The following is a 230,686-nucleotide window of genomic DNA, read 5'->3' on the forward strand; positions in this document are numbered from 1 at the left end:
TGCGCCCATCAGTTTCTCCGCTCGTTCGACTTTCAGGGTCGGGAACTGATTTATTGCGATCCCCCTTATTTGCACCACACCCGCCGTTCCAAACGCCGTTATCGTTTCGAGTACGAGGAAAGTGATCATGTGCAATTGCTGGAACTGCTCAAGCAATTGCCTTGTGCGGTGATCCTCTCCGGCTATCCCTCGGCGCTCTACGACGATCTGCTGGGAGAGTGGCGTACCTTGGAACTGCAGGTGATGAATCAGGCCGGGGTCAGAACCGAGAAGCTGTGGTTCAACTTCACCCCGGACCGGGTGCACTGGCCGAGCTTTGCGGGGCGCAACTTCACGCACCGCCAGAGCATCAAACGCAAGGCACACAGTTGGGGGCGACGCTATCAGGCCATGCCTCCTGCCGAACGGCTGGCGGTACTGTCCTCGATCATGGCGGTGGAAGCCGGCGAAGTGTTCGAGTAGCCCGGCCCATGATAATCGACAACATCCCGGTCGAGCAGACCCTCGAGTCGGTCAGACGGCAGCTCGACGAGGAGAAAAACCTCTCACCGGCGCTGCGTGCATCGCTGGAGCTGCTGCTGACCCTGACCACGTTGCTGTTGAACCGACTGGGTCTCAATAGCCGCAACAGCTCCAAGCCCCCGTCCACTGACCCCAATCGCAAGAAGGCGGGGAAAAACGGCAACAACAATACCCCCGGTGCCCAGAAAGGCCATACGGGCCACCACCTGGAACTGGTCGATGATCCGGACCATGTCGAGTGGCTCCCGGTGGATCGTGCCACGCTTCCCACCGATGGCATCTTCCGGTGTATCGGCTATGAGCGCCGCCAGGTGTTCGATATCCACATTTCCCGGGTGGTCACGGAATATCGGGCCGAGATCCTGGCCGATGCACGGGAGCAACGCGTGGTCGCTCCCTTCCCGGATCATGTCAAGGTCAAGACCCAGTACGCCGCCGGGGTCAAAATCCACTCGGTTTACATGTCGCTGTTCCAACTGCTGCCCTACCAGCGCATCGAGGAGCACTTTGCCGATCAGTTCGGCCTTCCCTTGAGTGCCGGCAGCCTCTACAACTTCAACAAGGAGGTTTACGAAATGCTGGCCCCGTTTGAGGACTGGGCAAAGCGCGAGCTGTCGCGGGCGCTCCTGTTGCATGCCGACGAGACCGGGATCAACATCGGCGGAAAACGCAAATGGCTGCATGTGCTATGCAGTGCCACCCTGACCCTGCTGATGCCCCATGACAAACGCGGTGGCGAGGCCATAGCGGCGATGGGGGTCCTTCCCGGGTACACCGGCACCCTGGTACACGACCACTGGAAGCCCTACTACCAGCTTCTTTGTTACCACGCGTTGTGCAACGCTCACCACCTGCGGGAGCTGGAGCGCGCCTGGGAGCAGGATCAACAGCAGTGGGCCAAACAGGTGCAGGAACTGCTGCTGGAGATCAACAAAGCTGTCGATGAGGCGGGCGGTGTGTTGAACAGCACGCAGGCCGAGGCCTTCCGGGAACGATACCGACAACTGCTCAAAGCGGGACAGATCGAGTGTCCACCACCGGATGAGTCTCAGCGGAAATCGGGACAGCGGGGCCGGCTGAAACGATCCAAATCTCGAAACCTGCTGGAACGGTTGATTCAGTTCGAGACCGATGTCCTGCGCTTCATGGTGGAACGCGACGTGCCCTTTACCAACAATCAGGGAGAACGGGATCTGCGCATGAGCAAAGTTCAGCAGAAGATCTCCGGCTGTTTCCGTTCAGAGCTCGGGGCAAGAATCTTTGCACGCATCCGCAGCTATCTGTCCACCTGCCAGAAAAATGGGGTATCTTCCGAACAGGCATTGCGGCTCCTCTACGAGGGGCGGTGGCCCGATTTCATGGGGATGACCCCTGAATAGTTACAAAATTTTATTTATTCGCGCTGAATGGGACGAAGAAGCAGGCGTATGGGTTGCAACTTCAGATGATGTTCCTGGCTTGGCAACTGAAGCGGATACGCTTGAGCAACTTTCAGCCAAACTTGAAACCATGGTTCCTGAATTATTAGATGCCAATGGTTCTCTAGATGGCCCTGAAGTCCCTTTTGAGCTTCTTGCCAGAAAACTTTCTGTTGTTCATCGGATACCGGCGAATGGTTGCTAGCTTTACACCGGATCTGAAAAAGGCTCTGCAGGCCGCTGGATGTTATTTTGTTAGGCCGGGTAAGGGTGACCATGATATCTGGTTTTCTCCACATACCGGTATGCACTTTCCTGTCGATTCTAAAATAAAATCCCGTCACACTGCCAACGCAGTGTTAAGGCAGGCAGGTTTGAACAAAAAGTTCTAAACTTGGTATCCAACGAAATTTAATTGGGCTGACTACAGAGACCCGGCGAACTGTGTGTCTAGAAGAACGGTTAAGCAGGAAGGTGGTAAATTGTGGTACGTCCCCTATTATTCTAGGTAAGCCGTAAATTCGGCCCCCAGGTCGCCCAGCAGCAGGAGGCGCGGATCAGGCAGGCCGACCTAGACAGCCTGGAACACTGGGCCGATGCCATCCTCAGTGCCGAAAGCCCGGATGAGCTGTTTGAGTGATGGCGCGGTACCTGGCCTCGGGGCAATGGCGTCAACTTAAGACATTTACGGGCTGCTTAAGCCGTTCGCTGAGCGGAGTCGAAGCGAGCGGAGTCGAAGCGAGCGGCGGCTGGCTTCGGGCCTTCGGCTAGGCTCAGGACACCGCCCCGCTCAGCTAGCGCTTTCTCGCTAAGTTGACGACATTGGCTGTGAGGGAAAACAGACAGGCCGGTGCAGCAGGCAGAGGGTTAATCGTGGTACGTCCCCTATTACTTAAGGGCAAAACCACCCTGGTCATCATCGCCCACCGCCTCTCCACCATCCGCGATGTGGACCGCGTCTATGTCTTCGACCAAGGTCGGCTGGTAGAGCAGGGCGGCTATGCAGAACTCTGCGCCCGACCTAACTCGAGGTTTGCTAAGCTTGTGGCCTTGCAAAAACTCTAAATGCTCAGGTAAACACCCGCACGAAAGAAACCCCATGGACCACGATCAGAACTACAAAAACCTCATCCTCGACTACCCACGCGAAGCGCTCGCCTTCTTCGCCGCCGCCGAGGCCCAGGCCATCGATGCAGGTGCCCGCATAGTCCCAGTACGCGAAGAGCAACTCAAAGAACGCCTGGGTGAGCGCTTTCGCGAACTGGACGTGCCCCTGCTGGTGGAATGGAGCGATGGCCGCCGCAGCGCCATCCTGTTCGTGCTGGAAGAAGAAACCGACCCCAAGCGCTTCTCCATCCACCGCCTGGCCCACTACTGCCTCGACCTGGCTGAACTGTTCGACACCGAACGCCTGGTGCCAGTAGTCATCTTTCTGCACCCCGGCAGCTACCCCGAACAACTGCGGCTAGGCAGCGAAAATCGTGATTATCTCCACTTCAGCTACCTCAGCAGCGCCCTGTTCGCCACCCCGGCAAACCAGTATCTCGACAGCCCCAACATCGTCGCTCGGCTCACGCTGCCCTGCATGGACTTCGCCCCAGAAGACAAGCTGGCCATCTACGCCGCTGCCACCCGCGGCCTGATGGAACTGGAGCCCAACCCCGAGCGGCGGCTCAAATACGCCGACTTTATCGACATTTACACAGCCTTGGACGACAATGAACTCAAGCGCTACCAGCAAGACTACGCCGAGGAGAACAAAGCTATGACCGCATTATCTGTACGATTCACTGAAAAAGGTATTCAGCAAGGTATGCAGCTAGGAAGGCAAGAAGGAAGGCAAGAAGGCCGGCAGCAAGGCGAAGCCGAATTACTGCTGCGCCAGATCAGCCGAAAATTCGGCCCCCAGGTCGCCCAGCAGCATGAAGCGCAGATCAGGCAGGCCGCCCTGGACAGCCTGGAACACTGGGCCGATGCCATCCTCAGTGCCGAAAGCCCGGATGAGCTGTTTGAGTGATGGCGCTGCGTGGGGCCTTGAGGGCAATGGCATCAACTTAAGGTTTTCTCTGGCTGCTTACTGTGAAACTCGCAAAGCGCTCGATTGCTCCCCCCCCCGGGAGGGGGGGGAGGGAACGATCAGGGGCAAGACAACTTTCATATTCCGGGGTGTCCGTCTTGCCCCACGATCGCTAGGCCGTTCGCTGAGCGGAGTCGAAGCGAGCGGCGGCTGGCTTCGGCTTCGCTCAGCCAGCGCTTTGGTGCTAAGTTGACGCCATTGGCTGCTCACCCCCATCGGCCTGCTTTACACCGACATCGGCAAGGGGCTGCCACTGCTGCTGCAATTTCTCATGTATCTCACCCCGGTGGTCTTCCCCATGCCCACCGGCGGCTGGGCGCAGACCCTCTTCAGCTGGAACCCGCTCACCCCGCTCATCCTCACTGCACGAGATTGGCTCACCGGCTTTCCTGGCGATCTCCTCGGCCCCTTTCTGCTGGTGAACGCCATCCTGCTGCTGCTACTCTTGTTCATGGGGATTGTGTTTCGGTTGGCCATGCCCATGCTGATCGAACGCATGGGGAGTTAAGCCATGCGCCTGACCTACAGCCAGCAAGAGGCCATCCGCTCCAGCGTCAACAGCGTCATCGGTGCGGAAAGCCGAATCTGGCTGTTCGGCTCCCGCGCCAATGACCACAAGCAAGGCGGTGACATCGACTTGTTGATTGAACCTGGAAAACCAAGGGAATCCGGCAAGGCCACACCTGGTTACCGTTTTCAAGCAGTTTCATTGACAGGTGCAAACTGCCTGTATCAGCGACAATGCCAATGGCCAAAGGGAACAATAAAATGACCGATCGAATTACCATCGACCCAGCAATATGCCATGGCAAGCCCTGCATTCGTGGATTGCGCTACCCCGTGGAGAATATACTGGAGTGGCTTGCTGGCGGCATGAGCGTTGATGAAATCTTGTCCGACTATGAGGACCTGGAGCGCGAAGACATATTAGCGGCGCTGTCTTATGCTGCCCGCCTGACCCATATCAAACGATTGGAACCTCTGGCCGCATGAAGTTCTTGATTGATGGGCAATCACCGCGGCGTTTTGTGGGATGGCTTGCAGATGCTGGGCATGATGCATTGCATACACTAGACCTGCCGCACAAAAACCGAACGCCTAATGCCGAGATCATTGCCCTTGCCCGGAGAGATGGGCGCATTGTGGTAAGGTAGGGCAGGTGAAGGTGACCAGGGTCGAGCTATTGAGGCACCGCCAGACAAAAGGGGTGGAAACAGCTAGGCTGGGCCTACAGAAACCAAGAACCTGCTCTCTACATCTACCCTATCATTTCGTTTTGGGCTACAATGTAGCTACAATTATGACGATTTGGAGAATGTTATGAACACCGTTGTTCGTGCTCGAATCAGCGAAGAGGTCAAGAACGAAGCGACTGCCGTGCTTGATGCGATGGGGCTCACCGTATCGGATGTCTTTCGTATGATGATGGCGCGGATTGCGCGTGAGCATGCCTTGCCATTTGAGCTGTTGGCGCCGAATGAAAAGACCATTGCAGCCATGCGTGCTGCACGAGATGGGCGAGCTGAAACCGTCACGCTGGAACAGCTGCAGTCTACTCTAGATGAGGACAATTAAACAAACCTCACGCTTTAAGCGAGATCTTAAGCGTGAAGCCAAAGGCAAGCACAAACAAGATCTCCGCGATGGTTTTGTGAAGATCATTGAAATTCTGGCTAGTGATCTGCCGCTACCTGAGTCCTTTCACGACCATGGATTAACGGGCGAGTGGAAGGATCATCGGGACTGCCACATCAAGCCTGATCTTGTGCTCATTTACCGTAAACCTGATGAAGCGACCTTGCAACTTGTGCGAATTGGCTCACATGCAGAGTTGGGCCTTGGTTAACTTCGAGAGGGCTATACCCAAAAAGGGGACGCCAAATCAATTTTTCCACCTTGGATTTGGATGCCGACGGCAATGTATGCGCTAAATCAATCATTAAGTTTAGAAATTCTCTTTCTCCTGAGCGTATGGTAGTTAAGCCATGCGCCTGACCCACAGCCAGCAAGAAGCCATCCGCTCCAGCGTGAACAGTGTCATCGGCGCGGAGAGCCGAATCTGGCTGTTCGGCTCCCGCGTCGATGACCACAAGCAAGGCGGTGATATCGATTTGTTGATAGAGACAGATCGCGTTCTGCCCAACCGTGTAGCAAGCCTATGCCAACTAGAGGGCAAGCTCATCATGCGTCTGGGAGATCGCAAAATCGACATTCTTATCAAAGATGCACAAACACCAGAAGCCCCCGTACATCGCACCGCCAAAACACAAGGCGTACCACTATGAGCCTTGCCTACTTGCCTGAACAGGTACAGGAAACGAACATTGCGCTCGACCTTGCCGAACGGGCGGCCGAGCACCTCCGCTACAGCGTTCAAACACTCTAACAACAGCGTATCGATCAGGCCTGGGTAGAACAGCTTGCGAATCGTCCGGATCTTGCTGAGAAGATAGACGCCTTCGTCAGCCGCTTTGGGCGACTGCAGGATCACCTCGGAGAGAAACTATTGCCGGCGACATGCAGGTTGTTGGGCGCTCAACCCAAATCGCTACTGGACGTGCTTAGCTATTCCGAACGTATGAAATGGCTTGATAGCGCAGAAGAATTTATCGGTGCTCGAAAGTTGCGCAACCTGCACGTGCATGAGTACATGCCCGGTTTTCTGCTGAGCTGGGGCGTGATTGCCTTTTTCCTCTGGCTTGGCATCCGCCAGTTCCGCAGGATGGAAAAGAGCTTTGCGGATTTGATCTAGTACGTGGTGCAAATCATGGTTTACACAACTTGCCTCAAATTTGACTATTTCGAGCTAGTCTATAAACTGGTCTACTCCAATGTGCGGGAGTGAATCATGAATATTGAAGTCGGCTCCTACGAAGCCAAGACAAAATTGCCTGAGTTGTTGCGAGGCATTCAGGCCGGCAACCGTTACACCATCACCTTGAGAGGCGCGGCTGTGGCTGATCTTGTACCAGCAGAAGCCGACAAGCATTCGGATGCCGTGGCCGCTGTCGATGAAATGCTGTCTTTCATGCGGGATCACAAGTCAGTAGGGGGCATCGACCTCAAGGCCCTTATCAACGAGGGGCGGGCGTGAATTTTGTTATGGATGCCTCGGTGGCACTGCTCTGGCTTGCACCAGCAACCAATCCGGCAGGTGGAGATTACGCCGCCAATACGCTGGCAGCGCTCAAACAGTCAAAAGCCGTTGTTCCATCGCTGTTTGCACTTGAAATCGCCAATGTGATCAGCAAAATCGAATCCAAGGGCATTGTCACCGAAGCAGACTCGCAACGTTACATTGGCCTGCTTGAGCGACTCAATATCATCACCGATCAGGCAACAGCTGCACATGCCTTGAGCGAAACGTTGAATCTCGCTCGTCGCTACAATTTATCGGCCTACGATGCGTCCTATTTGGAACTGGCACTGCGCACCGGTCTGCCATTGGCGACACTTGATGCCGATCTGGCGAAGGCAGCCAAAATTGCCGGCGTTTCAATCTTTGGCGCTAGCTGAGGCAATGCCGGGACTGTCGCATCTGGCAGAGAAGGGTGCTGGCTTTTGGTCTGGCAAGATTGATCGTGCAGAGTGCTATGACCGCAAGACTCATCGCTGACGATTTGGCTGAGCGAGGCGGAACAATTGGGTAATGCTCCCAGAACTGGTTACATCTATACAATTAGGAAAAACATAGTGGACTACGCACTACGCAAACGCATTTTGGTTACAGGTGGAGCTGGCTTTCTCGGCAGCCACCTTTGTGAACGCCTGCTAGCCGATGGCCATGACGTCATCTGTGTGGACAATTTCTTCACCGGCACCAAGGACAACATCGCCCACCTGCTCAGCAACCCCTATTTCGAGCTGATGCGCCACGACGTCACCTTTCCGCTCTATGTCGAAGTGGACGAAATCTACAACCTCGCATGCCCGGCATCGCCCATTCACTACCAACAAGACCCAGTACAGACCACCAAGACCAGCGTGCACGGTGCAATCAACATGCTGGGGCTGGCCAAGCGTGTCAAGGCCAAGATCTTTCAAGCCTCAACCAGCGAAGTCTATGGCGACCCTGTTGAACACCCCCAGCCCGAGAGCTACTGGGGAAACGTCAACCCCATTGGTCCTCGCTCTTGTTACGACGAAGGCAAGCGCTGTGCCGAAACCCTCTTTTTCGATTACCGTCGGCAGCACGGGCTGCGGATCAAAGTGGCGCGCATCTTCAACACCTACGGCCCCCGCATGCACCCCAACGACGGCCGTGTCGTCTCCAATTTCATCGTCCAGGCCTTGCGGGGCGAACCCCTTACCCTCTACGGAGACGGCACCCAAAGCCGCTCCTTCTGTTACGTAGATGATCTCATCGAAGGCTTTGTCCGCTTGATGAACAGCCCAGACAAGCTCGCCGGGCCAATGAACCTGGGCAACCCTGGCGAATTCACCATGATCGAACTGGCCGAGACCATTCGCGATCTCACCGGATCAAGTTCGGCCCTGGTCCACAAACCCCTGCCGACGGACGATCCACGTCAGCGCCAACCGGACATCAGCCTGGCCCGATCAGCGCTGGATTGGGAGCCCAAGGTTCCCTTGCGGGAAGGGCTCAAGCCAACCATCGCCTACTTCGAGCAGCTTTTGCAGCAGCTCGGCACTAGGCATTGATAGGCAAAATCACATGGAGGCAAACCGATCCATTTTGGTTACAGGAGGCGCTGGTTACATTGGCAGCCATGCTTGCAAAGCCCTGGCCCAGGCCGGATACACCCCGGTCAGCTACGACAACCTGGTCTATGGCCACCCCTGGGCCGTGCGCTGGGGTCCCTTGGAGCAGGGCGATATCGGCGACCGCACCCGCCTCGATGAAGTCATCGAACAGCACCGACCCATAGCCGTCATGCACTTTGCGGCTTACGCCTACGTCGGCGAATCCGTGCTTGACCCGGGCAAATACTACCGAAACAACGTCGCCGGCACCCTGACGCTGCTGGAAGCCATGCGCGATCATGGCATCGACGCATTGGTCTTCACCACTTTGGGCTTTGAACCCAAAACGCCCCTGGCAGAGGGCATCCAGCGCTGGGTGGAATGGTTCAGAGCCTACACCTGAGTGGAAACATGGGCTATGATGCCTGAAACCAAACGCAACGCCTTGTCCTTTACCTGAGAGACCCCGCGCGTTCCCCCATGTCCCCGCAAGAACGCATAACCATCTACACCCCCGGCTCTGCGGTACGCCACCCCTCGCGTCTGCTGGCGGACCTGTTCCACGACATCTGGCGTGGACGCGGCCTGGCATGGCGACTGGCGGTGCGCGACATTAGCGCCCAATACCGTCAAACCGCCCTCGGCTTGCTCTGGGCGCTGATTTTGCCACTGGCCAACACCGCCGTCTGGATCTTTCTTAACAGCTCTGGCATCGTCCAGGTGCAAGAAACCCCTTTGCCCTACGCCGTCTACGTGTTCACCGGCACCATGCTTTGGGCCATTTTCATGGACGCCATGAACGCCCCCCTGCAACAGGCCACCGCCGCCAAGGCCATGCTCGCCAAGATCAACTTCCCGCGCGAAGCGCTGGTCATGTCCGGCATCCTGCAAACCCTGTTCAACGGAGGCATCAAAATCGCGCTGGTACTCGGGGTACTGCTGTTCTTCGGCATCTACCCCAGTTGGACCCTGCTGCTGTTCCCGCTGGCGGTCGCCTCGCTCATCCTCGCCGGCACCGCCTTTGGCCTGCTGCTCACCCCCGTCGGCCTGCTCTACACCGACATCGGCAAGGGGCTGCCACTGCTGCTGCAATTTCTCATGTACCTCACCCCGGTGGTCTTCCCCATGCCCACCGACGGCTGGGCACAGACCCTTTTCAGCTGGAACCCGCTCACCCCGCTCATCCTCACCGCACGAGATTGGCTCACCGGCTTTCCTGGCGATCTCCTCGGCTCCTTTCTGCTGGTGAACGCCATCCTGCTGCTGCTACTCTTGTTCATGGGGATTGTGTTTCGGTTGGCCATGCCCATGCTGATCGAACGCATGGGGAGTTAAGCCATGCGCCTGACCCACAGCCAGCAAGAGGCCATCCGCTCCAGCGTCAACAGCGTCATCGGTGCGGAAAGCCGAATCTGGCTGTTCGGCTCCCGCGTCGATGACCACAAGCAAGGCGGTGATATCGACTTGTTGATTGAGACGGATCGCGTTCTGCCCAACCGCGTAGCAAGCCTATGCCAACTAGAGGGCAAGCTCATCATGCGTCTGGGAGATCTCAAAATCGACATTCTTATCAAAGATGCACAAACACCAGAAGCCCCCGTACATCGCACCGCCAAAACACAAGGCGTACCACTATGAGCCTTGCCTACTTGCCTGAACAGGTAGAGGAAACGAACATTGCGCTCGACCTTGCCGAACGGGCGGCCGAGCACCTCCGCTACAGCGTTCAAACACTCTATCAACAACGTATCGATCAGGCCTGGGTAGAACAGCTTGCGAATCGTCCGGATCTTGCTGAGAAGATAGGCGCCTTCGTCAGCCGCTTTGGGCGACTGCAGGATCACCTCGGAGAGAAACTATTGCCGGCGACATGCAGATTGTTGGGCGCTCAACCCAAATCGCTACTGGACGTGCTTAGCTATTCCGAACGTATGAAATGGCTTGATAGCGCAGAAGAATTTATAGGTGCTCGAAAGTTGCGCAACCTGCTCGTGCATGAGTACATGACTGACCCCCGATTATTTCTGGAAGCCTTGCAATCCGCTCAACCGGCATCCGAGATGCTTTTTACTGTCATCGCTAAGATCAAGAATGAAATGATGCAACGCGGCGTCCCGCGACACCCAGGAGTCATCGCCCATGAGCGATGACGTCCTGGTCCGCGTGGAGGGCGTCGGCAAGAAATTCTGCCGAGACTTGAAGAAGTCCCTCTGGTACGGCATGAAGGACATTGCCGCCGAGCTGCTGCCGGGTGAGCGCGACCTCGAACGTCACGCCACCCTGCGCCCCGGCGAATTCTGGGCGGTGGACGATGTCTCCTTCGAACTGCGCCGCGGCGAATGCCTGGGCCTGATCGGCCGCAACGGGGCCGGCAAGACCACGCTGCTGAAGATGCTCAACGGGCTGATCAAGCCAGACAAGGGGCGGATTGAGATCAGGGGCCGTGTAAGCGGCCTGATCGCCCTGGGGGCTGGGTTCAATCCCATCCTGACTGGCCGAGAGAATATCTATGTAAATGGCTCGGTGCTCGGACTTAAGAAAGCAGAAATCGACAAAGAACTCGATCGGATCGTCGAGTTTGCCGATCTGCAAACGTTCATAGACGCGCCGGTTCAGACGTACTCCTCTGGCATGGCAGTCCGGCTCGGTTTTGCAATCGCCTCCTCTCTGCGTCCGGAGGTGCTACTGATAGACGAGGTGCTTGCGGTCGGGGACGCGTCGTTTCGGACCAAGTGCTACAACCGAATCTTCGATCTCAGAGACTATGCTGCAACAATATTCGTGAGCCATTCGATGGCGCAGGTCGCAAAAATATGCGACGTAGGACTTCTCCTGAACCAAGGGCGTATGGTTGGCGGAAAGGCCCCTGTCCGAACAACAATATCCCAATATTGCGACCATCTCCCGTTCAGCGGCGCAATTACGGAAGGCTCGAACCCTTATCTAATTAGACGGGTGGTTGTCCTTCAGGAAAATAAAGTCTCTCTCCTCGTGAAGTCGATAGAAGAAGCTAGATTTCCCAGCGCCATCGATCCGCTCAAAGAGCTTACATTCGAAGTGCTATTTGCATCGCATCTGGGAGCCAATCCAATCCAGGTCTTGTGGTCGTTCATCGACCCTGAACAAAATATTGTCTGCCAAGTGTCTACCGAGTTGCAAGATGTTTCCTTTGATAAAGAACCACCAACCCTTACCACTTCGGTCAAGCAACTGAACCTCAACAGCGGCGCGTACTCCCTTTCTCTCCAAGTCTTCGAGATCATCTCAGGTTCACGAACCGAGATGATCGCTGGATGGAGAGACTTTGCAGTGCTTTCCGTATCCCAAAGACGATTCTTGGGTACGGCGCCTGTTATCCTCGAAGCACCCGCCCGTCGCGGAATCAACCCATCGAGGCTCCCTTCACAAAAATCTCCCGACTCATTTGGTTCGTGATGCGCAGCCTTCCACCCTACGCAATCAAATATGTTCCTGATTACCCACAAAGATCAGCTACATTCACGCAGGGAACTATACTTGGGGTAGGAGGTGTAACGCCATGAAAAACCAAGTTCAATTCCAGAAAGGCTACAGTCTGGCTGAATTCTTACGCGACTACGGCACGGAGGAACAGTGTCGCCAGGCCCTGTTTCGATGGCGCTGGCCAGAGGGCTATGTTTGTCCCGAATGCGGTGGCCGGAAGTACTGCACCCTGCCATCCAGAGACGGGCTGTTTCAGTGCAATCAGTGCCACCACCAGCATTCGCTAACTAGTCGCACGATCTTTGACTCCAGCAAGCTACCGCTGACGACCTGGTTTCTGGCCATGCACCTGCTGGCGCAGGCGAAAACGGGCCTGTCCGCCTTGGCGCTGCACCGGCAGTTGGGCGTCTCGTACAACACCGCTTGGAGCATGAAGCACAAGCTGATGCAGGTGATGAAGGAGCAGGATGACGGCCACACCCTGTCCGGAATCATCCAGCTTGATGATGTCTATTGGGGTGGGGAGCGCCGGGGTGGCAAGGTGGGTCGAGGCTCACCCAACAAGACACCGTTTGTGGCGGCGGTTTCCACCAATGATGAAGGCCATCCGCTGTACATGAACTTGCAGGTGGTCAAGGGGTTCCGATCGACCGAGATCCTGAAATGGTCGCGCAACCAACTAGCCCCCGGCAGCACCGTCTACAGCGATGGCCTGGCCTGCTTTCGTGCCGTGACAGCCGCGGGTTGTCAGCACATCCCGATCGTCACCGGTGGCGGCCCTGATAGCGTAAAGCATGAGGAATTCACCTGGGTCAACACCATGATCGGCAACGTCAAGAATGCGGTCACGGGTGTTTACCATGCTATGCAGCACAAGCACCTGCCACGGTACCTGGCTGAATACTGCTACCGCTTCAACCGACGCTTTGATCTCGAAACGCTTCTGCATCGGCTGGGCCGGGCTGCGGCACGGACGCCACCGATGCCTTACCGCCTGCTGAAGATGGCTGAGGTTTATGGGTAATCAGGAATATAGATGAGTACGGGGCTCTGAATAACATTTTCTTCAAGGGAAAGCACGGCGAACCCCTCGACTTCAAAGGGCGCATCGAAAGGTAGTGATATGAATCACTTGAAAGTCACCATCTACACACCCGAATCCTCCCTGCGCAATCCCGCCAAGTTGTTGCGTGAGATGCTGGGCGATCTGCTGGCTGGGCGCGAATTGGCCTGGCAACTGGCCGTGCGCGACATCAAAGCCCAATACCGGCAAACCGCCCTCGGGCTGCTCTGGGCCTTCATCCTGCCGCTGGCCAACACCGCCGTCTGGCTGTTTATCCAGGGGAGTGGCATCGTCACCATTCAAAGCACGACCTTGCCCTACCCGGTCTATGTCTTCACTGGCACCATCCTCTGGGCCATATTTATGGACGCTGTCAACGCCCCCTTGCAGCAGACCCTCGCCGCCAAGCCCATGTTGGCCAAGATCAACTTCCCGCGTGAGGCCCTGGTACTCTCCGGCATCTACCAGACTCTGTTCAACGCCGGCATCAAGATCGCCGTCCTCCTTGCCGCCCTCCTGATCATGGGCGTTTTACCCAGCTGGGGCCTGCTGCTCTTCCCGCTGGCCGTGCTCTCGCTGATCCTGGCAGGCACCGCGCTGGGGTTGGTCTTCACGCCGGTCGGCATGCTCTATACCGACATCGGCAAGGGTCTGCCCTTGCTGCTTCAGTTCCTGATGTACCTCACCCCCGTGGTCTTCCCCATGCCATCCTCGGGTTGGGCCGCCACCCTGTTTCAGCTCAACCCGCTGACGCCGCTCATTCTCACCGCACGCGACCTGCTCACCGGTTTTACGCCCGAATACTGGGATTCTTTTCTTGTCGTCAACGCCGCCATGCTCATCCTGCTGGGTCTGATGTGGGTCGTTTACCGCGCAGCCATGCCTATTCTCATCGAACGGATGAGCGCCTGAATGAAGTGGAACAAAATCAGTGGCTGAACACGACGGCTCCTACAAGCACTTTTTCTCCCACCCCGAGATGGTGGCCGACCTGTTGCGCGGCTTCATAGCAGAAGACTGGGTGACGCAGATCGACTTCGCCAGCCTGGAAAAAGTCAACGGCAGCTACGTGGCCGATGACCTGCGTGAGCGTGAAGACGACATCATCTGGCGGGTCAAGCACCAAAACGGCTGGCTATACATCTACCTGCTGATCGAATTTCAAAGCACGGTCGATCGCTACATGGCCCTGCGCATCCTGGTCTATACCGGCCTGCTCTACCAAGACCTTATCAAAAGCAAGGCCATCACAGACCAGCAAAAGCTGCCTCCGGTCTTTCCTGTGGTCGTTTACAACGGTGAAGGGCGCTGGTGGGCGGCCCGGGATCTGGCCGACCTCATCGAACCGCTACCGGGCAGCCTGGCGCGCTACCGACCAAGCCAAAAGCACTGGGTCATCGACGAGGGCCAACTGGCCCGTGAAACAACCCTGCCCGAGAACAACAGCTTCGCCGACCTCATCCGGCTGGAAACCAGCCCAAAACCGGAGGCCATGCGTCAAATCTTCGCTATACTGAATCACCGGCTGCAAGACCCGCGCTACGCCAGCCTGCGCCGCGCCCTGGTTGTCTGGTTCAACCGCGTCCTCATCAAGCGCCTGGTACCCGGAACCCAGGTGCCCGAAGTCAATGAACTACAGGAGATCAACAACATGCTCGCCGAACGGGTTGTCCAGTGGACAGAACAGTGGAAACAAGAAGGCCTACAACAGGGCCTACAACAGGGCCTACAACAGGGTCTGCACCAAGTGCTTGAGCGCCAAATCACCCGGCGCTTCGGCCCACTGAACGATGAAACCCGCAAGCGCATCCAGACTGCCGACCTTGATCAACTGGAACGCTGGGCCGACAACATACTGGATGCCCAATCGCTGGATGAAGTGTTCAAGGACTAGGACGGAAGCATAGAGCCTAGCCAGGGCTAAATCTATCAAGTGACGAGTTGTTTGGAGGGAGAAATGCTGAGCTCAATCGTGGTCTGTCACCAAACATCATTTGTGCATGATTATCCGGATACGGTAGAGGAGCGGTTTGAACGACTGCAACTGGTGCTGACAGCAGCCCGTCGGTTGCTGGAAATTTTGGCGGGGTTTGAGCAAAAAGTTCAACAAACTTCCTGGCCCTGGGATGAGAAATCGGAAGAAGCGCCTGCTGCGTTGGTTATTCGCCAATGAACGATGAAGTCCTAGTGCGTGTCGAAGGCGTCTCCAAGAAGTTTTGCCGGAGTTTGAAGAGTCGCTCTGGTATGGGATGCAGGATTTGGGCAATGAGTTGCGGCGCGGTGAATGTTTGGGGCTGATCGGGCGCAATGGAGCAGGCAATACGACACTGTTGCGGATGCTCAATAGGCTTATCAAACCGGACAACCATATTTTACAGTTCGCCTGATTTGAGGAACGATGAAATGATTGATCGAATTACTCTTGACCCTGCCATTTGTCATGGTAAGCCCTGCATTCGCGGCTTGCGCTACCCCGTAGAAAATGTATTGGAATGGCTTGCCGGAGGTATGAGCATAGAAGATATTTTGCTCGACTATGAAGATTTGGAGCGTGAGGACATTTTAGCCGCCCTATCCTATGCCGCACGCCAGACGCATATCAAACGCTTGGAGCCTCTTGCGGCATGAGATTTCTAATCGATGCGCAATTGCCGCGTCGCTTTTCTAACTGGCTTGCAGATGCGGGACATGATGCATTGCACACACTCGAATTGCCACTAAAAAACAAGACATCGGATGCCGGAATCATCGCACGCGCCAAGCAGGATGGGCGTATTGTTGTGAGCAAAGACGATGATTTTGTGCAGACCTTCCTGCTGCGCGGAGAACCACATCTATTGCTAATTTCTACCGGCAATATATCCAACGCTGAGCTGGAAAAGCTCATCCGCACCAACCTGACTGCAATCGAAGCGGCGCTCAGCGAGAATCGGTTTGTCGAAATTAACCGAGATACTTTGGTTATTCACGAATGAACGATGAAGTCCTCGTCCGCGTTGAAGGCGTTGGCAAAAAATTCTGCCGCGACCTGAAAAAATCCCTTCGGCACATCTACACACCTGGCACGCCAATGCAACAGACCATGGGCCATGCCACCTAAACCCTCTGTCACCGTACAAATCCGCAACCCCCTGCGCGACATCCCGCACTACCTCGGCGTCTTTCAGATCTACCTGGGTGGGCGCATGTACCTGGTCTTTGCGCTGACTTTGGTGGCCGCCTTGGCAGAAGGGGTAGGTTTACTCATGCTACTGCCCCTGCTGCAAGGCCTCGGTGGCAGCGGCCTGGGCCAGGCGGGCCAAGCGCCATTGGCAGAAGGCGGCAGCCACAGTAGCGGCATCGCGCTTTGGCTAAACGAACTGCTAGCCAGCCTCGGCCTGGCGGACTCAACGCTGGCCGTACTGCTCATCATCACTGCCGCCTTCATCGTCAAGGGCATCATCACCTTCGGCGCCCTGGGCTATGCTGCCTACCTGCGCGGCAAATTGCTCCGTGAAGTCAAAGGCCGGCTGTTCGAGCACTACAGCCGCATGAGCTACGCCTATTACGCCAGCCGCGACACCGGGCACTTCATCAACCTCATCAACGCCCAAATCAACCTCATGCTGGCTGCCTTTGGCGCGCTGAGCCAACTGGGCGCCAAGCTGATCAACACCCTGATTTACCTCGCGCTGGCGTTTCTCGTCGCCTGGCGCTTCGGCCTCATGGCCTTGTTGCTGGGCATTGTCCTGCTCATGCTGTTCCGCTGGCTCAATGTCTCTGTGCGGCAACTCTCGCGCAAAGCCGCCCAAGAGAACGGTCGCTTGGCCAAATACCTCATCCAGACCCTGCACGCCTTCAAATACCTGACGGCAACGGGACAAATGCCCAAGCTCAAGCGCAGCATCACCGCCTCCATCAGCCGCCTGACCGGCTACGAAATGCGACGCGGCATAGCCGATGCCTTCACCCGCTCCGTCAGCGAACCCATTGCCGTAGTCTTCATCATGCTGATCGTCATGGCCCAACTGCTCTACTTCCAGCAGCCCCTGGCACCCATTCTGGTCTCCATCGTCCTGTTTTACCGGGCCATCAACAGCATCCTGAGCATGCAGCAGAACTGGCAAGGCACCCTGGACCACATCGGCAGCTTGGAATTACTGCACAACGAATTCACCAACCTGCAGCAGCACCAGACCGCCGACGGCGAGCGCCACCTGGGCCCCTTCAGCCAAGGCATCCAGCTGAAAAATCTCCATTTCAGCTATGCGCCCAAGCTCGGGCATGTGCTGCAAGACATCAGCCTGCACATACCCGCGCAGAGCGCCGTCGCCCTGGTGGGAGAATCCGGAGCCGGCAAATCCACCCTGGTGGACCTGCTCAGCCTCACCCTCAAACCCAGCCATGGACAAATCCTGATCGACGGCATACCAGGCGACCAGATCCAAACAACCAGCTGGCGCCAACAAATAGGCTACGTCTCCCAAGAAACCGTGGTGTTCGACGACAGCATCGCCAACAACATCTGCCTCTGGCAGGGCGACCCCAGCCAAGACCCCGCATTGCTGGGGCAGATACAGGCAGCCGCCCGCCAAGCCCACATCGCACACTTCATCGAAACCCTGCCCGAAGGCTACCACAGCCTGGTGGGTGATCGCGGCGTGCGCCTATCCGGCGGACAGCGCCAGCGCCTGTTCATCGCCCGAGAGCTATTTCGACAACCCAGGCTACTGATACTGGACGAGGCCACCAGCGCGCTGGACTCCGAATCCGAACAGGCCATACAGCAAAGCATCGATGCCCTCAAAGGCAAGATCACCCTAGTCATCATTGCCCACCGCCTGTCGACCATTCGCGATGTGGACCGCATCTATGTCTTTGACCAAGGGCACCTGTACGAACAAGGTAGCTACGAGGAACTGCGCGCAAGGCCAGATTCCCGCTTTGCCAAGCTCGTCGCGTTGCAGAAATTATGACCCCGCCATCTCGAGACACTTTAGTGGATTGCCATGGACCACGACCAGAACTACAAAAACCTCATCCTTGACTACCCTCGCGAAGCGCTCGCCTTTTTCGCCGCCTCTGAGGCGCAGGCTATTGACGCGGGCGCAAGAATCATCCCAGTGCGCGAAGAACAACTGAAAGAACGCCTCGGCGAGCGCTTTCGGGAACTGGATGTCCCCCTGCTGGTGGAATGGAGCGATGGCCGGCGCAGTGCCATCCTCTTCGTACTGGAAGAAGAAACCGAGCCCAAGCGCTTCTCCATCCACCGCCTGGCCCACTACTGCCTCGACCTGGCCGAACTCTTCGACACCGAGCGCCTGGTGCCCGTGGTCATCTTCCTGCACCCCGGCCGCTATCTCGAACAGCTCCGGCTCGGCAGCGAAAACCGCGACTACCTCAGCTTCAGCTACCTCAGCACCGCCCTGTTCGCCACCCCAGCGCGCCAGTATCTCGACAGCCCCAACATCGTCGCCCGGCTCACGCTGCCCTGTATGGACTATGCGCCCGAAGACAAGCTAGCCATCTACGCTGCCGCCACCCGTGGCCTGATGGAACTGGAACCCGACCCCGAAAGGCAACTCAAATATGCCGACTTTATCGACATCTACACCGCCATGGACGACAATGAACTTGAGCGTTACCAGCGCGAGTATGCAGAGGAGAACAACGCCATGACCGCATTATCGGTACGATTCACTGAAAAAGGCATCCAACAAGGCATCCGGTTAGGCCGGCAAGAAGGCCGGCAAGAAGGCCGGCAGAAAGGTCGGCAGGAAGGTCGGCTAGAAGGTCGGCTAGAAGGTCGACAGGAGGGCCGACAAGAAGGCCGACAAGAAGGCAAAGCCGAGTTGCTACTGAGTCTAATCAGTCGCAAATTCGGCCCCCAGGCGGCACAGGCACATGAAGCACAAGTCAGGCAGGCCGATCTGGACAGCTTGGAGCACTGGGCCGATCTCATCCTGACCGCCGAATCGATTGACGAATTGTTTGGAGAGAGATAGAGACTGAGCCCCATTGCGGATAGCCCCAATTAACCCAACCAATGACCAGCCGAAAGAGAACAGGTAATCGTGGTGCGCCCCCTATTATTCCAGACCGAGCGTGACCTGCAGATTGCTCAGGCGCTGCTGCCGTTGGTTGAGGGCTGATGCGTTAGAATAAAACCTATGAAACCATCTGAAGCACTAGAGTTGAACCGAGCAGCAGTTCGGCAAGTGGTCGAATCCCACCGCGCCCGCAATCCCCGTGTGTTTGGGTCAGTGGTACATGGCGAGGATACCGACGCTAGTGACTTGGATATTCTTATCGACCCGACGGATGAAACCACCCTGTTCGACATCGGTGCCATTCGGCATGAGCTGCTGAATCTTCTTGGTGTGCCAGTGGATGTCGTCACCCCCAAGGCCTTGCCGGAAAAGTTAAGGGCCATGGTGCTTGCAGAGGCCCGCCCGTTATGACGCGCGATCAGCAACGCATTGCAGATTATCTCGGCCATATCCTCGAAGCCATCGAGCGAATTGATCAGTACACCGCGGAAATGGATGAAATGGGTTTCCTGAACAGCCCATTGGTGCAGGATGCCGTGATTCGCAATGTGGAAATCATAGGTGAGGCCAGCAATAACATCGAAAAGCGATATCCCGAATTTGCTCTGAAGCACCCGGAATTGCCACTCTCGTTCGCCTATCAGATGCGCAACGCCGTAGCACACGGCTATTTTAAGGTCGATTTCGAGATCGTTTGGAAGACAATCAACCGTGATCTGCCAGGGTTGTATCGCCAAGTACGGTCAATTGTTGAAAATTCGGCTAAGTAAATTTCATGTTCTGCTCGCATCGCCATGACCGCATTATCTGTACGATTCATTGAAAAAGGCATCCAGCAAGGTATGCGGTTAGGCGGGCAGAAGGCGAAGCCGAAATGCTAATGCGCCAAATTAGCCAAAAATTCGGCCCCCAGGTGGCACAGGCACATGAAGCCCAAGTCAGGCACGACGATCTGAACAGCTTGGAGCACTGGGCCGATCACATCCTGACCGCCGAATCGATTGACGAATTGTTTGGAGAGAGAAGAAGCTGAGACGGATCGCGGATGATCCAATTATCCCGACGCAATCACGTAGAAAGCAGACTCATGCGCTTGAATCCGCAACAACATGCAGCCATTGTCAACACCTTTCTGGAGGTGTTCGGCAAGGGTGAAATTCGGCTTTTCGGCAGCAGAGTGGACGACGCACAGCGCGGTGGTGATATTGATCTACATGTTACGCCGGACGGGCGCCAGAATCTGGCGGACGCACGCATCACCTTCCTTGCCCGGCTAAAGCGTCGCATTGGAGAACAAAAGATCGATCTCGTCATCGCATCCACTCCCCCCTGCGCCATTGATGACATCGCCCACAGGCAAGGAGTCTTACTATGCCAGCGCCATTAATGCACTTGCTGGTGAGCATTCGGCAGATGATGCAGGCAGCAGATATCGACCATACCTTGCTGGTGGTAGCCAAGATTGATTCGGCCTGGCTTGCCGATTATGCAAATCAGCGTATCGTCAATAGCTTCCTGTTCAACTACATCAAGATTCAGGACAAGATTGGCAGCAAGTTGTTTCGGCTGCTATTACAACATTGGCGCGAAGATCAAGACGGCCTAACCATGCTGGATATGCTGAACAGGCTAGAGAAACTGCATATCATCCAAGATGTAGAAACTTGGGACAAGCTGCGTGAAATACGCAACGACATCACCCACGAATACCCTCAAGACATAGAAGTGCGCATCGGCAACATTCGCATGGCGCTTTCCGGTTACGAACAACTGAAGGCCATCATCTCCAATATTGAACAGGCCTTACAGCTGCAAGCTTCAAACCATGATGAATAATGCCCTGGACGACAATGAACTGGAACGTTACCACCAAGACTACGCAGAGGAGACCAACGCCATGACCGCATTATCGGTACGATTCACTGAAAAAAGCATCCAGCAAGGCATCCGGTTAGGCGGACAAGAAACCAAAGCCGAGTTGCTACTGTGTCAGATCCGTCGCAAATTCGGCCACCAGGCGACACAGACACATGAAGCCTAAGTCAGGCAGGCCGATCTGAACAGCTTGAAGCACTGGGCCGATCTCATCCTGACCGCCGAATCGATTGACGAATTGTTTGGAGAGAGAAGAAGCTGAGACCCATTGCAGATAGCCCCAATTATCCCAACCAATGACCCGCCAAAAGAGAACAGATAATCGTGCTACGTCCCCTATTCTTCTAGACCTTATCAAAAGCAAAGCCATTACAGACCTACAAGAGCTGCCGCAGGTCTTTCCTGTGGTCGTTTACAACGGCGAAGGGCGCTGGTGGGCTGCCCGGGATCTGGCCGACCTCATCGAACCGCTGCCTGGTGGACTGGCGCGCTGCCGACCAAGCCAAAAGCACTGGGTCATCGACGAAGGCCAACTGGCCCGAGAAACAACCCTTCCCGAGAACAACAGCTTCGCCGACCTCATCCGGCTGGAAGCCAGCCCAGAACCCGAGGCCATGCGCCAAATCTTCGCTATACTGAGCCAACGGCTGCAAGACCCGCGCTACGCCAGCCTGCGCCGCGCCCTGGTTGTCTGGTTCAACCGCGTCCTCATCAAGCGCCTGGTACCCGGAACCCAAGTGCCCGAAGTCAATGACCTACAGGAGATCAACAACATGCTCGCCGAACGGGTTGTCCAGTGGACAGAACAGTGGAAATATGAAGGCCTTCAACAGGGCCTACAACAAGACCTGCACCAAGAAGCGGTCAACATGCTTGAGCGCCCGATCACCCGGCGCTTCGGCCCCCTGCGTGATGAAACCCGCTAACGCATCCAGACTGCCGACCTTGATCAACTGGAACGCTGGGTCGACAACATACTCGATGCCCAAACGCTGGAAAATGTTTTCAGTCAGTGAACGCATTATCTGGCGTGCTGCCCCTAACCCGACAGGGACGGAACCAAAAAGGCGGATCGCGAAAAACGCCAAGGGAGCGCAATGCACGCAAATAGTAGAAAAGTTGCCCATGGGTAGCCTGGATGGAGCGCAGCGGAATCCGGGGAGGGCAGGACACATTTTCCGAACGGTGAGAAATCCCTTGAGCATCTTTGGTAGGTTTCCTGACACAGGAGGTCTAACGCGCATAACGGCTGCAGCTGAGCGCCCGCCTCATCCTGGCCGACTCGGGCGGCGTGCAGAAAGAAGCCTAACCCAACATCCAGCATTTGCACCTTTACTAGCGCAGAAAAATTCGAGCCTAGCCCCTTTAATCAAACGATTATTCGCAGCGAGTTGCGGCACCGTAAATATTGTGAAATTAGTAAACTGTCACCGTAATTGCGCAATTGTAATTTCATTTTTGGCATTTAAGGTATATAGATATGACCACTGCAACGCTCACAACCAAAGGCCAGATCACCATCCCCAAGGAAATCCGCGAGCGGCTGATGCTGCACATCGGCGACAAGCTCGACTTCCAGCTCACCGAGCGCGGTGAAGTATTGTTGAAGCCGGTTACGCGTCGTGTTAACGAAGTCTTTGGGCGGCTAGGCAAAGCAGGGCAAAAGGCTCTGACAGCCGCAGAGATGGATGCAGCAATCCAACAGCGGATCGCCGACCGCCAAGCATGAAAGCGATTGACACTAACGTACTGGTCCGCTTCTTGGTCAATGATGATCCTGAGCAGGCCGAACGGGTCCGACAGCTCTTTGCGATCGCCGAGCAACAGCGCGATGCCTTTTATGTGTCGCTAATCGTATTGCTGGAGACAATCTGGGTATTGGAATCGGCCTACCAGATCCAGCGTACGGAGCTGATCGACGCGCTTGCTGATTTACTGCTGATGCCTGTCCTTCAATTCGAGCAGAGAGAGGCAGTACAGGCCATGCTGAACATGGCGATAAACACCAACCTCGACCTGCCCGATGCGTTGATCGCCCAGAGCGCGCTCCTCATGGGTTGTGATAGCGTGCTGACCTTCGATCAGAAAGCTGCGCGTCACCTCGGCTTCGAACGGTTAGAAATCCCTTGAACATCTTTAGTAGGTTTCATGACACAGCATGTCTCAGGTGCATAACGCCTGCAGATGAGCGCCCGCCTCATCCTGGCCGACTCGGGCGGCGTGCAGAAAGAAGCCTAACCCAACATCCAGCATTTGCACCTTTACTAGCGCATGAAAAAATTCGAGCCTGGCCCCTTTATTCCTGTTCAACTACATCAAGATTCAGGACAAGATTGGCAGCAAGTTGTTTCGGCTGCTATTACAACATTGGCGCGAAGATCAAGACGGCCTAACCATGCTGGATATGCTGAACAGGCTAGAGAAACTGCATATCATCCAAGATGTAGAAACTTGGGACAAGCTGCGTGAAATACGCAACGACATCACCCACGAATACCCTCAAGACATAGAAGTGCGCATCGGCAACATTCGCATGGCGCTTTCCGGTTACGAACAACTGAAGGCCATCATCTCCAATATTGAACAGGCCTTACAGCTGCAAGCTTCAAACCATGATGAATAATGCCCTGGACGACAATGAACTGGAACGTTACCACCAAGACTACGCAGAGGAGACCAACGCCATGACCGCATTATCGGTACGATTCACTGAAAAAGGCATCCAGCAAGGCATCCGGTTAGGCGGACAGGAAGCCAAAGCCGAGTTGCTACTGTGTCAGATCCGTCGCAAATTCGGCCACCAGGCGACACAGACACATGAAGCCTAAGTCAGGCAGGCCGATCTGAACAGCTTAAAGCACTGGGCCGATCTCATCCTGACCGCCGAATCGATTGACGAATTGTTTGGAGAGAGAAGAAGCTGAGACCCATTGCAGATAGCCCCAATTATCCCAACCAATGACCAGCCAAAAGAGAACAGATAATCGTGCTACGTCCCCTATTCTTCTACGCGCAGCGGCTTGCTGCACCGAAAAATAGTGAAATTAGTAAACTGTCACTGTAATTCAACTTTCAGAAGGCGCCCAGCAATGCAAAACACCATTGAAATAACCTGTCCGCAAGAAATTTTGCTGGGCTTGCGCCTGGATGCAGATCAATTTGCCGACCTTATCAAGGAAGAAGCTGCTGTGGCTCTATTTCGTGAGGGGCGCCTATCGTCGGGCATGGCCGCTAGTTGGCTTGGCGTTCCGCGGGCCCATTTTCTTCTCAAGGCCATGCGGGCAGGCGCAAATCTGCTTGAAAACAACGAGGATGATTTTCTTAGGGAGACTTCCTTGCTGTGATCGTTTTTTCCAACACCACACCTTTCATTGCACTTTCCAGCATTGGCCAGTTAGAACTTTTGCCAGCGTTGTTTGATAAGGTGCATGTTGCCGAGTCTGTTGCCAGTGAATGTGCTGAGGGTGGACGAATCCTCGTTCCGGATCTTTGGACGCTGTCGTGGGTTGTTCAGGTTGCAGATGAAGAAACATCGACATTACCCATTCTGTTCGAACTTGATCGGGGCGAAAAACAAACCATCGAACTCCCCAGAAAATGCAATGCAGACAGAGTAATCATCGACGAGCGCCTGGGTCGCCGCGTGGCTGAATATCTACAATTGAAAGTGACAGGCACCTTGGGTGTACTGGCAAAAGCCAAGGACATTGGACTGATACCCTCATTCAGTGAAGCCGCGCAAACCATGAGGGAACAAGGGATCCATTACAACGCCGGCTTGGTGGCGCGGATTGCACAACGCCTAGGCGAAATATCACCATGAAATGGTTAATTGTGGTACGTCCCCTATTACCCCTTTAGGAGGTTGGTTTGTTTGGCCGTGTTTTCGGTTATCCTCTATTACGCTACCAGGTTGCAAACATGTATTTTATGTTTGCCGAGCAATTACTGCGAATCGTTGCTGGCTTGTTGGTTGGCATCTGGCTGGCACGGTACTTAGGTCCTGCGCAATTTGGAATCCTCAATTATGTGCTAGCATTTGTCAGCATTCTAGGTGTGATATCGGGTCTTGGGTTAGAGGGTATCTCAGTGAGAGACCTAGTCAGACAGACGACTGGACGTTACGCTTATCTAGGCACCTTGTTCTGGCTAAAACTATTAGGCTGTCTGCTGGCTATACTTTGCATTTATTTGGCTACGCAAGCCACTAATAATGACGCGACAACTACAGCCTATATCCTTATTATTGCTTTTGGCCTATTATTCCAATCATTTGAAGTAATTGATTTTAACTTCCAGTCTATGGATTTAGCGAAGATCACATCCATTTGCAAAATAGTGCAATTAATATCATCTTCTATTTTGAAAATTTACTACCTCAATACTGGAGGCACCTTAGAAAATTTTGTTGTCATTAGTCTAGTTGATCAAGTCAGCCTAGCGCTTTCCTTATTAGTGGCTTATAGGCTGCAAGGTTTGCCTAATTTCCTTGGCCACTTCGACATTGCTCTTGCCGCTAAACTGCTTAAACAGGGAGCTATCGTCGTATCGCTTTCCTTTCTTCATCTACTATACATTCGAATCGACCAAATTATGCTAAATGAGATGATAGGTGGAGAAGCGGTAGGATTATACGTCGCTGCAACTAAGCTGAGCGAAGTTTGGTCTGTGATACCGCTAGTAATTATAAATGCCCTTTACCCATCTATAGTCCAAGCCAAACTGTCAGAAGAGGCAGTTTACTTGGCTCGCCTGCAAAGTTTGTTTTCCATTGTGGTTTGGCTGGCAATACCTATTAGCATTACTATGTTTATAGCTGCATCACCCTTGATCGTTTTTCTGTATGGACATTCATATGTCTCTGCGGGGCCAGTGCTCGCTATTCATAGCATGACAAGTGTATTCGTTTTCATAAGCTTAGTGGCAGGTAAGTGGTATCTGACGGAAGGGCAGTTTGCCTTAGCGTTTTTTCGCACTTTGTCAGGAGCCATAACAAATGTTACTCTAAATCTTGTTCTCATCCCAGTATACGGGATCGTTGGTGCAGCAATTGCCTCATTAGCCGCTCATGTAGCAAACGGGCTGGTATTTGATTTGATGACGGCAAAAACCCGATTTCTGTTTTATATGAAGCTTAAATCACTCGATCCGCGCCATTTAAAAAAAATATTTGACTAGAATAGGTGCTTTTATGATAAAAGGCTACACTGCTGGCGTATTCGATATGTTTCATATTGGTCATTTAAATATCCTAAGCGCAGCTAAGAAATGCTGTGATTATTTGATCGTAGGGGTCACAACTGACGAACTAGCAATTAAGCGCAAGGGCATTTCTCCTTACATTCCTTATTCCGAGCGCTCATCTATTGTTTCTGCAATACGATATGTCGATAAGACCGTACCACAAACTAGTTACAATAAGATGGATGCTTGGAATAGATACAAGTTTGATGTGATGTTTGTCGGCGATGATTGGCAAGGGACAGAAACATGGAGCCAAATCGAACTTGATTTCAAGTCCATTGGTGTAGAAATTAAATATTTGCCATACACTACACACGTTTCTTCGACTAAATTACGTTCTCTTCTTGATATGGCATTACAGTATGAAGTATGAAGCCAGCTTAATTGATTATGCACAATCTACTGAGTCGGGCGACATTGAAACCACCAGAATGTTGTTTGTTTATTCAGTTGAAACGACCTCTGCCAATCTCATTGAGGCAGTCAGTTTATATGGTGGAGAATGTTCCATAATATGCCTATCTCCTCATGTGGCCTTTGATAATGAGAAAAAGTCAATTGAAAAACATCACAAGAGGGAAATCATTTGGTCATCTTTCTATGAGTACCTATCTCAATCCGATATGGAGTACTGCGACAAAGAGGCCGATCGAATTGTAGTCGAAATCTATGGCGATCGGGTTGGTCACTTACAAAATTACTTCCAAGAAATTAAGCGCATAAAAAACGAATTAGTAGCAAGACGAGTTTTTACCGCCTATCAACCAAAAAATGCTTTTCTTTTGGCAGGTTCACCAGGAATCGATGTTAATATTTGGCAACGCTTTGGCTGTCAGAGATTAAAGTATAGTAGGATAACCCCGGCAACTGCGCATTGGTACCAAATGTTGCGTCAGAAGTTTTCTAGAGTTGTTCATCCTGTCAAGGTTTGGGAAGTCAATACTGACAAATCAAGGCATCTGTTTATTGGCACTTTTGATCGTGTGCAGCAATATTTGGACTCGACTAAGTATATTAGTTCTCTGCTTCCATATTCGAAACGTCTGCTTTTTCATCTAACATTATTGGTTGCGCCATCAGTTGTTTCAAAGATTGGACTGTTATTTCGTATATTTGTATTTCTGCTCCGCCATACAACTATTCCCTATCAAGCACGTCTACTTTCCTCTCTTCACGAGCACAAGCCGCAAATATATATTCTTGCAGAGCATTTGGGAGTCTGCATTGACTGCCTTCAAGATGGTTATTTGCCTAGTTACTACCCTTCGGCCTATTTAGCTTATTACGGTAATTCAGTCAATTTTTTGAGTTTTGACCATCCTTCTTCTGAAATCTTCAGAATTCATGGTCTTAATTACTCAATTTGGCCTTACTTCCGTTCCTTCCGTCTGCCACATATTTCACCTCTCAGTCAGCCTATTAAACAGATACTATTTATAGCTAGTGGGGCTGGCGACTGGACAGCGTTAAAAAATCGTAGCGACGAGGATCTAGCCTTTATGTTTATTTGCATGGCTGCACGCTCTATGCCTGAAATTCACTTCATCTTTCGTCCGCACCCGCTTTGGGTATTGCCAGAACATCAAGGCAGCAACTCCATAATTCGCTTAGTTGATTATGTTGAATTTGAAGGACTTGACAATCTAACCATTTCAACTAATGCCATAACTGATAGCAATCACTATCTGTCGCATCGATCTCTATCACATAGTGTTTCTTCGATTTATGACGAAATTAAACAAGCTGATGTTGTTATTGGTGACCATTCGCAAGCTCTAGTAGAGGCCGCTCTGGCGGGTAAAATCATAGCTTCAATCAATGCGGCACGAAGGACGGAGTTTTTCATAAACTTCACACGCCATGGTATACCTTTGCTGCGCTGTGGTGATGATGTTGTCGAATTCCTATTAGAAATTTGTAACAATACAGACTACTATTGCCGCTACAATAATGCTATTGATTCTTTTAATCGAAGTCTTGATGAGTGAGGCCGGCCTGATCTTTTTATATTTTGTGATTTTATCACTAAATTAATTTTCTTGCGTCTTTCGCAGTGCATATTATTCAATTTTTTAAAATACCGGACTTCTTATGCTGCCATTATTCACGCAACAAATATTTAGGTTGTTTATATCTTTTTATCTTATTGAGCCAAATGCATTTTTTTACGTTTTAAGTACAGATTATTTTACTGCGGCATGACTGTCAGCACTCCGTTTGAACAAGTATAGGATTCTTGTCGTGACTCTACGTGTTATTGCAATGAATCGCCGAACATTACTACGTCGCTGGATTCCTCAAGGAATAAGAGATCTGCTCAACTTTATTGGTGGATATGCTATTTACTATCGCGGTGACTACCGTGATTGGGTAACTGCGAGACGGGCCTGCGATGGATATGACGAAAGCAGACTACTGACACGCCTCGCGTCGGCCGCACATAAGGTTGCAACAGGCAAAGTGGTTTGGGAACAGGATGGCGTTACCTGGGATCACATCCCAATTGACTGGCCCCTTTCTGCCAACTTGGGGTACATAGCCCACATCAGGCAGGGATATCTGAGAGTGCTTGATTTTGGTGGTGGATTCGGCAGTAGTTTTCATCAGTGTCGGGCTTTTTTTGGGGACGCCATCACTCTCGACTGGGGCATCGTTGAGCAGCCCGCAATGGTCGAGATCGCTAGGGACGGAATTGAAAGTGGCGCCTTGCGCTTTTTTCTCGACATAGAAAGCGCGATTGAAAGATTGCGCCCTGATGTCGCCCTTCTCTCTGGCGTTCTTCAATACCTTGAAAGTCCTTGGGAGGTATTGGAACAAATCATCAAGTCTGGCATCCCCTTTTTGATCATCGACCGCCATCCCTGCTCGCTGACCCACGAATTGATCACCGTCCAGGTGGTGCCACCCTCCCTCTACGCAGCGAGTTATCCCTCCTGGCTCTTCAATTGTCCCCACATGCTGAAACGCCTTTCCGAGCATTATGAGCTGTTGGCATCATGGGATGGGAAGGACCCCAATATCCGCGGGTGGGGCAAAGGGGCTGAGTTCAAGGGGTTTTTCTTTCGGCGCCGGGAGGGTACATGAGCGACTGGATCAACCAGGTGATGTTCGCCGCCCCTGTCTGGGCGCTGCCCATCAACCCTGCCTTCCTGCCGCGGCGGGCGCTGTGGCGGGCGATGGCGGAGGCCGCGCCGCAGGTGCACGGGCGATTGCTGGACGTTGGCTGCGGCAGCCAGCCTTATCGAGTGCTCTTTAGTGGCGTGAGCGAGTACATCGGGCTGGAGTTGGACAACCCGGACAACCGGGCCACCAAGCAGGCCGATCTCTATTACGACGGGTGCACCTTTCCGGTTACGGATGAGACTGTCGACACGGTACTCTGCAATCAGGTCTTGGAGCATGTCTTCAATCCTGAGCAATTCCTTTCTGAAATTCATCGTGTTCTGTCACCTAGTGGTACTTTGCTGCTTACGGTACCCTTCCTCTGGCCCGAACACGAACAGCCATACGATTGTCTGCGCTATACCTCGTTCGGTCTGAAGAGTCGGCTGGAGCAGGCGGGTTTCGAGATTGCGCGACAATCGAAACTGACTCGAGGAGGCGGGGCCCTTTGTGCTTTGGCAGCGGACCGCCTAAATACCAGGCTGCGTTTGCTACCACTGCCGCTGCGGCTCGCCGTTCGTGCCTTGGTCATCGCACCTATATCCCTCGTAGGCTGGCTGTTGGATGCAGCATCTACCGCCGACACCGAACTCTATCTCGATAACTTTGTGATCTGTCGCAAGATGGTTTCTGCGTCGGACCCCATAGGAGGCCACTTGTCATGATGTTAGCGAATAAGAAAGTATTGATTACCGGGGGGGCTGGGTTCATCGGTTCTCATCTCGCACGCCGCCTAGTCGATTTGGGTGCTGATGTCACTTTGGTCGACTCACTGATTCCCGAGTATGGCGGCAATCTGCATAACTTGCACGGCATCGATGGGGCTGTACGCCTGAACATCTCGGATGTGCGCGACCCTCACAGTATGCGCTACCTCGTCCAGGGGATTGATCTTGTCTTTAATTTGGCAGGACAGACGAGCCATATGGATTCGATGCAGGATCCCTTTACCGATCTAGACATCAACAGCCAAGCGCAACTTTCTATCCTGGAGGCTTTACGTCACAACAATCCAACTGCACCTGTGGTATTTGCCAGTACTCGCCAGCTCTACGGACGACCGGAATACCTTCCAGTGAACGAGAAGCACCCGCAGCGCCCCGTTGATGTGAATGGCATCAACAAGATTGCGGGCGAGAGCTATCATCTGCTCTACCACTCTGTCTACGGCATTCCTACCTGCGCCCTACGACTTACTAATACCTATGGCCCGGGCATGCGCATCAAAGATGCGAGGCAGACTTTTGTTGGTGTTTGGATGCGCAGATTGCTTGAAGGTAAGCCTTTTGAGGTTTGGGGGGGTGAGCAGTTGCGTGACTTCAACTATGTGGGTGATGTTGTCGATGCCTTCCTAGCCGCAGCCTTGGATCCTACCGCCTGGGGACGAGTGTTCAACCTGGGTTCCTCTGAAGTTGTGAGTCTGGCGGAGTTGGCGCGCCTATTGGTCGAGGTGAATGGCGGTGGCGAGTACGTTGTGCGCGAGTTTCCTCCAGATCGCAAGAAGATCGATATCGGTGACTACTATACTGACTTTGCTCTGATTCGGCGCGAGCTTGGCTGGGAACCCCGAATCAGCCTGCGCGAAGGTCTGCAACACACTCTCGATTATTTCCGCGCACACGGAGAGCATTACCTGTGATTTTACAATCCAACCCCAAAGCAGCGTACCTTGAGCGCCGAAAGGCTATAGATGCCGCGTTGGCACGGGTTCTCGAAAGCGGCTGGTACATCCTCGGTCGCGAGGTGGAGGGCTTCGAGGCCGAATTTGCCCAGGCCATGGGAGCGAATTGGGCGGTGGGCGTAGCAAATGGTACTGATGCCATCGAAATTGCCCTGCGTGCCTTGGGCATCAAGGCGGGCGACCGGGTGGTGACGGTTTCCCATACCGCTGTAGCCACTGTAGCAGCGATAAAGCGAATCGACGCGGTTCCACTCTTCGTGGATGTAGACCCACGACGTTATACGATGGACCCAGAGAGCCTGGATGCCCTTTTATCCACACCTGATGGTGGTAGGGCAAAAGCAATTGTGTTGGTCCATCTCTATGGTCAACCTGTGGACATGAAAACAATCGTCCCTATGGCTCGGGCTCGCGGTTTGTCCATTATCGAGGACTGCGCCCAGGCACATGGCGCTTTACTTGACGGCCGCATCGTGGGCACTTGGGGTGATCTCGCTTGCTTTAGCTTCTATCCCACCAAGAATCTAGGAGCATTGGGCGATGGTGGTGCGGTTACCGGCATTAATTCATCGCTGCGAGAGACTGTGCAACTTCTGCGCACCTATGGATGGAAGAATCGCTACGTCAGCGACCTGTTCGGCATTAATTCCCGGCTTGATGAGCTCCAGGCCTCGATCCTGCGGGTAGGACTCCAGCATCTAAATCAAGACAACGAACGGCGACGCGCCATTGCTGCGCGCTACAATCGCAGCCTGGCTGGAATCAGTGTTGAACTGCCCTGGCAGGCTTCAAATGCCTATCATGTCTTCCATCAATATGTTATCGCTACAAATGGCCGTAACATACTACAAGAGAGACTGAAAAGACTCGGGGTTGGCTCCTTGGTGCATTACCCAATGGCGGTACACCAGCAACCCGCATATGCCGATCCTACCCTGCGCCCTGTGGATCTGCCTCACACTGAACGTCTGGTTGGTCGCATTCTGAGCTTGCCCATGTATCCACAGCTCCGAGATGATGAAATCGAAGAGGTTGTTACTGCATTGCATACGGCAATTGAGGATTGATCGTATACATAGCAGTTATTTTAGGTGGACTATTTGCGGAACCATATCATATTTGTAGCTATAGAATGCGCCACTTCTGCACCTATTTCGACTCAAACTACTTGCTTCGCGGTTTAACGCTGTATCGCTCCCTGATGAAGACTGGCTGCGAGTTTCGGCTATATGTCGTTGCCCTTGATGAAACAACATTGCGTACCCTTACAAGCCTTGGCCTAGAGCATCTGGAGGCTATCCCGCTAACAGAGTTAGAGGCATGGGCCCCCTCACTCCTTGTGGCAAAAGCGAATCGCCGACTCATTGAGTATTACTTCACGCTTACGCCACACCTTCCTCTTTTCTTTTTGGAACGCTACCCCAAATTGGATTTGATCACTTATCTGGATGCCGATCTTTATTTTTATAGCTCGCCAGAGCCCATCTTCACGGAGATGGGCAAGTGCTCCATTCTGATTACACCGCACCGCTACCCGCCCCACTTGAAAGCTCAAGAGATCTATGGGCTCTACAATGTTCAATATCAGAGCTTTCGGCGCGATCCAATAGGGTTGGCCTGCTTAGAGCGCTGGCGCGATCAGTGCCTAGAGTGGTGCTACGACCGAGTCGAAGATGGAAAGTACGGGGATCAGGCTTATCTTGATGAGTGGCCAATGCTTTACGGTGTGCACCTTTGTATTCTTCAGCACAGAGGAGCCGGCGTTGCGCCTTGGAATTGGTCCAACTCAACCATTACCCGGCGCGGTGACGAGGTGCAAGTGGGAGGAGACTCACTCATTTTTTACCACTTTCACGGCATAAAGATTTTTAGTCCTTGGTTCATCTCCAACGGTTTACTTGACTGGGGCATGATGCCTTGGCGGTTGATGCGTTGGTTTTATGTTGGCTATCTGCGCGAATTGCGCAGCACTCGGCGCTTGCTCACCCGAAACGGTATTGATGTGCCTATGCGCGACCGATTCATCCGAGGAGGAAGCATAGGAATGACAACAATGAAGGAGGTGCTTCGCAAAGCATGGGGGCAGGCAACTATTGGGTGAGAAAAGCGACTATTGTTAGTAAAATAGTAAAATCAGGCTACGCTCACTGGAAATGCTATATGCTAAATAAGAGTTGCATCTTTGCATCGAACTATCTCTTAAGCTTTAGGAGGAGAGCGTTTAGGTTCTCAGCGATATGAATCCAGCTCAAGGTTCCAGAAAAGTATATCAATTTTCCTGCGCTGAGTTGCTTCTCAATGGCAGCAGCCATCTCAATCGGATTAGGCTCGCACAAGCTCTCTGGAGCATGCTCAAATATCGCTTCATGCCCTGCCACTCGCGTGGCAACCACTGGGCGCTGGCACGCTAAATATTCTGCAATTTTGCATGGCCCCGCCATGCTGTTGAATTCGTCATTGGCGTAAGGAAGGGTCACTAGATCACAGGCTGCGATATAGTTCGGTATCTCCTGCTGACTCAGTTCACCGCGATAGTCTATCCAGGGTAAGTCAATACTTGGGCCCTGTAATCTTCCTGCCAGCAGGATTTTTAGATTAGGTATTTTGTGTGCCAGGATTTTACTTGCAGCGAACAATAGTGGCCCTCTCTGAGGTGTGATGGCGCCAAAAAATCCAATGACCGGAATGCCCGCGTCTATAGCCAGTTGTTGTCTTGCTTTCTGTTTGTCTAGTGGCCGAAACAGGTTTGTATCCACGCCATTTTCGACGAGCAGGGTGTTGCTGTTCCATTGGCCGAGACGTGACTGCAGAGGTCGGCTTGCGCAGAGTACGAGGTCAGCCTGGCTAGTGGCTTTGTGGAACATGGCCTTCATGCCAGGGAGTTTGTTGCCTTTGAAGGCAGGGTAATAATCATAGACATCAAACACAAAGCGGCAGGCCAGCCGCTTACTGATTAACCATGCCAGATAGCCAATATGGCTGTCACCGCTTGCGATGAAAATATGGGGTTTGGATTTTTTGATGGCTTGATAGGCCCTCATGGGCATAAGAGGAAGCTGCCAGACTGTGCTTGGTAGGGTGCGGAAGGTTAGGCCATCCATGCTGCGTTCAATAGCTTTACTATTACGGTAATCAAGCGCTATGACATTGACCTCATGCCCCAACTTCGCAAGTTGTTTCGGGATATGGAACAGCCGGCCAAATTGATCTTCAATTAGATCTTTATTGGTGTAGTAGCGTTTGCACAGGAGGGTGATGCGCATTTGTTACTTTTCCGCGATGAACACCATCTGATGACAATGGTAAGGGTCCAGCTTTTCCAAAATGTGCTGGAGAAAATTCGGGAAGGGGTAGAGGCCGAACCCGTAGCCCTTGATGTCGGTAAAGCCGAGCATGTTGAGGTAACGGTGCAGCACTCGGTAGCTGAATACGACGAGGTGGCGATGCACCGGGGTTTCAGATTCAGTGTCAGGAAGCAGGTTTGGGCTGCTGACCTTGAAGAGTTCTTCTCCGGCAAGCAGTGCGTTGGAGTCGGGATGCGGGCCGCTGGAGGGCATTTTGCCGACGATTAACAGTGCGATGGTGAAGAGGGTGCTGATGTTGGGGGTGAGCAGGACCAGTGTGCCCTGGGGTTCGAGGACGCGATGGCACTCCCGCATGAAGGCGCAGGGGTTGAGCAGGTGTTCCAGTACCGACAGGGCAAAGACGCAGCGAAAGCTGTCGTTGTCGAAGGGTAGCTGTCGGTTGAGATCGCCTTGGATGATGTTGAGCCCTTTGGCCTGGGCTTGGTCCACGCAACCCTGGTTCCATTCGATGCCTTGGTAGCGAGAGGTATCCAGGTTGATCTGGCGCTGCAGTCGGTGGAATGAGCCGCCGGTGTTGGCGCCGCAGTCCAGAACGCTGCCGTCCTCGTGAATGGCTTGGGTTATCTGCTCGAAGGCCAGGCCATAGGCTTCGTCCATGGTGCGGCGGTAGAGGTTTTTGAAGTAATGTTGGAGCATCGTCTGATCCTGGGTGCTGAGCGGAAATTAACGCTCGATTAATTTTGGCACGAGCGAGGGGAATCAAAGGCAACTGCCCATCCCCCTCTCCACAACCCCTCTCTCCGAGGGCGATGGGGCCTTCTCCCCTCTCCCGCTAGCGGGGAGACGGCTGCACGGACGCAGGAGGTAGAACAACGTCTGGAACAGCGGCCGAGTTGTCGGGGGGAGGGTATAAGCACAAGTTAGAACATTTAACGACGCCCTGCCAAGGTCAGGGTAAATTTGTGCATGACAAGTTCACTCTCCGTGAAGAATACTGGATGTGGCCGACAACAAGGCCGGCAAGTCTTGATGAACAGTATTCCATACGATGCGGAGATCAACCCCAAAGTATTGATGGATCGGCAGGTTACGAAAGTCTTTGATTTCTCTCCATGGCACATCTGGATACTTCTCCTTCAGCGATTCGGGCAATTTGCCAACGGCCTCGCCAATGACTTCGAACTCGCGGATTACTGCGGCATGCCGCATCCTGTCCGTGCTGAACTGTTCAAAATCCAAATTTTTGACATACGAGAGAATGGCTTGCCCGGAGTCGAGAATGTCCGCCAGATAAAGCGTGCAGTCTCGTTCAAACATGGAGCATGTCTTGTTTGGCTGTCTCTCTGACGGCGGGCTTCATGGCGCTTTCAATGCCAAGGTCAATACGCTGGCCCAATTGCGCTTCAAGGTAGCGTTTCAGGCCAAAAAAATTGCTGAGGGTTTTTTTTGCTTCAGTCAGTTCGACCGCGATATCGATATCGCTGTCATCGGTGGCGTTTCCCCGTGCGTAGCTGCCAAACAGGGCAATTTTTTGCACCCCATAATCCAGGCGCAGTGTCTCCCGGTGTGTTTTCAGGAAATCCAGAATTTCATTTCGGTTCATTGGGAGGCTCCATGAGGCACATAAAGGCGGTCTGGTACACGCCTTGTTCGGTTAAGTTCGGTAAGAGTCTATCAAATAATTTTGTTAGCTATTCAGCACTTCCCGAACCTGGTTGGTCAGCCATCTGCTCAGTTCATGCACGATCGCAGGCAGGGCCATGCCTTCGGTGAAATAGCTAAATTTGTCACCCAGGCCGCCGATCTGCTGCTTCAGTTCGCGAATTTGGCGGTCGGTTTCCTTTTGGGATTCGGCCAGCGCCTGGATACTGCGCCAGACATCGTCAAATTGAGGGGCGGGGGTGTCGAGTTTGGCCATGGGGCGGCTCCGGATGCGGTTTTCTTGGGATTGTAGCCCAGAATCCCGAGCTGGCGTTCAGGGTTCCCGATTGGGTTCGGCAGCTGGATTAAAGGTACCAGGGTCGAATTCATTTTCTATTGGGGGTGAGCAGGACCAGCATTCCCTGGGGTTCGAGGACGGGGTGGCAAACCCGCATGAAAACACAGCCGTTGAGCAGGTGTTCCAGTACCGACAGGGCAAAGACGCAGCGAAAGCTTTCGTTTTCAAAGGATAGCGGTTGGTTGAGGTCGTTTTGGATGATGTTGCGCCCTTTGGCCTGGGCTTGGTCCACGCAGCCCTGGTTCCACTCTATGCCTTTGTAGCGACTGGGGTTCAGGTTGATCTGGCGCCGCAGTCCAAAACGCTGCCGCCCTCCTGAATGGCTTGGGTTATCTGCTCGAAGGCCAGGCCATAGGCTTCGTCCATGGTGCGGCGGTAGAGGTTTTTGAAGTAATTTTGAAGCATCTGCTCATCCTGGGCGCTTAGCCTGCGCTATGGTTATTTCCCCGCTGGCATTATTGGGGATTGCTCCTCGAACTGAGCTTGCATATCCATGGCGCCGTGCAACACGCGGACAATCCGCACCAGATCGGGCTCTTCATGGAAAATCACAAGGTAGTTGCCGTAGGGGCATGAACGCAGGCCTTTGCCGAGCTCTGGCCGAGGCCGGTAGGCCTTGGGTGCTTGGGTGATTTTGCCACACTGCTCGCGCAACTCCCTCACGAAGGTTTTTGCCCGGCGCGGATTGTCTTGGGCGATATAGTCACCGATGAGCTCGAGATCAAGCTCCGCCTTCGGCATAAATGCCTGTTGCATCGTGCGTTTTCCTCTGCTTCAGTCATCGCTTGATATTTCGCTTCCAGCCGATCAAATACGTCGTCGGCTGGAATATCTGGCCCGCTGGCCAGCCCTATTGTAGATGGCTTCCAAAACCCGCGCCTAAATGGCGAACAGAGAATTTGTGCTTGATTGCATCTCTGTTTTGAGCGCAGCGAGATTTCGGATGACCTCGCTGACGTTGTTGAATCGGCCGGAATCCAGCGGCTGGCGGATGAAGGCTTCGAAATGGGGGCTGAGGGCAACACTGGTGGGCATGGCAATTTCTCCTGATGTCTAATAACAGTTATTAGAGCCAGACTTTATGCCCCCTGTCAACGCGCACCAGGGTCGTTTTGCCGGCCTGATGCGGCCCCGGTAATTTTGCCAAACGGTGGGTATAACGGGCCAGGGTCAATGTAACCGCGCACTACCTTCGACTCCGTTCAGGGGGCGTTGAGGGCGTGCTCGATGTTGGCAATGATCTGTTTGAGCTGAAGATACCCCGCAAGGGAAAGCCGAATGTTGTCCAATCGGAGTTGGACGTCTTCAGGATACTCGTGGGTAAGGGTATTGCGTATCTCGCGCAGGGTGTCCCAGGCTTCAACGCTGTCTATGATACGTAATTTCTCCAGGCGGTTGAGTATATCCAGCATGGTCATACTGTCGTCCAATTCATGCCAGTACTGGAGGAGTAGCCGAAACAGCTTGCCACCGATTTTGTCCTGTATTTTTAGGTAGTTGAACAAGAAACTATTGACGATGCGCTGGTGCTCGTAATGCGCCAGCCAGGCAAGGTCAATGTTTTGGGCAGCCAGGAGGCTGTAGTCGATGTCGGCGCCTTGCATCATTTGCTTGATGCCGGCCAATGTTTGGTTCAATGGCGCTGACATAAGACGACGCCGTTTGTTTGTGCTTCTTGATCGATTGCCCGTTCTGCTGGGCTTGCGGCCAATACCAGGTCAATTTTCTGTTCGCCGATTTTTCGTTTGAGGCGAGCAAGATAGGTCACGCGCTTCATGGCCAGTTGATCGGTTTCATCGGGGTTGACATATAAATCGATGTCACCGCCGCGCAGGTCATCCCGTACTCGACTGCCGAACAGGCGTATTTCACCCCTGCCAAACACCTCAAGGAAGGTGGTGACAATAGCGTCATGTTGTTGCTTGCTTAGTCGCATTTTTTGGGGCTTTATGATGTTAACGCAGCAAGGTCATTTGAGGCCGTTGCCGAGCTCTGACCGAGGCCGGTAGGCTTTGGGTGCTTGGGCGATAAGTCACCGATGTGCTCGAGATCAAGCTCCGCCTTCGGCATAAATACCAGTTGCATCAGGCGGTTTCCTTCGCTTCAGCCATCGCCTGATATTTCGCTTCCAGCCGATCAAATACTTCGTCGGCTGGAATATCTGGTCCGCTGGCCAGGCCTATTGCAACCGCTTCGCGCAGGGCCTGAAGTTTGGCGGCCTGTTCGGCTTCATGCTCTTCAAGGAGACGCAGGCCAGCGCGGACGACCTCGCTGACGTTGTTGAAACGGCCGGCATCCAGCTGCTGGCGGATGAATGCTTCAAAATGGGGGCTGAGGGCAACACTGGTGGGCATGGCGATTACTCCTGAAGTCTAATAACAGTTATTAGAGCCAGCCTTTATGCCCCCTGTCAATGTTCGGCGCAGCTCTGGGTGGGCAGCATGGAGCGGGACGTGCCTGCCGCCTGGTACACCCATGCCGGCGTTGCGGCGTCCATGGGCCCCCTATGCACCGCCTGACTGTAATTGCAGAAGGGTTGAGGCGGCGAGATAGTTACGGCTGACCGATAAGGTGCGTTGGTCCCGGTAGAATCAACGGGGTGAGTGGCGCCTGCCCTTTAGATCAATATATCTTCCCGCATTTGTTGAAGGGTACCGCTTGGATGCCGTCATCAAAACTCAGCGCTGTGCCTCGATAGGCAATGTACTTCCCTTGCAAGGTACGTGTGTTTTCGGAAAACCGGTTCAGCATCTTCTTGAAATCCGGGTGCCAGGTGGCGGCAGCCTTGATTTCCATGCCGATCATGCCGCCGCCAGCTTTATGCAGCAGGTCGATTTCGTTGCCGTGGCTGTCACGGTAGAAATAGAGATTGGCAGCCATACCTCGGTTGTAGCGGGCCTTGAGGGCTTCGACCACGACCAGGTTTTCGAAGATGCTGCCCATCAGCGGGTCGCGGCTGACTTGTTCCGGTTTTTCGATGTCGAGCAGATAGGCGAGCAGGCCGGGTTCGATGAAATAGTATTTAGGTGACTTGATGACCCGCTTACCGAAGTTTTCGAAGTAGGGCGGCAGCTTGAAGATTATGAATGAGGCCTCAAGGATCGACAGCCATTCCTTGATGGTTTTGCCATCGACGCCTACATCGTTGGCGAGTGACTGGTGATTCATGATCTGGCCAACGCGGCCGGCCAGGAGTTTGATGAATTTCTCGAACAGCGTGGCGTCCTTCAGTTGGATCAGTTGGCGAACGTCTCGTTCCACATAGGTCTGATAGTAGTTGGCATAGGCTGTGCGAGGCCGTTGGCGCTGATCATGGATGCGAGGCAGGAAGCCTTGGAAGACGTAGTCCTCAAAGTCATCAAAGTGGATGTTGGCCGAGGCGAGTTCGGCGATGGAAAACGGCAACAGGTGCAGGATGCCGGTCCGTCCTGCCAGCGATTGGCTGATGGCGGCGCGCAGTTCCAGCTGGTGCGAGCCGGTCAGTACGAATCGGCCATTGCGCTGTTCTTCATCGACAATGCCCTGCAGATAGCTCAGCAGCTGCGGTGCGCGCTGGACTTCGTCGAATATGGTGTTGCCCTTGTATTGATTCAGGAATGCTTTTGGGTCTTCGACTGCGATCAGCCGGTTTTCTGGATCTTCCAGCGAGACGTAGTCATATTCCGGCAAGGCCATGCGTACAAGGGTGGTCTTTCCGGCCTGCCTGGGACCCAGCAAGGTAACCACCGGGTATTCGTGCAATTGGGCTAGCAGTTCAGATTGAAGGGTGCGGGGAATCATGGTGGCAGCCTATTCAGTGCAATCTCGGAAATCAACTCCGATATTACACAAAATGTACAGCCCTGCCTATAGCAAGGCCTGGTTGTATCCCAATGGCTTCAACTTAAGGCGTTCACTGGCTGCTTTCAGTAGGTTGGCCGCGGCGGGTTGCAAGGTGCGCGTCATCGACCTTCGCACGCATCTGGCCGTCTTCACGATGGGCTTGCCGGGATCAAGGAAAACAGCATCTATCCTGGGGAATCGATCAATAAGTCATTTTATACAAATTGACGATATTGAATGCAGTCTGTATAAATAACCCATGTTTCCACGCCATCTTTCCCCGACACTCTCTCGTTTTGCCAAGGCATTTCCCATCCTGGCAGTAACGGGCCCTCGCCAGTCCGGCAAGACTACGTTGGTGCGGGCGCTGTTTGCCGATAAACCCTATGTGAGCCTGGAGGACCCCATCGAGCGAGCATTTGCGTTGGAAGACCCTCGTGGGTTTCTGGCGCGCTTCAGGGATGGCGCCGTGTTCGATGAGGCTCAGCGATGGCCAGATTTGTTTTCCTTTCTGCAGGGTATGGTGGACCAATACCGACAGCCTGGTCGTTTTGTTTTGACCGGATCGCAACAATTCGGCTGGCTGGCCGGGGTCACGCAGTCTCTGGCGGGTCGGGTTGGTTTGACGCGCTTGCTGCCCCTGGCCTTGAGCGAACTGCCAACGTCGGCGATGTCCGTCGGGGTGGATTCGCTGTTGTGGCGCGGTGGCTACCCAGTCCTGCATGCGCAGGATGTACCGCCCGGCGATTGGTTTGCCAGTTACGTGGCGACCTATCTGGAGCGAGATGTGCGTCAGGTGTTGAACGTACAGGACTTGAGTGTTTTTCAACGCTTCGTGCGCTTGTGCGCAGGGCGCACCGGGCAATTGCTCAATCTGAGCGGCCTGGCGGGCGAAACCGGTATTTCACATTCCACGGCACGGGCCTGGCTTTCGGTGCTCGAATCTAGCGATCTGGTTTTCCTGTTGCCGCCCTATCATCGAAATTTCGGCAAACGACTGGTCAAGACGCCCAAGCTGTATTTCCTGGATTCCGGCCTGGCATGCTGGTTGTTAGGGATTCGCGATGCCGACACGCTGGCGCTTCACCTATTGCGCGGGGCCTTGTTCGAGTCTTGGATCGTCTCTGACTTCATCAAACAACGTTTCAATGCCGGCCAGCCGGCCGACGTGTTTTTCTGGCGGGACAATAACGGGCTGGAGGCAGATTTGCTGTTCGAAACCGAAGGCAGGTTGCAAACCCTAGAGATCAAATCCGGAAGTACCCCGACGTCGGAGTACATCCGTGCCGGCAAACGTTCAACCGCCTTTGCCCCTGAAGAGGCCGCGATGCCCTGGCTGGTTTACGGCGGTGACGAAAGCCATGTGCGCAATGGGGTACGCCTGGTGTCTTGGCGGGATTTCGGCTCAGTACTTGAGGGTCAGCCAGTGCAGAGTTTGGGACGGGGTTGATGAAGACTGGAATTACGGTGACAGTTTACTAAATACATTCTTTTTCGTCCCGTTCCGGCCCCAAGTAGCAGGCGATCCACACCCCACAAGCAACCCCACGCCTGAATGCCCTCCATTTCCAGATAATCCTTCAGAACATTCCAGGCAAGCTCATGGGTGAATTCGAAGCCTTGGATCAGTCCCTGTTGTTCGAGATCAGAGAGAGGGCGCTGCGCCTTCAGCGCCATGGCAAGCGTGAGTTGGTGCAGGGCACGTTGAAAATTGTCGAAGCGTTGCTTCCAGCGGATGTCCATCGTCACGGTAGTCTCCCAGGTTACTTTTGGAGGATAGGGAACGTACCACGATTAGCCATCTGCGAGTAAAATAATAGGGGACGTACCACGATTAACCCTCTGCCTGCTGCACCGGTCTGTCTGTTTTTCTCCCTCACCGCCCCGCGATCCACGAAGCCAGATCAGGTGCCGTGCTATCACCCAAACAGCTCATCCGGGCTTTCAGCACTGATCACCACGTCAAAGTGCCCATCGGGGTAGGGCAAGTGGGTGTCTGGCACGAGTTGGAAGTCAATGCCCTGGCGTATTTGTAGTTGGTCCACGCGGTTCGCTGAGCGAAGCGGCGGCCTGAGCCTGACCGAAGGGTCGAAGCGAACCGCAGTTGGCTTCGACTCCGCTCAGCCAGCGTTTTTCCTAAATTGATGCCGTCGGGAGCCTTGCCGGTCACAGCAAGCTGCCCTCCTAGCCTATGTGCTGTCAGGGGTTATACTCCGGCAAGGCTGTTTCACCCTATTGGCTGAGGCGTGCGGGCAATCAGATATGAGTTGCCATTGCCCTGCCAGAGTACGCTCATAGGCAAGGCATAAAGCATTCCGCCCAGTGGCAAGACCTGTTCACCAAGATAAAGCACTGCCCCGGCGGCGAAGCGCTCGCCCATCACTTCGGCGAGCATACGCAGGCCCTTCAAGTCGTTTTGAGTGACGCTGCCTGCTGCCTTGACTTCAATACCCAGAATACGGCCATCGGGTGCTTCGAGCAGTAAATCGACTTCGCTGCCTGTCGCGGTGCGAAAATGCCAGGCACTTGCTGTTTGCTGGCTCCATGCCTGTTGCTTGCGGATTTCTTGAATAACAAAGCTTTCCAGCAAGGGGCCGATGTCGGGCGACAGGCTGAGTGCCCTGGCATCCCTTGTTCCACGCAAATGGGCGACAAGGCCGGTGTCCAGTAGATGAATTTTCGGCGATTTGACCAGCCGTTTGCCCAGGTTGGCCGACCAGGCCGGCAAGGGGCGAAACAGAAAAGTGGCTTCCAGCAGACTGAGGTAGCGCTGCAGGCTGGTATGGGGAATGTCGATGGCCCGTGAGATTTCCGCCACGTTCATCAGTCCGCCAACGCGCGCGGCCAGCAGTGCCAAGAGTTTGGGTAGGTCAGTGAGCTTTTCGATGTTCGCCAGATCGCGAATATCGCGTTGCAGTAGGGCGCTAATGTAGCTACGAAACCAGGCAGCGCGGCGTTCGCCAGTACGGCGTGAGACCGCTTCGGGAAAGCCACCGGCAAGCAACCGCTCGCAGATGTCCAGACGATCGACCGCTATCTTGCCCGGCGTCCATGCCTTTGCCGAGAAAAGCCGATCGATCAGGTTGCCTGTCTGGCCGGCCAGTTCGTTTTGGGAAAGGGGATCGAGCGGGATGATTTCCATCCGCTCGGCAAGGGATTCGGCCAGCTTGGGCACCAGGAAGATGTTGGCCGATCCCGTGAGCAGAAATTGGCCCGGCCGGGTGTCGGTATCGACTACCCGCTTGATGGCACGGAAAAGCTCCGGCGCAAGCTGTACTTCGTCGATGACCACCAGGCCGGTATGCCCCGTCACTAGCGCATCTGGGTCGGTCTTTGCCAGGGCGAGGATGGTCGGATCGTCAAGGGAAAGATAGGGCGCCGTATGCATCTTGGCGATGTTTTTTGCCAGTGTTGACTTGCCGGTCTGGCGTGCGCCATTGAGCAGTACAACGCGTGTATCAGCGAGTGAGGCAAGCAGGTTAGCGCGAATGTGGCGTTCAATCATGGTTGCATATTGCCCATGTAGTGGGGAATATGCAACCAGCAAGCGGACCTTAATCAGGTATTTTTGGCCCTCATGGGTTGATGTGCTGCCTAGTTGTAGGGCCGCGGGATCATGAATGAACTTTACCTTGAAATATCGGAATCTCTATCCGAATTATCTAGCCTCAAGGAGTCGACGAGTCTGGCATAGGCCTGGGTCACTCGCTCCCAGTCGAATTTCTGCATCAAGCGCTGGCGCAGGGCTTCGGCCTGCTGCTGGGCTTGTTCCGGCTGGTTGAGTTGTTGCAGTATGCTTGCGGCAAAGGCGGCAGTATCCCTGGGGTCGATGCGCAGCGCCTGCTCTGCTGGGGTAAAGATGTCGTCCAGCACCGGCAGATCGCCCACCAGGACCGGGCAGCCGCAGGCAATGGCCTCGATGGTGACCAGCCCGAGGCCTTCGCGGTCGCCGTTTTCGGCCTGCACGAAGGGGGCAACAAAGAGGCTGGCTTGTTGGTAATGGAGCGTTAGTTGTTCTTGCGGGCAGGCGGCGAGGAATTCCACATGAGTGGTCAGATCCAACTCTTGGCTGAGCCGGTGCAGGCTGTCGGCCTCTGGCCCGCTGCCAATCAGGGTCAAGCGGGTATCTGGCCGCTGGCGAATGACCTCGGGCAGGGCTTGGAGCAGGTAGGCAACGCCTTTTTTCTCGACCAGACGACCGACAAACAGCAACTGCCCCGGCTTGCGCTGGACCTGCGGATTGGGGCGGAAGCGCTGGCGGAAATCCACGCCCATGGAGATGGTATGGATGGCTTGGGCGTCGGCCCCCAGACGCTTGGCCTCTTCGATCATGGGGCTGCTGACCAGGGTCAGGGCACTGGCCTGCCGAAGAGCCCAACCCTTGAGGCGTTCCAGCAGGGGGTGGCGCAGGCTATACAGATCACCGCCGTGGGAGGTGAGCAGGATAGGCACAGGTTTGTGCGCCAGGCGCTGCGCCAGCGCGGCCACCAGCCCTTGGGGGATGATCCAGTGGGCGTGAATGGCCGCCGGCTGTAGGCGGCGGGTCAGATACCAGCTGGATGCGAGCAGGCCGAGCAGAAAGGGCGGCAGGAGCAGCCACTTCCAGGGTTGCTGCTTGAGGTTATTCAGAATGCCGCCACCCTGCACCAGGGTTTCCAGCCCGCTGGGGGCATAGCGAAAGCGGTGCACCTGTACGCCATCCAGTGTCTCTTGCGTCATGCAGCCGGGGGCATGGGGGCAGAGGACGTGGACTTCAAAACGCTCAGTCAGGCGCTTGCTCAGTTCATGCACAAAGCCGGGCTCGGGGTCATTGGCCCAGCGCGGGTAGGTGGAGCTGAGGACGAGGAGTTTGGTTTTGGTCATTAGCGTGAAAATCACTTCAGCGACGGGCTGTTTGTAGCCTGGATGCAGTGTAACGGAATCCGGGGTTGGCCGATGGTTCGTGCCACCCCGGATTCCGCACTTCGACAGGCCCTTCGGCAGGCTCAGGACACCGCTCAGGACGCCGCTCAGGACATCGCTTCGCTGCATTTAGCGCGGCTTATGGCTGGAAGGCGTTGGATGCTTGGATGTTTTTGGCCTCTCACCTGGACAAAACCCGTGGGATCGTGCCTGCCTTCCCCCATGTAGCTTGAGCTTTTACGCGGTTGAACTGGGTTTGGCCGGGTTATAGAATGGTCGGCTTGCTGCGCTGGGCTTGCCCGGCATTTCGCTGTATTCGAGGATGATTCTATGCCGGTTATTACCCTGCCCGATGGTTCCCAGCGCCGCTTTGAGCGGCCGGTGAGCGTGCTGGAGGTGGCCGCTGACATAGGTCCGGGTCTGGCCAAGGCGGCCCTGGCCGGCAAGATCGATGGCGTGCTGGTGGATGCCAGTCATCTGATCGAACAGGACGCCCAGCTGGCCATAGTCACCGGCAAGGACGCCGAGGCCCTGGAGCTGATCCGGCACGATGCCGCCCACGTCATGGCCCAGGCGGTGCAGGAGCTGTATCCCGGTACCCAGGTGACCATAGGTCCGGCCGTTGACGATGGCTTTTACTACGATTTCTCCCGCGAAGAGCGCTTTGGCCCGGACGATCTGCAGAAGATCGAGCAGCGCATGGCCGAGATCGTTGGTCGCGACCTGCCCATCCAGCGCGAGGTGCTCGGCCGCGATCAGGCAAAAAAGGTCTTTGCCGATCTGGGGGAGCACTACAAGCTGGAGATCATCGACGCCATCCCCGAGGGCGAGGCGATCAGCATCTACCGCCAGGGCGATTGGTTCGATGTCTGCCGTGGCCCGCACCTGCCCAGCACCGGCAAGCTGCCCAAGGCCTTCAAGCTGATGAAGCTGGCCGGGGCCTATTGGCGCGGTGATTCCAAAAACGAGATGCTGCAACGCATCTATGGCACCGCCTGGGCCGACAAGAAGGACCTCAAGGCCTATCTGCATCGGCTGGAGGAGGCGGAAAAGCGTGATCACCGCAAGATTGCCAGGGCCCAGGGTCTGTTCCACACCCAGGAAGAGGCGCCGGGCATGGTGTTCTGGCACGATAGGGGCTGGCAGATCTATCTGACCGTGCAGAACTACATCCGCGACAAGCTGCGGGACCATGGCTATCAGGAGGTACACACGCCCCAGGTCATCGACCGTTCCCTGTGGGAGAAGTCCGGCCATTGGGACAAGTTTGGCGACATGATCTTCACCACCCATTCGGAGAATCGGGACTACGCCATCAAGCCGATGAACTGCCCGGCGCACATCCAGATCTACAACCAAGGCATCAAGAGCTACCGCGACCTGCCCCTGCGCCTGGCGGAGTTTGGCTCCTGCCACCGCAACGAGCCCTCCGGTACCCTGCACGGGCTGATGCGGGTGCGCAACTTCGTGCAGGACGATGCCCATATCTTCTGCACCGAGGGGCAGATCCTGGCCGAGGTGTCGGACTTCACCGACCTGCTGTTCGAGGTGTACAAGGACTTTGGCTTTACCGAGGTGCTGATCAAGCTCTCCACCCGGCCGGAGCAGCGCGTCGGCTCAGATGAAACCTGGGATAAGGCGGAAAAGGCCCTGGAAGATGCCCTCAACAGCAAGGGCCTGGCGTTTGAGTTGCAACCGGGGGAGGGTGCCTTCTACGGCCCCAAGATCGAATTCTCGCTCAAGGACTGCCTGGAGCGGGTCTGGCAGCTGGGCACCATCCAGCTGGACTTCTCCATGCCCGAGCGGCTCGGTGCCCATTACATCGCCGAGGACAACAGCAAGCAGACCCCGGTGATGCTGCATCGGGCCATCCTCGGCTCGCTGGAGCGTTTCATCGGTATCCTCATTGAACACTATGCCGGGGCCCTGCCGGCCTGGCTGGCGCCGATCCAGGCGGTGGTGATGAATATCACCGATCATCAGGCCGAATATGCCCAGCAACTGGTTAAGCGTTTGAGTCGGCAAGGGGTTAGAGTAGAAATAGACTTGAGGAATGAGAAGATAGGCTATAAAATCCGCGCACACACCCTTGCCAAGGTGCCTTATCTGCTGGTGGTCGGTGACCGTGAGATGGAGCAGGGCCTGGTTGCGGTTCGCAGCCGCGACGGCAAGGATTTGGGAAGCATGACGCCGGAGTCTTTTATCGAAGATCTGAATCGCACCCTTACAGCGCGAGCGGGTTGAGAGCCAAGCACCGGTTAATCGGTGCTTTTTTCATTTTTTGGGAGGAGTCGGGTTATCAGCAAGAAAGAAGATAGGCACAGACTGAATGAAGAGATCGACGTCAGGGAAGTGCGTCTGATCGGTGCCGACGGTGAGCAGGTAGGGATTGTCAACACGGCGGAAGCCTTGGCCAAGGCCGAGGCCTTGACACTGGATTTGGTGGAGATTTCTCCCGATTCCAAGCCACCGGTATGTCGCCTGATGGACTATGGCAAATTCTTGTTCGACAAGAAAAAGGAAAAGGCTGCGGCAAAAAAGAAGCAAAAGCAGGTACAGGTCAAGGAGGTCAAGTTTCGTCCGGGAACGGACGAGGGAGACTACAAGGTAAAACTACGCAACCTTGTGCGTTTCCTCGAAGAGGGGGACAGGGCCAAGGTAACCATGAGGTTCCGCGGCCGTGAGCATGCCCACAGGGAGTTGGGTCTGGAATTTCTCAAGCGCATAGAGGCCGACCTGGCGGAATACGCCACGGTGGAGCAACAACCGCTGATGGAAGGTCGCCAGATGGTCATGCTGCTTGCCCCCAAAAAGAAATAGTCCGGGAATCCCTGGGCTGAATTACAACGAATGCGGAGTATTGAAAAATGCCCAAAATCAAGACCAACCGGGGCGCGGCCAAGCGCTTCAAAGTCAAGGCCTCTGGTGCCGTCAAAAGCAATCAGTCGCACCGTCGTCATATCCTGACGAAAAAGAGCACCAAGCGTAAGCGTCATCTGCGCTCGCCCAACCATTTGCATACCTCGGATGCCAAGGTTGCCCGTCGCATGATGCCCTATTGCTAAGCCCTTTTATCAGGAGACCCCAAAATGCCAAGAGTTAAGAGAGGCGTAACCGCCCACGCCCGTCACAAAAAGATACTGGACGAAGCCAAGGGCTATTACGGTGCCCGCAGCAAGGTCTATCGCGTCGCCAAACAGGCGGTGATCAAGGCCGGTCAGTATGCCTACCGTGACCGCCGTCAGAAGAAACGCCAGTTCCGCGCCCTGTGGATCGCCCGTATCAACGCCGGTGCCCGCGAGAACGGCATGTCCTACAGCCGCCTGATCGATGGCCTGAAGAAGGCCGAGGTGGAGATGGACCGCAAGATGCTGGCCGATTTGGCCATCTTTGACCGGCCTGCCTTTACCAAGCTGTGCGAAAAGGCTCAAGCTGCCCTGGCTTGATCGGTGCCCAAGTTGGACCAGAAAGGGCCTGGATTCGCCTCCATGGCCCTTTCTTTTTATACAGTAAAGCGCTAGCTGATTACCCCTGTATCTCAGCCTTCGTCTGGCGTTGGCTTGCCGTCAGGCTAGGGCGGGCCGCGCCCGCCGTCAGGCCGCTTGCAATGGGGTTGCACCTTGCGAGGGCGCGGCGGCCATGGGCCGCCCTATGTGCTGTCAGGTGCAGGTAAAGGCCAATCTCTCCGATAGGCTGAGGTTTGTGGGAAATCAGGAAGCGTTACGGCCTATAGGTCTCAATTCATCTTGCCCTTCACTGGCCAGAGGGCCTGGTGTTTGTGCCTTCATTTAATTTGTTTAAGCAAGGTGTTAGCGATGGATCTCAGGCGCGAAATCGAACAGCACCAGGGTGCTGCCCTGCAGCAGGTGGCCGCTGCCGCCGAATTGGCGCAGTTGGATGAGGTGCGGGTCAGCTATCTGGGCAAGCAGGGTCGTCTCACCGCCCTGCTCAAGCAGCTTGGGCAGCTGCCCAAAGAGGAGCGCCCTGCCGCCGGTCAGTTGGTCAATCAGGCCAAGGATGTGGTGGAGCAGGCCATTGCCGAACGCAAACAACTGCTCTCCGAGCAGGCCCTGAATGCCCGCCTGGCCGCCGAGCGGGTGGATGTCAGCCTGCCCGGTCGAGGCCGCGCAGCGGGTGGCCTGCACCCGGTCACCCGTACCCTGCGGCGTATCCAGGAGCTGTTTGCATCGGCCGGTTTCAGTATCGCCGAGGGGCCGGAGATCGAGGACGATTTCCACAACTTCGAGGCCCTCAATATACCCTCGCACCATCCGGCGCGGGCCATGCACGACACCTTCTACTTCAATGAGCATCTGTTGCTGCGCACCCACACCTCGCCGGTGCAGATTCGGGTCATGCAGGAGTCCGCTCCGCCACTGAAGATCATCGCCCCCGGGCGGGTCTATCGCTGTGATTCGGACCTGACCCACACCCCCATGTTCCACCAGGTGGAGGGCTTTTATGTGGATCGGAATGTCAGCTTTGCGGATCTGAAAGGCGTGCTGAATCAGTTTCTCAGCCAGTTCTTTGAGCGTGACCTCAGGCTGCGCTTTCGCCCCTCGTATTTCCCCTTCACCGAACCCTCGGCGGAGGTGGATATAGAGTGCGTCATCTGCGGCGGCAGCGGCTGTCGGGTCTGCTCCCACACCGGCTGGCTGGAGGTGCTCGGCTGCGGCATGATCCATCCCGAGGTGCTGCGTCAGGTCAATATCGACAGCGAAGACTACAGTGGCTATGCCTTCGGCATGGGGGTCGAGCGTCTGACCATGCTGCGCTACGGGGTCAACGACCTGCGCCTGTTCTTTGAAAACGACCTGCGCTTTTTGCGCCAGTTTCGCTGATGGCGGGGTTCGGAAGCGAGTCAGGACGCAGAGAACGCAAAGCAGCGCAGAGTGCGCAGAGTTAATAAAGTTCTGATCTAATGGCTCAGGCCGTTGAGCCCCTTGCCCCTTTGGAGAGAGCGCATCAGCTTGGGCAACTGGTTTTTTCTGTTGCTCCCTCTCCCCCGGGAGAGGGTTGGGGTGAGGTCGGTGAGTGCTCCAATGAAATTTCAGGACACAGAGGGTGCAGAGCAGGCGGGGTTTGCGTTTTCTTATGCTTACCACTCTGCGATCTCAGCGCTTCTTTGCGCCCTTCTTTGGTTAAACGCTACAAAACAAAATCGAGAACAGCACCATGCGATTCAGCGAAGCCTGGTTAAGAGAATGGGTTGACCCGCCGGTGGACAGCCAGACCCTGGCCGATCAGTTCACCATGGCCGGTCTGGAGGTGGATGCCCTGGAAACGGCCGCTCCGGCCTTCAGCGGCGTGGTGGTGGGCCTGGTAACCGTGCGGGAGCAACACCCGGATGCGGACAAGCTGGGGGTCTGCCAGGTGGATGTGGCCGCTGGCGAGTCCCTGCAGATCGTCTGCGGTGCCAGCAACGTGGCCGCTGGCATGAAGGTGCCTGTGGCCCTGGTTGGCGCGCTGCTGCCCGGCGAGCTCAAGATCAAAGCGGCCAAGCTGCGCGGCGTGGCCTCTGCCGGCATGATCTGTTCGGCCAAGGAGCTGGGCCTGGCGGAGAGCTCCGAGGGCATCATGCCGCTACCGGCCGATGCCCCGCTGGGCGCGGATCTGCGTGACTACCTGGCCCTGGATGATCAGATCATCGAGCTGGATCTGACCCCGGACCGGGGCGATTGCCTGGGCCTGCGCGGTCTGGCCCTGGAGGTCAGCGCCCTCAACCGGGTTGAGGTCCGGCTGCCGGACATGAGCCCCCTGACCCCAGCCTGTGAGCAACGCATGGCGGTGGAGCTAAGCGCTGAGCAGGCCTGCCCGCGCTACAGCTGCCGCGTCATTCGCGGCGTCAACGCCCGCGCCGAGACCCCGCTGTGGATGCGTGAGCGCCTGCGCCGCAGCGGCCTGCGCAGTATCGATCCCATCGTGGATGTCACCAACTATGTGCTGATCGAGCTGGGCCAGCCCCTGCATGCCTTCGATCTGGCCAAGATCCAGGGCCCGATCCAGGTGCGCATGGCGGCGGTCGGGGAGCGCCTGCGCCTGCTCGATGGCAAGGAAATCACCCTGACCCCGGATAACCTGGTGATCGCCGATGGCAAAGGTCCCCTGGCCCTGGCCGGCATCATGGGCGGGGCCGACTCCGGGGTCAGCGCCGAGACCCAGGATATACTGTTGGAGAGCGCCCATTTCAGCCCCCGCGCCCTGGCCGGCAAGGCGCGGGGGCTGGGCCTGCATACCGACTCCTCGCACCGCTTCGAGCGCGGGGTTGACCCCAGCCTGCAGGTGCAGGCCCTGGAGCGGGCCAGCCGCCTGCTGCTGGAGATCGCCGGTGGCGAGCCGGGTCCGGTGGTGGATCTGGCCCGGCCTGGTCTGACCCAGCGCCAGCCCATTGCCCTGCGTCGCCAGCGCATCGGCCGTCTGCTGGGTATTGAAATCGATGATGCCAGCGTGGTGGATGGCCTGCAGCGCCTGGGTATGCAGGTGCAGCCCTGGGATCAGGGCTGGCAGGTAACGCCCCCGCCGAGTCGTTTCGATATTGCCATCGAGGTAGATTTGATCGAGGAGGTCGGCCGTATTTATGGCTTTGAAAATATTCCCAGCGCTACCCCCAGGGTGCCGATGAACCTCTGTCTGCGCCCGGAACGCGCCTTCGATCTGGAGCAAGCGCGGGAGCGTCTGGCCGCCCTCGGCTATCAGGAGGTCATCACCTATAGCTTCATCGACGCGGCCAAGGCCAAGGCCCTGCTGCCCGAGTTCGAGCCCATCGCCTTGGCCAACCCGCTCTCGGCCGAGCTTTCGGTGATGCGCACCAGCCTCTGGCCGGGGCTGCTTGCCACTGCCAGGCACAACCTGGCCCGGCAACAGGGCAGGGTACGTATCTTTGAATCTGGCCTGCAGTTTCGCCAACTGGCCAATGGCATGGATCAGCGGCCCATGCTGGCGGCGCTCACCTACGGCGATATCACCGAGGAACAATGGGGTCAGCCGGGCCGTGAAGCGGATTTCTATGATATCAAGGCCGATTATGAGGCCCTGCTGGCCCTGCTCGGGCCAGGGCTTGAGGCCAGGTTCGAGGCCGTGGAGCACCCGGCCCTGCATCCGGGTCAGTCGGCCCGGGTCATGCTCGGCGAGCGACTCATCGGCCACCTGGGCATGCTGCATCCGCGTCTGAGTCAGGTGTTTGATCTCACCGGCAATACCTTCCTGCTGGAGCTGGACCTGAGCGCGGCAGGGCAGGGGGCCTTGCCAAAATTCAGCCCCCTGACCCGTTTTCCCTGGATTCGTCGTGACTTGGCCCTTGTCGTTGAGCGTGAAGTTGATTATGGTTCCCTGAAGGCCTGTATCCGTGAATACGCGGATGAAAATTTACAAGACATAATCCTGTTTGACGTCTATACTGGGCAAAGAATAGATTCAAGTCGAAAAAGTCTTGCTTTAGGATTGATTTTACAGGATTCTTCACGCACACTTACGGATCAGGAAGTGGATGATTCGGTAGCACGCATCGTGCAGGGGCTGGCAGACAAACTGGGTGCAAGGCTGAGAGACTAGAAAAATGGCATTAACCAAGGCAGATATGGCCGAAAGGCTGTTTGATGAACTGGGGCTGAACAAACGCGAGGCCAAGGAGATGGTGGAAACCTTCTTCGAAGAGATTCGCGTAGCCCTGGAGCGTGGTGAGCAGGTCAAGCTGTCCGGCTTCGGCAACTTTGATCTGCGCGAGAAGAAGCAACGGCCAGGAAGAAACCCCAAGACCGGTGAAGAGATCCCCATATCCGCCCGGCGCGTGGTCACCTTCCGGCCCGGTCAGAAACTCAAGGCTCGGGTGGAAGCTTATGCTGGAAACGACTGAACATACCACCGCCGACCTGCCGGCGATACCTGGTAAGCGTTACTTCACAATTGGTGAGGTAAGCGATCTGTGCGGCGTCAAGCCCCATGTACTGCGCTACTGGGAGCAGGAATTCCCCCAGCTCAAGCCAGTCAAGCGGCGCGGCAATCGGCGCTATTACCAGCGCCATGATGTGCTCATGATCCGCCAGATCCGTGGCCTGCTGTACGAGCAGGGCTTCACCATTGGTGGTGCCCGCCAGCAGCTCTCCGGCGAAACGGCAAAGAACGACCAGAACCAGAGCCAGCAGATCGTGCGCCAGATGCGCATGGAGCTTGAGGACGTGCTGCACATCCTCAAACGCTGACCTGGCAGGCGGGCCTGAAGCCGCTTCAGGTAATTGACAAAACGGCCGCAAGTCCCTAGGATGCGCGGTCTGTTCGGGAAGTGGCCCTAAGGCCGCTTCCCGAATTGTTTACGGCGTGTAGCGCAGGCTGGTAGCGCACTACAATGGGGTTGTAGGGGTCGGAGGTTCGAATCCTCTCACGCCGACCAATAAAAACAAGGGCTTACGGGAAACCGAAGCCCTTTTTTAGGTTTATTCGACACTCGCGCCCTATTTTTCCCTGGTCTCATTGATACCTGGCACCAGTCCGCTCCTTCAAGTATCCCGTGAGGCATGATTACGGAAGGGACCGCTAGGCGTCATCCGGGCGACATGCTTTGATCAAGGGATTCCACCTCAAACCCCACCAGATTACGCTGCTCCCTGCTGAATTCGATGCCGATGAGGTGAATCGGCTGCTTGAGGCTCAGATATTTTTCAGCGTAATGCTTGGCCTTCAGCTGTTCCAGCGCCTTGCCCTCCGGCACCAGCTCGACCACCTTGAACTCGAACAGCCAGACCTGGCCGTTGAACAGCACCGCCATGTCCAGCCGACCCTGATTGGTGGCGTCTTCTAACCGAATATCCAGCCCCAGGGCGGCGAAGTGGCTGTAGAAGACGCTGGCCCAGTAGCCTTCGTATTGGGTGATGGGGTTGTTGCGGTACCAGTCGTGGGGGATGCTGGCGTAGAGGCTGTGGAAGTGCTGGTGTAGTCGCTCGAAGTCGCCGCTCATCAGGCTGTCGTAGAGGCGGCTCATGCCCCGGCTGGCCTGGCTGGGATCACCCATCAGCGCCTTGGTCAGGGAGTTGTTCAGGGCGCTGCGCACCTCCAGATTGGGGTAGCCGAGCTGGTAGTCGATACGGGCACCCGTATGGCGCTGACCCTGGATGGTCAGGTAGCCGGTCTGCCAGAGCAGGGCCTCGGTGCTGATGTGATCGATATCGAACGAACCCAGCAGATCCTCGTCACCGCTCAGGGACTCCAGATTTGGGCTGAAGACACCCCGGCCAGTCATCACATCGATCAAAAAGGTCGGCGTGCCGGTTTCAAACCAGTAGCAACGGAAAAGGTGGCTATCGAACAACAGCAGCAGGTCGTAGGGGTTATACACCGCCTCGCCGGTCCAGTTATAGCCGTTGTACCAGTCCCTGATCTGCTGCCGGTCCAGTCCTTCCAGCTCGGGGGTGAATACCTCATCCAGATCATCCTCGGTATAACCGCAAATGGCCGAGTAGCGCCGGTCGATGGTGATGTCTTTGATGTTATTCAGCCCGGAGAAGATGCTGACTTTGCTGAACTTGGACACGCCGGTGATGAAGGCGAATTTGATCTGGGCGTCGTTGTCCTTGATCACCGAGTAGAAATTACGCAGGCCATCGCGCATCTCCCGAGCCAACTCGGGCTGGGTCAGGTTATCGACAATGGGCTTGTCGTACTCATCCACCAGAATCACTACGCGCTGACCGTATTTTTGCTCGGCGCTTTGGATCAGCTCGGCAAAACAGCCCGGAGCGGTGGGTTGGCGGCAGCTGATGCCCAGCCTGGCCTGGTTGATGTCGAGCAATTCGCGGAACTTGGCCTCCAGCTGCGCCCGATCGCGCATCAGGCCACCACCAAAGCTCAGGCGAATAACGGGATACTTGATGCCCCAATCCCAGTGCTCATGGGCATAGAGACCCCGAAACAGGGGCTCGTTGGCCTGAAACAGCTCGGCCAGGGTATCGAGAAAAAGGGATTTGCCAAAGCGGCGCGGGCGGGAGAGGAAGTAGTATTTGCCCTCATCGATCAGCCTCAGGGCATAGGCGGTTTTGTCCACATAGTAATGATCCTCCTCGCGCATCTCGCGCAGGTTGGCAATGCCGGTGGGGAGTTTCTTGCGTTTCATGCCACCATGATAGCACCGCACAGGGCGCTCCGCGCCTGCCGCTGGGCCTATCCGTCTGGCTCAGCGCCCCATTGTAAGGGCAAGGCGCGTCCTATGCCGAGAATTCAGGGTGAGGGCTTGTCGCTCAGATTCAGAAAGGCTACAGCACCGTTGGGGATCATGCTGGTGGGTAGCAACGCAATCAGCACTACCCTGCCAAGGTCGCCCGGCAAAGCCGGCCTCCCACCCAAGACCGCGCACGGTCAACCAAGCCGAGATCATGGCCGTTGAACAGCATGGGGCTGCCGAGTCCTGAGCTTGCCGAAGGGCCAGTCGAAGGGCGGAATCCGGGATTGCCGTTAGACATGGCCACACCTGCCCCATTGCACCTCCGAGCCAGCGCTCGGAGCTCCCAGGATGAGGGGCAAACCCCCGTGTTGTTTCACAGTAGAAATGTTTCATATGCCGGGCTATCGCTGCCTACCCTATGATCGTTAAGATCAGACATCCAACCGAGAATTGAGACAGTGACCAAGCAAGCGATCATTTTTCCGGGGCAAGGCGCTCAGCACAAGGGCATGGGTGAGGCCTTGTTTACCGCCTTTCCAGACCTGGTCGCGGTGGCGGACCGGGTGCTGGGCTACTCCATCAGGCAGCTTTGCCTGCAGGATGCCGATGACCTGCTGGGCCAGACGCGCTACACCCAGCCGGCCTTGTTTGTGGTCAATGCCCTGGCCTACCGGCAGCATCTGGCTAGCGGTGCCGCGCCGCCGGACTATCTGGCGGGGCATAGCCTGGGGGAGTACAGCGCCCTGTTTGCCGCTGGCGTGTTTGATTTTGCAACCGGTCTGCAACTGGTGGCCAAGCGGGGTGAGTTGATGTCCCAGGCGGTCGGCGGCGGCATGGCGGTGGTGCTGGGCCTGACCGAGGCGCAGGTGCAGGCCGTCATCGGTGAGTGCGCCCCGCTGCGGCTGGAGCTGGCCAATTACAACAGCCCGACGCAATTTGTCCTGGCCGGCCCCCGGCAGGATGTGCTCCAGGCACAGGCGCTGTTTCTGCAGCGGGGTGCCTCCCTGTACCGGGTGCTCAACGTCAGCGGGGCCTTCCACAGCTCTCTGATGGACGCAGCGCGTACCGAGTTCGAGGCCTATATCCGTAACTTCAGCCTGGCACCACCACGCATCCCGGTCATATCCAACCTCCAGGCGCGGCCCTATCCGGCAGAGCGCCTGGCCGAGACCCTGGCGGCGCAGATCAACAGCCCGGTGCGCTGGGCCGACTCCATGCGCTATCTGCTGGGCGAGTCGGTGGGGCAGTTCATCGAGCTGGGGCCGGGCAAGGTATTGACCCGCCTGATGGATGCAATCCAGCGCGAGGCCGCGACCGTGCCTCAGACAGCTGCCCCACAGCAGGCCGCGCCGAACGGCCCGAGCGGGCGGATCAGCGCCGCCAGCCTGGGCAGCCCGGCGTTCAAGGCCGACTACCGGCTGGATTACGCCTACGTGGTCGGCGGCATGTATCAGGGGGTGGCCTCCAAGGAGCTGGTGGCCGATGTCGCCAAGTCCGGCATGTTGGCCTTCTTCGGTACCGGCGGACTGCCGCCCCAGACCATTGAGGAGGCGGTGATCCATCTGCAACGGGAGCTGGCTGGACGCACCTTTGGCGTCAATCTGCTGTGCAACGCCGCCGAGGAAGCGGTGGTGGACATACTGCTGCGCCATAGGGTCAGATGTGTGGAGGCGGCGGCCTTCATCCAGATGACCCCGGCCCTGGTCAAATACCGCCTACTGGGCCTGCGCCGCGATGCCCGGGGCGAGACGGTGTCGGATCACCTGGTGCTGGCGAAGCTGTCCCGCTCCGAGGTGGCGACCCATTTCCTCTCACCGGCCCCGGAGCCGCTGGTCAGACAGCTGCTGGCACGGGGCGAGATCAGCGCCGAGCAGGCCGAACTGGCGGCCCACTACCCCATGGCGGACCATATCTGCGCCGAGGCCGACTCGGCAGGGCATACGGATCAGGCAAACATCTATGCCCTATTGCCCAGCATTTGTCGTCTGCGCGACCGCATGGTTGCGGAAAAGGGCTATAGTCGCACCATCTGCGTGGGCGCGGCCGGGGGCATAGGCACCCCGGAGGCAGCGGCGGCGGCCTTCATCCTGGGGGCGGACTTCATCCTCACCGGCTCGATCAATCAATGCACCCTGGAGGCCGCCACCAGCGAACTGGTTAAGGATCTGCTGCAACAGGCCAATGTGCAGGATACCGATTACGCCCCGGCGGGGGATATGTTCGAGCTGGGCGCCAAGGTGCAGGTCCTGCGCCGGGGCGTCTTCTTTCCGGCGCGAGCGAACAAGCTGTACGCCCTCTATCGGCACCATGAGTCCCTCGACGAGATCGCCCCCAAGACCCGCGAGCAGATCGAGCAAGGTTACTTCAAGATCAGTTTTGCCGAGATCTATGAGCAGCTCAAAGGGGTCTATCCGGCCGAGGAAATCCGCCGCGCCGAGGAGAACCCCAAGCATAAGATGGCGCTGGTGTTCGGCTGGTATTTCTGGGCCAGCTCGCGCTTCGCCCTGCAAGGGGTGACTGAGCGCAAGGTGGATTTTCAGATACACTGTGGCCCGGCCATGGGAGCCTTCAACCAATGGGTCAAGGGCAGCGAGCTGGAGCCCTGGCGCAAGCGCCATGCCGGGGACATCGGCAGGCGCATCATGGCAGGGGCCGCCGAGGTGCTCAACCAGCGGTATCAGGCATTTATCTAACGGACGTGGGGCGGATGGCCTCACCCGGAACATCAGGCCTGGGGTTGTCAAATCCGGGTGCCCCTCAAAGTACCCCCAGAAATACCACCAGTTTTGAGGGCAACAACGGGGTTTCTTGGGGATCAATGATGGACGATAGACAAAAAAACCATCTTTTACAATGGCTTAGTGGTTGTTTGGGGGTGGGTGAAAGTGTGAACTGGAGCGGGTAGCGGGAGTCGAACCCGCCTCTCTGGCTTGGGAAGCCAGGGTAATACCGATATACGATACCCGCTGGGGAGAGGTTGTGCAGAGAGTGCGAATTCTAGGCCATGGCGGATTTTATCGCCAGCCCTTGTTGCGCGGCCGACGTGCGGCCTGCTGCTACAATGGCGACTTTTTGGAGGTCTTGGCATGAACATTGTGCTCAACGGCGAGGCGTTGGAGGTCGAGGCAGGCAGCAGCCTGGCGCAGTTGGTGGAGGCCCAGGGCCTGACTGGCAAGCGCATTGCGGTGGAGGTGAACGCTCAGCTGGTGACGCGCAGCGAGCATGTCGGCTATCAGCTGCAGGAGGCCGACCGGGTGGAGATAGTGCAGGCCATAGGTGGTGGTTGAATGGCATCCGGGGTTGTAGAATCGCCTGCCCGCCAAGCGTTACGCTTCGGCCTCCAGCCCGGTGGATGGCCTGTTTTTTCAGTGATGCCCTGGCATGCGCTAGGAGTCTGTCGGGTTTAGGTGCCCGTAGCGAGCAAGGTGGGAGAACGAGAACAAATTTTCACGATTTTGAGGCGCTGAGTTTCCCTACGCAACGAAAAATCGGGGCCAATGTTCAAAACAATTCCGGGCCGTTCTTCCCACCGGCGCAGTAGGAGCATCCTAAATCCGACAGGCTCCTAGCCCCAAGGGCGCCGCTCTACCGGCTGGGTCTCACGCATGCCTGGCCGAGTCCCTGTTCTGGACACCGGCGGCCCTGCTGCCTGGGCCGGGTATCCGCTGGACCCAGATCGATACGGATTGCGCCCGGGTCGGCCTGACCTACCAGGGTATGGAGCAGTCGGTGGATATCCGGGTAGCGGCCGATGGCCAGCCGACCGAGGTCTCTTTTCAGCGCTGGAGCAATGCCAACCCGGAAAAAACCATCGCCTACAGCCCGTTGCTGGCTACCTGTCCCAATTCGACGACTTCGCCGGCCGCGCCACGTGGAAGCGGGCAATCGTTTTGCCAGCGCGGAATACTTCCCCTTCTTTGTTGCCGAGGTCGGTGCTGTCCGCTTTCTTCCGAACCCCCAACAGGCCGCGTGCCGTTGATTCCGTTTGCGGTAGAATGAAACGCTGTTTTGGGTGTTGCCTGGCGTGACCGGAGGCCTGGATTGAAAACCGCTATTGCTGTTCGTCATCTGTGTTTTGAGGACCTGGGTTCCTTTGCCGCCGTGCTGGCCGAGCGGGGTATTGCCCTGCGTTATCTGCAGGCGGGGGTGGATGATCTGTCCACGCTGGACCCGACGGCGGCCGATGTGCTCTTGCTACTGGGTGGGCCCATAGGTGCCTGTGATGAGCAAGACTATCCCTTTCTGAACGATGAATTGCGTCTGCTGCAGGGCCGTCTGAAGGCAGGGCGGGCCACCCTGGGCATCTGTTTGGGGGCGCAGTTGATGGCCCGTGCCCTGGGGGCCAGGGTCTATCCCGGTGTGGCCAAGGAGATCGGTTGGGGGCCGCTGCAGCTGACCGATGCCGGTTGTTCCTCGCCACTGATGCATCTGGATGCGGCGCGGACGTCCATGCTGCACTGGCACGGCGATACCTTTGACCTGCCCGAAGGGGCCAGCTTGCTGGCCTCTACCGATCTGTGCCGGAATCAGGCCTTCTCCTGGGGCGACAAGGCCTTGGCGTTGCAGTGTCATCCAGAGGCGGCCTGGGCGCAGATGGAGCCCTGGTTCATCGGTCATAGCGTGGAACTGGCGGCGGCCGGGCTGTCCATTCCTCAGTTGCGTGCAGACAGCGCCCGCCATGGACCCAGGCTGGAGGCGCAGGGGCGGCGCTTTTTTGCCGAATGGCTGGAGGGACTGGGTCTCTGAGGATGAACGTCTTTGTCCTTAATAGCGGCCGCTGCGGCTCCACCAGCTTTATCCGCGCCTGTGCCCATATCCGGAATTTCAGCGCCGCCCATGAGAGCCGCCTGGGTCTGGTCGGCGCGGCGCGGCTGGCCTATCCGGAGCGACATATCGAGGCGGACAACCGGCTCAGCTGGCTGCTGGGGCGGCTGGATCAACGTTATGGCGACCGCGCCTTTTATGTGCATCTGAGCCGTGAGCCGGAGGCGACCATCGCCAGCTTTGCGCGGCGGCGGGAGTTTGGCATCATGCGGGCCTACCGGGAGGGAATACTGCTGGGTGGGCATGAGGGCCAGACCGATACCGAGTTGGCGGCGGATTATCTGCACACGGTGGAGAGCAATATCCGTTTCTTTCTGCAGGACAAGAGCCAGCAGATGGCCTTTCGGCTGGAGCGGGCGGAGCAGGATTTTCGCCGCTTTTGGGACTGGATCGGGGCCGAGGGTGAGCTTGCCCCCGCCCTGGCCGAATGGCGGATCAAACATAACGCCAGCGGCCTGTCTTCTGACCCCTGATGGGATAGCCATGCATGAACCCCAGGCCTCTGGCCTTTCGCGTGATGATCTTGACGGCCTGATCGCCTGCCCCTATTGCGACCTGCTGCACCGGGTCGAGCCCCTGGAGCGGCATCGGCTGGCGCGTTGTTGTCAGTGCGGCGCGGCCCTCTACCAGGGCGGGCCGCTGCAGCTGGACAAGCTCATGGCCTGGTCGGTGACGGCGCTGGTGCTGTTGATCATCGCCAACAGCTTTCCCATCCTCAGGCTGTCCGCTGCCGGACGCGAGGCGGAGGTGAGCTTCTTCGAGGCGGTGCTCGGCTTTGCCGACCGGGAGATGTGGCTGCTGGCGCTGGTGGTGTTTCTCACCAGCATGGCCATACCCCTGTTTCGCATCGGCAGCCTGATGCTGGTGATTGCCCTGGCCTGGCTGGGACGGTTGCGCCCCGGCCGTCTGGCCCATCTGCTGCGCTGGCATGGCGAGCTGGGCCCCTGGAGCATGTTGGAGATCTACCTGCTCGGCCTGCTGGTGGCCCTGGTCAAGCTGCGCGACATCGCCCAAGTGATGCCGGGGCTGGCGTTTTATGCCTTCTTTCTGCTGGTGTTCGTGCTGGCCACCACGGCCACCCTGCTGGATCGCTTTCATCTCTGGCGCCTGGTGGCCCACCCGGAGCGGCTGCAATGACCCGGGCGCTGGATCAGGGCCTGGTGGCCTGCGCCATCTGCGCCACCCTGGATGCCCAGGGCCGCGCCCATTGTCAGCGCTGTGGTGCGCCCCTGCACCCGCGCAAGCCGGACAGCCTCGCCCGCAGCTGGGCCTATCTGCTGGCGGCCCTGGTGCTCTATCTGCCGGCCAATCTGCTGCCGGTGATGACGGTGATCTCCCTCGGCCGGGGCGAGCCCAGCACCATCCTATCCGGCGTGGTGCTGCTCTGGCACGAGGGCATGTGGCCCCTGGCCCTGCTGATCTTCGTCGCCAGCGTATTCGTGCCGGTGCTCAAGCTGATCATCCTCGCCTATCTGCTGCTCTCGGTGCAGCGTGCTTCCCTGGCCCGACCCAGGGACCGCACCCGGTTGTTTCGCCTGACCGAGTTCGTCGGTCGCTGGTCCATGGTGGATATCTTCGTCGTGGGCATCCTGGTAGCCTTGGTGCAGCTGGGCGAGGTGGCGCGCATCGAGGCGGGCATGGGGGCCAGCTTTTTCGCCGCCGTGGTGGTACTGACCATGCTCGCCGCCGAGGCCTTCGACCCGCGCCTGATCTGGGATCGCCTTGCCCCTAACTGACAGGACGCAGAGGATGCAGAGAAGCATGAGGCAGCCCCGTCGCCCGTCGCTTAGTTATTTCTCCAGTAATATGCGGTTTGTAACCACAAAATGAACGACTTACATGAGCTTGCCGCAAGCCCCTTGCAGACCAAACAGCGGGGGCCTTCCCTGATCTGGCTGGTGCCCCTGCTGGCGCTGTTGATCGGGGCCTGGATTGCCTGGCAGGACTGGAGCCAGCGCGGGCCGGAGATCGAGATCCTGTTTCAGGACGTCAAGGGCCTGGAGGAGGGCAAGAGCAAGATCCGTTACCGCAGCCTGGAGGTGGGCCTGATAACCGCCCTGGAGCTGACCGATGACCTACGCCAGGTACGGGTCCGCGCCCAGCTGAAAAAGGGCGCCGAACGCTACCTGTCCAGTGACAGCCGCTTCTGGGTGGTGCGCCCCCGGGTGGCCCTGGGCCAGGTCTCTGGGCTGGAGACCCTGCTCTCCGGCAGCTTCATCGAGATGGATGCGGGCAATGGCCAGGCCGATGATCAACGAGCCTTTGTCGGCCTGGAGCAGCCGCCGGCGGTGTCCATCCACGAGCCTGGACAGGTATTTGGCCTCTATGCCGACCGGCGCGGCTCGGTCTCCATCGGCAGCGGGGTGTTCTACCGTAATATTCAGGTCGGCCTGGTCAAGGACCTGAGCCTGAGGCCGGAGAAGCAGCGCGTGGAGTTCGAGATCTTCCTGCGCCAGCCGTTTGACCGGCTGGTAACCGAGAATACGGTGTTCTGGAACGCCGGTGGCTTCAACCTCAGCCTGGGGGCCGAGGGGGTGGAGTTGGCCATAGAGTCCCTGGAATCCCTGGTCAGCGGCGGCATCGCCTTTGGCCTGCCCAAGGGGGTGGAGGCCGGCGCGCCGGTGGCCGATGGTGCCTTGTTCGAACTCTATGCCTCGGAGACCCTGGCGGCCCGCCAGCGCAATCGGGAGAGCACTCGCTATGTGCTCTACTTTACCGATTCGGTGCGCGGTCTGGCGGTGGGGGCACCGGTGGAATTCAGCGGCATCCGCCTAGGCGAGGTGCTGAGCATAGGCGCCGAGTACGACAGCGACAGCCTGGAGATCCGCATCCCGGTGACCATAGAGATCGAGCGCGGTCGCTTCCGCCCCACCGGGGGCAACCCGGAACAGAGCGCGGATGAGCGGCTGGTGCTCCAGGCCCTGGTGGAGCGCGGCCTGCGCGCCTCGCTCAAGAGCGGCAATCTGCTCACCGGTAGTCAGTTTGTCGATCTGGTGTTCATGCCCGAATCCGATCAGCAGGCGGCCCCGGCCGGGGTGGAGCCGCCCCATCCGGTGATCCCCACGGTCTCCACCGGCTTCAATCTGCTGCAACAGCGCATCACCTCCCTAGTGGCGCGGCTGGATCAGCTGCCGATCGAGCGCATCGGCGCCAATCTGGACAAGTCCATGCTGGAGTTGAATACCTCCCTGGTCAGCCTGAACGCCGTGCTCAAGCCCTTTGGCGAGCGCTCCGCACCCATGGCCCAGGCCCTGGAGCGGACCCTGGAGCGTACCAGCAAGGTTATGGCCAGCGCCGACAAGACCCTCAACCCCAATTCCCAGTTGCAGACCCAGCTGCTCAAGGCACTGGAAGAGTTCAGCGCCGCCTCCAAGGCGATCCGCGATCTGTCACGCTTTATCGAACGCAACCCCCAGGCCCTGCTGCTGGGCAAGTAATGACTGTGAAACAATATTGCCGCCTGTCAATCTGGGAACCCCGAGCGCTGGCTAGGAGGTGCAACGGGGTAGCCATGTCCAACGGCAACCCCGGATTCCGCTGCACAGGGATGCGCGAGTGTCCCCTGGGGCACGGATGCAGGAGGTAGGACGACGCAGGATGCCAAAGCCGAGGACGCCGACAGGGACCGCTTCACTCCATCCGGCTACTTCTTCCTCATTCTTCTCTGTGATCTCGGCAACTGCTCCTGCGTTGCTCTACCTCCCCACATCCTGTGGGTCGTCTGTGTCTCTGTGGCTTAACTGAGGAATATAGGTTCAATGACGGCTAAGACAAGGGATCTACCCGACAGCAACGCGATCTCTGGCGTCGCATATCGGCTTGGCTTGCCCCATTTGCTGCTGGGCCGTCTGGCCGATGACTGGCTGCTGAAGGAGGCCGGTCATCTGCATTGGCAGGCGCTCTGCGCCGATCTGGCCACCCCTTCCCATGAGCTGAAAAACCAGCAAGGGCAGCGGCTGTTGTCCAGTTTTCTGCGTGTGCGCTATGAAAGCAGCGCGGGGCTGGATGGCTTTGGTGAAAACGATCTGCTGCAGGTGGCCGGGGCGCTGTCACGCTTTGGCGGTAACCGTTATCTGAGCGAGCTGAGATTCAGCTCGGCCGGGCAGGACATTCGCCTCAGCCAGATGACCTCCTTTGTCACGCGCGGGGCCAATAACCGGCAGATGGAGCCCTCGCAGCCGGCCGACATGGCCGCCTCCCAGGTCCGGCCACATGAGTCCATGCCCTTGTTTGGCGAGGAGTTTCACCAGCTGCGTACACGGCTGGAGGGCGGTTGCGCCGAGGCGGCCGGGTTCAGTATCCGCCTCAATGGCATCGACTCTGAGTTCAGCGACCAGGTCCTGTTTGAAACCCCCTACGAGATTATTCCGCACAGCGACCTCAATGCCCTGGGACTGCTCTATTTCGCCTCCTATGCGCGTATTCAGGATATCTGCGAGGGGCGTTACATCCGCAGCCAGGCCGGGCGCCTGCCGGGGGAGGGGGCTTGGCTGAGTGGCGCGGTGCCCCTGGCGCGGGATATTTTCTATCTGCGTAACTGTGATCCCGAGGACCGCATCCTCTACCGGCTCAACCGCTTTTCCATCGATGAGCATTCCCCGGATGATCCGCAGCGGATTGTGCTGCAGAGCACCCTGTACCGGCAGAGCGATGGCCAGCCCATTGCGGTCATTTTCAGCCTCAAGCAATGGCGTGCCAACCAGCAGGACAGCCAGCAGGTCATCCAGGCGGCCCTGCCGCCAGATGAGCGGCCAAAGGGGCAGCAGGGGCCGACTGCCTGCAAACTATCCGAGGCCGAATTGAGCGATCTGCTGGCGCAGGAGTTGGCGCGCCTCCTTGCTTGCAGCGCCGAGGACATCGACCGGGATGCCCCCTGGAGTGATTACGCCCTGGATTCGGTGCACCTGATGGAGCTGAGCGCGGCGCTGGCAGACAGGGCCGACATCCGCCTGGCCCCGACCGATTTGCTGGCGGTGGCCAGCACCCGGTGCCTGGCGCAGGAGGTGCTGGCGGGACAGACCGCCGAGACCGGCCCCGTCTTGTCAACGGAGGCCGGGACCATCAAGGCCAGCGAAAACCATGCCCAGGGTTCCAGTCACCTGGGTCCCCTGGTCAATCCCCGTGATGTGGCGGTGATCGGCCTGGCTGCCCGCTTGCCGGGGGCGGCGGATGTGCGTCAGTTCTGGCAGCAGCTGACCCAGGGGGTCGATCCCATCAGCGAGATCCCGCCCCAGCGCTGGGACTGGCGACCCTACTACGCAACCACGGGCGAGAAGGGCAAGACGCCGTCCAAGTGGGGCGGCTTCATCGCGGGGGTGGGGCGCTTTGACGCCGCCCATTTCAAGATCAGCGCGCGCGAGGCCCGGCTCATGGACCCGCAGCAGCGCCTGCTGCTGGAGGAGATCACCCGGCTGCTGGAGACAGCGGGATACGCCGCCTCACAGCTGGTGGGCAGCGATACCGGGGTCTATATCGGCGTATCCAACAGGGAGTACGACGACCTGCTGGCGGAGCATCAGGTGCCGGAGGCCTACAGCTCCACCGGCACGGCGCTGTCCATCATCCCCAATCGGGTGTCCTATCTGTTCGACTGGCACGGCCCCAGCGAGGCCATAGATACCGCCTGCTCCAGCTCCCTGGTGGCGGTGCATCGGGCGGTGCAAGCGATTCAGCAGGGCGAGTGCGCTCTGGCGGTGGCCGGCGGGGTCAACCTGTGCCTGACCCCCAAGCTGTTTCTGAGCTACGGCCATGCCGGTATGCTCAGCCCCAGCGGGCGCTGCCGCACCTTTGATAAGGCGGCCGATGGCTATGTGCGCGGCGAGGGGCTGGGCGTGATACTGCTCAAACCCCTGCAGCAGGCCCTGCGCGATGGTGACCCGATCCAGGCGGTGATCAAGGCCAGCGGCACCCGGCACGGCGGGCGCACCAACTCCCTGACGGTGCCCAATGTGCGCGAAGAGGCCAGCCTGATCCGCGATACCTGGCGCGCCTCCGGGCTGGACCCGCGCAGCATCGGCTATCTGGAGCTGCACGGCACCGGCACCCCCCTGGGCGATCCGGCCGAGGTCAACGCCATCAAGCTGGCCTTTGCCGAGCTGGATGAGGAGGTTGAGGAGCAGACCCGCGCCGCCGTGCCTGAGCCCCGCTGCTATCTCGGCTCGGTGAAGACCCATATCGGTCATCTGGAATCCGCCGCCGGCATTGCCGGGCTGATCGGCCTGATCCTGTCCCTGCGGCATAGATACCTGCCGGGCGTGCTGCACTTTAAACAGACCAACCCCCTGATCCAGCTGGAAGACACGCCCTTTGCCATCGCCAGTCAGGGGATGCACTGGTCGCCCTTGCTGGATGCCACAGGCCAGCCCTTGCCGCGCCGCGCCGGGGTCAGCTCCTTTGGCTTTGGCGGCAGCTATGCCCATGTCGTGCTGGAGGAGTTCCCGGCCCCGAACCCGGCTACCCAGGACCAGGCCCAGGCCGAAGCCCAAGCCGAAGCGGACGGCCCCGGTCTGTTTGTCTTCTCCTCTTACTCGGAGCCGTGCCTGCGCCAGGATCTGCGCCAGCTGGTCGATTTCATCGATGAGCAGCCCGGCCCCATCTCCCTGACATCGCTGTGCTACAGCCTGCAACTGGGCCGCGACCCGCGCCCGCAGCGCCTGGCCCTGCGGGTCGGCAGCCTGGCGCAGCTGCGCTCGGCGCTGGAGGAATTTCTCAGCACTGGCCAGCCCCCTGAGGGGATGTTGCAGGGCCTGGTCACAGGGCCCAGGGCGGTCGAGGCAGGCCCGGATGAGCGGGATTGGACAGCCCCCGATTACTGCGAAACAACAGGGGGGGTTGCCTCTCATCCTGGGAGCTCCGAGCGCTGGCTCGGAGGTGCACTGGGGCAGGCGTCGCCCTGTCTAACGGCACCCCCGGATTCCGCCCTTCGACAGGCCCTTCGGCAGGCTCAGGACACCGCTCAGGGCATCGCTTCGCTGCATCCGGGCTACGGGGCTGCCGAGTCCCGAGTCCCGAACCCTGAGTCCCGCAGCGGCCCAGAGCGGTTTCATGTTCCGGGTTGGCACTGTCCACCCCATGATCCTTGGACCGAGATTGCCAGACGCTGGCTGCAAGGCGAGAGCATCGATTGGCGTCGGCTCTACCCCAAACCACCGCCGCGCCTGGCCCTGCCGCCGCGTTGCTTGCAGTCCGAGGAATATTGGTTCAAGCCCTTTGGCAGTGCGGCCACGGGGCTCGGCGCCCCGCTGCAGGCCATCCAGCGACAGCTGGAGCTTGATCTGCAACAGGCGCAGGCCTATGAGGCCGAATTTGCCCGCCTCTGCGCCCTGGCCAGCCTGGGCCTGTTGCGCCGGGCGGGTTGTTTCCGGCGAGCGGGGCAGGCCCATGGGCTTGCGCAGCTGCGCCAGCGCCTGGGGCTGATCGACAAATATGAACGCCTGCTGCTGGCGCTGCTGCATACCCTGGTAGAGGCCGGCCTGCTGCAGCAGTTGGCTACGCCTGAGCCGGTATTCAGGCTCAGCGCCAAGGGCAAGGGCAGGGGCCGGGATAGCGAACCGGGCCGACTGGGGCGTTTAAAACAGGCCTTGATCCAGGCCCATCCCCGCGCCCAGGTGGAGGTGGAGCTGTTCTGGACCTGTCTTGCGCGTCTGCCGGAGGTGCTGCGCGGCCAGGTGCCCGCCACCGAGGTGTTGTTTCCCGATATGTCCATGGCCCTGTTGCAGAGTATCTACGACCAGGCCCCCTTTGCCCGCAGCTACAACGACTGGCTGGGGCTACTGGTGGCCGAGCAGGTTCAGGCCCGGCTCGGCCAGATCGATGGCCCCATCCGCATCCTGGAGATAGGTGCAGGCACCGGTGCCAGCACGGCAGTGATTCTGCCCCGGCTCAGGCCCTATGCCGAGCGGCTGGAGTATTTCTATACCGATGTCTCGCCGGCCTTTCTCAAATACGGTGCTGGCCAGTTCCGCGCCGACCATCCCTTTGTGCGCTATCAGATCCTGGACCTGGAGCGGGATTTTGCTGACCAGGGCTATGGGGCAGGGGGCTTTGATCTGATCCTGGGCACCAATGTGATCCATGCCGTGCGCCGCATCGATCAGTGCGTGGGTCGTCTGCGCCGCCTGCTCAGACAGGGTGGCTGCGTGCTGTTCAACGAACTGACCCAGACCCGGCCATTCCACCACCTGAGCTTTGCCCTGCTGGACGGCTGGTGGCTGTTTGAGGATCAGGGCTACCGCCAGCCGGACTCGCCCCTGCTCAGCCCCGAGGCCTGGCAGCGGCTGCTGCGGGAGGCGGGCTTTAACGCCATCCAGGTCAAGGGCCCGGCCGGGGCCTTTCAGCACCTGCTGCTGGGGGAGAACCCAGAGGCCGTTGCTGAACAGCTAGTCTTGCCCAAGGGACATGGAGCGGGCAGCGCCACCCCGGAACAGGAAACATCTCTTGGCGGCTGCGGGACTCGGGACTCGGTACTCGGCAAGGCCCCTGGCCCGGATGCAGCACAGCGATGCCCTGAGCGGTGTCCTGAGCCTGCCGAAGGGCCTGTCGAAGGGCGGAATCCGGGGTTGCCAGGGGAGATGCACAGCGACCCGCAGCAGCCAGGCGGACACGCCGCCGCTGATTTGGCCGCCCAACTGGAGCAGATCCTGTTGCAGGTACTGGAGCTGGAGCCGGGCAGCCTGAACCCGGAGCTGGCCTTTTCCGAATACGGCATAGACTCCATCCTGGCCATGGACCTGATCAAGCGCATCAATCAGGCCCTGGGCATAGGGCTGAACAGCACGGATGTCTTTGACTACCCGACGCTGCCGCGCCTGGCGCGTTATATCCAGGAGCGCTTCGACCCTGTAGTTACTGTGAAGGATTCGTCGCAATTTTCGAGTCCCGAGACCCGAATCCCGAGTCCCGCAGCGGCCTCGCCGCCAACTCAGGCACCAGCTCAGGCACCAGCTCAGGCAGCCCAGCCGGGCGACATCGCCATCATCGGCATGTCCGGCCGCTTTGCCGATGCCGATGACCTGGAGCAGTTCTGGCAGAACCTGTGCAACCGCGTCTGCAGCATCCGCGAGGTGCCGCCGGAGCGCTGGGATCACGCCCAGGTGTTTTCCCCTGGCGCGGTCAAGCCGGGCAAGGCCTATGCCCGCTGGGGCGGCTTTCTCTCCGGCGTTGACCGCTTCGACTCCGCCTTTTTCAACCTCTCCGGCCTGGAAGCGGCCTACATGGACCCCCAGCAGCGCCTGTTTCTGATGCAGGCCTGGCGCTGCCTGGAGGATGCCGGTTACGCCCCCGCCGCCCTGGAGGGCCAGCGCTGCGGTACCTACGTGGCCTCAGGGGACTCGGGTTATCTGGAGCTGATGGAGTCCCTGGGCCTGCCCAAGGTCGCCCTGTCCTATACCGGCAACGACCGCTCCATCCTGGCGGCGCGCATCGCCTACCTGCTCAACCTGCGCGGCCCGGCCATAGCGGTGGATACCGCCTGCTCCTCCTCCCTGGTGGCGGTCCACCTGGCGCGTCAGGCGATTCTGGCCGGTGAATGCGACATGGCCCTGGCCGGCGGCGTGTTTCTCACCCTCAGCCCCGGCTTTTTCGTGCACACCTCCAATACCCAGATGCTGGCCCCGGATGGCCGCTGCAAGGCCTTTGACGAACGCGCCGACGGCTTCGTGCCGGGGGAGGGCGCGGGCCTGGTGCTGCTCAAGGCCCTGGACAAGGCCCTGCAAGATGGCGACCCCATCCATGCCGTGATCAAGGGCTCAGGGGTGAATCAGGACGGCAAGACCAATGGCATCACTGCCCCCAGCGGCCTGGCGCAGACCGAGCTGGTGCGCTCGGTGCAGGCACAGGCCGGCGTCTCGGCGGACTCGATTCAGTTCATCGAGTGTCACGGCACCGGCACCCAGCTGGGCGACTATATCGAGGTCAATGCCCTGATCAACGCCTTTGCCCAGGACGGCGCGCGTAAAGAGCCTTGCTATCTGGGATCGGTGAAGCCCAACATAGGCCACACCGCCCTGGCGGCGGGGGTGACCGGGCTGATCAAGCTGGTCCTGGCCCTCAAGCACCGGCAGATACCGCCCAACATCCACTTCGAGCAGCCCAACCGGCGTATTGACTTTGCGGGCTCGCCCTTTCGCGTCAGCACCCAGCTGCGTCCCTGGCTGCGACCCGCCCAGGGGCGCAGGCGCGCCGCCATCAGCTCGTTCGGCTTCAGCGGCACCAACTGTCACCTGGTGCTGGAGGAGGCGGTGCCGCCGCCGACACGGGCCGAGGGGGATGCCGCTGCCCAGCTGTTTGTGCTCTCCGCCCGTGACCGGCAGCGGCTGCTGGCCTATATCCGCCAGTACATCGCCTTCCTGCAAGGGCCGCAGGCCGAGGGGCTGGCGCTGCGCGATCTGTGTCATACGCTGCAGCTTGGCCGTATCGCGCAAAAACAGCGTTTTGCCTGCCTGGTGGTGGATAAGCAAGCGCTGCTGCAGACACTGCGCAGCGCCCTGCAGCTTGACCTGCAACCGCCAGAACAGGGGCCGCGCTGGCATTGCGCCAAGGCCACAAAGCAGGCCCAGCCTAATGCTCAGGGAGCGGGCAGCGATACCCCGGAACATGAAACATCTTCCTCGCTACCTGGGGACTCGGCAGCCCCTGTAGCCCGGATGAAGTGCAACGGAATCCGGGGTGGCCACGCGCCACCGGAGAAGCCTGCCGCGCTGAACGACCTGGAGCACCTGACCGCCCACTGGTGCGCCGGTGGCGAGGTGGACTGGATGGCCCTGGCCGCGCCCGAGGCCCGGCGCGTACACCTGCCCAGCTATCCCTTTGCCGAGGAACGCCATTGGCTGCACGTCGAGCAGGCGCTTGCGCCGGGGATGGGGCAGGCCAGCGCCCATGCCCATCACGGTGCCAACATAACCGTCGCCCTGGAGCTGAGCCAGGATGCCTCTTATCTGGATGAACACAGACTCAGGGGCCTGGCCACGCTGCCGGCGGCGGCCTCCATCGGCCTGCTGCTGCGGGCGGCCGGGATTGCCGGTTATCGGGATGTTCAGCTGATCGAAGAGATCCACTGGCGGCGGCTGATCCAGCTGCGCCAGGCCCGCGAGACCCTGCTGTGCCGCTTCCATCTTGCCCCCTCGACCGCTCCTGGGATGGGGCTGGGGGAAGGGCGGCGAGTGCTCCCAGCAACGCCGACACTGCCGCCATCCCTGGCGGTCGCTGTCGAGCCAGGGGCTGCTGCCAAGTCCGAGGGTAATCGGCTGGGTTTCGAGATCAGCATGGCCGATGCCCCGGATCAGATCGCCATCAGCGGCCTGCTCAGTCTCGCGGCCCAGCCTGGCTCGGCGCAGGTGGAGGACCTCGCCGACCTGCAGCGCCTGTGCCCCGAGACGGCATCGGTAGAGGATTATTATCAGACCCTGGCCGACAACGGTCTGGCGTTTGGACCCAGCTTCCTGCGCCTGCAGCGGGTGATGACCGGGCCGGGTCTGGCCCTGGCACGGCTCAGCCCGGCGCTGAATCAGGTGCTGAGCCCCTCTGAGTTTGTGATTCACCCCAATCTGCTGGATGCGGCCTTTCAGACCCTCGACTGCCTGCGCCAATGCGCGGAGGTCCCGGATGGATTGGCTCGCCCGGATGCAGCGCCGCGCTTGAAGATCCCGCTGTTCGCCAAGGGCGTGCATATTTTCAGACAGCCCGAGGCGGCTGAGGCAGGGCCCGATGCTGGCCAGGCCGGCCAGGACCATTACAGCGTGGCCGCCCGGCTGCTGCATTGCGATGCACAGAGCTGCAGCGGCCAGCTCAGCCTGCTGGATGCCCAGCAGCGCCTGTTGCTGCATATCGAACAGCTACAGTTGCGCAGCCCGGCGGCGTTCAGACTGGATGCGGCCAGCCCGGACGTGGTCAGCCCAGACCTGACCGCACTGGAAGTCGGCCCCTCCTTCTGGGTCGATGACTGGCGGCCCCAGCCCTTGCCCCAGCCCTCGATCCAGCCGCCAGCCCCGTTACCAGACCCGTTACCAGCCCCGCTGCTGGTGATCGGCGACGATGGCTGGCTGCGCGGGCCGCTGTCGGCCGTGCCCGACTCCCTGGCCGCTATGCGCTTTGTGCGGCCCGCTGATCTGGCAGATGCCTTGGCTGTAGCAAGCGACTCCACTCCCTTGTACCTGATCCTGCAAGGCCGCCCGACCACTGAGCTGAGTGCGGCGGCGGCGCAGGCCAGCTATGCCGAGCTGTTGCAGCTGGCGCGTGGCCTGGCTCAGGCCCAGCCGCCGGGGCGGCCGATCCGGCTGCTGTATCTGCAGCCCTTGGCCGCGGAGGCCTCTGCTGACCCTGGTGCCGATTCTGCCTCGGGCGCTAAACCAGGCCCTGGCCTGGCCAGCGCCATCCATGCCGCCCTGCGCAGCCTGCAGCTGGAGCTGCCCCAGCTGGATGCCAAGCTGCTGGAGATCCCGCTCGCTGGCATCCAGGGCGCGCCGCTATTGGCGTTGATTGCCAGGGAATTGCAGGCCAGCGCGGACGGCGACTGGCTGGCCTACCCCGACCTGGAGCAACGCCAGCGCCACTATTGGCGCGCCTGGCGGCCGCAGACGGATGTATCCAACCTGATGCTGGATCGGCAAGACTGCCTGCTGATCACCGGCGGTGCCGGCCAGATCGCCCGCCACTGCGCCGCCTACTTCGCCCAGCGTTTTGCCTGCCGTATTGCCCTGCTTGGCCGCTCCGCGCCTACGCCTGATCTGCGCGGCTTGATGCAAGACCTTGAGGCCCAGGGCAGCCAGGTGAGCTATTTCCAGGCCGATCTGGCGGATAGGGCGCAGCTGCAAGGGCAGATCAGCGCCATCATCGAGGCCCTTGGCCCCATCAGGGGCATCATCCACTGTGCCGGGACGGTGCGCGACGCCGCCGCCAGCCAGAAGACCGATGCGCAATGGCAGGCGGTGTTCGCCGCCAAGGTGGCCGGCAGCCAGCATCTGGATCAGCTGACCTTGGACCAGCCCCTGCGCTTCTTCCTGTGCTGCTCCTCCATGGCCTCGGTGCTCGGCAATCTTGGCCAGAGCGATTACGCCTTTGCCAATGGCTATCTGGATGCCTGGATTGGCCAGCGTGAGCAGCGGGTGGCCCGTGGCGAGGCCAGCGGCATCAGCCGCTCCCTGTGCTGGCCCCTCTGGGCCGAGGGCGGTATGCAGGTGCCCCCGGCCAATCTGCAGCGCATGCAGAAATCCCTGGGCCTGCACGCCATGCCGACGCAGATCGGCCTGGACGCCCTGCTCCAGGCCTGCCAGGCCCCCGTTGCCCGCCTCTGGCTGCACTACGGCCAGCTGGAGCCGCTGCTGCGACAGCACGCCGACCTATTCGATGCAGGGGTTGGCGAGGGCCTTGGGGACTGGGCAGATTCCGTAGCCCGGATGCAGCGAAGCGGAATCCGGGGTGACTCTGCCCTGCACAGGAATGCGCACCTGTCCCCTGAGGCAGGATGCCGGGAGGGACCGAACCCAGAAGGCACCCTGCCGCACAGGCTGCTACAGCGGCTGATTAGCATAATCTCGGAGCTGCTGCGCATCGACGCCAGCCATATAGATGCAGATACGGATTTCAGCGAATTTGGCTTTGACTCCATCCTCTTTGCCCAGTTTGCCGAGCGGCTCAATCAGGTCCTTGGAATCGATCTCACCCCGGCCAATCTGTTTGAATACAACAGCCTGGAACAGCTGGCCGAGTATCTGCTGGGCGGCTTTGCCGATACCATCGCGCGGGCATTGCAGGCCGAGGCGCGGCCCGATCCGGCTATAACCGCTCAGACCAGCGCCCCCCCTCACACCCTGGGGTTGGGGGGAGGGCCTGGCCTTCGCCTGCTGGCAGGATATGACCCGGTGGCCGCGCAGGCGGCAACGGCCCGGGCCGAGCCCATCGCCATCATCGGCATGGCCTTTCGCTTCCCCGGCGCTGAGGATGCCCAGGGCTTCTGGCAGGGCCTGTGGGATGGACGCTGCTGGATTGGCGAGGTGCCCAGGGAGCGTTGGGACTGGCGCGAATACGCCGCCGAGGCTGGCGGCAGCGCGCTGCAATGGGGCGGTTTTATCCAGGATATGGATGCCTTCGACGCGGCCTTTTTCGGCATCTCCGAGCACGAGGCGCGGCTGATGGACCCGCAGCAGCGGCTGTTTCTGGAGCTGAGCTGGGCCGCGCTGGAAGACGCCGCCATTCGCCCCAGTAGCCTCTGGGGCAGCAACACGGCGGTGTTTGTCGGTGCCGCCGCCAGCGACTATCAGGAACTGCTGCAACGCCAGCAGGGTCCGCTGGATGCCCATATCGCCACCGGCCAGGCCCATTCCATCCTGGCCAACCGCATCTCCCACTTCCTCAATCTGCACGGCCCCAGTATGCCGGTAAACACCGCCTGCTCCAGCGCCCTGGTGGCAGTGCATCGCGCCTGTAGCGCCATCCGCAATGGCGAGGCCGATCTGGCCCTGGCCGGCGGGGTGAATTGCCTGCTCAGCCCCACGCCCTACCTGTATTACAGCAAGGCGGGCATGTTGGCCAAGGACGGCAAGTGCAAGAGCTTCGATGCCGCCGCCGATGGCTATGTGCGTGCCGAGGGCGGCGGTGCCCTGGTGCTCAAGCCCCTGTCCCGCGCCCTGGCCGATGGCGACCCTATCCAGGGCCTGCTGCTGGGCAGCGCGGAAAACCACGGCGGGCGGGTCAGCTCCCTGACCGCGCCCAATCCCCAGGCCCAGGCCCAGGTCATCCGCCAGGCCCTCAAACAGGCCGGCATTGGCCCGGACAGCATCGGCTACATCGAGGCCCACGGCACCGGCACCGCCCTGGGCGATCCGATCGAGATCAATGGCCTGAAGCTGGCCTTTGCCGACGGGGTACCGCCAGGTCCGGCCCATTGCGGCATAGGCTCGGTGAAGACCAACATCGGCCACCTGGAGACCGCCGCCGGCATCGCCGGGCTGATCAAGGTGCTGCTGTGTCTGAAGGCGCGCAAACTGCCGGGCAATGTGCATCTGCAAACCCCCAATCCCCAGCTGCGCCTGGACAACTCGCCCTTTTATCTGGTGCGCCAGCGCAGCGACTGGCCGCAACGGCCCGACCAACCCCTGCGCGCCGGGGTCAGCTCCTTCGGCTTCGGCGGCTCCAATGCCCATGTCATCCTGCAGCAGGCCCCGACCGCCGATGCCGCGCCGCTGGATGCTGTCCTTTCTACAGACCTTACTAAACAGGCACCGCTGCTGATCCTGCTCTCGGCCAAGGAACCGCAGCGGCTGGCGGATTACGCCCGGCGTCTGCTGCGCTTCCTGCAGGGGGATGCGGCCATCGATCTGAGGGATCTGGCCTATACCCTGCAAACCGGGCGCGAGGCGATGGAACATCGCCTGGCCCTGGTCAGCCACAGCCGGGCAGAACTGCTCGACCAGCTGCAGGCGATTGCCGATGGCGTGGAGGGCGCCGGTTCGATCCGGGGCCAGTGCGCGGCCAAGGCCGCCAAAGGGCCAGCAGTGGAGCCAGCAGTGGAGCCAGCAGTGGAGCCAGCAGTGGAGCAGGCGGTGGAGCCAGGGTTGGAGCTGGCCTCCGCTGGCCTGAGACAGATCGGCCAGCGCTGGTGTCAGGGCGTGGATTTCGATTGGGTCTTGCTCTATCCCGGCCCGCCGCCCAAGCGCATCTCCGCCCCCAGCTACCCCTTTGCCCGGCGGCGCTATTGGTGTGTGCCCGATCGGGGCCAGTTTCCGAGCCAGGCCCCCAGCAAGGCCGCCATGGCCGCGCCGGCTGAGCCCTCGGCCCTGCGGGCAGTCCGCCCGCATCAGGCCCAGGCCGGGCTGCGGCGGGATGACCTGGTCAGCGGTTTGCTGGAGCTGGTCAGCGCCATATTGGGACCGGGGCTGGGTCTGGATCAGGCTGCCGTGCAGGCCGATAGCCCCCTGCAAGACCTGGGGCTGGACTCCTTCGACCTGATCAACCTGGCCCAGCAGATCGAACAACGCTTTGCCCTCAAATGCAGCGGCAGTGAGATCTACCAGGCCGATTCCCTTGACCAATTGGCGACCCGGCTGGCGACACAATGGGCGACCCAATCGGCGATGCAGCCGCATTCAGCACAGGATTCGGCACCAAATCCGGCAATGGCATTCAGTCGCTGCCCCCTGACCCCGGCGCAGCAGGCCCTGTGGACGCTGCAGCAGGCCGATCCCAGCCTGAGCGCCTACAACATCCCGGCGGCCTATCGGCTTGGCGCGGCGGTGGATGGCGCGCGCCTGCAGGTGGCGCTGGATGCCCTGCAGCAACTGCATCCCTGTCTGCGGGCGCGGCTGGCTGGCGATACCCAGACGCCAGAGTTGCTGATCAGCGAGACGGCCTTGGCCAGTCTGCAACGGCAGGATTGGACTCATCTGGCGGACTCGGCGGACTCGGCGGCCCTGGTGGCCCATCTGCGCCAGCGGGTACAGCAGCCCTTCGATCTGCGCCAGGGGCCCTTGCTGCGCGCCACCCTGGCCCGGCTGAATGATGGCGATCAGCTCCTGCTGCTGGAGTTCCATCACCTGATCTGCGATGGCCAATCACACCAGCTGTTCACCGATCAGTTGCAGCGCCTGTACCGGAATCAGGGCCGGATCGAGGCCGATATGTGGCCCGAGGCGGATTTCAGCCAGTTCGTTCAGGCCCAGGCCGAGATGCTCGCCTCTGCGGCAGGGCGGCGTATGCAGGCCTTCTGGCTGGCGCAGCTGCGGCCACCCCTGCCGCTGCTCAATCTGCCCAGCGATTACCCCCCGGCGCAATGGCAGCCGTTTCGCGGGGCCCAGATCGAGCTGCCGCTGTCCGCTGCCCTGCTGCAATCCCTGGAGCGGCTGGCACGGGCCGAGCGCAGCAGCCTGTTCGCGCTCATGCTCAGCGCCATCGGCCAGCTGCTGCATCGGCATACTGGGGAGAGGGACATCATCATCGGCACGCCCTATGCCGCCCGGCCCCAGGCGCGGTTTCGCTCGGTGTTCGGCTACTTCGTCAACATGCTCTGCCTGCGCCTGCGGATAGACCCCGAGCTGAGCCCGCGCCAGCAGATACGCCAGACCCAGACCCTGGTGCAGCAGGCCCTGGCCCATGGCGACTACCCCCTGGCCATGCTCCAGGGGCAGTTGCAGTGCGACATGCGGCAGCTGTTTCGCGTGGCCTTCTATTTTCACAATCAGGCCAAGGATGGCTATCTGATCCCAGACCCCGATGGGCTATCCCTGCACTGGTTGCCGGAGATCCGCCAGCAGGGCGAGTTCGATCTGGTGTTCGACTATCTCAGCGTGCAGCAGCGGCTGTTCATCAAATACAACCCCAGCCTGTTCAGCCCGGCGAGGCTAAGGGCATGGGCCGAGCAACTGCACCAGCTGCTGCAGGCCATGGGGCGCGATCCTGATGCCCCAGCGGGCAGCGCCGCGCCCTGGCTCGGCGCTCTGTGCGCAGATGACCCGGTCTTGCCCGATGCCGATCCCGATTTGGGGCTTCCTGGCCTGCTGGAGCTGTTCCAGCGCCAGGTGGAGCAGAGACCGCAGGCCACCGCCCTGGTGTTTGAGGGGCAACAGCTCAGCTATGCGGCGCTGGATCGGCGCAGCCAGGCCATTGCCCAATGGCTTATGGCCCAGTTGGGGGACCAGTTGGGGACAGGACAGGAGAGGCGGATTGCCCTGTTTATGCGTCGCTCCAGGGATTTGTTGCCCGCCTTGCTGGGCATTCTGAAGGCCGGTGCGGCCTATGTGCCCCTGGATACTCAGTATCCGCCGCAGCGCATGGCCGCCATCCTGCAACAGGCCCAGGTCAGTGGCCTGCTGACCGATCGCCCCAGCCTGGCGGATTTGGTGCCGCTGGGCCAGGCAATGGCCGGTCTGCCCCGGCTGTTGCTGGAGGATTGCCCGGAGGTGGCCGAACTGGATTTGGGTCCGGGTCTGGATTTGGGCCTGGCCTGGCCGCAGATCCAACCCGATAGCATCGCCTATCTGATCTTCACCTCGGGCTCCAGCGGCGAGCCCAAGGGCATACCCATCTCCCACGCCAATCTGGCCAATTTTCTGCACGCCATGGCGCAGCGGCCCGGCCTGACGGCGACGGATTATGTACTGGCCCTGACCACCATCTGTTTCGATATCGCGGCCCTGGAGCTGTTTCTGCCGCTCACGCTGGGGGCCTGCGTTGAGCTGTTGCCCGCTGAGCTGGGCCGGGATGGGCTGACCCTGGCGCGCAAGATCGCCCAATCACCGGCCAGCCTGATCCAGGCCACCCCCGCCACCTATCAGATGCTGGAGGCGGCGCACTGGCAGGGCAAACCGGGGCTTAGGCTGCTGGTGGGCGGCGAGGCCCTGCAGCCGGGGCTGGCGGCGGCCTTGCTCGGCCGTGGCGCGGAGCTGTGGAACATGTACGGCCCCACCGAGACCTGCATCTGGTCCAGCTGTGGCCGGGTAGAAGACCCGCAGCAGATCGGCCTGGGCGAGCCCATCGCCAATACCCGGTTTTATCTGTTGGACGAACAGGGCCAGGCGGTGGCGGATGGCCAGGAGGCCGAGCTGTATATCGGCGGTGCCGGGGTCAGCCCCGGCTATTGGCAGCGGCCGGATCTCAGTGCCAAGGCCTTTGTGGCGGACCCCTTCAGCCCGGGCGGCAGGCTGTTTCGCACGGGCGATCGGGTGCGCCGCCAGCCCTCGGGTCGGCTGGAGTACCTGGGCCGGGTGGATGCCCAGCTCAAGCTGAACGGTTTTCGCATCGAGCCGGGTGACATAGAGCAGGCATTGCTCGGCCTTGGCGGCATAGAGCAGGCCCTGGTCTGTCTGCGCGAGGAGTCGCCTGAGCTGAAACAGCTGACCGCCTTTGTCGTCAGCCGCTCTGCCCTGGATAGCGATTGGATCAGGTCCGAGCTGGCCAAGACCCTGCCGGACTACATGCTGCCCTCGGCCTATGTACGCCTCGGTGCCATCCCCCTGACGCCAAACCGCAAGCGGGATCGCCGGGCCTTGAGCCAGCTGCCCCTGGCGCAGTTGTTGGCCGACTATTCCCCGGCCTGGTCACCAATGGCGACAACCCCTGGCAGCGGCGGCCCGAGCGGCGTCCAGTTGGCCGACCAGCCACCCGATCAGTCGGCCGATCAGTCGGCCGATCAGCAGGCCCGGCTGTGCGCAGAGCTGCAGGCGCTGGCCCAGTCTTGTCTCGACCTGCCGCAGCGGCCCGCCGCCGCGACCCATCTGGGCGAATACGGCTTCAATTCCATCCACTACACCCAGCTCTGTCTGCTGATCAACCGCCAATACGGCCTGGAGCTGAGTCCGCTGGTGTTTTTCCAGCACAAGAGCCTGCAGCGCCTGGCCAGCTGGCTGCTACAGACCCATGCCGCTGTGTTGGGGCGCTATTATAACCAGGCTGCTGCCGCATCCTCTGCCGATACGGGCGGGCAGGGCCGTCCAGCCCGGCTGGGCGAAGCGCGCCGGGCCGCTGGGCCAGACGCGGATGCCGATACCCTGGCCATCATCGGCATGGCCGCCCGGCTGCCCGGCTGCCGTGATCTGGATGCCTTCTGGCAGCAACTGCTGCAAGGACAGAGCCTGATCCGCGAGGTGCCGCCACAGCGTTGGGACTGGCGGCGCTATCAGGGCGATCCCAGCCTGGAGGCGAACCGCACCCGGGTGCGCTGGGGCGGCTTTATCGACGACGTGGATCAATTCGACGCCCGCTTCTTCAGTATCTCGCCGAAAGAGGCGGAGCTGATGGACCCCCAGTACCGCCTGTTTCTACAGTGCGCCTGGCAGGCCATGGAGGACGCCGGTTACTCCAGCCAGGCCCTGGCGGGCAGCAACACCGGGGTGTTTGCCGGGGTGACTACCTTCGATTATTTCGAACTCATCACCCGCAGCCAGGCCCCGGTGGAGACCCAGCAGGCCACGGGCAACTCCCGCGCCATGCTGGCCAACCGGCTGTCCTATTATCTGGACCTGCACGGCCCCAGCCTGACCCTGGATACCGCCTGCTCCAGCTCCCTGGTGGCGGTGCACCGGGCGGCGGAGGCGATTCGCCGGGGTGAATGCGCCATGGCCTTTGCCGGTGGCGTCAATCTCATGCTCTGTCCCAGTGTCATGATCAGCCTGGATCGGGGCGGCCTGCTCAGCGCCGATGGCATCAGCCGCCCCTTCGATCGGGCGGCCAATGGCTATGTGCGCGGCGAGGGGGTTGGCCTGGTGCTGCTCAAACCCCTGGCCCAGGCCCTGGCCGATGGCGATCCCATCCATGCCCTGCTGCGCTCCAGCGCCGAGAACCACGGTGGCCGCGCGGTCTCGCTCACCGCGCCCAACCCCGAGGCACAGACCGCCCTGCTGCTGGATGCCTGGCGTCGCGCCGGGGTGGCGGCGGATCAGATCGGCTACATCGAGACCCACGGCACCAGCACGCCACTGGGCGATCCCACCGAGTTCAATGCCCTGAAACAGGCCTTCGCCCAGGCCTATGCGGAGCAGGGTCTGGCGCATCCGCCCCGGCCACACTGCGCCCTGGGCGCGGTCAAGGCCAACATCGGCCACCTGGAGGCCGCCGCCGGCATCGCCGCCCTGATCAAGACGGTGCTGGTGCTGCGCCATGCCAAGGTTCCGCCCATTGCCCAGCTGCGCATGCCCAACCCGCTGATCGATCTGACCGACAGCGGCCTGATCCTGCCGCAACAGGCCATGGACTGGCCGCTGGCCGGGGCAAGGCGCTGGGCCGGGGTCAGCTCCTTTGGTTTTGGCGGGGCCAACGCGCATCTGCTGCTGGAGTCTTTCAGCCCGCCAGCGGCGGCGCAAGAACAGGCCGACCAGCCCCTGCTGGCGCTGCTCTCGGCCAAGGCGGCGGACCGCCTGATGCCCATGGCGCGGCAGTTGGCCGAGTATCTGGGGGGGCTGGGGCATCCGGCCCGAGCCGGGCTGTGCCTGGCGGATGTCGCCACCACCCTGCTGCGCGGGCGAGACGCCATGCCGCACCGGCTGGCCTGCCGGGTCGCCTCCCTTGCCGAGTTGCGCGCCAAGCTGCTGGCCTTCGCCCAGGGCGAGCCGGTGGCTGGCCTGTGGCACAGCGCAGAGACAGGGGGCATGGCCGATGTGGACGATTTGGCCACGTTGGCCCGGGCCTGGGTCAGGGGTGAGATCCAGGCCACAGAGGCCATGCTCGGCAACCGCCAGGGCCGACGCATCTCCCTGCCGGGCTATGTGTTTGCCCCCAGCCGCCACTGGCTGGCGCAGGTGGTGCAGTTGCCGAGCATGCCGCAAGAGGTGGGGCAGGGCCGCGTTGGGGCTCTGCAGCCGCCCGCTACGGGCACCTTTGTGTTCAGCGGTGATGCTGCCCACCCCATGGACCTAACGATCATGGGGCGAGCAGAACCATCCCGGAGAATGACCCTCTGCTCGCCCCTGATCGTTCCCTCTCCCCAACCCTCTCCCAGGGGGAGAGGGAGCAAACGAGGCTTCGCGACTTACACAGTAAATGTGCTGCTGGATGCCGAGGCCTTTTATCTGCGCGATCACCGGGTGGCAGGCCAGCGCACCCTGCCTGGCGCGGTGCATCTGGAACTGGCCCTGGCGGCCGCTCAAGGGCGGCTGGCGCAAGAGGTCTGCGGCATCCGCCGCTGCGTCTGGCAACAGCCCTTTAGATTGAATCAGGGGCAGGCGGAGCTGCATATCAGCCTGCAACAGAGCGAGGGCCGAGGGGGCTATAGGCTGGCATCCGCTGAGCCGCCGGGGCGGCTGTTCTCCCAGGGCGAGTTCCTGCTCGGGCCAGCCGGGCAGGCCGAGTCCCTGAACCTGGCGGCCATCCGCCAGCGTTGCGGTCAAAGGCTATCGGCCAGCGCGGCCTATAGCCTGTTCGAGCAGGCCGGCTTTGTCTATGGCCCCAGCCTGCGCGTGCTGCAGTCCCTGGCGGTGGGCGCCGATGAGGCCCTGTGCCTGTTGCAGCTGCCGACTGATTTGGCGGCAGAGTGGATGGCCGAGCCGGATGCCTTCATCCTGCATCCGGCCCTGCTGGACGGTGCCCTGCAGGCCATGATCGGCGTGCTGTTTCAGCGTGAGCTGAGTCAGGTCTATGTGCCCTATTCCCTGGGTGAGCTGCGCCGCTTCGCCCCCCTGCCGAGCCGGTGCTATGCCCATGTGCGGCTCATCGAGCTGGGGCCGGATATCCGCGCCCATATCCATCTGCTGGATGAGACGGGCAGGGTGCTGGTGCAGCTGAGCGATTATCGCATGCGGCCGCTGGCGGCCCTGCCAGGGTCAGGGCCGGGACCAGGGCCGGGATCTGAGCCGGAGCCGGAACCAAACGCGGCGGCCATCAGGCCCAGGGCAGGCCTGCAGCTGGTCCAGGCCCATTACTGTGAAGCAGCATTGCCGCCTGGCAATCTGGGGGCTCCGAGCGCTGGCTCGGAGGTGCAAAGGGTAGGCGTGGCCTTGCCCAGCAGCAACCCCGGATTGCGCTGCACTAGGATGTGCGAGTGTTCCGTGAGGCACGACTGCATGGATGCAGGAGGTAGGGCGACGCAGGATGCCAAAGCCGAGGATGCCGATAGGGACCGTTGCACTCCATCCGGGTTAGGTCTTCCTCATTCTTCTCTGCGTCCTTTGCGCTCCTTTGCGTCCTCTGCGTCCCATCGATTAGGAGATGTTTCATGTTCCGGGGTGGCCGTCTCGCCCCATGATCGTTGGGTCGATCAAGCCATAGATGACCCCTCAGCTTGGCCGACCGGGCCCCTGCTGCTGTTTGGCCCGGCGGCGCAGCTGGAACGGCTGCGCCCCGAGCTGCCGCAGACGGCCATTTGCATCGCCTACGCCAGCGCTGAGAGCCAGGTTGAGATCGACCATGAGATCGGCCATAAGATCGATCCACAACAGCCCGATGCCGTAACGGTGTTGTTTGCACAGCTGCAGTTGCAGGGCCTGCCCGCTGCCCTGGTGCTGCTGGCCTCGGCCGAGGCGGAGGATGGGCTGTTGCCCAGGGAGCTGCAACTGTGGATTCAGCTGGGGCAGTATCTGCTCAAGCAGCGCCTGCAGCGGCCCCTGCCTCTGCTCTATGTGTTGGATCATGGGAACGCCCTCGGCCCGCAGCAGGCCGCCATCGCCGCCTTTCTGCTCAGCCTGGCGCAAGAGCACGCCAAGCTGCCGGGCAAGTGCATCCAGCTCGACGCGGATAGCGACCTGGCACCCCTGCTGCGCGCCGAGCTTGGCCATCCCCGGTCCGGCGAGCTGCGTTACAGGGGGGGCAGGCGTCAGCTCAAGGGCTGGCGTTTTGCGCCTCCCCCGGCGGAAGAGATGGCTCTGCCGCTGCGGCAACAGGGGGTGTATCTGATCAGCGGCGGCGCGGGTGCCGTCGGCAGCCTGCTGGCGCAGCAACTGCTGGAACGGCTGAACGCCTCGGTGATTGTCTGTGGCCGCAGTCCTGCTGGTCATCCCCAGCTCAGTCAACGGCCGGGTTATGACTACCAGTGCGTCGATGTCAGCGACGCGGACGCGGTGACCACCCTGATCGAGCGGATCAAGGCGAAATATGGCACCCTGCACGGCCTGATCCACGCCGCCGGGGTATTGGATGACGCCTATCTGCGCGACAAGCCGATGGCGGCCTTCCAGCCGGTGCTGCGGGCAAAGATCAGCGGTCTGCGCCATCTGGACCGCGCCACTCAGGGCCTGGCACTGGATTTCTTCGTCTGCCTGTCGTCCCTCGCCGCCCAGCTGGGCTCCGCCGGGCAGACCGATTACGCCTATGCCAATAGGTTCATGGATGAGTACATGCAGCGGCGCGTGCGCCGGGCCGAGGGCCTCAGCCTGTCCCTCAACCTGCCCCTGATCGCGGCGGGCGGCATGGCCCCAAGCCCGGCCATGCAGGCCCATCAGGCCAGGCTGCTGGGGGCTGAGCCCCTGAGCAGCGACAACCTCTGGCGCGCCTTCAGCCTGGCCTTGGCCCATGCGGCCGCGACCACGGCAGAACCCGGCCCGCTGCTGCTGTTCCAGGCCGAGCCGCAACGGCTGGCGGCCTATCTGGGCATGGCAACGACCTCAGGGCTTGATGGGGAGCGCTTGACATCAACCGGACCGGACAGCTCCGCCCCGGAATATGAGGCCTCTCTTGCCGGCTTAGGGACTCGGGACTCGGGACTCGGGACGCGCTATTTGCCAGGGATGCTTCACAGTGATGAGCCATTTATGAACGACTGCAAGCCTGCACTAAAACAGACCCTGCGCGCCCTTGTCGCCGACCTGCTGCACCTGGATCTGGGCGAGATCGAGGAGGATGTGGAACTCTTTGAATACGGCTTTGATTCCATCAACTTTGCCGAATTCTCCAACCTCCTCAACGACCGCTTCGGCCTGGGCCTGAATCCCTCGATCTTCTTCGAATACCCGACCCTGGCCAGCCTGGCCGCCGGTCTGCTGCAAGACCATGCCGCCGCCATGCAGGCCTATTTTGCCGGCCAGCCGGGGAGCCCGTTGGAAGGGCAGCATGAAAGCACGGGCCCGGTAGGCCAGCCTTTGTCTGGCGGCGATCCCGGATGGCGTTGCGCGCCAGCCGGGCCAGCCTCGGCCCCTTGTCTAGGCCCTGAGGTCCCTGAGGCCCCTGCGGTCTCTGGCCAGCGCGATGAACCCATGGCAATCGCCATCGTCGGCCTGGCTGCCCGGCTGCCGCAAGCGGTCGATGCCGAGGCCTTCTGGCACAACCTGCTGCAGGCACCGGACATGATCAGCGAGGTCCCGGCCGAGCGCTGGGATTGGCGCCGGTTTGCCGCCGAACAGGGTCTGGAGCAGGCCATAGCCCCGCGCTGGGGCGGCTTCATGCCGGATATAGATCAGTTCGATGCCGGCTTTTTCCGCATCTCTCACCGCGAAGCGCGCCTGATGGACCCGCAGCACCGGCTGTTTCTGCAGTGCGCCTGGCACGCCATCGAGGACTCGGGCACCGATCCCGAGCGCCTGCGCGGCAGCGATCTGGGGGTGTTCGTCGGCGTGTCCAGCAGCGAGTACGCCCGCCTGCTGGATATGCAGGGCGAGGCCTTCGACCCGCATATCGCCACCGGACTGGCCCATTCCATGCTGCCCAACCGCCTGTCCTATCTGCTGGATCTGCACGGGCCGAGCGAGGCCCTGGATACGGCCTGCTCCAGCTCCCTAGTGGCCCTGTGCCGGGCGCTGGATGCCCTGCGCAACGGCGATTGCAGCGCGGCCCTGGTGGGCGGGGTCAACCTGATGCTCGACCCGGCCATCAGTATGCTGTTCGAGCAGGGCCGCATGCTCAGCCCGGACGGTCGCTGCCGTAGCTTTGACGCGCAGGCGCAGGGCTATGTCAGGGGCGAGGGCATAGGCCTGATCTACCTCAAACCCCTGCGCCAGGCCGAGGCCGATGGCGACAGGATCTATGCCCTGGTGCGCGGTCATGCGGTCAACCACGCCGGGCGTACCCAATCCATCACCGCCCCCAGCGTCAACGCCCAGAGCCAGCTGATCATCAAGGCCTGGCAGCGCAGCGGTCTGGACCCGCGAACCGCCTCCTACATCGAGACCCACGGCACCGCCACCGCCCTGGGCGATCCGGTGGAGATCAATGCCCTGAAAAAGGCCTTCCAGACCCTATACCGGCAGGCCGATGGCCAGGGGCCGACCAGTCCGCGCTGCCTGCTCGGCACGGTCAAGGCCAATATCGGCCATCTGGAGGCGGCGGCGGGCATCGCCGGGGTGATCAAGGTGTTGCTCGCCATGCAGCGGCAAACCCTGCCTGGGCACCCGCATTTTCAACAACTCAATCCCTACATCTCCCTGGAGGGCAGCCCGTTTGAGATCCTGACGCAGACCCAGCCCTGGCCGCGCCTGCAAAATGCCGATGGCGCGGAGATCAACCGCCGCGCCGGGGTCAGCTCCTTCGGCTTTGGCGGGGTCAACGCCCATGTCGTGCTGGAGGAATACCGAGCGCCGTCGCTCTCTATCGCCCCTGAGTCGGCCAGCCAGATGGTCTTGCTGTCCGCCAAGGATCAGCAGGCCCTGCGCGATTATGCCCAAGCCCTGCATGGCTACCTGGACAACCACGCCGATCTACCCCTCTCGGCCATTGCCTACACCAGCCAGGTGGGGCGTCCGGCCTTCGGCCAGCGCCTGGGCATCCTCTGTGACTCCCTGGCCCAGTTGCAGGAACGGCTCAATGCCTTTGTGCACGGCGGCGCGGCGGCGGAGGCCGAAGGCGTCTATTATGCCGACCCGCCAGGGGATAGGCTGCACGGCCTGTTGCTGGAGGACGAAGACGCCCAGGACGTGCTCAAGCAGACCGCCCTGCGCTGGTTTTCCAAGGGCAAGCACGCCAACCTGCTCAGGCTCTGGGTGCAGGGTGCCGATCTGGACTGGTCGGCCTGTTACAGCGAGCCCAAGCCCAGGCGCATCTCCCTGCCCGGCTATCCCTTCCGCAGGCAGCGCCACTGGATCGAGCCCCAGGGTCTGGACCCAGAGCAAGGCACGGCCGAGCCCGAGCCGCTGAGCGATCTGGCGCTGAGGCACTACCTGAAGAAGATCGAGAACGGGCAGGTCCCCGCCGACCGATTGGATAGCGCGGATATTGCCGACGAGGCCTTGCTGGACTATCTCAAAGAGATGCAAGACCAGGCGGGTGCGGCGGAGTGAACCTAACGCACAGGGAGCGGGCAGCGCTATCCTGGAACAGGAAACCTATCCTGGCCGCTTCGGAACTCGGGGCTCGACGGCGGATACTGTAGCCCGGATGGAGTGCGGAGAATCCGGGGTTGCTGCTGGGCGTGGCCTCCCCGGATTCCGCTACGCTTCATCCGGGCTACGTCTGGTTCGGAGCTGCCAAGATGATTTGTAGCGGCACTGCTGTTTCACAGTAAGTTGACGCATGGGGCTTAACCGCCTGCGTAGTTACCAACATTATTAGCATGACCTGGGAAATCCATAACCACCATGAGCCCCAATGAGATACTGCAGGCCCTGAGGCAGAAGAAGATTAGCGCTGAGCAGGCCTTTCGCCTGATCAAGGCCGCCGAGACGGCTGGCACCCCAGCTGGCCCAGGGATACCGACGGCAGATGACGCCCAAGCCGTGCGGGACTGGGTCTATGCCAGCTGCGAGCAGGGGTTTCGCCTGCCACGGGAGCAGATAGCGGGTAGCGCATCCTTTATCGATTTGGGGGCCAATTCCCTGCTGCTGCAGGAGCTGATCCGCAAGGTGGAGGCGCGTTTCGGCCTGCTGATCCGGCCGCACCAGTTCAGCACCGCCCTGGCCACGGTGGATGGCCTGGTGGCCTTTATTCAAGACCAGATTCAGGCCCGGCAGCTTGAGCCGTTCGCTGAGCGAAGTCGAAGCGAGCCGCCGCTGGCTTCGACTCCGCTCAGCCAGCGCGTTCTTGCTAGGTTGACGGCCCCGTCCCCAAGCCCGGCCGCCCAGGCCTTGAGCGGGCCGCAGCGGCAGTTCATTGAGCGCCTCATTGCCGAGTTTGTCGCTGCCACCCCAGGCTCCAAGCGGTTGGCCGAGCAGGCCGGCACGGCCTTTTCCGATCAGCGTTCCGGCTGGTTTTTTACCCCGGAACTCAAGGAGATCCACTATCCCATCGTATTTGCCCAGGCCAGCGGGGCCTATGTCACCGATATCGATGGCAATGAGTATCTGGACCTGAGCGGTGATTTTGGCGTGAACCTGTTCGGTCATGGCGATGGGGAGATCCAGGCGGCCCTGATCGGGCAGATCCAGGCGGGCCTGTCCCTGAGCGGCGGTTCGCCGCTGCTGGCGCAAACGGCCAGGGACTTTTGTCAGCTGACCGGCATGGATCGCGTCGTCTTCACCCAGTCCGGCACCGAGGCGGTGATGTCGGCCCTGCGCCTGGCGCGGGCGGCCACCGGGCGCAGTCGCATCGTCAAGTTCAACGGTGCCTTTCACGGCCATTTTGATGGCATCCTGATTGGCCCATCCCCGCTGCCACATCCTGAGCTGGAGGGCGTTTTTGCCTCCCGGCCGCATTTTCCCGGCACGCCCCAGGCCTTTGCCGAGGACCTGATTGCGCTGGATTACGCGACCGAGCAGAGCCTGCAGGCCATCGATCGCCTGGGCGATAGTCTGGCGGCGGTGCTGGTGGAGCCGGTGCAAAGCCGCAATCCCGACCTGCAGCCGCGCCGGTTTCTGCAGCAGCTGCGTGAGCTGACCCGCAAGCACGGCATTGCGCTGATCTTCGACGAGATGGTCACCGGCTTTCGCGTCCACCCACAGGGGGCGGCGGGCTATTTCGCCATCGACTGCGATCTGGCCACCTATGGCAAGGTCATCACCGGTGGTCTGGGTGGCGGCTGCCTGGCCGGCAAGGCCGAGTGGATGGAATGGGTCAACGGCGGCAACTGGCGCTTTGGCGATGCCAGCCGACCGAGCCTGAAGACTACCTTTATCGCCGGCACCCATACCCAGAACCCGGCCATGGTCGCCGGTATGCACGCGGTACTGCAACGGCTCAAGGCCCTGGGGCCAGGCTTTCAGCAGGGCCTCAACCGGCGCACCGAGGCCCTGGTGGAGCGGCTCAATGGCCATTTTGCCGCCCAGGCCATCCCCCTGCGGCTAGTGTCCTTTGGCTCCCTGTTTCGCTTCCGCTTTCTCGGTGATTCCGCCGGGGCCAATGCCCATGCCTATCCCCGAGAAATGGCGGTGTTTGCCAAGCTGTTGCAGCATCGTGGCCTGCTCTACAACCCCCAGGGCAACTGCTTTCTGACCGCTGCCCATGATGAGTCGGCCATCCAGCGCGCCATCGCGGGCATCTGCGCGGTGGCGGATGAACTCATGGCCGTTGGCCTGTTTCAGCGCCAGGTGCATGGGGCTGCTGGGCAGGGGGCTGGGGGCCATGAGGCTGGGGGCCACGCGGCTGTGGGACAGCCAGCCGGGCCGTTGGCGGCCGCCTATCCGGCCATGAGCCTGAGCCGGGCTGAAAAGCCGCAGGCCCCTCGCCAGGCCCCGCTGTCCATCGGCCAGCAGGGGCTTTATTTCGAGTATCAGATCCAGGCCTCGCAGCGGGATCTGAATCTGCCCCTGTGTTTGCGTCTGAATGCCGAGCTGGATCGGTCCCGCTTGCGCCAGGCCTTGGCCCAGGTGGTGCAGCGCCATGCCGCCCTGCGCAGCGGCATAGTGATGGACGGCAACAGGCCGGTGCAGCGTATCTATGCCGCCGCCGAGCCGCTTATTATCGAAGAATCCCTAGACGCCGGTGACGAAACCGCGTTGCAACACAGGCTGCAGGCGGCCCAGGCGCAGCCCTTTGATCTGCAGGGGGATTGTCTGCTGCGCGTGCATCTGTTTTCGGTGATGCCTTCTCCTGCCGAGGAGAGCTTGGACAAAGCCGTGCCGTCCGAGCATTACCTGTTGCTGCTGGTGCCGCACCTGCTGGCGGATGGTTATTCGATGCAGCGTCTGTTGCAGGATCTGCTGCATTACTATGCCGGAGGCGCGCCATTGCCGACGCCGGAGCCCTTCGAGACCTATGTCCGCGAGGAGACGCAGTGGCTGCAATCCCCCGCCAGCGCCGCCAGCCTGGACTACTGGCGCGAGGCCCTGTCCGCGCCCCTGCAGCCCCTGCGGCTGCCCCGGGGCTTCGCCCCTGGACGCGGCTTTGTCGCCGATCATATCCCGTTCGAGATCGATGCCGAGCTGACGGCGGCCCTGCACCAGCTGGCACGGCAACAGCAGTGCACCCTGTTTGCCCTGCTGGTGGCGGCCTTTGCCCTGGTGTTGCAGCGTTATTCAGGCCAGTCGGAGATCCTGCTGGATTACGCCAGCGCGCCTGCGGATCGGGCTGGGCGTTTCGGCCAGACCATCGGCTATTTCATCAACAAGCTCGGCCTGCGCCTGCGCCTGGATCGGCACATGACCCTGGGCGCGTATCTGCGCGCCACGGCGGGGCAGATCATGCAGAATGCCCTGGCGCGGGACTATCCCTTTCCCGCCCTGGTGCGCGAGCTGGGGCTGGCCGGTCAGGCGGAAGGCCTGTTCCGGGCCATGATCAATCTGGACTTTCCCTTTGATCTCAATGATCTGTCAGAGATCGAGCGGGATGCCTATCAGACCCTGGGCATAGCGCCGGTAGCAGGGGTGGAGCAGGTCTGGCCCAGGGATGTATTCCTCAACATCATGCAGCGCGATCAAGGCCTGAGCATTGTCTGGGGCTTCGATGCCCAGCTGTTCGAGCGCCAGGCCATGCAGCACATGGGCCAGCGCTTTGTCGCCCTGCTGCGCGAATTCTGCACCTCGGCCGAGCGCGGCCTGGACCAAATTGGGGACCAGATCGGGGACCAGATCGGGCAGGGGCCGGAGCAGGGCTTCATGGCTCAGTGGCAGCAATGCAACGCCAGCGCCACGCCCTATCCGGCCGATCTGGGGGTGCATCAGCGCTTTGAACAGCAGGTGCAGCGGGCGGCCGATGCGCCGGCCCTGCGTGTGTTTGCCGATGGCCAGCCGCCCCAGGCGCTTAGCTACGGCCAGCTCAATCAGCAGGCCAACCGGCTGGCCCATTATCTGCGCAAGCTGGGGGTGGGTCCGGGTGAGCGAGTGGCGGTTGCTCTGGCCCCCAGCGCGGAGCTGGTGCTTGCCTGGCTGGCCATCCTGAAGACCGGCGCGGCCTATCTGCCGATCGATCCGAATTACCCGCAGCAGCGCCAGAGCTACATGCTGCAGGATGGGCAGTGCCGACATCTGTTGCTGGCATCCGCATGGCAGGGCGATCCGCCCGCCGGGCCTTGCCTGCATCGGCTGGATCTGCTGCAACAGGAGCTGGAGGCCTGTCCCAGCAGCAATCTGGACAGTCCCATCTGTGCCGAGAGCCCGGCCTATGTGATCTACACCTCAGGCTCCACCGGCCAGCCCAAGGGGGTGATGATCCCGCACCGGGCCATCAACCGCCTGGTCTGTGATAGCGACTATGTGCAGCTGCAACCCGGCGACCGGGTTGCCCAGCTGGCCAACCCGGCGTTTGATGCCAGCACCTTCGAGATCTGGGGGCCGCTGCTCAATGGTGCCGAGGTCCTGCTCATTGGCCGCGGCCTGGCCCTGTCCCCGCTCGATCTGCAGGGCTTTTTGCGCGAGCAGGGGGTGCATAGCCTGTTTCTCACCACTGCCCTGCTCAATCAGCTCAGTCAGCAGCGCCCCGGTCTGTTTGCCGGGGTGCGCGACCTGCTGTTTGGCGGCGAGCGGGTGGATGTGGCGCGCATCGCCGCCATGCTGCAACAGGGTCCGCCGCAGCGCCTGCTGCACGTCTATGGCCCCACCGAGAGCACCACCTTCGCCTCCTGGCATGAGATCCGGGATCTGAACCCTGCGGCCCAGACCATCCCCATCGGCCGCCCCCTGGCCAATACCCAGCTCTATGTGTTGGATGAGGCACTCAGACCCTGTCCGCCCTATGTGACTGGCGAGCTGTACATCGGCGGCGCGGGTCTTGCCCTGGGTTATCTGAATCAGCCGGCCTTGAGCGCCGAGCGTTTCATTGCCAATCCCTTTGCCGAACAGCCGGGGCAGCGCATGTACCGCACCGGCGATCGGGTGCGCCTGAGTCTGGCTGGCGGGCAGGGCCCGGTCATCGAATTCCTGGGCCGGGTCGATGATCAGGTCAAGCTGCGCGGCTTTCGCATCGAGCTGGGCGAGATCGAGGCGGCCCTGCGTGCCCATCCCGGCATCCGCGCGGCGGCGCTGCTGCTGCACGGCAAGGACAGCAGCGAGAAGACCCTGCTGGCCTATTGCGTAGCGGAGCAGCGGGATGCGCCCCCCAGCCCGGCCGAGCTGCGCCGCTTCCTGGCCGAACGCCTGCCCGAGCACATGCTGCCGGCCCACTGGCAGTTTTTGCCCGCCTTGCCGCTGAATGCCAATGGCAAGCTGGAGCGCAGCCAGTTGCCGCCGCTGGACACCGCGCCCGCCGATCAGCCGCGGCCGCCGTGCAGCGAGATCGAACGGCGCATCGCCGCCGTCTGGAAACAGGTGCTGAAGCGGGAGCAGCTGGGGGTTGAGGATAATTTCTTTGACCTGGGCGGCCATTCCCTGCTGCTGATCGAGGTCTGCGCCCGGCTGGGGGAGGCCTTTGGCGAGGCCATCAGCATCCTCAAGCTGTTCCAGTATCCCAGCATTCGGCAACTGGCCGAGTATCTGAGCGCCAGCAGTACCAACCCGATAGCCGCCGACGAGATGGCAGCCACCGAGCCTAAGGCCCAACGGTGGTCCACTGCCGCCACGCGGGATATCGCCATCATCGGCCTGGCCGGTCGGTTTCCGGGGGCCGACAACCTGGAGCAGTTTTGGTCCAATCTGGAGCAGGGCGTGGAGTCCGTCCGCTTTTACTCGGCGCAGGAGCTGGCCGAGGCAGGGGTCGCCCGTGAGCTGTTGCAGCATCCCGACTATGTGCCCGCCTTTGCCCCCCTGGAGGACATAGCTGCCTTTGATGCCGAGTTTTTCGGCTACTCGCCGGCCGAGGCGGAGTTGATGGACCCGCAGCAGCGGCTGTTTCTGCAGTGCGCCTGGCAGGCGCTGGAACAGGCCGGTTATGACGTGCAGCGCCTGCAAGACAGGGTTGGCGTATTCGCCGGTGCCAGCCGCAACAGCTATTTCTATAACCACCTCTACCCCCATGCCGAGATCCTCAAACGCGTGGGCCAGCAGCAGCTGTTGCTCAACACCGGCAATGAATTTCTGCCCACCCGCACCTCCTACAAGCTGAATCTGCGCGGGCCCAGCGTCAATGTGCAAAGCGCCTGCTCCACCTCTCTGGTGGCGGTACACCTGGCCTGCCAGAGCCTGCTCCAGGGCGAGTGTGACATGGCCCTGGCCGGTGGCGCGGCGGTGGATACCCCGCAGGTCAGGGGCTATCTGTACCAAGCCGACGGCATCGAATCCCCCGATGGCCACTGCCGCGCCTTTGATGCCGATGCCGCTGGCTGCGTCAGCGGCAATGGGGTCGGGGTGGTGCTGCTCAAGCCCCTGGCCCGCGCCCTGGCCGATGGCGACTGCATTCAGGCGGTGATCAAGGGCAGCGCCATCAATAACGACGGCCAGGCCAAGGTGGGTTACACGGCACCGGGGATTCAGGGTCAGGCGGAGGTGATCGACCTGGCCCTGGGGGATCTGGATGCCGAGAGCATCCGTTTTGTCGAGACCCATGGCACCGGCACCCCCCTGGGTGATCCGGTCGAGTTGAGCGCCCTGCAGCAGGCCTATGCCCGGCGCACCCAGCGCAGGGGCTACTGTGCCTTGACAGCGCTGAAGACCAATATCGGCCATCTGGATGCCGCCGCCGGCGTGGCCGGCCTGATCAAGTCGGTGCTCAGCCTGCAGCGGCGCAAGGTGCCGCCGCTGCTGCATTTCAAGCGGCTGAACCCGGAGATCGACCTCAGCCAGAGCCCCTTTCGCATCTGTGATCAACTTTTGCCGCTGGAATCGGGACCCACACCGGAGCAGGCCCCCCTGCGTGGCGCGGTCAGCTCCTTCGGCATCGGCGGCACCAATGCCCATGTCATCCTGGAGCAGGCGCCGCAGCCCCCCCAGTCCCCCCAGCCCCCCCAGCCTATGACGGGCCAGGTTGCCGAGCCCGGCGTTGGGCCTGGTACCGAATCTGGCGCTGGCTTGGAGCTGATTCTGCTCTCGGCCAAGACCGGCACCGCGCTGGACGCCATGACGGCCAATCTGGCCGCTCATCTGGCCCATCAGCCAGACGCCGCGCCGCCGCCATTGGCCGACCTGGCCGCCACCCTGCAGCTGGGTCGGGCGCAGTTTGCTCAGCGCCGCTTCTGCGTTGCCGATTCCCTGGATGGCCTCAGGCAGGTGCTACAGGGCCAACAATCGAGCCAACAACCGAGCCAGCTGTTCAGCGCCTCGCTGGCCGAGCTGGCCGGGTCCGGGCGCGAGCTGGCCTTTCTGTTCCCCGGCGTGGGTGATCACTATGTCGGCATGGGTGCCGGGCTCTATCTCAGTCAGCCGCTGTTCCGGCAGCATTTTGATTACTGCTGTGACTACTTCAAGCCGCTGATCGGCCTGGACCTGCGCCAGATCCTCTGGCCTCAGGGGGACGATCCGCACGGGCAGGGCCAGGGCTCCCCTGGGATTGCCTTCAGCCAGCTGCTGCAGCGCGCAGAGCAGGCCAGCAGCGCCGAGGATGAGCTGCTCAAACGCGCCGAATACAACCAACCGGCGCTGTTTGCCCTGGAGTACGCCCTGGCCCGCCTGTGGCTGAGCTGGGGGCTGAAGCCCAAGGCCATGCTGGGCTACAGCCTGGGCGAGTATCTGGCCGCCTGCCTGGCCGGGGTGTTCAGCGCCGAGGCGGCGATGGAGCTGTTGGCCTTCCGCGCCCGCCTGATCCAGGACCTGCCCCAGGGGGCTATGCTGGCGGTGTTGGCCGATGCCGACCGCCTCAAGCCCTATTTGAGCGATGAGCTGCATTTGGCCATCCACAGCACCAGCCGCCAGTGCGTGCTGGCCGGGTCCGCGGCGGCCATAGACCAGCTGCGCCAGCGCCTGAGCGCGGAGGGCATAGCCAACAGCCAGCTACCCACCTCCCACCCCCTGCACACCCCGGCGATGGAGGCCTGCCGCGCCCCCCTGCTGGAGAAGTTCCGCTCTATCCGCCTCAGCCCGCCGCAGATCCCCTACATTTCCAATGTCAGCGGCGATTGGATCAGCCCGGAGCAGGCCTGTAGTGCCGAGTATTGGGTCGATCACACCTGCAAGCCGGTGCAGTTCGCCGCCGGTCTGAGTCGGCTGCTGCAACAGCCGCAGACCCTGTTGCTGGAGGTCGGCCCCGGCCGCGCCCTGGGCGTGCTGGTCAACCAGCACCAGGACAAGCAGCGCGAACAGCTGGTGCTGGCCTCCCTGCGCAACCATTTCCAGCAGGAGTCGGACCAGCGCTTCCTGCTGCACAGTCTGGGCAAGCTCTGGCTGGCCGGGGTGCCGATCGACTGGGCGGCGGTGGTCGGCGATCGGCCCTGGCGGCGCGTACCCCTGCCGAGCTACCCCTTCGCCAAGACCCGCTATTGGATCGATCCGCCCGCCATGGCCCCCGCAAGGGCCGCAGCCTCGGGCGGCGAGGGGCGCTTTGGGCCACTGATCAGCAGCCTGGAGCCCCTGGAGCAGGCGACCCAGGCCGAGTTGCAGATTCGCCTGTTCGCGGATTTCCCCGGCCCGCCCGGCCCGCCCAGTCTAGTGGAACAGCTCAACCGGCTCTGCGCCCGCTATGTGCTGGATTACCTGACCCCGGCGCTGCAGGCCCCTGATCAAGCGGACGATGAGGTGGAGGATGGGAGCCAGCACGGCCACGCCCTGAGTGAGGTGCAACAGCGCCTGCGCCTGCAGCCAGAGTTCGCCAAGTTCTTGCGCTGGATGCTGCATGTCCTCGGGGAAGAGGGCTGGATTGAGCTACAGGATGAGCGCCTGCGCCTGTGCGTCGATGCCGACTCGCTGCCGACAGCGCAGCAGATGGAGGCGGTGATAGTCCAGTCCGCGCCCGAGCTTGAGGCCAGCCTGGCCTACCTGCGCAACTGCGTGGCCCACTACCCCCAGGCCCTGGCCGGCGAGATCGAGGCCATCAGCGTGCTCTATCCCGAGGGGCGCGGCGCGGACATGCAGCGCCCGGATGAGGATGACTCCTACAAATACACCAACCAGCGCCTCTATGTGGAGGTGCTGGCCAGGGCCATTGGTCAATTCATCGAGGACAGGGACGGCGAGCCGCCGCTGCGTCTGCTCGAGGTCGGCGGTGGCAATGGCTTTCTCACCCAGGCGGTGATGGGCCGGGTGCAGGGCCGAGTGCAGGGTAAAGTGCTGGTGGACTATCAGTTCACCGACATAGGCCCATCCCTGCTGCGCTACATGCAGGCCTACGCCGAGCAGCAGGGCCTGGCCGGGCAGATGGGCTTTGCCCGGCTGGATATCTCCCGCGATCCCCTGCAGCAGGGCTTCGCGGCGGAGGGCTTTGATCTGATCCTGGCGCTGGATGTGGTCCATGCCACGCCGCGCATTGCGCAAACCCTGGCCCATCTGCGCACGCTGCTGCGGCCGGGTGGCCTGCTGTGCCTGATCGAGCCGGTCAAGCAGCAGCGCTGGATCGATCTGGTCGGCGGCCTGGCGGAGGGCTGGTGGCTGTTTGCAGACAGCGATCTGCGCCCGCTCTCACCCCTGCTGGATCAGCAACAGTGGCAGCAGCTGCTCAACCACGGCGGCTTTGCCCCGGTGCTGGCCTTTCCCCGCTCTCAGGCCGAGCAAGAGCGTACCGATGCGGCCCTGTTCATCGCCCAACGGCCGGAGGCCGAGCCTGGCCAGCCTGAGAACCCGCATGAGAACCCGCATCTGGATCAGCCTTGTCGGCCCCCTGCGCCCGCGCTGCACCTCCGGCCCCAGCTGATGAACGCGGCGGTAGCGCCGCGCAATGACATCGAACAACAGGTGGCGGCGATCTGGCAGGCAGTGCTGGGGATCGAGGGCATAGGCGTCTATGATGAATTCGCCGACCTGGGCGGGGATTCGCTGATCGCCATTCGCATCACCGCCCGCCTGCGTGATCAGTTCGGGGTGCAGGTGCCGGTGAAGACCCTGATGGCGCAGCCGACCATAGCCGCCCTGAGCCAGGCCATCAGCAGCCACCTGGCCAGCCAGGGGGCGCAACAACAGGCAGGGCAGGGCGGCGAGGGCGAGGGTTTTGTGCAGGGCAGGCTGTGATGCTCTGGGGTGGAGAGCCGTTTGCTGCCTGGAAGTTCCTAGCGCTGGCTCGGAGCCCTGGGTATGGGGCGGCGGGCGCGGCCTGCCCTATGCCCTACCTCGGGATCGGGGTTCGGCACTCGGCCGCTCCACCATTTAGAAAAGACAAACCCGTCCACTAACCGCGTCCGGTTATTGGGCGGGTTTTGTTTTTCTGCGTATTGTCAGCGACTTACGTCGCTATCAGGGTGTCAGCGCTGCCGCCCCGATCACTCCCTTTTCGGGAAACTTGTCACACCCCGCTTCTCTTTCGCCTCAAAATTCTCCGCATTCTTACCCCCATTCTCCGGACCTCGTCCGGACTCATACACTTTTTCCTGAGCCGCTGCTGTTCGGCGATCTCGTCGGCAAACTGGTTGATACGCTTCATGATTCCGTCAAACAGGTCGTTGATGTCCATGGTCGGTGGCTCCTCGTATTGGTTTATGCCCTTACTTACCGGAGAGACGGAGACAAAAACGCGGGAGCGTTTTTGAACAGCCGAAGGCTGGCCCCGAAGGGGTGGAGCGCAGGGATGCGCGGAATAAAGTGTCGGGCGGTGGTTGAAATTTTTTTCGTGTTGGCCTTCTGAGGGCTTACTTACCGGGTGGCGGCGGGATGTGTCGGAAAATTCTGGAATAACCGCCAACTTTCATTTTTCCACATGCGTTGTCACCTGCTATATTGAGGGCCGTAATTGTACGTTTGGCAAATTGCATTTGCTCACTGCCGGAAAGTTGTTGGCGCGCCAGGAATTGAGGCAAACCGATATGGCAAAAGCACCGGAAAATTTTGCGGAGACGGTCAAAGAAATCCGCTAGCAACTGGGGCTCAGCCAGGAAGAGCTGGCCCACGAGCTGGGCGTGAGCTTTTCCACGATCAACCGCTGGGAAAACAGCAAGACGGTTCCCTTCAAGCTGGCAAGAAGGCAATTCGAGGCCTTTTGTGTGCGGATGAAAGAAGAGGGGAAGTTGGCCTGATGAATAAAAAACAACTTTCCGAGCGCGATATCTGCACAAAGTACATCACCCCTGCCCTGGAGAAGGCGGGCTGGGATGTCACGACCCAAATCCGTGAAGAGTTTCCTCTCACCAAGGGACGCATCATCGTGCGAGGCAAGCTGCATACCCGCGCCAAACACAAACGCGCCGATTATGTCCTGTTTTACAAGCCGAACATCCCCATTGCCATTATCGAGGCCAAGGACAACAACCACACTGTTGGCGACGGCATGCAACAGGCGTTGGGCTACGCCGATATGCTGCAAGTGCCTTTTGTGTTCAGCTCCAACGGCGACGGTTTTCTGTTCCACAACAAGATCGCCGCCGATTTACCCGGTGACGGCATTGTCGAGAGAGAGCTTGCACTCCACGAATTCCCCACTGCGGAAACGCTGTGGCAATGGTGGGCGCAGCATCGTGGCCTGAACGATCAGCAGAATGCACTGGTCACGCAGGATTATTTCAGCGATGGCAGCGATAAAAGTCCGCGCTATTACCAGCTGCTGGCCATCAACAAGACCATCGAGGCGATAGCGCGGGGCCAGAATCGCATTCTGCTGGTGATGGCTACCGGCACCGGCAAGACCTTCACCGCCTTCCAGATCATCTGGCGGCTGTGGAAGTCCAAGGCAAAAAAACGCATCCTGTTTCTTGCCGACCGCAACATCCTGGTCGACCAGACCATGACCAACGACTTCAAGCCGTTCGGTTCGGCCATGACCAAGATCCAGAAGCGGCAGGCCAACAAATCCTACGAGATTTATCTTTCCCTCTATCAGGCCGTGACCGGTAACGAGGAAGATAGAAACATCTACAAACAGTTCAGCCCCGACTTTTTTGACCTCATCATTATTGATGAATGCCATCGGGGCAGTGCGGCTGCCGATTCGGCCTGGCGTGAAATCCTTGAATACTTCACCTCCGCCACTCAGATCGGCCTTACCGCCACGCCCAAGGAGACCAAAGAAGTCTCAAATATCGACTACTTTGGCGACCCCATCTATACCTACAGCCTCCGGCAGGGCATCGACGACGGTTTCCTTGCTCCCTACAAGGTCGTGCGCATCGATCTCGACCGGGATTTGACCGGCTGGCGGCCCGACAAGGGCATGATCGACAAGCACGGCAACGAAATCGAAGACCGCATCTACAACCAGAAGGATTTCGACAAAACCCTGGTTCTGGAACAGCGCACCCGGTTGGTGGCCAAAAAGATCACCGAGTTCCTGAGGCAGACCAACCGGTTCGACAAGGCCATCGTCTTCTGTGAAAACATCGACCATGCCGAACGCATGCGCCAGGCTCTGGTCAACGAAAACGCCGACCTGGTGGGACAGAACAGTAAATACGTTATGCGCATCACCGGCGACAACGAGGAAGGCAAGGCCGAACTGGACAACTTCATCTTTCCGGAGAGCAAATACCCGGTTATTGCCACCACCTCCAAGCTGATGACCACCGGTGTCGATGCGCAGACCTGCAAACTCATCGTGCTCGACCAGCGCATCCAGTCCATGACCGAGTTCAAGCAGATCATCGGGCGCGGCACCCGCATCAACGAAGATTACGGCAAGTACTACTTCACCATCATCGACTTCAAAAAGGCCACCGAGCTGTTTGCCGATCCTGATTTCGACGGCGACCCGGTGCAGATCTACGAACCCAGCGGGGATCAGTCACCGGTGCCGCCGGATGTTCCCCCAGATACTCCAGAAGATCCCGAAGTTGGCGGTGGCGTCACCTACCCGGAACCCGGAGAGGACCAGGAATGGAGCAGCGTTGCCGAACCCGGCCCAGGTCAGGAAGGCGGCATTCGCCCTTACGTCGTTGAGGGTGTCGAGGTCAAGGTCGCCGCCGAACGCGTCCAGTATTTCGACGCGGGCGGCAAGCTGATCACCGAATCACTCAAGGACTACACCCGCAAGGCCCTGGCCAGGGAGTATGCCAGCCTCGACGATTTCCTCCGCCGTTGGAGTAGCACCGAGAAGAAGCGGGCCATCATTGATGAATTGTCGGAACAAGGTGTGTTCTTCGATGCCCTTGCCGAAGAGATCGGGCGGCAATCCGGCAAAGCCTTCGACCCCTTCGATCTGGTCTGCCATGTCGCCTGGGATATGCCGCCTCTCACCCGCAAGGAGCGGGCGGAACAGGTGAAGAAACACAACTACTTCACCCGCTACGGAGAGCAGGCCCGCCGGGTGCTGGAGGCCCTGCTCAACAAGTATGCCGATGAAGGCGTGGCCCACATCGAAGAGACGCAGATTCTCACCATTGCTCCCTTTACCGAATTTGGTACCCCGCTGGAAATCATCCGCGCCTTTGGTGGATTGGACCCGTATCAGCAGGCGGTGCATGAGCTGGAGGATGCGCTGTATGGTGGATGAAAAGATGGTCTCACGCGAAGGCGCGAAGACGCGAAGGGATGTTGAAGAGGTATCTGCCATTGTCGTGGATGCGGCGCTGCAACTGCATCGTGATCTGGGTCCGGGCCTATTGGAGTCGGTCTATGAGGCGGTGCTGGCGAAAATGCTTGAACAGCGTGGGCTGAAAATTGAACGTCAAAAAAAAGTTCCTATTCGGTACCAAGGCATTAATATTGATGAAGGTTTTCGATTGGACTTGTTGGTAGACAGCCAACTGATCATTGAGCTCAAATCCATTGAAACCATACATCCTGTCCATCCAAAACAGCTTCTTACCTATCTTCGTCTGATGGATCTCCACCTTGGACTGCTTATCAACTTCGGTGCTCCCTTACTGAAAGACGGCCTCAAACGCATCGTCAACAACCATACAAACTTCGCGTCTTCGCGCCTTCGCGTGAAGAAATAAAGGAAATAAATATGTCCATCGGAACCCTAATCAAAGCCATTCAGGACATCATGCGCAAGGATGTCGGCGTCGATGGCGACGCTCAGCGCATCAGTCAGATGGTCTGGCTGATTTTCCTGAAGATCTTCGACGACAAGGAACAGGAGTGGCAGCTCACCGTGCCCGGCTACAAATCGCCGCTGCCCAGCCGTTTCCGCTGGTCCAGCTGGGCCAAAAACCCCGAGGGGATGACCGGTGAGGAGCTGATCGACTTCGTCAACAACGACCTTTTTCCCGCGCTCAAGAAACTGGCCACCGCCGCCGGTGTTTCGCCCCATGGCAAGGTGGTCGGCTCGGTCTTCGAGGACGCCTACAACTACATGAAGTCCGGCACCCTGCTGCGCCAGGTGATCAACACCATCGAAGAAGATGTGGACTTCAACAAATCCGGCGACCGTCACCTGTTCAACGACATCTACGAAAAGATCCTCGCCGACCTGCAATCCGCCGGGAATGCGGGCGAATACTACACCCCCCGCGCCGTCACCCAGTTTATGGTCGACATGCTCGACCCGCAGCTCGGGCAAACCATTCTCGACCCGGCCTGCGGCACCGGCGGCTTTCTGACCTGCGCCATCGAGCACCTGAACAAGCAGGTCAAAACCGCCGACGACCGCAAGCGCCTACAGGAGTCTATTCACGGCGTGGAGAAGAAACCCCTGCCGCACATGCTGGCCATGACCAACATGATGCTGCACGGCGTCGATGTACCCACCAATGTCCGCCATGACAACACCCTGAGTCGCCCGCTGAAGGATTACGGCCCCCGCGACCGGGTGGACCTGATCATCACCAATCCACCCTTCGGCGGCATGGAAGAAGACGGCATCGAGAACAACTTCCCGCGCAAGTACCAGACCCGCGAGACCGCCGACCTCTTCATGGCGCTGATCATGCACCTTTTGAAACACGACACCGGCAAGGCGGCCGTTGTGCTGCCCGACGGTTTTCTGTTTGGCGAGGGCACCAAGACCAACCTCAAGCGCGAACTGCTTGAGGAGTTCAACCTGCACACCATCGTACGTCTGCCCAAAGGCGTGTTCAGCCCCTACACCAGCATCGCCACCAATATCCTCTTTTTCGAGAAGGGCGGGCCGACCAAAGAGGTCTGGTTCTTCGCGCACCCTTATCCCGAGGGCTACAAGTCCTACTCCCGCTCCAAGCCCCTGACCATCGCCGAGTTCGATCTCGAAAAGGGTTGGTGGGGCGGAGGGCTTGATGCTGAGGGGCGCAAGGGACGCAAAACCACCGAGCAGGCCTGGAAGGTCTCGGCCAAGGAGCTCGCCGAGTGCAACTACAACCTGGACTGCAAAAACCCCCACGAGGTGGAGGTCAACCACCGCGATCCTGAAGAGCTGATGACTGAATACCAGCAGATCGTCCACCAGCTCGAAGCTGCGCAGGCTGCCTTGAAAGCTGAGTTGATGGCCTGCCTGGGAGGCAAGGCATGATGGCCTCACGCGAAGACGCGAAGGCGCGAAGGAATGAAGAGAGCTACCGTCATACCCATGGAGGAGTGTGTTCAGGAGTGCCACGGCGAAAACTTCAACAGATTGTTGGACAAATACCTCTGAAATGCCCTCTTCGCGTCTTCGCGCCTTCGCGTGAGAAAGAATTGTTGGCTGCAAGGCTTCGCGTGCGAGATGGAGATACCTAAGGATGAGCAGGAAGAAGAAAACCGGCGTGGAAGTCTCCATCATTCGCTCATCAGCCGCCGAATACCTGACCTTTGTCGCCGCCAGCGGCAGCGGCGGTGTCGAAGCGGTGTATGCCGACGAAAGCATCTGGCTGACCCAGAAGATGATGGGCGTGCTTTACGATGTTGAGACCCACACCATCAACTACCACCTCAAAAAGGTGTTTTCAGACAGTGAGTTGCAGGAGGATTCAGTTATTCGAAATTTTCGAATAACTGCCGCAGACGGCAAAAACTACAACACCTTGCACTACAAGCTCCCCGCCATCATCGCCGTGGGCTACAAGGTGAACTCCGAACGCGCCGTGCAGTTTCGCAAATGGGCCACCACTATCATCGATGAGTACACCATCAAAGCCTACGTGATGGACGATGAGCGCATCAAAAGCGGTGGTTCCATCCTGACCGAACAGTACTTTGAAGAGCAGTTGCAGCGCGTCCGGGAGATTCGCCTCTCCGAGCGTAAGTTCTACCAGAAGATCACCGACATCTACGCCACCGCCATCGACTATGACGTCACAGCACAGGCTACCAAGCGCTTTTTCGCCACTGTGCAGAACAAACTCCACTGGGCGATTCACGGCCAGACCGCTGCCGAGGTCATTGTTAACCGCGCCGATGCCGAAAAACAGCACATGGGACTGACTACCTGGAAGGACGCCCCGAAAGGCAAAATCCAGAAGTTCGATGTCAGCGTAGCCAAGAACTACCTGACCGAAGACGAAATGGCTCAGCTGTCCCGACTGGTCAACGCCTACCTGGATGTGGCCGAGGATATGGCCCTGCGCAAAATCCCCATGACCATGCAAGACTGGGAGACCCGCTTGAACAAGTTTATTGAAGCCACTGACCGCGAAATTCTGCAAGACGCGGGCAAGGTCACGGCGGAGATCGCCAAGGCCCACGCCGAAAGCGAGTTCGAGAAATACCGCATCGTGCAGGACCGACTGTTTGAAAGCGACTTTGACCGGATGCTCAAACAAATCGAGGCCATTCGGAAACCGCGGGCAGGCGATGAATAACATTTTCTCACGCGAAGGCGCGAAGACGCGAAGGGAAGAAATGGCCTCACGCGAAGACGCGAAGTCGCGAAGGGTTGAAAGTATTCGTCATATCCGCGCAGGCGGGTATCCAGGTTCGCCGAAAGTAAATATCCAACAGCTCGTTGGACAATTTGATCGGCTCCGTCCGACATTTGTGCCACAAGCCGTGGCACAAACCATCGACTCCATAAAAGTGCAACGGCATGTTGCACTTTTTCCAGCCACTCAGATCGGGAGAGTAGCATGATCAACTCACCCACCTTCGCGCCTTCGCGCCTTCGCGTGAGCAATCTACTGGAACAGCATTTCGACACCGCCTTTGCCGCGCCTGACGGCATTGCCAAACTGCGCGAGCTGATCCTGACCCTCGCCATGCAGGGCAAGCTGGTGGAGCAGGACCCGAATGATCCGCCTGCTTCGGAGCTTCTGAAGGAGATCGAGAAAGAGAAGGTCTCACGCGAAGGCGCGAAGGCGCGAAGGGGGAAAGAGAAGACGCTGCCGCCGGTTAAGGCGGAGGAAGTGCCCTACCAACTGCCGCAGGGGTGGGAGTGGGTGAAGATAAGAGACATTTGTCACGACTGGGGGCAAAAGACTCCTGATGCCATGATTACGTATATTGATGTTGGGGCCATCGATAATAAGTTGGGAACAATCAGCTCCAACACACAGCTTCTTGATGCTTCCGAAGCGCCGTCAAGAGCACGTAAAATCGTTAAGCCCGGAACCGTGATTTATTCGACTGTCCGGCCATATTTACTGAATATTGCAATTGTCGAAAAGGAATATGATCCTGAACCTATTGCCAGTACAGCGTTTGCAATCCTCCACCCATTTGCATTGTTGAGTGCTCGGTATATCTACCATTACCTTCGATCACCTGCTTTTATTCGTTACGTAGAGAGCGCCCAGAAGGGAGTTGCGTATCCCGCAATTAATGACGGTGATTTCTTCTCTGGTTTGTTCCCTCTTTCCCCCCTCCCCGAACAACATCGCATCGTTGCTCGCATCGACCAGTTGATGGCCCGGTGCGATGCGCTGGAAACGCTGCGCAAGGAGCGGGAAGAGAAGCGGCTGGCCGTCCACGCCGCCGCCATCAAGCAACTGCTTGATCCCACCCTTCGCGCCTTCGCGCCTTCGCGTGAGGAAAACTCTTCTTTCGAGTTCCTCGCCCAGCACTTTGGCGAACTCTACACCGTCAAGGAAAACGTCGCCGAACTGCGCAAGGCCATCCTCCAGCTCGCCGTCATGGGCCGCCTCGTCCCCCAGAACCCCAACGACCCGCCCGCCAGCGAACTGCTGAAAGAGATTGAAGCCGAAAAACAAAGAGCCTCACGCGAAGGCGCGAAGACGCGAAGGGGGAAAGAGAAAAAGCTGCCGCCCATCAAACCGGAGGAAGTGCCTTACGAACTGCCGCAGGGCTGGGAGTGGGTGAGGTTGGGTGAATTGTTTCGCGTAACCTCAGGCAAGAATCTACCAAAAGACAAAATGCAGGATGGCAACATACCTGTATTCGGAGGAAACGGAATTACTGGTTTCCACAACAAATCAAATGTGGAAAAGCCTACGGTTGTAATAGGGCGAGTCGGTTATTATTGCGGAAGCATTCATCTCACACCTGCAAAAGCGTGGATCACAGACAATGCTTTCTTGACCATTTATGATGAAGAACGGTTGTTTCAAGGCTTTGTGATTTGGCTGCTGAAAACTATTAACCTGCAAGTTGACACCTCGGCAACAGCGCAACCTGTCATTTCCGGTAGCAAAATATATCCAATTCTGATTCCTCTGCCCCCCCTCCCCGAACAACACCGCATCGTCGCCCGCATCGACCAGTTGATGGCCTTGTGCGATACGCTCGACCAGCAGATCGAAGCCGCCACCGGCAAACAGTCCGAACTCCTCGACGCCGTGATGGCCGCCGTATGATTGCATTCACCCCATCTTCAACCCTTCGTGTCTTCGTGTCTTCGTGTGAGCCATTCTTTTCCCTTCGCGTCTTCGCGCCTTCGCGTGAGACACATAGGGAGGGAACATGAACTACCAGCCGCCCTACACCATCACCCCGGAGATCCTGAACCGGGTCGCCGCGATCAGCGAGGCCATCGGGCGGTTGACCGTGCTCACCGATCAGGCGAGAGCCTTGCGGCTGCGGCCATCCGTCGCTCCTGCGCATCCCTGCGCCCGCGACATACAGGACATCCGTGTCCATAACCGCATCCGCACCATTCACGGATCGCTGGCCATCGAAGGTAACACCCTGAGCGAGGCGCAGATCACCGCGATACTGGAGGGCAAGCGGGTCATCGCTCCGCCCCGCGAGGTGCAGGAGGTGAAAAACGCCCTGGCCGCCTATGACCGGTTTGTCACCTTGAAGCCAGAGCACGAAAAGGACCTGCTGGAAGCGCACCGGATTTTGATGTCAGGCCTGATCGACGAGGCGGGCAGTTACCGGCACGGTGGCGTGGGGGTAATGGCAGGCCAGCAGGTGATTCACATGGCCCCGCCCGCCGACCGGGTGCCGCAACTGATGGCCGATTTGTTCGGCTGGCTGGCCGCCACCGACGCCCATCCGCTCATCGCCAGCTCGGTCTTTCACTACGAGTTCGAATTCATCCACCCCTTTGCCGACGGCAACGGCCGCATGGGGCGGCTGTGGCAGAGCCTGATTCTGGCCCGCTGGAATCCCATGTTCGCCGATATTCCAGTGGAAAGCCTGATCTTCGAGAATCAGGCCGAGTACTACCAGGCCCTGCAGGAAAGCACCCAAAAGACCGACTCCGCCCCGTTCATTGCCTTCATGCTGCGGATGATTTTGGATACCGTGACCAGTTCGACCCCGGAAGTCACCCAAGAAGTCACCCCGGAAGTTCGACTGCTCTCCGTTCTTGCCGGAGAGATGACCCGGCAACAACTCAAAGAGGCGCTTGGGCTGAAAGACGATGAGCATTTTCGCAAGGCCTATCTGCTCCCTGCTTTGGAGGCCGGTTTGGTTGAAATGACCATCCCCGACAAGCCGCGCAGCAGCAAACAGAAATACCGTCTGACAGAAAAGGGACGTCAGGTGGTGGCTCGGCACGGCGGCGGATAACTTGCGACAGGACTTGTGACATTGAGCTGTGACATCTTGTTGGGCCAGATTCAGGCAACAGAAAGGCATCCTATGAAGCAGATGAAACCGTTTACTGGAAAATGGCGCATTGTCGAGATGGAGGTCTGGGATCAGGATTACGTCGACATGGAGGTGCCGGGATACATCCGCATCGGCTCGGATGGCACCGGACGGTTTCAGTTCGGCCTGGTCTCTGGGGACATCGATGGCCGGGTGGAGCATTGCGGTAATGCGCTACGTTTCGATTTCTCCTGGTCCGGGCAGGAGGAAAACGATCTGGTCAGCGGTCGGGGGTGGGCAGTTAATGAAAATGGCGAGCTGAACGGCCGCGTCTATCTGCATCTGGCTGACGACTCGGCCTTTCGGGCGATCAAGAGCAAATAGTGGGTTCCATGAAAAAATCGAGCAAGAAAAAACCGACTTGGACAGATCTCAAGCGCCAGCTTGCTGACCTCGACCGTCCGGCGCTGCTGGGCCTAATTCAGGACCTGTACGCCGCCAGCAAGAGCAATCAGGCTTTTCTCCATGCTCGCTTCGCCCTGGGCGAGGACGTGCTCGAACCGTACAAGGCCGCCATCGACCGCTGGGTTTGCCCGGATGTCATGCGCAATCAGGATATCTCGGTCGCCAAGGCCAAGAAGGCGATTTCCGATTACAAAAAAGCAATAGGACGGCCGGAAGGTTTGGCGGAACTGACGGTGTTCTATTGCGAATCCTGCATGAACCTGCTCGGCTACTGCGGGATGGATGACGAGGGCTATTTCAATGCCTTGGTGCGGATGTTCGAGCAGGCGCTGAAGGCGATTGCGGCGCTTGAGCCAGACCAGCAGGAAGACTTTGTCGAGCGGCTTGAACGTGTCCGGAGCGAAGGCCACAACTGGGGCTGGGGCGTTGGCGATGACATGGACGATCTGATGGCGGAGTATGGATTTGCCGAAGAGTGACAAGAGCCAGAATGAACAAGACGAACTGTGTCAGCTGCGCGAGGAAAACGCCCGCCTCAAGAAATTGCTGACCCAGCACGGTATCGCCTGGGAAGAACCGGCCATCCCTGAATCGGTCCCCGCCCCAACCGAATCCTCACCAGCCCAAGCCCATTTTACCACCGAAGATAAGATTGCGCTGTTTCGCTGTCTTTTTCGTGGGCGGGAGGATGTCTACCCCCAGCGATGGGAGTCGACAAAAGGCACGTCCGGCTACTCACCGGCCTGTGGCAATGAGTGGAAACCCGGCATCTGCCACAAGCCCCGGGTGAAATGCGGCGACTGCAACCAGCGCCAATTGCTGCCGGTGACCGACCGGGTAATCTATGACCATTTGGCCGGAAAGCAGACCATCGGCGTCTATCCGCTCCTGAGCGACGACAGCTGCTATTTTCTCGCGGCAGATTTCGATGAGGCGGACTGGCGGGAGGATGCCAAGGCCTTCATGCAATCCTGCCGGGAACTCGGCATTCCGGCGGCGCTAGAGGTTTCCCGCTCCGGCAATGGCGCTCACGCCTGGATCTTTTTTGCCGAGCCGGTTCCGGCCCGCGAGGCCCGGCAGCTCGGGGCCGCTCTGGTCAGCCACACCTGCGACCGCACCCGGCAATTATCCCTGGCCAGCTACGATCGCCTCTTTCCTAACCAGGACACCATGCCCAAGGGCGGCTTTGGCAATCTGATCGCGCTGCCCCTGCAGAAACGGCCGAGGGATTCAGGGCGCAGTGTCTTCGTCGACGACCACTTGCAACCTTATCCCGATCAATGGACCTTTCTAGCTTCCATCCATCCCATGTCCCGGCGGGACCAGGAAGACGCCATTTTGCGGGCCAGCGGCGGCCGCCATCCCCTGGATGTGGCCTTTGCCACCGAGGAGGAGGACAGCAAACCATGGCAGCGACCATCACCCGTACCCGCTCGGATTATCGGTCCCCTACCGGAATCACTGAGTCTGGTGCTGGCAAACCAGATTTTCATCGCCAAGGCCGATCTGCCGCAGCCGTTGGCTAACCGCCTGATTCGGCTCGCCGCTTTCCAGAATCCGGAGTTCTACAAGGCCCAGGCCATGCGTTTGCCGGTGTGGAACAAGCCGCGCATTATCGGCTGCGCCGAGAACCATCCCCAGCATATCGGCCTGCCGCGAGGTTGCCTTGATGCGGTGCTCGACCTGTTGCAAGAGAATGACATCCGTCCGGAGCTTCAGGACGAGCGCTTGGCTGGACGGAAGGTGACGGCAAAATTCACCGGTACCTTGCGCAAGGACCAGAAGGCAGCGGTGCGGGAAATGCTCAAGCACGAGGTCGGCGTGCTCTGCGCCCCGACGGCCTTCGGCAAGACCGTCACAGCAGCAGCTCTGATCGCCCGGCGCAAGGTCAGCACACTGGTGCTGGTCCATCGCACCGAATTATTGCGCCAGTGGCAGGAACGGTTGACCGGATTTCTTGAGTTCCCGAAAGGAAGCTTGGGTGTCATCGGCGGCGGCAAGAAAAAACCGTCCGGCAAGATCGACATCGCCGTCATGCAGTCACTGTCACGTCGAGAGGATCTTGGCGAACTGCTCGACCAGTACGGCCAGATCATCATCGACGAATGCCATCACCTGTCGGCCTTTTCCTTCGAAGCGATCCTCAAACAGGCCAAAGCGAAATTCGTGGTGGGCCTGACCGCCACCCCGATACGCCGCGATGGTCATCAGCCGATCATCTTTATGCAGTGCGGGCCGATCCGCCATAGCGCCGCCAGACCGGAAACTGCCCCGGCGCAACTGGAGGTCTGGCCGAAGATGATACCCGCGCCGGAAATGCCGCCGGATTCGCCGATTCAGGATGTGTTCCGCATCCTTGCTAACGATGTGGCGCGCAACCGACGAATCGCCGGGGATGTGCTGGCTGCCTACCGGGAAGGGCGAAAGGTGTTGGTGCTTACCGAGCGAACGGATCATCTGCCGCTGCTGCAAAGGGCGCTGGGGGATGAGGTCGAGCACTGCTTTGTCCTGCATGGCCGCTTGTCGAAGAAACAGCGGACGGCTGTGTTCGCGGAACTGGATGCGTTGAATGAGTCGGCACCGATGGTGCTACTCGCCACCGGCCGCCTGATTGGCGAAGGCTTCGACCACCCGCCGCTCGACACCCTGGCGCTGGCCATGCCGATCTCCTGGAAGGGAACCTTGCAGCAATACGCAGGACGTCTGCACCGGGAACATGCCGACAAGCAGGATGTGCGTATCTACGACTATGCCGAGACCGATCATCCCCAGCTCAACCGCATGTGGGACAAACGGCAGCGCGGCTATAGAGCCATGGGGTACGAGATCAAACCGATGGAGACCGTAGTTTTAGGAAACGGCACGAACCTAAAATAAGACGAGCCGCTATTTTAGGTTCGCGGCTCCATCTCCAGCAGAAACCGCCAGACTGGTACCACCTGAATAGTGCCGAAGCCCACGGGGATGGTCTCATCGGTGCGCCAGGTGACGATGGTCCCCCCCCGCCACCGCCAGCTCGACCATGGCTTCGGAGAGGGAGCGGACCTCGCTCTGCTTGACGCGGGGATCGGCCAGCGAGGCGCAGACCTGAACCAGCATTATGGTTCGTTCTTGTCCCGACACTGATGGCAGCAGCGCGACAAGGTCCACCTCCCGGCCCGTCTTGGTCCTGTGGTAGAAGATCTCCGGCGTTACCCGGCGCAGCGCGATGAACACCAGATTCTCCAGCAGGCTGTCGCGGTTGGTGAGGATGCCGGAGCTGACCGAGGTCACCAGCGCGTGGTCGATGCAGTAGACCTTGCGGGGATTGACGCTGATTCGGGTCGGCGAGCTGGCAAAGATGTTCACGCTGAACAGCAGCCCGGCATCCTCGAACACGACGAGCCAATCGACCACCGAGCTTTTCCGCACCCGGTGGCCGAGGGATTTCAGATAATCGGTCAGATGACTGACGGCATAGAAGGAGCCGGTGTTGTCCACCAGCCAGTGGGCCAGATCGATCACCGCCCGAGGGTTGGAGCTGTTGTGGTACCCGATGATGCTGGCGAGGATGGCGTTCCAGTTCGCCTGATGGGCTTCAACACGTCGCCTCTCGTCGAGGCCGTTTACGCTGGGGAAGCCGCCGACCTGCCAGTAGTCCTCGAACGCCTTCTGGGTGGTCAGCCGCTGTTTGGTGGATAAGGGGCCGTCGCTATCGATATCCTTGCCGACGAGGAACTCCCGGAACGAAAGCGGGAAAATCTCCCAGGAGACGATCCGGCCGTTCAATGGGTAGCAGGTGGCGTCCTCCGGTGAGGGGAGCAAAGAACCGGCCACGATGACCTCGCACTTTTCGGTGCGCATCAGGCGGTCGATGAAGAGCTGCCAGTGCGGGAGCGCCTGCACCTCATCTAAGAAGCAGTGAAGCGTCTCGCTGCCGCGCTTCTGAGGGTGGAACTCGAAGTATGCATCCAGGATGAGATCTGGGTTTTCGTACCGCAGCCAGTAAAGCCGGTCGTCGGCAAGATCGAGATAGAGGATGTTCTCGCGGGGAACCCTGCTCTTGATCAACTGCCGGATGCGCTGGCGCAGCAAGGTAGTCTTGCCGCTCCCTCTGACGCCGGTGACTACTGAGACCTTGCCCGGCAGGCTGCCAATGGCAACACGCCGGGGCAGCAGTCCGCCCGGCAGCTCAAGGATCTGGAATTCGATGATGATTCGTTGCAGGCATTCGATCATGACATGGCCCGGTGCTCCCTGTTCGTTTTGGCAACCGGTGTCATTCATGCTTGGCGTGCCGGAAAAAGCAAATGGTTTGTTGAAACGGCGGGTGATTCCGTTCTATTCCGTTTTCGGGAACCGAACCGGTGTCCGATATCATTGACGGAAGCAATCCCGCTTTGCGGAAAAAGGGCGCGGATGTTACATAGGAGGAAGCGTGGTTTACGCCGCTTCCCGCTCGTACCAGGCGACGATGCCACCGAGCCGCTCTTGCCGTTTGACCGGGCCTGCGGATGTGCGCCGGAAATCGGCGGAGATGACGTTGTTGCCGGTGCCCTGGTGGGGGCGCTGGGTGTGGTAGTAATCGATCCAGACGCGGTTGATGTGGGCCAGCTGGCCAAGACCGAAGCAGACGAAGTGGTTCAGGCACTGGTGTTTGCAGGTGCCGGTGAAGGATTCGCAGAATGCGTTGGCCTGCGGCGCTTTCGGCGGAATACGGATGCAGCGCACCCCGGCCCCTTTCCAGAAGGCGTCGAACTGGCGGGTGAACTTGGTATCGCGGTCGTGAATCAGGTATCTGGCCTCGATGCCGTGGTCGTCGAGCCACATGGTCACATTTCGCGCCTGCTGCATCACCCAGGCCCCATCGGGATGAAAGGTCGGCTGGCTCAGGTAGACCCTGCGGCTGCCGAGATGGATGAAGACCAGCACATAGGCGTCGAACCTGCCGCGCAGGGTGTAGACCGGCTTGGTGAAGAAGTCGCAGGCCACCAGCGATTCCATGTGGGCGCTGACAAACTTCGACCAGGGAATATTGGGCCTGCTCTTGCTCTTCTCGGGCGGCGGCGGACAATCAGAGCGCTTCAGAATGTCGCGGATGGTAGTGAGCCCCACGGAAATCCCGAGCTTTTTCAGCTCGCCGAAGATGCGCTTATAGCCCCAGGAGAGATTCTCGGTCGCCATGCGCAGGATCAGCGTCACGATATCCTCGGCGGTGCCGGGTCGACCGGCCGGTTTCGGACGGCGGGTCTTGGCCTTCGGATTAAACCAGCGCCGGTAGGTCTGCGGCTTGACCACCAGCATGACGTCTGCAACGTCGTGGTTGATCTCGTTTCCCAGCCGCAGCAGTTCGGCCCGCTCCTCAGGGGTGGGAACTATGCGCTGGTCGTCTATCCGGTCGCGCAGCATTTTGATCTGAAACATCAGCAGCTGCATGCGGACGTCGTATTTCGGCAGAAACCGATGCGCCAGAAAGGTGAAAAGAACGAACAAAAGATTGAATTTCATGCCCACCAGCCCACGATACTGCTCAGGATGCATATCCTGTTGATTTAAATAGTGTTTAAACGGTGCATATGTTTCCGCACCCCTAGGAAAGACCCGATTTCGACCTTCCGATGAACCAGGTCGAAAAGAAGCCGACAATCCATGCCACGGATTGGGTGAAAATACAACGAAACGATGTCGGTGGGAGGCAATAAGACGGGGAAGTTGGAGCGCGATTTCCGGTGTCCGGCCGGACTGCAAACCCGTTATCCCCGTCCGGTGCTGGGAAATCGGGAGAGAAAAACGCTTCCTTTGACATGAGCCGCCGCCGGATGTCGGCTGGCATTATTTCTGATGTTACATCAATAGCTTACGAGGCAAGTTGAGGGTGGAGACTGTTTTGCGCCAGGTCGACGCACCCTCCAGGGCTTGCCGAGGTTCATCGAGCTCTCCAATAACCAACAAAAAATTGGTGGTTATTGTGGCCGAGAATCTGATTCAAATCGGTAACACCCTTAATTGAGGATATTCCTTATGCCAGACAATCTGTTGCAACAGTTCAAGTCCGGTTTTTCCGGACCGCAGTGGTATGACATATTCAATTAATCCTCAACCTTCCGATTTAGGATTGCAGATTGGCGATTGCGGATTGCAAGACCCCGCCCAAAGCAGCAGCTACCAAAATCCTCAATCCAATATCCCCAATCCGCAATTGGCATGACCTGCCGCCCATTGACCGGCTGGAAGGCTTTCGGCCTGGCGGCCGCAGCATGTACCAGAGGGTGATTGTGGCGGTGCTGTACGGGCGCACTTCGGTTCCAGCCTGGACCTACTGGATGCCCCGCATTGACACCGGGATCAGGCTCGGATCAGGCGTCTGGCATCGACCTTTTTAGCAAATAATCGGCTTTAATCGGTAAAGATCGTTTGACAACAGGCGGCCAATTCGTATATTTTCAAGTCATTTGAATGGGAGAACTCCGCTTGTTTTCCCTTACCTCGCCTCTGGCGAGCGCATGGCTTAACCACAATCGCCCACGAGGAGCTTGAGAAATGGCCGAGATGGAAGACCGCTGGTTATCGATAAGTGAGATCTGCAAGTACCTCGGGGTCAGCAATGACACCGTGTACAAATGGATTGATAAACATGAAATGCCCGCGCATCGCATGGGCCGCCTCTGGAAGTTCAAGAAGGATGAGGTGGACGAATGGGTGAAGGCCGGTGGCGCTGCCGAGCATTATAAAAAGCCCAAGGTTATAAAAAATGGCTGACCAAGAATGATTAACGATAGGTACAGCATGTCATTTACAACGGGCAGTCTTTTTCACCGTGAATCGGTGGAGCTGGCCGTGCTGTATCTTAATCTTGGCGACTGGAACGCTGTTCGAGACAAAGTCATCGCAGAAAACTTACTACAGACCAGAACGCTGAATACGCTCAAACGTGTCTGCCGTGAGGTCATCTCTAGGCTTAGAACGCTGAGCCCAGGCGAACTTGAATTCCTTGTTGAGGGCAGCCACCAAGAGCAGGCCTATCTCCTGTGGCTCGCCGTTTGCCGCCGGTACAGATTCATCGCTGATTTTGCCGTCGAAGTGCTTCGAGAGCGCTACATCACATTGAAAAGTGATCTGACCCACGAGGATTTTGATTCCTTCTTCAACCGGAAATCCGAGTGGCATTTGGAACTGGATGAGATCACCCCGGCGACACGAGGCAAATTGCGGCAGGTCCTGTTCAAGATGCTTCGCGAGGCCGATCTCCTAACGGCCAACAACATGATCCACGCTGCCATGCTCAGTCCAAGACTGTTGGAACTGTTTCATCAAGGCAGCCGCAGGGATGTTTTGTACTTCCCTATATTTGAATCCGCGTTAAGAGAAACCACAGATGGACACAGATAGACACAGATTTATAAACAGCTTTTTTATTTGTGTTCATCCGTGTGAATCTGTGGTTCTAAAAGGAAGGCTCGAATGACATTCGACCAAACCAGAATGCCAATGCAGGACAGATTTCAGCATCTCTTTGCTGTAATCTCAGGCCAGCGTTTTCTCAACAAGCAAGGTCTCGGTAACGAGGTTCCATTTTTCATCTGCCCCTTTAGGCCGGAAGAGTCCGTAGAAATGGAGCGGCTTCAGCGTCAACTGATTAATCGTCTAGAGCAGTTAGGTGTTCGAGTTCTGGAGGTCAATCTTTATGATATTTCGATAGAAATGCTCAGAGCAGAGGGTGATTTTGAGTGGTTGATTGAAAATGAAGAAAGCTTGGAAAAAGTTAAATTTCAGGAAGAGCTTCAAGGAATATTAGATATCGAAAATACTTTGATACCGGCTATTGCCGAAAAAATAAAATCCATAGATTTTGACGTGCTTTTTATGTCCGGCGTTGGCGAGGTTTTCCCCTACATCCGCTCGCACAATGTTTTGAACAATTTGCAGAGTACAGCGAAAGAAAAGCCAACCGTCATGTTTTTCCCGGGCGCCTACACCCACTCCTTGGAGTCCGGAGCTTCGCTCGATCTCTTCGGAAGGCTGAATGACGACAAGTACTATCGGGCATTCAACATCTTTCACTGCGAAGCCCAATTTTAGATAAAACTCCGAGGGAAGCGTGATGACTCTTAAAGCCATTTTTAACAAACCAGTGGGTCGCCCGATTGAAGGGGTGATCAAAGCTGATGATGAAGAAAGTCTTCGTCTCGAAATTGAAGAATATGTCCTTACCGGTGAAGTTGAGAAGCGGCTTGAGGCCTTTTTGGATGCCTATATTTCAGAAAAGGAGGTAAATGGTGCCTGGGTTTCCGGCTTTTTCGGGTCGGGTAAGTCCCATCTATTGAAGATGCTTTCGCTCTTGCTTGAAAACCGGCAAATTGACGGTGTCTCGGCACTTGATTTGTTCCTGCCCAAGTGTGGTGACAACGAAATTCTACGCGCCAATATCAAGCTGGCAGTTTCCATTCCGTCGAAAAGTATTCTGTTCAACATCGACCAGAAAGCGGACATCATCAGTAAGACCCAGATCGATGCTCTCCTTGCTGTTTTCGTCAAGGTATTTGACGAGATATGCGGCTACTATGGCAAGCAGGCATACATCGCCCAGTTCGAACGATCGCTGGATCGTGATGGGCTACTTGAGTCCTTTTTGAAGGAGTTCGAGGTCGAGGCTAAGAATACATGGGGATGGGGGCGAAGCAGGCCGATCCGAGTGGCAGATCAGGTTGACAAAGCCTATAACAAAGTCACGGGGCAAAGCCAAAAAGGCGTGCTCGATAAATATAGGCAGGACTATCGTCTCTCCATCGAAGATTTTGCTGAACAGGTGTGTGCGTACATCGAGCGGCAATCGACTGACTTTCGCCTGAACTTCTTTGTTGATGAGGTTGGTCAGTACATTGCTGAAAACGTCAAACTTATGACCAACCTCCAGACCATTGCCGAAAGCTTGGCAACGAAGTGTAAAGGAAGGTCATGGATTGTCGTTACTTCGCAGGAGGATCTGGATACGGTCATTGGTCAGGATGGACAGCGTCAGGGTAATGACTTTTCAAAAATCAAGGCACGATTTGCTTGTGAAACAGGAAAAAGTCCTGGGCGAATTAAGTTGACAAGCAAAAACGTCGATGAGGTCATCCAAAAACGGCTCCTGTCTAAAACAGATCAGGCGATTGGTCTCCTTAGTGACTTGTATCATTCTGAGTCCAATAACTTTAAGACTTTATTCGATTTTTCTGATGGCTCTAGAGAATTCAAAAATTTTCAGGATCGGGATCACTTTATCCGCAGCTATCCATTCATTCCGTACCAGTTCGCGCTGTTCCAGTCGGCCATTCAGAATCTATCGCAGCATAGCGCCTTTGAGGGCAAGCACAGCTCGGTGGGCGAACGATCCATGCTGGGAGTGTTCCAGCAGGTTGCGATCCAGATCGGGGATCATGAAATTGGCCAGTTGGCGACCTTCGACCTGATGTTCGAGGGGATTCGCACCGCGCTGAAATCTAATATCCAGCGAGCCATCATCCAGGCAGAAAACCACCTTGATGGCCCTTTCGCGATCCGGCTGTTGAAAACGCTCTTCCTGGTCAAATACGTCAAGGAGTTCAAGCCGACTCTTCGGAATCTGTGCGTCCTGATGCTGGACGGTTTCAATCAGGATCTACCCGCGCTGCGGAAACGGGTCGAAGAAGCCCTCAGCCTTCTGGAGCAGCAAACCTATGTGCAGCGCAATGGCGAGCTGTATGAATACCTGACCGACGAGGAAAAAGACGTCGAGCAGGAGATCAAGAACACCGAGGTGGAGTCGTCAGATGTTGCCTCTGAACTTGAGAAGATCGTCTTCGACCACGTCATCAAGCAACGGAAGATTCGTTACGACGCCACAGATCAGAAAGCAGGGGGCCAGGACTACCCGTTCTCCAGAAAGCTCGATGACCGACTGCACAGGCGCGAGTACGAGCTGGCTATCCATGTCATCAGCCCGTTCCATGAAAACTTTGAGCGCGAGTCCATCCTAAGGATGCAGAGCATGGGCCGGGATGAGTTGCTGGTCTTGATGCCTGCGGATGAACGCCTCGTTCGCGACATCCTCATGTACAAGCGGACGGAGAAATACATCCGCCAGAATATCTCGATCACGCAACAGGAGGCGGTGAAACGCATTCTGACCGACAAGGGCTTCCAGAACCGCGAACGGTATGCCGAACTGCAGCAGCGCGTTCAAAGCCTGCTGGGTAAGGCCAAATTGTTCGTGGCAGGAGCCGACATCGAAATCGGTTCCGAGGATGCCCAGACCCGGGTGCTGCGCGGATTCCACGAGCTCATCTCCCGTGCCTATCCAAACCTTCGCATGCTGCGCGGCATCACCTACACCGAGAACGACATCGCCAAATGCCTCAAGCATTCACAGCAGGGGCTGTTCGGCAATGACGCCACCTCCCTGGCCGAGTCCGAGCAGGAGCTGTTGGCGTTCATCCAGAGCAACAACCGGGGAGGCGTGCGTACCACGCTGAAAAACTTGCTGGAGAAATTCGAGCGCAAACCCTACGGCTGGTACTACGCCGCCGTGCTTTGCACCTTGGCCAACCTGTGCGCTCGCGGTAAGGTCGAGGTTCGTACCGACGGCAACCTGCTTGAAGAAGACGAGCTGGAACGGACACTGCGCAATACCCATGGCCACGGCAATGTAGTGCTGGAGCCCCAGGTCGAATTTACCGCATCGCAGGTCCGCGCCCTCAAGGAATTCTTTGAGGACTTCTTCGATGCCCCGCCTGCTGCCGGCGAAGCGAAGGCGCTCGGCAAGGAGACCGGCACCGCGCTCCAGGAACTCATGCACCAGCTCACCCCGTTGGCGGCTTTAGTCTCCCAATATCCGTTCCTGAATGCGCTGACACCGGTGCTTGAGAAGCTCAAGGAACTAACCGGCAAGCCCTATACCTGGTATCTGACCGAACTCACCCGCCAGGAAGACGCGCTGCTCGATATGAAGGAAAGGGTCATCGATCCTGTCCGCAAGTTCATGAGCGGCCCGCAGAAAGGCATCTTCGATAACGCCCGCAAGTTCGTTCAAACTCAGGAGCCCAACTTCGCCTACATCGATGGCGACGAAACCGCTCAGGTGGTTGCCAGCTTGACCGATCCGGAATGTTTCAAGGGCAACCGCATGCAGCAGGTGAAATTGCTCGTCGAAACCCTGCAGGAGAAGGTCACAGCCCAGATAGAGGCCGAGATTACCAAGGCCAAGGAAACCGTCGCCGCCCTCAAAGGCCGGATCGAGAGCATGGCTGAATTTGGCGCACTGAACGGCAATCAGCAGGAGCAGATCACCTGCCCGTTCAACGAATTCAACGCAGGCCTAGAGCGCCAGAAACTGATTGCCGTCATCCGCGACACCCTGCGCCGGTTTGAAGAGCAGGATTATCCGCGATTGCTGGCTAAACTATCTGAACCACAGATGGACACAGATGAACACGGATTAAAAGAACATGAAAAAAATATCTGTGTGAATCCGTGTGAATCTGTGGTTCAAAATATCCGCTCAGTGAAGGTCTCTTTTGATAAAGCTTGGCTGGCCGACGAGACCGACGTGGAACGCTACCTGGAATCCATGCGCGAGGCGCTGCTGGATGAAATCCGCAAAGGAAAAAGGATTCAGATTTGATGAACCACGAAATACACGAAAAGCACGAAATTTTGGTGAAAAACCATTTTCCTGGCACCGGGAAAATGGTCGGACGCACTGCCCATGGATAAGCTTGTCATTCAGAAACTACACAATCAATTCGACTCCTTGAGCCATGCCGTTCCGGACGAGAACGTCGAGTTCTGGTTCGCTCGGGAATTACAAGAGCCGCTCGGTTACGCCCGTTGGGAGAACTTCCAGACTGCCCTCAAGCGGGCCATCGAGTCTTGCGAAACAACGGGTTACGTTCCATCGAACCATTTTCGTGGCGTCACGAAAATGGTCAAGCTGGGTAGCGGAGCCGAGCGGGCTATTGAAGATTTCATGCTCACCCGCTATGCCTGCTACCTGATTGCACAAAACGGCGATCCGCGCAAGGAACCCATCGCCTTTGCCCAGAGCTATTTTGCTGTACAGACCCGCAAGCAGGAGTTGATCGAAGACCGAATGCGCCTGCAGGCTCGACTGGACGCACGGGAACGGCTGCGGGAATCGGAAAAGTCCCTTTCCCAGAACATCTACGAGCGCGGAGTCGATGACGCCGGATTTGGTCGTATTCGCTCCAAGGGGGATGCCGCTCTCTTTGGTGGTCATACCACGCAGGTCATGAAAGACAAATACGGGATCACCAAAACCCGCCCACTGGCGGACTTCCTGCCAGCCCTGACTATCGCGGCCAAAAATCTGGCCACGGAAATGACCAACCACAATGTCCAGCAAGACGACCTTCAAGGCGAGCATGCGATAACCCGCGAGCATGTGCAGAATAATGTGAGCGTGCGCGACATGCTCGGTCAGCGCGGTATCAAACCCGAGAAGCTCCCGCCTGAGGAAGACATCAAGAAGTTGGAGCGCAGGGTGAAAACGGAAGAGAAGAAACTTGAGAAGCAATCTGGCCGCCTACCTGAATCGAAGAGCGAAGAATGAACCACGAAATACACGAAAAGCACGAAAAAATACTGTTTAAGGATGAGTCATATGCCATCCAGGGGGCGATCTTTGATGTGTACCGTGAAATGGGCTGTGGGTTTCTGGAGTCTGTTTATCAGGAATGTTTAGAAAGGGAATTGACTTCTCGGGGTATTTCGTTTCAGGCACAGGTCGAGCTTTGTTTGAACTACAAGGGGCAGCCTTTGCTCCAGACTTACAAGCCGGATTTTGTTTGTTACGGCGGGATCATCGTTGAAATCAAGGCCGTTAAGGAAATAGCGCCTGAGCATGAGGCGCAACTGCTGAATTATTTAAAGGCCACAGGCATGAAGTTGGGGCTGTTGGTCAATTTTGGCTCATATCCTAAAGCAACCATCAAGAGGTTTGCCCTTTGAACTCTTTCGTGTTTTTCGTGCCTTTCGTGGTTAAAGGATTTTTATGGAAACACTAAAATTAAAGCGCTTCGCTCAATATGCCCGACGTTCTCTGATGGAACAGGTCTCCGCGAAACTGAAACACGTGCTGGCCGAGAACAGCGCGGCTCGGCGTGAACGTGCCGAGGCCATCAAGAAACTGGAAGAGGCGATCAAGGGCCACGGCAAGGAACAGGTCATCGAGCGGGTGGCCTACATCTGGTTCAACCGTTTCTGCGCCTTGCGCTTCATGGATGTGAACCGCTATACCCGCATCGGCGTGGTGTCGCCCGCCGAAGGACAGTTCCAGCCGGAAATTTTGGCCGAGGCCAAGATGGGCCACATCGACGAGGAGATGGTTCACGACAAGGTCCGGCAGCAGATCTTCGCCCTGCTCGACGGCAAAGCGCCCAGCCGCGACCCGCAGGGCGAAGCCTACCGTCTGCTGGTGGTCGCCGCCTGCAATTTCTGGAACAAGGCGATGCCGTTCCTGTTCCAGCGCATCGATGACTACACCGAACTGCTGATGCCCGACGACCTGCTCTCAGGCAACTCCATCCTCGCCTATACCCGCGAGGCGATGACGCCGGATGCCTGCCAGGATGTCGAGGTGATTGGCTGGCTCTACCAGTTCTACATCTCCGAGAAGAAGGACGAGGTGTTCGACGGCCTGAAGAAGAACAAGAAGATCACGCCCGAGAACATCCCGGCCGCCACCCAGCTCTTCACCCCGCACTGGATCGTGCGCTATCTGGTGGAAAACTCCCTCGGCCGCCTGTGGCTGCTCAATCGTCCCGGCTCGAAGCTGGTCGAGAAGATGGACTATTACATCAAACCAGAAGAAGATTTAACCACGAAAAACACGAACGACACGAAAATTGAAAAAGAAGAAAACTTTCGTGATTTTCGTGCCTTTCGTGGTTCAGAAAAAGATTTTTTAGTGGTCAATTCCCCGGAAGAGATCAAGATCTGCGACCCCGCCTGCGGCTCCGGCCACATGCTTACCTATGCCTTTGACCTGCTCTATGCCATCTACGAGGAGGAAGGCTATGAGCCCGCCGAGATTCCGGAGAAGATCCTCACGAATAACCTCTACGGTGTCGAGATCGACGAACGCGCCGGGGAGTTGGCGGCCTTTGCCCTGACCATGAAAGCCCGCGCCAAACAGCGCCGGTTCTTCAACAAGGGGGTCAAGCCGAACATCTGCGTGTTGGAGAATGTCCATTTCGACGAGGGCGAGTTGAAGGAGTACATGGATGTTGTCGGGCGCGACCTGTTCAGCGCGCCGTTGCAAACCACCCTGCGCCAGTTCGAAGAGGCCGATAATTTCGGCTCCCTGATCCGTCCCGATGTCACCGACGTGGACGGCATGCTCAGGATTCTGGAGTCAAAGAATCTCTCCGGGCAGCTGTTTATCAGCATGACCCATCAGAAGGTGCTGCAAGCTCTGCGGCAGGCCGATTACCTGAGCCCGAAATATCATGTGGTAATTGCCAATCCGCCGTATATGGGGCGGAAATCAATGAACCTATCACTGAAGAAGTTTGCACAAAGTGAATATCAAGATAACAAACTCGATGCTTTCGCCATGTTTATTGAGCGGAGTGTCGAACTTGTGAAGAAATCTGGCTACATCTCAATGCTGACAATGCAAAGTTGGATGTTTTTATCTTCATACAAAGCTTTGCGGCAGCATCTATTGAATAGCACAACGATTCAAACATTGGCTCAATTTGGTTCCAGAGCTTTCGATACGATTGGTGGAGGCGTTGTTTCAACAGCTGCATTTGTGACGAAAAATGCTGTCGATGTGGGCTTCAAGGGTGTTTATTTGCAGCTAACCGATGGCGAATCCGAAACAGAAAAACAGTCAATGTTGCTGCAGCGGTTAGATCTTCGTTACACAGCGTCCGCAAATGACTTTAAGAGAGTTGATGGCTCTCCAATCAGCTATTGGCTGCCAGAAGCAGGTCGTAGAGCGTTTGAGCAGGGGGATCCGATAGAAAAAATTGCTGAACCACGCCAGGGAATGGCCACTACTGATAACAATCAATTTCTTCGTTTGTGGCAAGAAGTATCTTTCAAAAAGATTGGCTTTGGATGCTCGTCAACTGGTGAGGCTGTTAAATCTGGCAAAAAGTGGTTTCCTTACAACAAAGGGGGTAGTTTTCGTAAATGGTATGGCAATCACGAATATGTTGTGAACTATGAAAACGATGGATTCGAATTGAAGTCAGTAGTTAAGGAAAAGTATCGAGAAAAAGACTATGCACAAGGTTTCTCCGACGAAAAATGGGACAAGTTGATTGAGGTATGGGTATTAAAAAATCAGCATTCATATTTCCTGCCGGCCCTCACTTGGTCTTTTGTCAGTAGTTCTGCATTTGGTGTGCGTCGTTCAGATGCGGGCTTCATATTTGATGTTGGTGGTTCGTCGGCGTTTCCGCCCAGCAACCGAATGAACGAGTTTACCTCTTACTTATGTTCGAAAGTCGCCTATTTCTTCATGAGTGCCTTAAATCCCACACTCAACTTTCAGGTAGAAAATGTTGCAGCACTACCAGTAATGAACGATGCTGTGGCAAAGATAAGCAAGCAGGTTTCTGCTGTCGCAGAAACAGCGGTTGCCCTTGCACGCGTAGATTGGAATATCTACGAGACCTCCTGGGATTTTACCAGCCTGCCACTGCTGTATCCCGACAACCGTCAGTCAACTCTGAAGGCCACCTACCAGAAGCTCCGTGCCCACTGGCGGGAGATGACGCTGGAGATGCAGCGGCTGGAGCAAGAAAACAACCGCATCTTCATCGACGCCTACGGTCTGCAGGCCGAGCTGACCCCCGAGGTGCCGCTGAATGAAATCACCCTGACCTGCAACCCGCACTACCGCTACGGCAACGACAAGAGCGAGGACGAGCTGGAGGCGCTGCTGCTGGCCGACACCATGCGCGAGCTTGTCTCCTATGCCGTGGGCTGCATGTTTGGCCGCTATGCGTTGGACAAGCCTGGGCTGATCCTCGCCAATCAGGGCGAGACCATCGAGGACTACTACAAAAAGATTTTTAACCACGAAAAACACGAACTACACGAAAAGGAAAACCAAGAAAACTTTCGTGATTTTCGTGCCTTTCGTGGTTCCTGTCTTTTTCCGGCGGATGACGACAACGTCATCCCCATGCTCGACGGCGACTGGTTCACCGACGACATCGCCGAGCGTTTCCGCAAATTCCTGCGCGTGGCCTTTGGCGATGAGCACTATGAGGCAAACCTCCAGTTCGTCGAAAAGGCGCTGGGCAAAAATGGCAAGGCCCGCGACATCCGCGATTACTTCCTCAAGGATTTCTATACCGATCATGTGAAGCGCTACAAGAAGCGGCCCATCTACTGGCTGTTTTCCAGCGGCTCTGGCAAATCTGGGGGCAACTTCAACGCGCTGATCTACATGCACCGCTACCGCCCTGATACGGTCAGCGTGGTACTCAACGACTACCTGCGCGAGTTCCGCACCAAGCTCACCTCGCACAAGAACCATCTGGAGGCGGTCAGCATCAGCGCCAGCAGCAGCCAGGGCGAGAAGACCAAGGCCCTGAAGGAGATCGAGAAGACAACTAAGATGATCGCCGAGATGGAGGAGTACGAGCGCGAGGTGCTGTACCCGCTGGCCACCGAGCAGGTGGAGATCGACCTCGACGACGGCGTGAAGGTCAACTACCCCAAACTCGGCGCGGCTTTGAAGAAGATCGTCGGCCTGGATGCGGCGGAGGATTAATCTGCGATGACCCTGTCTCCTCTCTTTGTCGGCGCTGACTATCAAGCGTGGTTGAAACAGATCAAGAACCGCATCAGCTCTGCCCGTCTGAGCATGGCGCTGGCGGCAAACCGCGAGTTGATTCGATTCTATTGGGACTTGGGGGGCATGATTGCCGCCAAGCAGGTGCAAAGCCAATGGGGCGATAAGGTCATCCCGCAGCTATCGCACGATCTGCAACGGGAATTTCCCGAGATCAGAGGTCTGTCGGCCTCCAACCTGAAATACTGCCAGCGTTTTTATCAGTTCTATGCATCGGGCAGTGGGGATGGCGACTCGCCCGCAGACATCGCTTCGACTCCATTTGGTCAACAGCCTGTTGACCAAATTCCCTGGGGGCACAACATCCTGATCTTCACCAAGTGCGTCAGTGTGGCCGAAGCTGGTTTCTACATCGGCCAGACCATCGAGCGGGGCTGGAGCCGCGATGTGCTGGCGTTTCAACTCAAGTCCAGGTTGTATGACCGGATGGGCAAGGCAGTGACGAATTTTTCCAGCACTCTGCCCGCGCCCCAATCCGACCTCGCCCAGCAGACCCTGAAAGACCCCTATACCTTTGACTTCATGACCATGACCGCCCCGTATAACGAACGGGATGTGGAACGGCAGCTCACCCAGCACATCACCCAATTTCTACTGGAGCTGGGCAAGGGATTCGCTTTCATCGGCCGTCAGTATCATCTGGAGATCGCCGACAACGACTACTACATCGATCTGCTCTTCTACCATGTCACCCTGAAGTGTTATGTGGTGGTGGAACTCAAAAACCGCAAGTTCATCCCTGAATACGCGGGCAAGCTCAATTTCTACCTGTCGGCGGTTGACAGCCTGCTCAAGCGTGATGACGACCAGCCCACCATCGGCCTGTTGCTGTGCCGTGACAAAAACAATATCGAGGTGGAATTTGCTCTGCGAGACATGAACAAGCCGATGGGAGTGAGCGAATACACCCTGGTGGAAACCCTGCCCGATAACCTAAAGGGTGCGCTGCCGACGGTGGAGGAGATTGAGCAGGATTTGCAGCAGTTGCAGGATGAGGGTGATGGAACTGTACCGGAAGGGGTTGAGCCATGAACGACCGCATCGCTCAAGCCTTGACCAAAATCTTCGACCGGCACCGGATTGTCTTCTGGTACGACGCCAAGCAGGAATTGCGCGACGACTTCGAGGCGCTTCAGCTTCCCGGCGTCGAGAAGCTGGAGCTGATCAACAACGAGTACGGTATCAAGTACAGGCTCCTGCGCGAGCAACCGGAACAGAAATTCCTGCTCTACCGAGAAGGCCCTCAGCCCGCCGATCTGGATAACTGGCTGCTGGATGTACAACTGGCCCACGGTGAGTTCCGCACCGATCAGGTGGCCATCTGGCTGTCCGAACTGGAGCTCGGCCTGGAGTTTACGGATGTGGTGCAAGCCCATGCGGAGTTCTTCCAGGCGATCAAGCGCAAGGACGCCCTCAAGAAGCTGCTGAAAGCGGACGACACCGCCGGACAGATTCGCCTGAAGATGCTGGCGGTATGCACTGGCAGCGAGTCGCGCATGGATGCGGTGGTGGAAAACCTGCTGGATGAATTAACCACGAAAAACACGAAAGAACACGAAAAGTTCAAATTGATAGAACGGTTCAATCTTGATGCCTTCCTGTGGGAACAGATGAAACGGCACTATGGCTATGAGTCAGATGAACCAAGTATTAGGGACTTTGTAGTCACACTGTTCAGGGATTGCTACTTCCAAAACTTTGCCCCTGAAGCTGAAGGTTCAGGAGAAAACAACTTTCGTGATTTTCGTGCCTTTCGTGGTAAAAAATTGTCTTCCGACGCCCTGGTATTCCTCAAGCGCTGGAAAGACAGCCGTCAATTCGAAGGCGGCTTCGAGACCCTCTCGGGAGAATGCGCCGAGGTCCTCGGCATTGAGCAGGATCTGGCCAAGCGGGATTTCCGGGAGTTGATCGAGTTGGATTACTTCCGCCTGATTGACCAGAAGATCATCAGCGACCTGGTGCGGGCGGTGGCAGCCCGCACGGCCTCCAGCGGTGACGTGGCGATCTGGGTTCGCCAGCGGCGACAAGGCCACTGGTATCGTGAATATCGCCACTTGTACGAGGCGGTCGATTACGCTGTCCGCTTTATGCAAACCCTCAGCGAGATTGTTATTTTTGAACCACAGATGAACACAGGTGGACACAGATCAGAGAAAGATATCCGTGTGAATCCGTGTGAATCTTTGGTTCCAAATTCTTTGGGAAGCTGGGTGGAGCGGTATGCAAAATCATGGTTTCTGCTCGATCAGCTCTACCGCAAGTTCACCTACCATGTGCGCATGTCGGGACAGGCGTCGCTTATGGGCAGCCTGACCGATCAGGTCGAAAACCTCTACTCCAACAACTACCTGTTGAAGCTGGGCGACCGTTTCCAGACCTTCGTGGATGCGGCATCGAAGTGGGAAGCCTTCCCCGTGCGCAAACAGAAGGAGTTTTTCGAGCACTGGGTCCGGCCGTTCCTGCGCAAGGACAACAAGGTCTGCGTGATCATCTCCGATGCCATGCGCTACGAGATCGGCGATGAGCTGCTGAGTCTGATCCGCCAGGAAGACCGCTACAGCGCCGAACTGGAACCGGCGCTTTCGATGCTGCCCAGCTACACCCAGCTCGGCATGGCGGCGCTCCTACCCAATAAGGCACTGGCGATTGCAGACAACGAAACCGGCACCGTGCTGGTGGATGGGCAAAACTCGCAGGGAACGGCCAACCGCATCAAGATCCTTGGCCAGGCAATCAGTCAACGGGCTACCGCCTGCAAGGCCGACGAGTTGATGGCCATGAAGGGCGACGACTGCCGGGCGCTGGTGCGCGATCACGATGTGATCTATGTCTATCACAACCGGATCGATGCCACCGGCGACAAGCGGGAGTCCGAGGAGCGGGTTTTCGAGGCGGTGGAAGAGACCCTGCAGGAGCTGATTCGGTTGATCAAGAAGCTGACAGGGGCCAACGCCAACAACTTGCTGGTGACCTCGGACCATGGCTTCATCTACCAGAACCGCGCCATCGACGAGAGCGACTTCGTGGGGGAGGAACCACAGATGGACACAGATGGACACGGATTAAAAAATGGAAACAAAAACATCTGTGTGAATCCGTGTGAATCTGTGGTTCTCTTCAAGGATCGGCGGTTTATTCTTGGGAGGAACCTTCCAAAGCATCCTGGCCTGCACAAGTTCACCCCCGAGCAGCTTGGGCTTGCCGGTGAGGTAGAAGTGCAGATTCCCAAGTCGATCAACCGCCTGCGCCTGAAGGGCTCCGGCAGCCGCTTTGTGCATGGCGGTGCGTCGTTGCAGGAGGTGGTGATCCCGGTACTCAAGATCAACAAGAAACGCCAGAGCGATGTCACCGCCGTCGAGGTGGACATCCTGCGCGGAGCCAGCTCGGTGATTACCTCCGGGCAATTGGCGGTGACCCTCTACCAGGCCGGACCGGTGACGGACAAGATCCAGCTGCGTGTGCTGCGGGCTGGCATCTACACCGAGGCAGGCGACCTGATCTCCGACAGTCACGACCTGACCTTTGATCTGAGCTCGGAGAATCCTCGGGAGCGGGAGCTGCAGGTGCGCTTCGTGCTGACCCGCAAGGCCGACGAGGCCAATGGCCAGGAGGTCATTCTACGGTTGGAGGAAAAACACGCCGGGACTTCACATTACAAGGAATACAAGTCGCTCAGGTACTTGATGCGGCGCTCATTTACCAGCGATTTTGATTTTTGAATAGGAACCACAGATGGACACAGATGAACACAGATTTTTGTTCAAAGAGGAAACGCATCAGATTATTGGATGTGCAATGGAGGTATTGAACACATTGGGACACGGTCTGCTGGAAAAGCCTTATGAGAATGCCTTGTGTGTTGAGTTTGGATTGCGAAAAATCGCCTATGCGCAGCAGCCTCGTTTTGATGTGGTCTACAAAGAGGTCAAGGTTGGCGAGTACATTCCTGATCTGATCGTTTTCAACAAGATTGTGATCGATACAAAAACCATTGAAAGAATTACCGACCATGAAAAAGGCCAAATTCTCAATTATCTGAAAATCACAGGGCTTCGTGTCGGCCTGATCCTGAATTTTAAGTATGCCAAGCTCCAGTGGGAACGACTTGCCTTATGAATTCCATCTGTGTCTATCTGTGTGCATCTGTGGTTCAAAGGAGGGGTTATTCATGAATACTCTTGATCAAAAAATAAATCAGTGGTTCCCGGGACTCGTTGTCCGCAAGGATCTCGTCAAGACGGTCAAGGGCAACGCCATCGTTCCCTCCTACGTGCTGGAATATCTGCTTGGCCAGTATTGCGCCACCAGCGATGAGCCGACCATCCGGACCGGTATCGAGACGGTCAAGGAGATCCTTGCCAAGCATTATGTTCACCGGAACGAAGCCGGATTAGTCCGCTCGAACATCAAGGAAAAGGGGCGCTACAAGGTCATCGACAAGATCAGTGTCGATCTGAACGACAAGAAGGATGTCTATCAGGCGCAGTTCTCCAACTTAGGGCTAAAAGAGGTTCTTGTTGATTCCGGAACGGTAAAAAAACACCCCAAGCTCCTGGTCGGCGGCGTGTGGTGCATCGCTGATCTGGAATATGAGTTTACCGAAGACAAAAGCGCCAGCCCCTGGAGCTTGTCGACCCTCAAGCCGATCCAGCTCTCCCATTTCGATTTCGACGGCTATGTTGAGGCCCGCAAACAATTCACCACCGACGAGTGGATCGACCTGCTGGTGCAAAGCATCGGCTTCAACCCGGAGATGTTCGGCAAGCGCAGCAAGCTGACCCAGCTTGTCCGTTTGATACCCTTTTGCGAGCGTAACTACAACTTGATCGAACTTGGCCCCAAAGGGACCGGCAAATCTCACCTCTACTCGGAGTTCTCGCCTCATGGCATCCTGATCTCCGGCGGCGAGGTTACGGTTCCCAAGCTGTTCGTGAACAATTCTTCCGGAAAGATCGGCCTGGTCGGCTACTGGGATTGTGTCGCCTTCGACGAGTTTGCCGGAAAGCAAAAACGCGTCGACAAGGCCCTCGTCGACATCATGAAGAACTACATGGCCAACAAGTCCTTCTCGCGGGGCGTCGAGACGCTGGGCGCGGAGGCGTCCATGGTTTTCGTGGGCAACACTCAGCACACCGTGCCCTACATGCTCAAACACTCGGACCTTTTTTGCGAGCTGCCCGACAAATTCTATGACTCCGCGTTTCTTGATCGCATCCATTTCTACATCCCCGGCTGGGAGGTGGACATCATCCGGGGCGAGATGTTCTCCAACGGTTATGGTTTCGTGGTGGACTACCTGGCCGAGATCCTTCGCTCGCTGCGCAATCACGATTACTCGGACCGCTACAAGGAACACTTCTCCCTCTCCTCCGATATTTCGACGCGGGACCGCGATGGCATCAACAAGACGTTCTCCGGTCTGATGAAGATCCTCTTTCCGCATGGTGGAGCAACAAAGGAAGAGGTCGAGGAACTGCTAAGGTTCGCGATTGAAGGCCGCAAGCGCGTCAAAGACCAATTGATGCGCATCGACTCCACCTACGGCAACGTCCGTTTTACCTATCAAGACACTGATGGTCGGGCCAAGACTGTCACCACGCTCGAAGAAGAGGAATACCCCGGCTACTACCACAAGACCATCGCCGAGGAAGTTGAACCACAGATGAACACAGATGGACACGGATTAGTTCAAGAGAAGAATATCTGTGTTGATCCGTGTGAATCTGTGGTTCCTGCTCTTTCGGAAAAGCACCTCACATTCCAGGAGAACCAGAAGGGTCTTTCGTTCGATACGCTGCTCGGCCCCTACCTCAAAGGCGCGACCGCAATCACAGTCACCGATCCGTACATCCGCCTGTTTTACCAGGTGCGCAACTTCATGGAATTGTTGGAGACCGTGGTCAAGCACAAGGCCCCGGATGAGGAAGTGTCCGTGCATCTGGTGACGACGGAAGACGAGTTCAAAGGCGAACAGCAGAAGGACAACTTCGAGAAGATGAAGGAGTCCGCAGGCAGCGTGGGAGTGAACTTCACCTGGGAGTTCGACGGCACCGGCACGATCCACGCCCGCCACATCGTGACCGACCACGGCTGGAAAATCTCCCTGGATCGCGGCCTCGACATCTTCCAGCACTACGAGATGAACGATGCCTTCACCTTCGCCAATCGCCTGCAGCAATACCGCCCATGCAAGGCATTCGAGGTGACGTTTATTAAAACCGGAGAATCTGACAATGGCCATTGAACGGATAAGCAAAATCAAAAGCCATCGGATCTTCCGTGGGTTCGTCTGGCCCCAGGACCTGCTGGATTTCAAGGAGAAGAATCTGTTCTATGGCTGGAATGGCACCGGCAAATCAACGCTCTCCAATCTGTTCCGATCAATCGAAAAGAAAACTCCCGTTTCCGAAGGTGACGTCGAATTTATTATTTCCGGCAACAAGGTTGACGGAGCGGCCTTCGCAACGGCTCAGGGCCTTCCGCAGGTCCGCGTCTTCAATAAAGACTTCATTACCGACAACGTATTCACCAGTAATGGAGCTGTAACACCAATTTTCTTTTTGGGCGAAGAGAACATAGAGAAGCAAAAACAAGTCGAAAAGCTCAAGATCGACATCGAGCAGGCCGAGAAAGAAGGCCGTGACAAAGAAGCAGAGAAGCGCCGATCAGAAAAGGCTTTAGATGATTTCAAGAAGGAACGTGCCAAATCGATCAAAGACTTACTGAGCTCATCTGGCGGAAACAATCCGTACAACAACTATGACAAGCGCTTATACCAGGTGAAGTGTGATGAGCTTCTGAAGATTCCTGATGCTGAGCAAAAAGCAAAGGTCTTGGCAGAATCTGATCTCGACGCGCAGAAAAAAAAGAATGAATCGGCTCCGCTAGATAAGTTGCAAATCCTGAAGTTTAGCTACCCTGATACCCAGCAATTGACCGATCAAGTCGTTGCTCTACTCAAGAAAACTGTAGTATCAGCGGTAATAGAAACTCTCAAAGACGACCAAGAGCTTTCCGGGTGGGTGAAGACTGGTCTGGAAAAACACAAAAAAGAGCATTCCAGTGATTGTCTTTTTTGCGGACAGCCCTTGCCCGATGGCCGCATTGAGGAATTGGAAGCTCACTTTAATGACAAATACAACGCATTCATTTCCGAGATCGAAAGCCAATCTACGGTCATAAAATCGGCAATTGAATCTCTAAGATCATGCACACCACCTAATCGGCTGGGCCTGTACGACCATTTGAAGTGTGATTTCGACGCTCGGCACCAAGATCTGTCTAACGAAATCGCAGGGCTCAAGGGATATCTGGAGAGCCTTCTCGCCGCTCTTAAAGACAAAGCGCAAAAGCCATTTCAGTCCATTGAACGGAGTTTTGAGCTTGTCACCGGTAACGTAACCGTCATTTCTGATTTAAACGCGGTAATCAGCAAGCACAACCAAGAGACCGACGAGTTTCAAACAGCAATCAGTGCGGCGAGGACAGCCATCGAAGAATCCCTGGTTGCGCAAAGCCTGACGGAGTATCAGCAGAAAAGGAATGAAGTCGACGTGGTCGCTACCGCTCTTCAGACGGCCTCAGATAAGGCCACCGCGTTAAGAACTGAAGTTCGCGAGATTGAAAAGGATATCGAGGAACACCGCAGACCTGCTGATGAATTGAATGCCGATATTTGTTCCTACCTTGGCAGAGATGAACTTACATTCGAAATACAGGGCTCCGGCTATCAGATCAGTCGCAATGGAACTCCGGCTAAAAATCTGAGCGAAGGTGAGAGGACGGCAATCGCCTTCTTGTATTTTCTGAAATCGCTCGGAGACAAGTCCTTTTCCTTGAAAGACGGAATTGTCATCATCGACGATCCGGTCTCAAGTCTCGATAGCAACGCACTCTTCCACGCCTTCGGATTCATGAAGGACAGGACAAAAGACGCTGGACAGCTTTTTATCCTTACGCACAGCCATTCGTTTTTTAGGCAAGTGAAGAATTGGTTTAATCACCTCCCCAATCAGAACAAGAAAGACGTGAACGTTCGGCCAGGAAGATTTTACATGCTGACCAGCAATGTAACCGGCGGCAATCGATCTTCCTCCATATCTAAGCTCGACAGCCTACTGCATGAGTACGAATCAGAATATCACTATCTTTTCAGCCTTGTTTACGAAGCGGCCAATTCTGAAGAAGAGGCTGGATTGCAGCAAAATCACCATCTGCCCAACATCGCTCGAAGGCTCTTGGAATCATTTCTTGCGTTTCGCCAGCCGTCAAAGTCTGGAGAATTGCGTCAGCAACTCGATGTTATCGATTTTGATGTAGCAAAAAAGACCAGAATTCTCAGGTTCCTTCATACACACTCTCACGCTGGCCAGATATCTGATCCGGAACACGATCCATCAATTCTTATTGAAACGAAGCAGGTACTGAACGACCTGCTTTGCTTGATTCAAAAAGACGATGACCGCCACTTTGACCAGATGAAGGCGTTGGTTACCAAATGAGAGTTCTCCATACATCCGACTGGCATATCGGTCGCACCCTTTACGGCAGAAAACGCTACGAGGAGTTCGAGGCTTTTCTGACCTGGCTGGCTGAGACGATTCAGCAGAATAGAATTGATGCCTTGCTGGTGGCGGGTGATGTCTTTGACACCAGCGCTCCGAGCAATCGCGCCCAGGAACTCTATTACCGGTTCCTGTGCCGGGTGGCCGCCTCATCTTGTCGGCACGTTATCGTCGTCGCGGGCAACCACGATTCGCCTTCCTTTCTCAATGCTCCCAAGGAGCTGCTCAAAGCCCTTGATGTCCATGTGGTCGGTAGTAGCACGGAATCCCCGGAAGACGAAGTGCTGGTGCTCCGTAATGAGCATGACGCTCCGGAATTGATTGTCTGCGCCGTGCCCTACCTCAGCGACAGGGATATCCGCGTGGCGGAGGCTGGTGAGAGTGTTGAGGACAAGGAACGAAAGCTGATTGACGGCATCCGCACTCATTACGCCGCCGTCGCCGCCTTGGCGGAGCAGAAGCGAGAGGAACTCGGGGCCGATATTCCTATCGTTGGCACGGGGCATCTGTTCACCGCAGGTGGACAAACCGTCGATGGTGATGGCGTGCGGGAACTCTATGTCGGCTCCCTGGCTCACGTGACGGCCGGGATTTTTCCTGCCTGCTTCAACTACCTGGCGCTTGGACACCTCCATGTCCCACAAAAGGTGAACGGCTCCGAAACCATTCGGTACAGCGGCTCTCCTCTGCCCATGGGATTCGGAGAGGCAAAACAGCAGAAGAGCGTTTGCCAGGTTGCCTTTGATCAGATGGAGGGGCACAGCACGGCTGCATCGGTACAGCTGATCGACGTACCGGTGTTTCAGAAACTCGAACGCGTCAAGGGTGACTGGGACGGCATCTCAAGCCGCATCCTTGAATTGTCGGCAACGGGCTCCCCAAATGGTTCAGGAGTCTGGCTCGAAGTCATCTACGACGGCACTGAGGTTATTGGCGACCTGCGTGAGCGCCTGGAGGCAGCGATTTCCGGCACCCAAATGGAAATTCTCCGGATAAAGAACAATCGCATTATCGACCGCGTGCTGGGACAAATCCATGAAGAGGAAACGCTCGTCGATCTGAACGTGGACGACGTATTCGAACGCTGCCTCGCCGTCCATGATGTGCCTGAAGAGCAGCGGCCGGAGCTGCTTCGGGCCTACCAGGAAACGGTCTCGTCTCTCTATGAAGACGATGTGCAGGCGGAATAGAGAGGCTGTCGATGAGAATACTGCAGGTACGCTTCAAGAATCTGAACTCACTGGTCGGCGAATGGCAGATCGACCTGATGCACCCGGCCTTCGAGTCTGACGGAATCTTCGCCATCACCGGCCCCACCGGCGCGGGGAAGACCACGATCCTCGATGCTATTTGCCTCGCCCTTTATGGGCGGACGCCTCGCTTGAACAAGGTCACCAAGAGCGGAAACGAAATCATGTCCCGCCAGACCGGCGAATGTTTTGCCGAGGTGACCTTCGAAACCCTGACCGGGCGTTACCGCTGTCACTGGAGCCAACACCGGGCACGCAAGAAGCCGGATGGCGAACTCCAGGCCCCGAAACACGAAATTGCCAATGCCGATTCCGGCGAAATCTTTGAATCCAAGATCAGAGGTGTAGCCGACCAGATCGAGTCGGCTACCGGCATGGACTTTGATCGTTTCACCCGTTCCATGTTGCTGGCCCAGGGCGGCTTTGCCGCGTTCCTTCAGGCGGCACCGGATGATCGGGCTCCGATCCTGGAGCAGATAACGGGCACAGAGATCTACAGCCAGATATCCATCCGTGTCCATGAGCGCCAGCGCGAGGAGCGGGAAATGCTGAACCTGCTCCAGGCGGAAACGGCAGGCATCGTGATTCTTGAGCCGGAGCAGGAACAAGAGATTGGACAGGCACTCGAGAAAAGGCAGAAGGAAGAGACAGACCTTGCCGCTAAATCCACTGACACCGGGAAAGCCATTGCCTGGCTCACTACCATCGATGGGCTGAAGAAGGAAATCGGCAACTTGGCCGATGAAGCGAGCAAGCTGCAGGACGATATCGAGGCGTTCAAACCGGATCGTGAAAAGCTGGGCCGGGCTTTGAGTGCCGCCTCACTGGACGGCGCATACGCAACCCTCACCGCCACCCGCAAACAGCAGGCGGATGACAGAGCAGGCTTGAAAGCTGAGGAAGAGGCTCTTCCTGGACTGGAATCGTCCGCCAAGGAACAGGCCGAAGTACTGAAATCGGCTGAGCAACAAACCGCTCGGGCCAAAGAAGAGCTGAAAGCGGCCACGCCTACATTGCAGAAGGTTCGCTCCCTCGACCAGAAACTTGCCGATCAGAAAAAAGCTGTTTCGGAAGAAGATGAGGGCAGCAAAAAAGCTACGGCAAAGATTGATGTAGACAAAAAAGCCCGGCTCGAAGAGCAGGAAAAACGATCTAAGGCTAATAGGGCGCTGGATCTTGTGGACAGCTATCTCAAGGACCATGCACAGGATGAATGGCTGATCAGCGGTCTGGCTGGCGTTGAAGAACAGATCGGCGGCCTGCTCTCCAGGCAAAATGAAATCGTTCAAAAGGAGGCCGCTCAAGAAACGGCCAGTACGACTCTGGAACTGGCGGCAAAGTCACTCGAAGACTGTCAGAAGCAATCCGGCATTCGGAAGCAGGAGTTGGAGGACGCCTCGAAACAGCTTCAGCAGGCCAAGGATGCTTTGAGCCAGTTGCTGGGAGACCGCTTGTTGCGGGAATACCGCACCGAGAAGGAAACTCTGCTGCGTGAAATGGCCTTTCTGACCAAAATTGCTGAGCTTGAAGATCACCGGGCAAAACTGGAAGACGGCAAGCCTTGTCCACTCTGTGGCGCGACTGAACACCCCTTCGCGGAAGGGAATGTACCCGTCCCCGATGAAACCGAACAGAAGATTGACGCCCTGACCAGGCTGATCAGCAAAGCCGAGGATCAGGAAGCCGCCATCAAGAAACTCATCGATGCTGAAAGCCTGGCCCGTAAAAACCTGACGCAGGCTGAAAAGCTGGAGTCAGCAGCGGCTAATGACAAGAAGGCTGCCGAGAAAGCCCTGGCCGAGTTGAAGGACGGCCTGGTGAAACGCCGTGCTGATTTTGCCGAACGCAGGCAGGCCGTCACGATCAAACTCCAGCCGCTTGGTATTGCGAACATCCCTGAAACGGACATTTCATCACTGATCGAAACCCTTAGCGTGAGACTGAAGGCGTGGCAGGCCCAGGTTAAGAAAAAGGCGGACATCGAAAAACAAATTTCCGACATCGACAGCGAGGTGAAGCGGCTGGATGCGGTTATCGAAACTCAAAGCACCGCCCTGACCGAAAAGCTGGAGCGTCTTGAAACATTGAAAAAGGAACTCGCCGCTGGAAGTGATGAGCGCAATGCACTGTACGGCGACAAGAATCCCGACGATGAGGAGCACCGTTTAAACAAGGCGATTTCGGATGCCGAAGATGCCGAAAAGCAGGCCAGAGAACGGCACAATGAGCTCCAACAAAAATGGAATACTGCAAAGGCCCAGGTCGAATCTCTGAAGAAACGCATCGAGCAACGAGAGCCGGAACTGAGAAGGCTTGAAACAGAATTCTCCGCAGCGCTCGCGCCTGTTGGCTTTTCAAATGAAGAACAGTTCCTGGCGGCCATACTGCCCGCTGAAGCTCGGGCGGAGCTGACAGCCACGGCCAAGGATCTGGATGAGCGTCAAACGGATCTCAAGGCCAGACAGAAGGATCGGGAAACACGCCTGGCTACGGAAATGGCCCGCAAGGTCACCGACAAATCGCTGGAAGAGCTCGAGCCACAATTCAAGGAGCACGAGGAGGCCCAGAAAGAGCTGCGTGACATCATTGCCGGTCTCAAGCACAAGCTAAGTGAGAATACAGCGGCAAAAGAGCGGATAAAGGAAAAGCAGGCAACTATCGAGGCGCAGAAAAAAGAGTGCCGCAGGTGGGAAAACCTGCACGAATTGATCGGCTCCGCAGACGGAAAGAAGTACCGCAATTTTGCCCAGGGGCTGACCTTCGAAATGATGATTGGTCACGCCAACCGGCAACTGCAGAAAATGACCGACCGCTACTTGCTGGCCCGGGATGTCGCTCAGCCCCTGGAGCTCAACGTGATCGACAACTATCAGGCTGGGGAGATTCGGTCCACGAAGAACCTTTCCGGCGGGGAGAGTTTTATCGTCAGCCTGTCCCTGGCGCTGGGGTTGTCCCATATGGCCAGCAAGAATGTCCGGGTGGATTCGCTGTTTCTGGATGAAGGCTTCGGCACCCTGGACGAGGAAGCCCTCGACACTGCCCTGGAAACCCTTGCGGGCCTGCAGCAGGATGGCAAGCTGATCGGCGTCATTTCGCACGTGCCCGCCTTGAAGGAGCGGATCAGCACGCAAATCCAGGTAACGCCTCAAACCGGTGGCAGAAGCCAGATATCCGGGCCTGGATGCGGTAGCGTCGGCTCGGTTTAGCGGAGCTGGAGTTTCGAGAAGACGGTTAACAACATGATATGAGGAGATTCTATTTCGTATGACACTGGCCTTCATCGCTGTAATTTTTGGTTTGGTGCTCCTCGTCTGGAGCGCCGACCGTTTTGTGGAGGGCTCGGCCTCTACCGCCCGTCATTTCGGCATGCCGCCGCTGCTGATTGGCATGGTGATTGTCGGCTTCGGGACCTCCGCGCCGGAGATGGTGGTGTCGGCCCTGGCCGCCTCGCAGGGTAACCCGGGCATCGCGCTGGGCAACGCCTACGGCTCCAACATCACCAACATCGCCCTGATCCTGGGGGTCACGGCACTCATCAGCTATCGGCATCCTCTGCTTTGGCATCCTGCGTCGCTCTACCTCCTGCATCCGTGCAGTCGTGCCTTACGGGACACTCGCACATCCCTGTGCAGCGGAATCCGGGGTTGCCGCTAGGTATGGCCACCCCTATCCCGTTGCACCTCCGAGCCAGCGCTCGGAGCTCCCAGGATGAGAGGCGAACCCCAATGTTGTTTCACAGTAACCCAGGTTTTTTTGCCCAATGAGCATCGACAACTGGCTGCATGAACTCTACCTGCTGGGCATACAGCTGTGGCGCGAGGGGGATAGCCTCTGCTATCGCATCCCTAAATCCCAGGCAGACAGGCAGGCGGAAATCCTTGAACAACTCGGCCAGCGCAAGGCCGAGGTTATGGCCTATCTGCACAGCAGGGCCCTGGAGCAGGCCCCGGCCGCAGCCGTCGCCCAACCCCTGGCAGGCACCGAGGAGCCCGGTGCCGATACCGAGCGGTCGCTGTCCTTTGTGCAGGAGCAGCTCTGGTTGCTGGATCAGCTCGAAGGGCAGGGCAGCGCGGCCTACAGCGTGCCCATCGCCTTTCGTCTGCTGGGTCCGCTGGACCTGGAGCGCTTCAGGGCCAGCCTGCAGGGGGTGATGCAGCGCCAGCAAGCCCTGCGCAGCCGTTTCCCGGCCTATCGGGGCAAGCCCCGGCTGGAGATCGGCGAGGCGCAATTGCAGCTGGAGCTGTTCGATGTCTCCGCGCTGCCTCTGGAGCAGGGGCAGGCGCTGATCCGGCAGCGCATCGAGGCGGCCATCGCCCAGCCCTTTGATGTGCAGAACGGGCCGCTGTTTTGCGCCCAGCTGCATCGGTGCAGTCAGACCGAGGCGGTGGTGCTGCTCAACCTGCACCATATCATCTGCGATGCCTGGTCCATCGGCATCCTGGTCAGCGAGTGCTGCGCCCTGTATGCCGGGCAGCGGGAGGGGCAGAGCGCCAGCCTGCCGCCGTTGCGCTTGCAGTATGCGGACTACGCCCGCTGGCAGCGGCAACAGATGCAGGGGGAGCCCTTTGAGCGCGGCTGCCGTTTCTGGCTGGAGCTGTTGCAGGACGCGCCGCCGCTGCTGCCCCTGCCGCTGGATCGACCGCGTCCGGCAGTCAAGGGCTGGGTCGGCCGTACCCATAGGTTCTATCTCGATGCGCCGCTCAGCGCCCAGGTCAAGGCCCTGAGCCGGGCGCAGGATTGCACCCTGTTTGTCAGCCTGCTCTCGGCCTGGTATGTGCTGCTGGCCCGCTACAGCGGGGTGAGGGATATGGTGATCGGCTGCCCCCTGGCCGGGCGTCAGCAGGCCGAAACCGAGCCCTTGATCGGCTTTTTTATCAATACCCTGGCGCTGCGTATCCAGCAGCCCGCCAACCTGACCTTCAGCGCCCTGCTGCAGGCGGTGAAACAGCTCAGCCTGGAGGCCTTCGCCCATCAGGACATCCCCTTTGAGACCCTGGTCCAGCGCCTGCAGCCGGAGCGCAGTCTCAGCCACAGCCCCCTGTTTCAGGTGGCCTTTGCCCTGCAGAACGCGCCCCTGGGGCAGCTGGAGCCGCTGGCGGGCCTGCGTCTTGAGCCCTATGAGCTGGAGATAAAGACCGCCAAGTTCGATCTCACCCTCAGCCTCAGCCAACAGGGCGATCGATTTGAGGCCCTGCTGGAGTACGACAGCGCGCTGTTCACCGCCACTACCGTGGAGCGCATCGGCGGGCATTATTGCGCCCTGCTGCAGCGACTGACGCAGAACCCCGAGAGCGACATTTATCGGCTGGATTATCTCGGCGCCGAGGAGAAGGCCTGGCTGCTGCAACAGGCGCAGGGAAAACAGATGCCGCTGCCGGATCAGACGGTGCTGGATCAATTCCAGCAGATCGTCGATCAATACCCGCAGCAGATCGCCCTGGTGGAGGGTGAGCGCCAGTGGACCTATGGCCAATTGGAGCGGCTGGCGCAGCGGTTGGCGCAGCGGCTGAGCCGGGCCGGTATCCGGGCGCAACAGCCGGTGGGGCTGTATTTTGACCGCTGCGCTGCCATGCCGGTGACCATGCTCGCTGTGCTCAAACTGGGGGCCTATTATGTGCCCCTGGATAGCCGCCAACCCCGCCAGCGCCTGAGCTACATGATCCAATCGGCCCGTATCCGGCATATTGTTTGCGCCGAGGGGCTGGCGGGTGACTTGCTGGGTGCCTGGGCGGATGAGCGGCAGGTCTTGGGGCTTGAGCTGTTTCCCCTGGATGCCGAGGGTGTTTGCCAAGATCAGGCCCCGATGCCAGCACCCGAACCAGTGCCGGAACTGAATCGGGATCTGGATCTGGACCTGACAGCCGATGACCTGGTCTATGCCATCTTCACCTCCGGCTCCAGCGGGCAACCCAAGTGCGTCGGCATCCCAGAGCTGGGTCTGCGCAATCTGGTGCACTGGCAGCGGACCGAATTTGCCGCCGATGTCGGCGAGCACCGGCTGTGGATCAGCGGCAGCGGCTTTGATGCCTCGGTGTGGGAGCTGTGGCCGGCCCTGCTCAGTGGCTCCTGCATCTTCATTGTGCCGGACCAGCTCAGCCCGCAGCGGCTGCAGGCCTTTATCCGGCAGCATGGGATCAGCAGCTGCTTCCTGCCCACGCCCATCGGCGAGGCCCTGCTGGCCCTGAGTTGGGACCAGGCAGGTGACCAACCCTGCCCACTGCGCCGGGTGTTTGTCGGCGGTGACCGGCTGCATGATTTTGCCCAGGACGGGCTGCCCTTTCGCCTGTACAACGCCTACGGTCCGACGGAAAACAGCGTGGTCAGCAGCTGCGGGCCTGTGCCCCTGGCGAGTGCGCCGCATCCGGCCCTACCCAGCCTGGGCCGGCCCATCGCCAATACCCAGATTTATGTGCTGGATGAGTATCTGCAGCCGGTGCCGCAGGGGGTCTATGGCGAACTGTGCATTGCCGGTGTCGGGCTGGCCAGGGGCTATTTGGAGCAGGCGGGGCTGACGGCGGAGCGTTTTGTGGCCAATTTTTTTGCCCAGCAGCCAGGACAGCGTCTGTATCGCACCGGCGACCGGGGGCGTCTGCTGGAAAACGGCGAGCTGGAGTTTTCCGGTCGTCTGGATCGGCAGGTCAAGCTGCGTGGCTATCGCATCGAGCTGCGGGAGATCGAGGTGGCCATAGGCGCGCTGCCGGGCGTGGGGCAGGTGCTGGTGGACCTGGTCCGCTCCAGCGTCGGCACCGAGCAGCTGGTGGCCTGGATAGCATGCGCTGAGCCATTGGATGAGGCCGAGCTGCGTCACGCCCTACAGGGCCGCCTGCCGGAATACATGATCCCCAGCCACTGGCTGCAACTGGCGCAGCTGCCGCTGAATCAGCGCGGCAAGATCGATCGGGCGCGTCTGCCGCTGCCCGCTCTGGACGCGACGGATAGCGCCCTGGCAGCGCCGCAAACCCCGCTGCAGCGCCAGATCGCCGCCATCTGGGCCGAGGTGCTGGGCCTGGAGCAGGTCGGCATCGGCCAGAATTTCTTTGCCCTCGGCGGCCATTCCCTGCTGGCCACCCAGGTGGTGTCGCGCATTGGCGAGGCCTGTGCTGTGGAGCTGCCCCTCAAGACCCTGTTCGAACACCCTAGCATCGCCGCCCTGGCCCTGCAGCTGGAGCGGCTGCAGGGGGTAGAGTTCGCCCCCATCCGGCCCCTGGCGGCGCAGGACCCACAGACTGAGCGGCAGACCAAGCCGTCCCTGTCCTATGCCCAGGAGCGGCTGTGGTTCCTGCATCGGCTGGTGCCGGATAGCGCCTTTTATCTGATCCCGGTGTTTCTCAAGCTCAAGGGGCCGTTGCACGTGCAGGCGCTGGAGCAGGCCTTTGCCCACCTGTTGCAGCGGCATGAGGCCCTGCGTACCGGCTTTGTCGATGCAGACGGCAGCCCGCGGCTGTGGGTCGTGCCCAAGGCGGACCTGAGCATTCGCCAGTTGGCGCTGGATGCTGAGGCCGGTGCGCTGGATCGGCAGATGCAGGCCCTGCTCCTGGAGGAGATGCAGCGGCCCTTTGATCTGGCGCGGCCGCCGCTGCTGCGGGTCAGCCTGATCCGCTGCACGGCGCTGTCGGATGAATCCCATGATCTGCCGCAGCATTTGCTGCTGATCAGCCTGCATCACATCATCGCCGACGGCTGGTCCCTGGGGGTGATGAATCGGGAGCTGTCTTTGCTGTACAACGGCCTGGTGCGCGGCGAGCCGGTGCGGCTGCCGCCCCTGGCCATCCAGTATGCCGACTTCGCCTTCTGGCAGCGCGGCTTTCTCAGCGGTGCCAGGTGTCAGTCCCAGCTGGATTATTGGCGGGCCCAGCTGGCCGGGCTGGAGGTGCTGCATATCCCCACGGATTTTCCCCGGCCGGAGATGGCCAGCTACGCCGGGGCGCGCCAGGGGCTTGGCCTGTCCCAGGCACTGAGCGAGCGGCTCAAGGCCTTCAGCCAAGGGCAGGGCCTGAGCCTGTTCATGACCCTGCTGAGCGCCTTTTATCTGGTGCTCTACCGCTACTCGGGGCAGAGCGATATCGCCCTGGCCTCTCCCATCGCCAACCGCAACCGGCGTGAGATCGAGCCGCTGATCGGCTTTTTCGTCAATACCCTGGTGCTGCGCGTCAACTTACAGGGCTGCGCCATGGTGCAGGACCTGCTCAGGCAGGTGCGGGCGACCACGCTGCAGGCCTTTGATCATCAGGATTTGCCGTTTGAACAGATCGTGCAGGCGCTCAAACCGGTGCGCGATCTCAGCCGCAACCCCCTGGCCCAGGTGCTGTTTGCCCTGCAGAACATGGCGCTGGAGCCCCTGCAGCTGGATGGGCTGCAGGTGGAGGAGCTGGAGCTGGATGCCCCCAGCGTGCGCATGGATATGGAACTGCATGTATTCGACAGCGAGACAGGGCTGCAGGCGAGCCTGATCTACAACCGCGACCTGTTCAGCGCCGAGCGCATGGCCCAGCTGCTTGATGCCTGGCAACAGGCGCTGGAGCTGATGCTGGAGGACCCCGAGCGGCCCCTGCAGGGCCTGGAGCTGCTCTCCCCGGCACGGCGGGACGACCTGATGCGGTACTGGAACGGCCAGCCGGTGGCCTATCCTGAGATCGGCGGCATGCACGAGCTGTTCGAACAACAGGTGTCCCTAAGCCCGCAGGCCATCTGTCTGGTGTTCGGCCAGCAGCAGCTCAGCTATGCCCAGCTGGCGCGGCGGGTGCAGCGCCTGGCGGCCTGGTTTCAGGCCCAAGGCCTGGGGGCGGAGCAGCTGGTGGGCGTCTGCCTGCCGCAGTCCATCGAGCGGGTGGTGGTGGCCCTGGCCCTGCACAAGGCGGGGGCGGCCTTTCTGCCGCTGGATCTGCGCTTTCCAGCGGAGCGGCTGGGTTACATGCTGGGTGATGCCGGCATCGACCGGCTGATTGCCTTCAGCGCCCAAGAAGCGCAAATCAACGCCCTGGGCCTGGCCCCGAACCGGGCGCTGGAGCTGCTCAAAATAGACCAGATCGAGCCCGGTCTGGATGATGGGCTGAGATTTACGCCAGTGGCCATCAGTCCGGATCAACTGGCCTATGTCATCTACACCTCAGGCTCCACCGGCAACCCCAAGGGTATCGCCATGGGCCATGGGGTCATCACGAACATGGTGCGCTATCAGGTCAAGCTGAGCGGGGCGGAAAGGCCGCTGCGCACCCTGCAGTTTGCCCCGCTGATCTTCGATATCGTGTTTCAGGAGATGTATGCCACCTGGCAGGTGGGCGGCACCCTGGTGCTGGCCTCGGAGGAGGACAGGGCCGACCCCGAGCGGCTGATTCGCCTGCTCAATGAGCAACGGATCGAACGCTTCTTTCTGCCCTTCGTCGCCCTGCAGGGCCTGGCGGAGAGCGCGCCCCTGTATGGGCTGAACACCCGGTATCTGCAGGAGATCATCAGCGCCGGTGAGCAGCTGCAGATCAGCCCGGAGATCCGCGAGCTGTTGCTCCAGCGGCCGAACTGCCGCCTGTATAACCAATATGGCCCCTCGGAATGCCATGTGGTGAGCAACTACCGCCTGCCCGCCGCGGTGGATGATTGGGCGCGTCTGCCGCCCATCGGCCGGGCGCTGGACAATGTGCAGATCTACCTGCTGGACGATGCCCTGAATCGGGTGCTGCCGGGGGTGGTGGGTGAGATCTATATCGGCGGGGCCTGTCTGGCGCGGGGCTATCTGCATCAGCCGGGCCTGACCGCCGCCGCCTTTGTGCCCAACCCCTTTGCCGAGGCAGACCACCCCGGTTCGCGGCTGTATAAAACCGGCGATCTGGCCTATTACAACCCTGAAGGCCAGCTGGAGTTTGTCGGCCGCCGCGATGCCCAGGTGAAGATCCGCGGTTACCGCATCGAGCTGAATGAGATCGAGCTGGCCGCCAAGTCCCATCCGGGCGTCAAACAGGCGCTGGTCAGCGTGGAACAGCTGGGCGAGGGCAATCGCCAATTGGTGTTGTATCTGGTGTTTGGGTCCAAGGCCACGGACACTGACTCGGCATCGGTACGCAAGACGCTGGAGTCCTGGCTGCCGGAATACATGCTGCCCAATCAAATCCGGGTGCTGGAGCGCATGCCCCTGACCACGGGCGGCAAGATCGATCGCAAGGCCTTGCCCAAGGTCAGCGATCAGGGGCAGGCGGCCAGCCCGGTGGCACTGCGCACCGACGTCGAGCGGCGTCTGGCGACAATCTGGCAGAAACTGCTGCAGCGGCCGACCATCGGCGTTGGCGATCATTTCTTCGAGCTGGGTGGCAACTCCCTGATGGCCGTGCGTCTGATGGCGGCGATCCAGAAGGAATGGCAGATCCAGTTGCCCCTGGCCAAGCTGTTTCAGAAACCGACATTGGAGGCTCTGGCGGTAGAGATCACCGCGCTCTGCGCCTCGGGGCAGACGGAGGCATCCATCCTGGTGCCCCTGCGGCTGGCCCCGTCGGGTGTTGGGCCAGGCGCTGGATCAGGCACCGGGCCAGGGCAGTGCGGCAAGCCGCCGCTGTTTCTGATCCACGCCGGCAGCGGCACTGTATTCTGCTATCGGGACTGCGCGCCTCATTTGGACCCCTCCCGCCCGGTCTATGCCATCCAATCCCCCGGCTTTGTCCAGGGCCAGCAGGTACCGGCCAGCGTTGGCCAGATGGCCGAGCGCTATCTCAGCGCCATCAAACAGCTACAACCCCAGGGGCCTTACTACCTCGGCGGCTGGTGCCAGGGCGGTGCCATTGCCTTTGAAATGGCCCATCAGCTACAGCAAAATGGTGATCAGCTGGGCCTGCTGTTCCTGCTCAACAGTTTTCTACCGGAACGGCAGGAGGGGGCAGGGGAGCTGACCGAGCGCGATCTGCTGCCGATCTTCGTGCAGAATCTGTTGCAGTTTGATAGTACAAGACTGCCCGCCAATGTCCCTCAACTGATCAGCGAACGGCAAGACCCCCTCGCCGCCATCCTGCAATTGAATCAGGAAAGCGGCTTTCTTGGTGAAGACTATGAAGAGGCCGAATTTCGTCAGCGTTTTCAGGTATTCTCCAGCATCCTCAAGGCCATCCTCGATTACGAGCCGCCCCAGCTGCAGGGCGATCTGCTGTTTTTCCAGGCCCAGGAGCAGATCCCGGGCACCAGCGCCGACCTTGCCCAGGGCTGGCGCAGCAAGATCAGCGGCCAGCTGCATATCCAACCCATCGCCGGCAATCACTACAGCCTGATGGAGGGGGATAACCTGGCAAAATGGGTTAGGGCCCTGGATGAATGGCTGGAGGGGTCAGGCAAGCCCCGATGTGGCTGAAATCCGTTTATTACTGTGAAAGTCGCGAAGCGCTCCCTGCAACCCCGACACTTCCTCCATCCTTAGCGGTCGGGACCGATCAGGGGCAAGCAGGCTTTCATGTTCCGGGGTGGCGTTGTCCGCCCCATGATTGTTACTGTGAAACAACACGGGGGTTTGCCCCTCATCCTGGGAGCTCCGAGCGCTGGCTCGGAGGTGCAATGGGGCAGGTGTGGCCATGTCTAACGGCAACCCCGGATTCCGCTTCGCTGCATCCGGGCTACGGGGCTGCCGAGTCCCGAACCCGAGTCCCGGATGCGCTACAGAGATGCTTCATGTTCCGGGGTGCCCCACACCTAGCTCAGATAGGTGTGGGGTCGCCCCATGATCGTTAGGTTGAAATGATGAAAACCAAGGTAATAACCAAGTCAGACCTGCAGCAGATCCTGTCCCATCTGGGTCTGGATCGGCTGATGGATGAATTAATCGATCGGCTGACCTTGGCCCTGGCCCGGTTTGATGATAGCCAGACCCTGATCAAGAAACGTGATGGCTTTGCCTATGATCAGCCCCACCCTGGGGTTCTGGAATGGATGCCCTGTATGCAGTCACAGGGTCGGGTGACCCTGAAGATGGTGGCCTATAACCCGAAAAACCCGCAGCTGGAACAACTGCCGACCATACTCTCCAGCATGAGCCTGTATGACGCCCGCAATGGTCGGCTGCTCTGCCTGGTGGACGGCACCCTGCCCACGGCGCTGCGTACCGGCGCGGCCAGCGCCATTGCCAGCCGGGTGCTGGCCAGGGCGGATGCCCAGTGCCTGGGCATGATCGGCTGTGGCGCCCAGGCGGTGACGCAGATCCATGCCCTGAGCCGTATCTTTGATCTCAGTTGCATCAAGGTTTATGACATCAATAGCCAGAATACAGAATCCCTTAATCAACGCCTGGCGCATCTGGGCATCCGGGTCATCCCCAGCCCCTTGCACCAGTTGGTGGAGTCTGCCGATATCCTCTGTACCGCCACCTCGGTGGAGGTGCAGGCCGGGCCGATTTTTGCCGATGGCAGGCTCAGGCCCTGGCTGCACATCAACGCCATAGGCTCGGACCTGCCGGGTAAGACCGAACTGCCCCTGTCAGTGCTGAAACGGGCCTTTGTCTGCCCGGATTTTATCGAGCAGGCCAGGGTGGAAGGGGAGTGCCAGCAGTTGGAGGCCGCCGATATAGATGCCAGCCTGGTGGATCTGGTCAAACAACCGGAACACTACAGGGCCGTGCGGGAGCAATTATCGGTATTTGATTCCACCGGCTACGCCATTGAGGATCAGGTGGTCATGGAATTGTTGTATGACTACGCCAACAGCCTGAATCTGGGTACAGAACTCGCGATTGAAAGCTACACCGAGGATGTGTTTGACCCCTATGCCGTCCTTAAACCACAGACTCAGATAAAACCTGACAACTAACCCAATACAGGTACGCTATGAACACAGCAGAAGATGAAATCAGGCAACTCATTGAAACCTGCAGCCAGGCCCTGAACCGAAAGGACCTGGATGGCCTGTTTGAGCATTTTACCCATGACCTGAGGGTCTATGATGTGGTGGCGCAGTTATCCGGTGCGTCGGCCTATAGAAAACTTTGGGAAGAGACCTTGGCATTGTTTGGTGAGCAGGTGGGTACCGAGCGTAAAGACCTGAAGATCTACGCCAGTGAGGACGTCGCCTTCGCCCATTGTTTGACCCGCGTTACCGGCGTCAAATCCGATAATGAAAATGCAAAATCCTGGCTGCGCACAACCATCTGTTTTCGCAAGGTGGCAGGACAATGGAAGATCGCCCACGAGCACGTCTCACTGCCCTTTGATCCCCAGACCCGCCAGCCGACCTTTATCAGGGATTGATCCTAACGAACGGGAAGCGGAGGCAGTTCCTGTGGCCCGGATGAAGTGCAACGGAATCCGGGGTTGGGCTTGCTGCAGGGCAGGGCCACCCTGGATTCCGCTTCGCTGCATCCATGCTACTCCTTTGCACCTCGGGGCCAGACCTCCGAACCAGCGCTCGGAGCTCCCAGGATAATAGGCAAGCCCCAATTATGATTATGAAACACCCAGCCCCCCTGTTGATCAGCGGCGTCAATGGCTTTGTTGGCTCTCGCCTGGCGCTGGAGTTGATCGCTCGTGGCCATAGGGTGCGCGGTACGGTGAGAGACCTGGGGCAGGCCGAGACCTATGACTTTCTGTATCAGCAGAATCCCGATGTATGTCAGCGACTGGAATTGCTGGAGGCCGACCTGCTCAATCCGGCCGATTGGCGAGACGCAACCCAAGGGGTTGATTTTGTTCTGCATGTGGCCTCGGTTAAACAGCGCAGCAATAGTGCGTCAGACACTGAGCCCGAGTGTTTGAACCTGTTGCGCGCCGCCCTGCACAATGGGGTGCGCAAGGTCGTTTGTACCCTGGGATGTATGAGCATGATACCGGCCGATCCCAGCCAATGTGTGGCTGAATCCAACCCAGGGTTGGAGCAACAACCCTACGCCAGCGCTGTGGCCGAGGAGCGTGAGATCTGGCGATTTTATCAGGCGCATAAAAATAGACTGGCCATCACCACGCTGCACCCCAGCCTGATCCTGGGCCCGCGTCTATCGGCGCGTCATCGTCTGAGTATGTGTATCCTGGAGGATTATCTGCAGGGCACCCTGGTCGGTAGCCTATCCCCAGAGTTGTATTTGCCTGTTGTTGATCTCAGGGATGTCTGTGAGGCCCATATCCGGGCCCTGTTTGAGCCCAAAACCCATGGTCGGCGTTATCTGATTGCAAACCGGCAGGGCTATGCGTTAACGGATTTTCTGAGACTCGTTAGTCAAACGGCCAATAGGCAACTGGCTATTGAGCCAACCCTTGGCCTAGAGGACCTGCGCCAGGCCATGCAACAGGGTAGTTTGACGGCCTTTTATCTTTTACTGTTTAACCGCTGGCCTACCGAGTTCAATAACAGGCGTAGTATCTTGGAGTTGGGTCTTGACTACCGGCCAGTCTCTCAGACCATCCGGGATGCGGTGAATTCTTTGTTGTAATCCTGGGAGCTCCGAGCGCTGGCTCGGTGGTGCGGCGGGGTGGGGGTGGCCGGCTGGTGGGAGGGCAGCTTTGCTGCGCGATTCGGCCGCTCCAGGTCGCCCAGCACAGCTGGCCTCCTACGCTGCGCAGTGCCTCGCTGCATCCGGGCTACGGCTGTGATGGCCGGCTTGCCCCATGTCTGTTAGCGAGGTCACTGTCCGGCATAGATCAGCCGGATGGATCGGGGCGTGGGTGCTATGTCGCTGAGGTCCGCTTCCAGCCGTTGGCAGTCCGGGGATGCCTCGATTTCGCTGAAGCCGGCAAACTTGTAGGTGATATACATCATGCGGTTGCGCTCGGTTGGCCGGAAGTCTGCCAACAGCCGCACCCCCTGTGCCGCCGCCTGGGCGCGCAGGAAGTTGATCAGGGTGCCGCCTATGCCACGGGACATGACGCGACAGGACATCAACAGCAGGCGAATCACCCAGGCACCTTGCTCCAGCTCCAGTAGAATCAGACCGATCTTGCCGTAGGTGCCCAATTTGTCATTCAACTCCGCGATCAGCAGGCGGTGGCGGTCGGATTGGCGTAGCTGGTCAAGTTCCTCGTAGGAATAGGTAAGCCCGGTGGTGTTCAGTTGATGGGTGCGCAGGGTCAGTTCCTCGGCCCGTTGCAGGTCATCTTCCTGGGCTGGGGCAATAGTCAACTCCATATCCAGGCTTTGCAGAAAGGCCTCGCTGCTGGTGCCAAAGCCCTGCTCCAGTTGTTTGCGCTGCCGCTCGCTTTGATACATGGCGCGGCGTCTTTTTGAGTCTTGGGTGATGAAGCGGGGGACGAACTCTGCCTGCTCAAACAGGCTGGCATCCCATTGCAGGGCGTCATAGACACGCACCATGGGTAGGTGAAAGGCCACCTCCGCCCGTTCAAAGGCCTGGTCGTCAATAAAGGCCAGGCTGTCTATGCCTATGTTCAGATCCTGGGCGATTTGTTGTAGGGATTGGGCCTTGGACTGCCAGTGGATCTGCGGGTAAAGAAAATACTGATCAACACCGAGCTGCTGTAGCTTCTCCCAGGCCAGGTCATGGTCATTTTTACTGGCGATGGATTGGACTATGCCGCGCTGATCCAATAACGCCAGCGCCTGCATGATGCCGGGGCGCAGGCTCAGTCCATCACCTTCGGACAGGATGCCATCCCAGAGCGTGTGGTCCAGGTCCCAGACCAGACATTTGACCTTTTCTGCAGGGGTCTGCGTGGCTTGGCTGTTCATGCGAAGGGGTAGTTCTTGATCGCCTGGCGGTATTCCACAAAGCCGTTTTTGGCGATCATGATCTGTTGCATCTGATCACTGCCCTCGATGATCTGGCTGATGCGTGCATCACGGAAAAAACGCTGTATTGGGTAATCCGGCCCACAACCGTTGGCGCCATGGATCTGCAGGGCATCACTGGCCACCTTGCTGACCATGCCGGAGGCAAAATACTTGGCCGTGGTGGTCTCACTGATGGACAGGGGGTCCTGTTCATCACGCAGATAGGCCGCCCGCCAGCACAGGGCCCTGGCGGCCTTGATCTGGGTGATCATGTTGGCCAGCATCTCCAGAATCAACTGGTGTTTGCGCAGCGGTTCATCGAACTGCTTGCGGTGCTGCGCATAGTGTAGTGAGGCCTCCAGGCAGGCCTGGGCCAGGCCAACGCAGGTCCAGGCCACGGCATAGCGGCCCAGGTCCAGGCAGGAGGCGGCCACATGGGAAAAGCCCATGCCCTGACCACCCAACAGGGCATCCTGGGTAATGCGCACCCGGTCAAAACTCAACTTGCCGATCATGGCCGAGCGAAACCCCAACATGCCGCAGATAGGTTCAATCCTCAGCCCCGGCGTGTCGCGCTCCAGCAGACAGCAGATGGGCTGATCTCCCAGCTTGGCCAGCACAATGAACAGATCGGCCCCCTGGGCATGGCTGATCCATTGTTTGCTGCCACTGAGAAGGTAGTCATCACCATCGGGCACCAGGCGGGATTCGGCATTGCGGGCATCGCTGCCCCGATTGGGCTCGGTCAGGGCGAAGGCGCCCAGGCGCGAACCATCCCGCAAACTGGGCAGCCAATGTTCCTGTTGCTCAGGAGTGCCCCATTGGCCGATACCCTGCAGACACATGGCGTGCACCACCAGCAGGCTGGCCAGGGAGACACTGCCCCTGCCCAGTTCCTCGAACAGAATGCCCAGGCTGAAGGCATCCAGGGCCTGGTCGGCGTAGGTCTCTTTGACCAGCGTCCGAATGACCTCCTGCGGGATCGCCTCCTGGCTATCCCAGGCGTCAGCCAAGGGCAGAACCTGGCCATTCACCCAGGCGCGCAGCCTGTGCTGCAGGGCCTTGTGTGCGGCAGAGTAGTCGATATGCATGGCTGGGCCTAGGTCTGGCGTGTGGCCAAAAGATGGGTGATGGAGTCAACCGAGCTGAAATTGGCCAGATTAAGCTCATCATTGGTGAATTTCACCGCAAATTCCTTCTCCAGGAACATCACCATCTGCATGGCCATGAGGGAGTTGATCAGCCCCAGGTTAAACAGATTGTCATCATCCGCAAAATGCTCGCCCAGCACATAGCCTTCGAGAAAGTCGCGTACCTTTGTTGCTATTGCATCAGGATTCATAGGTTCATCTGTAAGGCATGGATTAGAAATAAACTAAAGTAGAGGATATTTGTAGAAGCCTTGGCCCGATTTGCGTCCCAACAGGCCGGCATAGGTCATTTTTTTCAGTAGGGGGCAGGGCCTGTATTTAGGATCATTGTAACTTTCATAGAGGACTTCAAGGGAATAGAGAATGGTATCCACACCGATCAGGTCTATGGTTTCCAGTGGCCCCATCTTGTGACCGAAACAGGACTTGAATATCTTGTCCACATCGGCTGCCTCTGCCACCTGATCCTGCACCAGAAAGGCGGCCTCATTGACCATCAGCATCAGCACCCGGTTAGATACAAAACCGGGCATGTCATTGACCAGAATAGCGTCCTTGCCCATCTGCTTGAGCAAGACCTTGGCTGTTTGAATAGTCTCCTCGCTGGTATGAAAACCACGAATCAACTCCACCATAGCCTTCATGGGAACAGGGTTCATGAAGTGCATGCCGATGACCCGCTCAGGGCGCTGGGTGAGGCTGGCGATACGGGTTATGGAGATGGCCGATGTGTCTGCGGCAAAGATACAATCTTTGCGCACTATAGGGTCGATGGTCTGGTAGAGGTCCTGTTTCACCTCCCATTTTTCCACCACATTTTCTACCAGAAAATCCACATCCGCCAGGGCTTCAAGCTCGGTGGTAAATTGGATTCGAGCCAGAACCTGATCCGGGTCGCCGCCCAGGCTTCCGGGTTGCATGAGTCCAGCAAAGCGGACATTGCGGTGGATCTCTTGTTTTGCCTTTTCCAATGCCCGTTCGCTGATATCTACCAGCACCACAGACATATTATGCTGAGACAGGTCTTGGGCAACACCACTGCCCATGACGCCAGAACCGATTACACCAATAGTTGATAAAGTCATTATGCTAGGGTTGGTTGTTGGGCACGTCAAGCTGAACGCTGTTAAGGGTCACTGTTAATCTACGGGGATTTGAGTTGGCAAGCATTTGTATTAAGGTGGAAGCCGACCTTGAGGTTTCATGTTCCGGGGTGCCGCCGCTCGTCCTTCGCCTATTATAGCGCTGAGCCAGGCGTGGGGCGTTAGAAGTTCTGATCTTTATGGGTTAGGATGGGTGAAAATATCACTAAACAATGAGGGATACAATCTGTAAATGCATGGGGATTGGCGTACCAGTCACGGCATTAGGGTGAAAGTCGCGCAGCGCTCGTTTGCCCCGGCCAGCAGGGGCGGACCTTGAGTTCGCCGGAACTGCCAAGCCCAATTTAACGCAGTAGAATGAACCCTCCGAACGGTTGCATTTTAGGGATTATTCAGAATAACTACATGAAAAATAATTATTTGTTCTTCGCCAATCGGTCTAGTCCGTGGTCCGTTGGCGTGTTGGCGTTGATCCAGGCCCTAGCCCTGACAGGCTGCATGGCAGGTGCCAATACGCGCTTTTACAGCTTTGCCAGCGTCCGCCCCAGCGAGATGGTACCGGTGGCGGCAGCACGCCGCTCCGGGGTTTGGGTGGTGGGTCCGGTCAAGTTGTATGAGGAAATTGACCGGCCCCAGCTGGTCATTCGCCGTTCGGTCAGCCAGGTGGAGATCAGCGAGCTGGATCAGTGGGCGGTGTCCCTGGAGCAGGGCATCAGCCGCCTGCTCATCGAGGCCCTGGGCACCCAGTTCCCCGGCCGACAGCTGGCCGCTTTCCCCTGGACCGGCCGCGAACCGGTGGCCCTGCGCATCAGCCCGGAGGTGCGTCAGCTCTCGGTCACCCCCGGTGGCGAGATGGTGCTGACCCTGGTCTGGGCGCTGTACGACCCCAAGGGCGATCGCCTCAATCGGCTGGAGCCGCAAAGCTACCGCCAAGCGGCCGCTGCGGACATAGGCCCGGAACAACTGGTGCAGGGCTACCGTGAGCTGTTGCTACAAGCGGTGCGCGATCTGGCACCCAGGCTCAAACCCTATGCCTAGGTGTCGAGTCCCGGCACCCCATGTCCAGGAAAACCATGTCCATCGCCTTCCCCCGCGTGCAAGACCCCGAACAGATCGCCCAGGCGGCGCGGCTGGCCAGCGAGATCTGGACCCGGCATTACCGGGATATCGTCGATCCGGCGCAGATCGACTACATGCTGCGCCGCTTCCAGTCCCCCAGCGCCATCGCCGAGCAGATCGGCCAGCAGGGCTATGCCTATCATCTGATCCTGTGGCAGGACCAGCCAGCAGGTTACCTGGCTTATGCGCCGCGTGAGGGCGGGCTGTTTTTGAGCAAGATCTATCTGCAAGCACAGCGGCAGGGTCGGGGGTTGGGCTATGGGGCTGCTCGATTTGTCTGGCAGCAGGCCTTGGAGCTGAGGCTGGATCGGGTCTGGCTGACGGTCAACCGGCACAACCAGCAGGCCATCCGCGCCTACCGGCGCTGGGGCTTCGAGACGGTAGGAGAGCTAGTGCAGGACATAGGCGACGGCTTTGTCATGGACGACTACCGCATGGAGTGGCGCCAACTGCATTTTGACACTGAGCGGACTGAGGCCTAGGCTTTGGCATGTGCCAGGCTTAGCGGAGGTTTTCATGCATACAGAACGCCATGTCAGGCTGTTTCGCAATGGGCGAAATCAGGCGGTTCGCATTCCCCGGGAATTTGAGTTGGATGTGCAAGAGGTCATTATGCGCCGCGAGGATGATCGCTTGGTGATTGAGCCTGTGCGCAAAATGGGCTTGCTGGCCACACTGGCCACACTGTCGTCCATTGAGGAGGAGCTTCCGGATATCGATGAAGGCATGCCGGGGCTGGACGATATCAAGCTGTGAATCCGCCATGTTACTTGCTGGACACGAACATCATCTCGGATCTGGTTCGGCATCCGCAGGGTGTGGTGGCCAGGCAGGTTGCTGCCGTGGGTGAGGATTTGATTTGCACATCAATCATCGTCGCTGCCGAGTTGCGTTTTGGCGCGGCCAAACGCAATGCGTCGCGCCTGACAGATCAGGTGGAAGCCATTCTGTCGGCAATAGAGGTGCTACCGTTTGACGCCCCTGCAGATCGCGCTTACGCAGAACTGCGCCGGGCGCTTGAACAAGTCGGCCAGCCGATTGGGCCAAATGATATGTTGATCGCTGCCCATGCCTTGGCGACGAAGTGCATCTTTGTCACGGCCAATGTGGGTGAGTTCTCCCGTGTACCGGGCTTGCAAGTGACCAATTGGCTTGGTGGAGTGAAAAAATCGGCTTAACCGCGACCACCTGCTGTTCAGATCGAAGTTCCCAGCAAATCCGAGCATCCTTGATACCGAGACCCCCATGCCGAGACAGGTTATTTTGCCTGGGGCTTGGGGTATGCTTGGCCCTTGCCATGGGGTGTTCTGATTACCCCTGCATCCCTGGCTTTGGCGTGCCGTAGCGCATAGAAGGGCGGGCCGCGCCCGCCGACTGGCCACAGGGCATGGGCTTGGCCCTGCCGAGGGTCCGGCGGCCACGGGCTGCCCTATTTACGCCCAAGAGCAGGTTGGCCTAGACGGCTGGCCGCATTTCATCATTCATTACCTATGTATTCGGGGGTTTTTATGTCCACATCCACCCATTCCGCAGCCCCATCTGCCCCGTCCATCCAGGCCAAGGAGCGCCAGATACTGGCGGTGATGCGCCAGGTGCTTGCCTCCGTGGTGAAGGACACCACGCCACCCCATCGGGAGATGAAGCACCCCCTGAGTGACGCCACCATCGAGGACGTGCGCCAGTGCTTTGCCCTGATCGCGGCGCGGGAGAAGGAGCTGGGCGATGCCGCCGGCCTGTCCAGCGAGCGGCCCTACTTCAGCGATGACGTGCAGGCGGTACGCACAGTATCCATTGACAGCCTGAAGCGGCGGACGAACTAAGGGCCATGGGGCGGGCAAGCGCCAACCCCGTAGCGATCCCGGATTCCGCCCTTCGACAGGCCCTTCGGCAGGCCCTTCGGCAGGCCCTTCGGCAGGCTCAGGACACCGCTCAGGACACCGCTCAGGACACCGCTCAGGACAGCGCTGCGCTCCATCCGGGCTACAGCCGACTCGCACCTCACAGGATAAACCCCCATGCGTCGCCTGAGTGACAAGCCGGGGCTGCCCTATGCCCTGTACCGCGCCGAGCAGGTGCGGCGGATGGATGCCTATGCCCTGGAGATCGAGGGCATTTCGGCCGCCGAGCTGATGGCGCGGGCTGGTCAGGCCCTGTTTGATCTGGCCCGCTCACTCTATCCCGACAGCCGCCGCTGGCTGCTGCTCTGCGGCCTGGGCAACAACGCTGGCGATGGCTATGTGGTCGCCGCTCTGGCCCAGGCGGTCGGCCTGGCGGTGGAGATCATCCAGCTGGGCGATAGCCAGCGTATCCAGGGCCATGCCCTGCACCATCTGCAGCGAGCGCGGGCGCTGGGGGTGTCCATCCGCCAGGGCCTGAGCGGGGATCTGCCCCCCGCCGATCTGATCGTCGATGGCCTGTTCGGCATCGGCCTGGACCGGGAGGTCAGCGGCCCCTGGCGAGCGGCTATCGAGGCCATCAACCGGCATCCGGCACCGGTGCTGGCCATAGACATCCCCTCCGGCCTGCATGCCGATAGCGGCGCCGTGCTCGGCGCGGCGGTGCAGGCCAGCCACAGTCTCAGCTTCATCGGCCTCAAACCGGGGCTGTTCACCGGCATAGCGGCGGATCATGTCGGTCAGCTGCATTTCAGTGGGCTGCAGGTACCGGCCCGAGTCTATGCCAGCGAGCTGCCCTCGGCCCGGCGTCTGGACTGGGCACGCCAGATCGGCCAGCTGCCCCGACGCCGAGCCACGGCGCACAAGGGGGATTGCGGCCATGTGCTGATCATCGGCGGCGCGCCGGGCTTTGCCGGTGCCGCTCGCCTGGCTGGAGAGGGGGCCTTGCGCAGCGGTGCCGGGCTGGTCTCTCTGGCCACCCATCCGGCCCATGCCGCCTGCATCGGCCAACAACGCCCTGAGCTGATGTGCCATGGCCTGGACGGTGCCGAGGCCCTGCGGCCCCTGCTGCAGGCAGCCGATGTGCTGCTGGTTGGCCCAGGTCTGGGCCAATCGGACTGGGCGCGGCGGTTGTTTGAGCAGGCCATGGCGGTGGAGCGGCCCCGGCTGCTGGATGCCGATGGCCTGAACCTGCTGGCGCAGAAGCCACAGCGGCTGGTGCGCACGGTCATCACCCCCCATCCCGGCGAGGCGGCCCGGCTGCTGGGCCTCGGCAGCGCCCAGATACAGGCCGACCGCTTTGCCGCCTGCGAGCAGTTGCGCCAGAGGTACGCCCCGGTGGTCCTGCTCAAGGGTGCCGGCAGCCTGGTGTGCAGTGATGGCGACAAGGCGCCGGGGCTCTGTTCGGCCGGCAATGCGGGCATGGCCAGCGGCGGCATGGGTGATCTGCTCAGCGGCATCATCGCCGGGCTCATGGCCCAGGCTCCGGGGCTGGGGCTGGGGCTGGAACCGGGCCTGGATTGGGCGTGGGCCGCCGAGCTGGGCATGGTGCTGCATGCGGAGGCGGCGGATCGCGCCGCCCGGCGCCTGAGCCAGCGCTCCCTGCTGGCCAGCGACCTGCTCGATGAGCTGCCCGGCCTGCTGCGGGAGGCCGAATGAGCATCTCCGAGCCATCCTCCATCCGGCTCCACACAGACCTGATCCTGCAGGGTGCCGAGGCCCAGGAGGCCTTTGGCCAGTGCCTGGCCGCCTATCTGGCCCCGCCGCTGATGATCTACCTGGAGGGTGATCTGGGCGCGGGCAAGACCACCCTGGCGCGCGGCATCCTGCGCGGCCTGGGGCATCAGGGTGCCGTGGTCAGCCCCAGCTATACCCTGGTGGAGACCTACCGGCCGGGGGATTTTGCCCTGCATCACCTGGACCTGTACCGGCTGGGCCATGCCGAGGAGCTGGAATACCTGGGCCTGGAGGACCTCTGCGATGGCAGCGGGGTGCTGCTGGTGGAATGGCCCGAGCGCGGGGCCGGTGTGTTGCCCGCAGCGGATGTGCGTATCCGTATCGACCACCGCAAGCAGGCCCGCGCCCTGGGGCTGCTGGGAGAGAGCGCTGTTGGCAGGCAAATTGCAGAGCAGGTGCAGGCTGCCCTTATGAGTGAGAAGTTGCTTTAAATTATCTGGATGAAGTAACTACTTTAACTCAAAGAAAATGCTAGACAATTAAATCTGGCATGCTATATTTTCAGCAGCTTCGCACAAGGTTGTTGAGAGATGCGTCAATTATTTGCCCTTTTATTGCTGATTCTGCACACTGCCGTGGCTGCACAGGTCACGGTAAAAGGTCTGGATTATCAGATAGGTGCAGAGCAAACCCGAGTACTGGTTGAGACCACGGCCGCAGTCCAGCACCGGATGTTCATGCTGGATAACCCGGACCGGCTGGTGCTGGACCTGAAAAACGCCAGGCTGGCCTGGGATATCCCCCATCCCGCCAGCAACGACCCCCATGTACGCAAGGTGCGCACCGGCATCCGTAACGGCCAGGATCTGCGCATCGTGTTTGACCTGAAACAGCGAACCCGCCCCAGCAGCCGGGTGGAGTCGGCCGCCGATGGTGCCCAGCGTATTTTCATTGAGTTAGGCGAAAAGGCCGCAGCAGCCCCTGCGGCACCTGCTGTACGTCAGCAGCCGGTAGCGCTACAGGCCCATGCCCCAGTACCGCTGCAGGCGCAACGACGGCTGCAGCAGGGGCGTGACATCATTATCGCCATCGACGCCGGCCACGGCGGCAAGGACCCAGGTGCCATAGGCCCCAGGGGCACCAAGGAAAAGGATGTGACCCTGGCGGTGGCGCGCAAGCTGGCGGTGGAGATCGATCGGGAGGAGGGGATGCGTGCCGTGCTGGTGCGGGACAAGGACGAATTCATTCGCCTGCGGGATCGCATCCTGATCGCCCGCAAGCAGGGTGCCGACCTGTTCGTCTCGATCCATGCCGATGCCTTCAAGGACCGCCGGGTGCGCGGTTCCTCGGTATTTACCCTGTCCCGTGGCGGGGCCTCAAGCGAGGCGGCTCGTTGGCTGGCGGATCGGGAAAACGCCGCCGACCTGGTGGGCGGCGTGACCCTGGACGACAAGGACGACATGCTCGCCTCGGTGCTGTTGGACCTGTCCCAGAGCGCCACCCTGCAGGCGGGCAACGAGGTGGCCAATAAGGTGTTTGGCAAGCTGAGCCGATTCGGCAAGGTCCACGGCAAGGCGGTGCAGCGGGCCGGTTTTGCCGTACTCAAGGCCCCGGACATCCCCTCGCTGCTGATCGAGACGGCCTTTATCTCCAACCCCGAGGAGGAGCGCAAGCTGCGCAACTCGGCCCACCAGGCCAAGCTGGCACGCACCATAGGCCAGGGCATCCGCAGCTATTTCTACAACAGCCCGCCGATCGGCACCAAGCTGGCCCTGCGCGCCAAGCGCGAGGGTGGGCGGCATGAGGTCAGCCAGGGCGATACCCTCTCGGCCATCGCCGAGCAATACAACGTCAGCATGGACCTGATCCGCAGCTACAACGCCCTCCCGGGCGATCAGCTCCGGGTGGGGCAGACCCTGATCATCCCGCGCGAACTCATGTAGCCAGGGCCGGCCCGCCTTTTCTTCGACATCCTACCAGCAAGGGGTGGCCAGGCTGCCCATGGCCCCCATGGCATCCCAGGGGGTCGGGGTGGGCATGGCGCTGAAGGGGTTGCCACCGGCCTTGATGCGAATCACATACTCGGCCCATTGCAGGGGACGCGGTAAATACCCATACTTGGCCCCCAGGGCGTGCAGCTGGTTGACAAAATGCACATCACAGGGGGTATCCGGCCCCATGCTGGTGCAGATATCATGCTGCATACAGGCGGCATCAAACTCATCCACCGGCGCGGGCAGGGTGCCGCTGGGCGGATGCCCAGGGCCGCACCAGTTGCCATAGAGCGGCATGCATTTCATCGCCTGGGCAGGCAGGCCGAGGCCGACGAGCAGGGTGCCGACAAGCAGAAGCGGGGTCTTGTTCATGGTCTTGTTCCTCGTGATTGGGCCACCAATTGTAGATGCTGGGGCCTGCATGGCAAGCCAGGGCAATCGGCGGGCAGGTATTGCATGGGCTCGTATCTAAACTATTCTTATTTGATTTCATTCAGTATTTTAAGGAGTTTGCATGAAGATTTCCCAAACCCACGTGGTCGCCCTGGTGGCCTTGGTGCTGGTCGGCTGTGATCAGGGCGAGCCCATGGCCGCCACGCCGGCCCAGCAAGCGGCCCCGGCACCCAGGCTGGCCACTACGGCGAATGCCGCAGGGGTCTCACGGGTGGCGGTGTTCGATATCGACCAGGTGGCCGAGCAGACCGGCATGATGCAGGACATGCAGAAGAAGATCCTGGCGAAGAAGGAGCGGCTGAGCAAGGACCTGGATGACTTTCGCAAACGGCTGCAAGACCAGTTGGAGAAGGAAGGCAAGAAGCTGACCAAGGACAAGGACCTGCCGAATAAGGCGGCGGCCCTGGAGCAGGCCACGGCGGTGAAGTTCCGCCAGGGCCAGGTCGAGGCCGATGCCGCCCTCAATGCCTACCGCATCCAGCTGATCAGCGAGATCCGCGATGCAATCAAGCCCGTGGCCCGGGAAGTGGCCTTCGGCATGGGCTTTGACATACTCCTGCTGAGCAACGACATGGTGGTGTTCGAGGTACGGGAAGAGGCGGAACTGACCAACGAGATCCTCATGGCCTACCAGGCCCGCTTCCCCGATGCCGTGAAAAAGGCGGAGTGAATCAGGGGACAGAAGACAGAGGACAGAAGACAGGGGACAGAGGACAGAGGACAGAGGACAGAGGACAGAGGGTCGATGCATCCGGGCTGGGGTCGGCCCCTGCCCGGTGCGGGCAAGGCTGCCCTTGCTCCCGTTGGCTTCACTTTCCGGGTTCCTTGTGGGAGGGCAGCTTGCTGCGCGACGGGGCAGGGCTACTGGTAACAGGATCAGCGACGCCCTTTCAGGTCGTCCGGCAGAGCCGACCGCCCACCCCAGGCCGAGCAGCCACCCAAGCCAATGGCTGAGATACCTGGCTATTTTGGTAGGCGTAAGAAAATCGTCATGATTTTTCGGATGCCATCACCGGGCGTTTGCCGCATACTTTCTCATTCTTTGGGCCGTTTTCTACTGCGCTCAGTGTCATTTTCATAGCAATCAAGGGATATCTCATGTCAATCAAAAGCTACGTATTTTCCTTCGAACAGGGTGATGGCAAGAACAAGCAACTGCTGGGCGGCAAGGGGGCCAACCTGTGCGAGATGACCCAGATCGGCCTGAATGTGCCGCCGGGCTTTGTCATCACCACCGAGGCCTGCCTGACCTACCTGGCCGACGCCGACCACCAGCTGCCCGGTGGCGCCCTGGAGCAGATTCGCGCCAACATGCAGGAGCTGGAGGAGAAGACCGGCAAGCAGTTTGGCGGCGTCGATAACCCCCTGCTGGTATCGGTGCGCTCTGGCTCGGCCATGTCCATGCCCGGCATGATGGATACCATCCTCAATCTGGGTCTGAACGAGGATACCTTGCGCGGCCTGATCAAACAGACCGGCAACGAACGCTTTGGCTTTGACGCCTACCGCCGCTTCATCCAGCTGTTCGGTAAGGTCGCCCTGGGCGTGTCGGACGAGGCCTTCGACAAGGAGTTCGACGAGGTGAAAAAGCGCGCCGGGGTGAAGCAGGACGTGGGCCTGTCGGCGCGGGATCTGAAAGAGATCGCCGACCGCTTCCTCGACGTGGTCGAGCGCGAGACCGGCAAGCCCTTCCCCAGCGACCCCTACGAGCAGCTGGAGATCTCGGTCAAGGCCGTGTTCAACTCCTGGATGGGCAAGCGCGCGGTGGACTACCGGCGTGAGTTCAAGATCACCCCGGAGATGGCCAACGGCACCGCGGTCAACGTGGTCACCATGGTGTTCGGCAACCTGGGCGATGATTCCGCCACCGGCGTCGGCTTCACCCGCTATCCCGATACCGGCGAGAACCGGATGTTCGGCGAATACCTGACCAACGCCCAGGGCGAGGACGTGGTCGCCGGCATCCGCACCCCCAAGCCCATCGATGCCCTGCACGACGAAATGCCCGACCTCTACCGCCAGCTGGTGGAGCTGCGCAACAAGCTCGAATCCCATTACAAGGAAGTGCAGGACTTTGAATTCACAATAGAAAAGGGTCAGCTTTACTGCCTGCAGACACGCAACGGCAAGATGAATGCCGCCGCCCTGGTGCGTACCTCGGTGGAAATGGTGCGCGAGGGTCTGATCGACCGCCGCCAGGCGCTGCTGCGTATCCAGCCGGAAATGCTCGAGCAAATGCTCTTCCCCCGTCTCGACCCCAGCGACAAGTCCGTGCCCGTGGCCCGTGGCCTGCCCGCATCCCCCGGTGCGGCTGTGGGCGTGGCGGTATTCGATGCCGACCGCGCCGAGCTGCTCGGCCATGGCGGCGAGAAGGTCATCCTGGTGCGCGAAGAGACCAAACCGGAAGACATCCATGGCTTTTTTGCCTCCCAGGGCATACTCACCTCCCGTGGCGGCAAGACCTCCCACGCCGCCGTGGTGGCCCGTGGCATGGGCAAGCCCTGCGTCGCCGGGGCCGAGGGCATCCAGGTGGATGTGCAGATGCGCAAGGCCTTCATCGGCGAGTCCACCATCAGCGAGGGTGACCTGATCACCATCGACGGCACCAGCGGCGATGTCTATATCGGCAAGGTGGCGATGAAAGAGGCCGAATTCTCCAACGAACTGGATACCCTGCTCAGCTGGGCCGACGAAGAGGCCCGCCTCAAGGTCATGGCCAATGCCGATACCCCGGACGACGCCGAAAAGGCGGTCAAGTTCGGTGCCCAGGGCATAGGCCTGTGCCGTACCGAGCGCATGTTCAACGCCGTGGATCGCCTGCCCGTGGTGGTGGAGATGATCCTCGCCGAGGAGGCCGGTGCCCGCCAGGTGGCCCTGGACAAGCTGCTGCCGATCCAGCGCTCGGACTTCAAGGGCATGCTCAAGGCCATGGCCGGTCGGCCGGTGACCATCCGTCTGCTGGACCCGCCGATCCATGAATTTCTCCCCTCCGAGCATCAGCTGGAAGAGGAGCTGGATCAGCTCGAACACCTGCGCGAAACGGTGCGCGGCATGAACATCCTCTCCGACGCGGTGGATTTCATGTACCGCACCGCAGACACCCACCCGCAGGTGAGCAAGATGGCCGATCCGCGTCTGGTGGACGAGGCGATCGAGAAGAAGGAGACCATGCTGAAGAAGGTCCGCGCCCTGTCCGAGGTCAACCCCATGCTTGGCCATCGCGGCGTGCGGCTGGGCATCACCTTCCCGGAGATCTACTCCATGCAGGTGCGCGCCGTGCTGGAGGCCGCCGCCGAATGCGCCCGCGAGGGCGTGGAGGTATTCCCGGAGATCATGGTGCCCCAGGTCTGTACCGTGCAGGAGCTGAACCGGGTCAAGCACATTGTCGATTCCATCCGCCAGGCGGTGGAGGCCCACTATGGCGTCAGCCTCAACTTCAAGTTCGGCTCCATGCTCGAAGTGGTGCGTGCCTGTATGCGCGCCGACAGCCTGGCCGAGGAGGCCGAGTTCTTCTCCTTCGGCACCAACGACCTCACCCAGGCTACCTTCTCCTTCTCCCGCGAGGACGCGGAGAACAAGTTCCTGCCCATGTACAACGAAAAGGGCATACTGCAGGACAACCCCTTCGAGGTGCTGGACCTCAAGGGCGTGGGCAAGCTGATGGAGCTGGCGGTGAACTGGGGCCGCCAGGCCCGCCCGGAGATGAAGATGGGTATCTGCGGCGAACACGGCGGCCACCCGGCCTCGATCAAGTTCTGCCACCGCATCGGTCTGACCTACGTCTCCTGCTCCGGCCCCAGGGTGCCCATCGCCCGCCTGGCCGCCGCCCACGCCGCCCTGCTCAGCGAGGGCGCAGCGGGCACGCAGGCGTTGTAAAGCCGCCAGCCGTCAGCGGCCAGCTGCCAGCCAACTGTAGCCCGGATGGAGCGCAGCGGAATCCGGGGATGCCAACCCCGGATTCCGGCTATCGCCTGCATCCGGGCTAGGAGCCTGTCGGGTTTAGGTGCCCGTAGCGAGCAAGGTGGGAGAGCGAGAACAAATTTTCACGATTTTGAGGCGCATAGTTGGCCTACGCAACGAAAAATCGGGGAAATTTGGGCCGTTCTTCCCACCGGCACAGTAGGAGCATCCTAAATCCGACAGGCTCCTAGAGTAGCTGTGCCGCTGCGGCCAATTGGGACTGACCCAGATGATGAAAATCTTTTTCTTCGGCTTGTGCTGGCTAAGCGCCACCATCGCTCTGGCGGCACCGCCCCAGGTGGTGGTGAGCATCAAACCCCTGCATTCCCTTGCTGCCAATGTCATGGCCGGGATAGGCGAACCGGCCTTGCTGCTGGAGGCCAATCGCTCGCCGCACAATTTTAGCCTCAAACCCTCGGACCGGCGCCTGCTAGAGCAGGCCGATCTGCTGGTCTGGGTGGGTCGGGAGATGGAGCGGCCTCTGCTCAAAGTCATCGAGGCCGCAGGCAAGGGGGCAGGGCAGCTGGAGCTGCTGCGCCAGCCGACCATCCGGGAGTTCATGCCCAAGGCCGAGCCAGAGCCAGAGCCAGAGCCAGAGCCAGGGCACGATCATGGCCATGAACACGAGCATGCACAGCATACCGGCCTGGACCCACACATCTGGCTCTCCCCCGAGATGGCCAAGGGCATCACCGGCCTGCTTGCCACCGAGCTGGCCCGCCTCGATCCGGCCAATGCCCCTCGCTACCAAGCCAATGCCGCCGACACCCTTGAGCGGCTGAACCGGCTGGATCAGGATCTGGGCGTGCGCCTTGAGCCCCTAAGGGGCAAGCCCTATCTGGTCTATCACGCCGCCTACGGCTGGTTTGAGCGCCACTATGGCCTGGGGCCGACAACGGCGCTGACTTTGAACCCCGAGCGCCAGCTGGGCGCGGCCAGCGTGCAGCGTCTGCGTCAACAGGCCAGTGCTCAGGGGATGCAGTGCATCTTCAACGAACCACAGTTCTCCCCCAAGCTGGCCCAGCGCCTGGCCGAGGACCTGGGCCTGCGTCAGGGTGTGCTCGACCCCCTGGGAGCGGAGCTTGTCGCCGGCAAGGAGGCCTACTTTGCGTTGCTGGAGAATCTGACAGATGCTTTGGTTGGCTGCCTGAAGCCTTGATTTAGCCGTACCACAAAGGGCCAAGGAATATCCTAGCCCGGATGATGACCGCAGAGTTTTGGAGAAATTGTCATGTCCAGCATTCATGAAGTGACCACAGTTACTTCAAAAGGCCAGATTACCCTGCCGAAACCCATTCGTCAGGCTTTGGGGGTTGAGGTGGGCAGCAAGGTGGCATTTGACTTTAGTGGGGGGCGGGTGACTGTTAGTCGAGTAGAAGAAGTGCAGCATACCGATCCCGCCATCGCTCAATTCCTGAGTCTGCTGGAGCGGGATATTTGTACCGCTAACGGCATAGGTAATCTGCCTGCTGAGCTGTTGGACTCGATGCAGGCCAGCCTGGGCAAACCGGTGGATTGGGATGAAGAAATCCAGGGTGATGTGGCTCTGTGATTGAGCGCCATGGCTGGAAGCTGCTGTTTCACGATTGCCTGATTGAGCAGTTGTGCCGCTTGGATGCCGCAGCCGCCCGTGCCAAGAAGCAAGATCCCGAAGGGGCGGCGAGTCAGAATGCCAATGTTAAGCTCTTCAATGCCCTGAGCAAGCTGATTCTCGAACGGGTGCCGACTGACCCTGCCAGTGATGAGTTCCGTCAGGGCAAGACCCTGGGCCCAGCTTATCGCCATTGGCGCCGAGGCAAAATCGGCAGGCGTTTCCGTCTGTTCTTTCGATTTGATTCGACCTCCCGCATCATCATCTTCGCTTGGGTCAATGACACGGAGAGTCTGCGATCTGCAGGCAGTAAGTCCGATCCTTACGTGATTTTTCAGAAGATGCTCAATTCCGGCCATCCACCAGATGATTGGGAGGCACTGTTGCAGGCGAGCAAAACCCACTGGGAACCCTGAGTGACACCCATCCTGATCTTGGAGTGGGATGAGTAGGTGGGTGAGTAGGCGCGAGGGCACGCTGCTCGTGCTCCCGAATGGGTGCTGCTTTACGGCTCAATCATTACCCTATATTCCTCAGTTAAGCCACAGAGACACAGACGACTCCAGGGCCACCGATGATCCAGTCATCGGTTTGGCATGACCTACCTCCCTGTAGGCCCGACGGAGGAGGTAGAGCGAAGCCTGGAGCCAGAGCCGACGACTCCAGGGACGGAGGAGGTAGAGCGAAGCCTGGAGCCAGAGCCGAGATCACAGAGTTGTTTCAAAGAGTTACATATCAGACCAGGCTCACCTAGAAGGTGTTGAATGTTCGCTTTCCAACACATTGATTTTTCTCTGTGTACTCTGTGGTTCTGTGGCCAAATGCTCTTTTTAGGATTACGGCTGTTGGCTGGGGAATAGCGGGGGTCTCAACTAAAGGCTTTAACCCGCAGTGGAATTGCAAGGATCTCGTGTTGTCTAGGTGATCGATAGTCTGGAAGTGGCACTGAATCTGGGCCAGTTCATCTGAGCGTTGCCTTTTGCCCTGAGTCTGTAGCACCATAGGGGTCTTTCCCCTGAGGTGCGCCGTGGCCGCCGATGCCTCCCTTTTGATCTCTACCCAGGGCCTGAGCGCCAGCTTCGGCCAGCGCGAGGTGTTGCGCGATATTCAACTGCAGGTGCGCAGCGGCGAGATCGTTACCCTGATTGGGCCTAACGGCGCCGGTAAATCTACCCTGGTGCGGCTGGTGCTGGGGCTGTTGGCCCCCAGCGCGGGCCAGCTCTGGGTCAAGCCGGGGTTGCGCATCGGCTATATGCCCCAGCGGCTCAAGCTGGATGAGAGCCTGCCCCTGTCGGCGCGTTGTTTTCTGGGGCTCTCGGGCGTCACCCAGGCCCGCCATCTGGCCGAGACCGCCGCTGAACTGGGCATTGCCCATCTGTTGCAACAGCCCATGGCGGGGCTTTCCGGCGGCGAGACGCAGCGGGTGCTACTGGCCCGCGCCCTGCTGCGCCAACCCCAGCTGTTGGTGCTGGATGAGCCGGTGCAGGGGGTGGATGTGGCCGGCCAGGCCGAGCTTTACGCCCTGATCAGCCGCATCCGCGACCGCCTGAGCTGCGGCGTGCTCATGGTCTCCCACGACCTGCATCTGGTGATAGAGTCCACTGATACGGTGCTCTGCATCAATCGCCACCTGTGCTGCTCCGGCCACCCCGAGGCCATCAGCCAACATCCGGCCTATCTGGAGCTGTTCGGTGCCAGCGCCGTGCACGGGCTGGCGGTCTATACCCATCACCACAACCACCGCCACGACCTGCACGGCAATGTGATTGACGAGGGGGCAGGGCATGGATGAGTTTATCCTGCTGGCCCTGCTGGCCGGTGCCGGTACGGCCCTGGTGGCCGGCCCCCTGGGCAGCTTCATCGTCTGGCGGCGGATGGCCTATTTTGGCGACACCATGGCCCACAGCGCCCTGCTCGGGGTGGCTCTGGGCCTGCTGCTGGAGTTGGATCTGAACCTGACGGTGGGGCTGGTGGCGGTGGCGGTGGCGCTGCTGTTGCTGTGGATGCAACGGCGCTGGCAGGTGGGGTTGGATAGCCTGCTGGGGATCATTGCCCATGGCTCGCTGTCTCTGGGGCTGGTGGCCATCGCCTTTATCGAGGATGCGCGCATCGACCTGATGGCCTATCTGTTTGGCGATATCCTTGCCGTGACCTATGCCGATCTGCTGTTGATCTGGGGCGGTGGGCTTGTCGCCCTGCTGCTGCTCTGGCGCATCTGGCGGCCCCTGCTGGCGCTGACGGTGCATGAGGAGCTGGCCCAGGTGGAGGGGGTGGCGGTGGAGCGGGTGCGGTTCGTATTCATGCTGCTGGTGGCGCTGGTGATCGCGGTATCGATGAAGATCATCGGCGTGTTGCTGATCACCTCGCTGATGATCATCCCCGCCGCCAGCGCCCGCCGCTTCAGCCGTACCCCGCCGCAGATGGCCCTGCTGGCCAGCCTCATGGCCCTGCTGGCGGTGGGGCTGGGGCTGGCCGGTTCGTTGCAATGGGACACTCCAACCGGCCCCTCCATCGTCGTTGCCGCTACCCTGCTGTTTATCGTGAGCCGATCAGTTCCCGCTTCGGCATAGCGCAGCCGTTCTGCAGGGCCCAGACCCGTACTGTGGCATCGTCGCTGTTGGTGGCCAGGAAACAGCCATCCGCCGATACTGCCAGCTTGCCGCCGCACAGATCGTGTTTCTCATAGGCCGCCAGGGTCTTGCCATCCTGGGGATCGAGTACCAGTACCGAGCTGTCGGTCTGGCGGCTGATGCTGGCCAGATCGCCGCTGGGGGTGAAGTGGATGCTGTTGATGATGCCACGGTGGTCGGTGGGTAGCACATCCAGCTTGCCGTCGGCCCGATTCCAGCGATAGACATTGAACCAGCCCGAGCCATAGACATTCTTGCCATCCGGCGAGAAGGCCAGGGAGCGCGAATAGCTGGGGCTGCGGGCAAAGTGCTTGAGCAGGTTCTTCTGCGGCTGCCACAGGCTCAGGTGGGCATCCTCATCCGCCACGGCGATCTCCTCGCCATCCGGCGACACGCCCAGGGAGCGAATCTCATCCCGCTGTATCTGACGCGCCGCCAGCAGAGCATTGTCCCGCACCCGCCAATGGCGCACCCAACCATCCTTGTGGCCGGTGACCACCTCGGTGCGGCTTGGGGCCATGACAAAGGCGGTGATCGGCGAGCCGGAGGCCCAGCGCTTGATCGGCTGACCATCGGGCTGCCAGACGGCAATATCCCCCTCGTAACCGGCGCTGACCAGATAGCCATCATCGCGCCCATAGGCTATGCCCGCCACCGACTCGGCGTGGGCCTGCCAGATCTTTTGCGTCTCCCCCTTGGGCAGATTCCATACCTTCAGCTTGCCCGACCAGCCGCCCGAGGCCAGGCGGTCACTGTTGCGATTGATGGCCAGGGCACTGCCGCCGGAGTCACCGGCGTTGCTGAGTTTCTTCAGGGGCGGCTCAGGTTTGAGATCGGGGCCGGTGCAACCGGCAGTGATGAAGGGAACCAGGGCCAGGGCGAGTCGTGTTTTCTTGTGCATGATGCTTCCCGAAGAGATGTTGAAAAAGAGAGGAATCTCAGAGGGAAAATAGGACATATTTAATCTTATTTCAAGAAAAATTATTTAACTTGATGTTTTTGATCAAACAAAATGCGCAACCACTCAGGCCGTTAAGCCCTTGGTGAGCGGTTTTTTGCCCCAAGAAATCCCCCCCTGCCCCCCTTTGTAAAAAGGGGGGGTGTCCTCCCCTTTGCAAAAGGGGGATTGAGGGGGATTGACGAAATCCTCTCTGGCCCCCTTTAGTGAGAGCTGAGATTGCGACCAGGCATTGGGTTTTTGGCAATGGGGGGTAGGGGAGTGCAGGCCGGGGATTGTGTATTATGTGATGAGGGGATGCCGCTCGCCTTTGGTCCTCAAACGGGGGCGGGGATGAGTGGTTTCCAGGTGACTTGAATAAGATTAAAGAGGTAGTGGCATGAGTAACTGGTCAATAGATGGGGATGAATTCAAGGTGTTGGTGAATGACGAGGAGCAGCATTCGATCTGGCCCTCGGCGCAGCCGATTCCGGCAGGATGGCAGCAGGTTGGGCCGGTTGGGCCAAGGCAGGAATGCCTGGATTGGATCAATGAAAACTGGACAGATATAGCCCCATTATCGGTACGCAGCGTCAAGCATTGATTCTATGCTGCTACAGGCATCACTTCGAGTCCTGTTTCGCCATATAGCTATAGATTACAGGCACGGTATAGAGGCACAGCAGGGTGCCGAACAGCATGCCGAAAAACACCACGGTGCCCAGATCGCGGCGGCCCACGGCACCGGCACCACTGGCCAGCATCAAGGGGATCACGGCGATGATGATGGCCGATGCGGTCATCAGGATTGGCCGCAGGCGCAGGGTGGAGGATTCGATAATCGCCTCAACGGCACTCATGCCTTTGTTGATGCGTAGCTGATTGGCAAACTCGACCATCAGAATGCCCTGCTTGGAGATCAACCCAATCAGGGTGACCAGGCCGATCTGGGTGTAGATGTTGATGGTGCTGAAGCCAAGATTGATGGGCACCAGGGCCGCCGCCATGGCCATGGGTACGGTGAGCAGTATGATAAAGGGATCGCGCAGGCTATCGAACTGCGCTGCCAGCACAAGAAAAATCACCACCAGGGCCATGACAAAGGCCAGCATCAGGCTGTCGCCCTCCTTGATGTAGTCGCGGCTCTCGCCCTTCCAGTCATGGCCCACGCCCTGGGGCAGTTCTTCCGCTGCCAGTTTCTCCACATAGGCCAGGGCCTGACCCATGCTGACCCCGGGCAGCATGACGGCGGACAGGGTGGCGGCATTGAGTTGTTGGAACTGGGCCAGGCTCTCGGGGCCGGCGCGGGTGTTGATATCGATCACCGAGCCCAGGGGGATGAGTTCACCCAGATCGGTGCGGATCTGCAGGTCCTTGAGCAACTCGGGGTCGTTGCGCCAGTCGGCCTGTAGTTGCGGGATGACCTTGTAGCTGCGCTCATCCCGGTCAAATCGATCGACATAGCCGCCGCTCATGCCCAGGGCCAGGGTCTGACCTATGGTCTCCATGCTCAGGCCCAGCTCATTGGCCATGTCCCGGTCCACGGAGATGGCCGCCAGGGGGTTGTCGAATTTCAGGTCCATATCGGCATAGGCGAACAGGCCTGAGGCCATCAGCTTTTCCTGCAGGCTATTGCCCAGGGCATAGAGTTCCTCAAAGGTCTTGTTACCGCTGAACACAAACTGGATCGGCAGGCCGCCGCTGGAACCGGGCAGGGTGGGCATGGGGTAGCTTGTCATCTGCAGCCCGGCAACCCGGGCCAACCTGCCCTGCAGCTCGGGCTGGATCTGCATCTGGCCGCGCTGGCGCTGCTCCCAGGGCTTGAGGATTTGGAAGCCGAATACCCCATTGGGACCAGGCATGCCGTTGATCAGAAAATAATCTTCGGTCTCGGGGATGGAGCCGACCTTGTCGCCGATCTGCTGGGAATAGGTCTGGGTGAAGGCAAAGCTGGCGCTCTTGGGTGCTGCGCCGCTGAACATGAGTACGCCCTGATCCTCGGTGGGGGCCAGTTCCGCCTGGCTGCTGGTCCACAGATAGGGGATAGCGGCAAGCAGGGCAAAGAGGATGATCAATACCGGCGCGCGGTTTTCCAGATTCTTGTGCAACTGGCCACGGTAGGCCTCCTGGATGCGGCCGAACAGGCGCTCGATAAAACGCTGCAGCGGGCTTTGCTGGGAGGGGGTGAGTACCTTGGCGCACATCATGGGCGAGAGTACCAGGGCGACCACGCCGGAGATGAATACGGCCGCCGCCAGGGTAAAGGCAAACTCCTTGAACAGGGCCCCGGTCAGCCCCCCCATGAAGCCAATGGGGGCATAGACGGCGGCCAGGGTCAGGGTCATGCTGATGATGGGAACGGCCATTTCACGCGCCCCGAGCAGGGCCGCCTGCAGGGAGGGCTGGCCATCCTCGATATGTCGGCTGATGTTTTCCACCATGACAATGGCGTCATCCACCACCAGGCCCACCGCCAACACCAGGGCAAGCAGGGTGAGCAGGTTGATGGAGAAGCCCAGCAGTTGCATCAAAAAGACCACGCCGACGATGGATAGGGGGATGGTGACCAGGGGTACCAGTACGGCACGGAAGGAACCCAGAAACAAAAACACCACCAGGATCACAATGGCGATGGCCTCCAGCAAGGTGCTGATGACCTCATCGATGGAGGCGTTGATGTAGTCGGAGACGTCATAAATCAGCTTCACCGCCAGCCCCTTGGGCATCAGGCGCTGGATCTCGGGCAATTCCTGCTTCACCGTTTTGGCCACATCCAGGGGGTTGGCCCCCGGCGTGGGGCTGATGCTTAGCATCACGGCCCGTTTGCCGTTGTGGATTACCTCGGAGTAGGGGTTCTCCGCCCCCAGCTCAACCTGGGCAACATCGCTCAGGCGAATCAAGCGGTCATCGGTGCGGGATAGGACCAGATCTTCGAAGTCCTCCACCGTCTGCAGATCGGTGTCGGCACTGATGTTGATTTGCACATAATCGCCCTCGCTGGAACCCACCGAGGACATGGCATTGTTTGCCCTCAGGCCCGCCACCAGCTGGGGTATGTCCAGGCCGACGCTGGCCAGGCGCTGGGGGTCGATCCAGATACGCATGGAAAAGGCCTTGCCCCCCATGAGCTTGGCCTCGGCCACCCCATTCAGCGACTGTAGCTTGGTCTTTACCTCGCGGTTGATGTATTCGGTGATCTGCTCCGGCGAGAGCAGGTCGCTGTAAAAACTCAGATAGAGCAGGCCGGTATCGCTGCCGGTCTCCCGCGTCACCAAGGGGCTCTGCGCCGATTCGGGCAACTCGCCCCTGATGCCGGCCATGCTGGTCAATACCTCGGTCATGGCGACATTGCCATCGGCACCCAGTTGCAGATAGAGGCTGACCTGACTCATGCCCTGGCTGCTGCTGGCGGAGATGTAGTCCAGGCCCTCGATGGCAGCCACCGCCTGCTGGATGGGCGTGGTGACAAAGCCCTGCACCAGCTTGGCGCTGGCCCCCGGATAGGCGGTTACTATGGAGATGGTGCTCTTGTCCAGCTGCGGGAACTGGCGCAACTGAACCTCGCGAAGCGCGTTCAGGCCGAGCAGAAAGATCAGGGTACAGACCACCAGGGCCAGTACCGGGCGGCGGATGAAGATATCGGTAAAGCCCATGTCAGAGGCCTTTGCCGTTGTTGTTGATTTGGGGCATGACGCTATTGTCCACCTGCACCCTCATGCCGTCCTTTAGTTTGCCCTGGCCGGCGATGACGACATCATCCCCCGCATTCAGGCCCTGCAGTACCTGCACCTGGCCATCGCGCACCATTCCCAGCTTGACCTGGTGTTGACTGACCTGGGTCTTGCCCCCCTGGTCTGTGACCACAAAAACGCTATCGCCATAGAGGCTATAGAGAATCGCCAGCTTGGGCACCACCAGCACCGACTCGGGCTTGCTCACCGGGATCTGAATGGAGCAGAACATGCCGGGCAGCAGCTTGCCATCCGGGTTATCGGCCAGGGCTTCCACCTCCAGGGCGCGGTTGTTCTTGGTCAGTCGGTTGGACTTGGCGCTGATCCTGGCCGTGAAGCGTTCTCCCGGAAAGGCGTCCAGGGTGAACTCGACGGTCTTGCCCACCTGGACCAGGGAGAGATAGCGTTCCGGCACAAAAAAGTACAGCAACATCTTCCGCTTGTCACTCAGCTCAACGATGGGTGCGCCCATGGAGACAAAGGCCCCGGTCTCCAGCTTCTTCAGCCCCAACACCCCATCAAAGGGGGCCTTGAGCAGCTTGTGCCTGATCAGGTCCTGGATGCGGTCCACCTCGGCCTGGGCCGCCTCTACCTGTTCATTGGCTTGATCTATATCCGAGGGTGCCACCATGCTGCGCTGCTGTAGCTCCTGCTTGCGTTTCAGGTTGGCCTGGGCCAGATCCAGCGCCGCCCTGGCACCCTTGAGTTGCGCCTGTTCCGGGGTATCGTCGATCTTCACCAGCGCATCCCCCGCCTTCACCTCCTGGCCCGACTGAAAATAGATATCGGTGATAATGCCGCCCTCCTGGGCATCCAGCTCGACGGAGCGGCGTGCCAGCAGATTACCCGTGGCATTGATCTGCTGACGCCAGCTGAGATGGGTCACCTTTGCCGTGGAAACGGTCTGCACCGGGGCCGGGCGCTGGGCCATGGCCTGTTGCAGCTGCTCGGCCTGAAGGGTCTTCCAGCCGTAGTAACCGCCAAAAACCAGGGCAACGAGCAGAAGGCTTGCAAGGGTGCGAAGGGTCATGGATATTCCTGTAGGTATCGAGGGGCGAGCGGCAGGGTCCCGGAAGATATGAAAGCCCGCTTGGCGAGCGGGTGGCTTGACACAGGCCGGGATAACGCCCGGCCAGACAGCCGTTGCTGAACGAGTGAAATAAACGCTGGGAATGATACCCTTTTTTCGGCCTGGGGTTTAGTGTGAAATATCCGTGGCAACTCCCGCGTCCCCAGTCCCGAACCCCGCGCTAGGGGGGCTTCATGTTCCGAGGTGATGCCGCCCGCTCCATGTCCGTTAGCTCGAGCCCTGCCTGAGTTGCTCAATGGCCCGCTCAATATCCCCTTGCAGCCGCTGCTGCAGGGGTTCCAGCTGGGCCATGAGGCCTGCCGTGTCCTCCAACCTTTCCGCTTTGCCTGCCAGCTCCAGGCGCTGGGCCAGGGCGCAGAAGTGGCTGGCCCCCAGGTTGCTTGCCGCCCCCTTGATCTTGTGCGCCAGGCGGCCTATGGCCTGGGCATCCTGCGCCGTCACGGCCTGCTGTAGCTGTTGCTGCATCTGTGGCAGGCCCTGCTGCAGATCCTTGAGTACCTGGGTCATGATCTCGGCATCGCCCATCATCATCTGCTGTAGGCACTGGTGGTAATCGAACAGGGGCGCTGGTGGGGGCGCTGGCAGCTCGCTGGTATCGGCCACTCTGGTCTGCTGGGCCTCGACCAGGTGGCGTTGCAGCATGGCCTGGAGCTGGTCTGGCTGGACCGGCTTGCTGATGTAGTCGTCCATGCCCGCCTCAAGGCAGGCCTCGCGCGCGCCCTCCATGGCGTTGGCGGTCATGGCGATCAGGGCTATCTGGTGGTTACGCACCGGGCTTGCGGGGTCACGGATGCGCCGCGCCGCCTGGTAGCCGTCCATCACCGGCATCTGGGCGTCCATGAACACCAGGTCGTAATCGTCCTCGCTCAGCCGTTGCAGGGCCTCGGCACCGTTGTTGGCGCAGTCCACCTCAAGCCCCATGCGTTCGAGCAGGCCGCGGGCCACCAGTTGATTGGTACTGACGTCATCCACCACCAGCACCCGTGCGCTGAAGCCTGTGCGCAGGTTTGGCCCGCTGTCCTTGGCCTGGGCCTGGCCTGCGCCCAGGGGGAGGCTGAAGCTGAAGGTGGAGCCTTGCCCAAGCTGGCTTTCCACCGCCATCTGACCGCCCATCAATTCCGTCAGTTGTTTGCTGATGGCCAGCCCCAGGCCGGTGCCGCCGTACTTGCGCGTGGTCGAACTGTCGGCCTGGCTGAAACGCTGGAACAGCCCCTCCTGCTGCTCCCGGCTCATGCCAATGCCGCTGTCCTGGACGCTGAAATGCAGCCAATGGGGGTCTGAATCCGGTTGCAGGCGGCGGCAGCTGAGGCGGATGCTGCCGCTTTCGGTAAATTTGATGGCATTGTTGAGCAGGTTGACCAGAATCTGGCGAATCCGCCCCATGTCGCCCCGGCACCACTGGGGCAGATCGTCGGCCAGGTCCAGTTGCAGCAGCAGGCCCTTGTCTTCGGTGCTAACCCGCATCAGGGCGGCGATGTCGTGCAGCAGACGGGGCAAGTCGAAGTTGACCGATTCCAGGTTCAGCTTGCCGGACTCGATCTTGGAGAAATCGAGGATGTCGTTGATGATCACCAGCAGGGATTCGGCGCTGGTCTTGATGGTCTCGGCCTGCTCCCGCTGGCTGGGGCTGAGGGGCTCGTCCAGCAGTAGGTTGGTCATGCCGATGACGCCGTTCATCGGGGTGCGGATCTCGTGGCTCATGTTGGCCAGGAATTCACTCTTCGCCTGATTGGCCGCCTCGGCCCTGGCCCAGGCGTCCTCCATCTGGCGTTGCAGGCGCTTGGTTTCGCTGATGTCCTGCAGGGTGCCGTGGGTGCTCAGGGGGCGGCCGTTTTCGGCATAGAGGCTGTGGCCGCGTAGTTGCACCCATTTGATCTGATCGTCCGCCAACAGCAGGCGGTGCTCCAGGGCAAAGTCCTCATGGGCCAGTATGGCGTGGGTGTAGGTCTGTTGCAGCAGGTTGCGGTCCTGTGGATGGATCATTTGCCAAAAGGCCTCAAGGCTGGGGCGGAATTGGCCGGGCTTTTGGTTGAAGATGTGGTACACCTCATCCGACCACCACAGCTCATCAGTGTCGTGCTCCACCACCCAATTGCCCAGCTGGGCTATCTGCTGGGCCTGGTTCAGGCGCTGGGTGGCCAGCTCCACCTCGTGTTGCAGGCGGCGGCCGATGGCGCGAAGCGCGACGTACAGCAACGCCTCCAGCAGCAGAAAACTGAGCAGGGCGAGGCCGATGTTGCGCCACAGGCCCTGCTCGAAACTGGCCATCAGATCGCTGATATCACGCCAGAACAGGGCCTGGCCCACCGCTGGCCGTTGCGGCTGTTTGCTGCCCAGGTAGTCCCGGATGGGCAGGCCGTACAGGGCCAGGGTGCGCCCCTGCCGGCGCAGCAGACGCACCTTGGAATCACGGAACAGGGGGCCGGATTGGGTGATGGCCGCCTGGATGATGTCGCGCACCTCGGGGCGAGAGGTCTCCTCCAGATAGCAATCACAGCCGGGTATGGGCGGGCCGTATTTCTGCCGGATGAATTTTGGCCACACCGCGCCCTCGATGTGGGCGCGGGTGAGCAGCACCGCAGCGCCCATGTTGAAGTGGCGGTCCATGCTTTGCAGCAGGTTGGCATAGGAGCTGCCAGCCTCCAGCGCGCCCACATGCACCGGCTTGCCACTGTCCGGGTCTGTGGCCCAGACCGGCACCACGCCGCGCAGACCGGCATAGACCCGACCGGTCTCGAAACCGACCCTGGGGCGTTGTTCGCGGTTGGTATCGACAATGGTGAAGCGGGTATTGTCCATGCGGTCGCCGAACTTGTCCGGCCGATGCACGCGCAGAAAGCTCAGTGAGCCGGGGGCCAGATGAAAATGCAGCTGGCGGCCCTTGAGGTCCTGCATGATCTTGTTCCAGCTGGGGCCGATCTCTTCCAGCAAGGCCTGGCGCAGGGCGGCGGCCCGCTCGCCACCGGGGCCGCCGCCCTCGGCGGCTACCGCCCGTTTACCGGCCAGAAACAGCTGCTGTAGCTTGCTGCTGTTGCTGACCAGGGAGGCGAGCATGAGCAGGTTGTCGGTGGCGCTGTTCTGCTGGGCGAGGAAGGCGCGGCCATAGGCGTCCTGCTGCTGGGCCAGCTCGTTGTGCAGCTGCTTGCTGGCGTACTGGTAGTTGATGTAGATAAACAGGCCGTTGGCCAAGGCAATGGCCAGGCTGAGCAGCAGGAAGATGAGTAGGCGGCGGCCGGGTTTCACGGGGTATGTGACAGTCAAGCAGCAATTTCATGCGCCACACCCATTGCCAAACGGCGCTCCCGCTGGGCGGCAAAGGCCAGTGCAGCACGCAAGTGCACCGTCTGGAGGCTGGGGAAATCGGTCAGGATTTCCGACTCGCTCATCCCGCCTGCCATGTATTCGAGGATGTCGTACACCGTAATGCGCGTACCCTTGATGCAGGGTTTGCCGCCACGAACATCGGGATCAATGGCAATGAATTGGCTGTAGTCGGTCATGAATCACGCTCCTTAAGCGGGAAATACTAGGAGCCTGTCGGATTTAGGATGCTCCTACTGCGCCGGTGGGAAGAACGGCCCAAATTTCCCCGATTTTTCGTTGCGTAGGTCCACTATGCGCCTCAAAATCGTGAAAATTTGTTCTCGCTCTCCCACCTTGCTCGCTACGGGCACCTAAACCCGACAGGCTCCTAGCCGGAGTGAGGCTGGCAAGGGTTCATGCCTTCAGCTTCCTACTGACTGGGTAGCTCGGGATGCGCACCTGCGGTGTCCCCAGGTCGGCCCGATGTGGCAATGGCTTAACTCTAGCCCCTGCTGGACACAAATACATTGATTTGGGTCAGTCCGCCTGTGCGATCAGGCTCGGCTACCACTGGCCGCTGCGTGCTGCGCGGGGTATCATGCCAGCCTTTTCGCGTAGCGCTAAGCCCGGATTCCGCTGCGCTGCATCCGGGCTACAGGCTAAGCAAACTACCCCAGTCCCAAGTTCAGAACCCATATAGACCAATCATCTTGCACGCGCTCTCCATTCAAAACCTCAGTAAGACCTACGCCGGTGGGGTGCAGGCGCTCAAGGGCATCAGCCTGGATATGGCCGAGGGTGATTTCTTTGCCCTGCTTGGTCCCAATGGGGCCGGCAAGTCCACCGCCATCGGCATCATCTGCTCCCTGGTCAACCCCGGTGGTGGCGATGTGCAGGTGTTTGGCCACTCCCTGCGGCGTGATCCGGCCGGGGTCAAGCGGCAGATCGGCCTGGTGCCGCAGGAGTTCAACTTCAATCCCTTCGAGCCGGTGGCCGAGATCCTGGTAAATCAGGCCGGTTATTACGGCATCCCACGGCGCCGGGCCTGGGGCCGGGCCGAGCAGTATCTCAAGCAGCTGGAGCTGTGGGACAAGCGTGCCGAGCAGGCACGGGATCTGTCCGGCGGCATGAAGCGACGCCTGATGATCGCCCGCGCCCTGATGCACCGACCGCGCCTGCTGATCCTGGACGAACCCACCGCCGGGGTGGATATAGAAATCCGCCGCTCCATGTGGGACTACCTGCGCGGTATCAATGAGGAAGGGGTGAGTATCATCCTCACCACCCATTACCTGGAAGAGGCCGAGAGCCTGTGCCGCACCCTGGCGATTATCAACCAGGGGGAGATCGTCGAGCATTCCAACGTCCAGGAACTGCTTACCCGGCTGAGTAGCGAGAGCTTCATGTTGAACCTGAAACAACCGGTGGCCCAGGTGGCCCCCCTGCCGGATTACTGGCTGGCGCACCCCGAGCCTGGAGTGGTGGAGGTGTGCATCAGCCGTGGTCAGAGCCTGAATCGGGTGTTTGCCCATCTGGATGCCCAGGGCATAGAGGTGGCCAGCCTGCGCAACAAGCAGAATCGTCTGGAGCAGCTGTTCATCGGCCTGTTGCAGCAGGGACGGGAGAAGGCCAATGGCTGAGCACCCCTACTGGATTGCCTACCGCACCCTGGTGATCAAGGAGGTGCTGCGCTTCTCCCGTATCTGGGTACAGACGGTGCTGCCGCCGGCCATTACCACCACCCTGTATTTCATCATCTTCGGCCGCCTGATCGGCGAGCAGATCGGCCAGATGGACGGGGTGCGCTATATCGATTACATAGTGCCGGGGCTGATCCTGATGGCGGTGATCACCAACAGCTACGCCAATGTGGTGTCGTCCTTCTATCAGGCCAAGTTTCAGCACCATATCGAGGAGCTGCTGGTCTCGCCCATGCCCAACTGGGTGGTGCTGCTGGGCTTTGTCAGCGGCGGCGTGGCCCGTGGCATGGTGGTGGGCCTGTTGGTGATGGCGGTGGCCTTTGTGTTTGCCGACCCGCCGCTGCATTCGGTGGCGGTGACCCTGGTGGTGTTTCTGCTCACCTCGGTGTTGTTTGCCCTGGGCGGCTTCATCAACGCCGTCTATGCCAAGAGCTTTGACGACATCACTATAGTGCCCAACTTTGTTCTCACCCCGCTGACCTATCTGGGTGGGGTGTTTTATTCCATCGATCTGCTCTCGCCCTTCTGGCAGCAGGTCTCCCTGTTCAACCCGGTGCTTTACATGGTCAATGCCTTTCGCTTTGGTTTGCTCGGGGTTTCCGATATTTCCCTCTGGACTGCCCTGGGTATGATCTTGATCTTCATCATGGTCCTGGCCGTATTTAGCCTCAGACTGCTCGACCGTGGCGTGGGGGTCAAGAGTTAGCCTTCAGCCTGTCTATCGAGTCCGCAAGTCACGGACCCCAGAGGATAACCAATGACCGTATTACATTTACAGGAGGCCAAGCCCAAGCAGCGCCTGGCCCTGTGGGAGCTGGGCTTTCGCCCCTTCTTCTTGCTCGCCTCATTCTATGGTGCGCTGGCCTCTGGCCTGTGGATGCTGGTGTACTTCCTGCACCTGGACTGGGTACCGGCGGGCATGACACCGAACTACTGGCACGCCCATGAGATGGTGTTCGGCTTTGGCATTGCTGTGGTGTCCGGCTTCCTGCTCACCGCCATCATGAATTGGACCGGGATCCAGACCATCCAGGGTAGGCCCCTGATGCTGCTCACCGCAGCCTGGATCGCGGCGCGGCTGGCCTTCCTGCTGCACGCCCCCTGGTGGCTGAGCCTGCTGATCGAACTGGTCTTTTACGCCGGCCTGCTGGCGGCGGCCTGCAGCCCCATGTACCGGGTACGGCAGTGGCGCAACCTGGCCATCTTCGGTTCCAAGGTGTTGCTGCTGGGCGCGGGCAATGTGCTGTTCCTGCTCGGCTGGGCCGGGCTGGTGGCGGATGGTATGCGCATGGGTCTCTACACCGGGGTGCTGATCCTCATGTCCCTGGTGTTCACCATGGGACGGCGCGTGATCCCCTTCTTCATCGAGCGCGGCATGGGGCTGGATCATCGCCTGCGCAATGCCAAATGGGTGGATCTGACCAGCCTGGTGGGCATCCTCGGCCTTTGGCTGGCGGAGATGCTGGCCCCGGCCTCGCTGTGGACGGCGGGCTTTGCCCTGCTGGCCGGTGGGGTGCAGTTGTTTCGCCTGGCCTGGTGGTATGCGCCGGGTATGTGGCGGCATTCGCTGATCTGGGTGCTCTGGGCGGCACTGGCCTTTGTCACCCTGGGGCTGCTGCTCAAGGCCCTGGCCGATTGGCAGGGTCTGGCACCCTTTGCCGCCTGGCATGCCATCACCTACGGCGGTATCGGCCTGGTCACCCTGGGCATGATGGCCCGCGCCAGCCTGGGCCACAGCGGCCGCAGCGTGATGGAGCCGCTGCCGATACTGACGCCGATCTTCTACGCCCTGGCCATCGGCGGTCTGATCCGGGTATTCGGCCCCATCCTGCTGCCTGGCCTCTACGGCCTGATGATCGGCCTGTCGCAGACCATCTGGATCCTCAGCTTCGCCACCTTCTTCCTCGCCTATGTGAACATCTGGCTCAGGCCGGCCCTGGGGCGGTTTTGAGTCAAATCAGCCCGGCGCTGCGTTGGTCGCTGAGCCAGTAGAAGCTGAAGGGCGAGATCACCAGCTGATCCTTGAACAGGGCCGGGGTGCTGCCGCCGGCCAGGTTGTGCATCTGGCGGAAATGGAAGCGGCCACGCAGGCCCAGGTCGTCCAGGTTGAGATACTGCGGGTGGGCATCGAAATTGGCCACCACCAGGATCACCTCGTTGAGGTGCTCCGGGTGGTTGCGCAGGAAGGCGAACAGGTGCGGGTTTTCTACCTGCAGCAGTTCACGGTTGTTGTAATCGGCAAAGGCGGGGATGGTCTTGCGGATCTCGATCAGCTTCTTCAGGCCATCGAACAGGCGTTGCTCCACCGAGCCGTGGCGGTGGCGTTGCTCTGCCTTGTCCCAGTCGATGCGCGGTCGGTGCATCCATCGATTGTCGTTGGCCTTTTCCAGGTCTTCAAGGAAGCTGCGGTCGTTGATGGTGCCTATCTCATCGCCGTAGTAGAGCAGGGGGATGCCGCCGAACGCCAGGATCATGCCATGCAGCAGCAGGATCTGACGTATGGAACGGTCGATGGCGGCCTCATCGTTGCGCTCCACCGCCGTTTCCAGCCCTACCAGCGAGGCCAGGGAGCCGGAGATGCGCGCGTCGCCGGTCTTCTCGTTGCGGCCAAAGGGCTGGCCGCGGGCGTCCGAGTCCTCGTACTGGCCGGTGAAGTAGTCCACCAGAAAGCGCCGGTGGGCGATGGGTTCGTAGCCCACGCGGCGGATGTCTTCATCGTCAAAGCCCAGGCCGATGTCGTCATGGCAGCGCACATAGTTCAGCCAGGTGGCCCGATCCAGCTTGTGCGGCAGGCTGCGGATGCCCTGGTTGAGCAGGCGCGCGTTCTTGGTGGCGGTGGCGTCCCACAGCAGAGCCATGAAGGTGGCGTTGTAGGCGATCTCGCACTCCTTGGCGATGACCGCGTCCTCGCCGAAGTATTTGATGATCTCCGAGGGGGCGACTATGGCCTCGGCGATGAACAATACCCCAGGGGCTGTGACCTGACAGCAGTCCTTCATCAGTTGCAGTAATAGGTGCGCCTCGCGCTGGTTCTGGCAGTTGGTGCCGACCTTCTTCCAGAGGAAGGCCACGGCATCCAGGCGCAGCACGTCGGCACCGCGGTTGGCCCAGAACAGCAGGATGTCGATCATCTCGATGAACACCGCCGGGTTGCTGTAGTTCAGGTCCCACTGATAGCTGTTGAACACGCTCATCACCCAGCGCTGCATCCGCGCATCCCAGGTAAAGTTACCCGGTGAGGTCTCGGGGAAGATCTCCGGCATGGTCTCCTCGAACATGTCGGGCAGGTCACGGTTGGCGAAGACGTAGTAGTAATCCTGATATTTCTGCTCGCCTTGGCGGGCCCGTTCGGCCCACTCGTGTTCGTCCGATGTGTGGTTGACCACTACATCCAGCACCAACAATATTTCACGTCGGCGCAACTCGGCTGACAGCTCCAGCAGGTCGTCCATGCTGCCGTAGCGGGCATTGATGTCACGGAAATCGCTCACCGCGTAGCCGCCATCGCTAGCCCCCTTGGGGCATTTGAGCATGGGCATCAGGTGCACCATGTTCACCCCCAGCTCCTGAAAATAGGGAACGTGGTCCCTGACCCCTTGCAGGTTCTCGGCAAAGCCATCGGCATACAGGGCCATGGCCACCCACTCCTGACTGAGAAACCAGTTGTGCTCCTTCTCTCGACCGTGGTCGGTCTGCAACAGCTCATCGGAGCGCTCCACATAGCGCCGCGCCATTACCTCCACCAGCTGGATAATTTGCTCCTGAAAGTCCTCACGCTGGCCGTAGAGATGATGGAACAGGGAATAGATGGCGTAAAAATTCGCCCCCAGGCGGGTGTAGAAATAGCGCAGGTCCTGCCGCTGCAACTCCGGCGTGAGGGCGTCGAGGATGTCATTGAGCAGGGAGTGGGACACCTGTTCGTACATATTACAGCTCCCAAGTCTTGTGCAGGCAGCTATACAGCTGCGGGTCGGCGGCGGTGGCACCGCGTTGGCCGACGATGAGCGAGGCGAACTGCTGGGCGCGCTGGAGGATCAGCTCGGCAGGCCAGTGGCGCGTCAGGCCCAGCAGGCTGACCGCGGCAAAGGCGTCACCGGCACCAACGGTGTCAACCACCTGGATATCGGCCTCTGGGCGGACTTGGCTGAAATGGCCCTCGGCATCCAGGGCAAAGGCCCCGGCGGCACCCTGGGTGACGATGATCCAGCGCAATCCGTTGTCTTGCAGCAGAGCGCTGGCCTTTTGCTCCAGGTCCGCGCCCTGGCTGACCAGGCTGTTTAACTCCTCGTCGTTGATCTTTAGCCAGTGGGCCTGGCCGATCAGTTGCAGCACCTGTTCGGCCTGCCACCAGGGTGACCGCAGGTTGACGTCGAAATAACGCGGCACCGGGCAGTCCTGGCTGAGACGGGCGAAGCAGGCGGCGGAGTCATCGCTGCGCAGACCCAGGCTGCCGTGGTAGAGCAGACCGGGCCGCAGCGGCGGCAGGGCCCTTGCCTCTATGTGGTCCCAGGCGCGGTCGCTGACGATGTCGTAGCTGGGTTGACCGTTCTGGATCCTGACCTGTACCTCGCCGGTAGGGTAGCGGGAATCCAGTTGCAGCCCGGCGCTGCTCATGCCCCAGTCGATCATGCGGCGGCGGATCTGATGGCCCAGGGGGTCATCGCCCACCCGGCTGATCAGTATGGGCCTCAGGCCGAAGCCCTGCAGGTGCCAGGCGACATTGAAGGGGGCTCCGCCGAGTATCCGGCTGCCGTCATCAAAGCAGTCGAACAGGACTTCGCCGAAGAGTACAGGTTGGGTGCTGGGATCTGGGTTCATGTATTGCTCCTGTGGTGTTGACCACAACGCCAGGGGTGATCATGCCAGCGCTAAGCTCTGACAGGGACGGACATCCAGGCACTCGGGATTCGACAGTTGCCAGGGCTGCCGCACAGTAACCCGATGCGGTCGGAACGAAACAATCATCCCTGTCACGCATGGCCCAAGACCTGCTGGGCCGCTGCGGGGAAGAAATGCGCCACCCCCTCCAGGATACCGGCGCTGTAGTTGCCGTTCATTTGCCCAAGGCCTCTGGCGAGCAGTAATCGTTCACTGTGGCCGGCGATCGCGGCCATCTCCCGGGCCTTGTCGCGCACGCTGGAGTGGGCGTTGGCCACCAGCACCGAGGGCACCGATGAGATCAGCAGGGGCAGGTCGTTGCCGCTATCGCCGGCGTAGAGGATGGATTCTACCGGTAGATCAAGCAGGCGGCGCAGATAGTGCAGGGCGTGGTATTTGTCGGCATGGCGCGGCAGCACATCCAACAGGCCGATGGCGGCCGGTTCATCCACGCTCCAGACCAGGCTGGCGGCCACCCCGCGTTGTTCCAGCAGGTCGCTCAGCTGGCTGTCGAGTTGTTCCTGATCGTCTTGCAGGCTGAAGTAATAGCTCAGCTTGTAGGTATTCTGCTTGCTGTATTCCTGCAGGCGCAGGGCGCGCACCGGGCTGAACAGCTGACACAGCTGTTCATGGTTGTGGCCCTTCCAGTCCTGGGCGATGAGTTCATGCCAGTCGCTCAGCAACTGCCAGTCACCGTTGCGCAAATCGTAGATATTGGTGCCCACGTCGCTGATGACGAAGTCCGGCTGGGGCAGGGAGTAGGAATAGATGGCCCGCTGCACCAGATCCTTGTCACGGCCACTGACATAGGCCAGGGTCAGCCCGGCCTGCGCGCAGAGCTGCCGGAACAGGGGCCTGGCCTGGGGTGATTCGGGCTGCACCCCGTTGGGCAGCAGGGTGCGATCCAGGTCGGTGCCGAGCAGGCGCAGGGAGGGCTTCATCGGGTCGAATCCGCCCCCTCGGGTTGCAGCGCGCAGTCGCGGAAGAAGTGGTAGTGATCTATCGCCTCCAGGATGCCGGCCGCGCCCTCGCCCTGGGCAAAGTAGATGCGGTCGATGTCGGCCAGCTTGGACAGCTCCTCGTGGTGGCGGTTGCCGACCACCACGGCCATGGTATTGCCACGCATCATGTCTTCATCGGCACCGGAGCCGCCGGCCACCAGGACATGCTCCAGGGGCAGGCCCCAGCTGGTGGCCAGGTAGCGCAGGGCCATGCCCTTGCTGGCGCGGATCGGCAGCACATCCAGATACTGGCCAAAGGAGAGCACCACGTTGGCGGCCAGTTCCTCCTGATGCAGCAGCTGGTTGATCTCCTCCAGCGAGGGGGCCTGCTTGGGGTCGATGTAGTAGCTGAGCTTGAACGGGCTCTGCTCGGACTTGGGTTGCAGCACCAGGCCGGGCAGGCTGTTCAGGCGTCGGCGCACGCTCTTCAGGGACCACTGTTTTTCGATATGGCGCGACCAGGCCTCGTCCTTGGTCAGCTTGGGGGCGTAGTAGATCTCGGTACCGCCGCTGGTGATGAGTACGTCCGGCTCGGGGATCTGGTAGCGCTTCATCTCCTTCAGGGCGGAATCCAGCCGCCGCCCGGTGGCAATGCCGAAGGTGGCGCACTTGCGGTTTTGCCGCAGCAGGCGGATCAACTCGGGCAGGGCCTCGGGATTGGCCAGCAGATTCTGATCCAGGTCGGAGAAGATGGCCCGGTTGTTGTAGGTCTGCTGCCGTTGGGTGGCCGGGCGGCGGATCAGGGGTGGCGAGGTGCGCTCGGCCAGGGAGCGGGTCTCGGCCAGATAGTGCTCGACGTGGGCATCCCAGGAATAGTGCCGACGCACCCCCTCCAGGCCCTGGCGTGAATGCAGCTGCCAGCCCTCCCAGTCGAACAGCACCTGGCCGATGCCGGCGGCAATGGCGGCAGGGTCCAGGGGGTTGATCAGCACCCCGTTGTTGCAGTTGCCGATGATATCCGTGGGACCACCGTCCTCAGTGGCGACCAGGGGCAGGCCGCTGGCGGCGGCCTCGATCAGGGTCAGGCCAAAGGGTTCGGTCAGGGCTGGGTTGACGAAGACACCACCGGACAGGGTGGCCAGGCGGTAGATCAGGGGCACGTCCTCGGCCTTGTGGTGCTTGGGGTAGGCCACCTTGCCGTAAAGATCATAGTGGTCGATCAGGATGAGCAGTTCGGAGAGCACCTCCTGGGCACCTTCCTCCAGGTCCTGGATGTCATCGCGGTTGCCCGCCACCAGCACCAGATTGGCCGCCTCCTGTAGCGGCTTGCTCTCGCCATAGGCACGCACCAGGGCGCTGATGTTCTTGCGCGGGTCGGGGCGGGACAGGGCCAGGATCATGGGCCGCTCTGGTTCACGCAGAAAACGGCCGATCTCGGCGGCAATGGCCGATTGCCATTCCTTGCCCTCCGGCGGATGAAACTGCGACAGGTCAGTACCCGGCGGGATGACCCGCATCTGCTCCGGCTGGTAGTAGTCGTATAGCTCGTACTGCTCCTCGATCTCCTGATGGGTGCTGGTGATTACCCGCTCGGCGGTGGCCAGGGCCATCTCCTCGGCCTGGATACGGCGGGCCATGTGGTAGCGGGTCTCGATCTGGCTGGCGGACAGGCCGGAGGCGAGCAGACGCTGGCGCTTGACCCGGCCCAGGGAGTGGCCGGTATGCACCAGCGGGATATCCAGGATCAGGGCCATGCGGCTGCCTACATAACCGGCATCGGCATAATGACTGTGCAGCAGATCTGGCAGCCGTGCTTGCTGGCGCAGATGGTTCAGGCTGTTATCGATGAAGCTGTCCAGGTGGTCCCAGAGGTGCTCCTTGTAGATGTAGCCCGGCGGGCCGGCAGCGATGCGGATGATACGAAAGCCCGGCTGCACTTCTTCTACCGGTAGAGCGTAATCCGGGCTGATCAGATCGTCCTCCACCAGCCGGGTCAGCAGGTCCACCTGGTCCACCTGGGGGTTCTCTGCCAGGGTGCGAGCCAGCTCCACCACGTATTTGGTCTGGCCGCCGGTATCGGCATCCCGCCCCAGTTCCAGGTCATGGCCACGGATCAGACCGTGTACGCTGATCAGGCAGATATACAGAGGTTTTCCACTCTCACTCATACTGTTATCGATATTCAAGAGGGTCTGATTTCTGGATCAGCCCCAAGGATCCGGATATTACTCGCGAAAAGTAACTTAATGGTAACGGGAGCTTTACCCATTTGTTCCAGCTCAAGCGGGTCATTTTTTACCCGATCAATAGGGTAGGCCCGGCGGGAGCGGGCTTGCCATGGATACCAGGCTGCACCGGGGTCAGGCCTTAGCATCCCTGGCAAATGGATTCCGGCAATCCCTGCCGGAATGACGGGTAGCAATTACACTCAATGAATAAATGGCGCAGAATAGCCAGCGGAAGGGGGCAAGGCCCTGCTGGCCGCTGTCGGGTCACCCTGCAAGGCGGCCAGCAAGGGTTGGGTGGGGTAGCCATCGGCGGGCAGACCCAGGCGTTTTTGCTCGGCGCGCACCGCAGCACGGGTCCCGGCACCGATGATGCCATCGATCTTGCCCACGTCATGGCCCTTATCCTGCAATAGGCGCTGCAGGGCCTTGGTCTCCGCCAGACTCAGGCTGGCCACCTCGGCGCGGCCGACAGCCACCTTCCCTGCGCCAGCCAGGCGTGTGGCCAGGTAGGCGGCGGTGGTGGCATAGACCAGGGACTTGTTCCACTCGGTATAGATGCGGAAGTTGTCATAGGCAAGAAAGGCCGGGCCATCCTTGCCCATGGGCAGCAGCAGGCTGGCTTTGAGATTCTGACCGCGCAGCTTGCCGCGGATGGGCCGCACCCCCCATTGCAGCCAGGTGCTCACCGGCAGCAGGGTCTCCAGGTTGGCCTGCTCCCAGTCCAGCTGGGCCGGTACGCTGACCTCCTCCAGCCAGGGCTCGCCCTTGCGCCAGCCCAGATGGGCCAGGTGACTGGCGGTGGAGGCAATCACATCGGCCTTGCTCTTGAGCAGATCGATACGGCCATCGCCATCGGCATCCTGACCGTGCTTGAGGTAATCGCTGGGCAGAAACTGGGTCTGTCCCAGCTCACCGGCCCAGGCCCCCTTCATCTGTTCCCGGCTCAGATAACCCCGATCGAGGATCTCCAGGGCGGCGAGCAGCTGCGGCCGGAACAGCTCGGGCCGACGGCAATCATGGGCCAGGGTGGCCAGGGCGGTGAGGGTATCAAAGTTGCCGGTATTGGCACCGAAGTCGGTCTCCAGGGCCCAAAAGGCGGTGATCACCGCCGCCGGAACCCCATATTCGGCCTCCAGGCGCTGGAACAGGTCGGCGTATTCGCGCATGTATTTCTTGCCGTGGGTCAGACGGTAGTTGTTGGCCATACGCCCGGCAAAGGTGAGAAAGGTCTGGGCGAAGACGCCCTGCTTGCGGTCCATGGCAATGACCTTGCTGCTGTAGCCGAGGCCGTCCAGCTGGTCCAGGGTCTTGCCGGAGATGCCCTGGGCCCTGGCCTCCTGCCGCACCCCATCCAACCAGCGGGAGAAGGGTTGCGGGTTACAGCCATCGGCCAACAGCGGGCCGGCCAATGCCAGGCCAACAAGCCCAAAGCTCACTGCGGCCTTGCCCGCAGAGGGCCAGTTCCTAGTGTTCAGGATTTTGATGCTAGAAGTAAAACGGCTCATCCGAATTTCCATCCGTTCAGCTTGTCAAGACCCGTATTCTAGCAGCAAGCCCATACGGAGGACAGGAGACGGTTCGGGGTCACGGTTCGGGGTCAGGTCTAGAATTATAGCCATTTCCAGCTTTGGAGGAAAGAACAGGGGTAACTACTCCTCACTCTCATCTCTAAGGACAGAGCCTCTAATTCCCCCCTTTGCAAAGGGGGGTAGGGGGGATTTCTTCAGCCAGAATCCCCCTCAATCCCCCTTTTGCAAAGGGGAAGGTCAATTCTCTACCCATTAAACCCCCCTCTTTGGTTAGGGGCAATAACCGGTCGCCAAGGGCTGAGGTAGTTTCCACAGCTGTTCCACCTGACGCATCCCTACAGTCGTTTATTCAAAGGGGTGAGGAGCCTAATGGCCTGAGTACTTACGAACAGGGTTTATAGTCAAAATCTAGACTCAACCATTTTATCGTTACTTAGCCGATTAAAGGCTTCTATTCTAGTCCTGACCCCAATTTCCTCGATACCTATTTTTCCCGGTGATAATAGAGGTCCACCCCCTGATTGCTACCGCCATAGAGCTTGATGTCCAGCATCTTGTTCAGCTTGTAGGCCAGTTCCACGGTGGATTCGTTGTCGAACAGGTTTTGCACGTAGCGCACGTAGAGGTCAGGGCTGAGGCGTTTGCCTACACTCAGGGCGCTGTCTTCCAGGCTGTCGCCGCCGAAGCTGACCTCGCTCAGACCCAGTTTCTTGGCGATGGAGTTGGTGAGCATGTTGGCCCCGGCCCGTTCCATGGACCAGGCGGCGCTGCGGATGGCGGCGGCCTCGTCGAAGCTGGAGGATGACAGGCCGGAGCCGGTGAGCAGGTAGGCTAGGGCCTCGGCGGTGGATTTTGTCGGCAGGGAGAAGACCTCCACCCTGGGGTTGCTGGCTTGGCCACTGACCAGTACCCCGGCCTTGATGTCGGTGAGATCGGCGCGTACGGCGCGTATGTCCAGGCTCGGCCTGTTTAGCGGCCCGGCGAAGAGGAAGCGGCCCTGTTCCAGCTTGAGGTCCTGGCCGAAGGCCTTGAATTGGCCATTGACTAGGCTGAGGGTGCCGTTGCCCTGGGGCGGGTGGCCGGGCGTGGTGCTGATTTCCATGCCGCCACGGATATCGGTTTTCAGACCAAAGCCGCTGAAGCGTACCTCATCCCCCAGGCTGAGCTGTATCTGACTGGCGATATGCGCCGCCGGCAGGTCTTTTTTCTGTGGTTTGTCTTTCTCGTCCAGGATCACGGCGTCGTCAGACAGGGCCACCGAGCCTTGGGGGATTTCCTTGAGGCCGATGATGGCCTTGGGCAGATGCAGCTTGCCGCTCAGGCGCAGCCGGTTGTCGCGCAGGTTGAGCGCCAGGTCCGGGCTGATCTCCGCTTCAACCAGGGGGATGCGCGCCACCTGAAAGCGCTCGCCACGGATGTTCAGCGCCAGGCGCAGGGGCGTGGCGCTGGGGTCCAGCTGGCCGGATAGCTGGAGTCGGCCGTTGCCGGAGCGGGCCTGACCGTTGATGTTCAGGGGTGTGCCGGCGGTCGAGCCCAGGCGCAGCTCGATGTCCTGCACCTGGATGCCCAGGTCTGGCACCTTGAGCCCGGCCTGCTGCAGGTGGGCCTCGCCCTTGATACGAGGTTGTTGCAGGGGACCGTTCAGGTCCAGCTGCACGGCCAGACGGCCCTTAAGGTCCTGGATATTGGGCAGGAACACCGCCAGGGGGCTGATATCAGGCAGGTCCAGGCGCAGCTGGCTGTCGCGAAAGGCCGGGGTTTGGCCCAGGTCCAGGCCCAGACGACCGCTGTTCTGGCCCCATTGGCCCTGTTCCTTGCGGCTGTTGGCGCGTAATTCAAAACGGTAGTCGCCCTGTAGCCTCTGCCCCTGCAAGCGAGCCTGCAGCTGGAGTTTGCGCAGTTGCAATTGCAGCGGGGTGGCGTCCAGCTTGGGGCGGTAATCGGCCTGGGGCAGGCTGAGTCGCAGATCGACTTGGGGCGCGGTCAGATCACCGCCCAGCCGGGCGGTCAGGTCCAGCTCGCCACTGATGGTGTCGCCTTGGGGCAGAAAGGGCTGGGCCAGGGCCAGGGAGACGCCCTTGAGATCGAATTGGCCCGATAGCTTGGCAGCGGCATCCAGCCCGGCCTGCAGACAGGCGGAGGCGGCCTGGTTGCGCCAGCAGTGGGGCGCCAGCCGGGTCTCCTTGGCGCTGGCCTGCAGGGCAAAGGGCTGTTGCAGGCGCCACTGACCTACCTGGGGGAGCTGTAGATGACCGCTGAGCAGTTGGCCGCTCCAGCCTTGCAGCTGGGGGGCATAGCCGCCCTTGAGGCGCAGTTTGCCGCTGAGGGCCTCAGCGGATTGTTCGCCAGCCAGCATCATGGCCAGCTCCAGGTTGAGGTCGTGACTGGCCAGGTTGCCCGGCCCCTCCAGCTGGAGCCTTTGGATCAGGGTCTCGCCAAGCCAAATCTGCTCCAGGCGCAGGCGGCTGTGGGAGTCCTCGGGGCGTTGCGGGTGCCAGCGGATAGCGGCCTCCAGCCGACCGATACGTTGCGGCCCATAGGCCAGGTCGCTGGCCTTGGCCTCCAGCTGTAGCTGGGGCGCGCTCAGCTGGCCCTGCACCCGGCCGCTGGCCTGGACTTGCCCTTGCAGCTGGGGTAGCAGCTCGGCCAGGTGGTTGGCCTCTAGTTGCAGCTGAAAGTCCGCCTGTTCAGCCAGACTGCCCTGCAGTTGCAGGCGGTTATCACCGGCCTGGAGCTGCAATTGATCTATCTGCAGACGCTGGGCGGCATAGCTGAGCTGGCCGGAGCCTGACAGCTGTTGCTGGTTGATCTCCCCTTGCAGTCGTTCGATCTGGGCCTCAAAACGTGGCCCCTGGGCATCCAGCAGACCCTGGCTGTGGATGCGGCCGGAGAGGCGGCCGGGGATCTCCGGCCAATGGCTGCCCGGCTGCAGCTGCTGGGCCTCCAGCCGCAGGTCCCAGCTCAGCTGCGGCTGCCAGCCCAGCTGGCCCTCTAGTTGCAGCTGCCCCTGTAGGGTCGCCAGCCGAAGTTGCTCGATACGCAGCCGCTGCAAATCACCTCGGGCCTGAAGCCGCGCTTGGACGGCGGGCAGTTGCGCCCCGCTGAAATGGGCGCTGGCCTCCAGCCGGTAGTCCTGCAGATGGCCTGTGAGCCGGACCTCGGCCCCGATCGTCCCGGTCTGCTGGTGCTCGGCGGCCAGGGCCAGGCCGATATTGATGGGGTAGGGGGCGCGCAGCTCCACGCCGCCCTGTAGATTGAGCTGGCGCATGGGCCCGGCCTGATCCAGCCGCAGCCGGTCGATGATCAGCTGCTGGCCCCGGCTGTGGGCGCTCAGCTGCAGGCGCTCAAGCCGATGCCGCTGCTCCCCCAGCCGCAGCTGGGCCTGCTCCAGTACCAGAAGATCAAGCTGTAGGGCCAGGGGCAATGCGGGCAGTTGGAAGGCTGGCGTGGCCTCTGGCTCGGCATCGGCATCGGTCTGCGCCAGTTGCAGGTTCAGCCCCTGCAGCTCCAGGGCCTGCAGGTGCAGACGGCCCTGCAACAGGGCGGCGGGGTTCCATTGCAGGCGCAGCTGGGCCAAATCCAGGCGCTGGCCGTTTTCAGCGGCATAGTGCAGCCGCTTGAGTTGCAGCTCGCCAAGCAGGCTGCCCTGGATGCCCTCGGCGGGGATGCGCAGGGGGGTGAAGGACTGGGCCAGGATCAGCAGGCCACGGCTGCCCGACTCGCTGGCGGCCAGGCCCAACAGCAGCGCGGGCAGGCCCAAGGCCAACAGCAGCGCCGGTGCCAGCAGGCGACGCCAGACAAGGCGCAGGATGTTGCGTGCCAGGGGGGATGAGGCTGAGGTTTGAGGCAATGGGGTGGTTCCCTGGGGCTAACTCGGCAGACGGGTGGATTGCAAAGGGGGAGGCCAAAATCCCCCTCAATCCCCTTTTTAATAAAGGGGGAGGCCTACTTCCCCCCCCCCTTTACAAAGCCCGCATCCGCCATGTGGAGTCAGAACTCCGGTCCTATGGATAGGTGTACGCGGAAATCATTGTCCGGGTCGTCCAGGGGGTGGGCCAGGTCCAGCTTGATCGGGCCTATGGGCGAGAACCAGCGCAGACCCAGGCCGACACCGGTGTAGATGTCGTTCAGGTCATCGTCATAGGCGTTGCCGCTATCGACGAAGGCCGCCACCGCCCAGTCGGACAGGACGCGGTGTTCGTACTCCAGGCTGGCCACGGCGAGGTAGGTGCCACCGATGACCTCGCCGCTGGGGTTTTTTGGCCCCAGGCTTTCAAAGTCGTAACCCCGGATGCTGCGATCACCACCGGCAAAGAAGCGGTGGGACACCGACAGCCGCTCGGCATCCTCGGCCCAGGTGGCGCCCAGCTGGCCACGGGCCAGGATGCGGCCATTCTCCCAGGGGGTGCCGATCCAAAAGGCCGAGCCTTCTGCCTGGACGAAGCGCGAGCCGTTGGAGAAGTCCACCGGCGCTGCCGCCAGTTTCAGCTTGAATTGGTGCCCCTCGCGGATCAGGTTGCGGCCCTTGCGCCGGGTCTGTTCCCAGCTGATGGAGGGCACCAGGGGCGTGGCGTGGTCCTTGAGGCTGCCTACCTCGTATTCCTCGTGCATCAGATCCAAAGCCAGGGTTTGCAGCCAGTTGTTACCCAGATCACTGGTCATCTTGGCACCCAGGGAGAAGGTGTAGCGGTCGCTGCTGTCGGTTTCTTCTTGTTCGAACTGACCAGAGAAGGTCAGCCATTCCTGGGTGGGGTCATCCAGGGGAATGGCATAGGAGCTGATCAGGTTGCCGCCGATGGCAGAGAGCTTGCCCGAGGTGCGGAAGCGATGGCCGCGCTTGTTGACGTAGCGTTTTTCAAAATCGAAGCTGGCGCGGGGGCCTTCGTCGGTGCTGAAGCCCAGCCCTATGCCGTAGGCCAGCTGCTTGCGCCCGGTCAGTTCCACTTCGAGATTGACCCGCTTGCTGGCCCGGTCCTGTTGTGGTTTGACCATGACATTATCGAAATAGTTGCTGGCCATCAGGGCCTGCTGGAAGCGGTTGAGCTTATTGGTGCTGAAGGGCTCGTCCGGCTCAAAGTCCTCGTAACGGCGCAGCAGGGCCTCATTCAGGCCCTCTTGCTGGTAGCTGATCTGGCCGAAGCGGTATCTGCTGCCCGATTGCAGTCTGAGATGGACCCAGGCCTGGCCGCTGGAGGGCTTGATCAGCAGGCGGTGGTCGCTGAAGCGGGCCTCGAAATAACCCCGCTGGCTGGCCAGGGACAGCAGTTGGGTCTTCAGGTCTTCATAGGCACCGTGATTGAGCACCTGGCCGGGCTTCAGGGGCAGATCGCGCAGCAGGCGGGCAAAGCGACGATCATCACTGGCCTCGCCCTGGATTTGGACATCGACCTCGGCCAGCTTTACCGGCGTGCCGGGGTCCACCCGGTAATTGACCGACCAGCAGCCCGCCTCGCGCTTAAGCTGGCCGCCGCTGATCTTGGGCCGGTAATGGCCCAGTGCCTGCAAGCCCTGGGTAATCTCCTGCGGGGCCTTGTCCAGGGCGCTTTGCAGACGCCACTGGGCCGTGTCGCACTTGAGTCCGCTGAGGCCGAGGAAGGCACGGGCATTCTGCAGTTGGGTGGCGTTGAGGCCGTCGATCTGGATGCTGGGCGTTGCCGCGACCAAGACCCCAGGCACGGCCAGCAGGCCGACCAGGAGCAGCCCCGGCAGGGGTGGCCGTTGGGGCTTGGCAACTCCCGAATGCCTGACCAGACAGGGCGCTGGAGACTTCATGGCAGCAATTACTGGCGTTCTTCTATAGGTACATAGCGCAGGTTTTCCGGCCCGACGTAGTTGGCGCTGGGGCGAATGATCTTGCCGTCCAGGCGTTGTTCAATGACGTGGGCGGCCCAGCCGGAGGTGCGTGAGATGACGAACAGCGGGGTGAACATGGCGGTGGGGACACCCAGCAGGTGGTAGCTGACGGCGGAGAACCAATCCAGGTTGGGGAACATGGTCTTCACCTCCCACATGACCTGCTCCAGGCGCTCGGCGATGCTGTACATCTTCATATTGCCCTGGGATTCGGCCAGCTGACGGGCGACGCGCTTGATCACCTCGTTGCGCGGGTCGCTCTTGGTATAGACCGGGTGGCCGAAGCCGATGATGATCTCGCGGTTGGCGACGCGCTGGCGGATGTCCGCCTCGGCCTGGTCGGCGTTGTCGTAGCGGCTTTGGATCTCGAAGGCGGCCTCGTTGGCGCCGCCGTGCTTGGGGCCGCGCAGGGCACCGATGGCACCGGTGATGGCGGAGTAGATGTCTGAGTTGGTGCCGGAGATGACCCTCGCGGTGAAGGTGGAGGCATTGAACTCGTGCTCGGCGTAGAGGATTAGTGAGGTGTGCATGGCCCGCACCCATTCATCGCTGGGGGTCCGGTCGTGCAGCAGATGGAGGAAATGGCCACCGATGCTGTCATCATCGGTTTCCACCTCGATCACCCGGCCGTTGATGGCGTAGTGATACCAGTAGAGCAGGATGGAGCCAAAGCTGGCCATCAGGCGGTCGGCGATGTCCCGCGCCTCGGTGGTGCGGTGCTCCTCGCGCTCCGGCAGGCAGCTGCCCAGGGCAGAGACGCCGGTGCGCATCACGTCCATCGGATGGGCCGAGGCGGGGATGGCCTCCAGCACCTGCTTGACCGCTGCGGGCAGGCCGCGCAGGGATTTCAGCTTGGCCTTGTAATCGGCCAGTTCCGCCGCCGTGGGCAGGTGGCCGTGCACCAGCAGGTGGGCGATTTCTTCAAACTCGCAGCGTTCCGCCAGGTCGAGGATGTCGTAGCCGCGATAGTGCAGGTCGTTGCCGGTGCGGCCGACGGTGCAGATGGCGGTGTTGCCGGCCACGGTACCGGACAGGACCACGGACTTTTTCTTTTTGGATGCTTCAGATACTGGGGTGGATACTGGGGTGCTGGCCTCAGTCATTCGTCTTTTCCTCGTTGGCAAAGAGGGCGTCGAGCTTTTGCTCGTAGTCATGATAGCCCAGGTAATCGTAGAGATCGGCGCGACTCTGCATCTCGTCCACCAGGTCCATTTGCGAGCCGACGGCGCGCAGGCGCTGATAGATGCGCAGGGCGGCGGCGGAGGCGGCGCGGAAGCTCGACAGCGGATAAAGCGCCATGGCCACGCCCTGTTCGCCCAGCTCTCGGGTGGTAAACAGGGGTGTGGCGCCAAACTCGGTGATGTTGGCCAGCACCGGCACCTTGACCGCCTCGACGAACTGCTTGTACATGTCAAGCTCGGTGATGGCCTCGGGGAAGATCATGTCGGCACCGGCCTCGACGCAGGCGCAGGCGCGGTCGATGGCGGCCTGCAGGCCCTCCACTGCCAGGGCATCGGTGCGGGCCATGATGACGAACTGCTCATCGGTGCGTGCATCCACCGCCGCCTTGACCCGATCCACCATCTCCGCCTGGGAGACGATGGCCTTGCCGGGACGATGGCCGCAGCGTTTCTGCGCCACCTGGTCTTCGATATGCACGGCGGCAACCCCGGCCTTGGTCATGGCGCGGATGGTGCGGGCGATGTTGAAGGCACCGCCCCAGCCGGTGTCTATGTCCACCAGCAGGGGCAGTTCAGTGACCTCGGTGATGCGCCGGGCGTCGATCAGCACGTCTTCCAAGGTGGTGATGCCCAGGTCGGGGATGCCGCAGGAGCAGGCGGCAACGCCACCACCGGACAGGTACAGGGCCTGAAAGCCGCTGCGCTCTGCCAGACGGGCGAAATAGGCGTTGACACAACCCACCACCTGCAGCGGTTTTTCACGCTCAACCGCAGCGCGAAAGCGCGCACCGGGACTGGATAATTGGGACATCTGTTGCTCCTGTTGTGTAAGTCAAATTGGGTCTAAGGTCAGGACGCAGAGATCGCGGAGAAGCGCAGAGCACGCAGAGTTATCTACTTATCCCTACTCAGTAACCCCACGTCGGGTGGCGGCTGTAGGTCGGGCTTTAGCCCGACAGCCGTAGGCAGCGCAACAGTCGTCCTTGCGGACGACAGTCGGGCTAAAGCCCAACCTACCCATTCATTCTTCTCTGCGTCCTTTGCGCTTCTTCGCGTCCTCTGCGTCCCTTTTCAATCAATCCTTGGCATAGCCCAGCTCGTGCAGGGCCTCGGTGATTTCGTCGAGGATGGTCGGGTCGTCTATGGTCGCCGGCAGTTTGAATTCCTTGCCGTCGGCGATCTTTTTCATGGCTCCGCGCAGTATTTTACCCGAACGGGTCTTGGGCAGGCGCGGCACCCGTGCCACCAGCTTGAAGGCCGCCACTGGGCCGATCTTCTCCCGCACCAGGGCCACCAGCTCCTGGCGCAGCTCGGCGTCGTCCCGATCCACCCCGGCCTTGGTCACCACCAGGCCCAGGGGCAGTTCCCCCTTGAGCGGGTCCTCGACGCCGAACACGGCGCACTCGGCCACGTCCGGGTGAGAGGCGAGCACCTCCTCCATGCCGCCGGTGGACAGGCGGTGGCCGGCGACGTTGATCACGTCGTCGATACGGCTCATGATCCACAGATAATCGTCCTCGTCCTTGTAGCCGGCATCACCGGTCAGGTAGTAGCCGGGATAGCGCGACAGATAGGCATTCTGGTAGCGCTCATCGGCGTTCCACAGGGTCGGCAGGGTGCCCGGCGGCAGCGGCAGCCGGATGACGATGGCACCTATGTCGCCGGGCTTGACCGGGTTGCCGTCCTCATCGAATACCTGCACATCGTAGCCGCACACGGCACGGCTGGGGGAGCCGGCCTTCATCGGCAGCTCTTCTATACCCAAACAGTTGGCGGCTATGGCCCAGCCGGTCTCGGTCTGCCACCAGTGATCCACCACCGGGATGTTGAGCTTGTCCCTGACCCAGAACAGGGTGTCCGGGTCGCAACGCTCACCGGCGAGGAACAGGGCGCGCAGGCCGGACAGGTCGTATTTGCCGATGTATTCACCCTTGGGGTCTTCCCGTTTGATGGCGCGAAAGGCGGTGGGGGCGGTGAACAGGGTGCGCACCTGGTGTTGTTCAATCACCCGCCAGAAGGCACCGGGGTCCGGCGTACCCACTGGCTTGCCCTCGAAGAACAGGGTGGTGTTGCCGTTGAGCAGGGGGGCATAGACGATATAGGAATGGCCCACCACCCAGCCGACATCGGAGGCGGCCCAATAGACCTCGCCGGGCTCGACGCCATAGACGTGCTTCATCGACCAGTGCAGGGCCACGGCATGGCCACCGTTATCCCGTACCACGCCCTTGGGCTGGCCGGTGGTGCCCGAGGTATAGAGGATGTAGAGCGGGTCGGTGGCCGCCACCGGCACGCACTCGGCCGGTGGCGCATCGGCCTGGGCCGTCTGCCAGTCCAGGTCGCGGCCAGGGATCAGGTCGGCCTCGGCCTGGGGCCGCTGCAGGACGATGCAGCAATCGGGCTTGTGGCTGGCCTGTTCGATGGCCCCATCCAGCAGGGGCTTGTAGTGCACCACGCGGTTGGGCTCTATGCCGCAGCTGGCAGAGACTATGACCTTGGGCTTGGCATCATCGATGCGGGTGGCCAGTTCGCGGGCGGCAAAACCGCCGAACACCACCGAGTGAATCGCGCCGAGACGGGCGCAGGCGAGCATGGCGATGGCCGCCTCCGGCACCATGGGCATGTAGATGATCACCCGGTCGCCCTTGCTCACCCCCTGGGCGCGCAGGAGGCCGGCGAAGCGGGCCACCAGTTGCTGTAGCTCGCGGTAGCTGATGCTGCGCTGGCTGTTGGTCACCGGGCTGTCGTGGATGATGGCGGCCTGCTCGCCACGGCCGTTTTCCACATGGCGATCGACGGCGTTGTAGCAGGTGTTCAGCTCGGCACCGGGGAACCAGCGGTAGAAGGGTGGGTTGCTCTCATCCAGCACCTGCTCCCAGGGCGTGATCCAGTCGATACCCTGGGCGGCCTCGGCCCAGAAGCCTGCCTTGTCGTCGATCGAGCGCCGGTACAGCTGTGCGAGTGTTTCGGTCATGTCTATCCCCTTGGTGTGATTCCAAATACCCTGAAGGCTGAGCCTGCACGGGCTTCGGCTTTATTTGGTGTGTTTGCTGTATAGCAGCATCGGCCACCGGCTTCAAGCCGAAAGCCGAGGTTGGGAGCGAAAAGCCATCGTGGATAACGGCCAAGTGCAGGCCAGCCGCCCGCAGTCCCAGCTGGCAGCTGAAGGCTGGCGGCTGAGTCACAACTGCTCTGCATACAGCCCGGCATAGACCCCCTGGCTGGCCACCAGGTCCTGGTGGCGGCCCTGCTCGACGATCTGGCCCTGCTTGAATACCAGGATGCGCTCGGCCTGGCGCACGGCGCTGAGGCGGTGGGCCACCAGCAGCACGGTGCGGCCGTCGAGGAATTGTTGCAGCGACTGGTGCAGCTTGGCCTCGGTGGTGGCGTCCAGGGCCGAGGTGGCCTCGTCCAGGATCACCACCTTGGGGTCCTTGAGTACCATCCGCGCCACCGCCAGGCGCTGGCGCTGGCCGCCGGAGAAGCGCACCCCGTCGCGGCCGATCAGGGTATCCAGGCCGTTGCCCAGCCGTTCCACGGTCTGCCGCAGCTGGGCGATGTCCAGGGCACGCCAGAGTTCGGCCTCGCTGTGCTCGCGGCCCAGGGTCAGGTTATTGCGCACGCTGTCGTTGAACAGGGCCGGGTTCTGCAGCACGGTGGCGACATGGGCACGCACCCGTTCCAGACCCATCTGCCGGGTCGGGCACTGACCGTAGCGGATCTCGCCGCTGTCGGCCTCGTACAGCCCCAGCAGCAGCTGGATCAGGGTGGTCTTGCCCTCGCCGCTGGCCCCCACCAGGGCCACCTTCTCGCCGGGGGCTATGTTCAGGCTGAGGTTGTTCAGCACCTGGGTGCCGTTGGGGTAGCTGAAGCAGACCTGGCGCAGCTCTATGCCTATGGTCTTCTGCCCGTTGAAGGGGTCGCACTGGGCCGGGTGGCTGGGCTCCAGTTGCAGGCGCTGGAGCTGGTTGATGCGGGCGAGGGCGGCCTTGGCGCTCTGGTAGGCGTACTGGGTGTTGAGCACCTCCTGCACCGGGCCCATCATGAACCAGAGGTAGGCGTAGAAGGCGAGCATCTCGCCGATGCTCAGATCGGAAAACAGCACCAGCAACATGCCGATGGCGCGAAACAGGTCAAAGCCGATGAGAAACAGGCTCATGGACAGGCGCGCGGCGGACTCGCTCTGCCAGCTGAAGGCCTCGGAGCGGAGGCGGATGCGATCGGCGCTATTGATGATGCGATCGAGAAAATGCCGTTCGGCATTGTTGCTACGCAGTTCCTGGATGGCATCCAGGGTCTCGGCAAAGGCCTCCTGGAACTCCTGATAGGCCTTGTTCTGCGCCCCCTTGAGGCGCTTCACCCGACGCCCGAGCTTGACCGTGAAGAAGATCACCAGGGGATTGGTGAGCAGAAAAAACAGCGCCAGCTGCCAGTGCATCCACAACAGCACCAGGGCGGTGCCGAGGATGCTCAGCAGGGCCACCAACAGCTTGCTGGTGGCGCTCTCCAGAAAGGTGTCCAGGGTGTCTATATCGGTGACCAGGTGGGAGGCGATGGTGCTGCTGCCCAGGGTCTCGTATTCCATCATGGAGACGCGGTTGATGCGCTCCAGCAACTGGCTGCGGATGCGGAAGATCACCCCCTTGGCAATGGCGGCGAACTCCTGGCTCTGCACCACCGCCAGGGCCAGGCTGCCCAGGCGCAGGACGATGGTGAGCAGGGTGACGGCACCGATGTAATAGATGGCCCCGTGCCAGGAACTGGGGGCCAGGGCATCGAGCCAGGCGAGCAGGGTGCCGGGCTTTTCCAGCAGCACCTGGTCCACCAGCATCGGCATCAGCAGGGGCACGGGCACCGCCAGCAGGGCACCGGCAATGGCAATCAGGTTGGCCTTGATTAGCCGTGGCCGCTGCGCGGTCATCATGCCTAGAATCTTGCGCCAGCTGTAGTCTTCCGGCTTGGTGACCTGGGCCAGGCTGGGGTCGCCGTGGTCAGGGCTCATGGGGCGGGGTCAGTCCTCGGCCAGGCGCTGCAGACCTTCCAGGTTGCAGCTGTAGCAGCCCTTGCCGCTGTCCATCAACAGCTTCTGGCGCTTGAATTCGGCGATGGTACGGCTGGCGGTCTCGGTGGTGACACCGAGCATGGAACCCATGTCCTCGCGGCTGAACAGATAGCACAGGTGCTCTTCGTTCTGCTTGGACAGGCGCAGCAACAGGCGGGCGACACGCTGCCGGGCGGAGCCGGTGGAGAGTTCGGTGAGCCAGGCATCGGCCTCGCTCAGGGCCTTCTGCCAGCGGTTGAGCAGCTCGTTCTGCAGGTCCGGGCATTCGCCTGCCATGCGCCTGACCACATCTACCGGTAGAGAGCAGAACTCACAGGTCTGCAGGCAGATGGCGTCGTGCTGGTAGGGCTGGCCGAGCAGGGATTCCAGGCCGATCAGGTCGGTATCGCGGGCGATGCGCACGATGCGCTGGTTGCCATCGGGCAGGTACTGCACCAGCTTCACCAGGCCGTGCCTGAGGGTGTAGAGGTGGCCACCGGTCTGGCCGGAGCGATACAAAGTGGTGCCGGGGCTTGCGCTGATCTGCTCGATGGGGTGATGCAGCCTTTCAAACAGGCATTCGTCCAGTTTGGAGAAAAGCACTGAGTCCCTGATGGAACAGGTCTTGCAGTCGGCCTCGCCGCGCCAGGCGTCCTCGGTCTGGATGGTCTTTGTCACGCGCTGTTGTCCTCTCGGTGTAAATCTGTGAACCGGAAAGCCAGATGAGTGGCAGCCTGGCCCGGCCGGGAAATTGAGCTTTCTCAAGTTCTGCAAAGACCGGGAATGATCCCACAAAGTCCGGCGGCGGGCCAGTGTTGCTATGCATCAATTGGCTTGGGGGCCTGGTAGCTGATCGCCACAATCAGGTAGGTCTTCTGTCCGGCCGGGGTGCTCAGCTGGATTTCGTCATCCAGGCCGCGCCCGAGCAGGGCCTGCGCCAGGGGGGCGTCCAGGCTCATCCAGTTGTTGGCCGGGTCTATCTCATCCGAGCCAAGGATACGACAGTCAAGCAGGCTGCCGAGTTCATCCTCTAGGGTCAGCCAGGCACCGAAGAACACCCGATCCTGACGGCTCGGCGGCTCACTGACCACCTTCAGCTCCGGCAGGCGTTTTTGCAGGTAGCGGATACGCCGGTCCAGCTCGCGCAGCTCCTTCTTGCGGTAGATGTACTCGGCGTTTTCCGACCGATCCCCCTCGGCGGCGGCCGCCGCCAGGGCGGCGGTGACCTCATGCCGACGCAGCCAGAGGCCATCCAGCTCCAGCGCCAGGCGGTCGTAACCGGCACGGCTGATATAGGGCGACTTGGGCGGGGCAGGGGGACGGTAGCGGGACATTTTGATATTGCCGCAGAGACACAGAGCCCAGAGAGCGGATGATGTTTTCAGAATCTCTTTGATCTCTGTGGCTCTGTGGCTACTTTACTAGGCTATTCCCGGCACCTTGGGCAGGTGCGCCAGGGACTGCTCTATGGCCTCAGCCGGGTATTCGTAGTTGTCCAGTTCGCCGGCGAAGTAGCGGTCGTAGGAGGTCATGTCAAAGTGGCCGTGGCCGGAGAGGTTGAACAGTATGGTCTTGGGCTCGCCGGTTTCCGTGCATTGTCTGGCCTCGCGGAGGGCGGCTGCCACCGCGTGACAGGACTCGGGCGCGGGCACTATGCCCTCACTGCGGGCGAACAGCACGCCGGCCTCGAAGGTCTCCAGCTGGGGGATGGCCACCGCCTCCATCAGGCCCTCCTGGTGCAACTGGCTGACCAGGGCAGATTCGCCGTGATAACGCAGGCCGCCGGCGTGGATCCCCGGCGGCATGAAGTCATGCCCCAGGGTGTACATCTTCATCAGCGGGGTCAGGCCGACGCTATCGCCCCAGTCATAGGCATAGGTACCCTTGGTCAGGGTCGGGCAGGAGCTGGGCTCGGCACCGAGCAGGCGTATTTCCTTGCCTGCCGCCTTGTCGGCGAAGAAGGGAAAGGCCAGGCCGGCGAAGTTAGAGCCGCCGCCGCAGCAGGCGATGACCACATCGGGATAGTCGCCGGCCAGGGCCATCTGCTTCTTTGCCTCCTCGCCGATGATGGTCTGGTGCAGGCAGACATGGTTGAGCACCGAGCCGAGGGCGTAGTTGGTGTCGGCGCGGCTGGCGGCCTCTTCCACCGCCTCGGAGATGGCGATACCCAGGGAGCCGTTGGAGTTGGGGTCGGCGGCGAGGATCTGCCGACCGGCGTTGGTCATATCGGTGGGGCTGGCGAACACCTCGGCCCCCCAGGTCTGCATCATGGAGCGCCGATAGGGCTTCTGCTGATAGCTGATCTTGACCATGTACACCCGTACCTCGATGCCGAACATCTGCCCAGCCAGGGCCAGGGAGCAGCCCCACTGACCGGCACCGGTCTCGGTGGACAGGCGATGTATGCCCGCCTGCTGGTTGTAATAGGCCTGGGCCACGGCGGTGTTGGGCTTGTGCGAACCGGCCGGGCTGACCGCCTCGTTCTTGTAGTAGATCTTGGCCGGGGTCTTGAGCATAGCCTCCAGTCGATGGGCGCGGTACAGCGGCGAGGGACGCCACAGCCTGAGGGCCTCACGCACCGGCTCAGGGATCTCGATCCAGCGCTCGGAGCTGACCTCCTGCATCACCAGGGCCTCGGGGAAGATGGCCAGCATGGCCTCCGGCGGTACCGGCTTGCCGTCCGGACCCAGGTAGGGGGCCGGTGGGTTGGGCAGGTCGGCGGCTATGTTGTACCAGTGGCTGGGCATCTCGGATTCAGGCAGCAGTATCTTGGTCTGCATCGGCTCCTCCTTCAGGGGCGGGGTTAGGGGTTATGCTTTATCGGGCTATCATCGCCATTTATCACGGCGGATTCCAGCCCTGAAGCGCTGGTCCATTCCTGGCTCAGTCGTCCTTGTTCTCCAGACGGTTGTAGAAGTGATTGGTGGCCTGGACGAAGCCTGGCATGCTGCCGCAATCAAAGCGCTGACCCTGGAAGCGGTAGGCCAGCACCATGTTTTCCCTGGCCTGGGTCTGCAGGGCGTCGGTGATCTGCAACTCGCCACCCTTGCCGGCCGGGGTACGACGGATGATGTCGAAGATCTCCGGGGTGAGGATGTAGCGGCCGATGATGGCCAGGTTGCTCGGTGCCTCCTCCTGGCTCGGCTTTTCCACCATCCCATTGACCTTGAACACATTGTCATCCAGGGGGCTGGCGTCGATCACGCCGTATTTGTGCACCTCGTCGGCGGCGACCTCTTCGATGGCGACCACGCTGCAGCGGTATTTCTCATACACCCGCACCATCTGCTGCATGATGCCCTCGCCGCTGTCATTGATGCACAGGTCGTCGGCGAGGATGACGCCAAAGGGCTCGTTGCCCACCAGGGTCTGGGCGGTGAGTATGGCATGGCCCAGGCCGCGCATCTCGATCTGGCGGGTGTAGGAGAAGGTGCACTTGTCGATGATCTGGCGGATGCCGGCCAGATAGGCCTCCTTGGGGGTGCCGCTGATCTGGTGCTCCAGCTCGTAGCTGATGTCGAAGTGGTCTTCCACCGCCCGCTTGCTGCGGCCGGTGATGATGCCGATGTCGGTCATGCCGGCCGCCATGGCCTCCTCCACCCCGTACTGGATCAGGGGTTTGTCCAGGATCGGCAGCATCTCCTTGGGCATGGCCTTGGTGGCGGGCAGAAAGCGGGTGCCGTAACCGGCAGCGGGGAAGACGCATTTTTTGATCATGGGCGAGAGTATCTTGGGTCTGTCTGCTGAACTCATGGTTCCTGGCTCCAAAGGCTGAGGGGCGTTAGGGTATCAGGTCCGAAGCAAGGGCTGAAGAAGCCTGTGCCACCCGATTTGTCAGGGGCCCTTGTGGGCTGGGTTAGGTGGGAATGCAAGGATTGGATCTAACTACTCTCTCCCGCTCGCCTTCGATAGATAGAGATGGACTCAAATTCCCCCCTTTACAAAGGGGAGACCAACTTCCCCCCCTTTACTAAAGGGGGGCAGGGGGGATTTCTTCAATCCCCCTCAATCCCCCTTTTGCAAAGGGGGAGGCCAACTCCCTCCCTTTACAAAGGGGGGCCCAGGGCCTTCATCTTCCAGGGATAATCAGGGACGCATTTCTTCTGCGCCGCTTATCCGCCATAATCTTCCGCCTGATCTTTTCTAGGAAACCCTGCCCATGACCGTCGATTTTACCGCCCTGGCCACACCAGGGGTGCGCGCCCTCCGGCCCTATGTGCCGGGCAAGCCGATTGAAGAGCTGGAGCGCGAGCTGGGTATCAGCAACAGCCTCAAGCTGGCCTCCAATGAGAACCCCCTAGGGGCCAGCCCGCAGGCCATGGCTGCGGTCAAGCGGGCGGCCGATCAGCTACATCTGTACCCCGATGACATCGGTTTTCGCCTGCGCCACAGGCTGGCCAAGCAGCACGGCCTGGCGGCGGAACAGCTGCTGCTGGGGGCCGGCTCCAGCGATGTGATCGACATGGTGGTGCGCAGCCTGCTCGGGCCGGGGCGCAATGCCGTGTTCTCTCAATACGCCTTTGCCATGTACCCCATCTACACCCAGGCGGCGGGCGCCGAGGGCAGGGTGGCCCCGGCCCTGCCGCCGGATCATGCACAGATGCCCTATGGCCATGACCTGCAGGCCATGGCGGACTTGGTGGATGCCAATACCCGGGTGCTGTTCATCGCCAACCCCAACAACCCCACCGGCACCTGGCTTGGCGCCGAGCCGCTGTATGGGTTCATCCGCTCCTTGCCCGGGGATCTGGTGGTGGTGCTGGACGAGGCCTATATCGAGTATGTCGAGCAGCCGGACTTTCCCGATGGACGCGCCTGGCTGGCGGAGTTCCCCAATCTCATCGTCACCCGCACCTTCTCCAAGATCCATGGCCTGGCCGCGCTGCGGGTGGGCTATGGCATGGCCAGCGCCGAGCTGATCTCGCTCATTGGCCGGGTGCGTCATCCCTTCAATGTCAACAGCCTGGCCCAGGTGGCGGCGGAAGCGGCGCTGGAGGATGAGGGCTTTGTGCGCCAGAGCCTGGCCAGCAACAGCGCCGGTCTCGCGCAGCTGGAACAGGGCCTGACCGAGCTGGGGCTTGGCTGCATCCCCTCGGTGGGCAATTTCCTCAGTTTCGATCTGCAGCGGCCCGCCGCCCCTATCTATCAGGCCCTGCTGCGGGAGGGGGTGATCCTGCGCCCCCTGGCGGGCTATGACATGCCCCGGCATCTGCGCGTCACCGTCGGTACCTGGCAGGAAAACCAGCGCTTTCTGGAGGCCCTGAAGCGGGTATTACAGGCATGTTGATCCGGCGTCTGGCGGTGATTGGCGTCGGCCTGATCGGCGGCTCTCTGGCCCGCGCCCTGCGCCGCGTCGGCCAGGTGGGTGAGGTGGTCGGCTGCGGTCGGGGGCTTGGCAATCTGCAGCGGGCGCAGGAGCTGGGGGTGATCGACCGCTACAGCCAGGACCCGGCCGAGGCGGTGGTGGGGGCGGATATGGTCTTTGTTGCCGTGCCCCTGGGGGCCATGGCCAGCACCTTCGCCGCCCTGCAGGGGCATTTGCAAGAGGGGGCGGTAGTCACCGACGGTGGCAGCGCCAAGGCCTCGGTGGTGGCCGATGCGCGTGCGGCCTTTGGCGGTCTGCCGCCGGGGTTCGTGCCGGGCCATCCCATTGCCGGGACCGAGCAAAACGGCGTCGAGGCCTCCTTTGCCGAGCTGTATCAGGACCGGCGCGTGATCCTCACCCCCCTGTGCGATACCGATCCGGCGGCCACGGCGCGGGTCGATCTGATGTGGCGCGCCTGCGGTGCCGAGGTCAATTACATGACCGTAGAGCACCATGACGAGGTGCTGGCCGCCACCAGCCATCTGCCGCACATGCTCGCCTTTGGCCTGGTGGACCTGTTGGCGCGGATGCGGGAGAACGATGAGATGTTTCGCTATGCCGCTGGTGGCTTTAGGGATTTCACCCGCATCGCCTCCAGCAATCCGGTGATGTGGCGGGACATCTGCCTGGCCAACCGCGACGCCCTGAGCGGTATGCTCAGCCAATTCTCCGCCGAGATGGAACAGCTGGCTCAAAGCATAGCCCAGGGCGATGGCGAGCAGTTGCTGGAGATCTTCAGCCGGGCCAAGCAGGCGCGGGATGCCTTTATCGACGGGCAGCCGTCGGATGGTGATAATTCACTCTAAATGATCATCCTAGCTTCCTCAGTTAAGCCACAGAGACACAGACGACCCACAGGATGTGGGGAGGTAGAGCAACGCAGGAGCAGTTGCCGACGACCCACAGGATGTGGGGAGGTAGAGCAACGCAGGAGCAGTTGCCGACGACCCACAGGATGTGGGGAGGTAGAGCAACGCAGGAGCAGTTGCCGAGATCACAGAGTTGTTTCAAAGAGTTACACCTCAGACCAGACTCACCTGGAAGGTGTTGAATGTTCGCTTTCCAACTCATTGATTTTTTCTCTGTGTGCTCCGTGGCTCCGTGGTCAAATGCTCTTTTTACTGTGAAACATCCGTGGCAACTCGCGAGTCCCGAGTCCCGGAGCCGCCAAGAGATGTTTCATGTTCCGGGGTGGCGCTGTCCGCTCCATGTCCGTTAGGTTCAAGCTTCACTTTTCAAACCTTCCACGCTCGGCAGGGGGGATTCTTCCATCGCCTCCCGGTAGAGCTGTAGGTACTGCTCGGCGCTGTTGCGCCAGCTGTAGTCCTGGGTCATGCCGTTGCGCATGATCTTGCGCCAGGTCTCTGGCGTCTTCTGGTAGAAATTGATCGCCTTCTCCAGGGCATACCAAAGCCCCTGGGGGTCGGCATGGCTGAAGGTGAAGCCGGTGGCGGTACCCTGAGCCAGGCTCTCCGGGCTGACGTCCACCACGGTATCGGCCAGGCCGCCGGTGGCGTGGACCACCGGCAGGGCACCGTAGCGCAGGCTGAACAGCTGGTTCAGGCCACAGGGCTCGAAGCGCGAGGGCATGAGGAAGGCATCGCAACCACCCTCGATCAGATGGGCCAGGGACTCGTCATAGCCGATATGACAGGAGAACATGCGCGGGTAATGCCACTGGGCATGGCGTACGCCCCGCTCCAGTTCGGGGTTGCCGGAGCCGAGCATGACCAGTTGCACGCCGCCCTTGTTCTCCAACCGCTGCAGGATGCTGAGGATCAGGTCTATGCCCTTCTGTTCCACCAGTCGGCCGATGTAGCCCAGCAGCATGACGTCATCCCGCAACGGCAGGCCGAAGTGGCGCTGCAGGGCCTGTTTGTTGAGCAGGCGCGGCGCTGGGTTGTCGGCATCGAAATTCCCTGCCAGGGCGCTGTCGGTGGCCGGATCCCAGACCCGGTAATCCACCCCGTTGATGATCCCGCGCAGATACTTGGCGCGGTAGCTCAACAGGCCCTCCAGGCCATAGCCGAACTGGGGGGTGCGGATCTCTTCGGCATAGGTGGGGCTGACCGCGCTGATGCGATCGGCATAGGCCAGGCCGGCCTTGAGAAAGGAGGCATGACCATAAAACTCCAGCCCCTCCATGCGCCACAGATCGGCCGGCAGCAGCAATTCATCGAAGGCGGTGCGGGGGAACAGGCCCAGGTAGGATAGGTTGTGGATGGTGAACACCGTTGCCGGGCGCTGCCATTCACTGTTGAGCAGGGCCGGGATCAGGCCGGTCTGCCAATCGTTGCCGTGTACCACGTCTGGTTGCCAGTCCAGCCCGGCGTGATTCAGGGCGATGGCGGTGACCGCACGGGAGAACAGGGCGAAGCGGCGGTGGTTGTCCGGCCAGTCCAGGCCATCCGCGCCGGTGTAGGGGTTGCCCGCGCGCTCGAAGGACTGGGGCGCGTGGACCAGATACACCGGCATGTCATCCTGGCCACGGCCCTCCAGCAGCCAGATGGGCTCATGATGGCCGGGCAGGCGCAGGTGCGCTACCTCCCAGCAATGGCCGATGCGCTCCAGCGCCGAGGGGTAGGCCGGGATGACCAGGCGCACATCCTGTCCCAGGCCGCGCAGCACCGGCGGCAGGCTGCCGGAGACATCCGCCAGACCGCCGGTCTTCATGTAGGGGATCGCCTCGCTGGAGGCAAAGATGACCTTAAGTTGTTCTTTCATGGAAAAATCCAGGCTGTTGGCATGAACATCGGAGTAGGGATGGCGTAGGCCGGGCCGAGCTTGCCTTATTCGGGTATGCGTACCCAGCCCTCCATCAACACCCGAGCGCTGCGGCTCATGATGACCCGCTCCACTATCCAGGCACCATCGCGCTGGCCTACCTGGGCACCGACCCTGAGGCTGCCCGAGGGGTGGCCGAAGGTCAGGGTCTGGCGCTCGCCGCCACCGGCGGCCTGGTTCACCAGGGTGCCGGGGATGGCCGCCGCCGTGCCTATGGCCACCGCCGCCGTGCCCATCATGGCGTGGTGCAGCTTGCCCATGGACAGGGCGCGGACGTTCAGATCGATGGCGTTGGCCGGGATCGGCTTGCCGCTGGAGGCGGTGTAGTCCTGCGGCGGGGCGACAAAGGCGAACTTTGGCGTGTGCTGGCGGCTGGCGGCCTGCTCCAGGCGCTCGATCAGCCCCATTTGTAGCGCCGCCTGGGCGCGAATGGCCTCAAACCGGGCCAGGGCCTGAGTATCGCCATTGATCGCCTCCTGCAATTCGGTGCCGCTGTAGCCCAGGTCCTGGGCGCGCAGAAAGACGGTGGGGATGCCGGCGCTGATCAGGGTTGCCTGAAACGCGCCGACTCCCGGCACCTCCAGCTTGTCGATCAGATTGCCGGTGGGGAACAGGGCCTCGTCCGGGTCCACTGGGCTTAGGAATTCCAGCACCAGTTCGGCGGCGGGGAAGGTGACGCCATCGAGCTCGAAATCGCCGGTCTCCTGCACCTGGCCCTGGTTGATGGGTACCTGGGCGTGGATGCTCTTGCCGATGTTCGCCTGCCAGATGCGCACCAGGGCGGTGCCCTGCTGGGGAATCCGCTCCCGATCCACCAGCCCGGCGCTGATGGCGAAGGGGCCTACCGCCGAGCTGAGGTTGCCACAGTTGCCACTCCAGTCGATGAAGGGCTTGTCTATGGCCACCTGGCCGAACAGGTAGTCCACATCATGTCCCGGCCGCTCGCTTTTACCGATGATCACCACCTTGCTGGTACTGGAGGTGGCCCCGCCCATGCCATCGGTGTGCTTGCCGTAGGGGTCGGGGCTGCCGATCACCCGCAGCAGCAGCCGATCCCGTGCCGGTCCCGGCACCTGCGCCGCGGGCGGCAGGTCTTGCAGGCGGAAAAAGACGCCCTTGCTGGTGCCACCGCGCATGTAGCTGGCGGGGATCCGGATTTGAGGTGCCATGTTGGATTGATCTGTCATGTTATGGCCTTGGTTGTATCGTTTGAGGGTCCGCAAATGAACGCGAATGGACGCAAATGATGCTGGAAAAGCCTAACGACTCGGGCTGCTAAGCCCCCTCGCCCCTTGGGAAAGAGGGAATGAGTCGTTACCCCTTTGCGACCTTTGCCTTTTCTTGGCGTTCTTTGCGATCCGGTTTTTTCTGTCGGTTTGGCTGCCTCAGCTTGCCAACGGCTTCAGCCCTTTGATGCTAGAAAGTCCTGAGCGAAGCGTTGCAACACGCCGCCGGCTTGGTAGATGCTGAGCTCCTCCGCTGTGTCCAGACGGCATTTGGCCGGGATCTCCAGGGTCTCGCCATTGTTGCGCTGCATGCGCACTTTGAGCTCAGCGCCGGGGCTGGGCTGGCCGATGACGTCGAACAGCTCGCTGCCGTCGATGGCATGGGTCTGGCGCGTCTGGCCGGGGAGAAATTCCAGCGGCAGCACGCCCATGCCCACCAGGTTGGTGCGGTGGATGCGCTCGAAGCCTTCGGCGAGTATCGCCTCGACCCCGGCCAAACGCACGCCCTTGGCGGCCCAGTCGCGGGAGGAGCCCTGACCGTAGTCGGCGCCGGCGATGATGATCAGCGGCTGCTTGCGCTGCAGGTAGGTCTCGATCGCCTCCCACATGCGCGTGACCTCACCCTCGGGTTCGATCCGCGCCAGCGAGCCCTGGCGCACCTGGCCCTGTGCGTCGCGCACCATTTCGTTGAGCAGCTTGGGGTTGGCGAAGGTGGCGCGCTGGGCGGTGAGGTGGTCGCCGCGGTGGGTGGCGTAGGAGTTGAAGTCCTCCTCCGGCAGGCCCATGCGCGCCAGGTATTCACCGGCGGCGCTGTTGGCGAGGATGGCGTTGGACGGCGACAGGTGGTCGGTGGTGATGTTGTCCCCCAGCACCGCCAGGGGGCGCAGGCCCTGCAGGCGGCGCTCACCGGCCAGGGCGCCTTCCCAGTAGGGCGGGCGGCGGATGTAGGTGCTTTGCGGGCGCCAGTCGTACAGCGGGCTGATGGCCTCGGCGGCCTCGGTCTGCACGGCGAACATGGGCTCATACACCTGCTGGAACTGGGCCGGGTTGACGCTGCTGCGCACCAGGGCATCGATTTCCTCATCGCTGGGCCAGAGGTCCTTGAGGTGGATGGGGTTGCCGGCGCTATCGTTGCCGAAGCTGTCGCGCTCGATGTCGAAGCGGATACTGCCAGCCAGGGCGTAGGCCACCACCAGCGGTGGCGAGGCGAGGAAGGCCTGCTTGGCGTAGGGGTGGATGCGGCCGTCGAAGTTGCGGTTGCCGGAGAGCACGGCGGTGGCGTAGAGGTCGCGCTGGATGATTTCCTGCTGGATCTGTGGGTCGAGGGCGCCGCTCATGCCGTTGCAGGTGGTGCAGGCGAAGCCGACGATGCCAAAGCCCAGGGCTTCCAGTTCCTTCAGCAGACCGGCCTTTTCCAGGTACAGCTCCACCACCTTGGAGCCGGGGGCCAGGGAGCTTTTCACCCAGGGCTGGCGCTTCAAGCCAAGGCGGTTGGCCTTCTGCGCCAGCAGGCCGGCGGCAATCAGATTGCGCGGGTTGCTGGTGTTGGTGCAGCTGGTGATGGCGGCGATGATCACCGCGCCATCGGGCATCTGCCCGGGGATCTTTTGGTAGGGCGCGGCGATCTCCCGTTCGGCCAGGGCGCTGGTGGGCAGGCGTCTATGCGGGTTGGAGGGGCCGGCCAGGTTGCGGCCGACGCTGGACAGATCGAACTGCAGCAGGCGCTCGTACTGGACCTGGCGCAGATCATCGGCCCAGAGCCCGGCCTGCTTGGCGTAGATCTCCACCAGCCGGACCTGGTCTGGCTCGCGGCCGGTGAGCTGGAGATAATCCAGGGTCTGTTGGTCGATGTAGAACATGCCCGCCGAGGCGCCGAATTCCGGCGTCATGTTGGCGATGGTGGCGCGATCCCCCAGGGTCAGGCCTTCAACGCCGGCGCCGAAGAATTCCAGGCAGGCGGAGACCACCTTTTGCTGACGCAGGAACTCGGTCAGGGCGAGGACGATATCGGTGGCGGTGATGCCCGGCTGACGCTGGCCGATCAGCTCGACGCCGATGATATCCGGCAGGCGCATCCAGGAGGCGCGGCCGAGCATGACGCTCTCCGCCTCCAAACCGCCGACGCCGATGGCGAACACCCCCAGGGCATCGACGTGGGGGGTGTGGCTGTCGGTGCCCACCAGGCTGTCGGGGAAGGCGACGCCGTCACGGCGCTGGATTACCGGCGACATCTTCTCCAGGTTGATCTGGTGCATGATGCCGTTGCCCGGCGGGATGACGTCGATGTTCTTGAAGGCGCGCTTGGTCCAGTTGATAAAGTGGAAGCGGTCCTCGTTGCGCCGGTCTTCAATGGCGCGGTTCTTGGCGAAGGCGTCCGGGTCGTCACCGCCGCACTCCACCGCCAGGGAGTGATCGACGATCAGCTGGGTCGGCACCACCGGATTGACCTGGGCCGGATCGCCACCACCAGCGGCAATGGCATCCCGCAGCCCAGCCAAATCGACCAGGGCGGTCTGACCGAGGATGTCGTGACAGACCACCCGCGCCGGAAACCAGGGGAAATCCCGCTCACGCTTACGCTCGATGATCTGCTCCAGACAAGGCTCCAACAGCTCAGGCGCGCAGCGGCGCACCAGGTTCTCCGCCAGCACCCGCGAGGTATAGGGCAGGCCGGCATAAGCCCCAGGCTTGAGCGCCTCAACCGCAGCGCGGGTATCGAAATAATCCAGCTCAGTGCCGGGCAGGGGGGTGCGGTATCTTGTGTTCATGGCCTTCTTCAACAGGTTGGCGGTGGGTAAAAATCCGGTAGGCGCTGGGCCTGCCTGGGTGTCAAATCTCCCCCTTTACTAAAGGGGGGCAGGGGGGATTTCTTCAGCGTTCCATCCGGGCTACACCCAGCTGGCGGCTAAGGTTTTGCCCTTTGCTGCCGATTCTGACTACAATTCCTAGAAACAAAATTGACAATTCACAATCCAGTTCCGGTGCAATGACTCGGCCACAGTGAGGCAGGCCCCTGATCTGCCGGATCCTTTGCCCCCGAGGAGCAGCCAATGCGGCGTCTGATCGCCAGCCTATCCATAGGCAGTAAAATCTGGGCCGGTTTTGGCCTCATTCTGGCCCTGCTGGCCATCATCTCCACCCTCACCCTGGCCAATCTCAAAGGGGTGGGCGAGCAGGTTACCGAGGTCATAGAGCAACGCCAGCCGGCCGCCCTGCTGGCCGAGCGCCTGGCCACCGAGCTGCAACAAAGCGCATCGGCCCTGGGCTTCTATCTGCTCAGCAGCGAGGACGAGCACAGGGCCAATTATAGCAAAAGCATGGACCAGACCGGGCAGACCCTGGAGCAGCTGCGCGCCCTGCGGGTAGTGCGTGATGATGCGGCGAGTGCCGAGCTGATGCAAGGCATAGAGGCGAATATCGCCCGTTTTCGGAGGCTGGAGCCGCGCTTGCTGCAGGCGGCGGAGGCCTACACCAAGAATTTTCCCGCCTTGCAGTACTCCAACACCCATGTCAATCCCATCAACCGGGTGCTGCTGCAACTGATCAGCCAGATGCTGCTGTCGGAACAGGACGAGGAGGCCAGTGATGAGCGCAAGGAGATCCTCCTGCTGATTGGCGATCTCAGGTACAACTGGTCCAATGTCATGCGCGGTATTCGCGGTTATCTGGCCTTCCGCAATAACGAAAGCATAGACGACATGAACCTCTACATGGGGGCAGCGGAGAAGTCCATCGCCGGCCTGGCCGAGTTTGAGGATGAACTGACCTTCGAGCAGCAGAATGCCCTGGAGCAGATTCAGGGTCAGATGAAGGAATTCAAGAACAATCTCGGCAAGATGGTGGAGATTCATGGCGGCGAGCAATGGCGTACCGATACCTGGCTGGTGCGCAGCGAGCTGACCCCGCTGTTCCACGACCTCAACCGGCAATTGGAGCAATTGCTGGAGATCCAGAAGGCCGCCATCGCCGACACCAGCGCGGCCCTGCTGCAAGGGGCCGAGGCCACCAGCCAGCGCGTGGCCCTATTGCTGGGCCTGACCCTGGCGCTGGGGCTGGTGGTTGCCTGGTTCATTGGCCGCATCGTCTCAGGCCCGATTCGTCTGGCGGCCGATACCATGATCGATATCTCCAGCGGCGAGGGCGATCTGACGCGCACCCTGGTGAAGTCCGGCGAGGATGAAATCGGCCAGTTGGCCGACGGCTTCAATCGGTTCACCAAGAAGATTCGCTCCCTCATCGGCCGCACCTCCAACTCGGTCAACTCGGTCATAGAATCGGTTGCGCGCACCACTGAATATTCCAGCCAGATCACCCAGAAACTGATGCAGCAGGAGAGCGAGACCGAGCAGGTAGCCACGGCGGTCAACCAGATGACCGCCACCATCACCCAGGTGGCGGAGAATGCCGCCCAGGCCCGTGAGGCCGCCGAGGCGGTCAATCGGGAGGCGGACCAGGGTCGTCAGGTGGTGACTACCACGGTGCAGGCCACCCATCAACTGGCCACGGAGATCGAGGCGGCCGAGGCGGTGATCCGCGATGTGGCCAAAGACAGCGAGAGCATAGGCTCGGTGCTGGATGTGATCCGCACCATTGCCGAGCAGACCAACCTGCTGGCGCTGAACGCCGCCATCGAGGCTGCCCGCGCCGGTGAACAGGGGCGCGGCTTTGCCGTGGTGGCGGATGAGGTACGCAGCCTGGCCACCCGCACCCAGGAATCCACCAACGAGATCGAGCAGATGATCAGCCGCCTGCAGGGCGGTGCCGGCAAGGCGGTCAACGCCATGCTCAGCGGCCGGGACAAGGCCAAGACCAACGTGGAGCTGGCCGAACGTACCCTGACCTCGCTGCAAAGCATCATCGAGGCCATCGCCACCATCACCGGCATGAATACCCAGATCGCCCTGGCCGCCGAGGAACAGCGGCAGGTGGCCGAGGAGATCAACCGCAAGATCATCAACATCAGCGACGCCACCCGAGACACCGCCGAGAACGCCCGCGCCACCCAGGACGTGGTGGAAAATCTGGGCCGTACCGCCAGCGACCTGCAGGCCGTGGTCGGTCAGTTCTCCACCACCGGCGGCCATGGCCTGGACTTCGAGGCCGCCAAGGCCGCGCACCTGGACTGGCGGGCCAGGGTGCGCGGCTTCATCGACGGCAAGGATGTGCTGCCCATGCCCGAGGCGGCATCCCACCAGCATTGCAAGCTGGGCCAGTGGTACTACGGCGAGGGGCGGAAGAAATACGGTCATCTACGGCAGATGAAGGATCTGGAGCCGACCCACGCCGAGCTGCACCAGGTCATCCGCGAGATCATCGACGCCCGAGAGCAGGGCCAGCGGGACAGGGTCGAGGAACTCTACGCCAAGATCGCCCCCATCTCCGAGCGCATCATCCAGCACCTGGATCGGCTGGAAGATGAGATCATCGAAGGGGCCGACTGAGCCAAGGCGCGGCAAACTTCCCGCGCCAAACCGGCCGGGCATCGGGTATCATCCCGCCATGCCGTTAATCACACTGAAGAACATCCACCTGGCCTATGGCGCAGAATCCCTGCTGGACGGGATCGAGCTGGCCATAGAGTCGGCTGAGCGCATCTGTCTCATCGGCCGCAATGGGGCCGGTAAATCCACCCTGATGAAGCTCATCGCCGGCCAGATCCAGGCCGACGAGGGCGAATGCAACATCGGTCAGGGCATGCGCATCGCCCGTCTGGAACAAGAGGTGCCGGACGCCACCCAGGGCACGGTATTCGACGTGGTGGCCGATGGCCTGGAGCGGGCCGGCCAGCTGCTCAAGGCCTATCACCAGGTCGGTCAGCGGGTCAGCGAAGACCCGTCCACGGCCAATCTGGAACAGCTGGCCCAGGTCCAGCAGCAACTGGAGGCGGTGGACGGCTGGCAGATGGAACAGCAGGTGGAACGTGTGCTGTCGCGCCTGGGCCTGGATGCCGATGCCCGCTTTGACACCCTCTCCGGGGGTATGAAGCGGCGCGTCCTGCTGGCCCGCGCCCTGGTGCTTGGGCCTGATTTGCTGCTCCTGGACGAGCCCACCAACCACCTGGATATAGCCTCCATCCAGTGGCTGGAGGAGTTTTTGCTCAACTGGAAGGGGGCGCTGCTGTTCGTCACCCATGACCGCGCCTTTCTGCGCCGTCTGGCGACCCGCATCCTGGAGCTGGACCGGGGCTGCCTGACCGACTGGCCGGGTGATTACGACAACTACCTGCGGCGTCGCGACGAGCGCCTCAATGCCGAGGAGAAGGCGAACCAGCGCTTCGACAAGAAGCTCGCTCAGGAAGAGGTATGGATTCGCCAGGGGATCAAGGCCCGGCGCACCCGTAACGAGGGCCGGGTGCGGGCGTTGCAGCAACTGCGCGAGGAATATCGGCAAAGGCGCAGCCAGCAAGGCCAGGCGCGGATGCAGCTACAGGCGGCGGAACGCTCCGGCAAGCTGGTGGTCGAGGCCAGCGAGATCAGCTACAGCTGGGATGGTCGGCCCCTGGTGCGGGGCTTCTCGACCCGCATCCTGCGCGGTGACCGCATCGGCCTGATCGGCCCCAATGGGGCGGGCAAGTCCACCCTGATCAACCTGCTGCTGGGGCGCTTGCAGCCCCAGTCCGGCAGTTTGCGGCTGGGCACCAATCTGCAGATCGCCTTGTTCGACCAGCTGCGCGAGGCCCTGCAGGAGGATAAGTCGGTGTTGGATAACCTGGCCGGCGGCAGTGAAAAGATCGAGGTCAATGGCAAGGAGCGGCACGTCATCAGCTATCTGCAAGACTTCCTGTTCAGCCCCTCGCGGATACGTCAGCCGGTGCGCGCCCTATCGGGCGGTGAGCGCAATCGGCTGATGCTGGCCAAGCTGTTTGCCCGCCCGGCCAACCTGCTGGTGCTGGACGAACCCACCAACGACCTGGATGTGGAGACCCTGGAGCTGCTGGAAGAGCTGCTCATGGGCTTTACCGGCACCCTGCTGCTGGTCAGCCATGACCGGGACTTTCTCGACCATGTGGTTACCTCATGCCTGGCGTTCGAGGGCAATGGCCGTATCGGCGAATACGTTGGAGGCTACAGCGACTGGCTGGAACAGCGCCCCGCTGCCGCTGGGCAGGCAGACGACGCCAGACCCCAGGCCAATGCCAGCTCCAAAGCGAGTACCAAACAAGCGGCCAAGCAGGCCGCCAGGCCCAGCCCGGCACCAGCCCAGCGCAAGAAGCTCAGCTACAACGATCAGCGCGACCTGGATCGGCTGCCCCAGCGCATCGAACAGCTGGAGCAGGAGTTGCAGCAGATCCAGCAGCAACTGGCCGACCCCGCCCTCTACCAGGCCGGAGGTGATAAAGTGTCGCAATTGAATGGCCAGATGGCCCGGCTGGAGTCCGATCTGGCCGCCGCCTATGACCGCTGGGAAGAATTGGAGTCCTGATGTTTCGCTGGAAATTGTCGCTCAAGATACTCGGCCTGTTCGTGCTCATCGTGCCGGTGATGTGGATAGTGCTTGACCCGAACGGCCAGCGCTGGGCCGATGTCAACCTGCTGCGCCTCATGGGTAACCCGGCCATCAACCTGGATTTTGCCGCCCTCAACGGCAACGAAGACCTGGCCCAACTGCAAAAGATCTACCCCAAGCTGGAATTTCAGTGCGAAGCCAAGGACGGCACCGGCCTGAATCAGGTCTGCTACGCCCACATTGCCGCCATCAACAGCCTGCCGGCGCGCTACCTCAGCTTCTTTCTGCAGGATGGCCGCCTCAAGCGCATCAAGCTCAGCTATCGCGCCGCCTATCATGAGGCCTTCTCGCAGCAACTGACGGCGGTCTATGGCCAGCCAGGGATCGACCGCAAGCTGCCGCCTGCCAACCGGGTGGCGACCTGGCGTACCGGCCCCGGTCGGGTGGTGATGAAGGCCCAGGTCAGCGAGCAGGGCGACAACCAGCTGTTCTGGCTGAGACCGGGCTATGAGCCCTGAGCACGGCCCGTATCCGCGGCTGCTGCTTATCCTGGCCCTGCTTGCCAGCTCGGGCCTTTCGCAGGCGGCGGGGCTGACTGGCGACAAGCTGGATGTGGAGATCGGCGGTGCCGCCTGCGTCATGGCCAAGTGGCAGGGCAACACCCTGGATTATGCCCTGGTCTATGGCATGAGCCACCCCATCGAGGCGGTGGAGGAGGCCGAACGCATCCTTGCCAGCAAGGGCTATGACAGCAACTACAAGGGGGTGGATATACGCCACACCCAGGCCACGGCGATCTACCCCTACGGCTACGTCATGGTGGTCAAGAGCACCTTCAAGAACTGGCGCGGGTCCGAACGCACCGGCTACGGCTGCGGCTTCAGCATGCGCTCCTTCACCGAGGCCAGGGGCCGCGCCCTGAGCAACCTGCAAAGCTACTCCTGGGAATGGCTGCCCAGCATGGGCTTTGATATCGTAGAGCAGTTACGCTATCCATAAAGGCCCGATGGGAGCATTACCCAATTGTTCTAGCCACATCACATCAATAGGGTAGGCCCTGTGGGAGCAGGCTTGCCCGCGATTCAAAAAAACGCCAGAAGGGTCCATTCCTTCAAACTTCACCTTTCAATTCAGACGGTAAGCCGGGCGTAGAGCAGGGGCAGTTGCTTGGGCAGCTCCGAGGGCTGGCGGATGACGACAAAACCGCTGCTGCCGAACAGATAGGGCAGGTAGTCGTTGGCCTTGCGGTCGATGGTGACGCAGAAGGGCTCAAGCCCGGCGCGGCGGGCCTCGAAGATGGCCTGGCGGGTGTCCTCGATGCCGTAGCGGCCCTCGTACTGGTCCAGGTCGTTGGGCTTGCCATCGGTCAGCACCAACAGCAGGCGGCGGCCCTCCGGGCGTGGCTCCAGTTGCCGGTTGGCATAGCGGATGGCCGCGCCCAGGCGGGTGTAGTAGCCGGGCTTGATCTGTTGGATACGGCCGCGCACCAGGCCCAGGCTGGTCTCGGCGAAGTCCTTGATCTGATGGATGCGGATGGGGTCGCGCTTGCGTGAGGAAAAGCCATAGAGGGCATGGGGGTCGCCGGTGGCGGTGAGACATTCGGCAAATAGGAACAGGCTGTCGCGGATGACATCGATCACCCGGTAATCGTTGTTGACGTAGGTGTCGGTGGACAGGGACAGGTCGGCCATCAACAGGCAGGACAGATCGCGGGCACCGCTGGTTATCTGCCGGCACAGCCTATCGGCGCTGGCCTGGATGCCGGCGGCGCGGTCGCTGCAAAAGCGCAGGTAGCTGTCGATATCCACCTCATCGCCATCGGGTCGACCGCGTTCCCAGGTGCGCGCCGGTGCCAGGGCCTGAAACTGATGGCGCAGGCGCTTGGCGGTGGCCTGCAGATGCCCCGGCAGGGCCAGCACCTCGGTGACGTCCGCCTGCAACTCCTGGATGTGGCAGTGATTATCTTGCAGCGCCTGCTTGCGCCAGTCCCACTCCGGCAGCAGCAGGCCCTCGGACAGCACCAGATCGTCCTCGGCGGCGGAGGGCAAATCCAGATCGAACTTGAGGCTGGCGGCGGCGCGTTGCTTGCTGCGCGCCACCGAGATCTTGTCCAGGTCACGGGCGGCGGCCTCGGCCTGGTCCAGGTCCTCTTCATCTTCGGCATCCCGATCCACCTTGAGAAACTCGCCGATGGTGAGGATGTTTTCCATGCGAATGGTGATCAGCCCGCGCCCACCCTTGGGCTCATCCACCCGCTCGGTCTGGCGGCGCGACATGTCCTCCAGCTCGCGGTTCTGGCCCGACGGCGGCGGGGGTTCGGTATCTGCCGGGGCGTCCTGACCCGGCGGGCGTGGTGGATGGGGGTGCAGCCAGAGCGGCACCGGAAAGGGCGCGCGCTTGCTTGGCGGCAGCTGGGCCACAGTGCCGGGCTGTTGCAGGGCCTGGCGGATGGCTTGCTCCACTGCCGCCTCATCGGCCTTGAGGCTGGCGGGGTCGGGGCGCTGCGCCAGATGGGCCTCGGCCAGGCGATGATAGCGCGGCAGCAGGCCGGGAAAGCGTAGCAGGGCCTGGATACTGAGTTGCTGGTTGGCGCTGAGCCAGTCCTGCTGTCGGCCATCGGCACCGGTGGCCAGGGCGGCGAGCCAATAGTAGAGATCGGTGTTGAGCGCCGAGCTGGCAAACCAGGCGATGCGCGGCGGCAGACGCAGGGAGCGCTGATCACGCCAGGCCAGCTCGATCTTCTCGGCGCTGCCGGCGATACGCTGCAGCCAGTTGCGCCGCCGGGCATAGGCGGTGGCATCGGCCAGTTCGATCTGCAGCGCCGGGTCGCCGCCGAGGGCACGAAAATAGATCCCCAGCGGCCGCTGCAGGCTTTTCAGCTCCACCGCCGCTTCTGGGTGGGTTTCATCGGCTAGACGGGTGATCAGCCGATGCCAGAGGGCGCCTACCTGTTCTTCCATTAGAGGACGGGACTCGGGACTGGGGACTCGGGATTCGGGAGGGATCTATAGCGAGGATACAGCGAAGCGTTTCCTTCCGGCATCATACCTCGCGGGAAACTGACACATACCTGCGCAGTGCAATTCGGGGCAGCAAAACCCGTGCTAGCGGCCCCCCGGGTTCCGTTGCACTCCGTCCAGGCTACAGTCACCTCAGCTCGAACGGCAACAGCTATCTTGTGGGTCGAGTCCCGAGTCCCGAGTCCCGAGTCCCGCTTTTCAATTGCCACTCAGCTTATCCCCGTCTTTCGGATAATCCCTGCCCGTCACCACCGGCAGGGCATCAGGCCCGCTGACCCAGCGCAGCAGGGGTTTTTGCTGACCCTGCTGTACCTGCTCGCAGGCGCTGATGCACTGGGCGCATTCGGTGCAGGTGAACATCTTGCGCTTGAGGGTGCGCGGCTTCAGGCGCATGGGGCAGACGTTGTCGCAGGCGTTGTTGCAGCTCTGGCAGTCCTTGGCCCGATTGGTGTCAAAGCCCACCACCATGGCCTTGCTGTTGGCCATCCACACCAGGCTCTGAAAATGCCCCACGGCGCAGGCAAAGCGGCAGAACAGGTGGCGGGCGAAGGTAAATTCCAGGCTCAGCACCAGGGTGGCGGCGCTAAGAAAAATCGTCTGATTGCGCGTCAACTCGCCATTGAGCAGGTTGCTATACACCTCAAACGGCGGCAGCAGGTAGGTGAGCAGGGCCAGGGCCCAGAGGAAGCTGAAGCCGATCACCGCCAGCGCCACCGCCAGCCAATAGAGGGGATTGGGCATCAGGATGCGACCATCGGCCTGCTTTTCCGGCAACAGCCGCTGCTCCCACAGGCTGGGCTTGCCGGAGGCGCGGATCATCAGCTTGTTGATCATCTCCACCACGGAGAAATGCGGGCAGAGCCAGCCGCAGTAGAGGCGGCCAAAGCGCCAGGCGGACCAGAGAAACAACGCCGCGCCGCCAAACAGGGGGATAAAGCCAAACAGCAGCAGGCTGAGGGTGACGCCGAGCACATCGGTCTCGCCCTTGACGAAGGCGTCTATGCCCAGCTTCCAGTCCATGCCCAGCAGGATGGCGTGCTGCTGGGTCAGGTCGATGCGAAAGATATCCAGCGGCGGGGCAAGCAGAAACAGGGCAAAAAAGCCCCACTGGAACCAGGCGCGGCGGCGTTGCAGGGTGGTCATCAGAGGCTGACCTGCTTCTGCGGGCAGCCCTCCGGCAGGGGCTTGCCCACTAGGGGATAGCGCCAGCACAGGCCGGACATGGCCTTGGCCAGGCCATAGGCGCCAAACAGCACCAGGCTGGCGTGACAGAGGGTGAAGTAGGTGATGAGTATGACCCAGGTATTCACCCCCTGATAGCCGCCGAGCAGCAGGATCAGCAGGTTCACCAGCACCAGCAGCACCCCGGCCCAGATACTGCCGCTGAGGGTTTGTTGCAGGTGGGCCTTATCCAGCGGCGCGGCCTGGTCAATATTGCGCCGATACAGCCAGTAGAGCAGGACAAAGCCAAGGCCGGGGATAACCAGTAGATTGATCAGGTAGAGCACCTCGGCCCAGATGGCGACTTGGCCGCTGTCTGCCTCGGGCTGATCTTCAGCGGGGGACTCAGTCGAGATTGGCATGGATTACCTCGGTCAGGGCGGTAAGTGTGTCCAGATCGTCGGACAGGGGTTCCACCAGGGCGGCGATGCAGGCCTGGCGCGGTGACAGGCCGCTGCGGATCAGGGTGGCGGCATACACCAGCAGGCGGGTGGATGCCGCCTCTTCCAGGTCGTGATCCTTCAGGGCGCGCAGGGAATTGGCCAGGCCCACCAGTTGGGTGGCGCGTTCGGCGTCTATGCCCGATTCGCCCTGCAGTACCTCGATTTCCAGCTCCGGCTTGGGGAAATCAAAGCGCATGCCGATGAAACGCTGGCGGGTGGAGGGCTTGAGCCCCTTGAGCAGGTTCTGATAGCCGGGGTTGAAGGACACCACCAGCATGAATTCCGGCGGCGCGCTGAGGGTCTCGCCGGTGCGCTCCAGGGGCAGGATACGGCGGTCGTCGGTGAGCGGGTGCAGCACCACCGTGGTGTCCTTGCGCGCCTCCACCACCTCGTCCAGGTAGCAAATGGCGCCCTCGCGCACGGCGCGGGTGAGGGGGCCATCGCTCCAGAAGGTGCCCTCGCTGCCGATCAGATGCCGCCCCACCAGATCGGCGGCGGTGAGGTCATCGTGGCAGGAGACGGTGTACAGGGGCCGCCCCAGCCGCGCCGCCATGTGCTGAATAAAACGGGTTTTGCCGCAGCCGGTAGGGCCCTTGATCATCACCGGCAGCTGGTTTTGCCAGGCATGTTCAAACAGCTCCACCTCGCTGCCTTGGGGGACGTAATAGGGGGCGGTGCTCTGGCTCATGGGCTCAACTCGTGGTGGGGTGAAGCTGGGGTAGTAAATAAAGTCCGCAAATGAACGCCAATAGACGCAAATTTATACCTACTTACCTATGTGTTTCAGTGGCATTGCTGCGAAACTCGCGAAGCGCTCTCTTGCTCCCTCTCCCTCCGGGAGAGGGTTGGGGCGAGGGGTGCGACTAGGGGGCTGTTGTCCTAATGGCTAGATTAGTTGAGCATTCTTACTGTGAAACAACATTGCCGGTTGCCAATCTGGAAGCTCCGAGCCCCGGAAATTTCGAAAGGGCGCTCGGAGGTGCAAAGGGTAGGTGTGGCCCTGCCCAGCGGCAACCCCGGATTCTCCGCACTTCATCTGTGCTACGTCTTCCTCATTCTTCTCTGCGTCCTCTGCGCTTCTTTGCGTCCTCTGCGTCCCATTGGTGTGGTGACGCTGCCCGCTCCATGAGCGTTAGTAGGTGTGAATTTGCGTCCATTCGCGTTCATTTGTGGACCCAAAAAATCCAATCATCCAGCAGCTACACCGGATAGGACAGGTAGAAGGCCAGGCTGATCAGGCCGCCGGGGATCAGCAGCCAGACCAGGATTGGCCAGCGCCAGAAGCCGCGCAGTCGGCCCAGGCCCATGAAGTAATCCCCCACCAGCCAGCCCTTGATCAGGCCAAAGGCCAGCACCAATAGGGCCAGCTCCAGGCCAGCCAGGCCTGACTTGCCTATGCCCCAGGTGACCACCGACAGCCCCATCAGGATCAGATAGACCCGGGTGCAGGGACGAATCAGGGGCGTGCCCCGGGTGGTGTCTTTTTCCGCTGTATCGACCTTCATCGCATTACATAGACCAGGGGGAAGAGGATCAGCCAGACCAGATCGACCATGTGCCAGTAGCTGGCACCGGTCTCCACGCCGTCATGCTCCTCGGCGCTATAGTCACCGGCGCGGGCCTTGAAGGCCACGGCCATGAGTATGACCATGCCAAGGATGACGTGCATGAAGTGGAAAAAGGTCAGAGACAGATAGAACATATAGAACTTGTTGGTGCTCAGGTTGATGCCCATGCCGAAGTGATGGGCATACTCGGTGGATTTGATCACCAGAAACAAAGCGCCCATGGCCAGCGCCGCCCAGAGCCAGCGGGCGCAGAGCTGATGCTTGTTCTCGCGGATGGCGGAGACGGCGCGCACCACGAAGTAGCTGGAGGTGAGCAGGGCAAAGGTGTTGAGCAGGGCCGCATCCGAGTTCAGGGTGAGCTGAAATTCATTGAACAGCTCAACATGATTGGCGCGGGTAAAGGCGTAGGCGCTGAAAAATACCGCGAACACCAGAAGCTCGGCCAGGATGAAGATCCAGATGGCCAGATCGCCAGGGGGATACTGTAGTTTTAGTTTCTTTTCCATGGTCCTAGGCTAAGCCCATGCCTGGGCCAAGTTCTTGAGCCAGGTCAATGATTGCCCAGGGCAAACAGGCAGAGAAAACGGGGTAATTGGCCTGGGCCGCAACTCACTGGGCCGCAAAGCAATGGATCGCAAAGGACGCCAAGAGAACGCAAAGGACGCAAAGGTTACTGTGAAACAACATGGCCGCCTGTCAATCTGGGAGCTCCGAGCCCTGGAAATTCCGATCTGATGCTCGGAGGGGCAAAGGTTAGGCGTGGCCCTGCCCAGCAGCAACCCCGGATTCTCCGCACTCCATCCGGGCTACGTCTTCCTCATTCTTCTCTGCGTCCTTTGCGCTCCTTTGCGTCCTCTGCGTCCCATTGATTAGAAGATGTTTCATGTTCCGGGGTGCCCCACACCTAGCTCAGATAGGTGTGGGGTCGCCCCATGATCGTCGGGCATAAAAAAACCCGCCAGCTTGGTTACCCAAGGCTTGGCGGGTTTAAGTGGGGTTGCCCCCGTTTTCAGGATGCAGGGGTCGGCGCAACCGGCGCGACCTCTGCGTCCCTTTTCAGGCAAATCAGCCCTTGGCCTCCAGGGTAGCCTCCGGCTCATCCTGGCCGATGAAGAAGCTGGCCACATAGACGATCAGGCCGATAAGGAAGATGATCCCGGCGATCTCACGCAGCCAGTAGAACAGGGCGATCTTGTCCTGCACCATCATGAAGTCCATGGGCGCATCGCCCATGCGCTGCAGATAGACCTGCAGGATACCGGCGGCGGTGAGGAACAGGGTGATGAACACCATGGAGATGGTCATCAGCCAGAAGGACCACATCTCCAGTACCTGCTGCTTCATGGAATTGGCCGCCTTGCGACCGCGCATCAGCGGCATGGCGTAGCTGATCATGGTCAGCACGATCATCACATAGGCCCCGTAGAAGGCCATGTGACCGTGGGCGGCGGTGATCTGGCTGCCGTGGGTGTAGAAGTTCACCGGGGCCAGGGTATGCAGGAAGCCCCACACGCCCGCGCCAAGGAAAGCCATGACGCCGGTACCCAGGGCCCAAAGCACGGCGGCCTTGTTGGGGTGTTCACGGCGACGACGGTTGACCATATTGAAGGCGAACAGGGTCATCATGAAGAAGGGGATAGGCTCCAGGGCGGAGAAGATGGAACCCCACCACTGCCAGTACTCGGGGGTGCCGATCCAGTAGAAGTGGTGACCGGTACCTATGATGCCGGTGATCAGGGCCATGGCGATGATGATGTACAGCCACTTCTCGATCACCTCGCGGTCCACGCCGGTGGTCTTGATCAGCACGAAGGCCAGGATAGCGCCCAGGATCAGCTCCCACACGCCTTCCACCCAAAGATGCACCACCCACCACCAGTAGAACTTATCGCGTACCAGGTTGTGCGGGTTGTAGAAGGCGAACAGGAACAACACCGCCAGGCCCACCAGGCCGATCAACAGCACCAGGCTGATGGCGGTCTTGCGGCCCTTGAGGATGGTCATGCCGATGTTGTAGAGGAAGGCCAGGGCAACGATGACGATGCCGATCTTGGTGATCGTCGGCTGCTCCAGGAACTCACGGCCCATGGTGGGCAGCAGGGCGTTACCGGTCAGCTTGGCCAGACCCGAGTAGGGCACCAGCAGATAGCCCAGGATGGTCAGGGCACCGGCGACGAGGAAGATCCAGAACATCAGCTTGGCCAGCAGGGGGCTTTCCAGCTCGCGTTCCGCCTCTTCCGGTACCAGGTAATAGGCCGCGCCCATGAAGCCGAACAAGAGCCAGACGATGAGCAGGTTGGTGTGGACCATGCGGGCCACGTTGAAGGGGATCTCAGGGAACAGGAAGTCCCCCATGACGTATTGCAGGCCCAGGATGACACCGAACAGGATCTGGCCGACGAACAGGCCGATGGCTGCGGTGAAATAGAGCTTGGCGACGGATTGTGATTGATATTGCATAATAAAAACTCCCGATTAACCCTTGATGTTCGGCGGCCAGCCGGCGGCGTCGATCTCAGAGACGTACTTAAGGAACTCGGCCAGGGCGGTGAGTTCCTCGTCAGTGAAATTGAATTGCGGCATGGAGCGGCGACCGGGCACGCCATCGGCAGGGCGATACTTGATGAAGCCCTTGATGGCCTCGGTGCTGTTGCCGAAGCGGGTATAGACGTTGCCCAGCTCGGGCGCGAAATAGGCCCCCTCGCCAAGCAGCGAATGACAGCCGACGCAGTTGTTTTCTTCCCACAGACGCTTGCCGTGGATGACGGTTTCGGTCAGGTTCTGACGGTTGTCCCGATCGGGCAGGGCCGTTTCGGTATCGTAGGTCAGGGCGAGGAAGAGCAGGGCAAAAAACACGGTACCACCGTAAAAGATGTTCCGTGCCATGGCTTTGGTGAAGGTTTGTGACATTGAAGTCCCCTTAGAAATGGCTTTTGGCCGCCGTATTTCAGGCCAAGCTGGCCCTCAGAACCTTGATGTATGTCAGGATTTGCCAGCTTTTAGTGCCAAACCCCTCGCTCAGGGCCATCAATATGACAGGGAATCACGGTCTGAACGGGCCACAGGCCCTGGCCTTCACACTCAACCTTAACCGCATGCAGGAAGACTATGCCCTCGCCATACTCCACCGCGTCCAGGTGCATGTTGGCGATGCCGCGCAACGTCTCTCGTAGCGGCTCAAGCCTAGGAGGCTGTGACAGCCAAAGCGACGCAAGACGGCATGCATCCACCAGCACCAACACCCCGCTTGGCATGATGCGAGATCTTTGGCTTGATCACCCGATTTCCTGCCATTTATCTGTTCAAATATGTACAAATCTGCCGTATCCTTGCCAAGATTACCATCACAACTGGGGCATACTGCCATGGCGGGTGAGAGCGCGATGAAAGACGTTACAGGCGAGATATTCACCCTTGACGACGTGGCAGCCTACCTCAAGGTGGGCAGGCGAACGGTATATCGCTTGGCTGCAGCCAAGAAGATCCCTGCGTTCAAGGTAGGCGGGACGTGGCGGTTCTCGCGCACTGATATCGACATGTGGATCAAACAGAAGTCGATGGAAGGCCTGGACGTCGGCAGTGAGAATTCCAGATGGTCAACAGAGAACAAGAGTGGAGAGCGTTCATGATCAAGACGGTTAAGCAGGCCTGCCGGTTCAATCCGGTCATTCAAGACTACCGGATGAGTCAGGGCATCGAGAACCTGGCCGATCTGATTCATGACGCGGGTGATGGTCGCGAGTTCTTCTCACGTAACTTCGTCACGCACGGCATGGAGCAACTCTTCCGTGAAGGCCTCCTGCGCTTGTCGGGTAAGTCTGATCAAGCGGTCTTCGAACTGACCCAGGCGATGGGTGGCGGTAAGACACACATGATGATCGCACTTGGCCTGCTGGGGCGTCACCCGCATCTGCGTTCGGAAGTGCTTGCGACTGATTTGAGCGCTCGCGTGGATTGCGGTCAGGCCCGCATCGCCGCTTTCAACGGTCGCAACAACCCCGACAACTACATCTGGGGCGAAATCGCGACGCAGCTAGGCGAAGCCGAGGCCATCAAGCCCTACTGGATCAATGGCCCCAAAGCGGTCGATCAGCGGCAGTGGAAGGAAATAATCGGCGGCAAGCCTACATTGATCCTGCTCGACGAGTTGCCGCCCTACCTCGACAACGCCAGCACCCAGGTGTTTGGTCAGGGCACGCTCGCCAACATGGTGGTGTACAGCCTCAGCAGCTTGATGAGTGCAGCGCTTGAGCTGCCCAATTGCGCCATCGTCATCGCCAACCTATCCGGCAGCTACAAAGCGCAGACTAGGGCGCTTGGCGATGCCATTTCCAATTTGCAGCAGGAAACCCGCCGCCAGGCAATGACCATCACCCCGGTGCAATTGGCCGGTAACGAGATCTACGAGATTCTCAAGAAGCGATTGATTGACGAACTTCCCGATGAGCGCATCATCGCCGACATCGCCGACGAATTCGCCCAGCAGATCAAGAAGGCAGAGGACGGTGGCTACATTATCGCCTCCAGTCTGGAACAGATTGCCGAGCAAGTTCGCGAGACCTATCCCTTCCATCCCTCATTCAAGCATCTGGTCGCCCTGTTCAAAGAGAACGAAGGCTTCCGCCAGACTCGTGGCTTGATGCAGTTCACCGCCAGGTTGTTGAAAAGTGTTGCGGAGCGAGAGGCAGACGACGTTTTCCTCATCGGCACCCAGCATTTGGCACTCAATGACGATCAAGTCAAAGACGAGATCGAACGCATCGCGCCAAAGTTGATGCCAGCCCTCACCCGCGACATCGCCGACAATGGCAATGCCATTGCCGAGTCCATTGACGATGAACTGGATGGCGATGCCGCCCAGCAAGTGATGACGCTGTTGCTGGCATCTTCCTTGTCGCGTGCGGTGGGTGGCCGAATCGGTCTATCCGATAGCGAGATCATCGAATTTCTGGCAGCACCTAATCGCAAGGTGGACGAGTTTCTCCAGGCGCTGGAGCGACTGCGAGATCAGGCCTGGTACCTGCACCGTGAAGATCAGCGTTTCTTTATCAAGGAAACCGAAAACCTCACCCGCCAGATCGAGCGCAACGCCAAGGAAGTCCCGCAGCCCAAGGTGGATCAGGCGCTGATCAATCGCTTAAACGGCTTTTTGCAGCCAGAGCGGCGCAACGCCTATCAGGATGTCCAGGTTCTGCCGAAACTCGATGAACTCAAGCTCACCGGACCTCGCACGCTGATCGTGATCAAGCCCGACGGCAAGGTGCCGCCCAGTGAGCTGCAGAACTTCTTCGACTACCAGCAGGAGAAAAACAACCTGCTGGTGCTCACCGGGCAGGATAGCCACATGGCCGATGCCGTCGAAGACCGTCTGCGTGAGCTCTACGCCATCGAGCAGATCCATAAGCGCTTGAAGCAAGGCGACACTCTCTACGAGGAAGCCCGAGACCGCCTGGAGGAGGCGGAAGACCGCTTTAACAAGGCACTGTCCGCCGCCTATAATCGGCTCTATTTCCCTGCCAATGATCCGGTGGATGGCCGTGATGCCCTCGCTGCAGTCACTATTGATAATGGATTGAAGCTGGGCAAGGGAGATCAATCCGCTGAAGCTCAGATTGAATCCTTACTTGCCAGTCCCCGCGCCAACTACAAACTCGCGGCGGACCTCGCCGAGAATTTCAACGAGTACTTCGCGATGGCCGAGGAATATCTCTGGCCATCTGGCAAGGATAACCGGCGCACGCCTTGGAAGGACGTAGTCAGCCGCGCTAAAAATAACTCGGTTTGGCCCTGGATGCCCGGCAATGGTGGCATGGATACGCTTAAGACCGAAGCGCTGAAACAAGGCCGCTGGCGTTTGGGTGAGGATGGGTATGTTGAAAAGGGACCGTTCCCCAAAGACAAGACCACTGTCAACGTCTCAGTGGTCGGCAGCCATCCCGACACCGGCGAGACCATTTTGAGCCTGACTCCCCGGCATGCAGGGGAGAGTCCCATGATCGTCTATGCGACCCGGCCAGATGCACTGGCTAGCGGAAACCTAGTGGACGACCCCGACAGCTTCACCACCGGAGAAGGTACGCTCTACTTCCAGGTTAAAGATCAGACCGGTCGGTATGAAACCGGGGCACCCATCCGCTGGACCGCCGACATCAAGATACGCCATCAGGTAGATCCGGCCGCAGACAAACGCCGCATCACCTTGGCCAGCACGCCCAAGGCTGATCTCTTCTACACCCTGGATGGCTCTAATCCGAAGGACGGAACGCCTTACGAGGGGCCGTTTGAGATCGGACCTCAGGCGGCCCGCCTCCTGGTCTATGCCCGCGCTGGCGAAGCCAATAAGACAGCGGACTTTCAGATCCCAGCCAGTGGCGACAAGAGGGTACAGATCGTCGACACCAAACCGGCCAAGCTTCAATCCAAGCGGGTCACGTTGGACACCACAGATCGCGTCTATGGCGTCATCAACCGCTTCCGCGATCAGCCGAGCACCCGCTTCAAGGGTGTTCGCATCGAGATTGGCGAGGGTGAAAACACTGTGACCGTCCGCTTTCAAGAGCGAGAAGTGACCGCTGCAATGATTGAGAGTGTGGTGAACAGCCTTCGTCAGGTGTTGAACGAAGACCAAGCCCCGGTTGCCATCACCATTGCCGATGGCATCCAGTTCGACACTGGGTTTGCCGCCAAAGAGTTCGCCAAGCTGGTGGGAATGGAACTCAAGCCAGGCGACGTCATTCAGGAGAGTTAACAAAATGGCCCAATCCAAGGTGGCCCAGAGCAAAGCGACCGGCCGCACTGCAAAAGGAAAGGCGGCCGGGCAGAAGAGCCAGCACCCGACGCTGGGCTTTGGCGTGCCTGCCACCTCGGATCCGCATCACTTCAAGGTCATCATCCCCCGCAGCAATACGGGTCGGGTGCAGATCAGTGAATACCTCGGAATGCAGGCCGCAGCTGATGAGCACGCTGTGATCGACCGTGTCTTACTGGATCGGCCTCGCTGGACGGCCATTCGCTCCGAAGTGCAGCGCGCATTCAATGCTCGACTCAACGGCCACGGCCTGAAGCCCAGCGCATGGAAAGTCGGTAGCAACCTGGTTGACAGGCTGTTGGGGAAGGAGCTCTGCGTCCTGGCTTGGGCTGTGGAGCACATGGAGATTGAGAAGGTGCCGGTGGCGGTGCGCAATTGGCTGGCCCTGCGTCCTGAAGAGCGCTGGTGGCTGTTTGGTATGACAGCAATGAGTACGGGTGGCATCAACGACGGGGACAAAGGTTGGCGGCTGGCGTTGCGCCATGCGCTGGGTGACATCGCGCAGAGCGAACTGCTGCAACCCAAGGCGCGACGTCAACGTGTGCGGGACGATAGCGATCGCCCAACCTTGGACCTATTTGGGAATGAATGAAAAATGAACCTGATTACCCACAAACCTCAGCCTATCGGAGAGATTGACCTTTACCTGCACCTGACAGCACATAGGGCGGCCCGTGGCCGCCGCGCCCTCGCAAGGTGCAACCCCATTGCAAGCGGCCTGGCGGTGGGCGCGGCCCACCCTATGCTCGCGGCAAGCCAACGCCAGACGAGGGCTGAGATACATGAGTAATCAGGAAAATGAATGAAGTGGCAAGAACAGCAACGACCTTGATGCAGCTCAAACTAAAAGATGCGCCGACGCTGATTGAGTCAGTTTTTCCGGCGCAGAAAGTGTCGTTCGAGGCACAAGCCGAGCGCAAAGCGGTTGCCGCTCAGACGCTGACCGGGTTGGGCTCCTACTGGAAAGGGCGCAAGCCACTGATACTGGTGCGTGGCATCGTGCTGGGCAGCTTGTTGCCGCCCACCGATGACCCAGAGCAAGACCTCGTGGTGTTCGAGAAATTGATGGCCTTCGATGAGGAAAGCCTGGCGCGACGGGCCTTGGCTGCGAACGCCTTTTCCGCGTCTGCACTGCAGGAACTGATCCCGATCAACGACCCAGAAGAGTATTTCTCGGGGCGTGGCTGGCGGCGCGACATTGCCGACGATGACAAGCTTGTGCTATATCGGAGGGCGTTGGCGACGTTCGGGAGCTACGAGGAAAAAGCGGGTCTCGGCAAACGCCCTGAGGAAGTGAATCAGGAATGGCTCTTTGCTCCGGTGTGGCCGGAGGTCAATCGCCACTACGCCCACCTGGGCGTGAGCGTGAAGTCCCTGCCGGAAC

Annotated in this window: 174 protein-coding genes, 2 tRNA genes and 10 pseudogenes (2 of these 186 cut by a window edge); 130 read left to right on the forward strand and 56 right to left on the reverse strand. The window is 59.9% G+C overall.

Going from position 1 to position 230,686, the window contains the following annotated elements; translation table 11 throughout:
* The 51 genes and pseudogenes from D5125_14830 to D5125_15060 all read left to right on the forward strand — a co-directional run.
* Nucleotides 1–462 carry the 3' portion of a DNA adenine methylase gene (locus D5125_14830; protein QFY90639.1) on the forward strand. 213 nt of this gene lie to the left of the window's left edge, so 462 of the gene's 675 nt are visible here — the last part of the coding sequence; its start codon lies beyond the left edge, outside the window; its stop codon occupies nt 460–462.
* 8 nt (nt 463–470) lie between these two features.
* On the forward strand, nt 471–1,901 hold the full coding sequence (locus tag D5125_14835) for an IS66 family transposase (GenBank protein ID QFY90640.1): 1,431 nt from the start codon (nt 471–473) through the stop codon (nt 1,899–1,901).
* Entirely contained in the window at nt 1,894–2,145 is a 252-nt protein-coding gene (locus D5125_14840; protein ID QFY90641.1) for a DUF1902 domain-containing protein, read from the forward strand. The genes D5125_14835 and D5125_14840 overlap by 8 nt, the downstream gene beginning before the upstream one ends.
* Nucleotides 2,135–2,332, forward strand: coding sequence for a type II toxin-antitoxin system HicA family toxin (locus D5125_14845; protein QFY90642.1), 198 nt, complete (start codon nt 2,135–2,137; stop codon nt 2,330–2,332). The genes D5125_14840 and D5125_14845 overlap by 11 nt, the downstream gene beginning before the upstream one ends.
* Nucleotides 2,333–2,813: 481 nt before the next feature.
* Entirely contained in the window at nt 2,814–3,005 is a 192-nt protein-coding gene (locus D5125_17175) for a hypothetical protein (protein QPB72174.1), read from the forward strand.
* Between the two features lie 34 nt (nt 3,006–3,039).
* Nucleotides 3,040–3,957, forward strand: coding sequence for a DUF4351 domain-containing protein (locus tag D5125_14855; GenBank protein ID QFY90644.1), 918 nt, complete (start codon nt 3,040–3,042; stop codon nt 3,955–3,957).
* A gap of 262 nt (nt 3,958–4,219) precedes the next feature.
* A pseudogene (locus D5125_14860) lies at nt 4,220–4,525 on the forward strand (ABC transporter permease).
* Between the two features lie 3 nt (nt 4,526–4,528).
* Entirely contained in the window at nt 4,529–4,789 is a 261-nt protein-coding gene (locus D5125_17180) for a nucleotidyltransferase domain-containing protein (protein ID QPB72175.1), read from the forward strand.
* Nucleotides 4,786–5,010, forward strand: a complete 225-nt coding sequence (locus D5125_14865; protein ID QFY90645.1) for a DUF433 domain-containing protein — start codon at nt 4,786–4,788, stop codon at nt 5,008–5,010. The genes D5125_17180 and D5125_14865 overlap by 4 nt, the downstream gene beginning before the upstream one ends.
* Nucleotides 5,007–5,171, forward strand: a complete 165-nt coding sequence (locus D5125_17185) for a DUF5615 family PIN-like protein (protein QPB72176.1) — start codon at nt 5,007–5,009, stop codon at nt 5,169–5,171. The genes D5125_14865 and D5125_17185 overlap by 4 nt, the downstream gene beginning before the upstream one ends.
* A gap of 166 nt (nt 5,172–5,337) precedes the next feature.
* Nucleotides 5,338–5,592 (forward strand): type II toxin-antitoxin system RelB/DinJ family antitoxin, encoded by a 255-nt coding sequence (locus tag D5125_14870; protein QFY90646.1) that lies wholly within the window; start codon nt 5,338–5,340, stop codon nt 5,590–5,592.
* The gene (locus D5125_14875) at nt 5,579–5,863 is read left to right on the forward strand and encodes a type II toxin-antitoxin system YafQ family toxin (protein QFY90647.1); all 285 of its coding nucleotides are present in this window, start codon (nt 5,579–5,581) and stop codon (nt 5,861–5,863) included. Before D5125_14870 ends, D5125_14875 begins: the two co-directional genes overlap by 14 nt.
* 139 nt (nt 5,864–6,002) lie before the next feature.
* Nucleotides 6,003–6,302 carry a nucleotidyltransferase domain-containing protein gene (locus D5125_14880; GenBank protein ID QFY90648.1) on the forward strand — a complete coding sequence of 100 codons (300 nt, stop codon included), beginning with the start codon at nt 6,003–6,005 and terminating at the stop codon, nt 6,300–6,302.
* Nucleotides 6,303–6,664: 362 nt separating this feature from the next.
* Nucleotides 6,665–6,769: pseudogene (locus D5125_17190) on the forward strand (ABC transporter permease).
* A 96-nt stretch (nt 6,770–6,865) separates the two neighbouring features.
* Nucleotides 6,866–7,111 carry a prevent-host-death protein gene (locus D5125_14885; protein ID QFY90649.1) on the forward strand — a complete coding sequence of 82 codons (246 nt, stop codon included), beginning with the start codon at nt 6,866–6,868 and terminating at the stop codon, nt 7,109–7,111.
* Nucleotides 7,108–7,533: a type II toxin-antitoxin system VapC family toxin gene (locus D5125_14890; protein ID QFY90650.1), complete on the forward strand. Its 426-nt coding sequence runs from the start codon at nt 7,108–7,110 to the stop codon at nt 7,531–7,533. Before D5125_14885 ends, D5125_14890 begins: the two co-directional genes overlap by 4 nt.
* Nucleotides 7,534–7,710: 177 nt before the next feature.
* Nucleotides 7,711–8,679, forward strand: coding sequence for an SDR family oxidoreductase (locus tag D5125_14895; GenBank protein QFY90651.1), 969 nt, complete (start codon nt 7,711–7,713; stop codon nt 8,677–8,679).
* Nucleotides 8,680–8,692: 13 nt separating this feature from the next.
* Nucleotides 8,693–9,046 (forward strand): annotated as a pseudogene (locus tag D5125_14900) (UDP-glucose 4-epimerase).
* Nucleotides 9,047–9,201: 155 nt separating this feature from the next.
* Nucleotides 9,202–10,056, forward strand: a complete 855-nt coding sequence (locus D5125_14905) for an ABC transporter permease (GenBank protein QFY90652.1) — start codon at nt 9,202–9,204, stop codon at nt 10,054–10,056.
* Nucleotides 10,057–10,059: 3 nt separating this feature from the next.
* Nucleotides 10,060–10,359 carry a nucleotidyltransferase domain-containing protein gene (locus D5125_14910; protein QFY90653.1) on the forward strand — a complete coding sequence of 100 codons (300 nt, stop codon included), beginning with the start codon at nt 10,060–10,062 and terminating at the stop codon, nt 10,357–10,359.
* Nucleotides 10,356–10,871 (forward strand): hypothetical protein, encoded by a 516-nt coding sequence (locus D5125_14915; protein QPB72177.1) that lies wholly within the window; start codon nt 10,356–10,358, stop codon nt 10,869–10,871. Before D5125_14910 ends, D5125_14915 begins: the two co-directional genes overlap by 4 nt.
* Nucleotides 10,861–12,156 carry an ABC transporter ATP-binding protein gene (locus D5125_14920; GenBank protein QFY90654.1) on the forward strand — a complete coding sequence of 432 codons (1,296 nt, stop codon included), beginning with the start codon at nt 10,861–10,863 and terminating at the stop codon, nt 12,154–12,156. The genes D5125_14915 and D5125_14920 overlap by 11 nt, the downstream gene beginning before the upstream one ends.
* 103 nt (nt 12,157–12,259) lie before the next feature.
* Entirely contained in the window at nt 12,260–13,207 is a 948-nt protein-coding gene (locus D5125_14925) for an IS1595 family transposase (GenBank protein QFY90655.1), read from the forward strand.
* 99 nt (nt 13,208–13,306) lie between these two features.
* Nucleotides 13,307–14,158: an ABC transporter permease gene (locus D5125_14930; GenBank protein ID QFY90656.1), complete on the forward strand. Its 852-nt coding sequence runs from the start codon at nt 13,307–13,309 to the stop codon at nt 14,156–14,158.
* A 19-nt stretch (nt 14,159–14,177) separates the two neighbouring features.
* Nucleotides 14,178–15,140 (forward strand): Rpn family recombination-promoting nuclease/putative transposase, encoded by a 963-nt coding sequence (locus D5125_14935; protein QFY90657.1) that lies wholly within the window; start codon nt 14,178–14,180, stop codon nt 15,138–15,140.
* A gap of 63 nt (nt 15,141–15,203) precedes the next feature.
* Complete coding sequence (locus tag D5125_17195; protein ID QPB72178.1) at nt 15,204–15,419, forward strand: hypothetical protein; 216 nt, start codon at nt 15,204–15,206, stop codon at nt 15,417–15,419.
* Nucleotides 15,416–15,633: pseudogene (locus tag D5125_14940) on the forward strand (ATP-binding cassette domain-containing protein). Before D5125_17195 ends, D5125_14940 begins: the two are co-directional and overlap by 4 nt.
* 16 nt (nt 15,634–15,649) lie before the next feature.
* Nucleotides 15,650–15,874, forward strand: a complete 225-nt coding sequence (locus D5125_14945) for a DUF433 domain-containing protein (protein QFY90658.1) — start codon at nt 15,650–15,652, stop codon at nt 15,872–15,874.
* Nucleotides 15,871–16,221: a DUF5615 family PIN-like protein gene (locus tag D5125_14950; GenBank protein ID QFY90659.1), complete on the forward strand. Its 351-nt coding sequence runs from the start codon at nt 15,871–15,873 to the stop codon at nt 16,219–16,221. The genes D5125_14945 and D5125_14950 overlap by 4 nt, the downstream gene beginning before the upstream one ends.
* Nucleotides 16,222–16,335: 114 nt before the next feature.
* Complete coding sequence (locus D5125_14955; GenBank protein ID QFY90660.1) at nt 16,336–18,201, forward strand: ABC transporter ATP-binding protein; 1,866 nt, start codon at nt 16,336–16,338, stop codon at nt 18,199–18,201.
* Nucleotides 18,202–18,234: 33 nt separating this feature from the next.
* Entirely contained in the window at nt 18,235–19,230 is a 996-nt protein-coding gene (locus tag D5125_14960) for a DUF4351 domain-containing protein (GenBank protein ID QFY90661.1), read from the forward strand.
* A 165-nt stretch (nt 19,231–19,395) separates the two neighbouring features.
* Nucleotides 19,396–19,686, forward strand: a complete 291-nt coding sequence (locus D5125_14965) for a nucleotidyltransferase family protein (protein ID QFY90662.1) — start codon at nt 19,396–19,398, stop codon at nt 19,684–19,686.
* Nucleotides 19,683–20,045: a DUF86 domain-containing protein gene (locus D5125_14970; protein QFY90663.1), complete on the forward strand. Its 363-nt coding sequence runs from the start codon at nt 19,683–19,685 to the stop codon at nt 20,043–20,045. The genes D5125_14965 and D5125_14970 overlap by 4 nt, the downstream gene beginning before the upstream one ends.
* 317 nt (nt 20,046–20,362) lie before the next feature.
* A complete protein-coding gene (locus D5125_14980) occupies nt 20,363–20,662 on the forward strand; it encodes a hypothetical protein (GenBank protein ID QFY90664.1) in 300 nt (99 codons plus the stop codon).
* The gene (locus tag D5125_14985) at nt 20,647–21,111 is read left to right on the forward strand and encodes a hypothetical protein (protein QFY90665.1); all 465 of its coding nucleotides are present in this window, start codon (nt 20,647–20,649) and stop codon (nt 21,109–21,111) included. Before D5125_14980 ends, D5125_14985 begins: the two co-directional genes overlap by 16 nt.
* Nucleotides 21,101–21,316 (forward strand): hypothetical protein, encoded by a 216-nt coding sequence (locus D5125_14990; protein QFY90666.1) that lies wholly within the window; start codon nt 21,101–21,103, stop codon nt 21,314–21,316. Before D5125_14985 ends, D5125_14990 begins: the two co-directional genes overlap by 11 nt.
* A gap of 238 nt (nt 21,317–21,554) precedes the next feature.
* Nucleotides 21,555–22,076 (forward strand): hypothetical protein, encoded by a 522-nt coding sequence (locus D5125_14995; GenBank protein QFY90667.1) that lies wholly within the window; start codon nt 21,555–21,557, stop codon nt 22,074–22,076.
* Nucleotides 22,077–22,630: 554 nt separating this feature from the next.
* On the forward strand, nt 22,631–22,879 hold the full coding sequence (locus D5125_15000) for an AbrB/MazE/SpoVT family DNA-binding domain-containing protein (protein ID QFY90668.1): 249 nt from the start codon (nt 22,631–22,633) through the stop codon (nt 22,877–22,879).
* On the forward strand, nt 22,876–23,280 hold the full coding sequence (locus D5125_15005; GenBank protein ID QFY90669.1) for a type II toxin-antitoxin system VapC family toxin: 405 nt from the start codon (nt 22,876–22,878) through the stop codon (nt 23,278–23,280). Before D5125_15000 ends, D5125_15005 begins: the two co-directional genes overlap by 4 nt.
* A gap of 265 nt (nt 23,281–23,545) precedes the next feature.
* Complete coding sequence (locus D5125_15010; protein ID QFY90670.1) at nt 23,546–23,773, forward strand: hypothetical protein; 228 nt, start codon at nt 23,546–23,548, stop codon at nt 23,771–23,773.
* Nucleotides 23,763–23,978, forward strand: coding sequence for a hypothetical protein (locus D5125_15015; protein ID QFY90671.1), 216 nt, complete (start codon nt 23,763–23,765; stop codon nt 23,976–23,978). The genes D5125_15010 and D5125_15015 overlap by 11 nt, the downstream gene beginning before the upstream one ends.
* Before the next feature lie 261 nt (nt 23,979–24,239).
* The gene (locus tag D5125_15020; GenBank protein QFY90672.1) at nt 24,240–24,494 is read left to right on the forward strand and encodes a UPF0175 family protein; all 255 of its coding nucleotides are present in this window, start codon (nt 24,240–24,242) and stop codon (nt 24,492–24,494) included.
* Nucleotides 24,491–24,973, forward strand: coding sequence for a DUF3368 domain-containing protein (locus D5125_15025; protein QFY90673.1), 483 nt, complete (start codon nt 24,491–24,493; stop codon nt 24,971–24,973). The genes D5125_15020 and D5125_15025 overlap by 4 nt, the downstream gene beginning before the upstream one ends.
* A gap of 98 nt (nt 24,974–25,071) precedes the next feature.
* Complete coding sequence (locus D5125_15030) at nt 25,072–26,328, forward strand: flippase (GenBank protein QFY90674.1); 1,257 nt, start codon at nt 25,072–25,074, stop codon at nt 26,326–26,328.
* A gap of 13 nt (nt 26,329–26,341) precedes the next feature.
* Nucleotides 26,342–26,767 carry an adenylyltransferase/cytidyltransferase family protein gene (locus D5125_15035; GenBank protein ID QFY90675.1) on the forward strand — a complete coding sequence of 142 codons (426 nt, stop codon included), beginning with the start codon at nt 26,342–26,344 and terminating at the stop codon, nt 26,765–26,767.
* A complete protein-coding gene (locus tag D5125_17200; GenBank protein QPB72179.1) occupies nt 26,757–28,382 on the forward strand; it encodes a hypothetical protein in 1,626 nt (541 codons plus the stop codon). Before D5125_15035 ends, D5125_17200 begins: the two co-directional genes overlap by 11 nt.
* A gap of 253 nt (nt 28,383–28,635) precedes the next feature.
* Complete coding sequence (locus D5125_15040) at nt 28,636–29,478, forward strand: methyltransferase, TIGR04325 family (protein QFY90676.2); 843 nt, start codon at nt 28,636–28,638, stop codon at nt 29,476–29,478.
* Nucleotides 29,475–30,221, forward strand: coding sequence for a class I SAM-dependent methyltransferase (locus tag D5125_15045; GenBank protein QFY90677.1), 747 nt, complete (start codon nt 29,475–29,477; stop codon nt 30,219–30,221). Before D5125_15040 ends, D5125_15045 begins: the two co-directional genes overlap by 4 nt.
* Complete coding sequence (locus tag D5125_15050) at nt 30,218–31,195, forward strand: NAD-dependent epimerase/dehydratase family protein (protein ID QFY90678.1); 978 nt, start codon at nt 30,218–30,220, stop codon at nt 31,193–31,195. The genes D5125_15045 and D5125_15050 overlap by 4 nt, the downstream gene beginning before the upstream one ends.
* On the forward strand, nt 31,192–32,304 hold the full coding sequence (locus tag D5125_15055; GenBank protein QFY90679.1) for a DegT/DnrJ/EryC1/StrS family aminotransferase: 1,113 nt from the start codon (nt 31,192–31,194) through the stop codon (nt 32,302–32,304). The genes D5125_15050 and D5125_15055 overlap by 4 nt, the downstream gene beginning before the upstream one ends.
* Before the next feature lie 65 nt (nt 32,305–32,369).
* Nucleotides 32,370–33,338, forward strand: coding sequence for a glycosyl transferase (locus D5125_15060; GenBank protein QFY90680.1), 969 nt, complete (start codon nt 32,370–32,372; stop codon nt 33,336–33,338).
* Nucleotides 33,339–33,429: 91 nt separating this feature from the next.
* Here D5125_15060 and D5125_15065 read toward each other — a convergent pair whose 3' ends face one another.
* From D5125_15065 to D5125_15120, 12 genes are all read right to left on the reverse strand, one after another.
* On the reverse strand, nt 33,430–34,500 hold the full coding sequence (locus tag D5125_15065) for a glycosyltransferase family 4 protein (GenBank protein QFY90681.1): 1,071 nt from the start codon (nt 34,498–34,500) through the stop codon (nt 33,430–33,432).
* Nucleotides 34,501–34,503: 3 nt separating this feature from the next.
* Complete coding sequence (locus tag D5125_15070; protein QFY90682.1) at nt 34,504–35,238, reverse strand: class I SAM-dependent methyltransferase; 735 nt, start codon at nt 35,236–35,238, stop codon at nt 34,504–34,506.
* 279 nt (nt 35,239–35,517) lie between these two features.
* On the reverse strand, nt 35,518–35,859 hold the full coding sequence (locus D5125_15075; GenBank protein QFY90683.1) for a DUF86 domain-containing protein: 342 nt from the start codon (nt 35,857–35,859) through the stop codon (nt 35,518–35,520).
* The gene (locus D5125_15080; protein ID QFY90684.1) at nt 35,852–36,145 is read right to left on the reverse strand and encodes a nucleotidyltransferase family protein; all 294 of its coding nucleotides are present in this window, start codon (nt 36,143–36,145) and stop codon (nt 35,852–35,854) included. The genes D5125_15075 and D5125_15080 overlap by 8 nt, the downstream gene beginning before the upstream one ends.
* A gap of 84 nt (nt 36,146–36,229) precedes the next feature.
* Nucleotides 36,230–36,460: a hypothetical protein gene (locus tag D5125_15085; GenBank protein QFY90685.1), complete on the reverse strand. Its 231-nt coding sequence runs from the start codon at nt 36,458–36,460 to the stop codon at nt 36,230–36,232.
* Between the two features lie 109 nt (nt 36,461–36,569).
* Complete coding sequence (locus D5125_15090) at nt 36,570–36,773, reverse strand: methyltransferase domain-containing protein (protein QFY90686.2); 204 nt, start codon at nt 36,771–36,773, stop codon at nt 36,570–36,572.
* Between the two features lie 206 nt (nt 36,774–36,979).
* Nucleotides 36,980–37,297, reverse strand: coding sequence for a type II toxin-antitoxin system RelE/ParE family toxin (locus D5125_15095; GenBank protein QFY90687.1), 318 nt, complete (start codon nt 37,295–37,297; stop codon nt 36,980–36,982).
* 123 nt (nt 37,298–37,420) lie between these two features.
* Nucleotides 37,421–37,576, reverse strand: coding sequence for a type II toxin-antitoxin system ParD family antitoxin (locus D5125_15100; protein ID QFY90688.1), 156 nt, complete (start codon nt 37,574–37,576; stop codon nt 37,421–37,423).
* 167 nt (nt 37,577–37,743) lie between these two features.
* Nucleotides 37,744–38,190: a hypothetical protein gene (locus D5125_15105; GenBank protein QFY90689.1), complete on the reverse strand. Its 447-nt coding sequence runs from the start codon at nt 38,188–38,190 to the stop codon at nt 37,744–37,746.
* Complete coding sequence (locus D5125_15110) at nt 38,175–38,477, reverse strand: hypothetical protein (protein QFY90690.1); 303 nt, start codon at nt 38,475–38,477, stop codon at nt 38,175–38,177. The genes D5125_15105 and D5125_15110 overlap by 16 nt, the downstream gene beginning before the upstream one ends.
* Nucleotides 38,478–38,625: 148 nt before the next feature.
* On the reverse strand, nt 38,626–38,895 hold the full coding sequence (locus D5125_15115) for a type II toxin-antitoxin system ParD family antitoxin (protein QFY90691.1): 270 nt from the start codon (nt 38,893–38,895) through the stop codon (nt 38,626–38,628).
* 268 nt (nt 38,896–39,163) lie between these two features.
* On the reverse strand, nt 39,164–40,321 hold the full coding sequence (locus D5125_15120; GenBank protein ID QFY90692.1) for an ATP-binding protein: 1,158 nt from the start codon (nt 40,319–40,321) through the stop codon (nt 39,164–39,166).
* A 301-nt stretch (nt 40,322–40,622) separates the two neighbouring features.
* Between D5125_15120 and D5125_15125 the strand changes: the two genes are divergently transcribed.
* Nucleotides 40,623–41,813, forward strand: coding sequence for an ATP-binding protein (locus tag D5125_15125; GenBank protein ID QFY90693.1), 1,191 nt, complete (start codon nt 40,623–40,625; stop codon nt 41,811–41,813).
* A 101-nt stretch (nt 41,814–41,914) separates the two neighbouring features.
* On the opposite strand, the pseudogene D5125_15130 reads toward D5125_15125, so the two are convergent.
* The 3 genes and pseudogenes from D5125_15130 to D5125_15140 form a co-directional block, all read right to left on the reverse strand.
* Nucleotides 41,915–42,112 (reverse strand): annotated as a pseudogene (locus D5125_15130) (nucleotidyltransferase substrate binding protein).
* A gap of 478 nt (nt 42,113–42,590) precedes the next feature.
* Nucleotides 42,591–43,868 (reverse strand): ATP-binding protein, encoded by a 1,278-nt coding sequence (locus D5125_15135; protein ID QFY90694.1) that lies wholly within the window; start codon nt 43,866–43,868, stop codon nt 42,591–42,593.
* 122 nt (nt 43,869–43,990) lie between these two features.
* On the reverse strand, nt 43,991–45,226 hold the full coding sequence (locus tag D5125_15140; protein ID QFY90695.2) for a glycosyltransferase: 1,236 nt from the start codon (nt 45,224–45,226) through the stop codon (nt 43,991–43,993).
* A gap of 369 nt (nt 45,227–45,595) precedes the next feature.
* On the opposite strand from D5125_15140, the gene thrS reads away from it, so the two are divergent.
* The 9 genes from thrS to D5125_15185 all read left to right on the forward strand — a co-directional run bounded on the left by thrS (nt 45,596) and on the right by D5125_15185 (nt 53,651).
* Nucleotides 45,596–47,509, forward strand: coding sequence for a threonine--tRNA ligase (gene thrS, locus D5125_15145; protein ID QFY90696.1), 1,914 nt, complete (start codon nt 45,596–45,598; stop codon nt 47,507–47,509).
* A 54-nt stretch (nt 47,510–47,563) separates the two neighbouring features.
* Nucleotides 47,564–48,085, forward strand: coding sequence for a translation initiation factor IF-3 (infC, locus tag D5125_15150; protein ID QFY91184.1), 522 nt, complete (start codon nt 47,564–47,566; stop codon nt 48,083–48,085).
* A 47-nt stretch (nt 48,086–48,132) separates the two neighbouring features.
* Complete coding sequence (gene rpmI / locus D5125_15155; protein ID QFY90697.1) at nt 48,133–48,330, forward strand: 50S ribosomal protein L35; 198 nt, start codon at nt 48,133–48,135, stop codon at nt 48,328–48,330.
* 24 nt (nt 48,331–48,354) lie between these two features.
* Nucleotides 48,355–48,711 carry a 50S ribosomal protein L20 gene (gene rplT / locus D5125_15160; protein QFY90698.1) on the forward strand — a complete coding sequence of 119 codons (357 nt, stop codon included), beginning with the start codon at nt 48,355–48,357 and terminating at the stop codon, nt 48,709–48,711.
* 369 nt (nt 48,712–49,080) lie between these two features.
* Nucleotides 49,081–50,106: a phenylalanine--tRNA ligase subunit alpha gene (gene pheS / locus D5125_15165; protein QFY90699.1), complete on the forward strand. Its 1,026-nt coding sequence runs from the start codon at nt 49,081–49,083 to the stop codon at nt 50,104–50,106.
* 334 nt (nt 50,107–50,440) lie between these two features.
* Nucleotides 50,441–52,816: a phenylalanine--tRNA ligase subunit beta gene (gene pheT, locus D5125_15170; GenBank protein ID QFY90700.1), complete on the forward strand. Its 2,376-nt coding sequence runs from the start codon at nt 50,441–50,443 to the stop codon at nt 52,814–52,816.
* Between the two features lie 4 nt (nt 52,817–52,820).
* Complete coding sequence (ihfA, locus tag D5125_15175; GenBank protein QFY90701.1) at nt 52,821–53,117, forward strand: integration host factor subunit alpha; 297 nt, start codon at nt 52,821–52,823, stop codon at nt 53,115–53,117.
* Complete coding sequence (locus D5125_15180) at nt 53,101–53,463, forward strand: MerR family transcriptional regulator (protein ID QFY90702.1); 363 nt, start codon at nt 53,101–53,103, stop codon at nt 53,461–53,463. The genes ihfA and D5125_15180 overlap by 17 nt, the downstream gene beginning before the upstream one ends.
* Before the next feature lie 111 nt (nt 53,464–53,574).
* Nucleotides 53,575–53,651 (forward strand) — tRNA-Pro (locus tag D5125_15185).
* Between the two features lie 150 nt (nt 53,652–53,801).
* Here D5125_15185 and D5125_15190 read toward each other — a convergent pair.
* Nucleotides 53,802–55,367, reverse strand: coding sequence for an ATP-binding protein (locus D5125_15190; GenBank protein QFY90703.1), 1,566 nt, complete (start codon nt 55,365–55,367; stop codon nt 53,802–53,804).
* Between the two features lie 557 nt (nt 55,368–55,924).
* On the opposite strand from D5125_15190, the gene fabD reads away from it, so the two are divergent.
* Nucleotides 55,925–58,108, forward strand: a complete 2,184-nt coding sequence (gene fabD, locus D5125_15195) for an ACP S-malonyltransferase (GenBank protein QFY91185.1) — start codon at nt 55,925–55,927, stop codon at nt 58,106–58,108.
* A gap of 200 nt (nt 58,109–58,308) precedes the next feature.
* On the opposite strand, the gene D5125_15200 is transcribed toward fabD, so the two are convergent.
* A tRNA-Gly gene (locus D5125_15200) sits at nt 58,309–58,382 on the reverse strand.
* 119 nt (nt 58,383–58,501) lie between these two features.
* Between D5125_15200 and thiS the strand changes: the two genes are divergently transcribed.
* From thiS to D5125_15240, 8 genes are all read left to right on the forward strand, one after another.
* On the forward strand, nt 58,502–58,702 hold the full coding sequence (gene thiS, locus D5125_15205; GenBank protein QFY90704.1) for a sulfur carrier protein ThiS: 201 nt from the start codon (nt 58,502–58,504) through the stop codon (nt 58,700–58,702).
* 754 nt (nt 58,703–59,456) lie between these two features.
* Complete coding sequence (locus D5125_15210) at nt 59,457–60,161, forward strand: glutamine amidotransferase (GenBank protein ID QFY90705.1); 705 nt, start codon at nt 59,457–59,459, stop codon at nt 60,159–60,161.
* A gap of 2 nt (nt 60,162–60,163) precedes the next feature.
* A complete protein-coding gene (locus D5125_15215; GenBank protein QFY90706.1) occupies nt 60,164–60,712 on the forward strand; it encodes a hypothetical protein in 549 nt (182 codons plus the stop codon).
* Nucleotides 60,713–60,722: 10 nt separating this feature from the next.
* A complete protein-coding gene (locus tag D5125_15220; GenBank protein QFY90707.1) occupies nt 60,723–61,376 on the forward strand; it encodes a paraquat-inducible protein A in 654 nt (217 codons plus the stop codon).
* Complete coding sequence (locus D5125_15225; protein ID QFY90708.1) at nt 61,373–61,975, forward strand: paraquat-inducible protein A; 603 nt, start codon at nt 61,373–61,375, stop codon at nt 61,973–61,975. The genes D5125_15220 and D5125_15225 overlap by 4 nt, the downstream gene beginning before the upstream one ends.
* Before the next feature lie 90 nt (nt 61,976–62,065).
* Nucleotides 62,066–63,676, forward strand: a complete 1,611-nt coding sequence (locus D5125_15230) for an MCE family protein (protein ID QFY90709.1) — start codon at nt 62,066–62,068, stop codon at nt 63,674–63,676.
* A 321-nt stretch (nt 63,677–63,997) separates the two neighbouring features.
* Nucleotides 63,998–86,860, forward strand: coding sequence for an amino acid adenylation domain-containing protein (locus tag D5125_15235; protein ID QFY90710.1), 22,863 nt, complete (start codon nt 63,998–64,000; stop codon nt 86,858–86,860).
* Between the two features lie 297 nt (nt 86,861–87,157).
* Entirely contained in the window at nt 87,158–96,913 is a 9,756-nt protein-coding gene (locus D5125_15240; protein ID QFY90711.1) for an amino acid adenylation domain-containing protein, read from the forward strand.
* A gap of 248 nt (nt 96,914–97,161) precedes the next feature.
* On the opposite strand, the pseudogene D5125_15245 reads toward D5125_15240, so the two are convergent.
* Nucleotides 97,162–97,352: pseudogene (locus tag D5125_15245) on the reverse strand (hypothetical protein).
* 349 nt (nt 97,353–97,701) lie between these two features.
* Between D5125_15245 and D5125_15250 the strand changes: the two are divergent.
* The 10 genes and pseudogenes from D5125_15250 to D5125_15295 all read left to right on the forward strand — a co-directional run bounded on the left by D5125_15250 (nt 97,702) and on the right by D5125_15295 (nt 109,993).
* Nucleotides 97,702–97,911 (forward strand): annotated as a pseudogene (locus D5125_15250) (helix-turn-helix transcriptional regulator).
* The gene (locus D5125_15255) at nt 97,911–100,316 is read left to right on the forward strand and encodes a DEAD/DEAH box helicase family protein (protein QFY90712.1); all 2,406 of its coding nucleotides are present in this window, start codon (nt 97,911–97,913) and stop codon (nt 100,314–100,316) included. The pseudogene D5125_15250 and the gene D5125_15255 overlap by 1 nt, the downstream one beginning before the upstream one ends.
* A 4-nt stretch (nt 100,317–100,320) precedes the next feature.
* Complete coding sequence (locus D5125_15260) at nt 100,321–100,764, forward strand: GxxExxY protein (GenBank protein ID QFY91186.1); 444 nt, start codon at nt 100,321–100,323, stop codon at nt 100,762–100,764.
* Nucleotides 100,765–100,775: 11 nt separating this feature from the next.
* A complete protein-coding gene (locus D5125_15265) occupies nt 100,776–102,254 on the forward strand; it encodes an SAM-dependent DNA methyltransferase (protein QFY90713.1) in 1,479 nt (492 codons plus the stop codon).
* A gap of 208 nt (nt 102,255–102,462) precedes the next feature.
* Nucleotides 102,463–103,521 (forward strand): virulence RhuM family protein, encoded by a 1,059-nt coding sequence (locus tag D5125_15270; GenBank protein ID QFY90714.1) that lies wholly within the window; start codon nt 102,463–102,465, stop codon nt 103,519–103,521.
* A gap of 264 nt (nt 103,522–103,785) precedes the next feature.
* Nucleotides 103,786–105,468 carry a restriction endonuclease subunit S gene (locus D5125_15275; GenBank protein QFY90715.1) on the forward strand — a complete coding sequence of 561 codons (1,683 nt, stop codon included), beginning with the start codon at nt 103,786–103,788 and terminating at the stop codon, nt 105,466–105,468.
* A 106-nt stretch (nt 105,469–105,574) separates the two neighbouring features.
* Complete coding sequence (locus D5125_15280; GenBank protein QFY90716.1) at nt 105,575–106,630, forward strand: Fic family protein; 1,056 nt, start codon at nt 105,575–105,577, stop codon at nt 106,628–106,630.
* A 72-nt stretch (nt 106,631–106,702) separates the two neighbouring features.
* Nucleotides 106,703–107,035 carry a hypothetical protein gene (locus D5125_15285; protein ID QFY90717.1) on the forward strand — a complete coding sequence of 111 codons (333 nt, stop codon included), beginning with the start codon at nt 106,703–106,705 and terminating at the stop codon, nt 107,033–107,035.
* An 8-nt stretch (nt 107,036–107,043) separates the two neighbouring features.
* Nucleotides 107,044–107,595, forward strand: a complete 552-nt coding sequence (locus tag D5125_15290; protein ID QFY90718.1) for a hypothetical protein — start codon at nt 107,044–107,046, stop codon at nt 107,593–107,595.
* A complete protein-coding gene (locus tag D5125_15295) occupies nt 107,576–109,993 on the forward strand; it encodes a DEAD/DEAH box helicase family protein (protein QFY91187.2) in 2,418 nt (805 codons plus the stop codon). The genes D5125_15290 and D5125_15295 overlap by 20 nt, the downstream gene beginning before the upstream one ends.
* 14 nt (nt 109,994–110,007) lie before the next feature.
* Here D5125_15295 and D5125_15300 read toward each other — a convergent pair.
* A pseudogene (locus D5125_15300) lies at nt 110,008–111,334 on the reverse strand (ATP-binding protein).
* A 204-nt stretch (nt 111,335–111,538) separates the two neighbouring features.
* Nucleotides 111,539–112,588 (reverse strand): transposase, encoded by a 1,050-nt coding sequence (locus D5125_15305; protein ID QFY91188.1) that lies wholly within the window; start codon nt 112,586–112,588, stop codon nt 111,539–111,541.
* A 713-nt stretch (nt 112,589–113,301) separates the two neighbouring features.
* Between D5125_15305 and D5125_15310 the strand changes: the two are divergent.
* The 20 genes and pseudogenes from D5125_15310 (at nt 113,302) to D5125_15405 (ending at nt 148,144) form a co-directional block, all read left to right on the forward strand.
* Nucleotides 113,302–113,478: pseudogene (locus tag D5125_15310) on the forward strand (gamma-glutamylcyclotransferase).
* A 157-nt stretch (nt 113,479–113,635) separates the two neighbouring features.
* On the forward strand, nt 113,636–113,854 hold the full coding sequence (locus D5125_15315; protein ID QFY90719.1) for a helix-turn-helix domain-containing protein: 219 nt from the start codon (nt 113,636–113,638) through the stop codon (nt 113,852–113,854).
* A gap of 6 nt (nt 113,855–113,860) precedes the next feature.
* Nucleotides 113,861–114,484, forward strand: a complete 624-nt coding sequence (locus D5125_15320; protein QFY90720.1) for a DUF1819 family protein — start codon at nt 113,861–113,863, stop codon at nt 114,482–114,484.
* 72 nt (nt 114,485–114,556) lie between these two features.
* Nucleotides 114,557–115,174: a DUF1788 domain-containing protein gene (locus tag D5125_15325; protein ID QFY91189.2), complete on the forward strand. Its 618-nt coding sequence runs from the start codon at nt 114,557–114,559 to the stop codon at nt 115,172–115,174.
* Nucleotides 115,175–115,196: 22 nt separating this feature from the next.
* Nucleotides 115,197–118,736 (forward strand): BREX system P-loop protein BrxC, encoded by a 3,540-nt coding sequence (brxC, locus tag D5125_15330; GenBank protein ID QFY90721.2) that lies wholly within the window; start codon nt 115,197–115,199, stop codon nt 118,734–118,736.
* Nucleotides 118,737–118,820: 84 nt separating this feature from the next.
* A complete protein-coding gene (gene dinD / locus D5125_15335) occupies nt 118,821–119,684 on the forward strand; it encodes a DNA damage-inducible protein D (protein QFY90722.1) in 864 nt (287 codons plus the stop codon).
* Entirely contained in the window at nt 119,681–120,082 is a 402-nt protein-coding gene (locus D5125_15340) for a GxxExxY protein (protein ID QFY90723.1), read from the forward strand. Before dinD ends, D5125_15340 begins: the two co-directional genes overlap by 4 nt.
* Before the next feature lie 43 nt (nt 120,083–120,125).
* Entirely contained in the window at nt 120,126–123,869 is a 3,744-nt protein-coding gene (pglX, locus tag D5125_15345) for a BREX-1 system adenine-specific DNA-methyltransferase PglX (GenBank protein QFY90724.1), read from the forward strand.
* 6 nt (nt 123,870–123,875) lie between these two features.
* Complete coding sequence (locus tag D5125_15350; protein ID QFY90725.1) at nt 123,876–124,982, forward strand: DUF1016 family protein; 1,107 nt, start codon at nt 123,876–123,878, stop codon at nt 124,980–124,982.
* Entirely contained in the window at nt 124,979–127,669 is a 2,691-nt protein-coding gene (gene pglZ, locus D5125_15355; protein ID QFY90726.1) for a BREX-1 system phosphatase PglZ type A, read from the forward strand. The genes D5125_15350 and pglZ overlap by 4 nt, the downstream gene beginning before the upstream one ends.
* Nucleotides 127,670–127,682: 13 nt before the next feature.
* Nucleotides 127,683–128,066 (forward strand): GxxExxY protein, encoded by a 384-nt coding sequence (locus D5125_15360; GenBank protein QFY90727.1) that lies wholly within the window; start codon nt 127,683–127,685, stop codon nt 128,064–128,066.
* 52 nt (nt 128,067–128,118) lie between these two features.
* Complete coding sequence (gene brxL / locus D5125_15365; GenBank protein ID QFY90728.1) at nt 128,119–130,194, forward strand: BREX system Lon protease-like protein BrxL; 2,076 nt, start codon at nt 128,119–128,121, stop codon at nt 130,192–130,194.
* Entirely contained in the window at nt 130,184–132,451 is a 2,268-nt protein-coding gene (locus D5125_15370; GenBank protein ID QFY90729.1) for an AAA family ATPase, read from the forward strand. Before brxL ends, D5125_15370 begins: the two co-directional genes overlap by 11 nt.
* Nucleotides 132,448–133,704 carry an exonuclease SbcCD subunit D C-terminal domain-containing protein gene (locus D5125_15375; protein QFY90730.1) on the forward strand — a complete coding sequence of 419 codons (1,257 nt, stop codon included), beginning with the start codon at nt 132,448–132,450 and terminating at the stop codon, nt 133,702–133,704. The genes D5125_15370 and D5125_15375 overlap by 4 nt, the downstream gene beginning before the upstream one ends.
* Before the next feature lie 11 nt (nt 133,705–133,715).
* Nucleotides 133,716–136,970, forward strand: a complete 3,255-nt coding sequence (locus tag D5125_15380) for an AAA family ATPase (GenBank protein ID QFY90731.1) — start codon at nt 133,716–133,718, stop codon at nt 136,968–136,970.
* 58 nt (nt 136,971–137,028) lie between these two features.
* Nucleotides 137,029–137,304, forward strand: a pseudogene (locus tag D5125_15385) (calcium/sodium antiporter).
* A 220-nt stretch (nt 137,305–137,524) separates the two neighbouring features.
* Nucleotides 137,525–145,087, forward strand: a complete 7,563-nt coding sequence (locus D5125_15390) for an amino acid adenylation domain-containing protein (GenBank protein QFY90732.1) — start codon at nt 137,525–137,527, stop codon at nt 145,085–145,087.
* Nucleotides 145,088–145,467: 380 nt separating this feature from the next.
* Nucleotides 145,468–146,532 carry an ornithine cyclodeaminase family protein gene (locus D5125_15395; protein QFY90733.1) on the forward strand — a complete coding sequence of 355 codons (1,065 nt, stop codon included), beginning with the start codon at nt 145,468–145,470 and terminating at the stop codon, nt 146,530–146,532.
* A 17-nt stretch (nt 146,533–146,549) separates the two neighbouring features.
* Nucleotides 146,550–146,969, forward strand: a complete 420-nt coding sequence (locus tag D5125_15400; protein ID QFY90734.1) for a nuclear transport factor 2 family protein — start codon at nt 146,550–146,552, stop codon at nt 146,967–146,969.
* Nucleotides 146,970–147,160: 191 nt separating this feature from the next.
* A complete protein-coding gene (locus D5125_15405; protein ID QFY90735.2) occupies nt 147,161–148,144 on the forward strand; it encodes an NAD-dependent epimerase/dehydratase family protein in 984 nt (327 codons plus the stop codon).
* 191 nt (nt 148,145–148,335) lie between these two features.
* On the opposite strand, the gene D5125_15410 is transcribed toward D5125_15405, so the two are convergent.
* From D5125_15410 to D5125_15425, 4 genes are read right to left on the reverse strand one after another with little or no spacing between them, the layout of a single operon-like run.
* The gene (locus tag D5125_15410; protein ID QFY90736.1) at nt 148,336–149,394 is read right to left on the reverse strand and encodes an HAD-IIIC family phosphatase; all 1,059 of its coding nucleotides are present in this window, start codon (nt 149,392–149,394) and stop codon (nt 148,336–148,338) included.
* Nucleotides 149,391–150,527, reverse strand: a complete 1,137-nt coding sequence (locus tag D5125_15415) for an acyl-CoA dehydrogenase family protein (protein ID QFY90737.1) — start codon at nt 150,525–150,527, stop codon at nt 149,391–149,393. Before D5125_15415 ends, D5125_15410 begins: the two co-directional genes overlap by 4 nt.
* Nucleotides 150,528–150,535: 8 nt before the next feature.
* A complete protein-coding gene (locus D5125_15420; protein QFY90738.1) occupies nt 150,536–150,778 on the reverse strand; it encodes an acyl carrier protein in 243 nt (80 codons plus the stop codon).
* A 33-nt stretch (nt 150,779–150,811) separates the two neighbouring features.
* Complete coding sequence (locus D5125_15425; GenBank protein ID QFY90739.1) at nt 150,812–151,672, reverse strand: 3-hydroxyacyl-CoA dehydrogenase family protein; 861 nt, start codon at nt 151,670–151,672, stop codon at nt 150,812–150,814.
* A 423-nt stretch (nt 151,673–152,095) separates the two neighbouring features.
* Here D5125_15425 and D5125_15430 point away from each other — a divergent pair, with 423 nt between their 5' ends.
* The 8 genes from D5125_15430 (at nt 152,096) to D5125_15470 (ending at nt 158,324) form a co-directional block, all read left to right on the forward strand.
* Nucleotides 152,096–152,728, forward strand: coding sequence for a membrane integrity-associated transporter subunit PqiC (locus D5125_15430; GenBank protein ID QFY90740.2), 633 nt, complete (start codon nt 152,096–152,098; stop codon nt 152,726–152,728).
* A 35-nt stretch (nt 152,729–152,763) separates the two neighbouring features.
* Nucleotides 152,764–153,291, forward strand: coding sequence for a GNAT family N-acetyltransferase (locus D5125_15435; protein ID QFY90741.1), 528 nt, complete (start codon nt 152,764–152,766; stop codon nt 153,289–153,291).
* A gap of 34 nt (nt 153,292–153,325) precedes the next feature.
* A complete protein-coding gene (locus D5125_15440) occupies nt 153,326–153,565 on the forward strand; it encodes an AbrB/MazE/SpoVT family DNA-binding domain-containing protein (GenBank protein ID QFY90742.1) in 240 nt (79 codons plus the stop codon).
* The gene (locus D5125_15445; protein ID QFY90743.1) at nt 153,562–153,987 is read left to right on the forward strand and encodes a type II toxin-antitoxin system VapC family toxin; all 426 of its coding nucleotides are present in this window, start codon (nt 153,562–153,564) and stop codon (nt 153,985–153,987) included. The genes D5125_15440 and D5125_15445 overlap by 4 nt, the downstream gene beginning before the upstream one ends.
* Nucleotides 153,988–154,317: 330 nt before the next feature.
* Nucleotides 154,318–154,629, forward strand: coding sequence for a segregation and condensation protein A (locus D5125_15450; GenBank protein QFY91190.1), 312 nt, complete (start codon nt 154,318–154,320; stop codon nt 154,627–154,629).
* Between the two features lie 195 nt (nt 154,630–154,824).
* The gene (locus D5125_15460; protein ID QFY90745.1) at nt 154,825–156,363 is read left to right on the forward strand and encodes an NAD(P)H-hydrate dehydratase; all 1,539 of its coding nucleotides are present in this window, start codon (nt 154,825–154,827) and stop codon (nt 156,361–156,363) included.
* On the forward strand, nt 156,360–156,872 hold the full coding sequence (gene tsaE, locus D5125_15465; protein QFY90746.1) for a tRNA (adenosine(37)-N6)-threonylcarbamoyltransferase complex ATPase subunit type 1 TsaE: 513 nt from the start codon (nt 156,360–156,362) through the stop codon (nt 156,870–156,872). Before D5125_15460 ends, tsaE begins: the two co-directional genes overlap by 4 nt.
* A gap of 99 nt (nt 156,873–156,971) precedes the next feature.
* On the forward strand, nt 156,972–158,324 hold the full coding sequence (locus tag D5125_15470; protein QFY90747.1) for an N-acetylmuramoyl-L-alanine amidase: 1,353 nt from the start codon (nt 156,972–156,974) through the stop codon (nt 158,322–158,324).
* A gap of 30 nt (nt 158,325–158,354) precedes the next feature.
* On the opposite strand, the gene D5125_15475 is transcribed toward D5125_15470, so the two are convergent.
* A complete protein-coding gene (locus tag D5125_15475; protein QFY90748.1) occupies nt 158,355–158,747 on the reverse strand; it encodes a hypothetical protein in 393 nt (130 codons plus the stop codon).
* A gap of 142 nt (nt 158,748–158,889) precedes the next feature.
* Here D5125_15475 and D5125_15480 point away from each other — a divergent pair, with 142 nt between their 5' ends.
* The 7 genes from D5125_15480 to znuB all read left to right on the forward strand — a co-directional run bounded on the left by D5125_15480 (nt 158,890) and on the right by znuB (nt 166,949).
* Nucleotides 158,890–159,498 carry an OmpH family outer membrane protein gene (locus D5125_15480; protein ID QFY90749.1) on the forward strand — a complete coding sequence of 203 codons (609 nt, stop codon included), beginning with the start codon at nt 158,890–158,892 and terminating at the stop codon, nt 159,496–159,498.
* Between the two features lie 428 nt (nt 159,499–159,926).
* Nucleotides 159,927–162,704, forward strand: coding sequence for a pyruvate, phosphate dikinase (locus D5125_15490; GenBank protein ID QFY90751.1), 2,778 nt, complete (start codon nt 159,927–159,929; stop codon nt 162,702–162,704).
* Nucleotides 162,705–163,017: 313 nt separating this feature from the next.
* Nucleotides 163,018–163,947 carry a zinc ABC transporter substrate-binding protein gene (locus D5125_15495; GenBank protein QFY90752.1) on the forward strand — a complete coding sequence of 310 codons (930 nt, stop codon included), beginning with the start codon at nt 163,018–163,020 and terminating at the stop codon, nt 163,945–163,947.
* A gap of 72 nt (nt 163,948–164,019) precedes the next feature.
* Nucleotides 164,020–164,340, forward strand: coding sequence for a type II toxin-antitoxin system PrlF family antitoxin (locus D5125_15500; protein QFY90753.1), 321 nt, complete (start codon nt 164,020–164,022; stop codon nt 164,338–164,340).
* A complete protein-coding gene (locus tag D5125_15505) occupies nt 164,340–164,795 on the forward strand; it encodes a type II toxin-antitoxin system YhaV family toxin (protein QFY91191.1) in 456 nt (151 codons plus the stop codon). Before D5125_15500 ends, D5125_15505 begins: the two co-directional genes overlap by 1 nt.
* Before the next feature lie 632 nt (nt 164,796–165,427).
* The gene (znuC, locus tag D5125_15510; GenBank protein QFY91192.1) at nt 165,428–166,171 is read left to right on the forward strand and encodes a zinc ABC transporter ATP-binding protein ZnuC; all 744 of its coding nucleotides are present in this window, start codon (nt 165,428–165,430) and stop codon (nt 166,169–166,171) included.
* Nucleotides 166,164–166,949 (forward strand): zinc ABC transporter permease subunit ZnuB, encoded by a 786-nt coding sequence (znuB, locus tag D5125_15515; protein ID QFY90754.1) that lies wholly within the window; start codon nt 166,164–166,166, stop codon nt 166,947–166,949. Before znuC ends, znuB begins: the two co-directional genes overlap by 8 nt.
* Here the strand turns inward: znuB and D5125_15520 are convergent.
* Nucleotides 166,915–167,910, reverse strand: coding sequence for a hypothetical protein (locus D5125_15520; GenBank protein ID QFY90755.2), 996 nt, complete (start codon nt 167,908–167,910; stop codon nt 166,915–166,917). The two genes, znuB and D5125_15520, sit on opposite strands and share 35 nt — an antisense overlap.
* Before the next feature lie 436 nt (nt 167,911–168,346).
* On the opposite strand from D5125_15520, the gene D5125_15525 reads away from it, so the two are divergent.
* Complete coding sequence (locus D5125_15525) at nt 168,347–168,550, forward strand: MbtH family protein (protein QFY90756.1); 204 nt, start codon at nt 168,347–168,349, stop codon at nt 168,548–168,550.
* Nucleotides 168,551–168,569: 19 nt separating this feature from the next.
* Here D5125_15525 and D5125_15530 read toward each other — a convergent pair whose 3' ends face one another.
* The 4 genes from D5125_15530 to D5125_15545 form a co-directional block, all read right to left on the reverse strand.
* Nucleotides 168,570–171,599, reverse strand: a complete 3,030-nt coding sequence (locus tag D5125_15530) for an efflux RND transporter permease subunit (GenBank protein ID QFY90757.1) — start codon at nt 171,597–171,599, stop codon at nt 168,570–168,572.
* Between the two features lies 1 nt (nt 171,600).
* On the reverse strand, nt 171,601–172,707 hold the full coding sequence (locus tag D5125_15535) for an efflux RND transporter periplasmic adaptor subunit (GenBank protein QFY90758.1): 1,107 nt from the start codon (nt 172,705–172,707) through the stop codon (nt 171,601–171,603).
* Between the two features lie 267 nt (nt 172,708–172,974).
* Nucleotides 172,975–176,028, reverse strand: coding sequence for a response regulator (locus tag D5125_15540; protein ID QFY90759.1), 3,054 nt, complete (start codon nt 176,026–176,028; stop codon nt 172,975–172,977).
* Complete coding sequence (locus tag D5125_15545) at nt 176,025–176,267, reverse strand: DUF433 domain-containing protein (protein QFY90760.1); 243 nt, start codon at nt 176,265–176,267, stop codon at nt 176,025–176,027. The genes D5125_15540 and D5125_15545 overlap by 4 nt, the downstream gene beginning before the upstream one ends.
* Before the next feature lie 510 nt (nt 176,268–176,777).
* Between D5125_15545 and D5125_15550 the strand changes: the two genes are divergently transcribed.
* Genes D5125_15550 through D5125_15560 form a run of 3 tightly spaced genes read left to right on the forward strand, consistent with a single transcriptional unit; the run spans nt 176,778 to nt 179,721 of the window.
* Nucleotides 176,778–177,710 (forward strand): ABC transporter ATP-binding protein, encoded by a 933-nt coding sequence (locus D5125_15550; protein QFY91193.1) that lies wholly within the window; start codon nt 176,778–176,780, stop codon nt 177,708–177,710.
* The gene (locus D5125_15555) at nt 177,703–178,476 is read left to right on the forward strand and encodes an ABC transporter permease (protein ID QFY90761.1); all 774 of its coding nucleotides are present in this window, start codon (nt 177,703–177,705) and stop codon (nt 178,474–178,476) included. Before D5125_15550 ends, D5125_15555 begins: the two co-directional genes overlap by 8 nt.
* A 51-nt stretch (nt 178,477–178,527) precedes the next feature.
* Nucleotides 178,528–179,721 carry an NnrS family protein gene (locus D5125_15560; protein QFY90762.1) on the forward strand — a complete coding sequence of 398 codons (1,194 nt, stop codon included), beginning with the start codon at nt 178,528–178,530 and terminating at the stop codon, nt 179,719–179,721.
* A 1-nt stretch (nt 179,722) separates the two neighbouring features.
* Here D5125_15560 and D5125_15565 read toward each other — a convergent pair whose 3' ends face one another.
* The 15 genes from D5125_15565 to galU form a co-directional block, all read right to left on the reverse strand.
* Nucleotides 179,723–181,696, reverse strand: a complete 1,974-nt coding sequence (locus D5125_15565; GenBank protein QFY90763.1) for an alpha-glucosidase C-terminal domain-containing protein — start codon at nt 181,694–181,696, stop codon at nt 179,723–179,725.
* A 1-nt stretch (nt 181,697) separates the two neighbouring features.
* Nucleotides 181,698–182,588 (reverse strand): carbohydrate kinase, encoded by an 891-nt coding sequence (locus D5125_15570; GenBank protein QFY90764.1) that lies wholly within the window; start codon nt 182,586–182,588, stop codon nt 181,698–181,700.
* Between the two features lie 152 nt (nt 182,589–182,740).
* Nucleotides 182,741–183,589 carry an HAD-IIB family hydrolase gene (locus tag D5125_15575; GenBank protein ID QFY90765.1) on the reverse strand — a complete coding sequence of 283 codons (849 nt, stop codon included), beginning with the start codon at nt 183,587–183,589 and terminating at the stop codon, nt 182,741–182,743.
* Entirely contained in the window at nt 183,586–185,757 is a 2,172-nt protein-coding gene (locus tag D5125_15580; protein QFY90766.1) for an HAD-IIB family hydrolase, read from the reverse strand. The genes D5125_15575 and D5125_15580 overlap by 4 nt, the downstream gene beginning before the upstream one ends.
* 260 nt (nt 185,758–186,017) lie before the next feature.
* Nucleotides 186,018–187,322 (reverse strand): lytic murein transglycosylase, encoded by a 1,305-nt coding sequence (locus tag D5125_15585; GenBank protein QFY90767.1) that lies wholly within the window; start codon nt 187,320–187,322, stop codon nt 186,018–186,020.
* 508 nt (nt 187,323–187,830) lie between these two features.
* Nucleotides 187,831–191,196 carry a translocation/assembly module TamB domain-containing protein gene (locus D5125_15590; GenBank protein ID QFY90768.1) on the reverse strand — a complete coding sequence of 1,122 codons (3,366 nt, stop codon included), beginning with the start codon at nt 191,194–191,196 and terminating at the stop codon, nt 187,831–187,833.
* A 140-nt stretch (nt 191,197–191,336) separates the two neighbouring features.
* Entirely contained in the window at nt 191,337–193,118 is a 1,782-nt protein-coding gene (locus tag D5125_15595; GenBank protein ID QFY90769.1) for an outer membrane protein assembly factor, read from the reverse strand.
* 8 nt (nt 193,119–193,126) lie between these two features.
* Nucleotides 193,127–194,302 carry a 2-methylcitrate synthase gene (gene prpC / locus D5125_15600; protein QFY90770.1) on the reverse strand — a complete coding sequence of 392 codons (1,176 nt, stop codon included), beginning with the start codon at nt 194,300–194,302 and terminating at the stop codon, nt 193,127–193,129.
* Nucleotides 194,295–195,191, reverse strand: coding sequence for a methylisocitrate lyase (prpB, locus tag D5125_15605; GenBank protein QFY90771.1), 897 nt, complete (start codon nt 195,189–195,191; stop codon nt 194,295–194,297). Before prpB ends, prpC begins: the two co-directional genes overlap by 8 nt.
* A gap of 264 nt (nt 195,192–195,455) precedes the next feature.
* Entirely contained in the window at nt 195,456–197,354 is a 1,899-nt protein-coding gene (locus D5125_15610) for a propionyl-CoA synthetase (GenBank protein QFY90772.1), read from the reverse strand.
* A 207-nt stretch (nt 197,355–197,561) separates the two neighbouring features.
* The gene (locus tag D5125_15615; GenBank protein ID QFY90773.1) at nt 197,562–199,382 is read right to left on the reverse strand and encodes an ABC transporter ATP-binding protein; all 1,821 of its coding nucleotides are present in this window, start codon (nt 199,380–199,382) and stop codon (nt 197,562–197,564) included.
* Between the two features lie 9 nt (nt 199,383–199,391).
* Nucleotides 199,392–200,099, reverse strand: coding sequence for a Crp/Fnr family transcriptional regulator (locus D5125_15620; GenBank protein ID QFY90774.1), 708 nt, complete (start codon nt 200,097–200,099; stop codon nt 199,392–199,394).
* Between the two features lie 140 nt (nt 200,100–200,239).
* On the reverse strand, nt 200,240–200,755 hold the full coding sequence (gene greB, locus D5125_15625; protein ID QFY90775.1) for a transcription elongation factor GreB: 516 nt from the start codon (nt 200,753–200,755) through the stop codon (nt 200,240–200,242).
* Nucleotides 200,756–200,842: 87 nt separating this feature from the next.
* Nucleotides 200,843–202,201 (reverse strand): TrpB-like pyridoxal phosphate-dependent enzyme, encoded by a 1,359-nt coding sequence (locus D5125_15630; GenBank protein ID QFY90776.1) that lies wholly within the window; start codon nt 202,199–202,201, stop codon nt 200,843–200,845.
* Nucleotides 202,202–202,304: 103 nt separating this feature from the next.
* Nucleotides 202,305–203,138, reverse strand: a complete 834-nt coding sequence (galU, locus tag D5125_15635; protein ID QFY90777.1) for a UTP--glucose-1-phosphate uridylyltransferase GalU — start codon at nt 203,136–203,138, stop codon at nt 202,305–202,307.
* 442 nt (nt 203,139–203,580) lie between these two features.
* On the opposite strand from galU, the gene D5125_15640 reads away from it, so the two are divergent.
* Together D5125_15640 and D5125_15645 are read left to right on the forward strand one after the other, a co-directional pair.
* Complete coding sequence (locus D5125_15640; protein QFY90778.1) at nt 203,581–204,708, forward strand: histidinol-phosphate transaminase; 1,128 nt, start codon at nt 203,581–203,583, stop codon at nt 204,706–204,708.
* Nucleotides 204,705–205,592 (forward strand): prephenate dehydrogenase/arogenate dehydrogenase family protein, encoded by an 888-nt coding sequence (locus D5125_15645; GenBank protein QFY91194.1) that lies wholly within the window; start codon nt 204,705–204,707, stop codon nt 205,590–205,592. Before D5125_15640 ends, D5125_15645 begins: the two co-directional genes overlap by 4 nt.
* A gap of 415 nt (nt 205,593–206,007) precedes the next feature.
* Here the strand turns inward: D5125_15645 and glgA are convergent, their stop codons facing one another.
* The 3 genes from glgA to acnD form a co-directional block, all read right to left on the reverse strand.
* Complete coding sequence (glgA, locus tag D5125_15650) at nt 206,008–207,510, reverse strand: glycogen synthase GlgA (protein ID QFY90779.1); 1,503 nt, start codon at nt 207,508–207,510, stop codon at nt 206,008–206,010.
* 65 nt (nt 207,511–207,575) lie between these two features.
* Nucleotides 207,576–208,739 (reverse strand): 2-methylaconitate cis-trans isomerase PrpF, encoded by a 1,164-nt coding sequence (prpF, locus tag D5125_15655; GenBank protein ID QFY91195.1) that lies wholly within the window; start codon nt 208,737–208,739, stop codon nt 207,576–207,578.
* Nucleotides 208,740–208,972: 233 nt separating this feature from the next.
* Complete coding sequence (gene acnD / locus D5125_15660; GenBank protein ID QFY90780.1) at nt 208,973–211,564, reverse strand: Fe/S-dependent 2-methylisocitrate dehydratase AcnD; 2,592 nt, start codon at nt 211,562–211,564, stop codon at nt 208,973–208,975.
* A gap of 282 nt (nt 211,565–211,846) precedes the next feature.
* On the opposite strand from acnD, the gene D5125_15665 reads away from it, so the two are divergent.
* From D5125_15665 to D5125_15680, 4 genes are read left to right on the forward strand one after another with little or no spacing between them, the layout of a single operon-like run.
* Nucleotides 211,847–214,237, forward strand: coding sequence for a CZB domain-containing protein (locus D5125_15665; protein ID QFY90781.1), 2,391 nt, complete (start codon nt 211,847–211,849; stop codon nt 214,235–214,237).
* Nucleotides 214,238–214,295: 58 nt separating this feature from the next.
* Nucleotides 214,296–216,218 carry an ATP-binding cassette domain-containing protein gene (locus tag D5125_15670; GenBank protein QFY90782.1) on the forward strand — a complete coding sequence of 641 codons (1,923 nt, stop codon included), beginning with the start codon at nt 214,296–214,298 and terminating at the stop codon, nt 216,216–216,218.
* Entirely contained in the window at nt 216,218–216,760 is a 543-nt protein-coding gene (locus tag D5125_15675) for a hypothetical protein (GenBank protein ID QFY90783.1), read from the forward strand. The genes D5125_15670 and D5125_15675 overlap by 1 nt, the downstream gene beginning before the upstream one ends.
* Nucleotides 216,750–217,241 carry a hypothetical protein gene (locus D5125_15680; GenBank protein QFY90784.1) on the forward strand — a complete coding sequence of 164 codons (492 nt, stop codon included), beginning with the start codon at nt 216,750–216,752 and terminating at the stop codon, nt 217,239–217,241. The genes D5125_15675 and D5125_15680 overlap by 11 nt, the downstream gene beginning before the upstream one ends.
* Nucleotides 217,242–217,372: 131 nt before the next feature.
* On the opposite strand, the gene D5125_15685 is transcribed toward D5125_15680, so the two are convergent.
* From D5125_15685 to D5125_15720, 8 genes are all read right to left on the reverse strand, one after another.
* On the reverse strand, nt 217,373–219,202 hold the full coding sequence (locus D5125_15685) for a VWA domain-containing protein (GenBank protein QFY90785.1): 1,830 nt from the start codon (nt 219,200–219,202) through the stop codon (nt 217,373–217,375).
* Nucleotides 219,203–219,460: 258 nt separating this feature from the next.
* Nucleotides 219,461–220,405, reverse strand: coding sequence for a 4Fe-4S binding protein (locus tag D5125_15690; protein QFY90786.1), 945 nt, complete (start codon nt 220,403–220,405; stop codon nt 219,461–219,463).
* Nucleotides 220,405–220,845 (reverse strand): hypothetical protein, encoded by a 441-nt coding sequence (locus D5125_15695; GenBank protein QFY90787.1) that lies wholly within the window; start codon nt 220,843–220,845, stop codon nt 220,405–220,407. The genes D5125_15690 and D5125_15695 overlap by 1 nt, the downstream gene beginning before the upstream one ends.
* Complete coding sequence (locus tag D5125_15700) at nt 220,829–221,614, reverse strand: CbbQ/NirQ/NorQ/GpvN family protein (GenBank protein QFY90788.1); 786 nt, start codon at nt 221,612–221,614, stop codon at nt 220,829–220,831. Before D5125_15700 ends, D5125_15695 begins: the two co-directional genes overlap by 17 nt.
* A gap of 511 nt (nt 221,615–222,125) precedes the next feature.
* A complete protein-coding gene (locus D5125_15705) occupies nt 222,126–222,431 on the reverse strand; it encodes a cytochrome C oxidase subunit IV family protein (protein ID QFY90789.1) in 306 nt (101 codons plus the stop codon).
* Nucleotides 222,428–223,000: a cytochrome c oxidase subunit 3 family protein gene (locus D5125_15710; GenBank protein QFY90790.1), complete on the reverse strand. Its 573-nt coding sequence runs from the start codon at nt 222,998–223,000 to the stop codon at nt 222,428–222,430. Before D5125_15710 ends, D5125_15705 begins: the two co-directional genes overlap by 4 nt.
* A gap of 559 nt (nt 223,001–223,559) precedes the next feature.
* Complete coding sequence (locus D5125_15715) at nt 223,560–224,954, reverse strand: cbb3-type cytochrome c oxidase subunit I (GenBank protein QFY90791.1); 1,395 nt, start codon at nt 224,952–224,954, stop codon at nt 223,560–223,562.
* A gap of 15 nt (nt 224,955–224,969) precedes the next feature.
* Entirely contained in the window at nt 224,970–225,404 is a 435-nt protein-coding gene (locus D5125_15720; GenBank protein QFY90792.1) for a cytochrome c, read from the reverse strand.
* 122 nt (nt 225,405–225,526) lie between these two features.
* On the opposite strand from D5125_15720, the gene D5125_17205 reads away from it, so the two are divergent.
* The 5 genes from D5125_17205 to D5125_15750 form a co-directional block, all read left to right on the forward strand.
* Nucleotides 225,527–225,667 (forward strand): hypothetical protein, encoded by a 141-nt coding sequence (locus tag D5125_17205; GenBank protein ID QPB72180.1) that lies wholly within the window; start codon nt 225,527–225,529, stop codon nt 225,665–225,667.
* Nucleotides 225,668–225,877: 210 nt separating this feature from the next.
* Entirely contained in the window at nt 225,878–226,123 is a 246-nt protein-coding gene (locus tag D5125_15730) for a helix-turn-helix domain-containing protein (protein ID QFY91196.1), read from the forward strand.
* Nucleotides 226,120–229,242 (forward strand): DUF499 domain-containing protein, encoded by a 3,123-nt coding sequence (locus D5125_15735; protein QFY90794.1) that lies wholly within the window; start codon nt 226,120–226,122, stop codon nt 229,240–229,242. Before D5125_15730 ends, D5125_15735 begins: the two co-directional genes overlap by 4 nt.
* Before the next feature lie 19 nt (nt 229,243–229,261).
* Entirely contained in the window at nt 229,262–229,894 is a 633-nt protein-coding gene (locus tag D5125_15740) for a DUF3780 domain-containing protein (protein QFY91197.1), read from the forward strand.
* A 206-nt stretch (nt 229,895–230,100) separates the two neighbouring features.
* Nucleotides 230,101–230,686: the 5' end (the start) of a DUF1156 domain-containing protein gene (locus tag D5125_15750; protein ID QFY90796.1), read on the forward strand. It continues 2,372 nt past the right edge of the window; 586 of the gene's 2,958 nt are visible here — the first part of the coding sequence; its start codon is at nt 230,101–230,103; its stop codon lies off the right edge, out of view.

The sequence above is a fragment of the gamma proteobacterium SS-5 genome (assembly GCA_009497875.2).
GTDB lineage: Bacteria > Pseudomonadota > Gammaproteobacteria > Chromatiales > Chromatiaceae > Magnetovirga > Magnetovirga frankeli.

Excerpts from the sequence above, each read along its gene's own strand:
- D5125_15395 (QFY90733.1), top strand. The coding sequence starts at position 145,468 with ATGATGAAAACCAAGGTAATAACCAAGTCAGACCTGCAGCAGATCCTG.
- D5125_15045 (QFY90677.1), top strand. The coding sequence starts at position 29,475 with ATGAGCGACTGGATCAACCAGGTGATGTTCGCCGCCCCTGTCTGGGCG.
- prpF (QFY91195.1), bottom strand. The coding sequence starts at position 208,739 with ATGGCACCTCAAATCCGGATCCCCGCCAGCTACATGCGCGGTGGCACC.
- D5125_15020 (QFY90672.1), top strand. The coding sequence starts at position 24,240 with ATGCAAAACACCATTGAAATAACCTGTCCGCAAGAAATTTTGCTGGGC.
- D5125_15730 (QFY91196.1), top strand. The coding sequence starts at position 225,878 with ATGAAAGACGTTACAGGCGAGATATTCACCCTTGACGACGTGGCAGCC.
- D5125_15375 (QFY90730.1), top strand. The coding sequence starts at position 132,448 with ATGAGAGTTCTCCATACATCCGACTGGCATATCGGTCGCACCCTTTAC.
- D5125_15500 (QFY90753.1), top strand. The coding sequence starts at position 164,020 with ATGTCCAGCATTCATGAAGTGACCACAGTTACTTCAAAAGGCCAGATT.
- D5125_15480 (QFY90749.1), top strand. The coding sequence starts at position 158,890 with ATGAAGATTTCCCAAACCCACGTGGTCGCCCTGGTGGCCTTGGTGCTG.
- D5125_15425 (QFY90739.1), bottom strand. The coding sequence starts at position 151,672 with ATGACTTTATCAACTATTGGTGTAATCGGTTCTGGCGTCATGGGCAGT.
- D5125_15595 (QFY90769.1), bottom strand. The coding sequence starts at position 193,118 with ATGAAGTCTCCAGCGCCCTGTCTGGTCAGGCATTCGGGAGTTGCCAAG.
- D5125_14915 (QPB72177.1), top strand. The coding sequence starts at position 10,356 with ATGAGCCTTGCCTACTTGCCTGAACAGGTAGAGGAAACGAACATTGCG.
- D5125_15585 (QFY90767.1), bottom strand. The coding sequence starts at position 187,322 with ATGAGCCGTTTTACTTCTAGCATCAAAATCCTGAACACTAGGAACTGG.
- D5125_15065 (QFY90681.1), bottom strand. The coding sequence starts at position 34,500 with ATGCGCATCACCCTCCTGTGCAAACGCTACTACACCAATAAAGATCTA.
- D5125_15315 (QFY90719.1), top strand. The coding sequence starts at position 113,636 with ATGGCCGAGATGGAAGACCGCTGGTTATCGATAAGTGAGATCTGCAAG.
- D5125_15565 (QFY90763.1), bottom strand. The coding sequence starts at position 181,696 with ATGTACGAACAGGTGTCCCACTCCCTGCTCAATGACATCCTCGACGCC.
- D5125_15100 (QFY90688.1), bottom strand. The coding sequence starts at position 37,576 with ATGCCCACCAGTGTTGCCCTCAGCCCCCATTTCGAAGCCTTCATCCGC.
- D5125_15475 (QFY90748.1), bottom strand. The coding sequence starts at position 158,747 with ATGAACAAGACCCCGCTTCTGCTTGTCGGCACCCTGCTCGTCGGCCTC.
- D5125_15440 (QFY90742.1), top strand. The coding sequence starts at position 153,326 with ATGCATACAGAACGCCATGTCAGGCTGTTTCGCAATGGGCGAAATCAG.
- D5125_15380 (QFY90731.1), top strand. The coding sequence starts at position 133,716 with ATGAGAATACTGCAGGTACGCTTCAAGAATCTGAACTCACTGGTCGGC.
- D5125_15545 (QFY90760.1), bottom strand. The coding sequence starts at position 176,267 with ATGACCGACTACAGCCAATTCATTGCCATTGATCCCGATGTTCGTGGC.
- pheT (QFY90700.1), top strand. The coding sequence starts at position 50,441 with ATGCGATTCAGCGAAGCCTGGTTAAGAGAATGGGTTGACCCGCCGGTG.
- D5125_15180 (QFY90702.1), top strand. The coding sequence starts at position 53,101 with ATGCTGGAAACGACTGAACATACCACCGCCGACCTGCCGGCGATACCT.
- D5125_14960 (QFY90661.1), top strand. The coding sequence starts at position 18,235 with ATGGACCACGACCAGAACTACAAAAACCTCATCCTTGACTACCCTCGC.
- D5125_15670 (QFY90782.1), top strand. The coding sequence starts at position 214,296 with ATGCCGTTAATCACACTGAAGAACATCCACCTGGCCTATGGCGCAGAA.
- pglZ (QFY90726.1), top strand. The coding sequence starts at position 124,979 with ATGAACGACCGCATCGCTCAAGCCTTGACCAAAATCTTCGACCGGCAC.
- D5125_14875 (QFY90647.1), top strand. The coding sequence starts at position 5,579 with ATGAGGACAATTAAACAAACCTCACGCTTTAAGCGAGATCTTAAGCGT.
- D5125_15420 (QFY90738.1), bottom strand. The coding sequence starts at position 150,778 with ATGAATCCTGATGCAATAGCAACAAAGGTACGCGACTTTCTCGAAGGC.
- D5125_14905 (QFY90652.1), top strand. The coding sequence starts at position 9,202 with ATGTCCCCGCAAGAACGCATAACCATCTACACCCCCGGCTCTGCGGTA.
- D5125_15000 (QFY90668.1), top strand. The coding sequence starts at position 22,631 with ATGACCACTGCAACGCTCACAACCAAAGGCCAGATCACCATCCCCAAG.
- D5125_17185 (QPB72176.1), top strand. The coding sequence starts at position 5,007 with ATGAAGTTCTTGATTGATGGGCAATCACCGCGGCGTTTTGTGGGATGG.
- D5125_15215 (QFY90706.1), top strand. The coding sequence starts at position 60,164 with ATGAACGTCTTTGTCCTTAATAGCGGCCGCTGCGGCTCCACCAGCTTT.
- D5125_15235 (QFY90710.1), top strand. The coding sequence starts at position 63,998 with ATGACGGCTAAGACAAGGGATCTACCCGACAGCAACGCGATCTCTGGC.
- thiS (QFY90704.1), top strand. The coding sequence starts at position 58,502 with ATGAACATTGTGCTCAACGGCGAGGCGTTGGAGGTCGAGGCAGGCAGC.
- D5125_15340 (QFY90723.1), top strand. The coding sequence starts at position 119,681 with ATGAACCACGAAATACACGAAAAGCACGAAAAAATACTGTTTAAGGAT.
- D5125_15105 (QFY90689.1), bottom strand. The coding sequence starts at position 38,190 with ATGTCAGCGCCATTGAACCAAACATTGGCCGGCATCAAGCAAATGATG.
- D5125_14920 (QFY90654.1), top strand. The coding sequence starts at position 10,861 with ATGAGCGATGACGTCCTGGTCCGCGTGGAGGGCGTCGGCAAGAAATTC.
- ihfA (QFY90701.1), top strand. The coding sequence starts at position 52,821 with ATGGCATTAACCAAGGCAGATATGGCCGAAAGGCTGTTTGATGAACTG.
- D5125_15005 (QFY90669.1), top strand. The coding sequence starts at position 22,876 with ATGAAAGCGATTGACACTAACGTACTGGTCCGCTTCTTGGTCAATGAT.
- D5125_14990 (QFY90666.1), top strand. The coding sequence starts at position 21,101 with ATGATGAATAATGCCCTGGACGACAATGAACTGGAACGTTACCACCAA.
- D5125_15275 (QFY90715.1), top strand. The coding sequence starts at position 103,786 with ATGATCAACTCACCCACCTTCGCGCCTTCGCGCCTTCGCGTGAGCAAT.
- D5125_15415 (QFY90737.1), bottom strand. The coding sequence starts at position 150,527 with ATGCATATCGACTACTCTGCCGCACACAAGGCCCTGCAGCACAGGCTG.
- D5125_14855 (QFY90644.1), top strand. The coding sequence starts at position 3,040 with ATGGACCACGATCAGAACTACAAAAACCTCATCCTCGACTACCCACGC.
- D5125_15575 (QFY90765.1), bottom strand. The coding sequence starts at position 183,589 with ATGAAGCCCTCCCTGCGCCTGCTCGGCACCGACCTGGATCGCACCCTG.
- D5125_15460 (QFY90745.1), top strand. The coding sequence starts at position 154,825 with ATGCGTCGCCTGAGTGACAAGCCGGGGCTGCCCTATGCCCTGTACCGC.
- pglX (QFY90724.1), top strand. The coding sequence starts at position 120,126 with ATGGAAACACTAAAATTAAAGCGCTTCGCTCAATATGCCCGACGTTCT.
- D5125_15640 (QFY90778.1), top strand. The coding sequence starts at position 203,581 with ATGACCGTCGATTTTACCGCCCTGGCCACACCAGGGGTGCGCGCCCTC.
- znuB (QFY90754.1), top strand. The coding sequence starts at position 166,164 with ATGGATGAGTTTATCCTGCTGGCCCTGCTGGCCGGTGCCGGTACGGCC.
- D5125_15320 (QFY90720.1), top strand. The coding sequence starts at position 113,861 with ATGATTAACGATAGGTACAGCATGTCATTTACAACGGGCAGTCTTTTT.
- D5125_15430 (QFY90740.2), top strand. The coding sequence starts at position 152,096 with ATGAAAAATAATTATTTGTTCTTCGCCAATCGGTCTAGTCCGTGGTCC.
- D5125_15015 (QFY90671.1), top strand. The coding sequence starts at position 23,763 with ATGATGAATAATGCCCTGGACGACAATGAACTGGAACGTTACCACCAA.
- D5125_15030 (QFY90674.1), top strand. The coding sequence starts at position 25,072 with ATGTATTTTATGTTTGCCGAGCAATTACTGCGAATCGTTGCTGGCTTG.
- D5125_14845 (QFY90642.1), top strand. The coding sequence starts at position 2,135 with ATGGTTGCTAGCTTTACACCGGATCTGAAAAAGGCTCTGCAGGCCGCT.
- D5125_15110 (QFY90690.1), bottom strand. The coding sequence starts at position 38,477 with ATGCGACTAAGCAAGCAACAACATGACGCTATTGTCACCACCTTCCTT.
- D5125_15690 (QFY90786.1), bottom strand. The coding sequence starts at position 220,405 with ATGACCACCCTGCAACGCCGCCGCGCCTGGTTCCAGTGGGGCTTTTTT.
- D5125_17195 (QPB72178.1), top strand. The coding sequence starts at position 15,204 with ATGCTGAGCTCAATCGTGGTCTGTCACCAAACATCATTTGTGCATGAT.
- D5125_15120 (QFY90692.1), bottom strand. The coding sequence starts at position 40,321 with ATGATTCCCCGCACCCTTCAATCTGAACTGCTAGCCCAATTGCACGAA.
- D5125_15060 (QFY90680.1), top strand. The coding sequence starts at position 32,370 with ATGCGCCACTTCTGCACCTATTTCGACTCAAACTACTTGCTTCGCGGT.
- D5125_15450 (QFY91190.1), top strand. The coding sequence starts at position 154,318 with ATGTCCACATCCACCCATTCCGCAGCCCCATCTGCCCCGTCCATCCAG.
- D5125_15190 (QFY90703.1), bottom strand. The coding sequence starts at position 55,367 with ATGAAACGCAAGAAACTCCCCACCGGCATTGCCAACCTGCGCGAGATG.
- D5125_15285 (QFY90717.1), top strand. The coding sequence starts at position 106,703 with ATGAAGCAGATGAAACCGTTTACTGGAAAATGGCGCATTGTCGAGATG.
- D5125_15125 (QFY90693.1), top strand. The coding sequence starts at position 40,623 with ATGTTTCCACGCCATCTTTCCCCGACACTCTCTCGTTTTGCCAAGGCA.
- D5125_14865 (QFY90645.1), top strand. The coding sequence starts at position 4,786 with ATGACCGATCGAATTACCATCGACCCAGCAATATGCCATGGCAAGCCC.
- D5125_15560 (QFY90762.1), top strand. The coding sequence starts at position 178,528 with ATGACCGTATTACATTTACAGGAGGCCAAGCCCAAGCAGCGCCTGGCC.
- thrS (QFY90696.1), top strand. The coding sequence starts at position 45,596 with ATGCCGGTTATTACCCTGCCCGATGGTTCCCAGCGCCGCTTTGAGCGG.
- D5125_15225 (QFY90708.1), top strand. The coding sequence starts at position 61,373 with ATGACCCGGGCGCTGGATCAGGGCCTGGTGGCCTGCGCCATCTGCGCC.
- D5125_15555 (QFY90761.1), top strand. The coding sequence starts at position 177,703 with ATGGCTGAGCACCCCTACTGGATTGCCTACCGCACCCTGGTGATCAAG.
- D5125_15360 (QFY90727.1), top strand. The coding sequence starts at position 127,683 with ATGGACACAGATGAACACAGATTTTTGTTCAAAGAGGAAACGCATCAG.
- D5125_14880 (QFY90648.1), top strand. The coding sequence starts at position 6,003 with ATGCGCCTGACCCACAGCCAGCAAGAAGCCATCCGCTCCAGCGTGAAC.
- D5125_14980 (QFY90664.1), top strand. The coding sequence starts at position 20,363 with ATGCGCTTGAATCCGCAACAACATGCAGCCATTGTCAACACCTTTCTG.
- brxL (QFY90728.1), top strand. The coding sequence starts at position 128,119 with ATGAATACTCTTGATCAAAAAATAAATCAGTGGTTCCCGGGACTCGTT.
- D5125_14910 (QFY90653.1), top strand. The coding sequence starts at position 10,060 with ATGCGCCTGACCCACAGCCAGCAAGAGGCCATCCGCTCCAGCGTCAAC.
- D5125_15700 (QFY90788.1), bottom strand. The coding sequence starts at position 221,614 with ATGAGCCAGAGCACCGCCCCCTATTACGTCCCCCAAGGCAGCGAGGTG.
- D5125_15135 (QFY90694.1), bottom strand. The coding sequence starts at position 43,868 with ATGATTGAACGCCACATTCGCGCTAACCTGCTTGCCTCACTCGCTGAT.
- D5125_15685 (QFY90785.1), bottom strand. The coding sequence starts at position 219,202 with ATGGAAGAACAGGTAGGCGCCCTCTGGCATCGGCTGATCACCCGTCTA.
- D5125_15630 (QFY90776.1), bottom strand. The coding sequence starts at position 202,201 with ATGCAGACCAAGATACTGCTGCCTGAATCCGAGATGCCCAGCCACTGG.
- D5125_15325 (QFY91189.2), top strand. The coding sequence starts at position 114,557 with ATGACATTCGACCAAACCAGAATGCCAATGCAGGACAGATTTCAGCAT.
- D5125_14930 (QFY90656.1), top strand. The coding sequence starts at position 13,307 with ATGAATCACTTGAAAGTCACCATCTACACACCCGAATCCTCCCTGCGC.
- prpC (QFY90770.1), bottom strand. The coding sequence starts at position 194,302 with ATGACTGAGGCCAGCACCCCAGTATCCACCCCAGTATCTGAAGCATCC.
- rpmI (QFY90697.1), top strand. The coding sequence starts at position 48,133 with ATGCCCAAAATCAAGACCAACCGGGGCGCGGCCAAGCGCTTCAAAGTC.
- D5125_15220 (QFY90707.1), top strand. The coding sequence starts at position 60,723 with ATGCATGAACCCCAGGCCTCTGGCCTTTCGCGTGATGATCTTGACGGC.
- D5125_15715 (QFY90791.1), bottom strand. The coding sequence starts at position 224,954 with ATGCAATATCAATCACAATCCGTCGCCAAGCTCTATTTCACCGCAGCC.
- D5125_15035 (QFY90675.1), top strand. The coding sequence starts at position 26,342 with ATGATAAAAGGCTACACTGCTGGCGTATTCGATATGTTTCATATTGGT.
- D5125_15435 (QFY90741.1), top strand. The coding sequence starts at position 152,764 with ATGTCCATCGCCTTCCCCCGCGTGCAAGACCCCGAACAGATCGCCCAG.
- D5125_15675 (QFY90783.1), top strand. The coding sequence starts at position 216,218 with ATGTTTCGCTGGAAATTGTCGCTCAAGATACTCGGCCTGTTCGTGCTC.
- acnD (QFY90780.1), bottom strand. The coding sequence starts at position 211,564 with ATGAACACAAGATACCGCACCCCCCTGCCCGGCACTGAGCTGGATTAT.
- D5125_14965 (QFY90662.1), top strand. The coding sequence starts at position 19,396 with ATGAAACCATCTGAAGCACTAGAGTTGAACCGAGCAGCAGTTCGGCAA.
- D5125_15710 (QFY90790.1), bottom strand. The coding sequence starts at position 223,000 with ATGGAAAAGAAACTAAAACTACAGTATCCCCCTGGCGATCTGGCCATC.
- D5125_14925 (QFY90655.1), top strand. The coding sequence starts at position 12,260 with ATGAAAAACCAAGTTCAATTCCAGAAAGGCTACAGTCTGGCTGAATTC.
- fabD (QFY91185.1), top strand. The coding sequence starts at position 55,925 with ATGGGTGAGGCCTTGTTTACCGCCTTTCCAGACCTGGTCGCGGTGGCG.
- D5125_15570 (QFY90764.1), bottom strand. The coding sequence starts at position 182,588 with ATGAACCCAGATCCCAGCACCCAACCTGTACTCTTCGGCGAAGTCCTG.
- D5125_15115 (QFY90691.1), bottom strand. The coding sequence starts at position 38,895 with ATGCCCACCAGTGTTGCCCTCAGCCCCCATTTTGAAGCATTCATCCGC.
- D5125_15260 (QFY91186.1), top strand. The coding sequence starts at position 100,321 with ATGGTCTCACGCGAAGGCGCGAAGACGCGAAGGGATGTTGAAGAGGTA.
- D5125_15665 (QFY90781.1), top strand. The coding sequence starts at position 211,847 with ATGCGGCGTCTGATCGCCAGCCTATCCATAGGCAGTAAAATCTGGGCC.
- D5125_15010 (QFY90670.1), top strand. The coding sequence starts at position 23,546 with ATGCTGGATATGCTGAACAGGCTAGAGAAACTGCATATCATCCAAGAT.
- tsaE (QFY90746.1), top strand. The coding sequence starts at position 156,360 with ATGAGCATCTCCGAGCCATCCTCCATCCGGCTCCACACAGACCTGATC.
- D5125_15265 (QFY90713.1), top strand. The coding sequence starts at position 100,776 with ATGTCCATCGGAACCCTAATCAAAGCCATTCAGGACATCATGCGCAAG.
- D5125_15390 (QFY90732.1), top strand. The coding sequence starts at position 137,525 with ATGAGCATCGACAACTGGCTGCATGAACTCTACCTGCTGGGCATACAG.
- D5125_15140 (QFY90695.2), bottom strand. The coding sequence starts at position 45,226 with ATGACCAAAACCAAACTCCTCGTCCTCAGCTCCACCTACCCGCGCTGG.
- D5125_15405 (QFY90735.2), top strand. The coding sequence starts at position 147,161 with ATGATTATGAAACACCCAGCCCCCCTGTTGATCAGCGGCGTCAATGGC.
- D5125_15290 (QFY90718.1), top strand. The coding sequence starts at position 107,044 with ATGAAAAAATCGAGCAAGAAAAAACCGACTTGGACAGATCTCAAGCGC.
- D5125_15580 (QFY90766.1), bottom strand. The coding sequence starts at position 185,757 with ATGAGTGAGAGTGGAAAACCTCTGTATATCTGCCTGATCAGCGTACAC.
- D5125_15240 (QFY90711.1), top strand. The coding sequence starts at position 87,158 with ATGAGCCCCAATGAGATACTGCAGGCCCTGAGGCAGAAGAAGATTAGC.
- D5125_14885 (QFY90649.1), top strand. The coding sequence starts at position 6,866 with ATGAATATTGAAGTCGGCTCCTACGAAGCCAAGACAAAATTGCCTGAG.
- D5125_15520 (QFY90755.2), bottom strand. The coding sequence starts at position 167,910 with ATGCACAAGAAAACACGACTCGCCCTGGCCCTGGTTCCCTTCATCACT.
- D5125_14970 (QFY90663.1), top strand. The coding sequence starts at position 19,683 with ATGACGCGCGATCAGCAACGCATTGCAGATTATCTCGGCCATATCCTC.
- D5125_15075 (QFY90683.1), bottom strand. The coding sequence starts at position 35,859 with ATGTTTGAACGAGACTGCACGCTTTATCTGGCGGACATTCTCGACTCC.
- glgA (QFY90779.1), bottom strand. The coding sequence starts at position 207,510 with ATGAAAGAACAACTTAAGGTCATCTTTGCCTCCAGCGAGGCGATCCCC.
- greB (QFY90775.1), bottom strand. The coding sequence starts at position 200,755 with ATGTCCCGCTACCGTCCCCCTGCCCCGCCCAAGTCGCCCTATATCAGC.
- D5125_15525 (QFY90756.1), top strand. The coding sequence starts at position 168,347 with ATGAGTAACTGGTCAATAGATGGGGATGAATTCAAGGTGTTGGTGAAT.
- D5125_15535 (QFY90758.1), bottom strand. The coding sequence starts at position 172,707 with ATGACCCTTCGCACCCTTGCAAGCCTTCTGCTCGTTGCCCTGGTTTTT.
- D5125_15280 (QFY90716.1), top strand. The coding sequence starts at position 105,575 with ATGAACTACCAGCCGCCCTACACCATCACCCCGGAGATCCTGAACCGG.
- D5125_14955 (QFY90660.1), top strand. The coding sequence starts at position 16,336 with ATGCCACCTAAACCCTCTGTCACCGTACAAATCCGCAACCCCCTGCGC.
- brxC (QFY90721.2), top strand. The coding sequence starts at position 115,197 with ATGACTCTTAAAGCCATTTTTAACAAACCAGTGGGTCGCCCGATTGAA.
- D5125_15610 (QFY90772.1), bottom strand. The coding sequence starts at position 197,354 with ATGACCGAAACACTCGCACAGCTGTACCGGCGCTCGATCGACGACAAG.
- D5125_15080 (QFY90684.1), bottom strand. The coding sequence starts at position 36,145 with ATGAACCGAAATGAAATTCTGGATTTCCTGAAAACACACCGGGAGACA.
- D5125_14870 (QFY90646.1), top strand. The coding sequence starts at position 5,338 with ATGAACACCGTTGTTCGTGCTCGAATCAGCGAAGAGGTCAAGAACGAA.
- D5125_15350 (QFY90725.1), top strand. The coding sequence starts at position 123,876 with ATGACCCTGTCTCCTCTCTTTGTCGGCGCTGACTATCAAGCGTGGTTG.
- D5125_15070 (QFY90682.1), bottom strand. The coding sequence starts at position 35,238 with ATGCTCCAACATTACTTCAAAAACCTCTACCGCCGCACCATGGACGAA.
- D5125_15495 (QFY90752.1), top strand. The coding sequence starts at position 163,018 with ATGATGAAAATCTTTTTCTTCGGCTTGTGCTGGCTAAGCGCCACCATC.
- D5125_15370 (QFY90729.1), top strand. The coding sequence starts at position 130,184 with ATGGCCATTGAACGGATAAGCAAAATCAAAAGCCATCGGATCTTCCGT.
- D5125_15295 (QFY91187.2), top strand. The coding sequence starts at position 107,576 with ATGGATTTGCCGAAGAGTGACAAGAGCCAGAATGAACAAGACGAACTG.
- D5125_15230 (QFY90709.1), top strand. The coding sequence starts at position 62,066 with ATGAACGACTTACATGAGCTTGCCGCAAGCCCCTTGCAGACCAAACAG.
- D5125_15085 (QFY90685.1), bottom strand. The coding sequence starts at position 36,460 with ATGGCCAAACTCGACACCCCCGCCCCTCAATTTGACGATGTCTGGCGC.
- D5125_14985 (QFY90665.1), top strand. The coding sequence starts at position 20,647 with ATGCCAGCGCCATTAATGCACTTGCTGGTGAGCATTCGGCAGATGATG.
- prpB (QFY90771.1), bottom strand. The coding sequence starts at position 195,191 with ATGTCCCAATTATCCAGTCCCGGTGCGCGCTTTCGCGCTGCGGTTGAG.
- D5125_14835 (QFY90640.1), top strand. The coding sequence starts at position 471 with ATGATAATCGACAACATCCCGGTCGAGCAGACCCTCGAGTCGGTCAGA.
- D5125_15615 (QFY90773.1), bottom strand. The coding sequence starts at position 199,382 with ATGAGCCCTGACCACGGCGACCCCAGCCTGGCCCAGGTCACCAAGCCG.
- D5125_15705 (QFY90789.1), bottom strand. The coding sequence starts at position 222,431 with ATGAAGGTCGATACAGCGGAAAAAGACACCACCCGGGGCACGCCCCTG.
- D5125_15735 (QFY90794.1), top strand. The coding sequence starts at position 226,120 with ATGATCAAGACGGTTAAGCAGGCCTGCCGGTTCAATCCGGTCATTCAA.
- D5125_15530 (QFY90757.1), bottom strand. The coding sequence starts at position 171,599 with ATGGGCTTTACCGATATCTTCATCCGCCGCCCGGTACTGGCCCTGGTG.
- D5125_17205 (QPB72180.1), top strand. The coding sequence starts at position 225,527 with ATGACAGGGAATCACGGTCTGAACGGGCCACAGGCCCTGGCCTTCACA.
- D5125_15255 (QFY90712.1), top strand. The coding sequence starts at position 97,911 with ATGAATAAAAAACAACTTTCCGAGCGCGATATCTGCACAAAGTACATC.
- D5125_15720 (QFY90792.1), bottom strand. The coding sequence starts at position 225,404 with ATGTCACAAACCTTCACCAAAGCCATGGCACGGAACATCTTTTACGGT.
- D5125_15680 (QFY90784.1), top strand. The coding sequence starts at position 216,750 with ATGAGCCCTGAGCACGGCCCGTATCCGCGGCTGCTGCTTATCCTGGCC.
- D5125_15400 (QFY90734.1), top strand. The coding sequence starts at position 146,550 with ATGAACACAGCAGAAGATGAAATCAGGCAACTCATTGAAACCTGCAGC.
- D5125_15490 (QFY90751.1), top strand. The coding sequence starts at position 159,927 with ATGTCAATCAAAAGCTACGTATTTTCCTTCGAACAGGGTGATGGCAAG.
- D5125_14945 (QFY90658.1), top strand. The coding sequence starts at position 15,650 with ATGATTGATCGAATTACTCTTGACCCTGCCATTTGTCATGGTAAGCCC.
- rplT (QFY90698.1), top strand. The coding sequence starts at position 48,355 with ATGCCAAGAGTTAAGAGAGGCGTAACCGCCCACGCCCGTCACAAAAAG.
- D5125_17200 (QPB72179.1), top strand. The coding sequence starts at position 26,757 with ATGAAGTATGAAGCCAGCTTAATTGATTATGCACAATCTACTGAGTCG.
- D5125_14950 (QFY90659.1), top strand. The coding sequence starts at position 15,871 with ATGAGATTTCTAATCGATGCGCAATTGCCGCGTCGCTTTTCTAACTGG.
- D5125_15695 (QFY90787.1), bottom strand. The coding sequence starts at position 220,845 with ATGCCAATCTCGACTGAGTCCCCCGCTGAAGATCAGCCCGAGGCAGAC.
- D5125_15410 (QFY90736.1), bottom strand. The coding sequence starts at position 149,394 with ATGAACAGCCAAGCCACGCAGACCCCTGCAGAAAAGGTCAAATGTCTG.
- galU (QFY90777.1), bottom strand. The coding sequence starts at position 203,138 with ATGATCAAAAAATGCGTCTTCCCCGCTGCCGGTTACGGCACCCGCTTT.
- D5125_15470 (QFY90747.1), top strand. The coding sequence starts at position 156,972 with ATGCGTCAATTATTTGCCCTTTTATTGCTGATTCTGCACACTGCCGTG.
- D5125_15095 (QFY90687.1), bottom strand. The coding sequence starts at position 37,297 with ATGCAACAGGCATTTATGCCGAAGGCGGAGCTTGATCTCGAGCTCATC.
- D5125_15050 (QFY90678.1), top strand. The coding sequence starts at position 30,218 with ATGATGTTAGCGAATAAGAAAGTATTGATTACCGGGGGGGCTGGGTTC.
- dinD (QFY90722.1), top strand. The coding sequence starts at position 118,821 with ATGGATAAGCTTGTCATTCAGAAACTACACAATCAATTCGACTCCTTG.
- D5125_15270 (QFY90714.1), top strand. The coding sequence starts at position 102,463 with ATGAGCAGGAAGAAGAAAACCGGCGTGGAAGTCTCCATCATTCGCTCA.
- pheS (QFY90699.1), top strand. The coding sequence starts at position 49,081 with ATGGATCTCAGGCGCGAAATCGAACAGCACCAGGGTGCTGCCCTGCAG.
- D5125_17180 (QPB72175.1), top strand. The coding sequence starts at position 4,529 with ATGCGCCTGACCTACAGCCAGCAAGAGGCCATCCGCTCCAGCGTCAAC.